Annotated in this window: 198 protein-coding genes and 5 pseudogenes (1 of these 203 only partly in view); 98 read left to right on the forward strand and 105 right to left on the reverse strand. The window is 72.3% G+C overall.

The features are described from left to right. The 3 genes in view from eccB to eccCa are tightly spaced (at most 11 nt apart) and all read right to left on the reverse strand, a layout consistent with a single transcriptional unit that may run on beyond the window. A protein-coding gene (gene eccB / locus ABZT74_RS14260; RefSeq protein ID WP_356434948.1) for a type VII secretion protein EccB crosses the window boundary here: on the reverse strand, nt 1-47 show its 5' end (the start). Its footprint begins 1246 nt before the window's first position; the window shows 47 of its 1293 coding nt (coding positions 1-47); its start codon is at nt 45-47; the stop codon falls past the left edge of the window. 11 nt (nt 48-58) lie between these two features. After that, the gene (gene eccD / locus ABZT74_RS14265; protein ID WP_356434951.1) at nt 59-1459 is read right to left on the reverse strand and encodes a type VII secretion integral membrane protein EccD; all 1401 of its coding nucleotides are present in this window, start codon (nt 1457-1459) and stop codon (nt 59-61) included. Continuing rightward, a complete protein-coding gene (gene eccCa, locus ABZT74_RS14270) occupies nt 1456-5484 on the reverse strand; it encodes a type VII secretion protein EccCa (RefSeq protein ID WP_356434954.1) in 4029 nt (1342 codons plus the stop codon). Before eccCa ends, eccD begins: the two co-directional genes overlap by 4 nt. A gap of 290 nt (nt 5485-5774) precedes the next feature. Here eccCa and ABZT74_RS14275 point away from each other — a divergent pair, with 290 nt between their 5' ends. Together ABZT74_RS14275 and ABZT74_RS14280 are read left to right on the forward strand one after the other, a co-directional pair. Continuing rightward, entirely contained in the window at nt 5775-6401 is a 627-nt protein-coding gene (locus tag ABZT74_RS14275; protein WP_356167917.1) for a response regulator transcription factor, read from the forward strand. A 161-nt stretch (nt 6402-6562) separates the two neighbouring features. Continuing rightward, nucleotides 6563-8029 (forward strand): ricin-type beta-trefoil lectin domain protein, encoded by a 1467-nt coding sequence (locus tag ABZT74_RS14280; protein WP_356434956.1) that lies wholly within the window; start codon nt 6563-6565, stop codon nt 8027-8029. 47 nt (nt 8030-8076) lie between these two features. Here ABZT74_RS14280 and ABZT74_RS14285 read toward each other — a convergent pair whose 3' ends face one another. After that, complete coding sequence (locus ABZT74_RS14285) at nt 8077-11685, reverse strand: BTAD domain-containing putative transcriptional regulator (protein ID WP_356434959.1); 3609 nt, start codon at nt 11683-11685, stop codon at nt 8077-8079. A gap of 143 nt (nt 11686-11828) precedes the next feature. After that, nucleotides 11829-12731, reverse strand: coding sequence for a TIGR03620 family F420-dependent LLM class oxidoreductase (locus ABZT74_RS14290; RefSeq protein ID WP_356434962.1), 903 nt, complete (start codon nt 12729-12731; stop codon nt 11829-11831). 207 nt (nt 12732-12938) lie between these two features. Between ABZT74_RS14290 and ABZT74_RS14295 the strand changes: the two genes are divergently transcribed. Further along, complete coding sequence (locus ABZT74_RS14295) at nt 12939-13496, forward strand: hypothetical protein (RefSeq protein WP_356434965.1); 558 nt, start codon at nt 12939-12941, stop codon at nt 13494-13496. An 89-nt stretch (nt 13497-13585) separates the two neighbouring features. Here the strand turns inward: ABZT74_RS14295 and ABZT74_RS14300 are convergent, their stop codons facing one another. Next, nucleotides 13586-14245 carry a CoA transferase subunit B gene (locus ABZT74_RS14300; protein WP_356167931.1) on the reverse strand — a complete coding sequence of 220 codons (660 nt, stop codon included), beginning with the start codon at nt 14243-14245 and terminating at the stop codon, nt 13586-13588. Between the two features lie 2 nt (nt 14246-14247). Further along, nucleotides 14248-15054 carry a CoA transferase subunit A gene (locus tag ABZT74_RS14305; protein WP_356435303.1) on the reverse strand — a complete coding sequence of 269 codons (807 nt, stop codon included), beginning with the start codon at nt 15052-15054 and terminating at the stop codon, nt 14248-14250. Nucleotides 15055-15343: 289 nt separating this feature from the next. Between ABZT74_RS14305 and ABZT74_RS14310 the strand changes: the two genes are divergently transcribed. The 6 genes and pseudogenes from ABZT74_RS14310 (at nt 15344) to ABZT74_RS14335 (ending at nt 21268) form a co-directional block, all read left to right on the forward strand. Beyond that, entirely contained in the window at nt 15344-16579 is a 1236-nt protein-coding gene (locus ABZT74_RS14310) for a substrate-binding domain-containing protein (RefSeq protein WP_356167933.1), read from the forward strand. Between the two features lie 4 nt (nt 16580-16583). After that, the gene (locus tag ABZT74_RS14315) at nt 16584-17396 is read left to right on the forward strand and encodes an ABC transporter ATP-binding protein (protein ID WP_356167936.1); all 813 of its coding nucleotides are present in this window, start codon (nt 16584-16586) and stop codon (nt 17394-17396) included. After that, nucleotides 17393-18094 (forward strand): annotated as a pseudogene (locus ABZT74_RS14320) (ABC transporter ATP-binding protein); the annotation flags it as partial. The gene ABZT74_RS14315 and the pseudogene ABZT74_RS14320, both read left to right, overlap by 4 nt. A 200-nt stretch (nt 18095-18294) precedes the next feature. Beyond that, entirely contained in the window at nt 18295-19182 is an 888-nt protein-coding gene (locus tag ABZT74_RS14325) for a branched-chain amino acid ABC transporter permease (protein ID WP_356167939.1), read from the forward strand. After that, complete coding sequence (locus ABZT74_RS14330; RefSeq protein WP_356167942.1) at nt 19179-20303, forward strand: branched-chain amino acid ABC transporter permease; 1125 nt, start codon at nt 19179-19181, stop codon at nt 20301-20303. The genes ABZT74_RS14325 and ABZT74_RS14330 overlap by 4 nt, the downstream gene beginning before the upstream one ends. Next, nucleotides 20300-21268 (forward strand): alpha/beta fold hydrolase, encoded by a 969-nt coding sequence (locus tag ABZT74_RS14335; RefSeq protein ID WP_356167945.1) that lies wholly within the window; start codon nt 20300-20302, stop codon nt 21266-21268. Before ABZT74_RS14330 ends, ABZT74_RS14335 begins: the two co-directional genes overlap by 4 nt. A gap of 82 nt (nt 21269-21350) precedes the next feature. Here ABZT74_RS14335 and ABZT74_RS14340 read toward each other — a convergent pair whose 3' ends face one another. From ABZT74_RS14340 to ABZT74_RS14350, 3 genes are all read right to left on the reverse strand, one after another. Next, nucleotides 21351-23303 (reverse strand): helix-turn-helix domain-containing protein, encoded by a 1953-nt coding sequence (locus tag ABZT74_RS14340; RefSeq protein ID WP_356167947.1) that lies wholly within the window; start codon nt 23301-23303, stop codon nt 21351-21353. 130 nt (nt 23304-23433) lie between these two features. After that, on the reverse strand, nt 23434-24831 hold the full coding sequence (locus ABZT74_RS14345; protein WP_356167950.1) for an MFS transporter: 1398 nt from the start codon (nt 24829-24831) through the stop codon (nt 23434-23436). A 190-nt stretch (nt 24832-25021) separates the two neighbouring features. Beyond that, on the reverse strand, nt 25022-25849 hold the full coding sequence (locus tag ABZT74_RS14350) for a 3-hydroxybutyrate dehydrogenase (RefSeq protein ID WP_356434969.1): 828 nt from the start codon (nt 25847-25849) through the stop codon (nt 25022-25024). 442 nt (nt 25850-26291) lie between these two features. On the opposite strand from ABZT74_RS14350, the gene ABZT74_RS14355 reads away from it, so the two are divergent. Next, nucleotides 26292-27758 (forward strand): PHB depolymerase family esterase, encoded by a 1467-nt coding sequence (locus tag ABZT74_RS14355; RefSeq protein ID WP_356434972.1) that lies wholly within the window; start codon nt 26292-26294, stop codon nt 27756-27758. 77 nt (nt 27759-27835) lie between these two features. On the opposite strand, the gene ABZT74_RS14360 is transcribed toward ABZT74_RS14355, so the two are convergent. From ABZT74_RS14360 to xylB, 5 genes are all read right to left on the reverse strand, one after another. Next, the gene (locus ABZT74_RS14360; protein ID WP_355866662.1) at nt 27836-29359 is read right to left on the reverse strand and encodes an aldehyde dehydrogenase family protein; all 1524 of its coding nucleotides are present in this window, start codon (nt 29357-29359) and stop codon (nt 27836-27838) included. 136 nt (nt 29360-29495) lie between these two features. Continuing rightward, a complete protein-coding gene (locus ABZT74_RS14365; protein WP_356167958.1) occupies nt 29496-30794 on the reverse strand; it encodes a GAF domain-containing protein in 1299 nt (432 codons plus the stop codon). A gap of 131 nt (nt 30795-30925) precedes the next feature. Further along, nucleotides 30926-31525, reverse strand: coding sequence for an N-acetylmuramoyl-L-alanine amidase (locus tag ABZT74_RS14370; protein ID WP_356434975.1), 600 nt, complete (start codon nt 31523-31525; stop codon nt 30926-30928). 775 nt (nt 31526-32300) lie between these two features. Beyond that, complete coding sequence (locus ABZT74_RS14375) at nt 32301-33509, reverse strand: ROK family transcriptional regulator (protein ID WP_356167965.1); 1209 nt, start codon at nt 33507-33509, stop codon at nt 32301-32303. 198 nt (nt 33510-33707) lie between these two features. Beyond that, the gene (gene xylB / locus ABZT74_RS14380) at nt 33708-35159 is read right to left on the reverse strand and encodes a xylulokinase (RefSeq protein ID WP_356434978.1); all 1452 of its coding nucleotides are present in this window, start codon (nt 35157-35159) and stop codon (nt 33708-33710) included. 197 nt (nt 35160-35356) lie between these two features. Between xylB and xylA the strand changes: the two genes are divergently transcribed. Both xylA and ABZT74_RS14390 read left to right on the forward strand, forming a co-directional pair. Further along, nucleotides 35357-36523, forward strand: coding sequence for a xylose isomerase (gene xylA / locus ABZT74_RS14385; protein ID WP_356434981.1), 1167 nt, complete (start codon nt 35357-35359; stop codon nt 36521-36523). 489 nt (nt 36524-37012) lie between these two features. Then, nucleotides 37013-37642: a hypothetical protein gene (locus ABZT74_RS14390; protein ID WP_356434984.1), complete on the forward strand. Its 630-nt coding sequence runs from the start codon at nt 37013-37015 to the stop codon at nt 37640-37642. Nucleotides 37643-37733: 91 nt separating this feature from the next. On the opposite strand, the gene ABZT74_RS14395 is transcribed toward ABZT74_RS14390, so the two are convergent. The 3 genes from ABZT74_RS14395 to ABZT74_RS14405 all read right to left on the reverse strand — a co-directional run bounded on the left by ABZT74_RS14395 (nt 37734) and on the right by ABZT74_RS14405 (nt 43379). Continuing rightward, nucleotides 37734-39077 carry an esterase-like activity of phytase family protein gene (locus ABZT74_RS14395; RefSeq protein ID WP_356434987.1) on the reverse strand — a complete coding sequence of 448 codons (1344 nt, stop codon included), beginning with the start codon at nt 39075-39077 and terminating at the stop codon, nt 37734-37736. 88 nt (nt 39078-39165) lie between these two features. Then, nucleotides 39166-40428, reverse strand: coding sequence for an SWF or SNF family helicase (locus ABZT74_RS14400; RefSeq protein WP_356434990.1), 1263 nt, complete (start codon nt 40426-40428; stop codon nt 39166-39168). After that, nucleotides 40425-43379, reverse strand: coding sequence for a DEAD/DEAH box helicase (locus tag ABZT74_RS14405; RefSeq protein WP_356434993.1), 2955 nt, complete (start codon nt 43377-43379; stop codon nt 40425-40427). The genes ABZT74_RS14400 and ABZT74_RS14405 overlap by 4 nt, the downstream gene beginning before the upstream one ends. Before the next feature lie 299 nt (nt 43380-43678). Here ABZT74_RS14405 and ABZT74_RS14410 point away from each other — a divergent pair, with 299 nt between their 5' ends. After that, complete coding sequence (locus ABZT74_RS14410; RefSeq protein ID WP_356434996.1) at nt 43679-44734, forward strand: acyl-CoA desaturase; 1056 nt, start codon at nt 43679-43681, stop codon at nt 44732-44734. A gap of 106 nt (nt 44735-44840) precedes the next feature. Then, entirely contained in the window at nt 44841-45023 is a 183-nt protein-coding gene (locus tag ABZT74_RS14415; protein ID WP_081223009.1) for a hypothetical protein, read from the forward strand. Between the two features lie 104 nt (nt 45024-45127). On the opposite strand, the gene ABZT74_RS14420 is transcribed toward ABZT74_RS14415, so the two are convergent. From ABZT74_RS14420 to ABZT74_RS14430, 3 genes are all read right to left on the reverse strand, one after another. Next, nucleotides 45128-46033 carry a hypothetical protein gene (locus tag ABZT74_RS14420; RefSeq protein WP_356434998.1) on the reverse strand — a complete coding sequence of 302 codons (906 nt, stop codon included), beginning with the start codon at nt 46031-46033 and terminating at the stop codon, nt 45128-45130. Nucleotides 46034-46167: 134 nt separating this feature from the next. Continuing rightward, nucleotides 46168-46455 (reverse strand): hypothetical protein, encoded by a 288-nt coding sequence (locus ABZT74_RS14425; protein WP_355867404.1) that lies wholly within the window; start codon nt 46453-46455, stop codon nt 46168-46170. A gap of 327 nt (nt 46456-46782) precedes the next feature. Further along, nucleotides 46783-47316, reverse strand: a complete 534-nt coding sequence (locus tag ABZT74_RS14430) for a PadR family transcriptional regulator (RefSeq protein ID WP_356435001.1) — start codon at nt 47314-47316, stop codon at nt 46783-46785. A 103-nt stretch (nt 47317-47419) separates the two neighbouring features. Here ABZT74_RS14430 and ABZT74_RS14435 point away from each other — a divergent pair. Beyond that, nucleotides 47420-48178, forward strand: a pseudogene (locus ABZT74_RS14435) (alpha/beta hydrolase). 28 nt (nt 48179-48206) lie between these two features. Here the strand turns inward: ABZT74_RS14435 and ABZT74_RS14440 are convergent. Beyond that, nucleotides 48207-48806, reverse strand: a complete 600-nt coding sequence (locus tag ABZT74_RS14440) for a class I SAM-dependent methyltransferase (RefSeq protein WP_356435004.1) — start codon at nt 48804-48806, stop codon at nt 48207-48209. Between the two features lie 152 nt (nt 48807-48958). On the opposite strand from ABZT74_RS14440, the gene ABZT74_RS14445 reads away from it, so the two are divergent. The 5 genes from ABZT74_RS14445 (at nt 48959) to ABZT74_RS14465 (ending at nt 53844) form a co-directional block, all read left to right on the forward strand. Then, entirely contained in the window at nt 48959-49732 is a 774-nt protein-coding gene (locus ABZT74_RS14445) for an MHYT domain-containing protein (RefSeq protein WP_356167997.1), read from the forward strand. A 61-nt stretch (nt 49733-49793) separates the two neighbouring features. Next, complete coding sequence (locus tag ABZT74_RS14450; RefSeq protein ID WP_356435006.1) at nt 49794-52316, forward strand: nitrate- and nitrite sensing domain-containing protein; 2523 nt, start codon at nt 49794-49796, stop codon at nt 52314-52316. Next, the gene (locus tag ABZT74_RS14455; protein ID WP_356168003.1) at nt 52313-52750 is read left to right on the forward strand and encodes a roadblock/LC7 domain-containing protein; all 438 of its coding nucleotides are present in this window, start codon (nt 52313-52315) and stop codon (nt 52748-52750) included. The genes ABZT74_RS14450 and ABZT74_RS14455 overlap by 4 nt, the downstream gene beginning before the upstream one ends. Nucleotides 52751-52769: 19 nt before the next feature. After that, nucleotides 52770-53183 carry a DUF742 domain-containing protein gene (locus ABZT74_RS14460; RefSeq protein WP_356435008.1) on the forward strand — a complete coding sequence of 138 codons (414 nt, stop codon included), beginning with the start codon at nt 52770-52772 and terminating at the stop codon, nt 53181-53183. A gap of 55 nt (nt 53184-53238) precedes the next feature. Continuing rightward, nucleotides 53239-53844, forward strand: a complete 606-nt coding sequence (locus ABZT74_RS14465) for an ATP/GTP-binding protein (RefSeq protein WP_081222999.1) — start codon at nt 53239-53241, stop codon at nt 53842-53844. Nucleotides 53845-53876: 32 nt separating this feature from the next. On the opposite strand, the gene ABZT74_RS14470 is transcribed toward ABZT74_RS14465, so the two are convergent. After that, nucleotides 53877-54305: a PPOX class F420-dependent oxidoreductase gene (locus tag ABZT74_RS14470; protein ID WP_356435010.1), complete on the reverse strand. Its 429-nt coding sequence runs from the start codon at nt 54303-54305 to the stop codon at nt 53877-53879. Between the two features lie 95 nt (nt 54306-54400). Here ABZT74_RS14470 and ABZT74_RS14475 point away from each other — a divergent pair, with 95 nt between their 5' ends. Together ABZT74_RS14475 and ABZT74_RS14480 are read left to right on the forward strand one after the other, a co-directional pair. Beyond that, nucleotides 54401-54814, forward strand: coding sequence for a roadblock/LC7 domain-containing protein (locus ABZT74_RS14475; RefSeq protein WP_356435012.1), 414 nt, complete (start codon nt 54401-54403; stop codon nt 54812-54814). A gap of 126 nt (nt 54815-54940) precedes the next feature. Continuing rightward, nucleotides 54941-55882, forward strand: a complete 942-nt coding sequence (locus ABZT74_RS14480) for a DUF6397 family protein (protein WP_356435014.1) — start codon at nt 54941-54943, stop codon at nt 55880-55882. Here ABZT74_RS14480 and ABZT74_RS14485 read toward each other — a convergent pair. Next, entirely contained in the window at nt 55869-56735 is an 867-nt protein-coding gene (locus ABZT74_RS14485) for an acyl-CoA thioesterase II (RefSeq protein ID WP_356168012.1), read from the reverse strand. The genes ABZT74_RS14480 and ABZT74_RS14485 overlap by 14 nt on opposite strands. A gap of 19 nt (nt 56736-56754) precedes the next feature. Next, nucleotides 56755-59268, reverse strand: a complete 2514-nt coding sequence (locus ABZT74_RS14490; RefSeq protein WP_355866593.1) for a DUF3516 domain-containing protein — start codon at nt 59266-59268, stop codon at nt 56755-56757. Nucleotides 59269-59413: 145 nt separating this feature from the next. Between ABZT74_RS14490 and ABZT74_RS14495 the strand changes: the two genes are divergently transcribed. After that, nucleotides 59414-60208, forward strand: a complete 795-nt coding sequence (locus ABZT74_RS14495) for a metal-dependent hydrolase (RefSeq protein ID WP_356435016.1) — start codon at nt 59414-59416, stop codon at nt 60206-60208. A 38-nt stretch (nt 60209-60246) separates the two neighbouring features. On the opposite strand, the gene ABZT74_RS14500 is transcribed toward ABZT74_RS14495, so the two are convergent. The 4 genes from ABZT74_RS14500 to ABZT74_RS14515 form a co-directional block, all read right to left on the reverse strand. Then, nucleotides 60247-60522, reverse strand: coding sequence for a type B 50S ribosomal protein L31 (locus tag ABZT74_RS14500; RefSeq protein ID WP_356435019.1), 276 nt, complete (start codon nt 60520-60522; stop codon nt 60247-60249). Nucleotides 60523-60561: 39 nt separating this feature from the next. Continuing rightward, nucleotides 60562-61032 carry a DUF5709 domain-containing protein gene (locus tag ABZT74_RS14505; RefSeq protein WP_355866585.1) on the reverse strand — a complete coding sequence of 157 codons (471 nt, stop codon included), beginning with the start codon at nt 61030-61032 and terminating at the stop codon, nt 60562-60564. A gap of 498 nt (nt 61033-61530) precedes the next feature. Beyond that, nucleotides 61531-63357 (reverse strand): ABC transporter ATP-binding protein, encoded by a 1827-nt coding sequence (locus ABZT74_RS14510; protein ID WP_356435022.1) that lies wholly within the window; start codon nt 63355-63357, stop codon nt 61531-61533. Then, nucleotides 63354-65222 carry an ABC transporter ATP-binding protein gene (locus tag ABZT74_RS14515; protein ID WP_356435025.1) on the reverse strand — a complete coding sequence of 623 codons (1869 nt, stop codon included), beginning with the start codon at nt 65220-65222 and terminating at the stop codon, nt 63354-63356. The genes ABZT74_RS14510 and ABZT74_RS14515 overlap by 4 nt, the downstream gene beginning before the upstream one ends. 221 nt (nt 65223-65443) lie before the next feature. Here ABZT74_RS14515 and ABZT74_RS14520 point away from each other — a divergent pair, with 221 nt between their 5' ends. After that, nucleotides 65444-66193, forward strand: coding sequence for a L,D-transpeptidase family protein (locus tag ABZT74_RS14520; RefSeq protein WP_356168030.1), 750 nt, complete (start codon nt 65444-65446; stop codon nt 66191-66193). Between the two features lie 12 nt (nt 66194-66205). Here the strand turns inward: ABZT74_RS14520 and ABZT74_RS14525 are convergent. Then, a pseudogene (locus tag ABZT74_RS14525) lies at nt 66206-66813 on the reverse strand (FAD-binding oxidoreductase); the annotation flags it as partial. 131 nt (nt 66814-66944) lie between these two features. After that, complete coding sequence (locus ABZT74_RS14530) at nt 66945-67400, reverse strand: MarR family transcriptional regulator (RefSeq protein WP_356435029.1); 456 nt, start codon at nt 67398-67400, stop codon at nt 66945-66947. A 156-nt stretch (nt 67401-67556) separates the two neighbouring features. On the opposite strand from ABZT74_RS14530, the gene ABZT74_RS14535 reads away from it, so the two are divergent. Next, complete coding sequence (locus ABZT74_RS14535; RefSeq protein ID WP_356435032.1) at nt 67557-69356, forward strand: ABC transporter ATP-binding protein; 1800 nt, start codon at nt 67557-67559, stop codon at nt 69354-69356. A gap of 44 nt (nt 69357-69400) precedes the next feature. Then, nucleotides 69401-70291 carry an endolytic transglycosylase MltG gene (mltG, locus tag ABZT74_RS14540; RefSeq protein ID WP_356435035.1) on the forward strand — a complete coding sequence of 297 codons (891 nt, stop codon included), beginning with the start codon at nt 69401-69403 and terminating at the stop codon, nt 70289-70291. An 81-nt stretch (nt 70292-70372) separates the two neighbouring features. Here mltG and ABZT74_RS14545 read toward each other — a convergent pair whose 3' ends face one another. The 5 genes from ABZT74_RS14545 to ABZT74_RS14565 all read right to left on the reverse strand — a co-directional run bounded on the left by ABZT74_RS14545 (nt 70373) and on the right by ABZT74_RS14565 (nt 74634). Continuing rightward, nucleotides 70373-71461, reverse strand: a complete 1089-nt coding sequence (locus ABZT74_RS14545; protein ID WP_356435037.1) for an NAD(P)-binding domain-containing protein — start codon at nt 71459-71461, stop codon at nt 70373-70375. Between the two features lie 233 nt (nt 71462-71694). Beyond that, entirely contained in the window at nt 71695-72726 is a 1032-nt protein-coding gene (locus ABZT74_RS14550; RefSeq protein WP_356435039.1) for an ABC transporter substrate-binding protein, read from the reverse strand. Between the two features lie 45 nt (nt 72727-72771). Continuing rightward, nucleotides 72772-73518 carry an ABC transporter ATP-binding protein gene (locus ABZT74_RS14555; protein WP_356435042.1) on the reverse strand — a complete coding sequence of 249 codons (747 nt, stop codon included), beginning with the start codon at nt 73516-73518 and terminating at the stop codon, nt 72772-72774. After that, the gene (locus ABZT74_RS14560; RefSeq protein WP_356435045.1) at nt 73491-74405 is read right to left on the reverse strand and encodes an ABC transporter permease; all 915 of its coding nucleotides are present in this window, start codon (nt 74403-74405) and stop codon (nt 73491-73493) included. The genes ABZT74_RS14555 and ABZT74_RS14560 overlap by 28 nt, the downstream gene beginning before the upstream one ends. 145 nt (nt 74406-74550) lie before the next feature. Beyond that, the gene (locus ABZT74_RS14565) at nt 74551-74634 is read right to left on the reverse strand and encodes a putative leader peptide (protein WP_349817350.1); all 84 of its coding nucleotides are present in this window, start codon (nt 74632-74634) and stop codon (nt 74551-74553) included. Between the two features lie 123 nt (nt 74635-74757). On the opposite strand from ABZT74_RS14565, the gene ABZT74_RS14570 reads away from it, so the two are divergent. Beyond that, nucleotides 74758-75180 (forward strand): secondary thiamine-phosphate synthase enzyme YjbQ, encoded by a 423-nt coding sequence (locus tag ABZT74_RS14570; RefSeq protein ID WP_356168052.1) that lies wholly within the window; start codon nt 74758-74760, stop codon nt 75178-75180. Between the two features lie 109 nt (nt 75181-75289). Here ABZT74_RS14570 and ABZT74_RS14575 read toward each other — a convergent pair whose 3' ends face one another. The 4 genes from ABZT74_RS14575 to ABZT74_RS14590 form a co-directional block, all read right to left on the reverse strand. Beyond that, nucleotides 75290-76513: an MFS transporter gene (locus ABZT74_RS14575; RefSeq protein ID WP_356435049.1), complete on the reverse strand. Its 1224-nt coding sequence runs from the start codon at nt 76511-76513 to the stop codon at nt 75290-75292. A gap of 191 nt (nt 76514-76704) precedes the next feature. Then, on the reverse strand, nt 76705-77187 hold the full coding sequence (locus ABZT74_RS14580; RefSeq protein WP_356435052.1) for a carboxymuconolactone decarboxylase family protein: 483 nt from the start codon (nt 77185-77187) through the stop codon (nt 76705-76707). Between the two features lie 229 nt (nt 77188-77416). Next, complete coding sequence (locus ABZT74_RS14585) at nt 77417-79057, reverse strand: SpoIIE family protein phosphatase (protein ID WP_356435306.1); 1641 nt, start codon at nt 79055-79057, stop codon at nt 77417-77419. A gap of 279 nt (nt 79058-79336) precedes the next feature. Then, complete coding sequence (locus tag ABZT74_RS14590; protein WP_356435055.1) at nt 79337-80017, reverse strand: class I SAM-dependent methyltransferase; 681 nt, start codon at nt 80015-80017, stop codon at nt 79337-79339. Nucleotides 80018-80340: 323 nt separating this feature from the next. Here ABZT74_RS14590 and ABZT74_RS14595 point away from each other — a divergent pair, with 323 nt between their 5' ends. Continuing rightward, entirely contained in the window at nt 80341-81405 is a 1065-nt protein-coding gene (locus ABZT74_RS14595; RefSeq protein WP_355866540.1) for an NAD(+)/NADH kinase, read from the forward strand. 168 nt (nt 81406-81573) lie between these two features. Then, nucleotides 81574-82203 (forward strand): dihydrofolate reductase family protein, encoded by a 630-nt coding sequence (locus tag ABZT74_RS14600; protein ID WP_356168064.1) that lies wholly within the window; start codon nt 81574-81576, stop codon nt 82201-82203. 108 nt (nt 82204-82311) lie between these two features. On the opposite strand, the gene ABZT74_RS14605 is transcribed toward ABZT74_RS14600, so the two are convergent. Both ABZT74_RS14605 and ABZT74_RS14610 read right to left on the reverse strand, forming a co-directional pair. Continuing rightward, nucleotides 82312-83007 carry an HAD family phosphatase gene (locus tag ABZT74_RS14605; protein WP_355867398.1) on the reverse strand — a complete coding sequence of 232 codons (696 nt, stop codon included), beginning with the start codon at nt 83005-83007 and terminating at the stop codon, nt 82312-82314. A gap of 110 nt (nt 83008-83117) precedes the next feature. Beyond that, on the reverse strand, nt 83118-83594 hold the full coding sequence (locus ABZT74_RS14610) for an Lrp/AsnC family transcriptional regulator (protein WP_356168069.1): 477 nt from the start codon (nt 83592-83594) through the stop codon (nt 83118-83120). Between the two features lie 240 nt (nt 83595-83834). On the opposite strand from ABZT74_RS14610, the gene ABZT74_RS14615 reads away from it, so the two are divergent. The 3 genes from ABZT74_RS14615 (at nt 83835) to ABZT74_RS14625 (ending at nt 88441) form a co-directional block, all read left to right on the forward strand. After that, nucleotides 83835-85322: an FUSC family protein gene (locus tag ABZT74_RS14615; protein WP_356435309.1), complete on the forward strand. Its 1488-nt coding sequence runs from the start codon at nt 83835-83837 to the stop codon at nt 85320-85322. Between the two features lie 750 nt (nt 85323-86072). Next, nucleotides 86073-87167 (forward strand): nitric oxide synthase oxygenase, encoded by a 1095-nt coding sequence (locus tag ABZT74_RS14620; protein ID WP_356435312.1) that lies wholly within the window; start codon nt 86073-86075, stop codon nt 87165-87167. 227 nt (nt 87168-87394) lie between these two features. Next, nucleotides 87395-88441, forward strand: coding sequence for a lactonase family protein (locus ABZT74_RS14625; RefSeq protein ID WP_356435058.1), 1047 nt, complete (start codon nt 87395-87397; stop codon nt 88439-88441). A gap of 244 nt (nt 88442-88685) precedes the next feature. On the opposite strand, the gene ABZT74_RS14630 is transcribed toward ABZT74_RS14625, so the two are convergent. From ABZT74_RS14630 to ABZT74_RS14645, 4 genes and pseudogenes are all read right to left on the reverse strand, one after another. After that, on the reverse strand, nt 88686-89606 hold the full coding sequence (locus tag ABZT74_RS14630) for a hypothetical protein (protein ID WP_356168078.1): 921 nt from the start codon (nt 89604-89606) through the stop codon (nt 88686-88688). 129 nt (nt 89607-89735) lie between these two features. Beyond that, nucleotides 89736-90779: a BadF/BadG/BcrA/BcrD ATPase family protein gene (locus ABZT74_RS14635; protein ID WP_356168185.1), complete on the reverse strand. Its 1044-nt coding sequence runs from the start codon at nt 90777-90779 to the stop codon at nt 89736-89738. A gap of 50 nt (nt 90780-90829) precedes the next feature. After that, the gene (locus ABZT74_RS14640) at nt 90830-91507 is read right to left on the reverse strand and encodes a uracil-DNA glycosylase (protein ID WP_356435061.1); all 678 of its coding nucleotides are present in this window, start codon (nt 91505-91507) and stop codon (nt 90830-90832) included. A gap of 155 nt (nt 91508-91662) precedes the next feature. After that, a pseudogene (locus tag ABZT74_RS14645) lies at nt 91663-92750 on the reverse strand (exo-alpha-sialidase). A gap of 273 nt (nt 92751-93023) precedes the next feature. Between ABZT74_RS14645 and ABZT74_RS14650 the strand changes: the two are divergent. Continuing rightward, complete coding sequence (locus tag ABZT74_RS14650; protein WP_356435064.1) at nt 93024-93596, forward strand: hypothetical protein; 573 nt, start codon at nt 93024-93026, stop codon at nt 93594-93596. A 52-nt stretch (nt 93597-93648) separates the two neighbouring features. On the opposite strand, the gene ABZT74_RS14655 is transcribed toward ABZT74_RS14650, so the two are convergent. The 4 genes from ABZT74_RS14655 to ABZT74_RS14670 form a co-directional block, all read right to left on the reverse strand. Then, nucleotides 93649-95718: a HEAT repeat domain-containing protein gene (locus ABZT74_RS14655; RefSeq protein ID WP_356435067.1), complete on the reverse strand. Its 2070-nt coding sequence runs from the start codon at nt 95716-95718 to the stop codon at nt 93649-93651. Between the two features lie 120 nt (nt 95719-95838). Further along, nucleotides 95839-97584 (reverse strand): phosphatidylglycerol lysyltransferase domain-containing protein, encoded by a 1746-nt coding sequence (locus ABZT74_RS14660; RefSeq protein ID WP_356435315.1) that lies wholly within the window; start codon nt 97582-97584, stop codon nt 95839-95841. Between the two features lie 208 nt (nt 97585-97792). Beyond that, nucleotides 97793-98095, reverse strand: a complete 303-nt coding sequence (locus ABZT74_RS14665; protein ID WP_356435070.1) for a hypothetical protein — start codon at nt 98093-98095, stop codon at nt 97793-97795. Nucleotides 98096-98274: 179 nt separating this feature from the next. Further along, nucleotides 98275-99354: an NADH:flavin oxidoreductase/NADH oxidase gene (locus ABZT74_RS14670; protein ID WP_356435073.1), complete on the reverse strand. Its 1080-nt coding sequence runs from the start codon at nt 99352-99354 to the stop codon at nt 98275-98277. Between the two features lie 155 nt (nt 99355-99509). On the opposite strand from ABZT74_RS14670, the gene ABZT74_RS14675 reads away from it, so the two are divergent. Next, nucleotides 99510-99869: a helix-turn-helix transcriptional regulator gene (locus ABZT74_RS14675; RefSeq protein ID WP_356435076.1), complete on the forward strand. Its 360-nt coding sequence runs from the start codon at nt 99510-99512 to the stop codon at nt 99867-99869. Here the strand turns inward: ABZT74_RS14675 and ABZT74_RS14680 are convergent. Both ABZT74_RS14680 and ABZT74_RS14685 read right to left on the reverse strand, forming a co-directional pair. Then, the gene (locus tag ABZT74_RS14680; RefSeq protein ID WP_356435079.1) at nt 99855-101210 is read right to left on the reverse strand and encodes a nucleobase:cation symporter-2 family protein; all 1356 of its coding nucleotides are present in this window, start codon (nt 101208-101210) and stop codon (nt 99855-99857) included. The genes ABZT74_RS14675 and ABZT74_RS14680 overlap by 15 nt on opposite strands. A gap of 198 nt (nt 101211-101408) precedes the next feature. Continuing rightward, a complete protein-coding gene (locus ABZT74_RS14685) occupies nt 101409-102758 on the reverse strand; it encodes an FAD-dependent oxidoreductase (protein WP_356435082.1) in 1350 nt (449 codons plus the stop codon). A 213-nt stretch (nt 102759-102971) separates the two neighbouring features. Here ABZT74_RS14685 and ABZT74_RS14690 point away from each other — a divergent pair, with 213 nt between their 5' ends. After that, nucleotides 102972-103439 carry a DUF6214 family protein gene (locus ABZT74_RS14690; RefSeq protein ID WP_355867389.1) on the forward strand — a complete coding sequence of 156 codons (468 nt, stop codon included), beginning with the start codon at nt 102972-102974 and terminating at the stop codon, nt 103437-103439. 27 nt (nt 103440-103466) lie between these two features. On the opposite strand, the gene ABZT74_RS14695 is transcribed toward ABZT74_RS14690, so the two are convergent. Continuing rightward, on the reverse strand, nt 103467-104117 hold the full coding sequence (locus ABZT74_RS14695; RefSeq protein WP_356435085.1) for a DUF305 domain-containing protein: 651 nt from the start codon (nt 104115-104117) through the stop codon (nt 103467-103469). Nucleotides 104118-104310: 193 nt separating this feature from the next. On the opposite strand from ABZT74_RS14695, the gene ABZT74_RS14700 reads away from it, so the two are divergent. Further along, entirely contained in the window at nt 104311-105813 is a 1503-nt protein-coding gene (locus tag ABZT74_RS14700; protein ID WP_356435087.1) for a hypothetical protein, read from the forward strand. On the opposite strand, the gene ABZT74_RS14705 is transcribed toward ABZT74_RS14700, so the two are convergent. Both ABZT74_RS14705 and ABZT74_RS14710 read right to left on the reverse strand, forming a co-directional pair. Beyond that, nucleotides 105801-106478 (reverse strand): helix-turn-helix domain-containing protein, encoded by a 678-nt coding sequence (locus ABZT74_RS14705; RefSeq protein ID WP_356168099.1) that lies wholly within the window; start codon nt 106476-106478, stop codon nt 105801-105803. The two genes, ABZT74_RS14700 and ABZT74_RS14705, sit on opposite strands and share 13 nt — an antisense overlap. A gap of 160 nt (nt 106479-106638) precedes the next feature. After that, complete coding sequence (locus ABZT74_RS14710; RefSeq protein ID WP_356168102.1) at nt 106639-106890, reverse strand: hypothetical protein; 252 nt, start codon at nt 106888-106890, stop codon at nt 106639-106641. A gap of 253 nt (nt 106891-107143) precedes the next feature. Between ABZT74_RS14710 and ABZT74_RS14715 the strand changes: the two genes are divergently transcribed. Further along, a complete protein-coding gene (locus ABZT74_RS14715) occupies nt 107144-107389 on the forward strand; it encodes a DUF2630 family protein (protein WP_355883557.1) in 246 nt (81 codons plus the stop codon). Between the two features lie 20 nt (nt 107390-107409). Here the strand turns inward: ABZT74_RS14715 and ABZT74_RS14720 are convergent, their stop codons facing one another. From ABZT74_RS14720 to ABZT74_RS14735, 4 genes and pseudogenes are all read right to left on the reverse strand, one after another. Then, nucleotides 107410-108108, reverse strand: a complete 699-nt coding sequence (locus ABZT74_RS14720; protein ID WP_356435090.1) for an HAD-IA family hydrolase — start codon at nt 108106-108108, stop codon at nt 107410-107412. Nucleotides 108109-108140: 32 nt separating this feature from the next. Continuing rightward, nucleotides 108141-108805: pseudogene (locus tag ABZT74_RS14725) on the reverse strand (phosphatase PAP2 family protein). Between the two features lie 227 nt (nt 108806-109032). Next, the gene (locus ABZT74_RS14730; RefSeq protein WP_355883566.1) at nt 109033-109968 is read right to left on the reverse strand and encodes a M56 family metallopeptidase; all 936 of its coding nucleotides are present in this window, start codon (nt 109966-109968) and stop codon (nt 109033-109035) included. Nucleotides 109969-110074: 106 nt separating this feature from the next. Next, on the reverse strand, nt 110075-110677 hold the full coding sequence (locus ABZT74_RS14735; RefSeq protein WP_356435093.1) for a DUF5134 domain-containing protein: 603 nt from the start codon (nt 110675-110677) through the stop codon (nt 110075-110077). A 348-nt stretch (nt 110678-111025) separates the two neighbouring features. Between ABZT74_RS14735 and ABZT74_RS14740 the strand changes: the two genes are divergently transcribed. Both ABZT74_RS14740 and ABZT74_RS14745 read left to right on the forward strand, forming a co-directional pair. Then, nucleotides 111026-112669: an FUSC family protein gene (locus ABZT74_RS14740; protein ID WP_356435096.1), complete on the forward strand. Its 1644-nt coding sequence runs from the start codon at nt 111026-111028 to the stop codon at nt 112667-112669. Next, entirely contained in the window at nt 112666-113232 is a 567-nt protein-coding gene (locus tag ABZT74_RS14745) for a MarR family transcriptional regulator (RefSeq protein ID WP_356168119.1), read from the forward strand. The genes ABZT74_RS14740 and ABZT74_RS14745 overlap by 4 nt, the downstream gene beginning before the upstream one ends. 34 nt (nt 113233-113266) lie before the next feature. Here the strand turns inward: ABZT74_RS14745 and ABZT74_RS14750 are convergent, their stop codons facing one another. Further along, the gene (locus ABZT74_RS14750; protein WP_356168122.1) at nt 113267-113653 is read right to left on the reverse strand and encodes a VOC family protein; all 387 of its coding nucleotides are present in this window, start codon (nt 113651-113653) and stop codon (nt 113267-113269) included. Between the two features lie 70 nt (nt 113654-113723). Between ABZT74_RS14750 and ABZT74_RS14755 the strand changes: the two genes are divergently transcribed. Beyond that, nucleotides 113724-114278: a GNAT family N-acetyltransferase gene (locus tag ABZT74_RS14755; RefSeq protein WP_356435099.1), complete on the forward strand. Its 555-nt coding sequence runs from the start codon at nt 113724-113726 to the stop codon at nt 114276-114278. Nucleotides 114279-114327: 49 nt separating this feature from the next. On the opposite strand, the gene ABZT74_RS14760 is transcribed toward ABZT74_RS14755, so the two are convergent. After that, nucleotides 114328-115011 (reverse strand): glycerophosphodiester phosphodiesterase family protein, encoded by a 684-nt coding sequence (locus tag ABZT74_RS14760; protein WP_355883580.1) that lies wholly within the window; start codon nt 115009-115011, stop codon nt 114328-114330. Nucleotides 115012-115551: 540 nt separating this feature from the next. Between ABZT74_RS14760 and ABZT74_RS14765 the strand changes: the two genes are divergently transcribed. From ABZT74_RS14765 to ABZT74_RS14785, 5 genes are all read left to right on the forward strand, one after another. Further along, complete coding sequence (locus ABZT74_RS14765; RefSeq protein WP_356168131.1) at nt 115552-116949, forward strand: DUF6421 family protein; 1398 nt, start codon at nt 115552-115554, stop codon at nt 116947-116949. A 41-nt stretch (nt 116950-116990) separates the two neighbouring features. Further along, nucleotides 116991-117746, forward strand: a complete 756-nt coding sequence (locus ABZT74_RS14770; RefSeq protein WP_355883658.1) for an SDR family NAD(P)-dependent oxidoreductase — start codon at nt 116991-116993, stop codon at nt 117744-117746. Continuing rightward, nucleotides 117743-118816 carry a low specificity L-threonine aldolase gene (locus ABZT74_RS14775; protein WP_355883586.1) on the forward strand — a complete coding sequence of 358 codons (1074 nt, stop codon included), beginning with the start codon at nt 117743-117745 and terminating at the stop codon, nt 118814-118816. Before ABZT74_RS14770 ends, ABZT74_RS14775 begins: the two co-directional genes overlap by 4 nt. A 95-nt stretch (nt 118817-118911) precedes the next feature. Then, the gene (locus ABZT74_RS14780; RefSeq protein WP_356168133.1) at nt 118912-119484 is read left to right on the forward strand and encodes a transglutaminase domain-containing protein; all 573 of its coding nucleotides are present in this window, start codon (nt 118912-118914) and stop codon (nt 119482-119484) included. A 13-nt stretch (nt 119485-119497) separates the two neighbouring features. Next, nucleotides 119498-120190, forward strand: a complete 693-nt coding sequence (locus ABZT74_RS14785) for a phenylalanine--tRNA ligase beta subunit-related protein (protein WP_356435103.1) — start codon at nt 119498-119500, stop codon at nt 120188-120190. Nucleotides 120191-120230: 40 nt separating this feature from the next. Here ABZT74_RS14785 and ABZT74_RS14790 read toward each other — a convergent pair whose 3' ends face one another. Then, complete coding sequence (locus ABZT74_RS14790; RefSeq protein WP_355883595.1) at nt 120231-120959, reverse strand: lysophospholipid acyltransferase family protein; 729 nt, start codon at nt 120957-120959, stop codon at nt 120231-120233. Between the two features lie 186 nt (nt 120960-121145). After that, a complete protein-coding gene (locus ABZT74_RS14795) occupies nt 121146-121562 on the reverse strand; it encodes a DUF4395 domain-containing protein (RefSeq protein ID WP_356435106.1) in 417 nt (138 codons plus the stop codon). Between the two features lie 75 nt (nt 121563-121637). Here ABZT74_RS14795 and ABZT74_RS14800 point away from each other — a divergent pair, with 75 nt between their 5' ends. From ABZT74_RS14800 to ABZT74_RS14820, 5 genes are all read left to right on the forward strand, one after another. Next, nucleotides 121638-122051, forward strand: a complete 414-nt coding sequence (locus tag ABZT74_RS14800) for a thioredoxin family protein (RefSeq protein ID WP_356435319.1) — start codon at nt 121638-121640, stop codon at nt 122049-122051. 241 nt (nt 122052-122292) lie between these two features. Beyond that, nucleotides 122293-122802: a flavin reductase family protein gene (locus ABZT74_RS14805; RefSeq protein ID WP_356168140.1), complete on the forward strand. Its 510-nt coding sequence runs from the start codon at nt 122293-122295 to the stop codon at nt 122800-122802. A 216-nt stretch (nt 122803-123018) separates the two neighbouring features. Beyond that, nucleotides 123019-123804, forward strand: coding sequence for an electron transfer flavoprotein subunit beta/FixA family protein (locus ABZT74_RS14810; protein WP_355883607.1), 786 nt, complete (start codon nt 123019-123021; stop codon nt 123802-123804). Between the two features lie 99 nt (nt 123805-123903). After that, nucleotides 123904-124866, forward strand: coding sequence for an electron transfer flavoprotein subunit alpha/FixB family protein (locus tag ABZT74_RS14815; protein WP_356435109.1), 963 nt, complete (start codon nt 123904-123906; stop codon nt 124864-124866). 193 nt (nt 124867-125059) lie between these two features. Then, nucleotides 125060-126364, forward strand: a complete 1305-nt coding sequence (locus ABZT74_RS14820) for an aldolase/citrate lyase family protein (protein WP_356435112.1) — start codon at nt 125060-125062, stop codon at nt 126362-126364. A 228-nt stretch (nt 126365-126592) separates the two neighbouring features. Here ABZT74_RS14820 and ABZT74_RS14825 read toward each other — a convergent pair whose 3' ends face one another. Next, a complete protein-coding gene (locus ABZT74_RS14825; RefSeq protein WP_356435114.1) occupies nt 126593-127675 on the reverse strand; it encodes a LacI family DNA-binding transcriptional regulator in 1083 nt (360 codons plus the stop codon). A 243-nt stretch (nt 127676-127918) separates the two neighbouring features. Here ABZT74_RS14825 and ABZT74_RS14830 point away from each other — a divergent pair, with 243 nt between their 5' ends. Continuing rightward, nucleotides 127919-128872: an ROK family protein gene (locus tag ABZT74_RS14830; RefSeq protein ID WP_355883661.1), complete on the forward strand. Its 954-nt coding sequence runs from the start codon at nt 127919-127921 to the stop codon at nt 128870-128872. A gap of 72 nt (nt 128873-128944) precedes the next feature. On the opposite strand, the gene ABZT74_RS14835 is transcribed toward ABZT74_RS14830, so the two are convergent. Continuing rightward, the gene (locus ABZT74_RS14835; protein WP_356435117.1) at nt 128945-131035 is read right to left on the reverse strand and encodes an NPCBM/NEW2 domain-containing protein; all 2091 of its coding nucleotides are present in this window, start codon (nt 131033-131035) and stop codon (nt 128945-128947) included. 208 nt (nt 131036-131243) lie between these two features. On the opposite strand from ABZT74_RS14835, the gene ABZT74_RS14840 reads away from it, so the two are divergent. Beyond that, nucleotides 131244-131441 carry a hypothetical protein gene (locus ABZT74_RS14840; protein WP_355883619.1) on the forward strand — a complete coding sequence of 66 codons (198 nt, stop codon included), beginning with the start codon at nt 131244-131246 and terminating at the stop codon, nt 131439-131441. 133 nt (nt 131442-131574) lie between these two features. Then, nucleotides 131575-132612: an NUDIX hydrolase gene (locus ABZT74_RS14845; RefSeq protein ID WP_356168197.1), complete on the forward strand. Its 1038-nt coding sequence runs from the start codon at nt 131575-131577 to the stop codon at nt 132610-132612. Between the two features lie 217 nt (nt 132613-132829). Here ABZT74_RS14845 and ABZT74_RS14850 read toward each other — a convergent pair whose 3' ends face one another. Beyond that, nucleotides 132830-134185: a dipeptidase gene (locus ABZT74_RS14850; RefSeq protein WP_356435119.1), complete on the reverse strand. Its 1356-nt coding sequence runs from the start codon at nt 134183-134185 to the stop codon at nt 132830-132832. Nucleotides 134186-134368: 183 nt separating this feature from the next. Between ABZT74_RS14850 and ABZT74_RS14855 the strand changes: the two genes are divergently transcribed. Further along, entirely contained in the window at nt 134369-135721 is a 1353-nt protein-coding gene (locus tag ABZT74_RS14855; RefSeq protein ID WP_356168151.1) for a geranylgeranyl reductase family protein, read from the forward strand. A 15-nt stretch (nt 135722-135736) separates the two neighbouring features. Here the strand turns inward: ABZT74_RS14855 and ABZT74_RS14860 are convergent, their stop codons facing one another. Beyond that, nucleotides 135737-136186 carry a nitroreductase family deazaflavin-dependent oxidoreductase gene (locus tag ABZT74_RS14860; RefSeq protein WP_355883628.1) on the reverse strand — a complete coding sequence of 150 codons (450 nt, stop codon included), beginning with the start codon at nt 136184-136186 and terminating at the stop codon, nt 135737-135739. A gap of 228 nt (nt 136187-136414) precedes the next feature. On the opposite strand from ABZT74_RS14860, the gene ABZT74_RS14865 reads away from it, so the two are divergent. The 3 genes from ABZT74_RS14865 (at nt 136415) to ABZT74_RS14875 (ending at nt 139198) form a co-directional block, all read left to right on the forward strand. Next, nucleotides 136415-137125: a TetR/AcrR family transcriptional regulator gene (locus tag ABZT74_RS14865; protein ID WP_356435122.1), complete on the forward strand. Its 711-nt coding sequence runs from the start codon at nt 136415-136417 to the stop codon at nt 137123-137125. A gap of 175 nt (nt 137126-137300) precedes the next feature. Further along, the gene (locus ABZT74_RS14870) at nt 137301-138536 is read left to right on the forward strand and encodes a sensor histidine kinase (protein WP_356435125.1); all 1236 of its coding nucleotides are present in this window, start codon (nt 137301-137303) and stop codon (nt 138534-138536) included. Next, on the forward strand, nt 138533-139198 hold the full coding sequence (locus tag ABZT74_RS14875) for a response regulator transcription factor (protein ID WP_356168159.1): 666 nt from the start codon (nt 138533-138535) through the stop codon (nt 139196-139198). Before ABZT74_RS14870 ends, ABZT74_RS14875 begins: the two co-directional genes overlap by 4 nt. Here the strand turns inward: ABZT74_RS14875 and ABZT74_RS14880 are convergent. After that, the gene (locus ABZT74_RS14880) at nt 139159-139494 is read right to left on the reverse strand and encodes a DUF6332 family protein (protein WP_356435128.1); all 336 of its coding nucleotides are present in this window, start codon (nt 139492-139494) and stop codon (nt 139159-139161) included. The genes ABZT74_RS14875 and ABZT74_RS14880 overlap by 40 nt on opposite strands. Nucleotides 139495-139569: 75 nt before the next feature. After that, a complete protein-coding gene (locus tag ABZT74_RS14885; RefSeq protein ID WP_356435130.1) occupies nt 139570-141051 on the reverse strand; it encodes an MFS transporter in 1482 nt (493 codons plus the stop codon). Nucleotides 141052-141136: 85 nt separating this feature from the next. Here ABZT74_RS14885 and ABZT74_RS14890 point away from each other — a divergent pair, with 85 nt between their 5' ends. Beyond that, a complete protein-coding gene (locus ABZT74_RS14890; RefSeq protein WP_356174834.1) occupies nt 141137-141550 on the forward strand; it encodes a MarR family transcriptional regulator in 414 nt (137 codons plus the stop codon). Between the two features lie 111 nt (nt 141551-141661). Here the strand turns inward: ABZT74_RS14890 and ABZT74_RS14895 are convergent, their stop codons facing one another. The 3 genes from ABZT74_RS14895 to ABZT74_RS14905 form a co-directional block, all read right to left on the reverse strand. Continuing rightward, nucleotides 141662-142414 (reverse strand): maleylpyruvate isomerase family mycothiol-dependent enzyme, encoded by a 753-nt coding sequence (locus tag ABZT74_RS14895; protein WP_356435132.1) that lies wholly within the window; start codon nt 142412-142414, stop codon nt 141662-141664. A 96-nt stretch (nt 142415-142510) separates the two neighbouring features. Then, nucleotides 142511-143677 carry an MFS transporter gene (locus ABZT74_RS14900; RefSeq protein WP_356435134.1) on the reverse strand — a complete coding sequence of 389 codons (1167 nt, stop codon included), beginning with the start codon at nt 143675-143677 and terminating at the stop codon, nt 142511-142513. A gap of 423 nt (nt 143678-144100) precedes the next feature. Next, entirely contained in the window at nt 144101-145546 is a 1446-nt protein-coding gene (locus ABZT74_RS14905; RefSeq protein WP_355872960.1) for a glyceraldehyde-3-phosphate dehydrogenase, read from the reverse strand. Between the two features lie 470 nt (nt 145547-146016). Here ABZT74_RS14905 and ABZT74_RS14910 point away from each other — a divergent pair, with 470 nt between their 5' ends. Beyond that, the gene (locus ABZT74_RS14910) at nt 146017-147129 is read left to right on the forward strand and encodes a GNAT family N-acetyltransferase (RefSeq protein ID WP_355872958.1); all 1113 of its coding nucleotides are present in this window, start codon (nt 146017-146019) and stop codon (nt 147127-147129) included. A gap of 528 nt (nt 147130-147657) precedes the next feature. Here the strand turns inward: ABZT74_RS14910 and ABZT74_RS14915 are convergent. Continuing rightward, nucleotides 147658-148437 carry a DeoR/GlpR family DNA-binding transcription regulator gene (locus tag ABZT74_RS14915; RefSeq protein ID WP_356435136.1) on the reverse strand — a complete coding sequence of 260 codons (780 nt, stop codon included), beginning with the start codon at nt 148435-148437 and terminating at the stop codon, nt 147658-147660. 121 nt (nt 148438-148558) lie between these two features. Here ABZT74_RS14915 and ABZT74_RS14920 point away from each other — a divergent pair, with 121 nt between their 5' ends. From ABZT74_RS14920 to ABZT74_RS14930, 3 genes are all read left to right on the forward strand, one after another. Next, a complete protein-coding gene (locus ABZT74_RS14920; protein WP_356435139.1) occupies nt 148559-149440 on the forward strand; it encodes a sugar isomerase in 882 nt (293 codons plus the stop codon). A 34-nt stretch (nt 149441-149474) separates the two neighbouring features. Continuing rightward, nucleotides 149475-150338: a class II fructose-bisphosphate aldolase gene (locus tag ABZT74_RS14925; protein WP_355872951.1), complete on the forward strand. Its 864-nt coding sequence runs from the start codon at nt 149475-149477 to the stop codon at nt 150336-150338. Between the two features lie 478 nt (nt 150339-150816). Next, nucleotides 150817-152046 (forward strand): MAB_1171c family putative transporter, encoded by a 1230-nt coding sequence (locus ABZT74_RS14930; RefSeq protein ID WP_356435143.1) that lies wholly within the window; start codon nt 150817-150819, stop codon nt 152044-152046. A 10-nt stretch (nt 152047-152056) separates the two neighbouring features. Here the strand turns inward: ABZT74_RS14930 and ABZT74_RS14935 are convergent, their stop codons facing one another. Further along, entirely contained in the window at nt 152057-153451 is a 1395-nt protein-coding gene (locus ABZT74_RS14935; RefSeq protein WP_356435145.1) for a pyridine nucleotide-disulfide oxidoreductase, read from the reverse strand. Nucleotides 153452-153681: 230 nt separating this feature from the next. Here ABZT74_RS14935 and ABZT74_RS14940 point away from each other — a divergent pair, with 230 nt between their 5' ends. Next, nucleotides 153682-154455 carry a helix-turn-helix transcriptional regulator gene (locus ABZT74_RS14940; protein ID WP_356435147.1) on the forward strand — a complete coding sequence of 258 codons (774 nt, stop codon included), beginning with the start codon at nt 153682-153684 and terminating at the stop codon, nt 154453-154455. Here ABZT74_RS14940 and ABZT74_RS14945 read toward each other — a convergent pair. Continuing rightward, nucleotides 154445-155599 carry a methyltransferase gene (locus ABZT74_RS14945; protein WP_356435150.1) on the reverse strand — a complete coding sequence of 385 codons (1155 nt, stop codon included), beginning with the start codon at nt 155597-155599 and terminating at the stop codon, nt 154445-154447. The two genes, ABZT74_RS14940 and ABZT74_RS14945, sit on opposite strands and share 11 nt — an antisense overlap. 59 nt (nt 155600-155658) lie before the next feature. On the opposite strand from ABZT74_RS14945, the gene ABZT74_RS14950 reads away from it, so the two are divergent. Beyond that, nucleotides 155659-156315, forward strand: a complete 657-nt coding sequence (locus tag ABZT74_RS14950) for an alpha-ketoglutarate-dependent dioxygenase AlkB (protein WP_356435322.1) — start codon at nt 155659-155661, stop codon at nt 156313-156315. Nucleotides 156316-156467: 152 nt separating this feature from the next. Next, nucleotides 156468-157706, forward strand: coding sequence for an ROK family protein (locus tag ABZT74_RS14955; protein WP_356435153.1), 1239 nt, complete (start codon nt 156468-156470; stop codon nt 157704-157706). Between the two features lie 22 nt (nt 157707-157728). Here the strand turns inward: ABZT74_RS14955 and ABZT74_RS14960 are convergent, their stop codons facing one another. The 3 genes from ABZT74_RS14960 to ABZT74_RS14970 are packed head-to-tail and all read right to left on the reverse strand — an operon-like array spanning nt 157729 to nt 159819. Next, nucleotides 157729-158649 (reverse strand): phosphotriesterase, encoded by a 921-nt coding sequence (locus ABZT74_RS14960; RefSeq protein WP_356435155.1) that lies wholly within the window; start codon nt 158647-158649, stop codon nt 157729-157731. Beyond that, nucleotides 158646-159230, reverse strand: coding sequence for a DUF4865 family protein (locus ABZT74_RS14965; RefSeq protein ID WP_356174865.1), 585 nt, complete (start codon nt 159228-159230; stop codon nt 158646-158648). Before ABZT74_RS14965 ends, ABZT74_RS14960 begins: the two co-directional genes overlap by 4 nt. Before the next feature lie 10 nt (nt 159231-159240). After that, the gene (locus tag ABZT74_RS14970) at nt 159241-159819 is read right to left on the reverse strand and encodes a TetR/AcrR family transcriptional regulator (protein ID WP_356435158.1); all 579 of its coding nucleotides are present in this window, start codon (nt 159817-159819) and stop codon (nt 159241-159243) included. Between the two features lie 245 nt (nt 159820-160064). Here ABZT74_RS14970 and ABZT74_RS14975 point away from each other — a divergent pair, with 245 nt between their 5' ends. Genes ABZT74_RS14975 through ABZT74_RS14985 form a run of 3 tightly spaced genes read left to right on the forward strand, consistent with a single transcriptional unit; the run spans nt 160065 to nt 163683 of the window. Beyond that, nucleotides 160065-160370 (forward strand): SHOCT domain-containing protein, encoded by a 306-nt coding sequence (locus tag ABZT74_RS14975; RefSeq protein ID WP_356435161.1) that lies wholly within the window; start codon nt 160065-160067, stop codon nt 160368-160370. Next, nucleotides 160367-161125: an ABC transporter ATP-binding protein gene (locus ABZT74_RS14980; RefSeq protein ID WP_356435164.1), complete on the forward strand. Its 759-nt coding sequence runs from the start codon at nt 160367-160369 to the stop codon at nt 161123-161125. The genes ABZT74_RS14975 and ABZT74_RS14980 overlap by 4 nt, the downstream gene beginning before the upstream one ends. Next, on the forward strand, nt 161122-163683 hold the full coding sequence (locus tag ABZT74_RS14985) for an FtsX-like permease family protein (RefSeq protein WP_356435167.1): 2562 nt from the start codon (nt 161122-161124) through the stop codon (nt 163681-163683). The genes ABZT74_RS14980 and ABZT74_RS14985 overlap by 4 nt, the downstream gene beginning before the upstream one ends. Before the next feature lie 62 nt (nt 163684-163745). Here ABZT74_RS14985 and ABZT74_RS14990 read toward each other — a convergent pair whose 3' ends face one another. Together ABZT74_RS14990 and ABZT74_RS14995 are read right to left on the reverse strand one after the other, a co-directional pair. Next, nucleotides 163746-164261, reverse strand: coding sequence for an ATP-binding protein (locus ABZT74_RS14990; RefSeq protein ID WP_356174879.1), 516 nt, complete (start codon nt 164259-164261; stop codon nt 163746-163748). A 207-nt stretch (nt 164262-164468) separates the two neighbouring features. After that, a complete protein-coding gene (locus ABZT74_RS14995; RefSeq protein ID WP_355872916.1) occupies nt 164469-164792 on the reverse strand; it encodes a hypothetical protein in 324 nt (107 codons plus the stop codon). Nucleotides 164793-165108: 316 nt separating this feature from the next. Here ABZT74_RS14995 and ABZT74_RS15000 point away from each other — a divergent pair, with 316 nt between their 5' ends. After that, nucleotides 165109-166233 carry a PLP-dependent cysteine synthase family protein gene (locus ABZT74_RS15000; protein ID WP_355872913.1) on the forward strand — a complete coding sequence of 375 codons (1125 nt, stop codon included), beginning with the start codon at nt 165109-165111 and terminating at the stop codon, nt 166231-166233. Nucleotides 166234-166251: 18 nt separating this feature from the next. Here the strand turns inward: ABZT74_RS15000 and ABZT74_RS15005 are convergent, their stop codons facing one another. Together ABZT74_RS15005 and ABZT74_RS15010 are read right to left on the reverse strand one after the other, a co-directional pair. Further along, nucleotides 166252-166731 carry an SRPBCC family protein gene (locus tag ABZT74_RS15005; protein ID WP_356435169.1) on the reverse strand — a complete coding sequence of 160 codons (480 nt, stop codon included), beginning with the start codon at nt 166729-166731 and terminating at the stop codon, nt 166252-166254. A 125-nt stretch (nt 166732-166856) separates the two neighbouring features. Continuing rightward, complete coding sequence (locus ABZT74_RS15010; protein WP_081222903.1) at nt 166857-167687, reverse strand: DeoR/GlpR family DNA-binding transcription regulator; 831 nt, start codon at nt 167685-167687, stop codon at nt 166857-166859. A 405-nt stretch (nt 167688-168092) separates the two neighbouring features. Here ABZT74_RS15010 and ABZT74_RS15015 point away from each other — a divergent pair, with 405 nt between their 5' ends. Next, nucleotides 168093-170369: a hypothetical protein gene (locus ABZT74_RS15015; RefSeq protein ID WP_356435325.1), complete on the forward strand. Its 2277-nt coding sequence runs from the start codon at nt 168093-168095 to the stop codon at nt 170367-170369. Here ABZT74_RS15015 and ABZT74_RS15020 read toward each other — a convergent pair. The 4 genes from ABZT74_RS15020 to ABZT74_RS15035 form a co-directional block, all read right to left on the reverse strand. Further along, nucleotides 170339-172765 carry a right-handed parallel beta-helix repeat-containing protein gene (locus ABZT74_RS15020; protein WP_356435172.1) on the reverse strand — a complete coding sequence of 809 codons (2427 nt, stop codon included), beginning with the start codon at nt 172763-172765 and terminating at the stop codon, nt 170339-170341. The genes ABZT74_RS15015 and ABZT74_RS15020 overlap by 31 nt on opposite strands. A 172-nt stretch (nt 172766-172937) precedes the next feature. Next, nucleotides 172938-173543 carry a hypothetical protein gene (locus ABZT74_RS15025; protein WP_355872905.1) on the reverse strand — a complete coding sequence of 202 codons (606 nt, stop codon included), beginning with the start codon at nt 173541-173543 and terminating at the stop codon, nt 172938-172940. 188 nt (nt 173544-173731) lie between these two features. Continuing rightward, nucleotides 173732-174556: an MOSC N-terminal beta barrel domain-containing protein gene (locus ABZT74_RS15030; RefSeq protein WP_356435174.1), complete on the reverse strand. Its 825-nt coding sequence runs from the start codon at nt 174554-174556 to the stop codon at nt 173732-173734. A gap of 45 nt (nt 174557-174601) precedes the next feature. After that, entirely contained in the window at nt 174602-175036 is a 435-nt protein-coding gene (locus ABZT74_RS15035) for a DUF6643 family protein (protein ID WP_355872899.1), read from the reverse strand. 300 nt (nt 175037-175336) lie between these two features. Between ABZT74_RS15035 and ABZT74_RS15040 the strand changes: the two genes are divergently transcribed. Continuing rightward, nucleotides 175337-176650: a TerD family protein gene (locus ABZT74_RS15040; RefSeq protein ID WP_356435328.1), complete on the forward strand. Its 1314-nt coding sequence runs from the start codon at nt 175337-175339 to the stop codon at nt 176648-176650. 37 nt (nt 176651-176687) lie between these two features. Here the strand turns inward: ABZT74_RS15040 and ABZT74_RS15045 are convergent, their stop codons facing one another. Beyond that, a complete protein-coding gene (locus ABZT74_RS15045) occupies nt 176688-177854 on the reverse strand; it encodes a glycosyltransferase (protein ID WP_356435331.1) in 1167 nt (388 codons plus the stop codon). A 70-nt stretch (nt 177855-177924) separates the two neighbouring features. On the opposite strand from ABZT74_RS15045, the gene ABZT74_RS15050 reads away from it, so the two are divergent. Both ABZT74_RS15050 and ABZT74_RS15055 read left to right on the forward strand, forming a co-directional pair. Continuing rightward, on the forward strand, nt 177925-178710 hold the full coding sequence (locus ABZT74_RS15050; RefSeq protein ID WP_356435176.1) for an aspartate/glutamate racemase family protein: 786 nt from the start codon (nt 177925-177927) through the stop codon (nt 178708-178710). Between the two features lie 211 nt (nt 178711-178921). Next, a complete protein-coding gene (locus ABZT74_RS15055; RefSeq protein WP_356174891.1) occupies nt 178922-179467 on the forward strand; it encodes a hypothetical protein in 546 nt (181 codons plus the stop codon). A gap of 15 nt (nt 179468-179482) precedes the next feature. On the opposite strand, the gene ABZT74_RS15060 is transcribed toward ABZT74_RS15055, so the two are convergent. Next, nucleotides 179483-180478, reverse strand: a complete 996-nt coding sequence (locus ABZT74_RS15060) for an O-antigen ligase family protein (RefSeq protein ID WP_356435334.1) — start codon at nt 180476-180478, stop codon at nt 179483-179485. A gap of 300 nt (nt 180479-180778) precedes the next feature. Between ABZT74_RS15060 and lnt the strand changes: the two genes are divergently transcribed. Next, the gene (gene lnt / locus ABZT74_RS15065; RefSeq protein ID WP_356435179.1) at nt 180779-182395 is read left to right on the forward strand and encodes an apolipoprotein N-acyltransferase; all 1617 of its coding nucleotides are present in this window, start codon (nt 180779-180781) and stop codon (nt 182393-182395) included. Between the two features lie 48 nt (nt 182396-182443). Then, nucleotides 182444-182917: an NUDIX domain-containing protein gene (locus ABZT74_RS15070; RefSeq protein ID WP_355872885.1), complete on the forward strand. Its 474-nt coding sequence runs from the start codon at nt 182444-182446 to the stop codon at nt 182915-182917. 107 nt (nt 182918-183024) lie between these two features. On the opposite strand, the gene ABZT74_RS15075 is transcribed toward ABZT74_RS15070, so the two are convergent. After that, nucleotides 183025-184137, reverse strand: coding sequence for an aminotransferase class V-fold PLP-dependent enzyme (locus tag ABZT74_RS15075; RefSeq protein ID WP_356435182.1), 1113 nt, complete (start codon nt 184135-184137; stop codon nt 183025-183027). Nucleotides 184138-184530: 393 nt separating this feature from the next. After that, nucleotides 184531-186243 (reverse strand): MFS transporter, encoded by a 1713-nt coding sequence (locus tag ABZT74_RS15080; RefSeq protein ID WP_356435185.1) that lies wholly within the window; start codon nt 186241-186243, stop codon nt 184531-184533. 271 nt (nt 186244-186514) lie between these two features. On the opposite strand from ABZT74_RS15080, the gene ABZT74_RS15085 reads away from it, so the two are divergent. After that, nucleotides 186515-187288 (forward strand): TetR/AcrR family transcriptional regulator, encoded by a 774-nt coding sequence (locus ABZT74_RS15085; RefSeq protein ID WP_356174902.1) that lies wholly within the window; start codon nt 186515-186517, stop codon nt 187286-187288. Between the two features lie 22 nt (nt 187289-187310). On the opposite strand, the gene ABZT74_RS15090 is transcribed toward ABZT74_RS15085, so the two are convergent. The 3 genes from ABZT74_RS15090 to ABZT74_RS15100 form a co-directional block, all read right to left on the reverse strand. Further along, the gene (locus tag ABZT74_RS15090; protein WP_355872874.1) at nt 187311-188045 is read right to left on the reverse strand and encodes a TIGR03943 family protein; all 735 of its coding nucleotides are present in this window, start codon (nt 188043-188045) and stop codon (nt 187311-187313) included. After that, a complete protein-coding gene (locus ABZT74_RS15095) occupies nt 188042-189031 on the reverse strand; it encodes a permease (protein ID WP_355872979.1) in 990 nt (329 codons plus the stop codon). The genes ABZT74_RS15090 and ABZT74_RS15095 overlap by 4 nt, the downstream gene beginning before the upstream one ends. 203 nt (nt 189032-189234) lie before the next feature. Beyond that, the gene (locus ABZT74_RS15100; protein WP_356435189.1) at nt 189235-190500 is read right to left on the reverse strand and encodes an alpha-L-fucosidase; all 1266 of its coding nucleotides are present in this window, start codon (nt 190498-190500) and stop codon (nt 189235-189237) included. Between the two features lie 207 nt (nt 190501-190707). Here ABZT74_RS15100 and ABZT74_RS15105 point away from each other — a divergent pair, with 207 nt between their 5' ends. Together ABZT74_RS15105 and ABZT74_RS15110 are read left to right on the forward strand one after the other, a co-directional pair. Next, nucleotides 190708-193677 carry a carbohydrate binding domain-containing protein gene (locus ABZT74_RS15105; protein ID WP_356435192.1) on the forward strand — a complete coding sequence of 990 codons (2970 nt, stop codon included), beginning with the start codon at nt 190708-190710 and terminating at the stop codon, nt 193675-193677. Nucleotides 193678-193904: 227 nt separating this feature from the next. Further along, nucleotides 193905-194327 carry an SseB family protein gene (locus ABZT74_RS15110; RefSeq protein ID WP_081222885.1) on the forward strand — a complete coding sequence of 141 codons (423 nt, stop codon included), beginning with the start codon at nt 193905-193907 and terminating at the stop codon, nt 194325-194327. A 45-nt stretch (nt 194328-194372) separates the two neighbouring features. Here the strand turns inward: ABZT74_RS15110 and ABZT74_RS15115 are convergent, their stop codons facing one another. From ABZT74_RS15115 to ABZT74_RS15140, 6 genes are all read right to left on the reverse strand, one after another. Next, complete coding sequence (locus ABZT74_RS15115; RefSeq protein ID WP_355872865.1) at nt 194373-194765, reverse strand: MarR family transcriptional regulator; 393 nt, start codon at nt 194763-194765, stop codon at nt 194373-194375. A gap of 125 nt (nt 194766-194890) precedes the next feature. Continuing rightward, nucleotides 194891-195241, reverse strand: a complete 351-nt coding sequence (locus ABZT74_RS15120) for a VOC family protein (protein WP_355872863.1) — start codon at nt 195239-195241, stop codon at nt 194891-194893. Between the two features lie 214 nt (nt 195242-195455). Continuing rightward, nucleotides 195456-196487 (reverse strand): LacI family DNA-binding transcriptional regulator, encoded by a 1032-nt coding sequence (locus ABZT74_RS15125; RefSeq protein ID WP_356174915.1) that lies wholly within the window; start codon nt 196485-196487, stop codon nt 195456-195458. After that, the gene (locus ABZT74_RS15130) at nt 196484-197389 is read right to left on the reverse strand and encodes a carbohydrate ABC transporter permease (RefSeq protein ID WP_356435196.1); all 906 of its coding nucleotides are present in this window, start codon (nt 197387-197389) and stop codon (nt 196484-196486) included. The genes ABZT74_RS15125 and ABZT74_RS15130 overlap by 4 nt, the downstream gene beginning before the upstream one ends. Then, the gene (locus ABZT74_RS15135) at nt 197386-198309 is read right to left on the reverse strand and encodes a sugar ABC transporter permease (protein ID WP_356435199.1); all 924 of its coding nucleotides are present in this window, start codon (nt 198307-198309) and stop codon (nt 197386-197388) included. The genes ABZT74_RS15130 and ABZT74_RS15135 overlap by 4 nt, the downstream gene beginning before the upstream one ends. Continuing rightward, entirely contained in the window at nt 198306-199628 is a 1323-nt protein-coding gene (locus tag ABZT74_RS15140) for a sugar ABC transporter substrate-binding protein (protein WP_356435202.1), read from the reverse strand. The genes ABZT74_RS15135 and ABZT74_RS15140 overlap by 4 nt, the downstream gene beginning before the upstream one ends. A gap of 209 nt (nt 199629-199837) precedes the next feature. Here ABZT74_RS15140 and ABZT74_RS15145 point away from each other — a divergent pair, with 209 nt between their 5' ends. From ABZT74_RS15145 to ABZT74_RS15205, 13 genes are all read left to right on the forward strand, one after another. Next, a complete protein-coding gene (locus ABZT74_RS15145; RefSeq protein WP_356174924.1) occupies nt 199838-201859 on the forward strand; it encodes a beta-galactosidase in 2022 nt (673 codons plus the stop codon). A gap of 222 nt (nt 201860-202081) precedes the next feature. Then, nucleotides 202082-203641, forward strand: coding sequence for an arabinogalactan endo-1,4-beta-galactosidase (locus tag ABZT74_RS15150; protein WP_356435337.1), 1560 nt, complete (start codon nt 202082-202084; stop codon nt 203639-203641). A 140-nt stretch (nt 203642-203781) separates the two neighbouring features. Beyond that, nucleotides 203782-204069 (forward strand): helix-turn-helix domain-containing protein, encoded by a 288-nt coding sequence (locus ABZT74_RS15155; RefSeq protein WP_356435205.1) that lies wholly within the window; start codon nt 203782-203784, stop codon nt 204067-204069. A gap of 4 nt (nt 204070-204073) precedes the next feature. Then, on the forward strand, nt 204074-205054 hold the full coding sequence (locus tag ABZT74_RS15160; RefSeq protein ID WP_356435207.1) for an SMP-30/gluconolactonase/LRE family protein: 981 nt from the start codon (nt 204074-204076) through the stop codon (nt 205052-205054). A gap of 244 nt (nt 205055-205298) precedes the next feature. Then, nucleotides 205299-205775 carry a fluoride efflux transporter CrcB gene (gene crcB, locus ABZT74_RS15165; RefSeq protein WP_356174935.1) on the forward strand — a complete coding sequence of 159 codons (477 nt, stop codon included), beginning with the start codon at nt 205299-205301 and terminating at the stop codon, nt 205773-205775. Further along, complete coding sequence (locus tag ABZT74_RS15170; RefSeq protein ID WP_356435209.1) at nt 205772-206176, forward strand: DUF190 domain-containing protein; 405 nt, start codon at nt 205772-205774, stop codon at nt 206174-206176. Before crcB (ABZT74_RS15165) ends, ABZT74_RS15170 begins: the two co-directional genes overlap by 4 nt. Next, nucleotides 206173-206547: a fluoride efflux transporter CrcB gene (gene crcB / locus ABZT74_RS15175; RefSeq protein ID WP_356174941.1), complete on the forward strand. Its 375-nt coding sequence runs from the start codon at nt 206173-206175 to the stop codon at nt 206545-206547. Before ABZT74_RS15170 ends, crcB (ABZT74_RS15175) begins: the two co-directional genes overlap by 4 nt. Before the next feature lie 83 nt (nt 206548-206630). Then, nucleotides 206631-207467, forward strand: a complete 837-nt coding sequence (locus ABZT74_RS15180) for an undecaprenyl-diphosphate phosphatase (protein ID WP_356174944.1) — start codon at nt 206631-206633, stop codon at nt 207465-207467. 150 nt (nt 207468-207617) lie between these two features. Next, nucleotides 207618-208349 carry a FadR/GntR family transcriptional regulator gene (locus tag ABZT74_RS15185; protein ID WP_356435212.1) on the forward strand — a complete coding sequence of 244 codons (732 nt, stop codon included), beginning with the start codon at nt 207618-207620 and terminating at the stop codon, nt 208347-208349. 70 nt (nt 208350-208419) lie between these two features. Then, nucleotides 208420-209454 (forward strand): asparaginase, encoded by a 1035-nt coding sequence (locus tag ABZT74_RS15190; RefSeq protein ID WP_356174947.1) that lies wholly within the window; start codon nt 208420-208422, stop codon nt 209452-209454. Nucleotides 209455-209544: 90 nt separating this feature from the next. Beyond that, complete coding sequence (locus ABZT74_RS15195) at nt 209545-210495, forward strand: glutaminase (protein WP_355872825.1); 951 nt, start codon at nt 209545-209547, stop codon at nt 210493-210495. A gap of 103 nt (nt 210496-210598) precedes the next feature. Further along, nucleotides 210599-212005: a polyprenol phosphomannose-dependent alpha 1,6 mannosyltransferase MptB gene (gene mptB / locus ABZT74_RS15200; protein ID WP_356435214.1), complete on the forward strand. Its 1407-nt coding sequence runs from the start codon at nt 210599-210601 to the stop codon at nt 212003-212005. A gap of 59 nt (nt 212006-212064) precedes the next feature. After that, entirely contained in the window at nt 212065-213450 is a 1386-nt protein-coding gene (locus ABZT74_RS15205; RefSeq protein ID WP_356435217.1) for a glycosyltransferase 87 family protein, read from the forward strand. Here ABZT74_RS15205 and ABZT74_RS15210 read toward each other — a convergent pair. Both ABZT74_RS15210 and rho read right to left on the reverse strand, forming a co-directional pair. Next, a complete protein-coding gene (locus ABZT74_RS15210) occupies nt 213422-214615 on the reverse strand; it encodes a D-alanyl-D-alanine carboxypeptidase (protein ID WP_356435220.1) in 1194 nt (397 codons plus the stop codon). The two genes, ABZT74_RS15205 and ABZT74_RS15210, sit on opposite strands and share 29 nt — an antisense overlap. 88 nt (nt 214616-214703) lie before the next feature. Then, complete coding sequence (gene rho / locus ABZT74_RS15215; protein ID WP_356435222.1) at nt 214704-215843, reverse strand: transcription termination factor Rho; 1140 nt, start codon at nt 215841-215843, stop codon at nt 214704-214706. A gap of 672 nt (nt 215844-216515) precedes the next feature. On the opposite strand from rho, the gene ABZT74_RS15220 reads away from it, so the two are divergent. The 7 genes from ABZT74_RS15220 to ABZT74_RS15250 all read left to right on the forward strand — a co-directional run bounded on the left by ABZT74_RS15220 (nt 216516) and on the right by ABZT74_RS15250 (nt 222233). Continuing rightward, nucleotides 216516-217181 carry an SDR family NAD(P)-dependent oxidoreductase gene (locus ABZT74_RS15220; RefSeq protein WP_356174961.1) on the forward strand — a complete coding sequence of 222 codons (666 nt, stop codon included), beginning with the start codon at nt 216516-216518 and terminating at the stop codon, nt 217179-217181. Nucleotides 217182-217337: 156 nt separating this feature from the next. Then, nucleotides 217338-218591: a cytochrome P450 gene (locus tag ABZT74_RS15225; RefSeq protein ID WP_356435224.1), complete on the forward strand. Its 1254-nt coding sequence runs from the start codon at nt 217338-217340 to the stop codon at nt 218589-218591. Nucleotides 218592-218707: 116 nt separating this feature from the next. Continuing rightward, complete coding sequence (locus ABZT74_RS15230; RefSeq protein WP_356174967.1) at nt 218708-219460, forward strand: nuclear transport factor 2 family protein; 753 nt, start codon at nt 218708-218710, stop codon at nt 219458-219460. After that, the gene (locus ABZT74_RS15235; protein ID WP_355872805.1) at nt 219457-219798 is read left to right on the forward strand and encodes a YciI family protein; all 342 of its coding nucleotides are present in this window, start codon (nt 219457-219459) and stop codon (nt 219796-219798) included. Before ABZT74_RS15230 ends, ABZT74_RS15235 begins: the two co-directional genes overlap by 4 nt. Next, entirely contained in the window at nt 219795-221138 is a 1344-nt protein-coding gene (locus ABZT74_RS15240; RefSeq protein ID WP_356174973.1) for an RNA polymerase sigma factor, read from the forward strand. Before ABZT74_RS15235 ends, ABZT74_RS15240 begins: the two co-directional genes overlap by 4 nt. After that, nucleotides 221135-221314 carry a hypothetical protein gene (locus tag ABZT74_RS15245; RefSeq protein WP_356174976.1) on the forward strand — a complete coding sequence of 60 codons (180 nt, stop codon included), beginning with the start codon at nt 221135-221137 and terminating at the stop codon, nt 221312-221314. The genes ABZT74_RS15240 and ABZT74_RS15245 overlap by 4 nt, the downstream gene beginning before the upstream one ends. Before the next feature lie 91 nt (nt 221315-221405). Continuing rightward, nucleotides 221406-222233, forward strand: a complete 828-nt coding sequence (locus ABZT74_RS15250) for a class I SAM-dependent methyltransferase (RefSeq protein ID WP_356435227.1) — start codon at nt 221406-221408, stop codon at nt 222231-222233. 56 nt (nt 222234-222289) lie between these two features. Here the strand turns inward: ABZT74_RS15250 and ABZT74_RS15255 are convergent, their stop codons facing one another. The 4 genes from ABZT74_RS15255 to ABZT74_RS15270 form a co-directional block, all read right to left on the reverse strand. Beyond that, nucleotides 222290-223012 (reverse strand): GntR family transcriptional regulator, encoded by a 723-nt coding sequence (locus ABZT74_RS15255; RefSeq protein ID WP_356435232.1) that lies wholly within the window; start codon nt 223010-223012, stop codon nt 222290-222292. A gap of 111 nt (nt 223013-223123) precedes the next feature. Further along, entirely contained in the window at nt 223124-224323 is a 1200-nt protein-coding gene (locus tag ABZT74_RS15260) for a serine hydrolase domain-containing protein (RefSeq protein ID WP_356435235.1), read from the reverse strand. A 136-nt stretch (nt 224324-224459) separates the two neighbouring features. Further along, nucleotides 224460-225425 carry an acetylxylan esterase gene (locus ABZT74_RS15265; protein WP_355872789.1) on the reverse strand — a complete coding sequence of 322 codons (966 nt, stop codon included), beginning with the start codon at nt 225423-225425 and terminating at the stop codon, nt 224460-224462. A 134-nt stretch (nt 225426-225559) separates the two neighbouring features. Further along, nucleotides 225560-226144, reverse strand: coding sequence for a hypothetical protein (locus ABZT74_RS15270; RefSeq protein ID WP_356174991.1), 585 nt, complete (start codon nt 226142-226144; stop codon nt 225560-225562). Nucleotides 226145-226274 lie beyond the last annotated feature (130 nt).

Below are 226274 nucleotides of genomic sequence, written 5' to 3' on the forward strand. Positions count from 1 at the left end.
CCCATGGCGAACTGGTACGCCTGTACGTGATCGCGTCGAGTCTGCACGTCCGCCCGCCCTAGCCCGCGAGCCCGCGGAAGTACGCGTACGCGTCGAGGACCTGGAGCAGCAGCGGCAGCAGGGCGATCGCCGTGACGATCTCCAGCAGGTCCCCGAGGTGGCCCCAGACGGGCAGTAGCCGGGCGCGCGGCAGCCGCCAGGCGCCGACCAGCAACAGGACGGCCGCGGCCAGCAGCACCACGAGGGCGACGACGCGTCCGGCCGGCCCGCTCGCGGCGGTGCGCACGACGAGGACGAGGGCCAGTCCGTACGCGCCCGCCAGGACGGCGGGTACGCGCTGGAGGGTGCCGTTCGTGCCGCGTGCGCGGAGCAGCACGGCGAGGCTCAGGGCGAGGGGAAGCAGCCAGCCGGTCCAGCCGTGTTCGGCGTCCGTCAGCAGCCAGAGGGCAACAGCCCAGACCAGCGCCGAGGCGACGGCGATCATGTCGAGGCAGGCGGTGGCGACGGAGACACGGAGCGCGACCCGCGCGTCCGGCTCCGGTTCGATGTCGAGCTGGAGCTCCCGCGCGTCGTGCGGGAGTTGGGGAACCCGCAGTCGGGCCGTGCGCAGCGCCAGCCGGGGCGCGAGATGGCCGAGCACGAACAGGGCCACGGCGACCACGGCGGCGGCCTGGTCGCCGCGCAGTCCGGCGCCCTCGGCCAGTCCCGCGCCGGCCGCCGCTGCGACGGCGGTCAGCAGGACGGTGCCGGGGACGACCAGCGGCAGTGCCCCGAGCGCGAACAGCGCGCCGGCCAGCGCGATCACACATCCGGCGCCGAGGAGCACGCCGGTCAGACCGGGTGTGTGGCCGGCCGAGTGGCTCACGCGCAGCACCGCGCCGGAGAGGCCGGCGAAACCGAAGGCGCCGAGTCCGGCGACCAGGACGCTGGTCCGGTCGGCGCCCATCCGGGCGGCGGTCGCGCAGGCGACGGCCAGCACCACGGCCACCGCCGCGGCGACGGCGGACGTACGGGGCCCGGTCCCGGCGCCGAGCAGCGCCGCGGCGAGCCCGACGAGGGCGAGGCAGGCCAGGCCGGCGGCGAGGCCCCGGGTGAGCTCGGGCCTCCACCTGCCAGGACCGTCGCCCACCGTGTGCGCGACCCCGTCGGCGACGTCGTCGAAGTGCAGCGCGGGCAACGAGGCGTCGGCCGGCCGCAGATGCAGGACGTCGCCCTGGCGCAGCCCGGCGCTCTCCGGGGTCGCCTCGGCGGCGAGCGGCTCCTCGCCGAGCCGTTGAAGCACCCACGGCGTGCCGTCCGCGGCGGCCCCGGTGGGCAACTGCCGGAGCAGGACCGGGAGAAGCGCGGACACCGGGGTGGTGACCGGGACGGACAGGTCGGTCCGGCCGTCCGGGGTCTCGACGGTGACGCGGCAGACCTCGGTGGCCCGTCCCGTCAGCGGTACGGCGGTGGTCATCATGCTCCTGTGGGGACGGGGGACGCCGACACCAGTCCGGTCTGGACCAGCTTGACGGTGCGGCGGGTGACGAGCTGGGCCCGGCCGGCGGGCAGGGTGCGGGGCTTGGCCTCGCCGATGAACTTGCCCTCCTCCTTGGGGTAGGAGAACAGCAGCGCCGGGTTGCCCAGCTCCCACATGCGGCGGATCAGCGGGTCCATGACGGAGCGCATCGCGCCCGAGGTGCTGCGGGCGACGACGAGATGCAGGCCTATGTGGGCGCCCTGCGCGAGCAGGGGCACCAAGGGGGCCATCGGGGACACCGACCCGGGTCCGCCGCCGAACAGGTCGTAGTCGTCGATGAGGACGAACAGCAGCGGTCCTGTCCACCAGTCCCGCTTCTCGAGCTGTTCTGGCGTGACGTCGGCGCCCGGCCGGCGTTTGGCCACGGACACGGCGGCACTCTCCGCGAGCTTGCCGAGCCCGTCGTTGTCGACGACGTAGCCGACGCGGTACTCCTCCGGGACGTCCTTGAGGAGTCCGCGCCCCGGGTCGGCCAGCAGGATGCGGGCCTCCTCCGGGCGGTAGCGGGCGGTGATGGCGCGGATCGCCAGCCGCAGGGCGTTGGTCTTGCCGGTCTCGCCGTCGCCGTACACCAGCAGGTGGGGTGTGGCGCCGAAGTCGTGCCAGACGGGGGCGAGCCGCTGCTCGTCCCAGCCGAGGCAGAACCTCAGGTCGCGGGCGTCCGCGGGTGCCGGCAGCCGTCGCGCGTCCAGGGTGGTCGGCAGCAGCCGGACGCCGGGGGCACTGCCACCGGTCCAGAACGTGTCGATCTCAGCGACCGCGGCCTTCGTGGCGGCCGTCAGGTCGTCGGTCCGCGAGGAACTGTCGAGCCGGGGCAGCGCGGAGAGGAAGTGGTGCCCCGACGCGGTCAGACCCCGCCCGGACCGGTGCGGCACCCCCGCCGCGGCCCGGGAGCCGACCTCGGACTCCATCGCGTCACCGAGGCGCAGTTCGAGTTTGGTGCCCAGCATGTCCCGCAGCCGGGGCCGTACTTCGGACCAGCGGACCGCCGAGACCACCACGTGCAGGCCGAACGACAGCCCCCGGGCGGCGAGTTCCATCACCCGCTGCTCCAGGTCCTCGTAGTCCTGGCGGAGCGTGGCCCAGCCGTCGACCAGCAGGAAGACATCGCCGTACGGATCGTCGACCGTGCCGTCGGCGCGCAGCGCCCGGAACGCGGCCATCGACTCCAGCCCCTTGGCGGCGAACAACTGCTCACGCCGTTCCAGGAGTTGAGAAAGCTCCTCGACGGTCCGCAGGACCCGGTCGCGCTCCAGCCGGGTCGCCACCGAGCCGACGTGCGGCAGCCCGGCGGTGGACACCAGACCGCCGCCTCCGAAGTCCAGGCAGTAGAACTGCACCTCGTCCGGCGTGTGGGTCAGCGCGAGCGACAGCATCAGGGTCCGCAGCAGTGTCGACTTGCCCGTCTGCGGCGCGCCCACCAGACCGAGGTGCCCGTCGGCTCCGGACAGGTCCGCGACCAGCAGCTCGCGCAGCTGCTCGAACGGCCGGTCCACCAGACCCAGCAGTACCCGCAGGGCACCCTGCGCGCGCGGGTCGGACGCGCCCATCCCGCGCACCGGGTCGGGCACGATGCCGGGCAGCAGCTCGTCCAGCGCGGGCGACTCGGACAACGGCGACAGCCACACCTGCCGTGCGGGCGGACCGTTGTCCTCCAGCCGTCCCACCAGGACGTCGAGGAGACTGTCCTCGGCGCTCTCGCCGCCGCTGTCGGTCCTGTCCGCCTCGCCGCCCTGGTCGCGCAGCGCCTCCTCGGCGAGCGACACGAGCGCCGCGGCCTCCTCCTCGGCACGGACCGACGCCAGGGCGCCGCGCGCCTCCAGGCCGAAGGCGGTCACCTCCAGCGCGGCCCCCTCGCGGCGGCCGGCCTCCTGCGGATCCGGCGCGGCGGGAACGGGCCCCGAGACGTAAGCGGCCTTGAACCGGACGAGGTTGGTGGTGTCCACCTTGAGATAGCCGTTGCCGGGGGCGGACGGCAGCTCGTACGCGCTCGAGGTGCCGATCACGCTGCGCGACTCCATCGAGGAGAAGGTGCGCAGCGCGAGCCGGTACGACAGGTGGCCCTCGACGCGATGGATCCGCGACTCGTCCAGACGCTGGGAGGCGAGCAGCAGGTGCACACCGAGACTGCGCCCGAGCCGGCCGATCGACACGAACAACTCGATGAACTCCGGCTTGTTCGCCAGCAGTTCCGAGAACTCGTCCACGATGATCAGCAGCGACGGCAGCGGGGCGAGGGTGCTCGCACCCGCGCCGCGCGCCTTCTCGTACTCGTACAGCGAGGCGAACCCAGCCTCACGCAACAGCTCCTGACGGCGGATCATCTCGCCGTTGATGGAGTCCCGCATGCGATCGACGAGGTGCAGCTCGTCGGCCAGGTTGGTGATGACGGCCGACGTGTGCGGCAGCCGGTCCATGTTGAGGAAGGTGGCGCCGCCCTTGAAGTCCACCAGGACCAGGTTGAGGATCTCCGAGGAGTGGGTGGCGGCCAGGCCCATCACCAGGGTGCGCAGCAGCTCGCTCTTGCCGGAGCCGGTCGCGCCGATCAGCAGACCGTGCGGGCCCATGCCGCCCTGCGCGGACTCCTTCAGGTCGAGTTCGACGATCTCGCCGTCCTCGGTGACACCGATCGGCACCTTGAGGCGGGCGTCCTGGGCCAGCCGCGGCCGCCACTTGGCCGGCACGTCGAAGCCGCGCACGTCGCGGATGCCGAGCATGGCCGTCAGGTCGAAGTCGGACTCCAGCGGCCGGTCCACCAGGTCGACGCCACCGCCGGTGCGCATCGGGGCCAGGACACGGGCGAGGGTCTCCGCCTGCACGGTGCCGAGCCGGTCGGCCCGGCCGGAGACCGTCTCCGTACCGCTCGGGAAGTCGACCCGCCCGTCGCGGACGGTGAGGCGCAGCACCTTGGGGCCGCCGGGCACCGCACCGGTCAGGTCGAGGAGCACCACCCCGCGCACCCCGGCGCCGAGCAGCCGCGAGGTCTCGGGGATCCGCACGCCCTGCGCGACGATCACCGTGAATGGCTCGGCCACGCTCGGGGCGGACGCCGGGTCGTGATCGGGCCGGTCGCGCAGTTCGGGACCGAGCAGGTCCAGCAGGGCGTCGTGGTCACCGGCGGCGAGCCGGACCGGACCGGCGGCGTCCTCCTCGAAGGGATGCGCGTTGTGCGGCAGCCATTTGAGCCAGTCCCAGGCGTCCAGCGCCTCGTCGTCCCCGAGCACCGCGACGCGCAGTTCGTCGGGGGAGTGGAGGACCATGAGCTGCCCGAGCATCGCGCGCGCCAGGGCGAGCGCGTCCCCGGTCGCGCCGGTGAACTCCACGCTGGTGAAGCGGCGCAGCGACACCGGTACGGGCAGCAGCGGAACGGTCTGGTGGGCCCGGGTGAACCGGCGCAGCGAGATCGCGCACAGCGGCTCCAGGTCCTCCACCGGCTTAGTCTGCGGCGGCAGGAACTCCAGTGCGGCCCGACGGGTGCCGAGCCCGATGCGTACCCGCGCGAAGTCCTCGTGGCCGGGCCTGCGTTCCCACAGGCGGGGGCCGCGGGCGAGGGCCCAGAGATCACCGGCGTCCGGGTTGTCCCAGAGCAGAGCCGCCCGCTGGGCATCGGCCGCCTGCCGGGCCTGGGTCCGCTTCTGGCCGAGATAGCGCAGGTAGTCGCGCCGTTCGGCCCGCATACGACGGCGGCGTTCCGCACCGGGGCGGCCGACCTGCATCAGCGTCATGCTGACCATGGCGACGCCCATCATCCCGGTCATCATGTACATCGACGTGCCGCCGCTGCCGACCGAGAACATCAGCACCATGGCACCGGCACCCAGGCCCATCGGCAGGTACATCATCACCGAGCCGAAGTCCGCGGTGGCGGGCTCCCCGAGGACGGGGGGCTCGGCGAGTTCGACCTGCCCCTCGGGCATCGGGGGCCCCTCGGCACGCGGCGAGCGCTTGGCGACCACGGTGCTCAACGTGCTTCCTGCTTTCCTGCGGTTTTTCCGTGGCTTTCGCGCCACTGAGTCTTCATTGCGAGCGTAGGCAGGGCGCCTCCCGGACCCCGCCGCACGGACCGATGTCTGTCCCGGCGGACAGCGAAGCGTGGCCGGACGGGCAAACCCGCCAAGTGCACGCCAAGTGATTGCCAAGGCCGTCCGGCGACGATGTCCGCGCGTCCGCCGCCACGGTCGCCCGACGCCGTGCCGGTACCCCGGCCCCATCTGGGCGACGGTCCGAACCAGGAAGGACATCAGTGACGTTGGGGATGATCTCGATCGCAGTCCTCGCCAGTGACCCCATCACGGGCGAGGGGGCCGCCTGGTCCCTGTGCAGGTACCCGGGACTGAAGGTGCTGCCCCAGGAGGAGCACCGGCAGGCGGACGTGGTGCTCGTGCTGACGGCGGAGGTGACCGAGGAGACGATGGTGCTGATGGAGTCGGTCGCCGCCCGCGCGGCCAACCCGGCGATGGGCATGGTGCTGGTGACCGGACGCATCGGCGAGGCCCAGCTCATGCGCGCCGTCCAGTTCGGCCTGCGCGGGGTGATGTGGCGTCAGGACAGCACGTTCGACAACGTCGTCGAGGCCGTACGGACGGTAGCCGAGGGCGCCGCCCTGCTGCCGGCCCCGGTGCAGGGCCAACTCATCGACCACATCAGGCGGGTGCAACGCGATGTACTCGGACCGCTGGGGCTGACCACCTCCGGTCTGGAGGCCCGCGAGGTCGACGTCCTCCGCCTGCTGGCCGACGGTCTCGACACGACCGAGGTGGCACAGAAGCTCAACTACTCGGAGCGGACCATAAAGAACATCGTCAGCGTCATGATGAACCGTCTCGGACTGCGCAACCGCACCCACGCGGTCGCCTTCGCGCTGCGCTCCGGAACGCTGTAGATACGGGGCTTCTCCCGCCCCCTCCACCGGGCCGGACGGTCGCAGGGGAAGCATTTCCGGTCCTGGCGGGCAGAGTTCGCCCCCACGGCGACGCCACCGGTTCACGGACTCCTAGGTTCGAACTTCGGGAGACCACCAGACGCGGAGGCGGGCAGGCGCACATGGAACACAGGACCGGACCGGCGGAACCGACCGGGGAATCGGCCGGGGACTCCGGGGAATCGGCCGGGGACGCCGCTGTCTGGGAGCAACCGCTGCCCTGGCTGCGGGAGTCGGGGCCCGACACCGCGCCGGAGTCGACGGGTGAACCGGAGGCCGGGAACACCCCCGTTCCTGATGCGGAGGCTGCCAACTCCCGCATATCCGGGACAGCGGCCGCGAACACTCCGGTTCCTGACGCGGATTCCCTGGGCAGCGGCGACGGTGAACCCGAGTTCGCGCCGGCCTCCGCCCCCGCTTCCGAGTCCGAGCCCCAGTCCGAGCCCCAGTCCAACCCCGTGACAGCTCCGCCGACGGAGCCGTCGCCGGACCTCGACACCGCCGGCGATCCCGGCTCCGACATCGACCCCGGCTCCGAGTCCGCGGACGGCAACCTGCCGGCGCCCGGCACCGGTTCCGACGACGCGCCCGTACCCCGTTCGGCGTCGGAGCCCGCGCCCGAGCCTTCGCCCGAAGCAGGGGCCGCGTCCGGAACCGGCGCGCGCTCGTCCTCCGGAGACGGTGAACCCGGCCGTATGGCACGGCTGTTGGCGACCAGGACCCTCCACTCGGCCGTCGTCCCCGGCGGGGCGGGCGCGGACGAGGCCCAGCCGGAACGCAACGCGCGGCTGATCGGCGCGGTGGCCGCCGTCTCGGTACTGGTGGCACTGGGCCTCGGCACCGTCGCGGTCGTCGCCCTCCCCGGCGGGGGCGACTCGGAGCCGAGTGCGGCACAGGTCGAGGACGCCGCCGTTCCCACGGTCGGCCCGGACGGCTCGGTACTGCCGTCCCGGTCCGGGTCCCCGTCGCCCTCTGCGCGGGAGCACCGTACGGGCGACAAGCCGGGATCGAAGGCACACGTGGGCAAGGGCACGGGCAAGGACGGCGGTTCGCCGTCGGCCGACGAAGGACACGCCCCCGCACACGCGCCCGCCGCAGGCGACGGCCAGACGGTCGACACCGCGTCCACCCACAAGGCGAGCACCACATCCACGGGCACACACCGATCGGACTCCGAACCGGTGGCCGACACCGCGGCCGAGCCGACCGGCGACATGATCGTCGGCTACGCCTCCTCCCGGTGCGTGGGCGTCTCCGCGCACAAGGGGTCCGACGGTTCGCCGCTGACGCTCCAGGGCTGCGGCGGCGACGCGTGGCAGAAGTGGGTGTTCGCGTCGGACGGCAGCGTCCGCTCGATGGGACTGTGCATGGACATCGCCACCGCCTCCACCTCCGACGGCGCCGGTATCCAACTGGCGCGCTGCAACGGCGGTTGGGCACAGAAGTTCAACCTCAACAGCTCCCACGACCTGGTCAACACCCAGATCGGGAAGTGCGTCGACGCCAAGAACGCGGGCACGGCCGCGGGGACCCGTCTCCAACTGTGGGACTGCGAGGGCACGTCCAACCAGAAGTGGCACCTGGGCTGAGCCGTCCGAGCATGCGGACCGGTCCTTCAGGCACCCCTTCGACCGCCCTACCTGAGGCAGTGACGGCCCGCCCGCCCGGGGCTCCGGCCCGCCGGTTCGTCCCGTCCGGCCAGGGCCGTCCGGGCCGCCGCGGCCAGATGCGGGGAGCCCCACCGCAGGGCGATCTCCTCGGCGTGCGCGAACTGCCGCAGCGCTTCGGGCTCGTCGCCGAGCAACCGGTGGATCTCGCCCAAGGACTGGGCGAGAGGGCGGGTGACGAAGGAGATGCTGGCGGCGCCCGCGAGCTGGCTGCGGACCGGCAGCAGGAGGGGGATCAACTCCCGTGCGGCGCCGGGGTCTTCCAGCAGGCAGGCCAGCTCCGCCCGGAAGGACAGGGCGATGCTGTAGAGGTGGTCGGGCACGGGAGCGGAAGGGGAGAGGCCGAGCGCGTGGGCCTCGTCGATCCGGCCCTGGCGTGCGAGGACCACACCCAGGGCGAGCCAGGTGACGGGAGTGGCACGGTCGTGAACGGACCGCAGGAACGGCTCGGCGTCCTCGGGGCGTCCCTGGCTGAACCGCACGGTCGTCAGGCCGAGGGCGTGCACGACATCGCCGTGCGCCGACCGGTTGGCGCGCAGCCGGTCCCGTACGTCGGTGTAGCCGGCCTCGGCGTCGGCGAAGCGGCCTTCGACGTGCGCCAGCATGGCCTGGGTCGACAGATTGACGACCTCCGCCTCGACCAGCCGGTGCCTCCGGGCCACCGCCCGTCCCTCACGGGTGTGCCGGCGGACTCCGGCGACGTCGTTGAGGGCACCCGCGGCCATGCCGCTGATGTGTTCCCGTACCCAGGTGTTGGCGGGCAGGTCGTGGGCGTAGCCGAGCACCCGCAGCTCGGACGCCAGGAGTGTCCGGTGGTCGGGGAAGCCGTGCGGCGCGACGGCGGACGCGGCGGTCAGGGCGCAGGAGATCAGCAGCGGGTCGCCGACCGCACGCGCGACGGCCAGTCGATGGGCGGCCGTCCGCTCCCCGACGGGGTGGGACGCGACGGCACCGGTGCCGTCGCAGTGGCGCCGCCGGTCCTGACCGGCCTCCTCGGCGGGGGACGGCCGGGCCGCGAGGGCGAGGACGAGAGGGTCGGCGGCCGCGCGGGCCGCGAGCCGGTCGGCGAAGTGATCGAGCGCGGCCGGGGCGACGAGCCCCTGTGGCCCACTCAGGGCGAGGCCGGGGCCGATGGACGCACCGAGCGCCACCGAGACCAGGGCGTCGTGGCTGACGTCCGAGGCCGCCTCGATGGCCCGTTGCCGGGTGTTCCGCGCGGACACCACCGCTCCGGCGCGTATCTCCGCCCGCAGCAGCCGTCCGAGCAGCGCCACCAGCCGCGCCGCGCGTGTGTCGCCCGGGCTCTCGTCGTCGGCGGGTATCAGGGCGAACGACTCGATGGCCTGCTCGAGCAGTTCCGCCGCGGTGTCGTGGGCGTAGCGGCGCTCCGCGAGATCGGCCGCGCCCAGCGAGTACTCGACGGCCAGCGCCGCCGTCGCCGCCGTCGCCGACCGGGCGAAGTGGTGCGCCAGCGCGGCCAGATCGTCCGGACGGCGACGGCGCACCACGTCCGCGACCCGCGCGTGCAGGCGGGCGCGACGCACACCGACCAGGTCGGTGTACACGGTGTCGCGGACCAGGGCGTGCGCGAACCGGACCAGGCCGGGCGCCGGTTCGGTCAGCAGCCCCGCCAGCACGCACTCCTCCAGGCTGTCGAACACCTCGTGCTCCGGGTGCCGTACGGGGTCCGCGGCCTCGATGAGCACGCTCACCTCGGACTCGCGGCCGACCACCGAGGCGAGCTGCAGGACGCCGAGTGCCCCCGGCAGGAGCTGCCGCAGACGGCGGCGGAGCACGTCGCGCACGCCCTGGGGCACTTCGGAGATCGCCACCAGGGCGCCCTCGCTGGCGAGCAGCCGGGCGCTCTCGCGTACGTAGAAGGGGTTCCCGCCGGTCCGCTCGGCGAGCGCGGTCACGGTGGCCGCGTCGACCGGGGTTCCGCACACGGCCCGGACCACGGTGTCCACGTCGTGCGGCGGCAGTCCGCCGAGCGCCAGCCGGTGCGGTGACCGGTGGGCGAGTTCGGCGAGGGTCTTGGCCAGCCGGTCGCCCGCGTCGGCGGGGCGGTACGCGGCGATCACCAGCACCGGCACGCCGGTCAGCTCGGCGGTCCGCTCCAGCAGGGCCAGCGTCTCCCCGTCCGCCCGGTGCAGATCGTCGATGACGACGGCGAGCGGGGACTCCCCGGCGGCGGTGCGCAGCCACGCGCTGAACGCCCGGTGCATCCGGAACCGTCCCACCGCCCATCCGTCACCGGACCCCGGAGCCTGCTCCGGAAGGTGGCCGCTGGCGTGGCGGTACTGCTCCGCGTGCCCGCCGTACTCCCCGTCGTGGAGGAGGGCGCCGAGCGCGTCCGGGTCCGCCGGGGGTGTGCGCCGGGCGAGTTCGCCGAGCGCCTCCGTCCAGGCCCACGCGGGCGGGGCGCCGTCGAACTCGGGGCAGCGCCCGACCACCACGGTCCAGCCGTCGGCCCGCAATCGTTGCCGGAACCGTTTGAGCAGCGCGGACTTGCCCGCTCCGGGTTCCCCGGTGACCAGGACGACACCGCCGTGCCGCCGGGCGCCCGCGGCCGCGTCGTCCAGCGCCCGCAGCTCGGGATCCCGTCCCACGAACGGCTCGTGGGAGGTCCCCGGCGTCACGGTCGCCTCGACGGACGGGACACCGCCGGCCAACGGCGCGCGCGCCGGGCTCCGTTCCGCGGTGGGCGCGTGCGACGGAGCCCGGTTCGCCGCCGGCGGGTGGGGGACGGCGGACGTCATCGGCTGTTCGGAAGGCGCGACGGACACCGCCGGTTCGGACGGGCCCGCTCCCGGTACGGCCGCACGCAGCACGTCCGTCCGGCCCGTCAGCATCGCCGTCTCCAGCTCGATCAGCGCCTCGCCCGGGCCGAGGCCGAGTTCGTCGGCCAGCACGGCGGTCGCCCGGCGCAGTTCGGCCAGCGCGTCGGCCCGCCGACCGCTCGCCCACAGCGCGAGCGCGAGCAGCCGCCGGCCCTCCTCGCGCAACGGATGCTCCCGTACGAGCGCCTCCGCCGAGGGCACCGCCTCGGTGGCCGCCCCGGACCTCAGCGTCGCCTCGACGGCCAGTTCCCTTGCCACGGTGTGCAGTTCGCCCAGCCGGGCCGCCTCGGCCCCGGCCCACTCCTCGTCCGCCCACTCACCGTAGGCAGCCCCGCGCCACCAGCCGAGCGCCTCCTCCAGCAGCCCCCGCGCCTGCGCCGGAGGGACGGTGCGCGCACGCCGCACGGCCTCCTCGAAGCGCCAGGCGTCGACCGCGTCCTGCGGCAGCCGCAACGCGTAGCCGGGCGGCGCGCTGACCAGGACACCGGCCGGCGTCCGGGGGGCCCGGTTCGGTTCGAGGACCCGCCGCAGGTTCGACACGTAGGCGTGCAGCGAGGCCGCCGCCTTCTCCGGGGGACGGCCGCACCACAGGCGGTCGATGAGCCGGTCGACGGGTACCACGTTGCCGCGGTTCGCCATCAGGAGGGCGAGGACCGCGCGTTGCCGGGGGCTTCCCAGGTGTACCGGCGTTCCGCCGATGTCGGCACCGAGCGGCCCCAGGACCTGAACACAGAGCATGAGGCGCAAATCTACAGCGCTCCCGGCACGCCCATCCAAGGGCGGCGCGCGGTGGCGGGGCGCCTGCGTCAAGCCTTGACCGGAGCGCCCGGGGAGAGTGCGGGGGCCGTGCGGAGCGACCTCCACCCGGCACCCGAAACCCCCTACGGCCGGCTCTGGAGCCGGTCGGCGAACACCGAGGCCAGCTCGCGCCAGGCCGCGCGGGACAGGCCGGCGCGCCCCTCGCCCGCGGTCAGCACCTGGAAGGCGATGTGGTCGGCGCCGGCGTCGAAGTACTCCTGGGCGCGGGCCCGGACCCGCTCGGCGTCGCCCAGGGCGAACAGCGCGTCGAGGAGGCGTACGCTCCCACCGCCCTCGAAGTCGCCCTCCGTGAAGCCCAGACGCAGCAGATTGTTCGTGTAGTTGGGCAGTTGGAGGTACGTCGCCAGCATGTCCCGTGCGGTGGTGCGGGCCCGGTCGAGGTCGGCGTCGAGGACGACGGACAGCTCGGGAGCGAGCAGCGCGTCGGGGCCGAGCGCCTCGCGCGCCTCCGCCGTGTGTTCGGCGGTGACGAGATAGGGGTGGGCTCCCAGCGCCCGGTCGGCCGCGAGCCGCAGCATCTTCGGGCCGAGGGCCGCGAGAACCCGGTGTCCGCTGTCCACGGGCCGCGCCGCCCCGTCGAGGGCGTCGAGGTAGTCCACCATCGCGCTGTACGGCTTCGCGTACCGCGGTGCCAACGCGTCGTGGCTGACGCCCAGGCCGAGGACGAAACGCCCCCGCGCGCTCTCGTCGATCGCCGCGACCCGGGCCGCCACCTCCTCCGCTCCGTGTTCCCAGATGCTCAGGATGCCGGTGGCCACGGTGACCGTGCGGGTGGCGGCGACGAGCGCCGCCGCGTCCTCGGGGGAGGGGCTTCCTCCCATCCAGAGCGTGCCGTACCCCAGTTCTTCGAGCTCGGCGACGGCTTCGACGATCGCCGCCCTGCCCGCGTCGTCCACCCGCGACGCGTGCAGAGCGCCGCTCCAGATGCCGATCCGTCCGAATGCCTCGCGTGTCTCGGAAGTCATGCCGTGATCAACTGCGGCCCGGGGACTGTTTGTTCCCCCGCGGCCGGGGCCGCACCCGTTCGGCGGACCGGGTCCCAGCCACGAGATCGGGATACACGGACCGAGGGCGGAGGCAGGAGGGGCGATCCGGGTTCGTCGACGGAGCGCTGACCGCGGGACGACGGCCGGCCACGGTTATGCTGCGGGCCGTTGATCGCAAAGGAAGACATGTTCAAGCGAGTTGTGACGGCAGCGGTGGCGGCGGTTCTGATAGCCGGCCTCGGCGGGTGCGGCCGGGGAGACGACGTCCGCGACGAGGGCACGGGCCACTCGGCCGGCGTCGGCCACGGCAGCGGGACCGGTGGCCAGAAGTTCCGGCCGGCCCCGGCCACCACCAGGGACGCGAGTGTCTTCGGCCTCCGCGACGAGGTCCGCCACCTCGCCGCGAAGACCACCAGGGCCACGCGGCCGCACATGACCAGGAAGTGCACCACGGCCACGCGCCGGGTCAAGCACACGACACGTTCCGGTTCGGGCACCAAGCGGCGCACCCGCACCTGGTACTCCACCGAGTCGTCCAGGAGCTGCAAGCAGGTCCGCAGCGGCACCGAGACCTACACCCGCGTCGTCCGGCCCGAGCGGTGGTGCGTCAGCCTGGACGACCTCGGCGGCGACGCGCGACGGGACGACGTCTGGTACCAGGTCCGCAGGGCGACCTACGACGCGGCCGTCGGCACGGACAGGTCGGCCCGCATGAAGTTCACCCCGACGGGCAGCGGCTGCTGACCTGACCTGACCTGACCTGACCTGACCTGACATCGACACCGGCCGTGGCGCGGGTCGGGCTCCGGAGGCTGTCCGTCGGGCGGACGGGTTCAGGCGGGCGCGGGCGCCCGCAGGCCCTCGTCCACCAGGAGCCTGGCGGCGGTCGCCGCCAGGACCTCCCGAACGCTGACACCCGGAGCCGTCTCGACCAGTCGCAACCCCTCGGAGGTGACGTCGATGACGGCCAGGTCGGTGATGACCCGGTCCACCACACGACGCCCCGTCGCGGGCAGGCTCAACTCCTCGACCAGCTTCGGGCTGCCGTCCTTGGCGGTGTGCTCCATCACGACCAGCAGCCGGCGAGCCCCGTGGACGAGGTCCATCGCGCCGCCCATCCCCTTGACCATCCTCCCGGGGATCATCCAGTTGGCCAGGTCGCCGCAGGCCGACACCTGCATGGCTCCGAGCACGGACACGTCGATCCTGCCGGCCCGGATCATGCCGAAGGAGAGGGCCGAATCGAAGTAGGCGGTACCCGGGACGGTGGTCACCGTCTCCTTGCCGGCGTTGATCAGATCGGGGTGCTCGTCGCCGTCGTACGGATAGGGGCCCACGCCGAGAATGCCGTTCTCCGAGTGCAGCACCACGTGCACCCCGTCCGGCAGGTGACTGGGGATCAGGGTGGGCAGGCCGATGCCCAGGTTGACGTACTGGCCGTCGCGCAGTTCCCGGGCGGCGCGGGCGGCCAACTGGTCACGGTCGAGCGGCATGGTCACTTCTCCTCGGAGTCGGTGAGGGAGACGGCGGTTTCGGCGTGGGCGCGCGCAGGGCGCACCGTGCGGCGCTCGACGCGCTTGTCCAGCGAGGAGTCGACGGCGACCACCCGGTCCACGTACACGCCGGGCAGATGGACGGCGTCCGGCGGCAGTCCACCGGCCTCTACGACGCGTTCGGCCTCCACGACGGTGACCCGCCCCGCCATCGCGCACAGGGGGTTGAAGTTGCGCGCCGCCGCGTGGAAGACGCAGTTTCCGTGCCGGTCGGCGACCGCTGCCCGCACCAGGGCGAAGTCGGCGTCGATGGCCTCCTCCAGCAGATAGCGTTGGCCACCGAAGTCCCGGGTCTCCTTGGGCGGTGAGGCCAGCGCGACGCCGCCGTCAGGGGTGTAACGCCACGGCAGACCGCCCTCCTCGACCTGGGTGCCCACGCCGGCCGGGGTGTAGAACGCGGGGATGCCGGTGCCGCCGGCCCGCAGCCGTTCGGCGAGGGTGCCCTGCGGCGTCAGCTCCACCTCCAGTTCACCGGAGAGGTACTGACGGGCGAACTCCTTGTTCTCACCCACGTAGGAGGAGGTCATCCGGGCGATACGGCCGGCCCGTAGCAGCAGACCCAGTCCCCAGTCGTCCACACCGCAGTTGTTGGACACGATCCGCAGGCCGGACGCGCTCGTGTCGGACAGCGCGGCGATCAGCGTCGACGGGATGCCGCACAGGCCGAATCCGCCGACCGCGAGTGTCGCGCCGTCGGGGATGTCCGCCACTGCCCGCGCGGCCGCGGCCACCACTTTGTCCATGCCGATTCCTTCCCCACAGGGGTCCGTTGCGTTCGCCGGCCCGGTCTGCCCACGACAGCGCGGCCAGGACGGGGTGCTCCTCAGCTTTGCCCGCGGCGGCGGTCACCGGCCATGTGTGCCGGTGCCACGACGGGGCGGCAAAGTGCGGTGACGGACACCATGCCGCCCGTCGTGCGCCACTCCTAGGGTTCCGGCCATCACGCAGCGCGCCCGCCGTCGCGGACCGGTCTGCCGTCCTGGACGAGGGCGGCGGAACCCCGCGGAGGCGGCGACATCCCGTCAGGAGCCGATCGTCATGCGTTCCAGCCTCACGGACACCTTCAGCAGCAGATCCCTTCGCGCACTCGCTCTCCTCGCCGTCGGAGCCCTGGCCGCGGGGTGCTCCTCGGCCGGCACCGCCGGCACCGCGTCCGCCGGCTCCGGCGGCAAGGCCGCCGCCGTGAAGGTGGGCCTCGTCTACTCCCGCAGTGGACTCCTGGCCGCCTACGGCAAGCAGTACGAGGAGGGCTTCACAGCGGGACTCGCCTACGCCACGCACGGGACGAACAAGGCCGGCGGCCATCCCATCGAGGTCACCGAACAGGACGACGCGGGCGACCCGGCGAAGGCCGTCGCGGCGGCCAAGTCCCTGGTCGGCAAGGGGTACAAGGTCCTCGCCGGCACCACCGACTCGGGTGTCGCGCTGCAGATGGCGCCGCTGGCCGCACAGAACAAGGTGCTGTATCTCAGCGGTCCCGCCGCCACCGACGCGGTCACCGGCGTCAACGCCTACACCTTCCGTTCGGGCCGGCAGTCGTACCAGGACATCCTCACCGCCGGAACCCTGCTCGGCGACGCCAAGGGCAAGAAGGTCACCGTGCTCGCGCAGAACTCGGCGTTCGGGCAGGCCAACGTGGCCGCGGTGAAGGCGGTCCTCGGAGGGAAGGGCGCGCACGTCGGTTCCGTGCTGGCCCCGCCGAGCGCGACCGACCTGACACCGTTCGCCCGCCGGACCAGAGCCGGCAGGCCCGACCTGGTGTTCGTCGCCTGGGCGGGCTCCAACGCCCCCGCCCTGTGGACCGCGCTGAGCCAGCAGGGCGTGCTGGACGCGAGCAAGGTCGTCACCGGACTCGCGGGCACCGCCTCGTACCCGGTCTTCGGATCGGCCGGCTCCAAGGTCGCCTTCCTCGCGCACTACTTCCCGGGCGCCGGAGGCGGCAACCCGGTCGAGAAGGCCATGCTCGACGGCATCACGAAGGCGGGCGGCACCCCCGACCTGTTCAGCCCGGACGGCTTCACGGCCGCCCAGATGATCGTCCACGCGATCGAGTCCGGCAGCGCCACCGACACCACGGCCATGGCCAGGGCGCTGGAGGGCTGGAGCTTCGACGGGCCCAAGGGCAGGGAGCGGATCCGCGCCGAGGACCACGCCCTGCTGCAGCCGATGTTCACCGCCCGGCTCAAGGGCGGCGGCAGCGCCGCCCGGCCCGAACTGACCGACAGCATCCCGATGGCCGAGGTCGCACCCCCGGCCGCCGGCACGGCGGGCTGAGCGGATGTCCTCCTCGAACACGACCTCGGCGAGCGCGGCCGACGCACCGGGCGGCCGGGAGGCACCCGCCGCCGCGGCACCCGTGCTCCGGCTGCGCGACATCGGCTGGGCGGTCGGCGGCGCGACGATCGTCGACTCCGTCTCCCTCGCCGTCCGCCAGGGCGAGTTCCTCGCCTTCATCGGCCCCAACGGCGCGGGCAAGACCTCCTTGTTCAACCTGATCAGCGGGATCGTCCCGGTCTCCCGGGGCACGATCGAACTGGACGGCCGCGACGTGACCACGGACGCCGCCTACGCCCGGGCCCGGCGCGGTCTCGGGCGCACCTTCCAGACCTCCAGCCTGTGGCCGGGGATGACGGTCGCCGACCACGTGCGGCTCGCGGCCCAGGTCGCCGAAGGCGGCTCGTTCCGCGTCTGGCGCCGCGCCGGCGCCTACCCGGAACTGGTCGGCCGGGTGCTGGCCCGCACCCAGCTCGCCCACCGCGCCGACTCCTGCGCCGACGCCCTCTCGCACGGCGAGAAACGCAAGCTCGAACTCGCGGTGCTGCTCGTCGGCGAGCCCCGACTGATGCTGCTGGACGAGCCGATGGCGGGCGTGAGCGCGGAAGAGGTGCCCGCGCTGACCGAGCTCATCCGGTCGCTGCACAAGGAGGAGGGGCGCACCGTGCTCATGGTCGAGCACCACATGGACGTACTGCTGGAGCTGGCCGACCGGGTGGCCGTGATGCACCACGGCACGCTGCTGGCGCTGGACACCCCGCACACCGTGATGGCCGACCCCACGGTGCAGCAGGCCTACCTCGGGGAGGAGCTGTGACCCCGGCGCCCCTGCTGACCGTGCGGGGCCTGCGGGTCGTGATCGGGGGCGGGCACATCCTGCACGGCGTCGACCTGGAGGTCGCCGCCACGGGCACCACGGCCCTGCTGGGCCGCAACGGAGCAGGCAAGACGACCACGGTGCGCGGCATTCTCGGCCTGGTCCCGCGCACCGGAAGCGTGCTGCTGGCCGACGAGGAGACCGTGCGCCTGGCCACGCACGCCCTGGTGCGCCGGGGCATCGGATACGCGCCCGAGGACCGAGGCGTCTTCGCCGCCCTGAGCGTGGCCGAGAACCTGCGCCTCGCCGAGCGGCCCGGGGCCGGAGAACCGGCCTACGACCTGGTGCACGAACTGTTCCCGGAGCTGAGGCGCCGTGCCCGGCAGGCCGCCGGCACCCTGTCCGGCGGTCAGCAGCAGATGGTCGCCATCGCCCGGACCCTGCTCAACGGCAACCGGCTGATCATCGCCGACGAACCCACCAAGGGCCTGGCGCCCAAGGTGGTCACCGAGGTCGCCCAGGCGATCGAGCGCGCCGCCGAGGCGGTACCGGTGCTGCTCGTGGAACAGAACCTCGCCGTGGTGCGCCGCCTCGCCCGCACCTGCGTCGTCCTCGCCGACGGCCGCACCGCGCACCGGGGCTCCACCGACGACCTGCTCGCCGACGCCGAGGCGGCCCGTCGGCTGCTCGGCGTCGGCAGCGCCGGCCACGGGAGCCCCGACCAGGGGAGCGCCGGCCACGGGTGCCCCGGCCACGGGTGCCCCGGCCATGAGAGCCCCGGCCAGGGGAGCGCCGGCCACGAGAGCTCCGGCCGGTTCGGCACCGCGAAGGCGCCCGCCCGTCCGTCCGTTCACATCGCGGCGCGCCCCGCCGCCCGGCCCCCGGAGGCGGACGCCTGATGCCCACCGTCGTACTGCTCACCTTCACCGGCCTCGGCCTGGGCGCCCTGTACTTCCTGGTCGCCTCAGGACTGTCGCTGATCTTCGGGCTGATGGACGTCCTCAACTTCGCCCACGGCGCCCTGCTGTCCGTCGGTGCCTACGGCACCTGGTGGGCCGCGTCCGGTCACCTGCCCGGAGCCGGACCCGGAGGGGCGGGGTTCGCCTTCGCCGTCGCCTTCGGCACGGCGGTGGGCACCGTCGCCGCCGTGCTGCTCGAACTCGCCGTGATCCGCCCGCTGTACACGCGTCCGCGCGAACAGATCCTCGCGACGGTGGGCGTCGGTCTGGCCGTCCCGGCACTGCTGTCCGCGATCTGGGGATCGGACGCCCGGCCCTTCCCCGGGCCGAAGGCACTCTCCGGCACCTTCGGGCTGCTGGGCGCCGAAGTGCCACTCAACCGGCTGGTCCTGATCGTCGCCGCCCTGCTGGTGCTCGCCGCGCTGAGGCTGTTCCTCGGCCGCACCCGGCACGGACTGGTCGTCCGCGCGGGGGTGGAGGACCGGTCGATGGTCACCGCACTCGGCATCGACGTGCGGCGGGCCTTCTCGTTGGTCTTCGCCATCGGCGGTGGGGCGGCAGCCCTCGGGGGTGCCCTCGGCGGCCTCTACTTCGGCTCCGTGGACCCCGAACAGGGCACCTCCCTGCTGATCTTCGCCTTCGTGGTCGTCGTGACCGGCGGCATGGGCTCGCTCAGCGGCGCCGCACTGGCCTCGGTGGCCGTGGGCCTCGTCCAGCAGTTCGCCAACTACTACACCACCGCCGGACTCGGCGACCTCGCCGTCGTCGTCCTGCTCGCCGCCCTGCTGCTCGTCCGGCCGCGAGGGCTCACCAGGAGGCTCGCATGACCATCGTCACCCAGCCCCGCGGCCGGACCCGCGCGGGGGACCGGCCCGGCGCCACCCGCCTCGCGCGGCTACGGCGCGTCGTCCGCTGGTGGCCCGCCCTCCTGCTGGCGGTCCTCCTGACAGTGCCGTACAGCGCACTGCCCCTGCCCGTCCTGCTCGAAGGACCGATCGGCAGTCCCGGAAACCTTCAACTGCTCGCCCTGTGCCTGGTGTTCGGCGCCCTGGCCACCGGATACGACCTGCTGCTCGGCCGTACCGGACTGCTCTCCTTCGGGCACGCGCTCTACTTCGCCGCCGGCACGTACGTCACCGACATCGTGATGCTCGAAGCGGGCCTGCCGTTCGGCGTGTCCGCGCTGCTGGGACTCCTGGCGGGCACGGCTCTCTCCGTCGTGTTGGGCGCGGTCGGTCTCAGGGTCGGCGGCATCGCGTTCTCCATGGTGACCCTGGCCTTCGCGCAGGCCGCGTCGATTCTCGTGCAGCGCGACCCGGGCGGCGTCACCGGCGGGGAGGAGGGCAGGGCGGCTCCTGTCGGCGGGCTGCCCGACGCGCTGGTGGGCATCCAGCACACCGCCGGCCTGTACTGGATCGCCCTGGCCTACCTCGTCGTCGTGCTGGTCGTCGTGCGGTGGGCGGTCCGCTCGCCCCTGGGCAGGGTCTGGGAGGGCATCAAGGAGAACGAACGCCGGGTGGAAGTGCTGGGCCTGCGCCCGTACGGCTTCAAACTGGCCGCCTTCGTCCTGGCCGGCACCTTGGCCGCGCTCGGCGGCATCGTGTACCTGCTGCTCACCGGCGGCGCCACTCCGCAGACGACCACCTCCGACTTCACCCTGTCCCTGCTGGTGATGGTGGTGCTCGGCGGTTCGGGCACCCGATGGGGCCCCATGATCGGCGGCATCCTCTACACGTGGGCCGACCACCGGCTCGGCGACCTGGCCGGCTCGGACACGGTCACCTCTCTGCCCGCCGTGGTGCGGGCGCCCCTCTCGCAGCCGCTCTTCCTGCTCGGGGCACTGTTCGTCGCGGCGATCTATCTGCTGCCCGGCGGAGTGGTGCGGCTGCCGGCGCGGCTGCGTACGGCCCGTGCCGCCTCCGGCCAGCAGGAGGCGGTCACGGTATGAGCCACGCTCCGCCGAACGGCGCCCTCGCCCGAGAGGACGCAGACGTACCCGCGCGTGAGGAACTGCGGGTTCCGGTGCGCGGCGGGAGACTGGCCGTCTCGCGTTGGCCCGCCGACGATCCGGCCGCGCCGGTGGCACTCGCGCTGCACGGCATCACGGCCAACGGCCTGAGCTGGGCCCGGGTCGCTCACCACCTGGCCGGACGGATCACCCTGGTGGCACCGGACCTGCGGGGGCGGGGTCGCAGCGGGCGGTTGCCCGGCCCGTACGGCATCGCCGCCCACGTCGAGGACATGGCCGCCGTGGTGGACGAACTGGGCCTGGAACGCGTGGTGTTGACCGGCCACTCGATGGGAGCCTTCACCGCCGCTCTCACCGCCGTCAGTCACCCGCACCTGCTGAGGGCCCTGCTGCTGGTGGACGGCGGGGTGGGCTTCCCCGTCCCGGCCGGGCCGGACCCCGACGAGCTGCTCACCGCGGTGCTCGGCCCGGCCATGCGGCGGCTGTCGATGACGTTCCCGGACCGGGACGCCTACCGCGCCTTCTGGCAGCGGCATCCCGCCTTCGCCGACGGCTGGTCGCCCTGGGTGGACGCCTACATCCAGCGCGATCTCGTGGGGGAGGAGCCCGAACTGTGCTCCTCCTGCGACCGAGAAGCGGTCCGCGTCGACGGCATGGACCAATTCCGTGCGGAGGTCTCGGGCGCGGTGCACCGGCTGCCCGGGCCGGCGGTGCTGCTGTGGGCCGAGCGCGGACTGATGGACGAGCCGCAGGGTCTGTACGACGAGCGGCGGCTCGCCGCGGCGGGCCTCGACCCCGGACGGGTGCGCCCGCTGCGCGTCGCCGGTACCAACCACTACACGATCGTCATCGGCGACGAGGGCGCCCGGATCGTGGCCGAGCACCTGCTGGACGCGGCCACCGACCCGGGAACGGACGGCTGGGGCGACCTGCCGTCGAGGTGACCGCGCGACGTCCGTACGGCACGTTCACGGGGAGTGGTGCGGTCGTCCCGGGGTCGTTCCGGGGCGCGCCCGCTGTCGGGTGTCAGGCGCCCGACAGCAGGTGGAGGCGGAGGGCGAGCTGGAGTTCCAGTGCCTGCTCGGGGGAGTTCCAGTCGGGACCGAGGAGTGCCTGGACCCGGTCCAGACGCTGCACGACCGTGTTCACGTGCACGTGCAGTTCCTCCTTCGCCCGGGTCAGGCTTCCGCCGCAGTCGAAGTAGGCACGCAGCGTGCGCACCAGCTGGGTCCCGCGCTGGGTGTCGTAGTCCAGCAGCGGTCCGAGGGTCGCGGTGACGAACCCGTCGACATCGTGGTGGTCACCCAGCAGCACGCCGAGGAAGCCGAGTTCGGCGACGCTCGCTCCCTGCCCCGCACGGTCGAGCACGCGCAGGGCACGCAGACAGCGCACGCCTTCCGTGTGCGCGTCGGCGATCGCCCGTGGCCCGGCGGCCGGCCCGGCGCCGGCCACCGTGACCGGTGCGCCGATCAGCTGGCCGAGCTGCGCGGCGGCCAGGCGGGCCACCTCCCCCGGACCGGTGCCGTCGCTCGGGAGCAGCAGCACCACGGCGGCCTCGTGCTCCGCGCTGACGCCGCCGCCCCCGAACAGGTACTGCACGGCGGCGTCGGCGAGCCGGCCCCGGGCCTCGCCGCCGGTCCGGGCGACAAGCACGATGTGGGGCCGGTCGAGGTCGAAGCCGAGGCGGCGGCCGCGCGCGACCAGACCGGCCGGGTCACGGTCGGGCGCGGTGAGCAGATCGGTGATCAGGTCGCCGCGGACCCGGTTCTCGGTCTCCGCGACCGATCGCCGCAGCAGGAGCAGCAGGGAGGTCACGACGCTGCTCCGCTCGAACAGGCGCTGGTCGGGACCGTCGAGATCCGGGCGCCCGTACAGGACCAGACAGCCCAGCAGTTCCTGCCCCGCCAGCATCGCGCAGACCCATCGCCCGTCACGGAACACCGCGCGGGCGGCCTCGCGTGAGCTCTTCGCCGCCGCGACCAGCGCCGCCGCCTCCTCCGCGCCACCGCCGTCCTCCGCGCCCCTGGACGCGGCGCCGCCGTGCGCGCCGACCGCGGTGAGCGGCCACCCCGAGCCGTCGTGGACCGTGACGTCCCCCTTCAGCAGTCCGGCCACGTCGGCGGCCACGTCGGCCACGTCGCCGCCCCGCAGGACGAGATCGGTGAGCCGGTCATGTGACTCCTCGGCACGCTGGATGGCGGCGGAGTGCTCGCCGATCACGGCGTTGGCCTCGGCCAGTTCGGCCAGCGCGATCCGTGCGTCGGCCATGGCCTTGGCGGTGTCGATCGCGATGGCGGCGTGGTCGGCCAGCGAGCAGAGCAGGGCGACCTCGTCAGGGGCGAAGGTGCGGGGCGTGCGGTCGGCCGCGAAGAGCGCCCCGATGACCTGGCCGCCGCTTCCCGACCCCAGCAGCAGGGGCACGCCGAGGATCGCGACCAGGCCTTCGTCCAGGACTCCGGCGTCGATGCTGCCGGTGTGCAGGAACCGGTCGTCGGTGCGGTAGTCCGGGGTGGCGTAGGGGCGCGCGGTCTGCGCGACCAGGCCGCCGAGTCCCTCGCCCAGTTGCAGGCGAAGGTTCTGGAACAGTTCGGAGACGGAGCCGTCGGTGACCCGCATGTAGGTGTCTCCGGCCTCCTCGTCGGGCAGCGTGAGGTAGGCCGTGTCGGTGCCCAGCAGCATCCGGGCCCGCCGGACGATGGAGCGCAGCACCGCGTCGAGGTCGCGCAGGGCCGCCAGGTCGCCCGCGGTGTCGAAGAGCGCGGTCAACTCGGCTTCCCTGCGCCGGTGTTGTCTGAGCGTGCTGTGCACGCGCAGCGCCGCTTCGGTGGCCTGCTCCACCTCCGCGAGATCCTGGGCGGTGGCACCGTTGCGGCGCGCCTCGGCGGCGACGGCTCCGAGTTCCTCGGCGGGCGCGCCCGCGGCGAGGAGTTCGAGCAGCCGGCGCAGGTGACGGGCGACGGACTGGGGCGTGTGCGACATGGGCGGGCAACCGTTGCGGAGTCGGTGGACGGTGGAATCGGCGCACGGCCCGGAGAGGAACGGCCGCCGAGGGCCAGTGTCCCCCGACAGGGAGGACAACGACCCTCGGCCGATGAGAGGTGCCCGGCCGTCAGGCGGACGCGGCCGGCTGCTGTTCCGGTGCGGGCCGCGCCACGGAGGCGTCCGGCTCGATGGCCGCGAGGTCCCTGCCGCGGGTCTCACGGCCGGCGACGACGGCGATCACGGTGACCACCGCGGCGAGGCCGATGTACACCGAGATCGGCGTGGAGTTCCCGTAGGAACTCAGCAGCGCGGTCGCGATCAGCGGCGCCGGGGCACCGGCCGCCACGGAGGAGAGCTGGGCCCCGATCGAGGCGCCCGTGTAGCGCATCCGCGTCGCGAACAGCTCCGAGAAGAACGCCGCCTGAGGTGCGTACATGGCGCTGTGGAAGATCAGTCCGACGGTGACGGCCAGAACCAGCGCGGGGAAGGACTTGGTGTCCAGCAGGGCGAAGAAGGCCCACGACCACACACCCACGCCGACCGCGCCCACCAGATACACGGGCTTGCGGCCGACCCGGTCGGAGAGCGCGCCGAACAGCGGGATCAGACAGAACTGCACGGCCGAACCGATCAGCACGGCGTTGAGCGACGTCTGCTTGTCGATCTCCAGGTGGTTGACGCAGTAGGCGAGGACGAACGCCGTGATCACGTAGTACGAGATGTTCTCGGCCATCCGCGCGCCCATCGCGACCAGGATGTCCCGCCAGTGGTGACGCACGACCGCGACGAACGGCGGCTGCTCGGCCCGCTGCTCCGACTTGCGCCGCTCCGCCTTCGCCAGCGCTTCCTTGAACAGCGGCGACTCGTCGACGGACAGCCGGATCCACAGGCCGACCATGACCAGGACGGCTGACAGGAGGAAGGGCACCCGCCAGCCCCAGGAGTTGAACGCGTCGTCGCTGAGCACGGTGGTCATCAGGGAGAGCACTCCGACGGCGATCAGGTTGCCGGCCGGTGCGCCGGCCTGCGGCCACGAGGCCCAGAACCCGCGCCTCTTCGCGTCCCCGTGCTCGGAGACCAGCAGTACCGCGCCGCCCCACTCGCCGCCGAGGGCGAAGCCCTGGACCAGGCGCAGGGTGGTCAGCAGCAGGGGAGCCGCGACGCCGATGGTGTCGTAGCCGGGGACACAGCCGATCAGCGCGGTGGAGAGGCCCATCATGAGCAGGCTGATCACCAGGAGCTTCTTGCGTCCGAGGCGGTCGCCGAAGTGGCCGAAGACCACGGCGCCGATCGGGCGGGCGGCGAAGCCGATGGCGTAGGTGAGGAAGGACAGCAGGGTTCCGGTCAGCGGGTCCGATTCGGGGAAGAACACCCGGCCGAAGACCAGGGCGGCGGCCGAGCCGTACAGGAAGTAGTCGTACCACTCGATGGTGGTGCCGATCAGACTGGCCGCGACGATCTTGCGCAGGCCGCCTGGTGTCGCGGAGGTGCCTGGGCCGTTCACGGCGTTGTGAGCGCTGGGCATGGTTTCACCGTTTCGGATCGAGAGGGGAGCGGAACCGCCGGGGCCGGTCGACGCCGGGGACGAAGGCAAGGGGTCCGGGGAGTTTGTTCGGTGCGAGGCTGCAAGGCGGCGGTGCGGCGCGGGGCCGGGTGCCGTCCGGGCCGTCGGGGCGCGAACCGTCAGGGCCGTGGCCGGCCGAGGCGGTGCGCCGTCAGTGGGCCGTCCAGCCGCCGTCCAGAGGGATCGACGTGCCGGTGATGTAGCCGCTGCGTTCGGTGCACAGCCACAGGGCCGCCTCGGCGACCTCGGGCGGCTCGATGAGGCGCTTGATCGCGGTGCGGTCCAGGAAGACCTGGTCCACCACGTCCGCGGCCGGGATGCCGTGGGCGAGTGCCTGCTGGGCGATCTGTTCCTCGACCAGTGGCGTTCGGACATAGCCCGGGCTGATGCAGTTGCTGGTCACGCCGTGCCCGGCGCCCTCCAGGGCGACGACCTTGCTCAGGCCCTCCAGCGCGTGCTTCGCCGTGACGTACGCCGACTTGTAGGCGCTGGCCCGAAGGCCGTGCACGGACGAGATGTTGACGACCCTGCCCCACCCCCGGGCGTACATGTGGGGAAGGGTGCGGCGCAGGATGCGGAACGGCGCTTCCACCATGACCCGCTGGATCAGCGCGAAACGCTCAGGGGGGAACTCGTGCAGAGGGGCGACATGCTGCAGCCCCGCGTTGTTGACCACGATGTCGGCGTCGTCCGGCAACGCGTCCACGGCGTCGGCCTCGGAGAGGTCGGCCACGACAGCTGTGCCACCGATCGCCTCGGCCACCTCCTTGGCGGCCTCGCCCGCCCGGTCCACCACATAGACCTCGGCACCGGCCGCGGCGAAGCCGTCGGCACAGGCCCGGCCGATCCCGCTGGCGGCACCGGTGACCAGAACCTTGCGGCCGGTCAGGAATCCGGTCGATGCCAGACCGGGCGCGGCGGTGTCGCCGGACCCGGGGCGCTGAGGTGAGCCCTCGTCGGAGTTCTTCGTGCTGTCCATGGCCGAACACGGTAGGGAGGAACCATGCGATCAGACATGTGGGTCGCCGACATACTTCCGAGGCGGAAGATGGGTTCCGTCACCAGGGGGAGACGGGCGGCCGGTGCCCGGACGGCCCCCGCCCGCAGTAAACACCCGACAGACGCGGTCGCTCCGGGCCGATCGGGCCGCCGCATGTCACAGCGTCACCGCCGACACCATGGGTGGACGAGCCACGCCGGGCAGCACGGTCCTGGCTGCCCCTCACATGTCGCGGCGGGGGCCGCCGGTCGTACGGTCCGCTTCCAGTACGTCGGTACGACAGCGGGCCGGCCGCGGACACGTGCCGCGCAGTCCGGCCGAAAGGGCGGGCGCGGGGCGCGACCGGGCGGGGTGGGACCGCCGGGCGGCGCACCGTGCCCTCGCTCGCCAGACCCTCCCCACCACTCATCGGAGCCGCATCATGCTTCACTCCACCTGGCGTGGATTCCTCCGGCGCGGCGCGCTCGCCGCGGCACTCGGCGCCGTCGTCGCCGGCCTGGGCGTCGTCGGCCCCCTGGCGTCGAGCGCGGCGGCCGCGGGCACCCTCCAGCAGGTCACGGGCTTCGGCTCGAACCCCGGCAACCTGGCGATGTACGAGTACGCCCCGTCCAACCTGCCCGCCGACGCACCGCTGGTGGTCGCCCTGCACGGTTGCACCCAGTCGGCGAGCGACTATCACGCGCACTCCGGCTGGCAGAAGTTCGCCGACCTGTGGGGCTTCGCCGTGGTGTACCCGCAGACCAGCTCGGCCAACAACAGCCTGTCCTGCTTCAGTTGGTTCGACGCGGCCAAGGACACCCGGGCCAAGGGCGAGGCGGCCTCGGTCAAGCAGATGGTCGACAGCGCCGTGGCACAGTACGGATCGGACCGCGGCCGCGTCTACGTCACCGGGCTGTCCGCCGGCGGCGGGATGACCGCGGACCTCCTCGCCGACTACCCGGACGTGTTCGCCGGCGGGGCGGTCGACTCCGGTCTCCCCGCGCAGTGCGCCACCACGCAGGCCGCCGCCTCGGGCTGCCAGTACAGCAACCAGAACCTCACGCCGAAACAGTGGGGCGACAAGGTCCGGTCCTCCTACCCGGGGTACGCGGGTCCGTGGCCGCGGGTCGCCATCTGGCAGGGCTCCTCCGACACCACCGTGGCCCCCGTCAACGGCACCGAACTGCGCGACCAGTGGACCGACGTCTGGGGTGTCGGCCAGACGGCGTCCAGCACCCGGAACCTGACCGGCGGCACCACCGAGAGCGTCTACAACGACAGCACGGGCAAGCCGGCCGTCGCCCTGTTCTCCGTCTCCGGCATGGCGCACGGCCTCGCCGTGAACCCCGGTTCGGGAGCCGACCAGTGCGGCAGCACCGGGACCTACTACCTCAACTCCATCTGCTCCAGCTACCACACCGCGACGTTCTGGGGCCTCGACGGCAGCGGTGACCAGGGCGGAACCGGTTCCCTGCCCGCCCCGTCCGGCCTCATGGCGACCGGCACCACGGACACGGCCGCCTCGCTGTCGTGGAACTCCGTGAGCGGCGCCACCGCGTACAACGTCTACCGCGGCGGCACGAAGGTGGGCTCCACGACGGGCACCGCATACACCGACACCGGCCTGTCCGCCGGAGCCTCGTACGCCTACACCGTCGCCGCGGTCGATCCCTCCGGAGGCGTCGGCGCGACCTCCGCGCCGGTCACGGCGACGACGACAGGCTCCGCACCCAAGTGCTACAAGGACAACAACTACCAGCAGGTACAGGCCGGCCGCGCCCACCAGACCGGCGGCTACACCTACGCCAACGGATCCGCCCAGAACATGGGCCTGTACAACGTCGCCGTCACCCACACCCTGAAGGAGACCTCCCCGGGCTGGTTCGTCATCGCCGACTCGGGCTGCTGACGCGGCCTGGCCCAGCCCATCGCGCGGCAGGAGCGCCTGGCAGGCACACCACCTGGCCAGGCGCCCTCACCCGCTGCCTAGAAGAAGCCGAGCTTCTTCGGCGAGTAGCTCACGAGAAGGTTCTTCGTCTGCTGGTAGTGGTCCAGCATCATCTTGTGGTTCTCGCGGCCGATGCCGGACTGCTTGTAACCGCCGAAGGCCGCGTGCGCCGGGTAGGCGTGGTAGCAGTTCGTCCATACACGGCCGGCCTGGATCGAACGGCCCGCCCGGTAGGCGGTGTTGATGTCCCGGGTCCACACGCCGGCGCCGAGTCCGTACAGCGTGTCGTTAGCGAGCTTGATGGCGTCGTCGAAGTCGTCGAACGACGTCACCGCGACGACCGGACCGAAGATCTCCTCCTGGAAGATCCGCATGCGGTTGTCGCCCTCGAAGATCGTCGGCTGGACGTAGTAACCGCCCTTCAGCTCTCCGTCGTGCTCGATGCGCTCCCCGCCGGTGAGCACCTTGGCGCCTTCCTGACGGCCGATGTCCAGGTACGAGAGGATCTTCTCCAACTGGTCGTTGGACGCTTGGGCGCCGATCATCGTGTCCGTGTCGAGCGGGTTGCCCGGCTTGATGAGTTCGGTGCGGGCGACCGCCGCCTCCATGAACTCCCGGTAGTGGCCGCGCTGGACGAGCGCCCGCGAGGGACAGGTGCAGACCTCGCCCTGGTTGAGCGCGAACATGGTGAAGCCCTCGAGGGCCTTGTCGCGGAAGTCGTCGTTCTGCGCCCAGACGTCGTCGAAGAAGATGTTCGGGGACTTGCCGCCGAGCTCCAGCGTGACCGGCTTGATGTTCTCCGAGGCGTACTGCATGATCAGCCGCCCCGTCGTGGTCTCGCCCGTGAACGCGACCTTCGCCACGCGAGGGCTGGACGCGAGCGGCTTGCCGGCCTCCACGCCGAAGCCGTTCACGATGTTCACGACACCCGGCGGGATGAGATCCGAGATGAGACTCATCCAGTAGTGGATGGACGCCGGCGTCTGCTCGGCCGGCTTGATGACGACCGCGTTGCCCGCCGCCAGCGCCGGCGCGAGCTTCCACACCGCCATCAGGATGGGGAAGTTCCACGGGATGATCTGCGCCACCACGCCGAGCGGCTCGTGGAAGTGGTACGCGACGGTGTCGTCGTCGACCTCGCCGATCGATCCCTCCTGAGCCCGGGCCGCCCCCGCGAAGTAGCGGAAGTGGTCGATCGCGAGCGGGATGTCGGCCGCCAGGGTCTCGCGGACAGGCTTGCCGTTCTCCCAGCTCTCGGCGACGGCCAGCTTCTCCAGGTTCGCCTCCATCCGGTCGGCGATCTTGAGCAGGATGTCGGAGCGTGCCTGGACGGACGTGCGGCCCCAGGCAGGGGCGGCCGCGTGCGCCGCGTCCAGCGCGCGTTCCACGTCCTCCGCCGTTCCTCGCGCGACCTCGGTGAACGGCTGCCCGTTCAGCGGACTCGGGTTCTCGAAGTACTGCCCGCGAGCCGGCGGAACGTACTCCCCGCCGATGAAGTGGTCATACCGCGCCTCGTAGGAGACGATCGCGCCTTCGCTGCCGGGCGCCGCGTAACGGGTCATGCTGGTCTGCCTCCCGGAGAAGCGCCGCCCGCCGTTGGGCAGCTCTCGCCGCGAGGCTAGGAAGCCCGACGTTGCAACGACGTTGCGCGTCCCCGAACGCCGTCACCGCCCCGCAGGTGGGGAGGTGGTCGGCCCGTCAGCGCGGCTCCGGTCGCATACGGCCGCTCCGCTGTCCCCAGCCCAGGGGCAGGGCCTGCTCCGACTCCAGCTCCTCCAGCCGCGACCGCACGGCCGGCGCCGGCCGCACCGACGACAGCGCCCGCCAGACGTCGAGGTCGTCCTCGCCCCACGGAGCGCGGGCCCAGTCGGCCAGCAGATCCGGGTCCCGCCGGGCGATGAGCGCCGTCCGCAGCCCGTCGGCCAGTCTGCGCCGCAGCCGCACGACCGCCGGTGCGGTGGACCCCGGCAACAGCGGACCGGCGTACGCCGCGACAGCTGCCGTGACCGCCCCCGTCCCGAGTCGCCGCTCCACCACCGTCACGTCGGACTCGACAGGGCGGGTCAGCCGGTAGGGCCGTGAACCGAGCAGACCCGGACCGAGGAGGCGGCGCAGCCGCGCCAGTTCCGCGCGCAGCGTCACCGGTGTCACCGACTCGTCCTCGTACAGGGCACACAGCAACTCGTCGCCCGTGAGGCCCTCCGGATGCCGGGCCAGCAGCACCAGGATCTCGCTGTGTCTGCGGCTGAGCCTGGTCTTGCGCCCGTCCACGACGAGTTGGGCCTCGTCGCGTCCCAGCGCGGTCAGTTCGAGCGGGCCGTCCGTCATGGCCCGCGGCGGCGACAGGAGGGCCAGGTGGGACTCGGCGGCGCGCGCCACCGCCTGGACGAACGCGAGGCTGTGCGGATGCGCCAGCCCGTCCCCGCCGGTGATGTCGACCGCGCCGATCACCCGGCCGGTCCGCGGATCGTGCACCGGGGCCGCCGCGCACGTCCATGGCTGCACCCGCCTGATGAAGTGCTCCGCCGCGAACACCTGCACCGGGTGGTCGACGGCGACCGCCGTGCCCGGCGCGTTCGTCCCCACCGCAGCCTCCGACCAACGGGCGCCCGGCACGAAGTTCATCCGGCCGGCCTGCCGTCGCGTCCCCGGATGGCCCTCGACCCACAGGAGCCGGCCCTGCGCGTCGCACACCGCGAGCAGATGCTCCCCGTCCGACGCGAACGTGCCCATCAGCTCACGGAACAGCGGCATCACCCGGGCCAGCGGGTGTTCGGCGCGGTAGGAGCCGAGATCCCCGTCCATCAGCTCGACGTTCGCCGTGCCGTCCGGGACGACGCCGGCCCGCGCCGACCGACGCCACGAGTCCGCGACAACCGACCGCACGGGACGGGGCACCGTACCCGCCTCGGTGAAGGACTCGTAAGCGCGTCGCAGCGACCGAACCCGCTCGACGGGGTCGGCTCCGGGTTCCAGGGCCACCCAAGGATCGATCAACTCGGCCTCCCGGAAGGCGATGCGGCTGGGTCCATCGTCACTCCCCGTGCGGGCGTCGACAACCCGTGTGACGTTCCGCTTCCACCCGCGGACGCCCGGAGCTCCCGCGGAGGGCCGCCGCGGGGCTCCGCTCAGGCGAAGTTGACGAGCCTGATGTAGCGCGTCCAGTCCCAGTTGGGCCCCGGATCGGTGTGGTCGGTGCCGGGCACCTGGTAATGGCCGAGGATGTGGGCGCGGTCCTTGGGGATGCCGTACTGGTCGCAGATCGCGGCGGTCAGCTTGGCCGACTCCTCGTAGAGCGCGTCGGTGAAGTACGCGGGCTTGTCCACCCAGCCCTCGTGCTCGATGCCGATGCTTCTGGTGTTGTAGTCCCAGTTCCCCGCGTGCCAGGCGACGTTGCGTTCCCGTACGCACTGGGCGACATGGCCGTCGGCGGAGCGCACGACGTAGTGCGCGGACACCTTCTTCGCGGGGTTCCGGAAGATGGACAAGGTGTCGGCGTACGTCGCCTGCGTGACATGGATGATCACGTAGTCGAGGTCGTAGCTCTGCGGGCGGTCGGACGCCGTGTAGTTGGAGGAGGTCGCCGGAGTCCACTCCGCGCCCGGATAGTCGACGGCCGCGACCTGGGCCGTCGCCCTGGCTTCGGGGAGTAACGCGTAAGGCAGCGCGGCGAGGGCTGCGCCCTTCAGGAGCCGCCGCCGGCTCGGGAACGACCGTGCTCTCTCCATGGAGTACTGGCCTTTCGTCGGTGGGAGGTCCGGGGTGCCGGTGGTCCGAAGCCGCTGCCGGGGCCGTCCGGTCGAGGTGGACGCGGGCAGCCTCGGCCGTTCGCCTGGCGTGACGGCGCGGCAGGAAGATCAGTATCACGACACGTACGGCCCGCCGGGCATGCGCGACACAGCGGGACCAGGCACGCCGCCTCTGTGCCGCAGAAGGTGGTCCGAACGGACCGATCGCCTCGCTCCGCTGCCCTGCGTTCGTCGCCCGCGTCATGTGAATCCCCCGATTCGCTCCGGACCCGAGACCACGGCCGGACGGCCGTGCCTCGCATGAATCACCGTACGACGCTTGCCGGTTGGGCAGGAGGATCGAGGAGCGACTCGGTGGACAACCCGGGAACTGTGGATACGACGATCACCCGCAAGAGGGAACGGAGCCCGGGCGGTGGTCCGCCGCACGGCGGATGGAGATCGGGGTTCGCTGCGGCGGTCCGCGTCGAGATGGGCGGGGACCGGGGTTCGCCGCAGCGGTCCGCGTCGAGAACGACGGGGACCGGGGTTTGCCGCGGCGTTCCGCGTCGAGACGGTCGAGGCAGACGGGGAAAGGGATCCGTGCGGTGGCCCCGGCACGGCCGACGAGGTCACGGGCCGTGCAGTAGTCCGCCGTGAACGTACGGGCACTCTCCCTCGACCGCCACGACCTGTGGTCGCCGCGCGGAGTGGGTCTCGGCGAAGGCGAACTCACGATGATCCGCGCGGCGGATCCCGTGCCGGAGCGGGCCCGCTACGACCGCCCGGCCACCCCAGCCGGGTCGTCGAGCACGCCCCGCACCACCGAATGCGCGGCACCCAGCAGGGGCCCGTCGGATCCCAGCCGGGAGACGGACACGGGGCAGGCGGGACCCGCGGTGCGCCCGGCCAACTCGCTCTCCAGCGAGGGAAGCAGCCAGGGGGCGAGGCCGGCGAGCGCGCCGCCCAGCACGACCGTCTCCGGGTCCAGCAGGTTCACCGCCCCGGTCAGCGCGATCCCGAGAGCGGTCCCGGCGTCGCTCAGAGCGCGTCGTACGTCCGGATCGCCCCCGGCGGCACGCTCGGACAGCAGCCCGACCTGGTCCTCGCCCGGTTCCAGACCGGCGGCCCGCAGGACGGCCTCCTCGCCCGCGTACTGTTCGAGGCATCCGCGACCACCGCACGGACACCGGGGACCCTCCGGGCGCACCGGCACATGCCCCAGCTCGCCCGCGAACCCACGGGTACCGCGCAGCAGTCTCCCGTCCACGAGCACCGCCGCACCGATGCCGATCTCCGCCGACACGTGCAGGAAGTCGCGCGGTGTCGCGTCACCGAGCCAGAGTTCCGCGAGACCGCCGAAGTTCGCCTCGTTGTCCACGGACAGGGGCAGTTCGGACGGGAGCAGAGCGCCGAGGTCGGTGTCGTGCCAGTCCAGGTTGGGGGCGCGGACCACGGTCCTGCCGTCCCGGGCCACGAGCCCGGGCACGGCGACGGCGAGGCCCGCCGCCCACAACCCCTCCCGTTCGGCCTCGGCGACGACCTGGCGGACCAGCTTCGTCAGCTCCCGGGTCACCTGCTCGGCGCCCCTGCCGCGGTTCGTTCCGTGGCGCACCGCACGCGCACGCACATCGCCGCGCAGGTCGACCGCGCACACGGCGAGATGATCGACCCCCACCTCGGCCCCGATGCCGGCAGGGCCGTGCCCGCTGACGGCGAGCGCGGATCCTGGCCGCCCCACCCTGCCGGGCCGCTCGGGGCCCAGTTCCTCGAGGAGCCCCGCCCGGATCAGTTCGTCGACCAGAGTCGACACGGCCGCCCGGGTCAGGCCGATGTGCGACGCGACAGCGGCGCGCGACAGCGGCCCCTCTGCGCTGACGGTGTACATGACCCGGGAGAGGTTGCGGCGGCGCATGCCCTGCTGGGTGTCGGGCAGCCGCCGGCCGGAACCGTTCGGATGGGCCTCGTGCAGCGGTGCGGTCATGCCTCCGTCAATCCTCGTCCGGCCGGTCCCGTCGGCCTCTCTCGGTGTCCGCCCCTCGGGAGGCGGCCTCTCGGCGTACCGGCCTCCGGGGCGCCGCAGCGGCCCCTGGCGTTACTCACCGGAGGCCGACTGCTCGCGCTCTCCGGCATGCGCACCCGAGAGCGGGATTCTCGCTGGGCCTGCCCGCGTCGGTTCCGGTCAGTTCCCGTTTCCGTTCGGCCCCCGTTCGAGCAGCGGGGCCGCGTCGGAGAGTACCCCGGTGATCCTCGCGAGTGTCTCCTCGTCCCGCTCCATGGCGTCGAGGACGGGGCCACGGTCGGTGCCCCAGCGCCGAGCGACAGCCGCCGGGTCCTCGCCCGTCAGCAGACCGGCCGCCTGAGCGGCGGCGCCGAGCGCGACCAGCTCCCTCGCCTCGGGGACCTGCACAGGCCGCCCGGACAGCCGTCGCACGGTCCGCTGCCAGGCCGTCCCCCGTGCGCCGCCGCCGATCAGAAGCAAGGGTGCCGAGCGGTCGGCGTCTGCGTCCAGGACCAGGTCGAGGGCGTCCAGCAGGGAGTGCACGGCTCCGTCGTAGGCGGCCTGGAGCAGCTGGCCGCCCGTCGTGTCGTGCCGGAGGCCGTGCAGCAGACCCGAAGCGTTCGGCAGGTTGGGCGTGCGCTCGCCGTCCAGATAGGGCAGCAGCGTGACCGCGCCGCCCGGCTCGACGGCCTCGCGGTCCAGGCCGAGCAGCGCGGCGACCCGGTCGACGGCCAGGGTGCAGTTGAGCGTGCAGGCCAGCGGGAGCCAGTCTCCGCGGGCGTCCGCGAACCCCGCCACCGTGCCCGTCGGATCGGCGGGACGGCGTGTCGAGACGGCGTACACCGTGCCGGAGGTGCCGAGGCTCACCACCGGTGTCCCGGGCCGCAGGCCCAGGCCGAGCGCGGCGGCCGCGTTGTCGCCCGTTCCGGCGGCCACGAGGGTCCCCTTGGAGAAGGGGAGATCTCCGCCGGCGTGCACCGTTCCGGCGACCTCGCCGGGCCGGACGACGCGGGGGAGCAGAGCGGGGTCGAGGCCGATGTGGGCGAGGACCTCCTCGTCGTACGCCTCGGCCGCCGAAGACCACCAGCCCGTGCCCGAGGCGTCGCCGCGATCGGTGGTGCCCTCACCCGTGAGGCGCCCGGTGAGGTAGTCGTGCGGCAGGCGGACCGCCCTCGTCGCCCGGACGGCCTCCGGCTCGTGCTCGGCGAGCCACGCCCACTTGGTGGCCGTGAACGACGCGGCGGGCACACTGCCCGTGCGCTCGGCCCAGGACTTCGGGCCGCCGAGTTCCTCGACGAGCCGACGCGCCTGCGGCGCCGAGCGGACGTCGTTCCACAGAAGTGCGGGGCGTACGGGTTCGCCCTGGGCGTCGAGGGTCACGAGGCCGTGCTGCTGGCCACCGATCGACACCGCGGCGGCCTCGTGGGCCGCGGTACCGCACTGGTGCAGTGCCGCACGCAGGGCGTCCCACCACTGACGGGGGTCGCTCTCGCGCCCCGCCCCGGTGGAGACGGTGTGCGGCGCCTGCCCGCTCGCCACCACCTGTCCGGTCGACGCGTCGACGACCAGGGCCTTGGTGGACTGGGTGGACGTGTCCACCCCGACGACGAGCGGACCCTCGGCTGCTGACATCGGGCTCTCCCTCTTCCGCTGCTCTGCGGGATCTGTCCTGGTTACGGGGCTGTCCGGACCTGCACGGCCCGGTTTCGCACGGCTTCCCGGCCCGCCACGACCAGGGTTTCGTACCTCGTCTCTTCCCAGAGATGCGTTCGCATACTAATTTGTAAACTGCCATGACGAAATAGTCGGAGCTAGCAAGGAGCCGCGACATGAACTACCAGCCCACCCCCGAGGACAGGTTCACCTTCGGCCTGTGGACCGTCGGCTGGCAGGGAAGGGACCCGTTCGGCGACGCCACCCGGCGCGCCCTCGACCCGGTCGAGTCGGTGCAGCGCCTCGCCGAGCTCGGTGCCTACGGAGTGACCTTCCACGACGACGACCTGATCCCCTTCGGGTCCTCGGACAGTGAGCGCGAGTCGCACATCAAGCGGTTCAGGCAGACCCTGGACGCCACCGGCCTCAAGGTCCCGATGGCCACGACCAACCTGTTCACGCACCCCGTCTTCAAGGACGGCGCGTTCACCGCGAACGACCGTGACGTGCGCCGCTACGCCCTGCGCAAGACCATCCGCAACGTCGACCTCGCGGTCGAACTCGGCGCCGAGACCTACGTCGCCTGGGGCGGCCGGGAGGGTGCCGAGTCCGGAGCCGCCAAGGATGTACGCGTGGCGCTCGACCGCATGAAGGAGGCCTTCGACCTCCTCGGGGAGTACGTGATCTCCCAGGGCTACGACCTGAAGTTCGCGATCGAGCCCAAGCCGAACGAGCCGCGTGGCGACATCCTGCTGCCCACCGTCGGACACGCCCTGGCGTTCATCGAGCGACTGGAGCGCCCGGAGCTGTACGGCGTCAACCCGGAGGTCGGGCACGAGCAGATGGCCGGCCTGAACTTCCCGCACGGCATCGCGCAGGCCCTGTGGGCGGGCAAGCTCTTCCACATCGACCTGAACGGTCAGACCGGCATCAAGTACGACCAGGACCTGCGGTTCGGAGCGGGTGACCTGCGGTCCGCGTTCTGGCTGGTCGACCTTCTGGAGAACGCCGGCTACGCCGGTCCGAAGCACTTCGACTTCAAGCCCCCGCGGACCGAGGACCTCGACGGGGTGTGGGCGTCGGCGACCGGCTGCATGCGCAACTACCTGATCCTGCGGGAGCGTTCGGCGGCATTCCGTGCCGACCCCGAGGTCCAGGAGGCGCTGCGTGCCTCGCGCCTGGACGAGCTGGCGCAGCCCACCGCGGCGGACGGCCTGCAGGGGCTGCTCGCCGACAGCGGGGCCTTCGAGGACTTCGACGTCGAAGCGGCGGCCCAGCGCGGCATGGCCTTCGAGCAGCTGGACCAGCTCGCGATGGACCATCTCCTCGGTGCGCGGGCCTGATCGGTGTTCCACAGGGCACGGGTCCACGTCCGGTGGACCCGTGCCGGGACGTCGTGGGCGATCCGGCTGTGGCCTTCGAATGCGCCGGAATGATGCGGTCCATGGCATGAGTCCGTATCAACTTCCGCGCAGGGGTCGCGCGATGACCGGTTCGCGGCGACTCTTGGCGGTATGGCCATGCCGCCCTTACCCCCTCAGCCCCCAAGGTCGCCGGGAGACTCACCTCATGGAGGTGACGTCCCGGGCCCGCCGTCCGGGGGCTACGGGCCCCCGACCTCCGGAGGTTACGGGCCGCCGTCCTCGGGCGGGTACGGAGCGCCTCCCGGCGGCCACGGCTCTCCCCCCGGCAGTGGCGGATCTCCTCCGGGAGGCTTCGGACCACCGTCCCAGGGGAACTGGCCGCCCGGGCAAGGAGGCGGGGGATGGCCCCCACCACCTCCCGGGCCACCCGGTCCCGGAGGACATCGGGGAGGGCGGCGGCGCAACACGGTGCTCATCGTCATCGCGGTGATCGTCGTCGTCGGGGTCGTGGTCGCCGTCGCGGTGGCCGCCACCGGCGGGGGCGGGGACGACAAGAAGGCGCCCACCGAGACCACGGCGAGTTCCCCGAGTTCCCCGAGTTCCCCGAGTCCCTCCCTGAGCCTTCCGTCCGAGCTGCCTTCGCTGCCCACCGAGCTGCCCAGTGCCGTGCCGTCGCTTCCCACCGAGCTGCCCACGGGCCTAGTTCCCAGTGGCCTGGAGTCACTCGTCCCGACGCTCGCCGCCGACGAAGTGCCGTACTACATGCTGCGGAAGGGTGACTGTTTCGACACGGACGCCGCCCTTCCCGGCCAGGCGGCCAAACGCTCGTGCACCGAGCCGCACGACGCCGAGGTGGTGAAGATCGCCGAACTCAACGGTACCTACACGACCGACGCCACCCTCAAGAAGGCCGCGTCGGCTCTCTGCAAGGCGCCTCTGGAGCGCAAGGCGGCGGATCAGGCAGCGGGCACGGTGCGCAACACCTTGGTGCAGTATCCCGACACCGGCAGCTACAGGATCGGTATCGACAACGTCGCCTGCAGCCTGGCCGCGAACGTCGGCAAGGGGGCCGGCAGACTCAGCAAGCCTCTCAAGTGATGCGCCGCGTCGAGCCCTTCAGGCGAACGGTACGCGCGTGTGGTCGCTGTCCATCGTCCACACGCGCGTACCGCGATCGGGTGCGCCGGTGTCAGATACGACGGGGCAGCCGCACGTAGGTGACCGTCGTCTCGATACCGCTGTCCACGAGCCGGCCCTGCGCGTCGAAGGCGCCCGAGCCGTCCGTCATGCCGAAGTCGTTGTCGTTGATGAGGGCGAGCGTGTCGCAGTCCACGCGCGCGACGCCCTCGATCTTGCCGGGTACCCCCGCGACCGTGCCCAGATCGACGACCAGACGCTTGCCCAGCACCGGAACACCGGCCGCCGCGGGATCGTCGAGCTGCTCCAGGGACGGCGACGTGGTGTCACGGTCGTACTTGCCGTCCAGGATGTCCGCACGACGCGTGAGCCGCACCTCCTGCAGGCGAGCGGCCTTGTCGGTGCGCTCCTCGACGAGCAGCCGGTCGGGGCCGACCGCCACCACGGACGAGATCTTCAACTCGGACGGGTCGTCCTCGCTCGGGTCGACCACGTTCACCGGGTCGAAGCGGTACGCGTACTCGGCCGTCACGGCACGCTTCCCGGTCGAGAAACGCAGCAGGCGGGTCGTGCGGGACGCGTCGCCCGCGTCGCCGTCCGGCAGGGAGAGCGGGCTCTGCAGCGCCATCACCAGATCGCCGCCGGGCAGTCGGGTGAGCCCTTCGAGACCGCGGTTGATCTTCCGGTGCAGCAGGATCGCCGGCAGCGCCTCCACCACGGGGTAGTCCGTGCCCGTCAAGTGCAGCCCCTTGGGGACGTAGCGCGTGAGCACCTTCCCGCGCGCGGAGACATGGAGGAGGGACGGACCGTACTCGTCGACGAGCCAGAACGACCCGTCCGCCGCCCGCACGATGCCCTCGGTGTCCACGCCGTTCGGGTTGTACGGCAGCGGAGTCCCGGCGTCGAAGGAGTACGGCGCCTCGTCGCGTCCCGCCTGGTTGGAGAGCCCGGTGACGGGCTTGCCCGACGACGTGGTGACCGGGATCGCGTCGATCACCTTCACCGCGCCGCCGCTCACCCGGATCTTCACGATCGCCGGGTCGAAGCCCGGTACCGGGAACGTCCGGCGCTTGGCGCCGTCCACCTTGATCTGGCCGTTCGGCCCGCGGTCGGTCACCGTCCAGAACTCGCCCTCGCGGCCGGCAGGGTAGATGTCACTGCCGATGCCGCCGAGGTCGACTCCCCTGTCGTTGTCCACCGTCCCGGGCAGCAACGCGTTGCTGAACGCCCCCAGCGGGAGGCTGCCGAGAGTCGCGGTGTGCGTCACCCTCGGCTGCGCGTGCCCGGCCGTCGCGTTCGCCGTGCCGGCCACCGCAAAGGTGGCCAGCAGGGCGAGCGGCACGCCGACGGCGACGGACCGGTGGATGGGGCGCCTGCCGACTGCGTGCGGGGACATCGAGCCTCCTGGGGGCCAAGTTCGGTGACAGCGGCCAGAGTTGGCCCTGGCGTGTAACGAAGGCCGACAGCGAGGTGAACGGCGGCCGTCAACCAGTCATCGGGTCTTCCCCGGCGGTCGCGAGCGCGGTGGCCGGGTCCGCCGTGGCCGGCCCCGCCGGGGCCCAACGCCCCTCCTCCTTGCGATAGGGCCACCATCCGCCGTCCCGGCCGAGGCGGAGTTGCGTGCCGGTGTCGCCGGCCGTCCAGCGATTGAGGTCCGCGCGCAGCCGTGGCCTCTCGTCCTCCTCCCAGGCGGCGTGCAGGGCCGCACGCGCGCGTGTCAGCGATTCCGTCCCGACGGCCCACTCGTCCTCCAGGACCGAGAGCGCGGAGACACCGCCGTACCGCCAGGCCCGAACCGCGAGCCTCAGTTCCTCGCGTTCGCGCCCCGAACCGGCCGCCAGTCGCTCGGCGACCCTCTCCGGGGGATCGCACGCGGCCAGCCGAACAGCGTCCTGGGCGAGGGAGAGCGCCGCCGTCTCCGCGGCGCTCCCTCCGGGTGCGCGGCCGAGTGCCTCGGCGAGTATCAGGTGCGCCTCCTGAGCAGCCGCGTGAGCGATGAACTCCAGGGCGCCGGGGTCGACTCCGGGAGCCGGTGCGCCCTCGGTCTCCAGGGACGGTGGAGTCCCGGGCCGTTCGGGCAGCGCCGGGTCCGTCGGGAGCGGCGGAAGGATGTCACCCGTCGCGTAGGCCTCCACGGCGTCCATTCCCTCCCCGGTCTCGCCCGGCTGCTCCGCGGACCGTTCACCGCGTCCTTGGAGGGCTTCCAGGAGCGCGCGCTCACCCCGACCCCGCATCAGAAGCAGCACGAACGGGTCCTGGTCGAGCAGCAGCGCCACCTGGTAGCAGAGCGCGGCGGTGTGACCGCAGTGGTCCCATGCGCCGCACTCGCACTCCGCGTCCAGATCGCCGAGCCCCGGCAGGAGTTCGACGCCCGCGGCCGCCGCGTCCTCGACGAGGTGCGGTGGCATGTCGCGGTCGAGCAGTGCGGCGACGTGCCCGGACCGCTCGGCGGCCATGTCCAGGAAGCGGTCCCACTGCTCCTCCGACAGTTCGTGCAGCAGGACGTCCGCCCTGTGGGCGGTTCCGTCGTGGTCCTCGACGACGGCCGTGACGCGTCCGGGGCGCACGGACACCGCGCCCACCGCTCCCGCACGCGCCAGCCTGCGGCCGGTCCTCACCTGTTCCGAGTCCAACGCAGCGTCCTCCAGGGCCCGCAGCCAGGCCCGGCCCCACCACGTCCGCGCGAAGGCCTGCCCGCGCGCGGGCGGCAGTGCTCCGAACGTGCGCTCCTCGTCCCGATCCGTCATCGTGCGCCCCCTCGCAACTCCACCAGGTCTGCCAGTTCCGCGTCGGTCAGTTCGGTCAGGGCCCCCTCACCCGCGCTCAGGACCGCGTCGGCCAACCGCTGCTTGCGGCGCAGCATGTCGGCGATGCGGTCCTCGATGGTCCCCTCGGCGATGATGCGGTGCACCTGCACCGGCCGGTTCTGCCCGATGCGGTACGCGCGGTCCGTGGCCTGCGCCTCGACGGCAGGGTTCCACCAGCGGTCGTAGTGCACGACGTGCTCCGCGCGGGTCAGGTTGAGGCCGGTGCCGGCCGCCTTCAACGACAGGAGGAAGACCGGGATCCCGCCTTCCTGGAAGCGCTCCACCATCGCCTCGCGTTCGGGGACGGGTGTTCCGCCGTGGAGGAACTGCGTCGTCACCCCGCGCGCCGCCAGATGGCGCTCGATGAGGCGTGCCATCCGCACGTACTGGGTGAAGACCAGCACGCTCGCCCCCTCGGAGAGGATGGTGTCGAGGAGTTCGTCCAGCAGCTCCAACTTGCCCGAACGGCCCGGAATCCTGGGCTGTTCCTCCTTGAGGAACTGGGCGGGGTGATTGCAGATCTGCTTGAGCCCGGTGAGCAGCTTCACGATCAGACCGCGCCGGGCCATGCTGTCCGCGCCGGCGATCTCGGCGAGGGTCTCGCGGACCACGGCTTCGTACAGTCCGGCCTGTTCCTGGGTGAGCGTCACGGCGCGGTCGGTCTCGGTCTTCGGCGGCAGCTCGGGTGCGATGCCCGGGTCCGACTTGCGGCGGCGCAGCAGGAACGGCCGGACCAGCCGGGCGAGTCGGTCGGCCGCCGCGGGGTCCTGGCCGCCCTCGACAGCCTGCGCGTAACGGGTGCGGAAGGTACCGAGCCGGCCGAGCAGACCCGGTGTCGTCCAGTCCAGGATCGCCCACAGTTCCGAGAGGTTGTTCTCCACGGGAGTGCCGGTGAGCGCCACGCGTGCCCGCGCGCCGATGGTGCGCAGCGCCCGCGCGGTCGCCGAGTAGGGGTTCTTGACGTGCTGGGCCTCGTCCGCCACCACCAGACCCCAGGGGGTCTCGCCGAGTCGTGGCGCGTCGAGCCGCATCGTGCCGTAGGTCGTCAGGACGAACTCGCCGTCGGACAGGCCTTCCAGGCTCCGCCGGGCACCGTGGAAGCGGCGTACCGGGGTGCCGGGGGCGAACCGTTCGATCTCGCGCTGCCAGTTGCCCAGCAGGGAGGCCGGACAGACGACCAGGGTGGGGCCCGCGGCCGACGTGTCCGTCTGCCGGTGGAGGTGCAGGGCGATCAAGGTGATCGTCTTGCCGAGCCCCATGTCGTCGGCCAGGCAGCCGCCCAGGCCCAGAGAGGTCATCCGGGCCAGCCAGTTGAGGCCGCGCGACTGGTAGTCGCGCAGTGTGGCACGCAGCTCCGCGGGTTGCCCGACCGGCTGTTGCCCCTCGGGGTCCGTCAGCCGCTCCCGCAGGGTCGCCAGCCAGCCCGTGGCCTCCACGTCGACCCGGTGGCCGTCCACCTCGGCGGAGCCCGTCAGGGCGGCGCTCAGCGCCTCGACGGGCGTGACCTTGCGGTCCCGGTGGGCCCGCGCCCGCCGGACCGCCTCGGGGTCGACGAGGACCCACTGGTCACGCAGGCGCACCATGGGCCGATTCGCCTCGGCCAGCCGGTCCAGCTCCTCCCGTGTGAGCTGCTGGTCGCCCAGCGCGAACCGCCAGTCGAACGCGAGCAGCGCGTCCGCCGACAGGAAGGACGGCACGTCCGAGACCAGTCTGTCGCCGGATCCGCCCTCGGCGCCGGCCTGACCCTCGCCCCGGTCGTCCGCGGTGGCGTGAGGACCGACGACGGCGCGAGCCGTCAACTTCCGGGCCAGTTCCTTGGGCCAGTGCACGTCGACACCGGCGAGCGCCAGCAGCCGGCCGCCCTCTCCGAGGAGCTCGCCGACCTCTTCGTCGGCGAGTTCGACCGCGTCGGGAACGGCGGCCGAGAGCAGCGGCGCCAGGGGTGGCCAGCTCCTTGTTGCACGGCGGAGAGCGAGCAGGGCGGCCATTCGCGCGCGTGGGCCGAACGGCGAGGAGCCCGCCCACACGGTTCCGGCGTCCGCGACAAGAGCGGGGTCGTGCGCGCTGTGCAGCTGAACCACCGCTCGGAACGGCAGTGACGGGACCTCAGGCCCGGCCGACGCAGGGGTCGGCACCTCGACGCGCAGCGAGATGCGCACGTCGGCCTCGTGGGTCTCGGCGACCTCGGCGGTCCAGGCGCGATGCTGCGGCACCGGCTGGGGCTCCGGCGCCGCGAACGCCCGGCCACCCGCCGCGAGGGCCGCCGCCGGGGAGCGCGGCAGGGCGTCGGCGACCGCGTCCAGGAACGCCCTCACGAGCCGTTCGGGATCGGGCAGCCGCACGGGCGCGGCGTCGCCGTCCACCAGTTCTCCGGGCGTGTCCGCCGTCCCAGAGCGCTCGTCCACCACCCCGGCAAGGTTCTGGAGCGGCACGGCGTGTGCCTCCGGAGGCATCGCGGCGGCCAGTGCGCGGACGCGCTCCAGGTCCCGTGCGCTCAGCGGGCCGGCGCGCCAGGTGTCGTGGTCCTCGGCCGTCACTCCCGGCAGCAGCAGCCCTCGGGCGGCGAACTGGAGCGCGAGCACACCGGCAGCACCCCAGAAGGAGGTCGCCCGGTGCGCCTGCGCCCCCGCCCGCGCGCGCGTGAGGACCGGAAGTGCGGCCCGCACCGGCAGCAGCACCGCGGGCACCGAGACGGTCTCGACGCCGCCCGCCACGGGCAGCGCCACCGTCAGGTCCTCGGCCGAGCCGGAGGTCACCGCCGGCGGTGCGTCGCCGTCCGGGTGCCAGAACGCGACGCTGCCCGAACGCGGCGGATCGGCGGGCACGAACACGGCGCAGCAGCGGGCCAATTCGGAGATGTCGGCGGCGTCGACCGCGGGAATCCTCTGCACAGCGATGACGCATCCCTCGGATTCATCAAATTTGACTACTGGGTCGAGTCGCCGAGGGTACAGCACGGCGGGGGCGGACGGGCGCGGGCCGGCGATTGCGGCCACGGCCCAGCGAAGATCGGTGCCTCCTGCGCCCCCGGAGGGGTGCCACCCCCCTGAGCGGCCGGGGGAAACCCCCGCACGGAACGGGGTGGTGACGCCATGGCCCAGGGAGGCCGCTGATTCGTACGTTTCATCAGGTCAGCCCACTTCCTGAGAGATCAGGTCGGCCCGCTCCCCGAGAGACCCGGAGACCCGTCATGGCCCAGAGCGCCACCGTCCTCGCAGGACCCGCCCCGAGGGAGGGCTCGAGGGCGGCCCCGGGCAGCGATTTCGCACCCCTGCTGCGCAGGGTCAAGGAGCGGGGACTCCTGGGCCGACGCCATGGCTGGTACGCCCGCGAGATCGCCGTGAACCTGCTGGGCCTGGCCGGTGTGCTCACCGGTGTCGTCCTCATCGGCGACTCCTGGTGGACCCTGCTCCTCGCGCCGGTGCTCGCCGCGCTGGGCGCCCGGACGGCGTTCATCGGTCACGACGCGGGCCACTCCCAGATCACCGGCAACAAGACGGTCGGCCGCGTCATCGGTCTGGTCCACGGCAACCTGCTCCTCGGCATGAGCTACGCCTGGTGGAACGACAAACACAACCGGCACCACGCCAACCCCAACCACATCGACAAGGACCCCGACGTCCTCGCCGACGTCCTGGTCTTCACGAGCGGCCAGGCCGGCGAGCGGACCGGATTCCGGCGCTGGCTCACCCGCAACCAGGCCTGGCTGTTCTTCCCGCTGACCCTCCTCGAAGGCATCGCCCTGAAGATCCACGGGTTCCGGGACCTTCGCCGCCAGCCGCCACGTGAGCGGGCCGTGGAGGCGCTTCTGCTGGTCACCCATGTCGTCGCCTACGCGGCTCTGCTGCTCACCGTCCTGTCTCCGGGCAGGGCGCTGGCCTTCGCGGTCCTTCACCAGGCGCTGTTCGGCCTGCATCTCGGGATGTCCTTCGCGCCCAACCACAAGGGCATGGAAATGCCCGACCCGGACGGCGAGCGCTGGGGACACCTGCGCCGGCAGGTCCTCACCTCGCGCAACGTCCGGGGCGGCGTTCTCACCGACTGGTTCCTCGGCGGTCTCAACTACCAGATCGAGCACCACCTGTTTCCCAGCATGCCGCGCCCGCATCTGCGTCGAGTCCAGCCTCTGGTGCGCGCCCACTGCCGCGAATTGGGTATTCCCTACGCTGAGACCGGGCTCGTCGACTCCTACCGACAGGCCCTGCGCCACATGTACGAGGTCGGGGAACCTCTCAGGGTCGAGTAAGGGGCGCACCTCAGGGACGTATCAGGGTCGCGGTCCGGAACCGTGGGACGCAGGGACCCGTTCTCAGGACAGAGAGCGGCAGCAGCCGCGGAGGAGGCGACACACAATGTCGAAGAACGCGAAGATCGCCGCAGGGGGTGTGGCGGTCGGCCTGATCCTGTTGATCTGGCTGCCCTGGTGGGCCGCCTTCCTGATCGTGCTGGGCGTTCCGGCGGCCGCGTACCTGGCCCTGGACCCCTCGCAGCGGCGCAGGCTGCGCCGCGTCACCCGCAAGGAGATCGGCCGCTGAGGGCCGCCCGACCGCAGGCCGCCGATACCGGCGAGGGCCGGCGGGTCGGGGCGGCGGAGGACTGACGAGGTCGGCGTCACCGGGTCTCTCGGTGGCGCCGTCGCTCAGCTCGGGCGGACGGCCATCTTGTCGAGAGCCTCAAGGAGGCCGGGCAGCTCCGGTCCGCGTCCGACAGGCAGGACCTCGCCGGGCTCGTCGTCGAGGAGGACGAACGCGATGTCGTCGGTCCGGGCGACGAGGGACCAACCCGGACCGTCGGCGCGCAGGGTGCGGGCGTCTCCCGTGGCGAACGACGAGCGCACGCGGCCCAGCGGGGGAGGGGTGTCCACGTACGAGCGCGCCTCGGCCAATACGCGGCGGACCCCCGTGCGTTCCGCACCGTCGCCGGGCTTCTCCTGCTCGGCCTGGGCGTCTACGGCGTCCTCGGTGGCCCCGGCCTCGACGTCGTCGTCCCCGTGCTGCTCCGCGCCGTTCGTGGGCGCGAATTCGCTGTCGTCTATCTGGTCCCGCCACGTCGCCCACTGGAGGGCGATCTCGTCGGCACCCAGACGCCGCTGGGCGGGCCCCCAGGTTGTGGTGTCCGGCGGAGTCAGCGGAGCGCGTTCCGTGGGCTCGGTCGACGGATCGTGCGGGGCCGGGACCCCGGGTGCCGCGACAGCAACCTCAAGGGGCCAGCCGGGCAGCGCGGCGACAACCGTCCGCTCGTCCGGCGACAGTTCGTGCTCCATCCCGCAGTCCCAGGAGGCGATGGCCACGGCGACCAGGGACACGTCGTCGATGACGACGGTCCAGCGCGCGCCATCCCCGTCCTGGCCGAGCACCAGTCCGTACCCGTCGGCGAGCGGCGCCAGGCCGAGCGCCGCACAGGCCTCGGGGTAGTCGTCCCCGAGCACGCTGGGGAACTTCGCCGGTGTCAGCAGCACCGCCGTCAGCACGTACAGCGCGTCGTCGTCCACGGTGACGGCTTCCTCGCCCACGGTGGTGACGGCTTCTTCGTCCGTCCCGGCCATCCCAGCCTCCCGATCGGTCCATCTGTCGGCGCACCCTAATGCGATCGGAAGGCCCTTGTCACGGGCCAGAAACACATGCGGAGCTGCAGTTATCCGGCTGGACAGGGGCGAAACGCCCCCCACGGCCGGCCGAGTCAGGCGGCGGGGAGTCCGAGCAGTGAGCGCGTGACCGTCCCGGGCGACTCGTCGCGTTCCCGGGCGAGGGCGATGACCGCCCGGCAGGCCAGTTCGGTCACCCCGAACGAGAGCGCCTCGGGCGATACCCAGGAGGCCGCCTCGTCGATCCGCTCCTGATCGTCCTCGGCACAGGCGGAGACGTACGCCGAGGCCGCCTCGAAGAGGTTGTGGCCGCGCCTCCCACCCTCGCGGGCAGCCCCGGGACCGACCTCTCCGGGTTGTTCCGCCGTCTTCCTGCCTGCCATCGTGCGGAGCCTGTCGAACATGCCGGACATCGGGCCACCTTCCCCCTGCTCGATCGCCGTCGCCAAACGTTCATCTGCTGCTACTCAACGTAGAGTTGGAGGCGCGGCGGCAGAAGAGGGCGACCCGGGGCGCACCTCCTGCGGACCGCCACGCGCGCGCCGGTCCGCAGGGCCCTACGCGTGCGTGACCGACTGGTCCGCCTGGTGACACGGCGTCGCGCCCCGTACTTCGCCCGGCAGAACCGGGAGGCCAAGGGTTACCTGGACGGCTACCGCGTCGGTGGGCCGGGGATCTGCTCGGTTCCGGGTGTGGGTGGCGGCCCGGTCTCAACCGCCCGCGGCGTCGAGCGAGTCGAGAGTGGCCCGCAGCCACGCCAGTTCGGCCTCGCTCGTGGCCCGGGCGATCGTGAGGATGCCTCGCCGGAAAGGGTCGTCCAGTTCTTCGGCCCGCACCGGCCGGTCACCGTCGTAGAAGAAGCTCGCCGGCTCCTCCAGGAAGGCGAGCCTGCGACGCAGCACCGCCGCCTGTGCCGCCGGGTCGGCCAGATGACTCAGGAAGGCGAGCACCGCGAACCACCTGTTCTCGTCGCTGATGTCCCGCCCGGCCGGTTCCGCGAGCCTGCGCCGCAGTTCGCGTCTGCCCTCCTCGGTGAGTGTCAGCACGTGACGAGGGGCGGCCACGGAACCGGGCTGCGTGGCGCGTTCCAGCAGACCCGCGTTCTCCAGTCGTCTGATGGCGGGGTACAGCGTGCTCTCCGCCACCGGCTTCACGTGGCCCGTCAGGGCGGTGATGCGCTTGCGCAGCTCATAGCCGTGCAGCGGGGCGTCGCAGAGGAATCCGAGGATGGCCAGCTCCAGCATGACCCCATCCTCCCGCACGCACGGTGTACATCGGTTCATGAATACATCCGAACCGATGTATGCTCCGAGCGGAAGCGTGGGACGCCGTGACGGGGAGGGCCTGATGAGGCAAGCCGAGTTCGACAGCAGGGGAAGCCTGGTCCGATGGACCGAGGCGCCGGGAACCGGGCCCGCGCGCGTGTACGTGCACGGCCTCGGGGCGGCCTCGACGGTCTACAGCGCCCACATCGCCGCCCGGCCCGAACTGGCGGGCCGCAGGACCCTGTTCGTCGACCTGCCGGGACACGGCATCAGCGACAGGCCGGCGGACTTCGGCTACACGCTGGAGGATCACGCGCGGGCTCTCGCCGCCGTCCTGGACGACGCCGGTGTCACCGGAGCGGAACTCGTCGCGCACAGCATGGGAGGCGCCGTCGCCGTGGTGCTCGCCCACCGGCGGCCCGGCCTCGTCTCACGTCTCGTCCTCATCGAGGCCAACCTCGACCCGTATCCGCCGGGCACGACGGGCGACAGCGGTATCGCCTCGTACGAGGAGGACGACTTCGTGGAGAACGGCGGTCACGCGCGCGTGCTCGATAGGGTCGGGGCGTCCTGAGCCGCGACCATGCGCCTCGCCGACCCGCGTGCCCTGCACCGCACCGCGCTGGCGCTCCGGCACGGCACCGTCCCGACGATGCGTCAGATGCTCACCGGACTGACTGTCGACCGCGTCTACCTTCAGGGCGACCTCAGTGGCGAACTCTCCGGCGCCCAGGGCCTGGAGGCGGCTGGAGTACGGGTCGTGACCGTGCCGGGCGCTGGCCACAACATCATGTTCGACAACCCTGACGCCCTGGTCGCGGTTCTCGCCGGTACGCACTGACCGTCGGCGCGGATCCGGGGCGCCGCTCTCATCCCCTGCGCACGGCGAGCGCGAGGAAGCGGGCGTCCTCGTCCGCGTACGAGGTCATGTCCCAGCCCGAACCGGCGAGCAGGGGGCGCAGGTTGGGCTCGGCGCGCAGGTCCTCCGGGGTGAGCCGCCGGCCCTGGCGCGCCGCGAGGGCGGCCCGGCCGATCGGATGGAACAGCGCCAGCGTGCCTCCGGGGCGCACCACGCGCGCCAACTCCCGCAGATTCTCAGCGGGGTTCGGCAGGTGGGCGACGAGTCCGGCCGCGAACACCGCGTCCAGTGACTCCGAGCGCAGGGGCAGTGCGGCGACGTCGGCCAGCAGGAGGCGTCCGTCGCGGTCGCGTCCGGCCCGCACGGCGGCCTCCAGCATGGCGGCGGTCAGATCGGCCCCGACGACCACCCCGACGCCGCCCACGGCAGCCCTCAGCGCCGGCAGGGCGCGTCCGGTTCCGCAGCCCGCGTCGAGCACCCGGTCTCCCGGAAGCAGCCCCATGTCCGCCACCGCGGCCTCGTAAGCGGGGCCGTCGTCGGGGAACCGGTTGTCCCAGTCGGCCGCGCGCGCGGCGAAGAAGTCCTGGACGTGTGTGTGGTCGTCGCTCATGTGCCGCATGATCTCTCACCGACACGAAGGATGACGCGGTGCACACGTTCGAACCCGATGCGATCGCCGAGGTGTACGCCTTCGTCATATTGCAACAGCTTTCGAAATGCGCCCCCTTCGCACCACTCCGCGCCTACTAGCGTCCCTGGGCCATGGGACACCTGGACCACGCCGCCTTCGGCTGGCTGACCCCCGTGCTGTCGTACGTGATGGCCTCCATCGGCGCCGCCCTCGGCCTGCGCTGCGCGGTCCGCGCTCTCGGATCCACCGGCTCGTCGCGCCGCAACTGGCTCTTGGCCGCGGCCTCCGCGATCGGCACCGGCATCTGGACGATGCACTTCGTGGCGATGCTGGGCTTCGGCGTCACCGGCACGGAGATCCGCTACAACGTGCCGCTGACCGTCCTGAGCCTGCTCGTCGCCATGGCGTTCGTGGGCGTCGGACTCTTCGCCGTCGGATACGGACGCGACCGGCACCGCGCGTTCGTCATCGGCGGGCTCACCACCGGACTCGGCGTCGCGAGCATGCACTACCTCGGCATGGCGGCCCTGCGCTTGCACGGCCAAGTGCACTACGACCCCGCACTCGTCGGACTGTCCGTCCTCCTGGCGGTGTTGGCCGCGACCGCCGCCCTGTGGGCGGCGCTCTCGATCAGGTCACCCGCCGCGGTCACCGCCGCCTCCCTCGTCATGGGCGGCGCGGTGAGCAGCATGCACTACACCGGAATGATGGCGGTGAGCGTGCGCGTCAGCCCCTCCGCAAGCGCCCTGTCCGGCGCCACGGCGATGCAGTTCATCTTCCCTCTGGCCGTCGGCCTCGGGTCCTACCTCTTCCTGACCGCGGCATTCGTCGCACTCTCTCCGATGTCCCAAGGCCGAGAGGTGTCCGCGTCGGCCCGGCGGCCGGTCGAGACCATCGCCCGCTAGCGGCAGGCCTGGCAGCATCCGGCCGCGAAGGGCCGCCCCGAACTCTCCGATCGAGGAGGCCATGCGTACACCCCGCAGAACCACCACAGCCGGCGCCCAGCCGCCACCCCGGGCCCGGGGCCGCCGTGCTCACGCGGGCCCGCCGGCTGACGAGCGCCCCGAGTTCGAGGGGTCGGCCACCGAGGCAGTGACACAGACCCGCCCGGCCGCCGAGGGATGGCACCTCCGGCCCCGCACCGTCCGCGCCAAGGTCGTCAGCCTGCTGATGGTGCCGGTCGTCTCACTGCTCGCACTGTGGGCGTTCGCCACCGTGAGCACCGCCCAGGACGTCGCACGCCTGCGACAACTGCAACGCGTCGACGCCACCGTCCGGGCACCTGTCGACGCCGCGGTCGCCGCGCTCCAGGCGGAACGTGCGGCCGCCGTCAGCTACGCGACCGATCCCGCCAGGCCACAGTCGAGCGGGTTCAGGAACCTTGCCCGGCAGACCGACCGTGCCGTCGCGAAGCTCCGCCTCGGCGACAACCACACCGTCGCCGACGGAGCCGACCTCCCCGCGGGAGCCGCGGAACGGCTCGACGACTTCGTCACCGACGCGGGGAGTCTGAGGTCGCTCCGCGCGTCCGTACTGGACCGGCGCACCGGCTGGGACGAGGCATACGGCCGTTACACGAAGGCCATCGCGACGGCCCTCGGTGTCGACGGCGCGCTCTCCGGTGTCCACGACGCGGCAATGAGCTCCGACGCGCGCGTGCTGCTCGAATTCTCCCGGGCCGGGGAAGCCCTCGCCCAGGAGGACGCCGTCCTCGGCGGTGCCCGGCGCGCCGGAAGCCTCGACGGCGAGCGGCTCCGCCTGTTCACTGGCGCGGTCGACACCCGCCGCGCACTGACCGATGCCGCCATGGTGGACCTGCGAGGACCCGAACGCGCGGCCTGGAAGGACCTGGCTCAGGGAACCGCCTACCTGGATGTGGGCACCGTCGAGGACAGGGTGCTGGCCGCCCGTCCGGGCGCCAAGGCCGTCGAGGCCGCGCCGGAATCGGCCTGGGACATCGCTCACGCGCGGGTGCAGGACGGTATGCGGTCGATCGTGACGGAAGCAGCCGTGACGGACGGGGCGGACCCGTTCGGGCGCGCGCTGTTCACGCCCGCAGGCGCAGCGGTCCTCTTCGGGCTCGCCGCGGGCATCGCTTCCTTGATCATCTCCGTGCGCATCGGCCGCGACCTCGTCGTCGAACTGGTCAGCCTGCGCGACAGCGCCCTGGACATCGCCCGCAGGAAACTCCCCGAGGCCATGCGCCGACTACGGGCGGGCGAAGCGGTCGACGTTCGTGCCGAAGCGCCTCTCGGAAGGCCCTCGGACGACGAGACGGGCCAGGTCGCCGAAGCACTCAACACCGTGCATCGAGCCGCTCTGCGCGCCGCCGTCGAACGCGCGGAGCTGGCCGGCGGGATCTCCGGAGTCTTCGTCAACCTCGCCCGGCGCAGCCAGGTGCTCGTACACCGCCAGCTGAACCTCCTGGACGCCATGGAGCGCAGGTCGGACGACCCCGACGAGCTGAGCGACCTCTTCCGCCTCGACCACCTCACCACCAGGATGAGACGTCACGCGGAGAGCCTGATCATCCTCTCCGGGGCCGCCCCCGGCCGCGCCTGGCGGATGCCCGTCTCGCTGACCGACGTCGTCCGGGCGGCGGTCTCCGAAGTCGAGGACTACGCGCGAGTGGAGGTGCGCCAGCTCCCCGACGCGGCGGTGATCGGCACCGCGGTCGCCGACCTCACCCACCTCCTCGCTGAGGTCGTCGAGAACGCCGCCCAGTTCTCGCCGCCCCACACCCGTGTCCGGATCACCGGCGAACCCGTGGGCAACGGCTACGTGATCGAGGTCGAGGACCGGGGGCTCGGCATGGGCAAGGAGACCCTGGCCCAGGCCAACCACCGCATCGAGCAGTCCGAGGCACTCGACCTGTTCGACAGCGACCGGCTCGGCCTCTTCGTGGTCAGCAGACTCTCGGCCCGGCACGACATCAAGGTCCAACTGCGGACCTCGCCCTACGGAGGCACCACCGCGGTGGTCCTGCTGCCCACCGCTCTCCTGGACGGCGGTCCGAGGGAACGTCCCACCGCACAGGCCGAGACCGACAGGCCGGTGGAGCGGGAGTACGCGCGCGTGGCGTCCGCCCCGGAGCAGGACGCCGTCCGAGCGGCCGCCGAACGACCCGCACTGGTGCCCCCGGTAGCGGCCGCCGGCGAAGGCCCGGTGAACGGCGCTCGGGAGACCCCTCCGCCCCGGGTCGCGACACTCAGGCTGCACCGCTCGGTCGACGACACCGAGACCTCCGAGGAACTCCCACGACGTGTACGCCAGGCGCATCTGGCACCCCAACTGCGCGGACAGCGCGCCGCGGAGCCGACGGAGACACCGCCGTCCGCGACGGACGACGAACGCACACCCGAACGCGTACGCGCGCGGATGACCGCCTACCGGGACGGCTGGGTACGCGGCGGCGGCAGGTCACCCGGCGACCCCGCGACCCCCGACGTCGAAGCGGGCGGCGACAGCAGCGAAGGAGACACCGCATGATCCAGGATTCGAGCACGAGATCCGCCCAGCCGTCCGGTGAACTCGACTGGCTGCTGGACGACATGGTGCTGCGCGTGGCCGACGTGCGACACGCCGTGGTGCTGTCGAACGACGGCCTGGCGGTGGGCGCGTCCACGGGTCTGCGGCGCGAGGACGCCGAACATCTCGCCGCCGTCGCGTCCGGATTCCACAGCCTGGCCAAAGGGGCCGGACGCCACTTCGGCGTCGGCGGGGTACGCCAGACGATGGTGGAGATGGACGAGGGCTTCCTCTTCGTGGCCGCGGCAGGGGACGGGTCGTGCCTCGCCGTCCTGACCGCGGTCACCGCGGACATCGGCCTCGTGGCGTACGAGATGGCACTCCTGGTCAAACGGGTCGGCGAGCATCTCCATACGCCGCCGCGCGCCGCCGCACAGCCGCCCGTCGCGGGCTGACCGAGGACGGCCGACGCAGATGACCGAGGACACGCCGGGCGTTCCGCCGCAGCCCGGGAGCCAGTGGTACGACCAGGAGGCCGGGCCTCTCGTCCGTCCCTACGCCATGACGGGCGGCCGCACCCAGTCGGGCCCCACCGGGGTGCACTTCGACCTGATCGCTCTGGTCTCGCTCGACGAGGGCGCCCCCGGCGTCGACGACGACACGTCGCTGGGACCGGAACACCGGACCCTGATCGAACTGTGCCGTACCGAAACCCAGTCCGTCGCCGAACTGGCCGCCGACGCCGATCTGCCCCTGGGCGTGGTCAGAGTGCTCCTGGGAGACCTGCTGGAACGCAGCTGCGTCACGGTCAGCCGCCCCGTACCGCCCGCACACCTGCCCGACGAGCGCATCCTCCGCGAGGTGATCGAGGGACTGAGGGCGCTCTAGATGACCCAGATGTACCGACGTCGACGGTGGTCGGCACTCCCGAGAGAAGTGATCGATGGTCTCCGAGAACTCCGACGCCTCGGGTGGCGACACGTCCGCCCTGGCGTTGAAGATACTGGTCGCCGGCGGATTCGGCGTGGGAAAGACCACCCTGGTGGGCGCGGTCAGCGAGATCCGGCCGCTGCGCACCGAGGAACTGCTGAGCGAGGCCGGTCAGTCGGTGGACGACACCGGCGGAGTGGACCAGAAGGTCACCACGACCGTGGCCATGGACTTCGGACGCATCACCATCAGGTCGGGTCTGTCGCTCTACCTGTTCGGAACACCGGGCCAGGACCGCTTCTGGTTCCTGTGGGACGAGCTGTCGACGGGCGCCCTCGGCGCCGTCGTCCTCGCGGACACCCGACGGCTGGAGGACTGCTTCCCGGCGGTGGACTACTTCGAGCACCGGCACATCCCGTTCGTGGTGGCCGTCAACTGCTTCGCCGACGCCCGCGCGTACGGTGCTCAGGACGTGTCCCGCGCCCTCGACCTCGACCGGGGTACTCCGGTCGTGCTCTGCGACGCCCGTGATCGCGACTCCGGCAAGGAGGTGCTGATCCGGCTCGTCGAGTACGCCGGGCGGGTCCACACCGCCCGGCTCCTCGACTCCGTCGGCTGAGGCCGGCTGGGCTGTCGGCCGCTCGTGACCTGTCAGTCGGCCACAGCGGCGAAGGCGAGGACCTTGTCGATCCGCAGGCGGACGAGCAGTTCACCAGGTACGCCGTTGCGCCTGCCGAACTCCTCGGCGCGGTCCTCGCCCATGTAACGGCCGCCGATGCGGGCGGCCCAGTGCCGCAGTTCGTCGACATCCTCCGACAACACCGCCGTGCCCTCCAGCACCACGAACGCGAAGGGCGGCCGGTCGTCGTCCACGCACAGGGCGACCCGGCCGTCCCGAACCAGGTTCCTCCCCTTCACGCTGTCCTTCGCCGTGTTGAACACCAGGTCGTCACCGTCCAGCACGAACCAGATCGGTGCCACGTGCGGACTGCCGTCGGCCCGGACGGTGGACAGCTTTCCCGTGCGGGTTCCCTGCGAGACGAACGCTCGCCACTGCTCGTCGGTCATCTTCTCTGCCATGCCGTCCATCCTCCTTGCCCGGAGGGCGGCTGTGGGGAAGGCTTGCTGGGCGAATCCTCCGGTCGGGGGGAAACGACACACGGGGAGACCGGATCATGGCACAGAACACGGGACTTGGCTGGCTGCTGGACGACCTCACCCAGCGCGTCGAGCACGTCCGGCACGCCCTCGTGCTCTCGAACGACGGGCTGGTGACCGGCGCGAGCACGGGGCTGCGCCGCGAGGACGCCGAACACCTGGCCGCCGTCTCGTCCGGACTGCACAGCCTGGCCAAGGGCTCCGGACGCCACTTCGGTGCCGGACAAGTGCGGCAGACGATGGTCGAGTTCGACGACGCCGTGCTCTTCGTCACCGCGGCCGGCGCGGGCAGTTGCCTGTGCGTCCTCAGCGGCGCGGAGGCGGACATCGGCCAGGTCGGGTACGAGATGACGTTGCTGGTGAACCGGGTCGGCGAGCACCTCGCCGTGGATGCGCGACTGCCGGGAGGCCGGCCCGCAACAGACCTCTGACCTGCTGGTACGTCGCCGCGATCAGAGTTTTCCACAGGCTCGTCGCGATGTCCGTCGAGCCGGATACGGTTTTTCCGAAGCGAGCGCACACGGCGCGAGCATCCGACTCCACGGGGGAGAACCGTCATGACCGGCAGCAGCACCATCACACAGTCCGGCACCACCTCGCTCACCCGCGCCGCACGAGAACTGGAGCTCAGGCGCGGAGAGTTCGACCTGGCCGTGCACCTCGGTTGCGTGCGCACCGTCCCCGACGAGGGAGGTGGTGGACGCCGCGTCGCTCGCGCCGAGATCGACCGGCTGCGTTCCGAGGCAGGCTTCCCCGAGACGCTGCACGAGCGGGTGAAGGCGGTCGGCACCACAGAGGGTGCCGCGCTGATGGGCATGACGACCACCCGATTTACGCGCCTGGCTCGTCTTGGCCTCGTGGTCCCCGTGAAGTTCTATGTGAACCGTTACAGGGCCATTGTCTGGCTGTATCTCGCCGAGGAACTGAGGCAGTTCGCCGCGGACGAGAAGCACGCGCCCCTGATGAAGGGCCGGACGCCCGAAGGCCTCCGCGGCCAGCTCGAGGAAGGCGTCGACCTCCGGCCCCGCAACTGGCGCGGACGGCACCTCGGCTTCCAGCTCCGGCAGTCCGAGGATCCCTGGGCTCGCGCCGCCGTCGTGGCGTCGCTGCTCGACCCCGTTCAGGTCGCCGAGATCGTGAGGGACCCCGACGAGCGCGCCTACCTCAACCGTCTCCGGCCCGCCCGGGTCTCGGGCGCGACTCCGGACTCGCCCTCGACGCTGATCGCCGAGCGCATCATGACGGCGGCCGATCCCGACGAGATCGGCTGGCTCCGGGCAGACCTGCTCCAGACCCTGGCCGAAGCGCGGGAGGACCGGCCCGTTCCCCGACCCACGCCGCCTTCCGCCCGGTCGATGCCGGCCGCACCCCAAGACAGGCCACCGGCACCGGCCCGCACGAACGACATCATCGGCGCGCCGGACACCGCCCGCGCTCGGCGGCTCCTCGGGTTCCTGCGCCGCAGGAACGCGGACGCGGGCCTGTCTACAGCGCCCTGAACAGGCCTTCCTGCACGACCGAGACGAGCAGCTGCCCCTCCCGGTCGTAGATGCGGCCCCGGGCCAGCCCACGGCCGCCCGTCGCGATGGGGGACTCCTGGTCGTAGAGGAACCACTCGTCCGCACGGAACGGCCGGTGGAACCACATGGCGTGATCCAGCGACGCCATGTCGAAGCCGCGCGGACCCCACAGCGGTTCCACCGGGATCCGGACGGCGTCCAGGAGGGTCATGTCGCTCGCGTAGGTGAGGGCACAGGTGTGCACGAGCGGGTCGTCGCCCAGCGGTCCGACGGCTCGCATCCACACCGCGCTGCGCGGCTCGGCGTCCTTCGTCTCCTCGGGCGTCCAGCGCAGCCGGTCCACGTAGCGGATGTCGAACGGCTGACGCCGCGCCATGCGCTCCAACGCTTCGGGCAGAGCGCCCAGATGCTCCTTGATCTCCTGCGACACCGTCGGCAGGGACTCCGGGTCCGGCACCTCACGGGCCGGCGGCAGCTGGTGCTCGAAGCTCCCATCCTCAGGCTTGTGAAAGGAGGCGGTGAGATTGAAGATCGTGCGGCCCTGCTGCACCGCGGTGACCCGGCGCGTGGTGAACGACCGCCCGTCCCGCACCCGTTCGACCTGGTACACGATCGGTACCCCCGGCCGGCCGGGGCGCAGGAAGTACGCGTGCAGCGAGTGCACCGGCCGGTCGCCCTCGGTCGTGCGGCCGGCGGCCACCAGCGCCTGGCCCGCCACCTGCCCGCCGAAGACCCGCTGGAGGGACTCCTGCGGACTGCGGCCCCGGAAGATGTTCACCTCGATCTGCTCCAGGTCGAGCAGGTCGACGAGTCTCTCGGCAGGATTCGTCATCGGTGGTTCTCTCCCGTGCTCACAGCTGGCCGACGTCGGTGACCTTGACGATGGCACGGCCCTCCGCGTCGGAGGCCACCAGGTCGACCTCCGCGCTGATGCCCCAGTCGTGATCACCGTTCGGGTCGGCGAAGGTCTGCCGGACACGCCACAGACCGTTCTGCGGCTCCTCGACGATCGACAGCAGCTTCGGGCCACGAGCGTCGGGACCCGTGCCGAGGTCCTCGTACTCGTCCCAGTACTTGTCCATCGCGTCGCCCCACGCGTCGGCGTCCCAGCCGGCGTCGGCGTCCAGCTCGCCGAGTTCGTTGACGTGGTCGAGAGCCGCGAGCTCGACCCTGCGGAACATCGCGTTGCGGACGAGGACGCGGAAGGCGCGCGCGTTCGCCGTGACCGGCTTGACCTGGTCCGCCTTCTCCTGGGCCTCCTCCGCCGTCATCACCTCGGGGTTGGCGAGCTGCTCCCACTCGTCGAGGAGGCTGGAGTCGACCTGGCGCACCATCTCGCCCAGCCAGGCGATCAGGTCCTCCAGGTCCTCGGACTTCAGGTCGTCCGGGACCGTGTGCTCGAGCGCCTTGTAAGCACTCGCCAGGTAGCGCAGCACGATGCCCTCGGTGCGCGCGAGTTCGTAGAAGGACACGAACTCCGTGAAGGTCATGGCCCGTTCGTACATGTCGCGGATGATGGACTTCGGCGACAGCGGATGGTCACCGACCCACGGGTGGCTCTTGCGGTACACGTTGTACGCGTGGAAGAGCAGTTCCTCCATGGGCTTGGGGTACGACACGTCCTGGAGCCGCTCCATGCGCTCCTCGTACTCCACACCGTCGGCCTTCATCGCGGCCACGGCCTCGCCCCGGGCCTTGTTCTGCTGCGCCGCGAGGATCTGCCGCGGATCGTCCAGGGTGGATTCCACGACCGACACCATGTCGAGAGCGTAGGAGGGCGACTCGGGGTCCAGCAGGTCGAACGCGGCGAGCGCGAACGTCGACAGGGGCTGGTTGAGCGCGAAGTCCTGCTGGAGATCGACGGTGAGCCGCACGATGCGGCCGGTCGGGTCGGGCTCGTCGAGCTTCTCGACGATGCCGCCGTCGAGGAGCGAGCGGTAGATCGCGATCGCCCGGCGAATGTGCCGCAGCTGCTGCTTGCGCGGCTCGTGGTTGTCCTCCAGGAGGTGACGCATGGCCTCGAAGGCGTTGCCGGGCCGGGCGATCACCGACAGCAGCATCGTGTGCGTGACGCGGAAGCGCGAGGTCAGCGGTTCCGGATCGGAGCCGATGAGCTTCTCGAAGGTGCTGTCCGTCCAGCCGACGAAGCCCTCCGGAGCCTTCTTGCGCACCACCTTGCGGCGCTTCTTCGGATCGTCGCCCGCCTTCGCGAGCGACTTCTCGTTCTCGATGACGTGCTCCGGCGCCTGCGCGACGACGAAGCCGGCCGTGTCGAAGCCCGCCCGGCCGGCACGTCCGGCGATCTGGTGGAACTCGCGGGCCCGCAGCGTGCGCACCCGGGTGCCGTCGTACTTGGTCAGCGCGGTGAACAGCACCGTGCGGATCGGGACGTTGACGCCTACGCCGAGGGTGTCCGTGCCACAGATGACCTTCAGGAGGCCGGCCTGGGCCAGCTTCTCCACGAGTCGCCGGTACTTGGGCAGCATGCCGGCGTGGTGCACACCGATGCCGTGCCGCACGTAGCGGGAGAGGTTCTGGCCGAACTTGGTGGTGAAGCGGAAGTTGCCGATCAGCGCGGCGATCTGGTCCTTCTCCTCGCGCGTGCACATGTTGATGCTCATCAGCGCCTGCGCCCGCTCCACGGCCTGCGCCTGCGTGAAGTGCACGATGTAGACAGGGGCCTGCTTCGTGGCGAGGAGGTCGGTGAGGGTCTCCGTCAGCGGAGTGAGCACGTACTCGTAGGAGAGCGGGACCGGCCGGATCGCGGAGCGGACCACGGAGGTGGGACGCCCGGTGCGGCGCGTGAGGTCCTTCTCGAACATCGAGACGTCACCGAGCGTCGCCGACATGAGGATGAACTGCGCCTGGGGGAGTTCCAGGATCGGGATCTGCCACGCCCAGCCGCGGTCGCCCTCGGCGTAGAAATGGAACTCGTCCATGACGACCTGGCCCACGTCGGCCTGCTTGCCGTCCCGCAGTGCGATCGACGCGAGCACCTCGGCCGTGCAGCAGATGACCGGGGCGTCGGCGTTCACGGACGCGTCACCGGTGAGCATGCCGACGTTCTCGGTGCCGAAGATCTTGCACAGCTCGAAGAACTTCTCCGAGACCAGCGCCTTGATCGGCGCCGTGTAGAACGTGACCTCGTCCCGGGCGAGCGCGGCGAAGTGCGCACCCGCGGCGATCATGCTCTTGCCCGAGCCGGTGGGCGTGGAGACGATCACGTTCGCCCCCGAGACCACCTCGATCAGCGCCTCCTCCTGATGGGGGTAGAGCGTGAGACCGCGTTCCCCGGCCCACGACTCGAAGGCTTCGTAAAGGGCGTCGGGGTCTGCGGTCTGCGGCAGCTGATCGATGAGGGTCACGCCCCCATCTTGCCTGTCGACGCACGCTATGGGGGAATCGGATGCCGGTCCGATGATCACGAACGCTACGCTGTGTCGCCGACGACGCGTCAGCGCGCACGGGCAACTGAGCAGCGGCACAAGAGGAATGGGGCGGGGAACGGCCATGATGGGACCAGCACACTCACTGTCGGGAGCCGCGGCCTGGCTCGGCGTCGGAGCGGCCGCCGCCGCGGCCGGCCACACGATGCCCTGGCCGGTCCTCCTGGTCGGCGCGCTGATCTGCGCGGGTGCCGCGCTCGCCCCGGACCTCGACCACAAGGCGGCTACCATCTCGCGTGCCTTCGGACCCGTGTCGCGGGGTCTGTGCGAGATCGTCGACAAGTTGTCCTACGCCGTCTACAAGGGGACCAGGAAGCAGGGCGACCCCCGGCGCTCCGGTGGGCACCGCACGCTGACGCACACCTGGCTGTGGGCGGTGCTCATAGGCGCGGGCGCCTCCGTGCTGGCGATCACCGGCGGCCGCTGGGCGGTCCTCGCCCTCCTCTTCGTGCACATGGTGCTCGCCATCGAGGGCCTGCTCTGGAGGGCCGCTCGCGGGTCCAGCAGCGACGTGCTGGTCTGGCTCCTCGCCGCGACGAGCGCGTGGATCCTCGCCGGGATTCTGGACGAGCCGGGCAACGGCGCACACTGGCTGTTCACCTCGCCCGGCCAGGGGTACCTGTGGCTCGGCCTGCCGATCGTCCTCGGCGCGCTGGTGCACGACATCGGGGACGCGCTGACGGTGTCCGGCTGCCCGGTCCTGTGGCCCATCCCGATCGGCCGCAAGCGCTGGTACCCGATGGGGCCGCCCAAGGTGATGCGGTTCCGCGCCGGCAGCTGGGTCGAGCTCAAGGTGCTGATGCCCGCCTTCATGCTGCTGGGCGGCGTGGGGTGCGCGGCCGCGATGAACTTCATCTGAGCCGGACTCCCTCAGGCGGCCGGCGCGGCACGGGCGGCTCAGGCGCCGCCGGCTCCTTCGGATCCCTGACCGCCGCCTCCGTACCGACGCTCGAACTGGGCGACGCGGCCCTCGGAGTCCACGGTGCGGGCCTTGCCCGTGTAGAACGGGTGGCTCTCCGAGGAGATCTCCACGTCGACGACCGGGTAGGTCTCCCCGTCGTCCCACTCGATGGTGCGCTCGCTCGTGGCGGTGGAGCGGGTGAGGAAGGCGTAGCCGGCGCTGCGGTCGCGGAAGACCACCGCGTGGTAGTCGGGCTGCTTGTCCTGCTGCATGGATGCTCCTTCGGGGGAGTGACCTGGGCCGGGCGCCGGTCAGCCGGACACGGAGTCCTCGTCGACGATGTGCATGGCGGCCTCCTCGGCCGAGGCCGCGGCGCCGTCGATGCCGATGTCCGTCGCGATGAGCCCGCTCTCCCCATCCTCGTGCGCCCCCTCGTCGGGTGCCACCAGACGGCCGGAGCGACGGTCGCCCACCTCGTCGTCCAGCGGCTCGCCGTCGGTGCCCTCGCAGTCGCCGATGCCGTCACCGTCGGAGGCGGCGACATCGGGCAGTTCCTCCGCGAGGCGCTCGTCCAGGGTCTCGCCCGCGACGGCCTCCGACGCGGTGACACCTTGGTGCTCAACCGCCCAGGGCCGCTCAGGCGGGGACCAACCGCGGTCCAGGGGGTCGTCGACGCCGTCGGTGATGAGGGTGTCCTCCGCGTCGAGCAGCCCCGCGTCGTCCTGTACCTCGGATCCGTCGGGCTGGTAGACGTTGTCTCCCCAACCGTCGGCGCTGTCCACGAGTACCTCCAGGGGGTGCGGACGGGACCGGCTCCGCCGAAAACGACGACGGGCGCGCGGGCCACGGGACACCGCTGTCGCCCCACGCGAACCGGGTGGTTCCCGGGGGTCCCCCGAGCGGGTGTCCACATCCAGCCTTCCACCCCCCTTCGGCACCGCGCAACGCCACAGGGGCGGACCAGCGCCGCCGCACGGGCCGCCGAGCGGGTCTGGCCCACGTCGGAAGGGTGCCTCGAAGGCAGGTGGGGTCCCGCTCCCGTCGAGAAACGGAACGCCACCCGCACGGGCGGCCGGCGCCGGAAAGGTCGCTCCTCGCGGGGCCGCCCGGGCGGCCCCGACCGTTCCTCTCCGTGCGCTTCACGGATGTGGCCGACCCACACCCGTGCGGCACGCCCCTCCAGGCATCGGCCTGCCGGGGGCGGGGCGCCCGACGGCACCCCGGGGCAGTTCACCACCGGTTCCTGGGGACCGCCCGCCTCGGGCCGGTCCGGCCCCGGCTCACCCGTGCCAGGATCGCCAGAGGGCCGCGTAGGCGCCGTCCGCCGCGACCAGCTGGTCGTGGCTGCCCAGCTCGCTGATCCGGCCGTTCTCGACGACGGCGATGACATCGGCGTCATGGGCCGTGTGGAGCCGGTGGGCGATCGCGATGACGGTGCGCCCGTCCAGGACCCGGGCCAGCGAGCGTTCCAGATGGCGCGCCGCACGGGGGTCCAGCAGCGAGGTCGCCTCGTCCAGGACCAGCGTGTGCGGGTCCGCGAGGACCAGCCGGGCGAGAGCGATCTGCTGGGCCTGCGCGGGCGTGAGCGCGAACCCGCCCGACCCCACCTCGGTGTCCAGACCGTCGTCCAGTGCCCGGGCCCACCCGTCGGCGTCCACCGCGCCGAGGGCAGCCCACAACCGGGCGTCGACGGCTGCGGGAGCGTCCGCGGGTGTCCCCTCGGCCGGGCGGTGCCGGGAGCGGGGGACGGCGAGCAGCAGGTTGTCGCGCAGGGAGCCCACGAAGACGTGGTGTTCCTGGTTGACGAGGGCCACGTGCGAGCGGACCTCCTCGGCGGGCATCCGGGACAGTTCGGCTCCGCCGAGGGTGATCCGCCCGTCCCGGGGCGCGTAGATCCCGGCGAGGAGCCGGCCGAGCGTGGACTTGCCGGCGCCGGACGGGCCGACGAGCGCGACCCGGGTCCCGGGCGGGACCGCCAGCGTGACGTCACGGAGCACATCCACGCCGGCGCGGTAGCCGAAGTGGACTCCGTCCGCGTGGACGTCACGTCCGTCGGGTGCCACGGCGGGATCGCCCGCGGCGGGCTCGATGTCCCGGACTCCGACGAGACGGGCCAGGGAGACCTGGGCGACCTGAAGCTCGTCGTACCACCGCAGGATCAGGCCCACCGGGTCGACGAGCATCTGCGCGATGAGCGCGCCCGTCGTCAGCTGGCCCACCCCGATCCAGCCCTGGAGCGCGAAGACCCCACCGACCATCAGAACCGAGCAGAGCACCGTCACATGGGTGATGTTGACGACCGGGAAGAGCACGGACCGCAGCCAGAGCGTGTACCGCTCCCACGCCGTCCACTCCTTGACGCGGCGGTCCGACAGGTCGATGCGGCGCCTGCCCAGCCGGTGCGCCTCGACGGTGCGTCCGGCGTCGACGGTCTCCGCGAGGACGGCGGCGACGGCCGCGTAGCCGGCGGCCTCCGACCGGTAGGCGGCCGGTGCCCGCTTGAAGTACCAGCGGCAGCCCACGACCAGCAGCGGGACGGCGATCAGGACCGCGGGCGCGAGCGCCGGTGCCGTGACGGTGAGTCCGGCGAGCAGCAGTGCCGCCCACACCACACCGATGGCCAGCTGCGGCACGGCCTCGCGCATGGCGTTGGCGAGCCGGTCGATGTCGGTGGTGATGCGGGACAGCAGGTCTCCCGTCCCGGCGCGTTCCAGTACGCCGGGCGGCAGTCCGACCGACCGTACGAGGAAGTCCTCGCGCAGGTCGGCCAGCATCCGCTCGCCCAGCATGGCGCCCCGCAGCCGAACCTGCCGTACGAACACGGCCTGGACGAGGAGCGCGGCGACGAACAGGGCGGCGGTGCGCTCCAGATGGAGGTCGCGGGTGTGGTCCGTGACCCGTTCGACGACCGCGCCCAGCAGATAGGGCCCGGCCATCGAGGCCACCACGGCCACGGTGTTGACGCCGACCAGCAGGAGGAAGGCCGTGCGGTGACGCCGGAACAGTTCGGTCACGTAGGCGCGTACGGTCGCGGGCTTGCCGACGGGCAGGGTGGTCGCCGTCGTCGGAGCGGCCGGGTCGTACGCCGGGGGCGCCACGCCGATCATGCGGTCTCCTCGATCTCTTCCAGTACGCCGCTCAGGACGGCTTCGTCGTCGGGGGTCACATCGCCCAGAGAGGCCCGGGCAGCGGCCTCGCCGGCGGCCTCCTCTTCGGTCTCCCGGGTCACCACGGCCCGGTACAGCGGCTCGTCGCGCACCAGTTCACGGTGCGCCCCCACTGCGGCGACCCGCCCCTCGTGGACGAGGACCACCCGGTCCGCGTGGTCGAGGAGCAGCGGCGAGGAGGTGAACACGACGGTCGTCCGCCCGGCCCGCAGGGACCGCAGCCCCTCGGCGATCCGGGCCTCGGTGTGCGAGTCGACCGCGGACGTCGGCTCGTCGAGGACGAGCACCTCCGGGTCGGTGATCAGCGACCGGGCCAGCGCGAGTCGTTGGCGCTGGCCGCCCGAGAGGGACCGTCCGCGTTCGGTGATGCGGGTGTCCATCGGGTCCTCGACGTCGAGCGAGCCCTGGGTGAGGGCGTCCAGCACGTCACCGCACTGCGCGGCCTCCAGCGCCGAAGCGGCGCTGACGAGTCCCGACGCGGGCACGTCGAGCAGCTCGCGCAGGGAGCCGGACAGCAGCACCGGGTCCTTGTCCTGGACGAGGACGGCGGTGCGCGCGGAGTCCAGGGGCAGTTCGTCCAGCGGCACGTTCCCGAGGAGCACCGAGCCGCTGGACGCGACACCCTCGACGCTCACCTCTGCGGTCCGTTCGGACGGGTGGCCGCCGAGCCGCTCGGCGAGCAGACCCGCCGCGTCCGGGTCGCCGCACACCACGGCGGTCAGCCGGCCGGCCGGAGCGAGCAGTCCGGTCCCCGGGTCGAACAGGTCTCCGGACGGCGCCTGCGCCGCGCGTGAACCGTCACTGTCCATGGCGCGGTCCAGAGCCAGCACCCGGGCGGCGCGCTTGGCGGACGGGCGGGAGAACGACCAGGCCATCGCGATCTCCTCGAAGTGCCGCAGAGGATAGGTGAGCAGCATCACGGCGCTGTACACGGTGACGAGTTCGCCGACGTCGATCCGGCCGTCGCGGGCCAGCAGCACGCCGCGCCAGACGACGGCGATCATCAGCAGACCCGGCAGGAGCACCTGGATCGCGGCGATCAGGGACCACATGCGGGCGCTGCGCACGGCGGCGTGCCGGACCTCCTGGGAGGCGCTGCGGTAGCGGTCGAGGAAGAGTTCCTCGCCGCCGATGCCGCGCAGGACCCGCAGACCCGCGACGGTGTCGGAGGCCAGCTCGGTGGCGCGGCCCGCCTTCTCCCGCTGGACGTCGGCCCGTCCGGTGGCGCGGGGCAGCAGGGGCAGCACGGCGAGGGCGAGGACCGGCACGCCCACGGCGACGATGACGCCGAGCGCCGGCTGGTAGAGGACCAGCCCGACGCAGACCAGCACCACTGTCAGGGCCGCCGCCGTGAACCGGGACACCGCCTCGACGAACCAGCCGATCTTCTCGACGTCGCCGGTCGAGACCGCGACGACCTCGCCCGCCGCGACGCGCCGTGTCAACGCGGAGCCCAGCAGGGCGGTCCGGCGGGCCAACAGCTGCTGGACGCGGGCGGCCGCGGTGATCCAGTTGGTGACCGCGGTGCGGTGCAGCATGGTCTCGCCGAGGGCGATGCAGGCGCCGCACAGCGCCATGAGCCCGCCGGTCAGGGCGAGCCGGGTGCCGGAGCGGTCGATGACGGCCTGGACGGCCATACCGACACAGAACGGCAGAGCCGAGACGGCCACGAAGTGCAGCAGACCCCACGCCAGCGCCTTGAACTGTCCGCCCAGCTGATTCCGGCCGAGCCACCACAGGAATCGGGGACCCGAGCGGGCGTCCGGCACACCCGGGTCGGGATAGGGAAGGTCTTGAATCTGCATGACGTCCCAGTGGCTCGTGTCAGGTGAGGAGGCGAAGCCGCCGATCTCCGGCAACCGGCCGGTCGCGGAGACCGGCAACAAACCGTGAAAGGTTCGCGTCGTAACGTGGTGGGGCGCAAACGATTTTCCGGCCGGGAGCATGGATCCGGCCTGATCGGCCGCGACTGGCCGGGGAGCGGGAGAGGACGATTCGTCAGCGACGTGGTGCGAGGATGGACGGCATGCGAATGAACGGTGCGATGCGTACGGGGCTCGCCGCGGTGACCTGCGGGACCCTGGCCGTCGGTCTCGCGGCCTGTGGCGGCTCGGCGGACGGCGGGGCGAAGGACGTGAAGGGAAACGCGGGATCGGCCGGGCAGGCGGCCCGCACCAGCGCCCCTCCGGCGGACCCGACCCGCATCCCCGACGTGGGTGACCGGCTCCAGAAGAAGATCCCGTCCGACTCCCGTCAGGTTCTGGCCGTCTACGGCGAGGGCAAGGACTCGGCGACCTCCACCGCTGTGCTGTACACGAAGTCCGGCAAGAACTGGAAGAAGACCATCAGTTGGGCCGCGCACAACGGGAAGAAGGGCTGGACGACCGACCACCACGAGGACGACAAGCGCAGTCCGGTGGGCGTGTACACGCTCAGCGACGCGGGCGGTGTGCTCGACGACCCGGGCGCCCGGCTGCCGTACACGCAGTCGGAGGACTTCCAGGCGCCGCACTACTGGGCGAAGTCGCACTGGCACGACTTCGACTACGTCATCGCCATCGACTACAACCGTCTCAAGGGCAATCCGCCGGACGACGGCACCCGCCCGTGGGGTGACGAGAAGGGCGGCGGCATCTGGCTGCACCTGGACCACGGCAGCGGCACGTCGGCCTGTGTGAGCCTGCCCAAGTCCGGTATGGAGTACCTGCTGCGCACGCTCGACCCCGACCAGCACCCGGTCGTGGTGATGGGCGACAAGGCGGACCTCAAGGCGTAGCCGCGCCGGATCTCACGGCGTGGCCGCCGCGCCGCCTTCGTGCGCTGCGGGACCACGGGTCGCGCGCTCCAGCTCCAGCAGTGCGGAGTAGTAGCCGCGGCCCGTCGTGTGGTCCATCCCCACCTCGCACATGCGGTTCGCCGACTCGGTGAGTTCCCGGTGGAGCATGCCGCGTCGCCCGCGAAGGCGCAGCACCCGGCGTCGTCGGGAACCACCACCTCCTCCGCGCACGCCTCGGCCACGTGCGCAGGTGCGCATCGTCGCCCAAGTGGCGCATGGAGCAGGTCGGATGGAGCACCGCGGAGCCGACGGTGCGGTGCACGGTGAGGTGGGGGAGCGGTTCCTCGGCCGCCCACACCAGCGAGTCGACCACCGACAGCCCGGCGTGCAACTCCCGGTTGTCGGGGGTCAGATACGGCACGACCTCGCGCGCGATGCCGAGGGTGCGGGACGAGGCGTCGATGACGAGCGGCAGCCGGCCGCCCGCGGTCCAGCCCCAGGCCGCCTCGACGATCCGGTTGGCCATGACGGCGTTGCCCGCGTCGTACCCCTTTGAGTGCCAGATCGTCGCAGCACGTGCCCAGCACGTCGTCCGGGATCCATACCGGCCGGCCCGCGCGTTCGCCGAGGTCGGCGCTCCCGCCGGACCGCTCCCGCCGGACCGTCCGGGCGGGCACGCTCCAGCCGGGACGTCCCGGCGTCGGCACCCGCGCCGGGCCGCTGTGGCGACGGCCTCGGGCGCCGAGCGGCGTCAGCAGGGGTGCTCGGCCCTCGGCACTCCGTCCACCAGGGTGTCCAGCAGGCCGCCGAGCACCTCACGCTGCTCGTCCGTCAGGGGAGCCAGGATCTCCTCCGCGGCGCCGCGGCGCGCGGCGCGCAGCTCCCGCAGCGCGGAGCGGCCCTCGTCGGTGACCTCGATCCGGATCACGCGCCGGTTGGTGGGATCCGGGACCCGCCGCACCTTTCCGCCGGCCTCCAGACCGTCGACCAGGGTGGTCACGGCCCGCGGCACCACTTCGAGGCGCTCGGCGAGATCGGTCATCCGGGGCGGCGAACTGTAGTGCGCGAGGGTGCGCAGCAGACGCGACTGGGCCGGTGTGATGCCCAGCTCGCGCTCCTCCAGATGGCGCTTCTGGATGCGGTGCACGCGGCGCGTGAGGCGCAGCAACTGCTCGGCGAGCAGGCCGTCGGCATCTGGGGTGGTCATGCGGGAACAATATCAGGATGCGGTTCATTGTGAGTATAGGTAACAATGAGCTAGGCTCCGGCAGTCGTCGGATCCTCACGGGGTGGCCGTGGTCCACGCGTACCGCGCAGGCCCGCACTCCCGTGCTTCCTGTATCCCCGTTTCCCTAGGAGTCCATTGCCTCCCGAACGCATCACGTGGAGCCCGTCACCTGCCGACAAGGAACAGCCCCGGCAGGTGCGCCGCATCCTGAGCCTCTTCCGCCCCTACCGGGGCCGCCTCGCGATCGTCGGCCTGCTGGTCGGCGCCGCTTCCCTGGTGTCCGTCGCCACCCCCTTCCTGCTCAAGGCGATCCTCGACACCGCCATCCCCCAGGGCCGCACGGGCCTGCTGAGCCTGCTCGCGCTCGGCATGATCCTCAGCGCCGTCCTCAGTGGCGTCTTCGGCGTCCTGCAGACCCTCATCTCCACGACCGTCGGCCAGCGCGTCATGCACGACCTGCGCACCGCCGTCTACGGCCGGCTCCAGCGCATGTCGCTGGCCTTCTTCACCAGGACGCGCACGGGCGAGGTCCAGTCCCGCATCGCCAACGACATCGGCGGCATGCAGGCCACCGTCACCTCCACCGCGACCTCCCTGGTCTCGAACCTCACCAGCGTGATCGCCACCATCGTCGCCATGATCGCCCTGGACTGGCGCCTGACCGTCGTCTCGCTGCTCCTGCTCCCGGTGTTCGTCTGGATCAGCCGCCGCGTCGGCAACGAACGCAAGCGGATCACCACCCAGCGGCAGAAGCAGATGGCGGCGATGGCCGCCACCGTCACCGAGTCGCTCTCCGTCAGCGGCATCCTCCTCGGCCGCACCATGGGCCGGTCGGACTCGCTGACCAAGTCCTTCGCCGACGAGTCCGAGGGTCTGGTCGACCTCGAGGTGCGGTCGAACATGGCAGGACGCTGGCGCATGTCCGTCATCGGCATCGTCATGGCCGCCATGCCCGCGTTCATCTACTGGACCGCGGGCGTCGCCCTCCAGCTCGGAGGGCCGACGATCTCGATCGGCACCCTCGTCGCCTTCGTCTCGCTCCAGCAGGGCCTGTTCCGGCCGACGGTCAGCCTGCTGTCCACCGGGGTGCAGATCCAGACCTCGCTGGCGCTCTTCCAGCGCATCTTCGAGTACCTCGACCTGCCCATCGACATCACGGAGCCCGAGCGCCCGGTCCACCTCGACCAGGTCAAGGGGGAGATCCGCTTCGAGGACGTCGAGTTCCGCTACGACGACAAGGGTGCCCCGATCCTCGACGCGATCGACGTCACCGTCCCGGCCGGCGGCAGCCTCGCCGTCGTCGGACCGACCGGCTCCGGCAAGTCCACGCTCAGCTATCTGGTGCCGCGGCTGTACGACGTCACCGGCGGCCGCGTGACGCTGGACGGGGTGGACGTGCGCGACCTCGACTTCGACACCCTGGCCCGCGCGGTCGGCGTCGTCTCGCAGGAGACCTACCTCTTCCACGCCTCGGTCGCGGAGAACCTGCGGTTCGCCAAGCCCGACGCCACCGAGGAGGAACTGCACACGGCGGCGCGAGCGGCCCAGATCCACGACCACATCGCCGCTCTGCCCGAGGGGTACGACACGGTCGTCGGCGAGCGCGGCCACCGCTTCTCCGGCGGCGAGAAGCAGCGCCTCGCCATCGCCCGCACCATCCTGCGCGACCCGCCCGTGCTCGTTCTCGACGAGGCGACCAGCGCGCTGGACACCCGTACGGAGCACGCCGTGCAGGAGGCCATCGACGCCCTGTCGGCCAACCGCACCACGATCACGATCGCCCACCGGCTGTCCACGATCCGCGGCGCCGACCAGATCGTCGTCCTCGACGCCGGCCGCGCGGTCGAGCGCGGAACGCACGAGGAACTCCTGGATCAGGGCGGCCGCTACGCCGCCCTCGTGCACCGGGACGCCCAACTGGAGCCGACAAGATGACGATATGCCGGGTTTGTGGTCATTAGCGGGTTAACGTGCCCGCTATGCAGATGAACACTCCGCCACGGAGCACGATTCGACTGACGCGTCGGGGCCGGGTCGCCCTCATCGCGACCGGAGCCGTCGTGGCGGCCACCGCCGTGGCGGTGCCGCTGCTCAGCATGGGAACCGACCAGGACGAGTCCCCGAAGGCACTCGTCATCCCGGAGGGCTGGCGCTCCGGCCAGGTCTACTCGGCCGTCGACAAGGCTCTGCGGATGCCCGCGGGCACCACCAAGAAGTCCCTCGCCAAGGCGAACCTGAAGCTTCCCAACGACGCCGAGGGCAACCCCGAGGGCTATCTCTTCCCGGCGACGTATCCGCTCGGCAAGAAGTCGACCCCCGAGTCGCTGCTCACCTTCATGGTCGACACCGCGAACAAGAAGTTCAACGGCGCGCCGGTCGCCGCGGGCGCCCAGCGCAACGCGATGAACGTCTACCAGGCCGTCACCATCGCGAGCATCGTCCAGTCCGAGGCGGCGACCACCGCGGACATGGGCAAGGTGGCCCGGGTCATCTTCAACCGGCTGGAGCGCGGCATGCCGCTGCAGATGGACTCCACCATCAACTACGCGCTGAACCGCTCCACCCTGAACACCACGCAGAACGACACCCGGATCAACAGCCCCTACAACTCCTACCAGCGCATGGGACTGCCGCCCACGCCGATCGCCAACCCCGGCGAGGAGGCGATGCGCGTCGCGATCAACCCGCCCGCGGGTGACTGGCTGTACTTCGTCACCGTCAAGCCGGGCGACACGCGCTTCGCGGCCAGCTACGAGGAGCACCAGCGCAACGTGGCCGAGTTCAACCGGAACCAGAGCCGCAAGAGCGCCTCTCCCGCCGTCTCCTCCACCGCTTCGCCCACCGTCTCCTCCGCTTCGCCCAGCCACTGAGCCACGCGCCGGGCGGAGGGAGCCCGCGTGCCGGACCACGTCCACGTCACGTGGCCGGTGCACGGACCGGTGCGCGGGACGTCACACGGTGGCCGGCGAGCTCGCCAGCAGCCTCCTGATGTCCCGCACCGCGGCACGGCCGGCCCGGTTGGCTCCGACGGTGCTCGCGGACGGCCCGTAGCCGACCAGATGGACGCGCGGATCGGCGGCCACCCGTGTCCCGTCGACGCGGATCCCGCCGCCCGGCTCCCGCAGGCGCAGCGGTGCCAGATGGTCGATGGCGGCGCGGAATCCGGTCGCCCAGAGGATCACGTCGGCGTCCACCCGCCCTCCGTCCGCCCACTCCACCCCGTCCGGGGTGATCCGGTCGAACATCGGACGCCGGTCCAGCACCCCGTCGGCCAGACCCTGCCGGATCGCGTCGTTCAGCGGCAGCCCGGTCACGGAGACCACGCTGCGGGGCGGAAGTCCCTGGCGCACGCGTTCGTCCACCAGCGCGACAGCGGCCCGCCCGAACTCCTCGGTGAAGGGCCCCTCCCGGAAGACCGGAGGGCGCCGGGTCACCCACGTGGTCGCGGCGGCGAAGGCCGCGATCTCCATCAGGTGCTGGGTGCCCGAGGCGCCGCCGCCCACGACGACCACGCGCTGCCCGGCGAACTCCTCCGGGCCCGGGTACTGCGCCGTGTGCAACTGCCGTCCGCGGAAGGTCTCCTGGCCCGGGTAGCGCGGCCAGAACGGCCGGTCCCAGGTGCCCGTCGCGTTGATCAGCGCCCGTGCGGACCACTCCCCGTCGTCCGTCTCCACGAGCAGCCGGCCGTCGGACCCCTCCCGGACCGCCGTGACCTTCACGGGCCGTCGCACCCGCAGGTCGAAGGCGTGCTCGTAGGCGTCGAAGTACTCCCCGACGACCTCGGAGGAGGGGCGGCCCGGGTCGGCGTCCGTCAGCTCCATGCCGGGCAGCTCGTGCATCCCGTGCACCTTGCCGAACGTCAGCGTCGGCCACCGGAACTGCCAGGCGCCACCCGGCCGCGGCGCGTGGTCGAGGACGACGAAGTCCCGCCCGGGCTGGAAACCGGCACGCCGCAGGTGGTAGGCGCTGGACAGACCCGCCTGGCCCGCGCCGACCACGACCACATCGACCTCACGCGCGCGTACCCCTGTGTCGTTCACGCTTCTACCAACCGGGCCGGGCTCCGGGATCTTCCCGCAGGGCGACACCGTGTGATCCACCCGACGGAACCCACGGTCAGCGGCCTCGGGCCGGGGGCGCACCCGCCGCTCGACCGGCGTGATCGGTCGAGGGTGCCGCCGTGTCGCCGGTGCGGGAGTGCCGGTCGACAAGGTCGACAAGGGTCACACCGTTCCCGCCCGCCGGCAGGAATCAGTGCGGGTGAACGGAGAGATCAGGACTCCTTGAACACGCGGGGAGCGGTGGTCGACGCCGGCAGGTCACCGTTGAACCGGGGATCCACGAAGCCACTGAAGTCGACCTTGCCCGGCAGCAGTTTCAGGCCGGTGAAGGTGTCGGCGATCGCCTGCTCGGAGGCGATGAGCGGCTTGTCGACCGCGACAGCGATCCGGCTCGCGTTGGTCCGCTTCACCGACGCCAGCGCCACCTCGTAGGGCAGACCGGTGTCCTTCGCCCACACCTTCGCCCAGGCCTTCGGGTGCTCGTAGACCCAGTCCTGGGCGCGCCGCAGCCGCTCCAGATAATCCTTCAACGCCGCGGTCTTCTTCCTGTCGCGCAGCGCGCCGGGCGCCGCCACCTGGAAGCTGAGCCCGTTGACGACCCCCTCGCCGTCGGCCAGGATCCGCCCCTGCTTCGCCTGCAGCACCTGCGAGGTGTACGGGTCCCACACCGCCCACGCGTCGACCTTGCCACTGGTGAACGCGGCCAGCGCGTCGGCGGGCTGCAGGTACTTCACCTCGACGTCGGCCGGCGTGAGGCCTGCCTCCTTCAGCGAGGCGATCAACTGGTAGTGCGCGGACGAACCCTGCGCCACGGCAATGGACTTACCCTTCAGCTCCGCGGGCTTCCGCAGCGTCGAGTTCTTCGGTACGAGGATGGCCTCGCCCTGGGAGTTGCCGTGCCAGGCGGCCACCACCGAGATCTTCGAGTGCGCCCCGGCGGCGAAGACGGGCGGCGTGTTGCCGACGCCGCCGATGTCGACGGCCTTGGCGTTGACGGCCTCCAGGAGCGGTGGGCCGGAGGTGAACGTCGACCATTTGATCGTGTAGTCGAGGTCCTTCAGCTCTCCGGCGGCCCGCAGCACCGCCTCGGAACCACCCTTCTGGTCACCGACGTCGAGCGTGAGGGACCCCTTGCCGTCGGTGCCGGAACCGGTGCCGGTCCCGACAGCCGAGTGCCCGCCGCAGGCGGCGAGCAGCAGGGTGAGGGGCAGGATCAGGGCGGCGGGGACGGGATGTCGTCGCATGGGGTTCCGTTCGTGGGGGTGAACTGGATTTCTGGACAGGGGAGTTCAGGCCGCTTCGGCGGCGGTGTCGACGCCGAGCCGTTCCAGCAGGCCGGCGCGGAGCGCGGCGAACCGGGGGTCGGTGATGTCGCGGGGGTGTTCCAGGCCGACATGGGTCTCGTGGGCGATGACACCGTCGTCCATCACCAGGACACGGTCGGCCAGCAGCACGGCCTCCTCGACGTCATGGGTCACCAACAGGACCGCACAGCCGCGGCGTTGCCACAGCTCCCCGACGAGCCGCTGTGCCGTGATCCGGGTCAGTGCGTCGAGCGCGCCGAACGGCTCGTCGAGCAGCAGCAGATCGGGCTCGCGGACCAGAGCCCTGGCCAGCGACGCGCGCTGCGCCTCACCGCCGGACAGGGTCTTGGGCCAGGCGTCCGAGCGATGGGTGAGGCCGACCTCGGTCAGGGCCCGCTCGGCGACGGTTCGGTCGGGCCTGCCCGGCAGCCCGAGCAGCACGTTGCGCCACACCTTCTTCCAGGGCATGAGCCGGGGTGACTGGAAGGCGACCGCCCTGCGGCGCGGGACCAGGACGGTGCCCTCGATGTCGCGGTCGAGCCCGGCCAGGATCCGCAGCAGCGTCGACTTGCCGCAGCCGCTGCGCCCGAGGAGGGCCACGAACTCGCCCCGCCCGACGTCGAGTCGGAGACCGTCGATGACGGCCCGGCCGTCGAAGGAGCGGGTGAGGCCCTCGACCCGTACCGCCGGGGTCGCTTCGGGGCTCACCGGCCCGTGAACGTCGGTCGCCATTGCAGCAACAGCCTTTCGAGGGTGCGGACGACGAAGTCGGCGAGCAGGCCGAGGAAGGCGTAGACGATCAGGCAGACCACGATCACGTCGGTGCGCAGGAAGTCGCGCGCCTGGACCATCAGGAAGCCGATGCCGGCGTCCGCGTTGATCTGCTCGGCGAAGACGAGCGCGAGCCAGGCGATGCCGAGGGAGTAGCGCAGTCCCGTCATCGCGCCGGGCAGCGCGCCCGGCAGGATCACATGCCGCACGAGCCCCCAACGGGACAGGCCGAGGGACTCGCCCGCCTCGATGAGCTGGGAGTCGACGCCGCGGATGCCGGCGTAGACGTTCAGGTACAGCGGGAACGACACCCCGAGGGTGATGATCGCGATCTTCGGGGTCTCGCCGATGCCGAACCAGATGATGAACAGCGGGATGAGGCCGACGAAGGGCACCGTCCGCAGCATCTGGACGGAGGCGTCCACCAGGTCCTCGCCGATCCTGAACAGCCCCGACACCAGGGCGAGTCCGGTGCCTATGAGAGTGCCGAGGACAAGGCCCACGGCGACGCGTTGCAGGGACACTCCCATCGCCCCGGGCAGCGAACCGTCCGTGACCAGGTCCCGGCCGACCCGGGCGATGGTCCCCGGAGACGCGAGGACGTCGGGCGTCAACACCCCTGTGCTGCTGAGGAGTTGCCACAGCGCGAGCAACAGCAGGGGTCCTGAGGTGCGGCGTACCCAGCGCGGAACGCGTGTGCGGCGGGTGGAGGCGGGGACGATGGGTTCGAGTTCGGCCGCGAGGGACGCGTGGTCGGGCGCGGTCGGGGCCTGATCCGGGAGGCCGCCCTTGGGTAGGGGCGACAGGTCCGGCCCGGACGGGCCGGGCGGGGCGTGACTGATGCTCATGAGGGCTCCACTGGAGGAGGGGAGCGTCCGCAAGGGGGTACGCCGGAACCCCGACACGTCGACGGCTCGGCGTGCGGACACGGGAGAGCGGGACGCGCGGGTGGGGCGGGGCGCGAGAGCGCGGAGGTGCGGGAGGGGAAGGTCGTCAGCAGCCGCGGCGACACGCGGCGGAGGCCACCCGCAGCAGGTCGATGTGACCGCGCGTGGTGAGCAGGGCTGAACGCAACATGCGGCAGAAAGTAGTCAGCTCGTCCGTGTCCGGTCAACGGTGTCTCGCGGAATGGACCCCGCGCAGCACTGGCTCGGGCGGTCGGCCGCGTGCGGAACCCGCCGTATGGGAGAGGATGGGGCCATGTCCGATGCCTTCACCACGCACGTCCTGAACGTGTCCTCCGGATCGTCGGAGACGGTCGTCGACCTGACCCGTGACTGCGAGGCCTTCCTCCGGGAGGTCGCGGCGGGCCGCGACGGTCTCCTGAACATCTTCGTGCCCCACGCCACCGCCGGGATCGCCATCATCGAGACCGGCGCGGGCAGTGACGACGACCTTCTCGCTGCCCTGCACGCCCTGCTCCCCGCCGACGACCGCTGGCAGCACCGCCACGGCAGTCCGGGCCACGGCCGCGACCACGTCCTCCCGGCGATCGTCCCGCCGCACGCCACCCTGCCGGTGGTGGACGGGAGTCTGGAGCTGGGGACGTGGCAGTCGGTGTGTCTCGTCGACACGAACAAGGACAACCCGAACCGTCAGGTCCGGTTGAGTTTCCTCGGCTGAGACGACCCGCGCCGTCCTTCACCGGAACGCGCGGAACCGGCGGGTCCCAGAGGGCCGCCGGCTCCGACACGCCGTGTCGCGGGGGTATGTGACGCCGCGTCACGTCTGTTCAGCTCGTCGTGCGGTGGGCGCGCTCCGTCGTCCAGTAGAGGAGCGCGAGCAGGGGAAGTGCCGCCCCCAGAAGCGTCAGGGCCGTCCAGCCGCCGGCGTGGTAGACCACCGAGCCGAGCTGCGAACCGAGCGCGCCGCCGACGAAGAACGTGGCGATGAAGGCGCTGTTGAGGCGGGCTCGCGCGTCCGCGTCGAGCTGGTAGACGGTGTGCTGGCCCAGGATCAGCGTGGTCTGCACGGCCATGTCGATCAGGATCGCCGCCACGGCGATCAGGACGACGCTGTCGCCGCCGAAGCCCGCGACCGCGAAGGCCAGCGCGGCGGCCACGAACGCCGCGCCCGTCATCGGACGGACCAGCCCCCGGTCGGCCCACCGGCCCGCGAAGGGAGCCACGGCCGCGCCCGCCGCACCGACCAGCGCGAACACCCCCACGCCGACGGGGGAGTAGTGGAAGCGGGGACCGGTCAGCACGAAGGAGACCGTCGTCCAGAAGGCGCTGAAGGCTCCGAACATCGCCGCCTGGTAGAGCCCCCGGCGCAGCAACACCGGGTGGGTGCGCACCAGGCGGAGTGTGGAGCGCAGAACGTGGTGGTAGGGGATCGTCGTGGTGGGGGCGTGCTCGGGCAGGGCGACCCGCAGTGCCACGGCCAGCAGGGCCATCAGGACGGCGGAGCCGAGGAAGACGACCCGCCAGCCGGCCACGTCCGAGACGAGGCTGCTCAGGGTGCGGGAGAGCAGGATGCCGGTGAGCAGACCGCTCATCACCCGGCCGACGACGCGTCCGCGGGCGTGGTCGGGGGCGAGGCTCGCGGCGAAGGGCACCAGGATCTGGGCGACGACCGAGGTGGCCCCGCTGACCAGCGAGGCGATCAGCAGCATGGGGAAGCTGGTCGCGAGGCCCGCCGCCACCAGCGCCAGCGTGGTGACCGTGAGCAGAGCGGTGATCAGGTTCCGCTTCTCCAGCCGGTCGCCGAGCGGGACCAGGAAGAGCATGCCGAGGACGTAGCCGACCTGTGTGAGCGTGATCAGCGCTCCCGCCGTCGAGGTGCCGATGTGGAAGACACCGCTCAGCGAGGAGAGCAGGGGCTGGGCGTAGTAGAGGTTGGCGACCGTCATGCCGGAGGCGACGGCCAGCAGCGCGACCAGCCAGCCGGGCACACCGGAGGCGGCCTGCGCCGTTCCGGAACGGCTGGTGGTCCGGACGTCGGACGATGCGGACATGTGCACCTTCTCGAAAGGTCGGCCGGGGAAGCCGGCTCGGGTGGGAACGCTGTGCGGTGACGGCATCCCCTTCGAAGCCGTCACAGGGCACAAGCGCCCGACCGCCCCTCGATCTTCCTCACCGGATGCGATGGTTCGGGATGTCTGTCATCTCGATCGGAGATGAGCGGAGACGGGTGGGACGAGCACGGTCAGGGTGCGGGGCGCACCGGATGCCGGCTCAGGACGGAGACCCGGTTGAAGGCGTTGATGGTGATCGCGACCCAGATCACCGCGGAGATCTCGTCGTCGGACAGGACGCGTCGCGCCGCGGCGTAGGCGGTGTCCTGCGCGGCGCCCTTCGCGGGCTCGGTCGTCGCCTCGGCCAGGGCGAGCGCCGCACGTTCCCGTTCCGTGAAGAGCTCGGTGTCGCGCCACGCGGCCAGGACGCCGAGCCGCCGGGTCGTGTCGCCGGCCCGCAGCGCCGCCCGGGTGTGCACGTCCAGGCAGAAGGCGCAGCCGTTGATCTGGGACACCCGGAGGTTGACGAGTTCCACCAGCATCCGGTCCAGGCCCGCTTCGGCGGCGACGGCCCGGACGGCCTCGGAGGTCTCGACCAGCGCGTGATAGGCCTTCGGGCTCTGCTTGTCGACGAAGACCCGCCGGTCCGTCGCTTCGGTTGCCGTGTCGCTCACCCTCGACTCCTTCGTGGACCGTGCCGGCCCCGCTGGGCTCCACCGGCACGTTGGCGATCATTGTCCTACGATCGCCGTACGACGTTCCGGCGGCCCCTGACGACCCTGCCGCGACCGGACCGGGGGACGACACGCTCGCGTTGCCGGTGACGGCGTCGGACCGCGCGGCGAACCGTGGCCGGAGCCGGTGATCAGCAGCTCATTCCCGTCAACGTATCGGAGCGCGCGGCTACTTCGCCGGGATCTTCTGCTCGAACCAGACGACCTTGCCGCTGCTCAGCCGCGTCGCACCCCACCGCAGGGCGAGCTGGTCGACCAGGAACAGACCGCGGCCGCACTCGTCGCCCGGCGCCGCCTCCCGCATCCGGGGCACCAGTGGCGAGTCGTCGGTCACCTCGCAGCGCAGCACCTCGGTGCGCAGCAGCCGCAGGGAGATCGGCCGCGATGCGAAGCGCACGGCGTTCGTCACGACCTCGCTGACCATCAGTTCCGTCGGGTCCAGCAGGGCGTCCAGACCCCAGCGGCGCAGGGCCCTGCGGATCAGCCGGCGCGCCTGCCCCGCCGTCATCGGGTGGGGGGCCAGGTACCAGTACGCGACGCTGTCCGGCGGAAAGCCCTCGAACCGGGCGGCGAGCAGGGCGATGTCGTCGTCCCGGGTGCCCGGCCCGAGCGTGCCGAGGACGTGGTCGCACAGTGTCTCCAGCGAGGCGGGCCCCGCGGCGGTGGTCTGGAGGCGGAGCCGCAGTTCCTCCACGCCGCTCCCCACATCGGTGGTGCGCGACTCGACGAGGCCGTCCGTGTACAGCACCAGGGTCGCCCCGGTGGGCGCGGACATCTCCACCGACTCGAAGGACACACCGCCGACGCCGATGGGAGCGCCGGGCGGGACGTCGAGCACTTCGGCACGGCCGTCCTCGTGCAGCAGCACGGCGGGTGGATGACCGGCGTTCGCCATCAGCAGGCGGTGCGATATCGGGTCGTAGATGGCGTAGAGGCACGTCGCCATGTGGTCGCTGCCGAGGCGCTGGGCCTGCTCGTCGAGATGGTGCAGCACCTCGTGGGGCGGCAGGTCGAGGCCGGCGAGGGTCTGCACGATGGTGCGGAGCTGGCCCATGATCGCGGCGGACGTCATGGAGTGCCCCATGACGTCGCCGACGACGAGCGCTACCCGGTTGCCGGGCAGCGGGATCGCGTCGTACCAGTCGCCGCCGACCTGGGCGGTCTTCGAGGCGGGCAGATAGCGGCTGGCCAGCCGTACGCCGGTGGGTTCGGGCAGCGACGACGGGAGCATGGTGTGCTGCAGCGTGTCCGCCACGGCGGCCTCGTGGCCGTACATGACCGCCTTCTGCACCCCGAGCGCGGTGTGGGTGGCGAGCTGCGAGGCGACGAGCAGGTCGTCCCCGGTGAACGCCGGGCGGTCCCCGCACCGGAGCAGCACGACCGTGCCCATGACGTGATGGCTGCCGTGCAGCGGGGCGATGATCACACGGTGGCCCGGCGGCAGCGTGCTCGACGGGTCCACGCCGGAGGCGAGGAGTTCGGCGACGGCGGGCGCGTTCCCCGGTGCGTCGCCGAAGGCGGGACGCCCGTCCAGCAGCAGCTCGGCGAGACGCCCGCCGCCGGCCGGCTCCACCCGCTCGGCGATCTCCGGGAGCACGGGTGCCGGGGATCCGTCGGCGGGCGGCGCCACCCGGACCGCACCGGTGTGCGGCACGTCGGCAACCCCGACGCCGTGCAGGCGCAGCACGACGGGTGCCGCCGGGAGTTCCGCCCCCACCGGCAGTGGGTCGTCCAGATGGATGTGGATGGCGTCGGCGAACGCGGGGACGGCAGCCCGTCGCAACTCCCTGAGCGTCTCGTCCAGGTCCATCCCGCGGGCGATCCGCCGTGTCGCCACGTCGAGATACCGCAGGCGGTCGGTCTGCGGCACGCCGTCCCCGGTCCCCGTGGCGAGGGGGCCGGTCGCCACGGCGGGCGGCCCCGCCACCGCGACGGGCAGCTCGGCCGCCGGCACGGCAGGAGCGACGGTCGCCGCGGCGGACGAGGGAAGGCAGTGCGGCAGCGGAGTGCTCTCATGAGGGATGTGGTGCTCGGTCACGCGTTCTGTCCCGTCGGTGGGTGGCGCGGTCCGCGGCTCGGACCGACCTCCTCAGTCAGCCCGCCGGCAGCAGAGGAAGACCTGCTCCTCCGGCGGGACGTCGGCCACCGAGGGGGCGTAGGTGTACGAGGTCTCGTCGACGATCTCGAAACCCGCCGCCTCGACGACCTTGTGCAGGTCCTCCCGCAGATAGCCGGACACCCGGATCGTGTTCCCCAGGAACGGGATGGCGAAGTTGTCCACGTCGGCCTCGACCATCGAGAGGACGAACAGGCCGCCGGGGAGCAGCAGATGACGGATCGTCCGCAGCGCGAGGGGGATCTCGGCGCGGGGCAGCATCAGCAGCGAGAAGAAGGCGGCGACACCGTCGAAGCGGCCGAGATCGCGGGGGCCGCCCGGCCGCAGGTCCGCGATGTCGGCCTGATGGAACGTGCCGTCGGGGACGGACTCGCCGGCGAGTTTCACCATGCCGGGGGACAGGTCGACGCCCGTGACCTCCAGGCCGGCGTCCGACAGCTGGCGCGCGGTCGGCACCCCCGTGCCGCACCCCAGATCCAGCACCCGCGACCCGGCGGCGAGCGATTCGACCAGCCAGGTGCCGGCCGCGACCTGGCCCTCCTTGTGCGGGAAGGCCTCGTCGTAACGGTCGCCGATGGAGTCGAACGCGTCCGCCTGACCGGTGCGATCGAGCCGCATGCTCTCGTAATCAGTCCCGTGATTGCTGTTGATCACGAAAGTACCTTCCAAGGGGTCGATCGAGTGATTGCGCTATCCGACCGAAAGTGGCCGTGACGAGATCTCCGAGCCGAATGAGTCGCTCAGGAGACGTCAATTCGGAACGATAGTCGTTCAATGTTCGGTCGGATGCCAGAGTGGCTGAAGTTGACTGCCGGTCAACGAAGTTGAGGCCTCCGCGCGCGGTCACCCGGGGTGCCGGCCCGCCTTCGGGCGCCGCATTCCGTCCCGGGTTCCCGAATCCGCCGAGCACCGCCTCCCCGTACCGGAATGCGTAATTCGTGGAAGGATCGTGTTCAGTCCCGGAGCCGGAGGTTGTTGTGGCCGTACACCGCGTCGGACTGGTCGTCCACCAGGGACGGACGGTGGCCGGCGACGCCGCCCGCGCGGTGCACGAGTGGTGCGAGGCGCGCGGTATCCGGTGCACCGAGATCGACGTGTGGGCCAAGGACCACCAGCGTCGCGGCGGCCGTGCGGAGGCGGAAGCGGCCGGAAACCCGGACCTCGTCGTCACGCTGGGCGGTGACGGCACCTTCCTCCGCGGCGCCCGGATCGCCCTCAAGAGCGATGCCAGCGTGTTGGGCGTCGACCTCGGCAAGGTCGGATTCCTCACCGAGGTGCCCGCGGCCGACGTCACCGAGGCACTCGACTCCGTCCACGACGGTCACGCGGTGGTCGAGGAGCGCATGACCCTGACCATGCGCGCCTCGCGGGCCCTGGAGATCCCGGAGGGCATGGACGCACTGCTCCACTACGGTCGTGGTCCGGCGCTGCCGCCGCCCCGGATCCGGCTGGAGACGACCGAGGGGGACGGCTGGGGCGTCGCCCTGGACGTCATGGCCCTGAACGACGTCGTCCTGGAGAAGCTGGCCCGGGACCGGCAGGTCAGCGTCGGCGTCTACATCGCCGGACGGCGGCTGGCCTCCTACTCCGCGGACGCCTTCGCCGTCGCCACGCCCACGGGCTCGACGGCGTACAGCTTCGCCGCCGGCGGTCCCGTGCTCTCCCCGCACATGGACGCGGTGGTCTTCACGCCGATCGCCCCCCACATGACCTTCAACCGCAGCGTGGTGGCCGCGCCGGACGAGCCCGTCGCCCTGCGGGTGCTGCCCCACTCGGGCCAGGCCGCCGTCAGCATCGACGGCCAGCTGCGCGGCGTCGTCGATCCGGGCGACTGGATCGGGGTCTTCAGGGCCCCGCAGCGGGTCCGCCTGATCCGGCTGCGCCCGACCGACTTCTACGGGCGGCTGCGGGAGCGGTTCCGGCTGACCGACGCGCCGGCCACCGCGGCCGACGGGGAAGCCGCTCCGTTCTTCCGCCCCGACACCCCCATCCCGCCGGACCTCGCGGGGCTGCGCCTGCCGCCCCCCTCGGCGGCGCGCTGACGGGGGAACCGTGCCGTGCGCCGTCAGGTGCCCGGTCCGGTGATCACCGTGAGTGCGCGGGGCAGGGCACGGCCGCATTCGAGAAATCCGGGCCCGGCTGTCGATCCGGACGGGTCCTGTTCGACGCCAGGATGAGAGCGGAAGACGAACGAACCCTGGGAGTACGTCATGGCGAAGCTGCGCGTCCACGACATCACGGTCTCGCTGGACGGCTATGCCGCCGGCCCCCACCAGCGGCTGGAACACCCTCTCGGCGAGGGCTTCGACGGGATGCACGAATGGATGTTCGCCGCGATGCGCGACCTGGCCGACGGCAAGGGCGGCATCGACGTCGAGTACGTGGCACGCGGGGAGGAGAACATCGGCGCGACCATCATGGGCCGCAACATGTTCGGGCCCCAGCGCGGGCCCTGGGAGGACGAGTCCTGGACGGGCTGGTGGGGCCCCAACCCTCCGTACCACAACGACGTGTTCGTGCACACGCACCACCTGCGGCCCTCCGTCACGATGGAGGGCGGGACGACGTTCCACTTCACCGACGAGCCGGTCGAGACGGTGCTCGCCCGCGCCGTGGAGGCGGCGGAGGGCAAGGACGTCCGGATCGGCGGCGGCCCGGCCACCGTCCGGCAGTATCTGCGCGCCGGTCTGATCGACGAGATGCATTTCGCCGTCGTCCCGCGGCTGCTGGGCCGTGGCGAGCGTCTGCTCGACGACCTCGGCGACGGGATCGACGGTTACCGGGTCGCCGAACTCGTCAGTTCGCCCAGCGCCACGCACGCCGTGCTCGTCCGCCGCTGACCGTGCGGGCACCGACTGTGCGGGGCACCGACAGCGCGGTGGCGACCGTGCGGGGTGACGACGGGGGCGGCGCTGAGAGCCCCGCGGTGGGCCCGGCGCGACCGGCGCTCAGGGCCGCACGGCCTCGCCCGCGAGCCAGTCGTACGCCGCGCGGGCCGTGAACTCGCCCTGACCGCCACGGAAGAGGAGGTCGGCCTTGGCGAACGCGGGGTCGTCGGCCTGCTCGGCGACGTAGGGAACGGCGACGCAGCGCATGCCGGCCGCGCGGGCCGCGGTGGCCCCCGGGGCGGCGTCCTCCAGGACCACGCAGCCCGACGGATCGGCACCGAGGCGGCGCGCCGCCTCCAGGAAGACGTCGGGCGCGGGTTTGCCGTGCGCGACCTCGTCGGCCGAGACGACGGTCGTCACACGGGACGCCAGACCCGTCCCGGTGAGGATCGCCTCGATCGCCTCGGGCGAGGAACCCGAGGCCACGGCCATCGGGACGCCCTCGGCGCCGAGCAGTTCGACGAACCCGCGCATCTCCGGGTAGACGTGCGTGGAGGCGCGGGCCAGCTCCAGATAGCGGCGGTTCTTCTCGGTGAGCAGGTCGTCGAGCGGTGCCGTCAGGCCGTAACGGTCCTTCCAGAGCGCCAGTGTCTCCCGGGTGCTGATGCCGACGTACCGCTCGTGGTCGGCCCAGGTGAAGTCCGTGACGCCCTGCCCGGCGAGGGTCTGCCGCCCGGCTTCGAAGTAGTTCGGTTCGCTGTCCACGAGCGTTCCGTCGAGATCGAAGATGACCGAGATCCTGCCGAGAGTGCCCATACGGTCCAGGATGCCCATGCCCATGCCCATGCCCATGCCCATGCCCATGCCCATGCCCATGCCCATGCCCATGCGCAATGCCCGCAGGCCGTCGTGGCAGCCCCGCCGCCTCAGCCCCTGGCCGCCCGTCCGATCGACTCCACCAGCGGCAGCAGCCGGTGCGGGACGCGCTCGCGCAGCGCCACCTCGGTCCGGGTGCGGACCACGCCGGGCAGACTGATCAGCGCCTGGATCACGTCCTCCAGGTGGGCGTTGTCACGGGCGGCGACACGGGTGATCAGATCGCCGCCACCGGTGATGGAGAACGCCTCGATGATCTCCGGCACGGCGGCGAGAGCGCCGCCCACGTCGTCGAGATGGCCCTGCGTGACCTCGATGTGCACGAAGGCGAGGACCGGGTGGCCGAGGGCGGCCGGGGAGAGTGCCGGCGCGGTCCCGGTGATCACCCCGTCCCGCTCCAGCCGGTCCAGGCGGGCCTGGAGCGTGCCGCGGGCGACGCCGAGGACGCGCGCGTACTCGCGCACGCTGGTACGCGGCTGCTCCAGCAGCAGGCGCAGGATGCGGGTGTCCAGCTCGTCCACGGGCATGGTCCGTTGGCCTCCCTGTGGCCGACAATGATCAGCCATGACTGTACCAATGGCCCAGCCCGAGGCGAGCCGGTTGAGCCACTCGCACGCTCCTGCTTACCTTGTCGGTATTCATGGCGCCGCGCAGCGCCGGACGGCAAGGTCGCCGTACCGGACCCGCGGCGCCTTTCGTATGCGCCGACGCGCATGCGAACCGGTGCAGCAGAGCGAAGTGGGGGCGGGCAGCCGACGGTGAAGAAGATGTTCATGGCTCCGGATCCGGGACTGTTCCGGCTGCGCGTCTCGCTCCGGGCGGTCCTCGGGATCGGCCTGGCGGTGACCCTGTGCGAACTGGCCGGGCTCTCGCAGCCCGCGTCCATCACCGGGGGACTCGCGGCGCTCCTCGCGCTGTTCACGGTCGGTGACCCGACGGTCCGCGGGCAGGCGGGCACGACCGCTCTGCTCCCGGTCGTCGGCCTGCCGGTCCTCGCGCTCGCCACCGCTCTGCACGGGGTGCCGACGCTGCGCGACGCGGCCTGGCTCGCCGTCGTCTTCGCCGGGGTCCACTCCCGCCGCTGGGGACCGCGCGGACACGCGCTCGGCATCTTCGCGTTCATGATGTTCTTCGCCACGCAGTTCCTGCACGCCGTGCCCGGCCAGCTCCCGCAGCTGTACGCCGCCGTCGCGCTGTCGCTCGCGGCGTCCGCGGCGGTGCGCTTCGGCGCCTGGTGCGTGGAGCGGCGCACGGCCCTGCCCGCGGCGCCGGTACCGCTGGAGGGCCGCGGCCTCGCCCGCCCCGCCACCCGTCAGGCCTTCCAGGCGACCGCGGCCTGCGCCTTCGCACTCGTGGCGGGCCAGCTGCTCTCCCACGACCGCTGGTACTGGGCCGTCGGCACCGCCTGGTGGATCTTCGTGAACACGGCCTCGCGCGGCGAGACGCTGGTCCGCGGCTTCCGACGGGTCGTCGGCACGGTCGCCGGGATCGCGGCGGGGCTGCTGGTCGCCGTCCCGCTGCACGGCGCGCCGGCGCCCACCGCCGTGCTCGTGGCGGTGTGCGTCTTCGGGATCTTCTACACGGCGCCGCTCTCGTACAGCTGGATGATGTTCTTCGTCACCGTCATGGCCGGCCTGCTGTACGGCCTGCTCGGTGTGCTGCACCCGGGACTGCTCGGGCTCCGGTTCACCGAGACGGCCGTCGGCGCGCTGGGCGCGGCCCTCGCCGTGGCGTTCGTCCTGCCGGTCACGACCCATGCCGTGACCGACCGGTGGATCGAGCGGGCCCTGCACGCCGTGCACGGGTGCACCGCCGCGGCGGCCGGGCGCCTGGCGGGCGACGCGGGGGCCGACCCCGCGCCGCGTGCGGGGGAGCTCGAAGCACTCCTGGGGCGCGTACGGATGTCTCTCGCGCCCCTGGTTCATCCGCTCAACCCGATGCGGGAACGCAGGGCACGGGCCCGTGCGGTCCTCGCCCTGCTCGACGACTGCGCCCGCGAGGTGCGCGGTCTTGCCGCCGTCGCCGCCGATCCGGACGCGTCCCACGACGCCCGCCTCACGGCGGCCTGCCGACGGGTCGAGACCGCGATGGAGTCCCTGGTCGGGGCGGTGCCGGGAGGCGCTCTGGACGCCCACCACGTGGCTCCCGGGCACCATCCCGGGGCCGAGCAGGCGCTCGCCCATCTCCACGGCCTGGAGCGGGCGCTCGTCGACCTGGCGACGCCGTTGCGCGGGTCCCGGCTCATCGGCGCCTGACACCTCCTCGCCGGGCATCTGCCCGCGTTCTGTCCCGTTTCGGTGGACACCGATGCCCGGAATGGTGCAGATTTACCGGCCACGTACAGGGTGGATCAGCACACCCGCCGGGTAACTCCGCGGCCATCGGACGCACGGACACCGCGGCCCGTGCCGGAGCGGCCCGCGGGCGTATCTCTTGGGGGCGGCACCATGCGCGACTTCCCGCGCGGGACCAGACACGAAGAGCGCGGCACGGACGGCCCGTGGGGCACGGGCACCAGCGGCACGGAGGGCCCGAGGGGCACGGGCACCAGCGGTGCGGCCGGAGCCGCGGGGATCGCGGACGGCCCGCCCCCGGCCTACGGCGGCGAGGAGCCGGGGGGCTGGCTGGAACGACTCGGGTACGGCGACGAGCCCGGCGCTGCCGAGGACGCGGCACGCGCGGGGACCGCCTCCATGTCCGTCGTCCCGCTCGACGCCCGCCGCCCCGGCGCGGCCACCGGTGCCCGCCCCCTGCACGCGCGGCTCGACGCCATGGCCCGGCTGCTGACCGGTCCGGGCGAGATGTCGCCTCCACCGCTCCCGGGGCTCGGCGGGCGCCTGGTCCCCGGTGGCCCCGCGAGCGGGACCCGCGCCTGTCCCGTCGCCGAGGGCGGCCGGACCGTCCCGGGCGCGCGCACCGGTACCGGCCGCACCGCTCGGGCACCGTCTCCCGGATCCACGCCCGACCCCGTCCGGCAGCCGCGGGAGCCGGGCCTGCATGAGCTGATCCGCGCCGCCGGTGAGTTCGTCGTCCAGCACCACACCGAGGAACGCCTCGGTGATCCGGCGGGCCGTCTCGCCGCCGTCCGCGCGGAGATCGCGGACACGGGGACCTATCGGCACACCACGAGCGAGCTGGTGTTCGGCGCGCGGGTCGCCTGGCGCAACGCCAACCGCTGCATCGGCCGGCTGTACTGGAACTCGCTGACCGTCCGCGACCGCAGAGACGTGCGGGACGCCCAAGGGGTCGCCGAGGAGTGCGCGGAGCACCTGCGCGAAGCCACCCGGGGAGGACGTATCCGGGCGCTCATCACCGTCTTCGCGCCCGACGCGCCCGACCGGCCCGCCCCCAGGATCTGGAACGAGCAGCTCGTCCGGTACGCCGGGTATCCGCGCCCCGACGGAGGCGTGACCGGCGACCCGCGCAACATCGGCCTCACCGACGCCGCCCGCCGGCTCGGCTGGCCCGGCGGCCCCGGCACCCCCTTCGACGTCCTGCCGTTGCTGGTCCAGGACACCGGCACCCGGCCGCGCTGGTTCGAACTCCCCGAGGACGCGGTCCTCGAAGTCGAGCTCACGCACCCGGAGCACACCTGGTGGCGCTCGCTCGGCCTGCGCTGGCACGCGGTGCCCGCCCTCTCCGACATGTGCCTGGAGATCGGCGGCATCTGCTATCCCGCGGCGCCCTTCAACGGCTGGTACATGGGCACCGAGATCGGCGCCCGCAACCTCGCGGACACCGACCGGTACGACCTGCTGCCCGTCGTCGCCGAGCGCCTCGGCCTCGACACCCGCACCGACCGCTCCCTGTGGAAGGACCGCGCCCTGGTCGAGCTGAACCGTTCCGTCCTGCACTCCTTCGACCGCGCGGGCGTCACCGTCACCGATCACCACACCGAGTCTCGGCGATTCCTCACCCACCTCGGCCGCGAGGAACGGAAGGGCCGTCAGGTGGGCGCCGACTGGTCGTGGATCGTGCCGCCGATCTCCGCCAGCGCGACTCCGGTCTTCCACCGCACGTACGAGAACGTCGAACGGAACCCGGCCTACGTGCACCACCCGGAGGCGCTCGAACGGGCCCGGGGGGCGGGCGACTTGTAAGCCGGGAGGCGGGAGGCGGGAGGGGGTCGGATCGGGTGTGCCCGGACACCGCCGGTCCACACGGAAGCCAAGGGCCCCGTCGATCGCGGGAGCGCGGGCCCGGCCCGGCACGCGGACGGTCATGACCCCGGGAGTTCCGTAGCGCCCGCACAGCGGCCCTGGTCTAGACCGCAGGACCCCTGCTGCTACCGTCGCCCCCGAGCAGGCGGGACCGAGAGGGGACAGCGGTGACAGGCGGCGGCAGGCGGCAACAGAGGGCGTACATCGGCTCGTTCACGGCGGCGGGAGGTCTCGGTGTCCTCACCGCGGCCGTGGACCCGGACAACGGCGCGCTGACCGTCCTGAGCGCGGTCGACGGCGTACCCGACCCCTCGTACCTCGCCGTGTCCCCCGCGGGGGACCATCTGTACGCCGTCAGCGAGACGGCCGAGGGCGCCGTCGCCGCGTACCGCGTGCACGCCGACAAACCGGAACTGACCGGCCCGCTGACCCGGATCGGCGGCAGCGGGCCCACACACCTCAGCGTCTTCGACGGACACGTGCTGACCGCCAACTACGGCTCCGGCAGCGTCTCCGCCGTGCCCGTCCGTCCGGACGGCGGCCTCGCCGGGTCCGCCTCCGGCGTGCTCCGGCACACCGGTTCAGGACCGCACACGCCCCGCCAGCAGGGCCCGCACGCTCACCAGGTGCAGCCCGACCCCACCGGCCGCTGGGCGGTCAGCGTCGACCTCGGCACGGACTCCGTCCGTGTGTGCGTCCTCGACGGCGGCGAACTCAGGGTGCACCGCGAGATCGCCCTCCGCCCCGGTTCCGGGCCGCGCCACCTCGCCTTCCACCCCGGCGGCGAACACGCCTACGTCCTCAACGAACTCGCCCCGACCGTCACCGTCTGCCGCTGGGACGCCGCCGAGGGCTCGCTGCGACCGGTCGGCGAGACGCCGGTGCTGTCCGGCGTCCCGGACGGTGACGCGTTCCCCTCGGGCATCGCCGTCTCGCCCGACGGCCGCTTCGTGTGGACCGCCACACGCGGCCAGGACGTCGTCTCCGTCCTCACGCCCGACGCGGAGGGGGAGGGCCTCCGACTGGTCGCCACGGTGCCCTGTGGCGGCGTCTGGCCCCGCGCGCTGACCGTCGACCCGTCGGGCCGCTTCCTGTACGCCGCGAACGAACGCTCCGGCGACGTGACCTGGTTCGTCGTCGACCCGGACACCGGCGTGCCGCGCCGCGGCGGCTCGGTCGAGGCGCCCGCCGCGTCCTGCGTGGTCTTCGGCTGACCGGGCCGCGCCGACGCGGCCCGCTCTCCGCCGACGCGCGCGTCGGACTCGGTCATGGTCACCGGTCGGGCCCCGCGGTCCGGCCACCGTGCCGGCCCCTGGGGTACAGGGAACCGACGGCGCCGCCCCCTAGACGCGGTGGCACCCCACGTACGCGCGAAGGGCCCGCTCCTGTCACAGGAGCGGGCCCTTCGCCGTACGAGCCGGTCAGGCCGTACGAGGGACCTACGGATGGGGCGCCGGGTCAGCGGACCGGCGCGCCCTGGGTCTGCGGCGGCGCGATGCCCAGCGCCGACGTGTACTGGGCCAGCGCGAGCTTGCCGATCGCCGGGTACGGGCCGAGGGCCTCGGCGGCGTGGCAGCCGGCTTCCTTGGCCGCCGCTTCCAGCAGCCCGGAGTCGAGCTCCGGACCGATCAGGTACGGGGCCAGCGCGAGCTGCTGAGAACCCGAGTTGCGCAGCTCCTCGGCGGTGGCCGCGATCGAGCCCTCCTCGTCGAGTGCCGCCGCCATCACGGGCACCGCGAGCCGCGCCGCGAGCAGCATGCCGGTGATACCGGCTGCCTGTACGGCCTCCTCGCCGCCCACCGCGGCGAGCACGATGCCGTCCGCGGCGGTCGCCACGGTGAACAGGCGGGCGCGGTCGGCGCGGGCCAGGCCGGCCTCGGAGAGCCGCACGTGCAGCGCCTCGGCGAGCAGCGGGTGCGGGCCGAGGACGTCGGTCAGTTCGGCCGCGACGCGGCTCTCCATGACCGCCTGGCGGACGCGGCGCAGCAGGGCGTTGTCCGGACCGGCGAGCAGGGGCACGACGATGGCCACCGGGCCGTCGGGCTCGGCGGCGTCGGAACCGGCGGCGCGGGCCTGCTCGAAGCGCGCGGAGCGCTCCTCGGAGGCGTGGACCAGCACGGACTGCAGCGTGGGGAACTCGTCGTCCCCGTCCAGGTACCCGATACGGGCGTCGAGGCCGGGGAGCTCGGAGCGCGCGATGCTCACGACCTCCTCGGCGAGGCTGCGCGTGGCGGCGCTGGGAGTGCCCGGCACCGCGAGGAGCAGCGCGGGCGCGCCCTCGGGAGCCGCCAGGGGCTCCGGACGGCGGTGCCGTCCGGGCTGGCGGGGTCGCGGCATTCGTACAGGCAGGCCGGACGCGGGCCCAGTGGGGGAGCTCATGGCGCCGCATGTTACTGGTTTCCTGGGTTCCCCTGTTCGGGGAGGGTGCAGGTGAGCGGTATCCGTCCGCTTTTGTCTGATGAGTTACGTACCGATCAGAAGTGATCGGTACACATCCCCTTGTCGGTCCTACGGCGAATTCAGAGCATCGATTTCCGGATAGGGCTTTTCAGCCACCACGTACAACATCCGGTCGTCCTGGGGGAGTGCGAGCCTGCCGTCCGCGAGGTCGACGGCGATCCGGAGCGCCCCGTCGAGCGGGTCGCCCGCGGCGGGCACCAGTCGCGCGTGCGGCACCCGCGCGGCCAACTCCTCGCGCAGCGGCGCGAGAAGCGCCTCACCCGTCCTGAACAGACCTCCGGTGAGCGCGAGCAGCGGCTCGCCGTCGGCCGGACAGGCGGCCGCCGCGGACTCGGCCATGTCCCGTGCGGCGGACCGCAGGATGCCCGCGGCCACCGGGTCGCTCCCGGCATGTGCGGCGACCTGCGGGGCGAAGGCGGCGAGCACGGCGGGCCGGTCGGAGCGCGGGTACAGACGGCCCGGCAGCCCCGGCATCGGCCCGAACATCTCCTCGGCCCCGGCCAGCAGCCCGGCCGAACCGCCCGGCCGTCCGTCGAATGCCCGCAGAGCCGCTTCCAGGCCCGCCCGCCCGATCCAGGCGCCTCCGCCGCAGTCGCCGAGCAGATGGCCCCAGCCGTCTGCCCTGCGCCACGACGTGAGGTCGGTCCCGATCGCGATCATGCCGGTGCCCGCGGCGATCACCGCGCCGGCCCGCGGACCGAGCGCGCCGGTGTACGCGGTCACCGCGTCGGCCACCAACGCGAGCCGTGGTACGTCGAGTTCACGCTCCAGTGCGGCGGGCAGCTCGTCCCGCAGCTCGTCACCGAGCGTCGCCAGGCCCGCCGCGCCGACGGCCACGGCGCCGAGCCGCACGGCACCGGCCTCGTCCATCAACCGGCGCGCCATCGGCAGCAGTTGCTCCAGCAGATGGCCGGCCGAGATCCCCCGCGGCCCGGTGCGCACCGGTTCCCCGGAGGTCAGAGGGTCGCTCAGCGCGATCGGCGGAGCGAGCGTGAGCCCTCCTCGACCTGCGGCGACTTCGGCGTCGTACGGTGCCCCGTGCGCCGCGAGGACCGCGCGCAGCCCAGAACCTCCCGAGTCCACGGCCAGCACCACGGACGGGCCCGGAGCGCCCTGCCGCGACGCGCTTGCACCGCCGGAGGTCACGGCAGGCGCCAGTCCACCGGCTGGGCTCCCTGTCTCACCAGCAGGTCGTTGGCGCGGCTGAAGGGCCGGGACCCGAAGAAGCCACGGTCGGCCGACATGGGCGAGGGGTGCGAGGACTCCACCGACGGCAGATCACCCAGCAGCGGGCGGAGGTTGCGGGCGTCGCGGCCCCACAGGACCGACACCAGCGGGCGCCCGCGGGCGGCCAGCGCCCGGATCGCCTGCTCGGTGACCTCTTCCCAACCCTTGCCCCGGTGGGCGGCCGGACTGCGCGGGGCCGTGGTGAGCGCCCTGTTGAGCAACAGCACACCCTGCCGCGTCCACGGGGTGAGGTCGCCGTCGGACGGCTGGGGCAGCCCCAGGTCGGTGGTCAGCTCGCGATAGATGTTGATCAGGCTCGGCGGGAGCGGACGTACCTCCGGCGCCACCGAGAACGACAGGCCCACCGCGTGCCCCGGTGTCGGGTACGGGTCCTGCCCGACGATGAGCACGCGCACCTCGTCGAAGGGCTGCTGGAACGCCCGCAGGACATTCGCTCCGGACGGTAGGTAGGTGCGCCCCGCGGCGATCTCCGCGCGCAGGAAGTCGCCCATCTCGGCGATCCGTCCGGCGACGGGTTCGAGGGCCTTCGCCCAGCCCGGTTCGACGATTTCTTGCAACGGTCGTGGTGCCACGGCGTCACCCTACTGCCGTACCCGCGACGGAGATCAACCGGTGTCGTCGGACGATCACGGATGACCGTTTCCCACCGGCACATCGGTCCCTCGCCGGACAAGGTGCCCTCCCCTGCGGGGCGTTGTGGCCGGCCGGAGCCGCCGACCTCCCGACGTCAGGCCACGACCGCCGCGCGGACACACAGGACGTCCGGCAGGTGCGCCGTGAGCTGCTCCCAGGAGTCGCCGTCGTCCGCGGACGCGTAGACCTCGCCGTTGCGATTGCCGAAGTACACACGCCCGCCGGGTCGGCGTCGTCCGTGCACAGCGCGTCGCGCAGCACCGTGCCGTAGTGGTCCTCCGTGGGCAGCCCCGCCGTGAGCGGCTCCCAGCTCCGCCCCGCGTCCGCCGTGCGGAAGACGCGGCATCTGCGACCGGCCGGGACCCGGTCCGCGTCCGCGTTGATCGGGAAGACGTACGCCGTGTCGCCACGGTGCGGATGCGCTGCCGCGGCGAATCCGAACGTCGACGGCAGGCCGGCGCCGATGTCGGTCCACCGCCCGCCCGCGTCGTCACTGCGGTACACACCCCAGTGGTTCTGGAGCTAGAGGCGGTCCGGGTCCGACGCGTCGCGCGCGACCTTGTGCACGCACTGCCCGAACTCCGGGTCCGGGTCCGGCAGGAAGACCGCGGACACACCGGAGTTGGCGGGCTCCCAGCTCGCGCCGCCGTCACCGGTGCGGAACACGCCGGCCGTCGAGACGGCGACCGTCAGCGCCTTCGGATCGCGCTCGTCGGTCAGGATCGTGTGCAGGCCCTCACCGCCGCCGCCCGGCACCCACCGGGAACGGGTCGGGTGCTCCCACAGCGGACGGACGAGCTCGAAGGACTCTCCCCGGTCCGTCGAGCGGTAGAGCGCGGCCGGCTCCGTCCCCGCGTACACCACGTCGGGTTCGCCGGCCGCCGGGTGCAGCTGCCACACCCGCTCCAGGGAGGCTCCGGTCTCCTTGGGGAACCGCACGGCGGGACGCGCCGGTTCGGTCCAGCTGAGACCGAGATCGTCCGAGTGGAACACGGAGGGACCCCAGTGGGCGCTGTCCCCGCCCGCCAGCAGCCGCGGCCGGTCGCCCCGGGTGTCGATCGCGACCGAGTAGACGGCCTGCGCGTTGAAGTACGGACTCTCGTCGAACGCCCAGACACCTGCGTGCCGGCGCCCGATGAAGAGGCCCTTTCGCGTGCCCACGGTGAGAAGTACGTCGACCATCTCCGGTCACCTCCGCGACCTCGTCGTCTGCGTCACGGGCCAGTCTGCACGGTGGCACTGACAGCGACGGGCGGCGCGCTCGTCGGCGCAGGTCGGACGGGTCGCGTCGGCGTCCCGCGGAGGACCACCGGGGCCGCGACGGAAAGGGCCCTTCGCGAGGCCCGACGGTCCCGGGGCCGACGAGCGGGCGGGAACGCGTGAGCGCCGAGGGCAGCGGGCGCGTAAGGGAGGGAGATGTGGCGGGTCGGCGCGGAGGTGAGGAGGATGCCCTTGATGGCGGCATTCCGTGGTCCCAAGAGGTGGCTGTGGCGGTGGCGACGCAACCCGCTGCGGCGGCGCAGCGACGCCCTGGACAGCTGGGTCCTCCTGACCGCCTGGGTGCTCACCGTGTTCGGCGGCGTGGTCACCGGTCTCGCGGCCACCCAGGCCGTCGAGGACGGTCTGACCCGGCAGCGGGCGGACTGGCACTCCGCGACCGCCCGGCTCACCGAGGACGTGCCACCCGCGGCCGGTTCCGGCACCCGCGTCGTGTGGGCGAAGGCCCGCTGGAGCACGACGGACGGCGCACCCCGCTCCGGACAGGTACGCGTCCACGCCGGCAGCGCGGCGGGCACCCCCGTGGCGGTGTGGACCGACCGCGAGGGCCGCCTCGTCAGCCGTCCCGCCACCGCCGCCCAGGCCCGGGTGCGGGCGTCCCTGGTCGGCGCGTTGGTCGGCGTGAGCGCGGCGGGCATCCCCTTCGCCACCGGCCGGCTCGTCCGCGCCCGCCTGGAACGGCGCCGCATGGACCGCTGGGACACCGAGTGGCAGAGGATCGGGCCGCTCTGGCGCCGCACGACGAGCTGACCCGGACCGCCTCCCCGAGCCGCGACCCGCCCGCATGGGCTCCCGCCCCCGGCTACGCCGCCCCCTCCAACACCCTGCGGCAGTCCCGCAGCAAGGTCTCGTCCTCCAGGACGTCGTGGCTGCCGTAGCCGCCGGAGCGCGCTCGGTGGCGTCGTGGCGAGGCCAGTTCCATGGCGACCAGGTCGTGGACCGGGGTGCCGGCGTCACCCATGCGGACGAGGCAGGCGGTGACGGCGCCGCGGGTGTACGCGTTCTGGCGCCAGGCATCACGGAACACCGGCAGGACCGGCGCCGGATCGGCGGCGATGTCCCAGAAGGCGCAGGCAGCCGCCGTCCGCTCCCAGAGGTCGGCCGAGTCCGTCAGGCTCCTGAGCCCGGCAAGCGCGGCCCTCGCGGCCGGGCCCATGCGGGCCAGCGCCGACGCGGCCGGCCTGGAGCTTCCCGGCAGGTCCAGCGCCCGCAGCAGAGGCGGCAGGACGGCCTCCGCGTCGCCCTCGACGGACCAGAGCGCGGCGGCCGCCGCCACCGGGTCGTCGCCGCTCAGCAGTTCCCGCAGCGTGGGTATCGCCTCCCGTGCCGCCGGCCCGAACGCGCCGAGCGCTTCCGTCAGCGCCCGCACGAGGGAGTCCCCCATGCGCAGGTCGCGTGGGGCGCCGTGCAGCAGCCGCAGCACCTCCGGGACGGCGGCGGCGTGCCGCAGGTCACCCAGGGCGGACAGCAGGGGAGCGGCCCGGCCGAACGTGTCGGTGTCGTCGAGGGGGACGTCGGCCAGCCGCTCCCGCAGCAGCGGCGCGAGGGGGAGCGCGGCCGGGCCGAGGTGCCGGACGGTGTAACCGGTCTCGTTCGGAACGACCCGTCGCCGCAGGATCTCGGCGAGGGCCGGCACCGCGCGCGGGTCTCCCGTACGGGCGAGCGCCCTGAGCGGGCCGCCCAGGGTGGCCGTGCCGCGCCGCCAGGAGTCCGGGTCCGACGCGACGAGTGAGGCGAGGCGGTCGGCCGCCGGTTCCGCCAGGGTGAAGAGGAACTCCAGGACGGACACGGCGGCCTGCCGCAACTGCTCCTCCTCAGAGGCCAGTTGTTCGCCGATCAGGGCGACCGGCTCCGCGTAGGCGGCCCGCCACTCGCGGAACAGTCCCGCCGACATCCAGACGGCGTTGCACCGGTCGGCCGTGTCCGTGCTGCTCAACTGCCCCTTGAGCAGGGCGATCCGGTCGCCGGTGCGGGCGCCCAGCGCGGTGTGCAGCGTCCGGAGCAGTTCGGCGCCCTCCTCGTCCGCCGGGCGCATACGGCGCAGCCGGCCGAGGAGCGTGTCGGTGGACGTCCGGGTGGGCTCTCCGGATGGCCGGAAGTGCCGTGACCTGGTGTGGAGCAGGCCCACGACCGTGCTCACGAGGTCGGCCGGCAGCCGGTCGGGGGCGCAGAGGGCCAACTGCCCGAGGGCGGCGAGCCGCAGTCCCGGCTCGTGCGGCGGCGCGCAGAGCGATGCCAGCAGGTCGACGGCCGGGGCGGAGAGCCCGGGGTGCAGCCGGGCGAACAGCCCGAGGCCCTCGACCAGGGCGAGGCGGACACCGTCGTCGTGCTCGTCCGCCAACTGCCGCCTCAGCAGGGCCAGTACACGGTCGGGTGCCTCGCAGAACCGTACGGACGCCGTCGGTACGGCGCGGCGCACCTCGGGGTCCCCGTCCGTCATCAGGTCCAGGAAGACCGCGGCACCCGCCCGTATCGCGGCCCGCGCCACGGTGTAGTTGTCGTCGGCCCGGTCCTGCGTGTCCGGGCCTTCTGCCTCGTCGCCCCCGCCGGGACCGCCGGACCCCTCGGCGCCGGTCTCCGCGGGCCCGTCGTCGATGTCCCCGCCGCCGATGCTGGCGAGCAACTCCACGATGCCACCGCGGTCCGGCAGCCCGGTGTGCCGGACGAGGCCGAAGAGGAAGGGGACGCACGCGAGCGTCGAGTCGTAGACGTCGCCCTGGTGGTGCACCGCCCCGTACATCCCGTCGAGCGCCGCCTCCCGCTCATGGGGGTCCCGCGAGGCCAGGCCCCGCAGCAGCTCCGGCACGTCCGCGGCGCTTCCGTAGGCATGCTCCATCGAGGCCCAGTCGACCTCGTCGATCCCCCTGAACACGGCATCCTCCCCAGGCGTACGGCCAATGATCGCGAGTGTGCACCACGGCACTGACAGTGACGCCCGGGCGCCGCCACGTCGACCGTGACAACCCGGCCAACTCCCGCGATAAAGGCCGCTTTACGACGCTCGGCCGGGGCGTTCCGGGCGTCGCGCGGGGAATCGGGGGAGCGCGGGCGGAGCGAGGAAGCCCTCGGCACGCGCGGCGGCGATGCCGATCCGGGGGAGATCGGCGCTCTTCTCGAAGAGCAGATAGCGGGGTTCCCAGACCGGCCGGTACTTGGCGTTGGCCCGGTAGAGGGATTCGAGCTGCCACCAGCGCGAGAGGAACGTCAGCACCGAGCACCACAGGCGCAGCACGGGTCCCGCTCCCAGCCGCGTCCCGCGCTCGAAGACGGACCGGAACATCGCGAAGTTCAGGGACACCCGGTCGACGCCGATCTCCTCGGCGCGCTGGAGGAGTTCGATCACCATGAACTCCATGAGCCCGTTGTCGGAGTTCCGGTCGCGGCGCATCAGGTCGAGGGACAGCCCCCGTTCGCCCCACGGCACGAAGCTCAGGACGGCCCGGGGCACGCCGTCCCCGTCCCGGCACTCCAGCATCACGCACCGCCCGTCGGCCGCGTCCCCCAGCCGGCCGAGCGCCATCGAGAAGCCGCGCTCGGTCTCCCCGTCGCGCCAGTGGTCCGCCAGGTCGGTCAGGGCGGCCATCTCGGCGTCGGGGATGTCCTCGTGCCGCCGGACCCGGACCGTGTGGCCGGCCCGCCGGACCCGGTTGTGCGCCTGCCGGACGCCCCGCATCGCGCGCCCCTCCAGGGTGAAGTCGGCGCGGTCCACGATGGCCTCGTCGCCGAGTTCCAGCGCGTCCAGGCCGTGCCGGGCGTACACGGTTCCCGCCTCCTCGCTCGCGCCCATCACCGCGGGAGTCCACGCGTGCCGCCGTGCCTCCCGCAGCCATGCCTCGATCGCGCCGGGCCACGCCTCCGGGTCGCCGATCGGATCACCGGAGGCGAGGGTCACGCCGCCGACGACGCCGTACGCGATCGCGGCCTTCCCGCTCGGGGACCAGATGACCGCCTTGTCTCGGCGCAGCGCGAAGTAGCCGAGCGAGTCCCGTTCCCCGTGCCGGGCGAGCAGCTCCCGCAGTCGCGTCTCGTCCTGCTCGCCGAGGAGTTCGAGCCCGCGTGGGGAGCGGAAGCAGGCGTAGAGCACCAGCAGGAAGGTGCCGGCCATGAGGACGTTGATCAGGACGTCCGCCCAGCGCGGGGCGGCGACGGTGTCGAAGCGGTCGGCGAGCGGGCCGACGCTGACGCCGCGCAGCAGGGTGTACGCGATGCGGTCGCCGAGCGGCGTTCCCGAGACACGGTTGGTGGCGCTCACGAGCGCGGTGCCGAGCGCGGCGCTGACGAGGAGCCCGCCGGCGCCGACGGCCAGCGCGAGGCGGGGGTTCGAGCGGTCCCCGACGGCGTGGAACTCCCGGCGTCCCAGCACCAGGGCCCCGACGAAGAGAGCGGTGAGCAGGACCGAGAGCCAGTTGAACCAGTGCTGCCGGTAGCGGTCCTGGCTCAGTGCCACCCCGTAGAGCACGAGGAGTGGCCCGGCCAGCAGCATGTTGAAGATCCACGCGGCGCGTTTGCGGCGCCGCATCACGAGGGCGAGGAAGAGGGCGAGCGCCGCCGACACGAGACCGGCGGTGGCCAGGTACGGGGTGAAGTACTGGCCGGCGTTGTGTTCGTGGACCTCTTCGCCGAACGGCAGCGAGACCACCGCGGCGACGTTGAGCAGCGCGAGCAGCCTCAGGTACCAGACGGTGGAGGCGGCGGCCCGTCGCCGGAGCCCGGCGCCCGTCCGTCCGGGCGGCGTCACCCCCTGACGCGCGCCGGTGTTCCGCTGTTCCTTGAGGGGCGCTGACTGTTGTACGGACACCGTGGAGCATCACCTTGGGGAGCGGCCGGGCGAACCGGTGCGAGCAGAGGGCGGAACACTACATGGTGTAGGGAAGAGGAGGGTTGTCGCCAGGCAGGAGGGGTCCACGGGGGTAAGGGAGTGGTGTGAATCGCTCCGCCGGCCGTCGTCAGCCGCGCCCCGTGTTCTTCAACTGCCCGCCAGGGCAGGGCTCCCCGCTCTCCCGGAGGGGGTGGCCGCGGGTGGTGGCCCACCACAGGAGGTCGCCCAGCGCCGCACCCGCCGCGACGAGCGACATGATCACCCCGGCCATGGTCAGTGCGTCGCCCAGGTGCGGGCGCCCGTGCAGGGCGTGCAGATCGAATCCGCACAGGTGGTACACGCCCACCGCGGCGATCCCCAGACTCGGCACGAGCAGTGCCAGCACGGACGCCGGACCACGTCCCGTGCGTCCGGCGTCACGTTCCCTCACAGGCTCCCCCTGACGAACGACGCTTTCCCCGGGGGAACCTACAGCACGTAGGGTCGCCCCGGCGTGGCCTCGTTCCCATTGTCCTGTGCCGGGTACCCGGGGTCGCACCCGTCACACTCCGGCGTGTCGGGCGCGACGCCAACAGTCCACTCGTCAGGGGGAGTTCGCGTCGGGCGGTGTCAGACGGAGCGGTGGTACTGCTCCGGCACGTGGACCTCCGCGCCGAGTTCGCGTGCCGCGAGCCGCGCGAAGGACGGGTTGCGCAGCAGCTCACGGCCCAGCAGTACCGCGTCGGCCTCGCCGTTGGCGACGATCTTCTCGGCCTGCTCGACGCCGGTGATGAGGCCGACCGCCGCGACGGCCAGCGGCGTCTCCTTCTTCACCCGGGCGGCGAAGGGCACTTGGTAACCGGGTCCGACGGGGATGCGGACGCCCGGCGCGTTCCCGCCCGTGGAGACGTCGAGCAGATCCACCCCGTGCTCGTGCAGGGCGCCCGCGAGACGAACGGTGTCGTCCGCGCTCCAGCCCGCGTCCTCCAGCCAGTCCGTCGCGGAGACGCGGAAGAAGATCGGCTTGTCCTTCGGCCAGACCTCCCGTACGGCGTCCACGACCTCGAGCGCGAACCGGGTCCGGTTCTCGTACGAGCCGCCGTAGGCGTCGGTGCGGTGGTTGGAGTGCGGGGAGAGGAACTCGTTGACGAGGTAGCCGTGGGCGCCGTGGATCTCGACGATCTCGAATCCGGCGGCGAGAGCGCGCCGGGCCGCGTCCGCGAACTGCCCGACGATCTCCCGGATCCCGGCGACCGTCAGTTCGTCCGGGACCGGATGTCCGTCGTCGAAGGGGAGGGCGCTCGGCGCGAGCGCCCGCCAGCCGTGCGCTTCGGGGCCGACCGGTGCGCCCCCCTTCCAGGGTCGGTCGGTCGAGGCCTTGCGGCCGCCGTGCCCGAGCTGGATCGCGGGGACCGTGCCCTGGGCGGCGAGGAATCCCGTGATCCGGCGGAACGCCTCGACCTGGGTGTCGTTCCAGATGCCCAGGTCGTACGGGGAGATCCGGCCCTCGGGTGAGACGGCGGTCGCCTCGACGACGATCAGTCCCGTTCCTCCGGTGGCGCGTGCCGCGTAGTGGGCGAAGTGCCAGTCGTTCGGGGCGCCGGCCAGGGGGCCTTCCGGGGCCGCCGAGTACTGGCACATCGGCGGCATCCAGACCCGGTTGGGGAGGGTGACGTCGCGCAGGACGTAGGGCTCGAAGAGCGCGCTCACGGCGGACTCCATTCGTCGCGGGGCCGGGGTACGGCTCGTACGATAGGCCTCGTAGTACGGCAAGTGTCAAACTACGATGGTTCTCGTACTATGAGGTTCCGGGTGCCGAGCCGGCCCGGATCCGGACAGAGGTCCCCCGACGATGTGGAGCCGCCGTGACGACCGCCGCCCCCGCCCCCAGCGGCCGTGATCTGCCGCATCCCGCGCGCGAGGAGATCCGGCTGGAGTCCGTGCTGCACGCGCTCTCCGATCCGATGCGCCTCCAGGTCGTGCGAGAGCTCGCCGCCGACGGCGGCGAACTCTCTTGTTCGCACTTCGTGCTGCCTGTCACCAAGTCCACGACGACGCACCACTTCCGGGTCCTCCGCGAGAGTGGCGTGATCCGGCAGGTCTACCGCGGCACGGCGAAGATGAACGGGCTGCGCGCGGACGACCTGGAGGCCCTGTTCCCCGGCCTTCTGGGCCGCGTCCTGGAGGCGGCGGCGCGCCAGTCGGACCGGCTAGGCGGGCGCTGAGGCCGCCTCCGGCTCCGCTCCGGTCGCCGGCCGGCCCTCCCTGCCGGGAAGGTGGTTGAAGAGCAGGTTGAGGGCGATCGCCGTCAGACAGCCCGCGCTGATCCCGCTGTTCATGACCGTCTGGAACCAGTCCGGGAACTGGGCGTAGATCCCGGGCACACCGACCGGCAGCATGCCGATCGCGACCGAGACGGCCACCACCGTGAGGTTGTTGTTGCCCTGGAAGTCCACCGCGGCGAGCGTGCGGAGTCCGCTCGCCGCGACCGTCCCGAACATCACCAGGCCGGCGCCGCCGAGCACGGGCGCGGGTATCGCGGCGACGACCGCACCCAGCTTCGGCAGCAGGCCGAGCACGACGAGGATGCCGCCCGCCGCCGCGACCACCCACCGGCTGCGCACCCGGGTCATGCCCACCAGACCCACGTTCTGCGCGAACGCCGTGTACGGGAACGTGTTGAAGACACCGCCCAGGACCGTGGACAGGCCGTCGGCCCGCAGGCCGTCCGCGAGCGTGCGCGGCTCGATGGGCCGGTCGGTCATCTCGCCGACCGCGATGAGGTCACCGGTCGTCTCGGTCATCGTCACCAGGGCCACCACCAGCATCGACACGATCGCCGAGGCGTGGAACGACGGCGCCCCGAAGTGGAACGGCGTGCTGACGCCCACCCAGTCGGCGTCCCCGACCCCGCCGAAGTCCGTGAACCCGAACGGCACCGCCACCGCGAGACCCACGCCGATGCCGAGGAGGACGGCGATCCGGCTCAGGAAGGCGGGCGCGAACCGCTGCACGCCCAGGACCACGGCCAGCACGAACGCGGCGAGCGCCAGGTTCTTCGGCTCCCCGAAGTCCTCGGCGCCGGCGCCGCCCGCCGCCCAGTTGCCCGCGACCGGCAGCAGCGAGACGCCGATGATCAGAATGACCGTGCCCGTGACGAGCGGCGGGAAGAAGCGCAACAGCCGTCCGAAGACCGGGGCGAGCAGGACGATCGCGAGGCCCGCCACGATCACCGAACCGTAGATCGCCGGAAGTCCGCCGCCCGTCGTCCCGATGAGCACCATCGGCGAGACGGCGGCGAAGGTGCACCCCTGCATGATGGGCAGCCGTACACCGAAGCGCCAGAAGCCCACGCACTGGATCAGCGTCGCGATGCCGCACACCAGCAGGTCCGCGGTGATCAGATACGCCAGATCGGCGGGCGACAGCTTCATCGCGCCGCCAACGATCAGCGGCACGGCCACCGCGCCCGCGTACATCGCGAGCACGTGCTGGAGCCCGAAGGCGGCCAGTTGGCGTACGGGTGGAACCTCGTCTACGGGATGCGCGGGAGCGGTGGTTGCCATGGGCACTCCAGAAGCTGCGGGGAGAGGGGACGTCCGCGCGGCCTGCGCACGCCCGGACAGCACGAGACCGTAGGCGCCTTGAACAGTTTGTTGATTTCCGGTCTGTTGCCGGTGTGTGTCATGGGTCGCGGACCGTCCGGCAGCGCCGCCGCGACGGCCTCCGCGCGGTGGCGGAACCGTGGAGCGGCCGACGGGCCGTCAGGGACCGGCGGCCCGGGCCGCCGCCCACAGCGCGTCCCAGTCGGGCAGTTTGACCACACCCCGGCCGAGCCGCGCACCGAGTTCCGCCTCGGCCCGCTCGATCGCCTGCCACCCGGCCCACTCGACCGGCCGTCCGCCCTCGGCCACCAGGGCTTCGAGGGGATCCTCGGCGACCCTCCGCCGTACGAGAACGGGAGCGTCCTCCAGCAGCGAGGCCACCGTCTCCTTGGCGCAGGGCCGGTTGGTTCCGATGACGCCGGTCGGGCCGCGCTTGATCCACCCCGCCACGTACTCACCGGGAACGACCGCGCCGTCCCGCAGAACCCTCCCGGCCAGGTTCGGCACCGTACCGAGGAGCGGGTCGAAGGGCAGCCCGTCGAGAGGCATCCCCCGGTAGCCCACCGAGCGCAGCACCAACTGCGCCTCGATCTCCTCGAACAGGCCCGTACCGGTGACCCCGCCCGCTCCGTCCGGCACCGTCCGCTCGAAGCGCACCGCCCCCACGCGCCCGCCGTCCGCGAGGAGTTCGACGGGGCGCAGGAAGAACCGCGGGCGGATGCGACGAGGCCGGCCGAGCGGCTGCGCGGTCGCCCAGCCCCGCAGCACCTCCACGTTGCGCCGCTGCGCGGCGGGCAGGCCGGAGGGGTCGAGGTAGGCCGGGTCGAGCGCCAACTCCGCCGGGTCCACCACCACTTCGGCGCCGGGCAGGGTGCCCAGTTCGCGCAGTTCCTTGGTGGTGAACCGGGCCTGCGAGGGTCCGCGTCGCCCGACCATGCTGATGTCGGCGATCCTGCCGGCCGCCAGCGCGGCGAGCGCCGCCTCCGGGATGTCGGTCGGGCTGAGTTCCGGTGCGCCGCGCGCCAGGATCCGGGTCACGTCCACGGCGACGTTCCCGACGCCGATGACCACGGCCGAGCGCGCGTCCCGCACGAACCCCTCGACCGCCGCGTCGGGATGCGCGCTGTACCAGGACACGAACTCGGTGGCCGACCAACTGCCCGGGAGGTCCTCGCCGGGCACGCCGAGATGCCGGTCCGTGGCGGCGCCCACGCAGTACACCACCGCGTGGTACAGCTCCCGCAGCCGCGAGACGGGGATTCCGCCCGGGCCGATCTGGACACCGCCGAGGAACCGCACCCGCTCGTCCTCCAGGACGGCGCGCAGGTTGTTCTGGAGTGACTTGATCTTCTCGTGGTCGGGCGCGACCCCGTAGCGCACCAGCCCGTACGGGCAGGGCAGCCGGTCCAGGACGTCGACCCGGACGTCGGGCGGACCGCTGCGCTGGACAAGGCTCTGGGCGCTGTAGACCCCGCTGGGTCCCGAGCCGACGACGGCGACGTGCAGCACGGCGGAACTCCTCACCCGAGGGATCAGGAAGATCGCGGACGTGAGAGCGCTGGTCCTTCCAGGATCGCACCCCCGGTGCTCCGCTGACAGGGTGCTGCGCGGGGTGGAGGCGCGCGTGTCCGTTCGTATGGAATGTGATGATGCGGTTACGTTCCGTATGTGCTAGAAGCATCGTTCCTTAATCTGTCCGACCGATGCCGCGTGGACGGCGCGGTGTCGGTGTGGCCCGCCTGGGAGGTCAAGGAGGGTGAGACCGCCACCTCCTGGTTCCATGTCCGGCTGGCCTTCGCCGACGGCGCCCGCGTCGACCTGCTCGCCGTGCTGGCGGAGGCGGGCCTGTCGGTCGAGGACGTACGGGCCGAGCCGCCCCTCTCGCTCGACGACCTCGCCACGGTCGCCGAGTGGATCGAGGAGCCGCTGTTCGAGGCGTGCGGAAGCAGGCTCGGGGCCGACGGCGACCCGGAGCAGGAGGGTCAGGCGCGCAGGGCCCGGCCGGCCTGGCCGAGGGGCGCCGAGGGCCGTCAGCTGATCGCCGACGAGTACCGCGCCGCCCAGGAGGAGGGCGTGGACCCGGTGCTCGCGGTGATGGACGCCACCGGGCACAGCCGCCGCAAGTCCCTGCGGCTGATCGCCGGGGCGCGGGACGCGGGACTGCTGACGGCGCGTCACGTCCGCCGCTGATTCCGGCGGACCGGAGGGCCGTGGGCGTCAGGACATCGCGCGCATCCGGCTGATCTCGCTCGTCTGCTGCGCGATCACGTCGTCGGCCATCTCCTCGATCAGGATGTTGTTGCCCTGCGCCTTCACGTCCGTGGCCATGGTGATCGCGCCGTCGTGATGGGTGATCATCAGGCGGAGGAACAGCCGGTCGAACGCCGTGCCGTCGGCCGCGCGCAACTCCTCCAGCTGCGCCTTCGTCGCCATGCCGGGCATGTCCGTGTGGTCGTGGCCCGCGGACGCACCGGCGCCGCCGTGCGCCTTCAGCCAGCTCTTCATGGTGGCGATCTCCGGACCCTGCGCGGCGGCGATGCGCTCGGCGATCCGCCGGACGGAGCCCGACCTGGCGCGGTCCGGGGCGAGTTCGGTCATCCGCAGGGCCTGGGTGTGGTGGGCGATCATCATCCGCGCGTAGGCGAGGTCGGCCGCGTTGGGGGTGTCGTCGTCGGAGCGCCGTTCGTCCGCCTCCTTCGCGGACAGGGTCTCCGCCGCCTCACCCGGTTTGCCGGGCGCGATCACCGAAGGCCCGTCCTTCGCCGCGGACTTGGAGTCGGAGCCGGAGTCGCAGCCCGCCAGCGCGAGCGCGGCGACAGCCAGCGAAGCCACGACCAGGGACGTACGGGACGCATGACCAGCGAGCACAGCGACCTCCTGCGGCGCACGAATCGGCGGACATCTCACGGGTGTTGATGACCGTCCTAACACGCTTCCGAACGTGACTGATCAAAAACGTCCATTACGAGTACGTTGCCATCTGTTGATCTGTACATGGTGAGGACGATACTTCAGGGGTCCGTGAACCGTTCGACTGCGAACGGCTACAAGGGAGAACACAGTGACCCTGTTGAACCACCCCCGAACGCGGCGCAGGAGACTGGGAGTCGCCGCAGCCGCGGCCGGACTCCTGGCCGCGTTGTTCACAGCAGTCCCGGCGTCCGCCACCCCCGACCCCGGGGACACCCCCACCACACGGGAGCAGGTTTCCGGCAGCGAGGCCGCCGAGGCGCGCGCGGCGATCGCGAGCGGAGAGATACCCGGGACCGACGAGGTCGTCCACTCCGCCAACATCGAACATCTCGCCAACGTCCCCAAGGATGCCTTCACCGGCCTCAACTCGGACCTGGCCTTCCAGGGCAGGTACGCCTTCGCCGGCAACTACGACGGGTTCCGCGTCTTCGACATCAGCAACCCGAAGGCGCCGAAGACCGTGGCGCAGGTGCTCTGCCCCGGCTCGCAGAACGACGTGTCCGTCTCGGGCGACCTGCTCTTCCTGTCGACCGACTCCTCACGCAGCGACAACTCGTGTGCGAGCACGACGCAGCCCGCGACCGAGAAGTCGTCGTGGGAGGGCATGAAGATCTTCGACATCAGCGACAAGGCCAACCCGAAGTACGTCGCCGCTGTCGAGACCGCCTGCGGCTCGCACACCCACTCGCTGGTGCCCGAGCGCAAGAACGTCTACGTCTACGTCTCGTCGTACTCGCCGAGCGCCACCTTCCCCGACTGTCAGCCGCCCCACGACGGCATCTCGGTCATCAAGGTCCCGCGCAACGCCCCCGAGAAGGCGGCCGTGGTGAACTTCCCCGTGCTCTTCCCGGGCGAGGGCCCCGACGGCGGCGGCAACCCGGGCTCGCCCACCAACCCGGGTGTCTCCAAGACGACCGGCTGCCACGACATCACGGTCCTGCCGTCGAAGGACCTGGCCGCGGGCGCCTGCATGGGTGACGGCATCCTGTTCTCCATCGAGGACCCCGAGCACCCGGAGGTCATCGACCGGGTCCAGGACAACGTGAACTTCGCGTTCTGGCACTCGGCGACCTTCAACCAGAGGGCCGACAAGGTCGTGTTCACCGACGAGCTGGGCGGCGGCGGAGCGGCCACCTGCAACGAGGCGACCGGCCCCGACCGCGGCGCCGACGGCATCTACGACATCGTCGGCAGGGGAGACCACCGCAAGCTCGTCTTCCGGAGCTACTACAAGATTCCCCGCCACCAGGCCGACACCGAGAACTGCGTGGCCCACAACGGCTCGCTGATCCCGGTCAAGGGCAAGGACCTCATGGTCCAGGCGTGGTACCAGGGAGGCGTCTCCGTCTGGGACTTCACGAACTCCGCCGAGCCGAAGGAGATCGCCTACTTCGAGCGAGGTCCGCTGTCCGCGGACACGCTGCAGGTCGGCGGCTCCTGGTCGGCGTACTACTACAACGGGTACATCTACTCGAACGACATCGCCAAGGGCTTCGACGTGCTGAAGCTCAGCGACCGGCGGACGGACCCGGCCAAGCGGGTCCACCTGCGCGAGCTCAACGTCCAGACGCAGCCGGACTACTTCGACTGATCGTCGTCCGGCTCCGGACCTGTCTCGAAGAAGCGTGAGAGATCCGTCCCGGGGGTTCCGCCCGATGCCCCGGCATCGGGCGGAACCCCCAACTCCCATTCCAGCCGGTACCGTTTGAACAACTCCGTCCGCAGCACCGGAACCTGCATCGGCACGCCCGGCACCAGCGCCGCGTAGACCGCGCCCATGAGCAGCGCCCGCAGCATCGGGTAGTCCGCCGTGACCTGCGTCGAGCCGTACGCGGCGACGGTCTCCCCGAGCAGTTCGGAGAGCCGGCGCTGCTCCGGGCACTGGACGAACCCCTCGGCCTGGAGCAGTCCGGCCATGTGCTGGCGCATGAGCACCGGCTGGTCGCGGGTGAGGCCGAGGATCGCGTCGATGGCCCGTGCCATCCGTTCCCGGCCGTCCTCGGATCGCGGCTCGCGTTCGAGTGCCTCCTCCAGGGTGCGGTGCATCAGCCGGTGCACGGCCGACTGGAGGAGCTGCCGCTTGCCGGGGAAGTAGTACGACACCAGTCCTCGGGCCGATCCGGCCCGGTCGGCGATGTCCCCGAGCGTCGTCGCGTCGTAGCCGCGCTCGCTGACCAGCTCCACGGCGGCCTGGAGCAGCCGCTCCCGGGAACGCCGCCGCAACTCTTCATTGACCGAGGCGCTTCGCGGGGACATGCTGTAACTCCTGCGTTGACTGGCTGCCAGCCAACTATACTCAACGCGTCCGGACCGAGGCCCTCCGCGGGCCGCTTCCGGGCTGCCGCCGACCTGGGGCGACGCGGGGGATCGCCTCAGGTCGGACGCGGCAGCGATCCGCGCCGCGCTGTCGGCGCTCTCATGAGCCGACCTCCTGCATCGCGGGCGCGGTCTGCGCCGGGGCCGGGGTCGCTTCCTCCTCCTCCGGGGCGCCGCGCGTGGCGCGGAGGACGCGCCGCCAACTGCCGGCCATGTACCAGCCCATGGACAGGCTCAGCAGTGCGTTGCCGACGAGGGATTCCCTGTCCCGGCTGAGGGCGGTGTCGAGGAGGGCGGCGCCGGTGACGTACGTGAGCAGCCCGGCGAGGAGGATCCAGAGTGCTGTCTTCAAGGAGACCTCATGAGAGTGCGGTGGGGGCGGGCGCCAACCTAGCCGCGTCTCCCGCATTTAGGGTCATTTGACCCGTGTTGGTCCAAGCTTGACCATCGCTGGCCGATCAAGGCCGAGAGTGATCCATCCGGTGGCGGATCGCCCCGGGCCGGACGCGTGGGGCCCGTGTAGGTCACCCGGGGCCGCCTCTATCGCTCGCCGAGCCCGCGCGTCCTCCATAGAGTGGCCTGGAGCCCTGAGGAGGCGTACGGACATGGATCAAGAGCAGATCCTGACCAGGATCACGGCGATGGTGGACGACGAGCGACGGCTGCGCGACGCCGTGGCGGCAGGCGAGATCGACAGCTCCACGGAGCACGCGCGCCTCTCGGAGCTGGAGCGCGAGCTCGACCAGTGCTGGGACCTGCTGCGACAGCGGCGTGCCAAGTCCGAGTTCGGCGAGAACCCGGACGAGGCGCAGTCGAGGCCGTCGTCGCAGGTCGAGGGCTATCTGGGCTGAGAGCGGCGCTCGGGGGCCCGTCAGTCCGCCGGACCGAGCACCGCTCGGAGCCCGTCCGGGCGTTCCGCGACGGGCAGATGGTCGACGAAGTGCACCGCGCAGCCCAGGGCCGCCGCACCGCCGTCCGCCCGCCGGTCGTCGCCGACCATCAGGGTGTCCTCGGGCGCGACGCCGAGCGCGGCACAGGCGACCTCGAAGAGCCGGGGATCCGGCTTCTGGACGCCGTGCTCGTACGACAGCGCGTAGGCCCCCACATGCGCGTCGAGGCCGTGCTCGCGGAACACGGGGCGCAGGTCCCAGCCGATGTTGCTGACCACGCCGACCGCGACACCGCGCTCGCGCAGCGCGCCGAGCACCTCGGCGGCGTCCGGGTAGGGGGTCCAGGCGGCGGGCGCCATGTGGCGCTCGTACAGCGCGTCGTGCAGGTCGGGTCCGGGCAGGTACACCAGCCGGGAGAGACCGGTGAACGCGGCCCTGTGCTCGGCGGCACTCCGGTCCCGGGCGGCCCACACGGCGCCGAGGTGCGCCGGCACCGGCAGGGTCGGCCTGGCGCCACCGGGGAGCGCGCCCGACGCCTCCAACTCCCTTGCTGTGCGCGCCATTTCCTCATCGGAGAGGTCGTGTCCGGTCCCGGCGAGGGCGGCGCGCAGCCAGGAGCCGGCGGACTCGATACGGAAGAGGGTCCCGGAGAAGTCGAACAGCACGCCCTTGAAGGTCATGGGGGAATCCTTCGGGGAGTCGTCACCGCCGGTCAAGAGGGCCCCCGGTCGCCCCACCGTCCGTAGGCGCCCACGGCGAGGGCCACGACGAGGGCCCCGATGAGCCAGCCGCCCACCACGTCGGAAGGCCAGTGCACCCCGAGCCACACGCGGGTCAGGCCGACGCCCACGACGCTGACGGCGGCCACGGCAAGCGCCGTACGCCGCGCGGCGCGTCCTGGGCCGTACCGGTGGAGCAGCCACAGCAGCAGGCCGCAGACGACGGTGGCCGTGAGGGCGTGGCCGGAGGGGAAGGCGCGTAGCGGGCGGAGTCGACCGGGTCGGTCCAGACGGGCCGGTCGCGTCCGACCGCCCACTTGAGCCCCTGCTGCAGCAGCGTGCCGAGCGCGCAGGTGGCCACCAGCCAGAGGGCGAGCCCCCATGCGGCGTGGCACCGGACCAGCCACAGCACGGCCACCGCGCACAGTGCCCGCATGGTCCAGGGATCCCACACCCAGTCCGTCAGGATCCGGCACACGTGCGTGGCGCTCGGTGCGTCGACCGCCCACCTGTGCGTGGTGCGGGCGATGTTCTCGTCCAGGGTCATGAGGGGGGCCCACGAGAGGGCGACGAGGAGGAGAAGGGCCACCGTGGGTGGGGTCAGTGCCGCCGCCGTGATCAGCGCGGTGCGGGTCGGTCGGCCGGGCGGGAGGCGCATACGCCGATCCTCGCCGACGGATGCCCCTCGCTCGCCGTCTCGACGCGCCCCGGCGGGACGGAGCCACCGCTCCGCCGGGGTCGCCGACCGTCCTGGGCCGGGCAACTCCACGCCGTGCTTCGCTCCCTCCGCCCCTGTCCGGTCCGGACCCGGACTTCCGCTCCGGACCCCGCTCCCCAGGCGCCGAAGGGGCTGAAATTCACGCACCGGCCGCCGGCGGGAGCGGACTACCCCAGTGCCCGCAACCCCGGAACGAACGCCACCAGTACCGGAATCACCGGCACCAACGCGGCAGCCGCCGTCAACTGGAGCCGACGTGTCGCCGTGAGCCGGTGCCGGGGTGTGAGGAGGCGGTCCACGCGCTGGGGGACATGCGCTCCCGGAGTCGGGCACGGCCCGAACACCCCGCGGTCCTCGTTGAGTTCGACCAGGGCGAGCGCGATCGTCAGACGCCCGAAGCGGCGCGAGGCGACATCGTCCGCGGCGAGCTCCACCAGCCGGTGCATCTCGTCGCGGAACGCCGCGAAGACGGGCACCTGGGGGAACCCGTTGGCCAGCGCCCCCGAACAGTGCAGCAGCCAGTCGTGGCGGGCCCGCGCGTGCCCCTGCTCGTGGGCGAGTACGGCGTCCAGCTGACGCCCCTTCAGGCGTCGCAACGCGGCCGTTGTGATGACGAGTTGGGGTGCGGCGCCGGGCAGCCACCAGGCGTCGGGGCGCTCCCCCTCCAGCACGACGAGACGATCCTCACCGGGCTCCTCACCCGGCAACAACGGTGCCCGCACGAGGAGTTCGCGACGGCTCTGCCGACGCCTGCTGCGGGCCCGGAAGATCTCCCGCGCCAGCATCGCCGCCGTCCAGGCACCACCGCACGCGAGGGCCACGGCGGTCGTCGCGGCCCAGGGACTGCCCGTGCTCAACGCGTAGGCGTCCACGACCGGGGCCGGTGCGCCGTCGAAGACGTGGCCGCGCACGGCGGCCCAGGCGGCGGCCGCGGAGAGGGTCATCGACAGGACGCAGCACAGCAGGACCGCCGCCACCACGCACTGCCAGACCCACAGGGCGACCACCGGTTCTCGGTCCGGCCAGTCCGCCCGGGCAAGCAGTCGCGGAGCGACCACGGCGACCAGGGCGCCGAGCAGCAACAGTGCCGCGGGGACCATCATGGGCCGAAGCCTATGAGCGGGGCGTCGCCGCTGGATACGGTCAGCGACGGCAAGTGACGTACGCCACGGTTTCGTAGGGCCCCGTCCGGACGCCGGGCTCCCGGCCTCAGAGCGTGACCAGCATCGCCAGCATCGCGATCCCCATCGACAGACGGCAGGCCTGGGAGAGTTCGGGCCGGTCCCCCCAGCCGACGGTGCGACGCGTGCCCCACCCCTCGGCGCCGGACGGGCCCCCGGGTCCACCCGCGCCGAGGCCGCCACCGGACGCGGCCAGGGGCAGGAGCCGGACGCCCGACCGGACGACGTACGCGGTGAAGTAGAGGAGAAGCGCTCCGGTGAGGAGGGGGACTCCGGCGCTGCCATGGCTGTGTGCGTGGTGGGCCGGCGCGACGGTCATCACGGCCGCCATGTAGACCATGGCGACCGCCCCCATCAGATGGTGCAGCTGATGGGGGCTGCTCCTGGCGGTCCGGAGGCCCCGCAGCGCGGCGGCGCCGAACACGGTCACGTAGACGAGCCAGGCCCAGCGCGGCGGGGCGACCACGGCGGCCGGGACGGCCATCGCGGCCATGCCGAACCCCATGAGCGCCTCGGCGCCCGCGGTGTGCCGCTGTTCCTCGACGGGGCTGCGCATCCGCAGCAGGCAGTAGGCCCCGGTGGCCGCGCACAGGGCGACGAGCAGCCAGCCGGGCGAAGCCGGTTCGTGCACCGTGGAGCCTCCCCGCTGGACGACGCCGACACGCGACGGACGAAGGACACCGATGCCGGGCGGCGCGGCGGCGGACACGGCGCCACAGCCTCGGACGGACGACGGTTGGTCGGTCAGGGCATGCCCGGGCCGGCCGGGGCGCAAGCGAGCGCAAGGGTGTACGAGGGGGAGCGCACGAGGCGTGCGCCGACCTGCTCCGTCGGCCCCGCTGCGGCCCGGGGTGCTGGAGGGGAACGGTGGGAGCCGAGCGCTGGACGCGGTCGGGTGATGGGCGGGCGATGACTGGGCGACGGGAGGGTGACGGTCAGGAGAATGATTTACAAGTAAAACACCTGTTAAGGTTATGGCATGAGCAGTGCATCCCGCCCGACCCCCTCGCGCGTCCCCCGCCTCCCGCTCGCCGGTGTCCTGCGCCTCGGCAGGCCCTCCGACATCTGGTTCAAGCCCGCCCTCAGCGTCGTCGTCGCGGTGGCCCCGCCGAACCTCACGCTGCTGGCGCTCGGGCGGCTGGATCTCGCGATGTACACGATGGCCGGGTCACTGTGCGCGCTCTACGCCCACAACCGTCCGTACGCGGCCCGGGCACGGGTCCTCGTCCTGGTCGTGCTGGGCATGCTCGCCGGACTGGGCGTCGCGCTCGTCACGGCCTCGCTCACCACGAACGCCGTCGTGCTGGTGACCGTCGGCGCGCTGCTGGCCGCCGCTCAGAAGGCACTGTGCGACGCGACCCGCGTCGGCCCGCCCGGGCACGTGGTCCTCACGTTCATCTCCTCGGCGTCCCTGTTCGTGCCGCAGAACCTCGGCCAGGTGCCGGGTCACCTCGCGCTGGGCGCGGCCGCGGGAGCCTGGGCCTGGATCGTCGGCATGGCTCCGGGTCTCGTCCGTCCGCACGGTCCGGAGCGGCGCGCCACGGCGCACGCGCTGAACGCCGCGGCGGTGTACGCCGACGCCCCGGACGACGCCCGGGCCCGCGCCGCCGGTGCTGCCGCCGTGCACGCGGCGTGGCAGTCGCTGCTGTCGACGGGAGCGCGCTCGGCACCCCGCCGTGCCCTCGAACGGCTCGTCGTCCGCGCCGAGGTCGCGCTCGCCGCGCCCACGGACACCGACTCCGAGCGGCTGCGCGGCCTGGCCCGCGACCTGTCCGGCACCGGTCCCGTGCCGCGCCCGGACGGTCTCGGGGAGGCCGCCGACGAACTCCTCGGCGTGGAGGCCGCCCTCGCCTTCGGAGAACCTCCCCTGCTCGGGCGTCTCGGCCCGCTCGCCCCCATCGCCGTGCGCACGGCCGTCGGCTGCGCCCTCGCCGGCTACGTCTCGCTCGCCCTCGGCGTCGGCCGCCCCTACTGGGCGCTGGTCACCGCCGCGTCCCTCTACCAGGCCAACGTCACCCTGACCTGGAGCCGCGGTGTGCAGCGCGTCGTCGGCAACCTCGTCGGCGTGCTCGTCTTCGCCGCACTGGTCCCGCTCGCCCATGTCGGCCAGGCGGCCCTGGTCCTGAGCTGTCTCGCGCTGAACTTCGGCGCCGAGGCGTTGATCGGCCGCAACTACTGGCTGGGCAGCGTCTGCGTGACGCCCATGGCTCTGCTGATCACCGAGTTCGCCCGTGCGCAGCAGCCCGCCCAGCTGATGACCGACCGGGTCGTGGACACCCTCGTCGGCGCGCTGGTCGGCCTCGTCGCCGCGATAGCCGTCACCAACCGCCGGGCCGGCGACCGGATCGACAGCGCGCTGTCGGCCGTGGAGCGCGCCCGGGAACACGCCGACGCCCTGCTGACCGGGGACCGGCCCGGTCCGGGGGCCCTGGAGTCGGCGCGCCGCGGCCTGGCCGCCGCCGTGGTGGACCTGCGTACGACGGCCGACGCGGCGGCCGGCGAGTGGTGGCAGCGCGCCCTGCCCGAGGAGCGCGTGATGCGGGCCGAACAGGCCGGACACCGTACGCTCGCCGCGACGGTACGACGCCAGGGACTGCACGGCCGGGAGGGCGCACAGGCATGACGACAGCGGACGGACGGAGCGCGGCGGACGGCGACCCGGTGGCGGGGCCGCCGGCGGTACCCGTCGACACGGTGGCCGCCGTCGTGCGCCAGTGGGAGACGGTGCGGCCGGATCTCGACACGGGACCCATGGAGGTCATCGGGCGGGTCAACCGCTGTGCCGCGCTCCTCCAGCAGGCCGAGGACGCGCCGCTGCGCCGCGCGGGGCTCACCCGCCCCGAGTTCGACGTGCTCGGCACACTGCGCCGCACCGGGCACGAGCTGACCCCCGGCGACATCGCCCGCGAGACGTTCTCCTCGGGCGCCGCCGTCACCAAGCGGCTCAAGGCACTGACCGAGCGCGGCCTGGTCGAGCGCCGCGGCGACACCCGTGACCGCCGGGTCGCGCACGTCCGGCTGACGGACGCGGGGCGCGACCTCGTCGACGGCGTCCTCCCCGACCAGCTCGCCTACGAGACCAGGGTCCTGTCCGGCATCGAGGCCGACCGGCAGCGTGAACTGGCCGGTCTCCTAGGGGAGTTGCTCGGTCAGCTCGAAGGCCGCCTGGGCCTGCCGCGGGCCTGAGGGCTACCGTGCCCCAGCCGCCCTCCCACCGTTCTCAGGGCCGGTACCTGAGCGGATGGTCGGCCGGCGTCTCGACGAGCACGATCTCCGTTCCGTCCGGATCCGCGATCCACATCTCGATCAGCCCCCACGGCTCCCGCACCGGAGGCCGCACCACCTCGACACCGGCGGCCACCAGCTCGTCGTGGGCCGCAGCCGCGTCGGCCACCTGGAGCCACAGCTTCAGGGCGGGGGAGGGCGGTGTCTCGGACCGTCCGGCGATCTCGAGGAAACCGCCGCCGAGGAAGTACACGGTCCCGTGCTCGGGGCCCGTACCGAACTCGCGGTAGACGGCCAGCCCGAGACGTCCGCCGTAGAAGGCGCGTGAGCGCTCGGGGTCGGTGGGGCGCAGAAGGACACGGCTGCTCAGTACATGCACCATGCAGCGGGATCATAGGGGCGGGTTACGCTCGGGCGTGCCCGAGCCGCACCACCGAACGGATAACCGCTCCATGGACACCGCCACCACCGGCCTGACCTTCCGCGACGCCGAGGACAACGATGTTGATCTCCTGGTCGCGCTGATCGAATCGGCGTACCGAGGGGACGCCAGCCGGGCCGGCTGGACCACCGAGGCCGACATCCTGGAGGGGCAGCGGATCGACTCCGAGGGTGTACTCGCCGTCATCAGGTCGTCCGACAGCCGGCTCCTGACGGTCGAGCGGGACGGCACGGTCGTCGCCTGCTGCCAGCTGGAGCACCGCGGCGACCACGCCTACTTCGGGATGTTCGCGGTCAGCCCGGCGCTCCAGGGCGGCGGACTCGGCAAGGTGATCATCGCGGAGGCGGAGCGCCAGGCCCGCGAGACCTGGGGCGTCACCGAGATGCACATGACGGTGATCTCCGTGCGCGAGGACCTCATCGCCTGGTACGAGCGGCGCGGCTACCGCCGTACGGGACGGACCAGCCCCTTCCCGTACGGCGACGAGCGCTTCGGCATTCCGCAGCGTGACGACCTGTGCTTCGAACTGCTGGTCAAGCCCCTCGCCCAGGGCCTGTCGTTCTGATCGGGCGGCGGGACCCCGTGGCCTGCCCGGCCGCTGGCAGGACGGTGCCTCACGCGGTGAAGCGGCCGGTGCGTTTGATCTCGGGGTAGTCGGTGGTCGCGCCGTCCAGCCCCAGGGCGCGCACCAGCCGCAGATGGTCCTGGGTGTTGACCACCCAGCCGATGATCCGCAGCTCGGCCTTGCGGGCCTTCTCGACGACCTCCAGGCTCAGCCTGCGGATGTTGAGGCAGACCGTCTCGGCGCCGACCTCCACGGCGCGGTCCACGACGTCGACGCCGTAGCGGCTGGCGATCAACGCGGTGCGGACGCCCGGCACCAGCCGGGAGATCTCGGCGACCGCCTCGTCGTGGAACGACGACACCTCCACCCGGCCGACCAGATCGCGCCGCTGGATGACCTCGGCCAGCGCACGGGCCGCCGCGACATCCTTGATCTCGGCCTGCAACGGCGAGGTGACGGCGTCCAGGACCTCCTCGAAGACGGGAACGCGCTCGCCGCTCCCGGCGTCCAGGGCGCGCAGTTCCGCGAGGGTCTTCTCGGCGATCGGCCCCGAGCCGTCGGTCGTGCGGTCCACGTCGGCGTCGTGCATGACGACGAGGGCGCCGTCCTTGCTCAGGTGCAGATCGAGTTCGATCAGGTCGAGGCCGGCGTTCTGCGCGGCGGTGAAGGAACGGAGAGTGTTCTCGGGTTCGACACCCATCACTCCGCGGTGACCGATGGTGAGGAAGTTCAAGATGCGACTCGCTTCCGTCGACGGCGGCTCGGCTCGCGCGTGGTTCCGACGGGGACGCCCACGCGGCAAGGCCGCAGCCTAATGGCCTGACTGTGCGATGTACCCGTTCCTGCGCCGGGCAATGAGGGTGTCGGACGGGGAGACCCTGCCCACATCCGCGGACGGCTCACCGGGACGCCGGGGGCGACCGGTGGCGAAGGTCGCACACCGGAGCGCACGCCGGTCCGGCGGGCTTCTCGCCGTCACCGCCATCCCCGCACACCCCGCGGGAGCCGCATCCCGTTTCGCCGACTCCCGTGTGCCGTCGGGCAGTTCGCGTCCACGGCGGGGTCGGCGCAGGCCTCCTCCGGGTGCCCCCGCGCAGGCTCCGCCGACTGGTCGGCGACTTCTACCCCATGTCGCCGTCTTCACTCCGTACGGCAGGAAAAAGAGCGGTGAAGGCGGGGGTGCGCAGGATAATCTCTCGGATTCCCTCTTGCGGGAAGGAACCTCGTATACATACGGTGTCCATACGCGAGGTTCTCCTGTGGAGGGTGGGACATGACGGAAATGCTTGTGCAGGTGGGTGTGGAGGATCGCATTCCTCCCGTCGCCAGGGTGGTGGAGCACCCGGCATGGCCCGTGCTCAAGGATGCCGTCGAGGAGATCCGGCCCTGGCAGTCGAAGGACGGTTCCATCGACTTCGACGCGGACGACGCCCCCGACGCCTCGGACGTCGACCTGGCCGTCCGCCGCGCGATAGACGCGATCGAGCGCCTCTCCCCGCTGCTGCCGCACGACGTGGCGTACCACGAGGCCCTCATGAAGGACCTGCGCCGCTGGGCCGACGCCGGTTTCCACGTGCCCGACTTCCTGGACTCGCTGCTGGCCTTCCAGCCCGCCGCGGCCCGCGAGGACGGCCTCCAGCACCTGGTCCTCTTCCCCATGTACACGCAGAACGGCAACCCGGACCGCAACTTCGAGGCGGTCGTCCTGCGCATGGTGTGGCCGGACTGGCTGGCCGAGCTGGAGCGCACGCGCTACGACAACCCGCTGTTCTGCGGCATCACCTTCGAGGACTTCACCGCGGGGTACGACACGAACTCGGCCGTGCTCTTCCCGGAGACCATCGCGGTCCGTGAGGCGCCCGAGCGCTTCTCCTGGGGCGGCATCTTCTGCGACCGCGAGGCCGCCCGCTTCCGCGCCGTCACCGACGCCGCCGTGGACATCCTGGGCCTGGAACTGCCCGAGGACATCGCCGCCATGGTGGACGACCAGGAGCGCTGCGAGCAGGCCTTCGTCCTGTGGGACATGGTCCACGACCGTACCCACAGCCACGGCGACCTGCCCTTCGACCCCTTCATGATCAAGCAGCGCCAGCCGTTCTGGATGTACGGCCTGGAGGAGCTGCGCTGCGACCTCACCGCCTTCAAGGAGGCCGTGAAGCTGGAGGCCGAGGGCAACCAGCACGGCCGTGACGTGCAGTACGCCGTGCTCTTCGACCGGATGTTCCGCTTCCCGGTCACCGGCGACCGCGTCCGCAACTACGACGGGCTCGGCGGCCAGCTGCTCTTCGCCTACCTGCACAAGCACGACGTCGTCCGCTGGACGGACAACAAGCTGCACATCGACTGGCAGCGCGCTCCGCAGGTCACCAACCAGCTGTGCGGCGAGATCGAGGACCTCTACCGGGCCGGCATCGACCGCCCGAAGCTCGTCCACTGGTTCAAGGCCTACGAGCTGGTCTCCACCTACCTCGCACCGCACCCCGGCTCCCGCTGGGCCAAGGGTCCCGACGCCCTGGACCTCTCCCAGCCGCCGCGCAAGCTGGTGGACGACGTGCTTCCGGACGAGTTTCCCCTGAGCATGTTCTATGAGGCGCTCTCCAAGAAGCTGAAGAACGTGATCGCCTCCACCAAGGGCATCACGGCGGCGAACTCCGAGCGGATCGCCGCGTGACCGACCGCGGTACCGAGATCATTGCTCAGGAGGCGAAGACCATGGGGAACGGGGCTCTCAGCGGTGCGGTGATCGCGGTGGCCGGAGCGGGTGGACCCGCCGGCCGGGCGGCACTGCTCCGGCTCGCCGAGGCGGGCGCGACCGTCATCGGCGCGGACAACGACGCGGAGCGGCTGGCCGAGGCCGTCGACGCGGCCAGCTACGCCCACGGCGGCTCCACCGTCGTCGGGGACACGGTGGATCTGCTGGAACTCCAGTCGACCCGCGACTGGGCCACGCGCATCCAGAAGGACTTCGGCCGGGTGGACGGCCTCGTCCACCTCGTCGGCGGCTGGCGGGGCAGCGAGACCTTCACCAAGACGGTCCTCGACGACTGGGACCTGCTGGAACTGCTGCTCATCCGCACCGTGCAGCACACCACCCTCGCCTTCCACGAGGCGCTGCAGGCCAGCGAGCGCGGCCGGTACGTCCTGATCAGCGCCGCCGGCGCGAGCAACCCCACCGCGGGGAACGCCGCCTACTCGGCGGCCAAGGCCGCCGCCGAGGCGTGGACGCTCGCCATGGCGGACTACTTCCGCAAGGCCGGAATCGCCGAAGGCGCCGAGGGCGCCACGTCCGCTGCTGCCATCCTGGTGGTGAAGGCGTTGGTCCACGACGCGATGCGCGCCGAGCGACCGAACGCGAAGTTCGCGGGCTTCACGGACGTCAAGGACCTGGCCGAGTCCATCGTCGACGTCTGGAACCGGCCCGCCGCCGAAGTGAACGGAAACCGTCTGTGGCTGACCGAGAAGCCGTGAACCCTCCGAAGACCGACGCCCGGCGTCATCACGACCCGGCCGTCCGCGGTTTCGCCAGTGACAACTACGCGGGGGCCCACCCCGAGGTGCTCGCCGCGCTCGCCGTGGCCAACGGCGGGCACCAGGTGGCGTACGGCGAGGACGACTACACCGAGAACCTCCAGGGGATCATCCGCAGCCACTTCGGTGCCACCGCGGAGGGCTTCCCGGTCTTCAACGGCACCGGGGCGAACGTGGTCGCCCTCCAGGCGGTCACCGACCGCTGGGGTGCGGTGATCTGCGCGGAGAGCGCGCACATCAACGTGGACGAGGGCGGCGCCCCGGAGCGCATGGGCGGCCTCAAGCTGCTCACGGTGCCCACGCCCGACGGCAAGCTCACGCCCGATCTGATCGACCGGCAGGCGTACGGCTGGGACGACGAGCACCGCGCGATGCCGCAGGTCGTCTCGATCACCCAGAGCACCGAACTGGGCACGCTGTACACGCCCGAGGAGATCCGGGCGATCTGCGACCACGCCCACGCGCACGGCATGCGGGTGCACCTGGACGGGTCCCGGATATCCAACGCGGCCGCCTCCCTGGACGTCCCCATGCGGACGTTCACCAACGCGGTCGGCGTCGACATCCTCTCGCTCGGCGGCACCAAGAACGGCGCGCTGTTCGGCGAGGCGGTCGTCGTCATCAACCAGGACGCCGTCCGCCACATGAAGCATCTGCGCAAGCTGTCGATGCAGCTCGCCTCCAAGATGCGGTTCGTCTCCGTGCAGTTGGAGGCGCTGCTCGCCAAGGACCTGTGGCTGCGCAACGCCCGGCACGCCAACGAGATGGCCCAGCGGCTCGCCGAGGGCGTCCGCGCCGTGCACGGCGTGGAGATCCTCCACCCGGTGCAGGCCAACGCGGTCTTCGCCCGGCTGCCGCACGACGTGACCGAGCGGCTCCAGAAGCGCTACCGCTTCTACTTCTGGGACGAGGCCGCGGGCGACGTCCGCTGGATGTGCGCCTTCGACACCACCGAGGACGACGTCGACGGCTTCGTCGCCGCGCTCAAGGAGGAGATGGCCCAGCGCTAGACGCGCTGTCCTCCCCCTCCTTCGTGCTGCATAGGTATGCGATCACCTGGAAATGCATTGACTCCCGGGTGATCGCTTTCCTATGCTCTGCGGTCATGGAGCTGATCCAGGAAACGAGCGACCTTTCCGCCTATCTGGCCGCTGACGAGGCCGTCGACCATCATCATCCGCTCGTCCGCGAGACGGCGGCACGGCTCGCCGACGGGGCGGACGACTCGTATGCCTATGCGCGTTCGGCGTTCGAGTTCGTGCGCGACACCATCCCGCACTCCCAGGACTCGGGCGATCCTCGGGTCACCTGGCGCGCCTCCGACGTCCTGGAGCGGCGCACCGGCATCTGCTACGCCAAGGCCCACGCGCTCGCCGCCCTGCTGCGCGCCGAGGACATCCCGACGGCCTTCTGCTATCAGCTGCTCGGCGAGGTGCACGGCCTGGTCGCCGTACGTTTCCACGGCGCCTGGCACCGCCAGGACCCCCGCGGCAACAAGCCGGGGGTGGACGCCCGGTTCTCCCTCGACGGCGAACGGCTGGCCTTCACGCCCGATCCCGAGTCCAATGAGATGGACTACCCGGTGTTGTACGCTGAACCGCACCCGGCCGTGCTCGGCGTCCTGAAGGCCGCACCGGACCGGCCGTCCCTGTGGCGGACGCTCCCCACCGCACTCTGAGGCAAGGCAGACGATGACTCTCACGCTCACCGTGTCCGACGAGGTCCGCGCGCTCGCGCCCGGCTTCACATACGTCGCCGTGGAGGCGGACGGACTGGTGAACGGGCCGAGCACGGAGGGCACTTCGACTCTTCTCGACGACGCCTCCCGGCGGCTGGCCGAGCGTCTGGGGGGCCGGCCCCCGCACGAGGACCCGCACATGGCGGCCTGGCGGGAGACGTACACGGCGTTCGGCTCGAAGCCCTCACGCACCCGCAACTCGGCGGAGGCGCTGGCCAAGCGCGCCCTCTCGGACGCCGGCCTGCCGCGTATCAACGTCCTCGTGGACGTCTACAACGCGATCAGCGTGGCCCACCTGATCCCGGTCGGCGGCGAGGACACCGAACACATCCGGGGCGCGATGCGCCTCGTGCGCGCCACCGGCGACGAGGACTTCGTGACCGTCGCGGGCGGGGAGGAGACCGTCGAGCATCCTGACGCGGGAGAAGTGGTGTGGCGCGACGACGCCGGCGTCACCTGCCGCCGCTGGAACTGGCGCCAGGGACCGCGCACCCGGCTCACCGAGCGATCGTCCTCGGCGGTCTTCCTGCTGGAGAGCCTCGCTCCGATGCCCGTCGCGGACGTCGAGGCCGCGGGTGCCGAACTCGCCGAGCTGCTGGCGAAGTTCAGCCCCGGGGCGCGGATCACCGTCCACGCCCCGGAGTGACGCCTCGGCGCGCGGCGGGCGTGCCGGGCGGGAGAACCGCTCAGCGGGCCTCGGCCGCGCGCACCTCTTCGGGGGTCGGCGCGGAGCCGCCGAGGTGGGCGGGCATCCACCAGGTGTCGTCCGCACCCTTGGGGCGGACGGGGTAGGCGCGCTGCGCCGCTTCGAGCAGTTCCTGGACCCGCTCGCGCAGCCGACGGGTGATGGCGCCCGCGTACTGGTCCTGCGGGGCCTCCACCGGCTCGCCGACCCGGATGGTGATCGGGGTGTGACTGCGCTTGAAGTTGCGCGGGTGCCCCTTGGTCCACAGCCGCTGCGTGCCCCACAGTGCCATGGGGATGAGCGGGACGCCGGCCTCCTGCGCCATGCGCGCGGCACCGGACTTGAAGCTCTTCAGAGTGAAGGACTGCGAGATGGTCGCCTCGGGGAAGACGCCGATGATCTCACCGGAACGCAACGACTCCAGCGCGTGCTGGTAGGCCGTCTCACCCTTCTCGCGGTCCACGGGGATGTGCTTCATGCCCCGCATCAGCGGTCCGGAGATCCTGTGCCGGAACACCGACTCCTTCGCCATGAAGCGCACCAGGCGCTTCTGCGGCAGGGCGGCCAGGCCGTCGAAGATGAAGTCCAGGTAGCTGATGTGATTGCTGACCAGCACGGCGCCGCCCGAGCGCGGAATGTTCTCCGATCCCTGGCAGTCGATCTTGAGGTCCCAGGCCTTGAACAGCGTCTGGGCGAAGGCGACGACGGGACGGTAGACAAGCTCTGCCATGGACGGGGTGGACCCTTCTCTCTGCCTGGGAAGGGGTCTCCCGGCGGGAAAGTTACGCAGCCGTAGGTTTACGGCATTGCGCAGATCGTGCCCGAAGAACGGACGGGTGGCCAGTCCTGGTGCCGGACAACGGCGAGATCCTTGTCACGTCCTCCACTTGATCCACCTCGGGGTTTTAACCCGCCTTTACTCCTTGCGTACCATCACGCGCCGCACGAGCAGGTACATCTCGCACCCCAGGCAGTACCCGAACGCCGCATTGAGAAACGCCGCCGCGAGGGCGCACCCGGTCGCCGCGAGTCCCAGCCACTGCGGGCCGGCGGTGAAGCCGATCAGTCCGACCACGGCGAAGACGAGCCCGACCGCCTGCGCGAACTGCGGCGGCTCCGGCGCCTCGAACTGTGCCGGCGGCCCGAGGCGCGGCCGCACCACCCTGCGGAAGAGCCAGCCGTACGGAGAGCGCGTCACCCCGCCCGAGGCTCCCAGCGCGAACGCCAGTGTCTGCCAGGCCAGCAGCCAGGTGCTCCCGGTGATCAGCGTGGCCGCCAGGACGACCGTCGTCACGACCGCGCCGAAACGCGGTCCCCTCACATCAATGTCCATGATTCAAGGATTCCGTATGCCGGGCACTGCTCGGCACCGGGAATCAATGCGGTCTCATGAATGCTTGTGCATGTGATGACCGGACTTGTGGTGTGCCTGGCGGTGCTCGCCCTGGCGAGCGTGTACGGAGTGCTGCATCGGCGGCGGAGCGGGAGGGTGACAGTGCGCGGGCGCGACGACGGAAAGCTGCTCGGCGCGGCGGACTTGGGGGAGGGGCTCGGCGAACGGGCCACGCTCGTGCAGTTCTCCAGCGCCTTCTGCTCGCCCTGCCGCGCCACCCGGCGGGTCCTCGGCGAGGTGGCCGACATAGTCCCCGGCGTGTCGCACGTGGAGATCGACGCGGAGGACCGCCTCGACCTCGTACGCGATCTCGGCATCCTCAAGACACCCACCGTCCTCGTCCTCGACGCGGGAGGCAGGATCGTCCGTCGCGCGACCGGGCAGCCGCGCAAGGCGGACGTCATCGCCGCACTGGGAGAGGCCGTCTGAACGTGGCGATCATGGTGAGGCATCTCGCAGATACCCGTGCGCGCTTGACTGCACGCACCACCTATCGTCAGCCTGACCGTATGCCCCCGGAACTCCTTCTCCACGAGCGTCTCCCAGTGGATCCGGCCCGCACCGCGAGTGCGCGCTGTCCGGGCTGTTGAGCAGCCACGGACCCTTTCCCGCACCCCGCTCCGTCCGGGCGCCGGGACCTCCACGTCAGCCCTCGCAGAAGGACAACCCCATGTCGGCCACGCCCGGCCTCGGCACCGCCCGTCCCGCCTCCCCGGACCTGCTGCGCTCCGTCTTCCGCCGGCACGCCGCCGGAGTGGCCGTGATCACCGCCTCCGGCCCGCGGGGACCCGTCGGCTTCACCGCCACCTCGCTCACCTCGGTCTCGGCCGAACCTCCGGTCGTCTCGTTCGGCATCGGCACCGGTGCCTCCAGCTGGCCCGCGATGGCGGAGTCCGACCACGTCGGCGTCCACATACTCGGCGAGCACCAGCAGGACCTCGCCGCCACCTTCGCGCTGAGCGGGGCCGACCGGTTCGGCGCGCCCACCCGTTGGCGTAAGGGCCCCGAGGAAGTTCCCCTCCTCGACGGAGTCCTGGCCTGGCTGGTGTGCCGGGTGGTGGCGCGGGTGCCTGCCGGGGACCACCGGATCGTCCTGGCGGAGGTCGCGCTCGGCGACTCCTCGGGCGAGGGCGGCCCGCTCCTGTATCACCAGGGGCGTTTCAACGGCCTGCGCGACTGAGGCGGAGCGGGGCTACTCGCCGGTTCTACTCGCCGGTTACACAGCGTTGCGAAGGTCACAGTTCAAAGCGCTTGCTTAGTGGGCACCCAATGGATGTACTGGCGAGTAATATTTCGTTCGGAGCGCGGGCCGCCCCGACCGGGATCGCCCGCTTCAGGCGCCTATGCTGCCTGAAAGAAGGCAGCCCAGAAATGACGATGCAGTAGGAGAGCCGGCGTGAGCTTGAGGATCGTTGTCACTGTGAAGTACGTGCCCGACGCCACTGGCGACCGGCACTTCGCCGATGACCTGACCGTCGACCGTGACGACGTGGACGGCCTGCTGTCCGAACTCGACGAGTACGCCGTCGAGCAGGCGCTGCAGATCGCCGATGACGCGGACGACGCCGAGATCACCGTGCTGACCGTCGGCCCCGAGGATGCCAAGGACGCCCTGCGCAAGGCGCTGTCCATGGGTGCCGACAAGGCCATCCACGTGGAGGACGACGACCTGCACGGCACCGACGCCGTCGGCACCTCGCTGGTGCTGGCCAAGGCCATCGAGAAGGCCGGCTACGACCTGGTCATCTCCGGCATGGCGTCCACCGACGGCACCATGGGTATCGTGCCGGCGCTGCTGGCCGAGCGTCTCGGTGTCCCGCAGGTCACGCTGCTGTCCGAGGTGTCGGTCGAGAACGGCGTGGTCAAGGGCCGCCGTGACGGCGACACCGCCTCCGAGTCGCTGGAGGCCTCCCTCCCCGCGGTCGTGTCGGTGACCGACCAGTCGGGCGAGGCGCGTTACCCGTCCTTCAAGGGCATCATGGCCGCGAAGAAGAAGCCGGTCGAGTCCTGGGACCTCGAGGACCTGGAGATCGAGGCGGGCGAGGTCGGTCTCGAAGGCGCCTGGACCAAGGTCGACACCGCCACCGCTCGTCCCGCGCGCACCGCGGGCACGATCGTCAAGGACGAGGGCGAGGGCGGCAAGCAGCTCGCCGAGTTCCTCGCGGGCCAGAAGTTCATCTAGTCGCCGTGGGTCCGGGGCGCGTCCCCGGACCGGCACAGCGGCCGAGGCCCACCCCGCTTACCGCCCCTCAGACTTCGCAATCCGCAGGAGAGCATCCCCATGGCTGAAGTTCTCGTCTATGTCGACCACGTGGACGGTGCCGTCCGCAAGCCCACCCTGGAACTGCTGACGCTGGCCCGCCGCATCGGCGAGCCCGTCGCCGTCGCCCTCGGCTCCGGTGCCGAGAACACCGCCGCCGCGCTCGCCGAGCACGGCGCGGTGAAGGTCCTCACGCACGACGCCGCCGAGTACGCCGACTACCTGGTCGTACCGAAGGTCGACGCGCTCCAGGCCGCCTGCGACGCCGTCTCCCCGGCTGCCGTTCTCGTGCCGTCCTCCGCCGAGGGCAAGGAGATCGCGGCCCGCCTCGCGGTCCGTATCGGTTCCGGCATCATCACCGACGCCGTCGACCTGGAGGCCGGTGCCGAGGGCCCGGTGGCCACGCAGTCCGCGTTCGCCGCCTCGTACACCACCAAGTCCCGCATCTCCAAGGGTGTCCCGGTCATCACGGTCAAGCCGAACTCGGCCGCGGTGGAGGCCGCCCCGGCCGCCGGTACCGTCGAGGCCCTCGCGGTCTCGTTCTCCGACAAGGCCACCGGCACCAAGGTCACCTCCCGCACCCCGCGCGAGTCGACCGGCCGTCCCGAGCTGACCGAGGCCGCGATCGTCGTCTCCGGCGGCCGTGGCGTCAACGGCGCGGACAACTTCTCGATCATCGAGGGCCTCGCCGACTCGCTCGGTGCCGCCGTGGGCGCCTCGCGCGCCGCGGTCGACGCCGGCTGGTACCCGCACACCAACCAGGTGGGCCAGACCGGCAAGTCCGTCTCGCCGCAGCTCTACATCGCCTCCGGCATCTCGGGCGCGATCCAGCACCGCGCGGGCATGCAGACGTCGAAGACGATCGTCGCGATCAACAAGGACGCCGAGGCGCCGATCTTCGACCTCGTCGACTACGGCGTGGTCGGCGACCTCTTCGAGGTCGTCCCGCAGCTCACCGAGGAGATCAAGTCCCGCAAGGGCTGATCGCTCCGTGCTCCACGAGGCCCCCGTGACCGCGCGCCGGTCCCGGGGGCCTCGGTGCATCCTGGGGAGGCCGGGCGCGCGGGCCGCGGCCGTGTCCCAGGATCCAAGAGGGTGTTGACCCGCGAGAAGCCCGCCGGATAACTTCGTTCTACGGATTGTTGATTCCGTAGTGCGGAAAACAGGAGGGTGTGGAATGGGTCAGGGCCAGCAGGAGAAGGTGGCGACGAGCCTCGCGGGAGCCGTCAGCGAGGAGATCAGCGCCTCCCTCGCCCCCGTCGACGCCGAACTGGAGCGCCGCTACCCCGGGGACCCCGGCACCCGCCAGCCCGTCCACACCGTGTACGTCCCCGGCGACGCCTTCGCCGCCGACACCCTGCGCACCTGGGGCGACCGCGCCCTCGCGGCCCTCGACGAACACGCCCCCGACGCCGCCTCCTTCGCCGCGGTCCTCGGCCTCTCCGACGACCTCGCCGGGCCCGTGTACGACCGCGTCCGCGCCAAGCTGGAGCGCGAGCCCGTCGAGGACCTGCGGGTCGACTTCGAGGACGGCTACGGCCCGCGCCCGGACGCCGAGGAGGACGCCGAGGCGGCCCGCGCCGCCCGGCTGATCGCCGACGCCTACGAGAACGGCACCGCCGCTCCGTACATGGGTATCCGCATGAAGTGCATGGAGGCGCCGGTACGCGACCGGGGCATCCGCACCCTCGACATCTTCCTGACCGGCCTGATGGAGGCCGGAGGCCTGCCCGAGGGCCTCGTCCTCACCCTGCCCAAGGTGACGTACCCGGAGCAGGTCACCGCCATGGTCCGGCTCCTGGAGCAGTTCGAGAAGGCCCGCGGCCTGGAGCCCGGCCGGATCGGCTTCGAGATCCAGATCGAGACCAGCCAGTCCATCCTCGCCACCGACGGCACCGCGACCGTCGCCCGGATGATCCAGGCCGCCGAGGGCCGCGCCACCGGCCTGCACTACGGCACCTTCGACTACAGCGCCTGCCTCGGCGTCTCCGCCGCCCACCAGGCGAGCGACCACCCGGCCGCCGACCACGCCAAGGCGATCATGCAGGTCGCCGCCGCGGGCACCGGCGTCCGCGTCTCCGACGGCTCCACCAACGTCCTGCCCGTCGGCACCACCGAGAAGGTGCACGACGCCTGGCGCCTGCACTACGGCCTCACCCGGCGCGCCCTGGCCCGCGCCTACTACCAGGGCTGGGACATGCACCCCGGCCACATCCCGACCCGCTACGCCGCCGTCTTCGCCTTCTACCGGGAGGGCTTCGAGCAGGCCGCCGGCCGCCTCGCCCGCTACGCCAACCACGCGGGCGGCGACGTCATGGACGAGCCCGCCACCGCCAAGGCCCTCAGCGGCTATCTGCTGCGCGGCCTCGACTGCGGCGCCCTCGACATCGCGGAGGTCGCCCGAGCGACCGGCCAGACCCGCGCCGACCTGGAGGCCTTCGCATCGCCGCGGCGGGGGGATCTGACGATCTCGGGGCAGTAGGCGGACGACGGGCAGGGGCCGGGTGGCTCCTGCCGACACGCTCCGGCTTCCCTGGGCGGCAGAGGGCGCTGAGCGCCTGACTTTGTACGGACTCGTTCGCGGGTACGCAGTGACCGTCGGCTCCGGTGAGCGGGAGCGGTCGCCCGACGCGAGCCTTGTCCGGACCCGTGGCGCGGTGCCTCCCCGAGGCGCCGCGCCTTCGGTGTGCCCGGCTCCACGCCGTCGTCCTCAGCGCACGGGCCGCAGTTCGCCCGAGCCGCGGGTGATGAGGCGGGTCGGGAGTTCGATCCGCTCCGGGGCGAGCAGTGTGCCGTCGAGCTGGCGGAAGAGGCGTTCGGCCGCGGTGCGGCCGAGGGCTGCGGCGTCCTGGGCGACGACCGTGACGCCCGGCTCCAGGAGGTCGGCCAGCTCGATGTCGTCGAAGCCGACGAGGGCCACGGGACGGCCGCGTTCGGCGATCACGCGCACGACGGTCACGGTGACACGGTTGTTGCCGGCGAAGACCGCGGTGACGGGGGAGGGGCCCGAGAGCATCTCTTCGGCCGCCTCGCGCACCCGCTGCGGATCGGTGACGCCCAGGGACATCCAGCCGTCCTCGACGACTATCCCGGCGTCCTCCATGGCGGCCCGGTAGCCCCGCAGACGCTCGGCCGCCGTGTGGATGCGCGGCATGTCGCCGATGAAGCCGATGCTGCGGTGTCCGTGCGCGATGAGGTGGGCGACGCCGTCCCGTGCGCCGCCGAAGCTGTCGGACAGGACGACATCGGCGTCGATCCTGCCGGCGGGGCGGTCCACGAAGACCGTGGCGACGCCCGCCTTTATCTCCTGCTCCAGGTACCGGTGGTCGTCGCCGGCCGGGATGACGACCAGGCCGTCCACGCGGCGCGCGCACAGGGCGAGGACCAGCTCCTGCTCGCGGTCCGGGTCCTCGGCGCTGGAACCGTTGATCAGCAGGGCGCCGTGCGCCCGGGCCACCTCCTCGACCGCGCGGCTCAGCGGTCCGTAGAAGGGGTCGGCGAGGTCCTCCAGGACGAGACCGATGCTCGCGGTGCTGCCCTTGCGGAGCACCCGGGCACTGTCGTTGCGCCGGAACCCCAGGGCGTCGATGGCCTCCTGGACGCGGCGCTCGGTGTCGGGGGTGACGCCGGGCTCGGCGTTCACCACGCGGGAGACCGTCTTCAGGCCGACTCCCGCACGCGCCGCCACGTCCTTCATGGTCGGACGATTGCCGTAGCGGTTCTCGGATCGGCGGGCGGTCTCGGCCACGATGTGCTGTCCTGTCCTGTCGTCCACGGGGATGCGTAGGTCCATGGGGTTGTATGAGGATGTGGCGTCGAGCATAGAGCCTGGACAACGTTGTCAGATGCGAGAGACACTGTCCACCGCAATCTCCGGCCTGCGTCTTCCCCAGGGCGCACGGTTCCCGTCGTCCGCGGACGCCTGCCGCTCGGCGAACGACGGGGCCTGATCCTGCTCGCTTTTCGGCCGGAGAAAGGCACCCGGACCCGCGGCGCGGCGGGTCCGTCACGACACCCCATGGGAGATCTGACTCTGATGCACACCGACCTCGTGGCCGCGCTCGACATCGGCGGCACCAAGATCGCCGGAGCGCTGGTGGACGGCCACGGCCGGATCCTGCTGCGCGCGCAGCGCGCGACGCCCGCGCAGGAGGACGGCGACACCGTGATGCGGGCCGTCGAGGACGTGATCGGCGAGCTGTCCGACTCCCCGCTGTGGAGCAGGGCCGGTGCCCTCGGTATCGGCAGCGCGGGCCCCGTCGACGCCTCGGCGGGCACGGTGAGCCCCGTGAACGTGCCCGGCTGGCGCGGCTACCCGCTGGTCGAGCGGGCCGCCAAGGCCGCCGGAGGACTGCCCGTGGAGCTGATCGGCGACGGCGTCGCCATCACCGCGGCGGAGCACTGGCAGGGCGCTGCCCGCGGTCACGACAACGCGCTGTGCATGGTGGTGTCCACCGGCGTGGGCGGCGGCCTCGTACTGAACGGCCAACTGCACCCCGGCCCCACCGGCAACGCGGGTCACATCGGGCACATCAGCGTCGACCTGGACGGCGATCTCTGCCCGTGCGGCTCCCGCGGCTGCGTCGAGCGCATCGCGAGCGGCCCCAACATCGCCCGCCGCGCGATGGAGGGCGGCTGGCAGCCCGGCCCCGACGGTGACACCTCGGCCGCCGCGGTGGCCGAGGCGGCCCGGGCGGGCGACCCGGTGGCCGTGGCCTCCTTCGAGCGGGCCGCGCAGGCGCTCGCCGCGGGCATCGCGGCGACCGCGACCCTCGTGGAGATCGACATCGCGGTGATCGGCGGCGGCGTCGGCAAGGCCGGCGACGTGCTCTTCACCCCGCTGCGCAAGGCGCTGGCCGACTACGCGACGCTCTCCTTCGTCCAGCGGCTGACCGTGGCGCCCGCCCTGATGGGCACGGACGCCGGTCTGGTCGGCGCCGCCTCGGCCGCGCTCACCCGGAAGGCGAGCACGGCCGCGGCCCGCGTCTGACCGTCGTGGTCCCGTCGCCGGGACCACGACGCCCTTCTCATACGGGAGTTGGGCCCGGCAGGGCGACGGGTCTCAGCAACTGAGCTTCGCGTCGGCCCAGTCCGCGTGGTCCGAGTCGATGCCGTCGCCGCCGTCCGTGACGACCAGCCGGACCACCTGGGCGCCGGTCACGTCGGCGGTGAGGGGCTGTGCGGGCATCGCGTTGGTGAGCACGCCGGTGGAGGCCACCTTCGTCCCGTCGGCCCAGATCTCGAAGGCGACCGTGCCCTTGGTGCCCTTCTCGTCGTCGAGGCCGACGTCGGCGGTGACCCGCTCGCAGGCCGTGCCGGTGTAGTACTCGACCGTGCTCGCGGCGTGCACGCCCAGCCCGTGGGCGTAGGTCACGCCGCCGACGGTGAGGGGTCCTCCGTCCCCCGAGCCGTCCTCGCCGTTGCTCGTATCGCGTTCGACCGGCCCCCAGCCGTTGGACGTCGAGAGCCAGGGCAGGTCCCCGAGTCCGGACGTGCCAGACGGCGGAGCCACCACCACGGAGGCGCGCAACGGCAGTTCGGCGTCGGTGGCGACTCCGGCCGGTGAGCGGTAGACCGCCTTCAGCGTGAGGTCGTACGAACCGGCCGCCGTCCCCGTGGGTACGGTGACCCGCCACTTCGTGCGCAGGGAGCGCCCCGTGGCGAGCGAGGCCGCGGTCGTCGGTCCCGTCGCGGCGACCGTCCAGCCGGCCGGGCCGCGCAGGGTCACCGCCACCCGGGTCGCGGACGTGCGCCCGAGGTCGGTCACCGAGGACGTCAGCGTGGCCGTCGTGCCCGCCTCGACCAACGGGCTCCCCTCCAGGGCCGGTTCGACGGCGGGCGGGTTCGTGGCCCATGCGGGGTCCGCTGAGACCCGGACGAGGACGGTGCCGTGCGCCGGGACGGTGGCCGCGATCGTGCCCGCCGTGTTGGAGCTCCGGTGCCGCCACAGGTCGCGCAGTGTGTAGGCGTAGGCGTCGGGCAGCCCGACGGCGGCCGCGGTCGTCGCGATGCGCCGCGCCGTGCCCGACTCGTTGAACAGCGCCACCGTACGGCTGCCGTCCCGCATCTCCTTGGCGACGACCCAGCGCCCGTCCGCCGAGGAGACGACCTCGCCCTGCTTGCCCAGCGGGTCCTGGTCGACCGCGACGACCTCCTTGTTGCCGAGGATGTCGAAGGTCGCGGCGGAGGCGGTGCGCAGGTCGGAACCGATGAGCAGCGGCGCCGCCATGACCGACCACAGGGAGAAGTGCGAGCGGTACTCCGTGTCCGTCATGCCGCCGTTGCCGACCTCCAGCATGTCCGGGTCGTTCCAGTGTCCCGGTCCGGCGTACGGGGCGAGCGGCAGGTTCTGTTTCAGGATCGAGAGCATCGAGCCCCAGCTGTCGCCGATGTCGCCGGTGGTCCGCCACAGGTGCCCGACGTCCGAGGCCCACTCCCAGGGCTTGTTCTCGCCCCATTCGCAGATGCTGTAGACGATCGGCCGGCCCGTGGCCCGCAGCGCGTCCCGCATGGTGGTGTACCGCGATCTCGCGTCCACACCCTGGTTGTTGCAGTTGTCGTACTTGAGATAGTCGACGCCCCAGTCCGCGAACTGCCGGGCGTCGCTGTACTCGTGGCCGAGGGCGCCGGGAAATCCGACGCTGTCGCAGGTCTTGGTGCCGGCGCTGGTGTAGATGCCCAGCTTGAGCCCCTTGGCGTGCACGTAGTCGGCGACCGCCTTGATCCCGCCCGGGAAGCGGACGGGGTCCGGCACGAGCTTGCCGTTCGCGTCCCGGGACGGCAGCGCCCAGCAGTCGTCCAGGTTGACGTACTGGTACCCGGCGTCCTTGAGCCCCTTCTCCACGAGGAGGTCGGCGATTCCCTCGACCATGTCCTCGTCGAACTCGGCCCGGCAGTGCGTGGAGTTCCAGTTGTTGAAGCCCATGGGCGGGGTGAGGGCGAGCCCGTCCGCGGATGTGGGGGAGGCGGTCCGCGCGCCGGGGGCCTCCGAGGTCGCGCCGCCCGGCGCGGCGAGCGCGGGAGTGGTCAGGGTGGCCGCGCACAACAGTCCTGCGGCCAGGGTTGCGGCCACTCCGGTGCGGCCCGGGTGAAGGGGGCGTGTGGTGCGGGCTCTGCGGGGTGTGGGGGTGGTGCGGGTGTGAAGGTGACGCATCGTTACGTTCCTCCGAACTCGCGACAGATGGAGTCTCTTCATGTCCGCGACAATGGTGCGCGTTTACGGTAGGACCTGTCGGACTCTGTTGGAAGGTGTGCGATCGCATCACCCGATGAGCCGAGAGGGCGCGCGGCTCGCCACCGGGGCGGGACGCGGAAGGTGATCCACCCGTGACCCCCTCCCCGCCTTCGGAGTTGAACCGGGCATGAAGAAGCGCAGCATGCTCGCCATCGCCTCCCTCGCCACCGGGTTCGTCGTCGCGGCGATCACCCCGTCGCACGCCCTGGACGCGGACGCCCTGAGCGACCTCAACGTCAACGACACGCTCAGCGCCGTCGACCACACCGTCGGCAGCGACAGCCTGGCGGTCGACGAAGGGGCCCTGGGCGGCCAGAACAGCTGAACCCACGGACCTCCGGCGCCGGTGACCCCAGGGCGGGGACACCGGCGCCACGCCGTGTGGGCCCCTCATCAGCGGCTGGTTTCCGTGGCAGGGTGGAGCGGGCAAGCCTCAGGGGGCCAACAGAAGAGGGGGAATCGTGATCGTCTGGATCAACGGTGCGTTCGGTGCGGGAAAGACCGCCACCGCACGGGAACTGATCGAGCTGATCCCGAACAGCACGCTCTTCGACCCCGAGGTCGTCGGGGGCGCACTCACGCACCTGCTCCCCGCCAAACACCTCGCCGAGGTCGGCGACTTCCAGGACCTGCCGATCTGGCGCCGGCTCGTGGTCGACACGGCCGCCGCGATGGTCGCCGAACTCGGGGGCGTCCTCGTCGTCCCCATGACCCTGCTCCGCCAGGAGTACCGGGACGAGATCTTCGGCGGCCTCGCCGCTCGCCGGATTCCCGTGCACCACGTGCTCCTCGCCCCGGCGGAAACGATCCTGCGCGAGCGAATAGCCGGGCGCGAGGTGCCCCCGGAGCCCGACGGAGAGACGCGGGTGCGCCAGTGGTCCTACGACCACATCGAGCCCTACCGGGCGGCGCTCGGCTGGCTCACCGCCGACGCCCACCCCGTGGACACCAGCGCGCTCACCCCGCACGACACCGCCGTCCGTATCGCCGACGCCGTACGCGCCGGGGACGCGCCCGTCTGCGACATCGTGCAGACCCCGGAACCCACCGCCGAGACGGTCGCCGCCGGGGTGCTCCTCTTCGACGAGCACGACCGTTTCCTGCTCGTCGATCCCACGTACAAGGCCGGCTGGGAGTTCCCCGGCGGGGTCGTCGAGGCCGGAGAGGCACCCGCCCGCGCGGGGATGCGCGAGGTCACCGAGGAGACCGGTCTCGTCCTGGACGAGGTGCCCACCCTCCTCGTCGTCGACTGGGAGTCACCCGCACCGCCCGGCTACGGCGGCCTGCGGCTCCTGTTCGACGGCGGCCGCCTCGACGAACAGGCCGCCCGGGGACTGCTGTTGCCCGGACCCGAACTGCGCGCGTGGCGCTTCGTCACCGAGCACGAGGCGGCCGACCTGCTCCCGCCCGTCCGCTACGAACGGCTCCGCTGGGCCCTGCGCGCCCGCGAGCGCGGCGCCGCGCTCTACTTGGAGGCCGGCGTGCCCCTCGGCTGACACCCCGGCAGGGGCCGCCACCAGCAGTCGCCCCCGGGCGACCCGGCAGCGGAGCAGCGAGCGGGGTCACCGTTCCCGTGTCGAGCGGCCGCGATCCGGCCGGGCACCGGGCAACGGCCGCTCGTTCGCGGCCGGTCGGTGTGCCGCGTGCCCACCGGTCGAGGACATGCGGAAGGCCCGCACCGTGCGGTGCGGGCCTCCGGTATCGGCGCGTGGGTCAGCTCGCCGCGTAGTTCTGGAGGAACAGGGCCTCGGAGACCGACAGGCGCTCCAGCTCCTCCGGGGAGACGCTCTCGTTCACCGCGTGGATCTGCGCCTCCGGCTCGCTCAGGCCGATGAGCAGGATCTCCGTCTCCGGGTACAGCGAGGCGAGGGTGTTGCACAGCGGGATCGAGCCGCCCATGCCCGACGCCTGCATCTCCTGACCCGGGTAGGCGACGGCCATGGCCTCGGCCATCGAGGCGTACGCCGGGCTGGAGGTGTCGGCGCGGAACGCCTGGCCCTGGCCGATCTGCTCGGTGCTGACGCGCGCGCCCCACGGCGTGTGCGTCTCGATGTGCGCCTGGAGCAGCTTCGTCGCCTCGCCGGCGTCCACGCCCGGCGGCACCCGCAGGCTGACCAGCGCTCGCGCACCGGCCTGCACGGACGGCGTCGCGCCCACGACCGGCGGGCAGTCGATCCCGAGGACGGTCACGGCCGGACGCGCCCAGACGCGGTCGGCGACGGTGCCGGAACCGATCAGCTCCACCCCGTCGAGCACCTTGGCGTCCTCACGGAACGCCTGGTCCGCGTACTGCAGGCCGTCCCAGACGGAGTCGCCGTCCAGACCGTCGACGGTCGTCGAGCCGTCCTGGTCGCGCAGCGAGTCCAGTACGCGGATCAGCGCGGCCAGCGCGTCGGGCGCCGCACCGCCGAACTGCCCCGAGTGCAGGTTCCCTTCCAGGGTGTCCACCTGCACCCGTACGAGGGTCATGCCGCGCAGGGTCGCGGTGACCGTCGGGAGACCCGTCCGGAAGTTGCCCGCGTCGCCGATGACGATGCTGTCGGCGGTGAGCAGCTCCGGGTGCTCCTCGGCGTACCGCTCCAGACCGCCGGTTCCCTGCTCCTCGGAACCCTCGACGATCACCTTGACGTGCACCGGGACGCCGCCGTTCGCCTTCAGCGCGCGCAGCGCCAGCAGGTGCATGATGACCCCGCCCTTGCAGTCGGCGCTGCCCCGCCCGTACCAGCGGCCGTCGCGCTCCACCAGGTCGAACGGAGGGGTCGCCCACGCCGCCTCGTCCAGCGGCGGCTGCACGTCGTAGTGGGCGTACAGCAGAACCGTTTTGGCGCCCTCGGGGCCCGGCAGGTAGCCGTACACGGACTGGGTGCCGTCCGGGGTGTCCAGCAGGGCCACGTCCTCGAAGTCCTCGGAACGCAGCGCGTCGGCGATCCAGTTCGCCGCGCCCTCGCTCTCGCTCCTCGGATACTGGTCGAAGTCCGCCACCGACTTGAAGGCCACCAGCTCGGTGAGCTCCGCCTTCGCCCGGGGCATGAGCGAGGCGACGGTCTCGGCGACCGGATTCGACGACATGGGCACGCTCCTCGTAGGTGCGACGTTGTACTTCTGTGTACAAGTGATCGGTGATGCGTGCACACGTCCCGGGGTACGGGACGGGTGCGCAGCCGATCCTCCCACAGTGGCCTGCGGCGATGCCCGCCGTAGGATGCGGGGGACAGGTGCGGCAGACGGCTGGACTGGGAGCAGTAGACCAACGTGAGCAGCGAGAACTCTTCGGCGGACGACGTGCGGCGTGCGGCGGACGACGGGCAGCAGGTGTGGGACGTCGTAGTCGTCGGCGCGGGGCCCGCGGGCGCCTCGGCCGCCTACGCGGCAGCGGTCGCGGGACGCAGCGTGCTGCTCCTGGAGAAGGCCGAACTGCCCCGCTACAAAACATGCGGCGGCGGCATCATCGGCCCCTCCCGGGACGCCCTGCCGCCCGGCTTCGAACTGCCGTTCAAGGACCGCGTGCACGCGGTGACCTTCTCGATGGACGGCAGGTTCGCCCGCACCCGGCGATCCCGCCAGATGCTGTTCGGGCTGATCAACCGGCCCGAATTCGACCAGCAGCTCGTCGAGTACGCCCAGAAGGCGGGTGCCGAACTGCGCACCGGCGCCACGGTGTCCCGCGTCGAGCAGCACGGCTCGGCCGTACCGGACCGGCGCACCGTCGCCGTGGTCCTGCAGGGCGGCGAGACCGTCCTGGCGCGCGCGGTGGTCGGCGCCGACGGAAGCGCCAGCCGCATAGGGGCACACGTAGGAGTGAAGCTCGACCAGGTCGATCTCGGCCTGGAGGCCGAGATCCCGGTGCCGGAGACGGTCGCCGAGGACTGGCGGGGCCGTGTCCTGATCGACTGGGGCCCCATGCCCGGAAGCTACGGATGGGTCTTCCCCAAGGGGGACACGCTCACGGTCGGCGTCATCTCCGCCCGTGGTGAAGGCGCCGCCACCAAGCGGTACTTGGAGGACTTCATCGCCCGGCTCGGCCTCGCGGGCTTCGAACCGGCCATCTCCTCGGGTCACTTGACGCGCTGCCGCGCCGACGACTCGCCGCTGTCGCGCGGCCGGGTCCTCGTCTGCGGTGACGCTGCCGGACTGCTCGAACCGTGGACCCGCGAGGGCATCTCGTTCGCGCTGCGCTCCGGCCGGCTGGCGGGGGAGTGGGCGGTGCGGATCGCCGAGGCGCACGACGCCGTCGACGCCCGGCGCCAGGCACTGAACTACGCGTTCGCGATCAAGGCGGGTCTCGGCGTCGAGATGAGCGTCGGCAAGCGTCTGCTCGCCGCCTTCGAGCGCCGCCCCGGCCTGTTCCACGCGGGGCTCACCGGGATCCGCCCCGTGTGGAAGGCCTTCACGGGGATCACCCGCGGGTCCACGACGCTGGGCGAGATCGTGCGGTCGCGCCCGATGGTCGGGCGCGCCCTGACCGCTCTCGACCGTGCACCGCAGGGCGTGGAGGCCCAGGACGCGGATGCCGCGGACGCCGAGGTCAAGAACGCCGAACCGCAGGGTGCGGAGTCCAAGGGCCCGGAGTCCGGGGGCCCGGAGTCCAAGGGCGCTGAGGGCTAGGCGCGTCGGCCGGCGTCAGCTCCCGACCGCGATCCGGAAGACGGGGTGGTCGGGGGCGATGCGGCGCAGCTCCTCGTCGGACGAGTCCGGGCCGACACCGCCGAAGAACACACCGACCTCGGCCTTCCAGCGCTTGAGGTAGGCGCGCAGCAGCGGAACCTTGTCGTCGTCGGCGACCTCGACGGCGGTGAAGGCCTCCGCCTTCTTGCCCAGGCGCAGCTCGCCACCGCCTGCCGCCCGCATGTTGTGCGTCCACTGGACGTGACCGCGGGGGGCCACCAGATACTGCTGCCCGTCGACCGTGAGCAGGTTGACCGGCGTCGTGCGCCACTCGCCGCTCTTGCGGCCGCGGACGGCCAGCACCCGGGAACCCCAGACGCTGAGGCCCCGCCTGGTCGTCCAGGCCACGGCGCGGTTGAGGACGTTGACGGTGAACCAGCCCGGCTTCTGGACATGTGTCGACACGGTGACCCCTTGAGATCCGTGGTGGGAGCGCCGCTCTCTTTTGTGAGCACTGCTCTCGCTTGAGGTAAGTCTGCCGGACGTGGGTGATCGAAAGCAAGAGCACCGCTCTCGTTTTTGTTCACCGCTCTCGTTTCGGAGCGCCTGTCCTCGTATGGAGCGGTGATCCCGTCATGGAGCGCTGCTCTCGTTTGTGTGCACTGCTCTCCGAACCGTGGGAGACTGCCCCCCATGAGTACCGCACGAGGGGCACGCGCCCGCGCCAGGATCGAGGTCACCGCCGCCATCAAGGACGAGGCGCGCAGACAGCTCGCCGCGGACGGCGCCGCAAAGCTGTCGCTGCGAGCCGTGGCCCGTGAACTCGGCATGGTCTCCTCGGCCCTCTACCGCTACTTCCCCAGCCGTGACGATCTGCTGACGGCCCTCATCATCGACGCCTACGACTCCCTCGGCGAGACCGCAGAGTCAGCGCACGCCGCCGTGGGCGACGCCGGACCCCGTGACCGCTGGATCGCCGTGTGCCTGGCGGCCCGGCGCTGGGCGCTGGAGCATCCGCACGAGTACGCGCTCATCTACGGCTCGCCCGTCCCCGGCTATGTCGCTCCGCAGGAGACCGTGCCGGCCGCTTCCCGGGTCGGTCTGCTCCTGATCGGCGTGGTGCGGGACGCCTACCGCGGCAAGGGCGTGGCCCGGACCAAGCTGTCGGCGGACCTGACGGCCGAGGCGCGGCGGATGTCGGCGGAACTCGCGCCCGACCTGCCGCCCGATGTGATCGTGCCGCTGGTGGCCGCGTGGGCGCAGCTCTACGGGCTGATCGGCTTCGAGCTGTTCGGCCAGTTCAACCGGGTGGTGGAGGACCGCGAGCCGTTCTTCCGGCAGGCGGTGGGCCGGCTCGCGCACGAGGTGGGGCTCGTCCACCCGGAGCCGGGCACCGCCACCTGAAGCGTCCGGGACGGGAGATCCGGCCCCGGCCCTATCCGGTGCCGGCCAGGGGTCCGTCGTGTCCCCGCCCCGCCGTGCTCCCGCTCGGGCCTCGTGCCGTACTCCCGGGGGAGTACGGGTGATCACCTCGCCCGGCGGACGCCGCCCGTGTGTCCGGCCGTCTAGCGTGACGGTCATGGAAGAGCAGCGCACGCCCGTGGCCCCCACGGGGGGCGGTCCGCCGCGGCGGCGGCACGGGCCGCCCGGCTGGGACCGCTGGAACGACGAGGAGCGCGGGGCGCGGTGGCCGTGGCGTTCCACGCTGCTGCTGACCGCGTTCGTGCTGCTCGGTTCGACCTTCGCCGCCCACGCCCAGCACGGCGACCGGGTCGGCCTCGACGTCTTCGCGCGGGTGCTGCTGGTGGCGGGCTCCGGTCTGCTGCTCTGGCGGCAGCGGTACCCGGTGGCGGTCGCGTTCGGCACGGCGGCGGTCGCCCTGGTCTACGTCGCCGCGGGCTACCCGTACGGGCCGGTGTTCCTCCCGGTCGCCGTGGGCTGTTTCAGCGCGGTCGTCGCGGGTCACCGGCGGGCGGCCTGGACGGCCATCGGGCTGCTCTGGGCCGGGCATCTGCTGGTGTCCCACTGGCTGTACCGCTGGTTGCCGCCGACGGGGGACGGGCCGCCGTCCTGGACGCAGGAGGTCGGCGTCGCGACCTGGGTGGTGGCGGTCGTCGCGCTGTCGGAACTCGTCCGGGTGCGCCGTGAACAGTGGGCCCGTGAACGGGCCGAGCGGGCACAGGCGGCCCGGCGCCGCGCCGACGAGGAGCGGCTGCGGATCGCCCGGGAACTGCACGACGTACTCGCGCACAGCATCTCGGTGATCAACGTCCAGGCGGGCGTGGGTCTCGCCCTCCTCGACTCGGACCCCGAGCAGGCGCGGACCGCGCTCACCACCATCAAGGCGGCCAGCAAGGAGGCACTGGGCGAGGTCCGCCAGGTGCTCGACACGCTGCGCGCGCCGGGCGAGGCGCCGCGCACTCCGGCACCCGGACTCGACCGGCTGCCCGAGCTGGTCGAACAGGCGGCGCGCGCCGGCCTCACGGTCGATGTCCAGGGGGAGGTTCCCCCGGCGGCGGCCGGTACGGACCTGGCCGCGTTCCGCATCGTCCAGGAGGCCCTCACCAACGTCGTACGGCACTCGGGGTCGCGGCACGCGCGCGTGCGGCTCGATCACGCGCAGGGCGTGCTGAGGCTGCTGATCGACGACGACGGACCGGCCACCGGCGTGGACGCGGGCGGCACCGGCAACGGACTCGCCGGGATGCGGGAGCGGGCGGCGGCCCTGGGTGGCACGATCGAGGCGGGACCGCGCGACGACGGAGGTTTCCGCGTGCTGGCGGTGCTGCCGTGGAAGGCCAAGGAGGAACGGTGATCCGCGTACTGCTCGCCGATGACCAGTCGTTGGTCCGGGCCGGGTTCAAGGCCCTGCTCGACGCGCAGCCGGACATCGAGGTGACCGGAGAGGCCGCCGACGGCGAGGAGGCGTTGCGCGCCGTGCGTGAACTGCGCCCGGACGTCGTCCTGATGGATATCAGGATGCCCGTTCTGGACGGTCTCGCCGCGACCCGTCACATCACCGGCGACGCCGCTCTGCGCGACGTGAAGGTGGTCATGCTCACCACCTTCGAACTCGACGAGTACGTCTTCGAGGCGATCCGTTCCGGCGCCTCCGGCTTCCTCGTCAAGGACACCGAGCCCGAGGAACTCCTGCGTGCCGTACGGGCGGTGGTCGGCGGAGACGCCCTGCTCTCGCCCGGGGTGACGCGGCGGCTGATCGCCGAGTTCGCGGCCCGCTCGAAGGAACCCGGACCGGCCGGCTCGCTCGCCGAACTCACCGACCGGGAGAGGGAGGTGATGGCGCTCGTGGGCATCGGGCTCTCGAACGACGAGATCGCCCGCCGTCTGGTCGTCAGCCCTCTCACGGCCAAGACCCACGTCAGTCGCACGATGGTGAAGCTGGGCGCCCGTGACCGTGCCCAACTGGTCGTCCTCGCCTACGAGTCGGGCCTGGTGCGCCCGGGCTGGCTGGGCTGAGCGGGCGCGTCCCCGCCGCGGAAACGGAACAGCACCGTGGCCACCCGGAGGGTGAAGACGGCGGCGGCCAGACCGCCGCCCGACGTGACGAGCGCGCGTACGGTGCCTCGCGACAGGTCCAGGAAGAGGGCGGGGCCGGCGACGACTCCGAAGGCGACGGCGGCGACGAACGCCGCGCTGGCCAGGGCGTACCCGATCTCGACGGTGACGGCGTCCCGGTCGGCCTGGGTGCGCCGCCCTCCCGCGGCGCCCGCGGTGCCGCGGCGATCGTCCATGGGGTCCCCGTCGTTGCTCATCCCCCGAGTCAACCGTGCGGTGCCCGGCGGAGCAAGTCTCCGCCGGGCACCGCCCGGTTGACGTTCGGTCAGGTCCTAGTCGCGGACGGGCACGCGTTCCTGCTCCGCCGTGCTCGGCGCGGACCGGGCGACGACGACGGACTCGTGCGGTCGCCGGGTGCGCAGGCCCGGGAGGGTGATCAGCAGTCCCGCGAGAGCGATGCCGGTCACCACCATGAGGCCGGGACGATAGCTGTCCAGGACCGCCTGGGGTGACGATCCCTCCGAGGAGTTCGCGGTGACGGCCGCGGTCACCACGGCGAGGAAGATCGCGCCGCCGACCTGGACGGAGGTGTTCAGCAGACCGGAGACCATGCCCTGCTCGTGGTCGTCGACACCGTTGGTCGCCTGGATGTTGAGGGACGGGAAGACCAGCGCGCAGGCGGCGCCGATCAGCAGCATGGTCGGCAGGATGACCTCCGCGTAGACCGGGTGGAGGTCGACGCGGAGGAACAGCGCGTAGCCCGCGACCATCAGGGCGAAGCCCGTCGCGATGAGCCGGGGAGTTCCGAACCGGTCGACGACGGCACCCACCTTGGTGGAGGACAGCGCCACCAGAGCGCCGGCCGGCAGGAACGCCAGCGCGGTGTGCAGCGCCGACCAGCCCAGCAGCGACTGCATGTACAAGGTCACCAGGAACTGGAACCCGACGTACGAGCCGAAGAACGCCATCGCCCCCAGCTGGGCCCGGACCTGGCTGCCGGACCGCAGCACGCCCAGCCTGATCAGCGGGCTCGGGCTGCGCCGCTCTATCCCGACGAAGGCGGTGAGCAGGACGGCGACGGCGGCGAAGGAGAGCAGGGTGCGGGCCGATCCCCAGCCGGCCTCGGGTGCCTGGACGACGGTGAAGACGAGCAGCAGCATGGAGGCCGTCCCGACGACGGCGCCCGGGATGTCGTAGCCGCCGTGGTTCTTCTCGCGGTCGCTGCGCGGGATGAGCTTCAGGCCCACGAACAGCGCGACGAGGGCGATCGGCGCGGGAAGCAGCATGGTCAGCCGCCAGCTCGCCTCGGTGAGCAGGCCGGACAGGACGAGGCCCATGGAGAATCCGGTGGCCGCGCAGGTGGTGTAGATGGAGAGCGCGCGGTTGCGCAGCGGGCCCTCGGCGAAGGTCGTGGTGATGATCGACAGCCCGGCGGGCGCCGTGAACGCGGCGCTGAGGCCCTTGATGAAGCGGCTGGCGATGAGCAGCGGTCCCGAGTCGACGAGCCCGCCGAGCACCGATGCCAGCGCGAAGACGGCGAGGGCCACCAGGAAGACCTGGCGGCGGCCGAGCAGGTCGGCGGCGCGTCCGCCGAGGAGGAGCAGTCCGCCGTATCCCAGGATGTAGCCGCTGACGATCCACTGGAGCGTCGAGGTGGAGAGGTCGAGTTCCGAACCGATGGACGGCAGGGCGACGCCGACCATCGACACGTCGAGGGCGTCCAGGAACATCGCGGCGCAGAGCACGAGCAGGGTTCCCCACAGCCGGGGGGTCCAGCGGTCCTGGGGGGAGGGACGGGTGAGCGGAGAGGTCATGGGCCAGAGATTACATGCGCATGCATTCAATGCAAATGCATTTAATGACGATGCAACAAAGTGGATCGTTTGCTACGGTGCGGCCATGGCGGGGACGAATGCCGAGCAAGGGCTCGTGGACCAGTGGCGCGACATCCTCGCGGTGCATGCCCGCACGGTGTGCGAACTCGACCGCGAACTGCACCGGCACGGCCTGGGTGCCAGCGACTTCGAGGTGCTCGACGTACTGGCCGGGTGCGCCGCGGCGGACGGCGGTTCCTCCTACCGCGTCCAGGAGATCTCCGAGCGGGTCCACCTGAGCCAGAGCGCGCTGTCGCGCCTGATCGGACGTCTGGAGAAGGACGGCCTGGTGACGCGGGGGATGTGTGCGGAGGACCGGCGGGGCGTCCGGGTCTGCCTGACCGCCCGAGGACGCCGACTCCACGGCGAGGTGCTGCCGTTGCAGCGCGCCGTCCTCACCCGCATGCTGGCGGCCGGCCCGGCGGGTCCCTGCGACTGACCCGCGGATCCGCTGACCCGTCCGCCCCTGATGCCGTGTCGGTGCCGCTCGCCCGGAGCCGGCCTGCCGGACCGGAGCCGTCGCCGGATGCCCTGTCCCGTACCGGCGCCGTCAGCTCCAGGTGATCCCGGACTTCTCCCGCCAGAGGGCCGCGAGTGAGGCGTCACCGGTCACGCTCGGGAACGGCGCGCGGTTCCACAGCGCGAGGTAGAGGAGGGCGGCCGGTCCCGCCAGTTCGCAGTCGGCGGGCGGTGCGTCCGCCGTGGACGCGGCACGGTCGCTGACCGGTGCCTGATCCGACAGCCGTACGGTCCACACGGCCGTCGGCACATCGGTCGCCGTCACCCGCAGCACCCGCGGTTCCTCGCTGCGCACCCTGCTCTTCGGGCGCCCGTGGAAGCCGCGCAACAACTCGTCGATGCCGTCCACCGCGAACTCCGGTGCGACCGGATCCGGTTCACCTTCGCGTGCCGACGCGGCGTCGATCCGGTGCACGGTCGTCTCGTGCGCCTGACGGCGGGCCCAGAAGGCGAGCCCGGAGGGTGCGGGGAGGAAGCTCCAGCACTCCAGGTCCGGCGAGGCGTCGGCGAGCGTCTTCACGAGCCGGCCGTGCCCCTCGCGGAACCAGGCCAGGAGATCGTCGCCGTCCAGGTCGGGGAGGCCACCGTCGGGGTGGTACGAGGTGTGGCCCTCGGCGACGAACGCGGTGGCCCAGCGGTGGACCATGCCGGTGTGCCGCACCAGATCCCTGATCTGCCACTCGGGGCAGGTCGCGACCTTGGCGTCGACGCCCGCCGCCTCGGCGGCGGCGAGCAGCAACCGGCCCTCCCGGTCCAGGGTTTCCACATGCTCCGCAGTCTTCATGCGGCGAGTGTGCCCGATGGACGGTGGTCCAGGGAGTGCGCGGTGGCATGCGACGGCGTGCTGCGGCGGCGGGCCGCTCGCACCACGGCGGGCCCCTCACGCCACGGCGGCCCGGCGCGTCGCGAAACCGATCAGCGCGGCCACGGCGGCGAGCACGGCGACGCTCGTCAGGGCCGTCGGCAACGAGTACCAGTCGGCCATGAACCCGATCGCGGGCGGCCCGAGCAGCATGCCCCCGTAGCCGAGGGTGGAGGCGACGGCGATGCCGCTCGCTCCCGCGAGGGCGCCGGCCCGTTCGATCGCGACGGGGAAGATGTTGGCGAGACCCAGTCCGGTGACGGCGAAGCCGATCAGCGCCACCCAGACCGACGGGGCGAGTGCGCCGAGCAGCATGCCGAGCGCGGCCGTCGTGCCGCCCGTCACGAGCGTGCGGGTGCGGCCGAGTCGTTCGAGCAGGGTCGTCCCGCTGAGCCGGCCGATCGTCATGGCGAGGGCGAAGCAGGAGTAGCCGGCCGCGGCGATGCCCGGGTGGGCCTTCAGGTCCTGCTCCAGGTGGAGCGCGCCCCAGTCGGCGAGAGCCCCCTCGCCGTACGCCGTGCACAGGGCGATCAGGCCGAAGACGACGACCAGGCCGCGGGTGCGGCCCTCGAGGCGCCGGGGCACCGCTCTGTCGTCGCTCCGGGGGCGGTCGGGGGGTATGGGCATGTCGTGCCGCAGGAGGGCGGGCCCCGCGAGGGCGATCACGAGCAGGCCGATGAGGGCGAGGGCCAGCAGGTGGCGCGTCGGTGACAGATGGGCGGCGACGAGCCCGCCGAGTCCCGCCCCGACCATGCCGCCCATGCTGAACGCCGCATGGAAGCTGGGCATCACCGGGCGCCGCAGCGCGGCCACGAGATCGACGGCCGCGCTGTTCATGGCGACGTTGATCCCGCCGTAGGCCATGCCGAACACCAGGAGCACCGCGGCCAGCGCGGCTGCGGAGTGGGTCAGCGGCGGCAGGACGACGCTGAGGCAGAGCAGGACGGCGCAGGCGAGCGTGACGGGGCGGCTGCCGTAGCGCCGGCAGAGCTGCCCGGTGAAGACCATGGTCACGACGGCCCCGGCTGAGACGCCGAGCAGGGCGAGACCGAGCGCGCTGGCCGAGGCGCCGGTCTGCTCCTTCACGGCCGGGATGCGGACGACCCACCCGGCGAAGACGAATCCGTCCAGGGCGAAGAACGTGGTGATCGCGATGCGGAGGCTGGTGAGGGTGGGATCCGGCACGACACTGTGCGGACGGGTTTTGTTTATTAGCGGCACAAACTCACGTTAGGCCGGTGCCCCGCTCAGGGCAAGGGAAGAAGGGGGGCGTCGAGCGGATCGGCACCGCGTGCCGCGGCCCGCGCATCCCGTTCCGGGCGGACCTGTACGGGCCGGAAGCGGGCGTGCGCGAGCCGGATGGCGGACTTGCGCGAGTCGGAAGGCGGCCCTGTGCGAGCCGGAAGGTGAACGAGCCGCACGGTGTGAGCCGGAAGGTGAACGAGCGCGAGTCGGAAGGCCGCGCGGTGTGAGTCGGAAGGTGAACGAGCGTGAGCCGGAAGGCGGTCCGGTGTGAGCCGGAAGGCGGTCCGGGCCGTGTCCGCTCCGGAAGTCCGCGGTTCGCCGTCCCGTCTGCCCGGACGGCGAACCGCGGTCCCGCCGGCGGGGTCAGGCCGCCGGAGCCGGGTACGTCGGGTACTCCACCCCGGACACGTGCTGCACCACGCGGATGACCTGGCAGGAGTAGCCGAACTCGTTGTCGTACCAGAGGTAGAGGATCGCGTTGTCGCCGTCCACCTTGGTGGCGCCCGCGTCGACGATCGAGGCGTGCCGCGAGCCGATGAAGTCGCTGGACACCGCGTCGGGCGCGCTGGTGAAGTCGATCTGGCGCTTGAGCGGCGAGGTCAGCGAGACGTCGCGCAGGTGGTCGAGGACCTCCTCGCGGGTCGTCTCACGGCCCAGGCGCAGGCTCAGGATCGCGATCGACACGTCCGGCACCGGCACGCGGATCGAGCTGCCGGTGATCGGTGCGTCGAGGTCGGGCAGCGCCTTGGCGACCGCGGAGGCGGCGCCGGTCTCCGTGATGACCATGTTGAGCGGCGCGGAGCGGCCCCTGCGGTCCGAACTGTGGTAATTGTCCAGCAGGTTCTGGTCGTTGGTGAACGAGTGGACCGTCTCCACGTGGCCGCGCAGGACGCCGTACTCGTCCGCCATCGCCTTCAGCGGCGGCACGATCGCGTTGGTCGTGCAGGAGGCGCAGGACAGGATCCGCTCGTCCGGCTTGATCATGTCGTGGTTGACGCCGTGCACGATGTTCGGGACGTCGCCCTTGCCCGGCGCGGTCAGCACGACCTTGTCGATACCGGGGCGCAGGTGGTTCGAGAGGCCCTCGCGGTCGCGCCACTTGCCGGTGTTGTCGATGAGGATGGCGTCGCGGATGCCGTAGGCCGTGTAGTCGACCTGCGACGGGTCGTCGGCGTAGATGACCTTGATCTCGTTGCCGTTGGCGATGATCGTGCTGTTCGCCTCGTCCACGGTGATCGTGCCCTGGAACTGGCCGTGGATGGAGTCGCGGCGCAGCAGCGAGGCGCGCTTGACGATGTCCTGGGCGCCGCCGCGGCGCACGACGACGGCGCGCAGCCGCAAGCCGTTGCCGGAGCCGGTCTTCTCGATCAGCAGGCGGGCGAGGAGGCGGCCGATCCGGCCGAAGCCGTAGAGGACGACGTCGCGGCCCTCGCGGCGCTCGATCTTGTTGTCGCCCGTGGCGCCGGAGACCGCTTCGGCGGTGAACTCCTCGACGGACAGGCCGCGGTCGTCGGCCCGGTAGGTCGCCGCGAGCATTCCGAGGTCGATCTGCGAGGGGCCGAGGTCGAGCGTGCTGAGCGTGCGCAGGAACGGCAGCGTGTCGGTGACCGAGAGCTCCTCCCCGGCGATCTGCCGGGCGAAGCGGTGGGTCTTGAGAATGCTGACCACTGACTTGTTCACCAGGGAACGGCTGTGCAGGAGGATCGTGACGTCCTGCTCCCGGTGCAGCCGGCCGATGATCGGGATCATCGACTCCGCTATCTCTTCGCGAGTCTTCCAGTTGGTGAACGCGTCGTCGTTGACAGTCACAGAATCATCTTTCGAGCTAGGTGGCGCTCATATGCTAACCCGCCTGCTCGGGGTGATCGTTCACGCGGTGTCCACCCGCCCGGAACCCAGGGCTCCGGGCGCCGTTCGCGAACCTGGTGGGCGGCGCTCCGGCCGTCCGGCGGTGATCCCGTGCGTGCCGGTCGCCGGTTGCGGAAAGCCGCCGTCCGCCGTCCTGACTGTTTCGTTGCGGTAGGCACCCTTGACAGCGTGCGTACTGTTTCGCGACGTTTGAGCCTCGCCGGTCGATTCGGATCTCGGCGCTCGACCGGGGGGCGAGTCGCGGTGCGGCGCGGAACGGCGGACATCAGAAAAGTGGCAGGACGCGGACAGCGCGTCATGGGGGGAGCTGTCGCCCATGCGATCCATCAACGAAGATCCACACGCCCCAACGGCCTGTGTTGTGACCGGTACGTCTCTCGCAGCACCCACGGAAGGGCGGTTGATCTGAGGTGGAGATCACGAACCACAGACTCGACGGCCTGAGCGTCCCGCTGCGCGAGGCCTGGCACCGGGCGATGGACGAGTCGCCCGAGTACGCCAATCCTTTCCTGGCGCCCGAGTTCGCGACCGGGGTCGGCAGGTTCCGGAAGGGGGCCCAGGTCGCCGTCCTGCACGAGGGAGGGGAGCCCGTCGGGTTCCTGCCCTACGAGCGCAACATCCTCGGCGCGGGCAGAGCCATCGGCCTCGGACTCTCCGACTGCCAGGCCCTGGTGCACAGACCGGGGATCACCTGGGACGCCCAGGAGGTGCTGCGCGCCTGCGGGTTGTCCATCTTCGAGTTCGATCATCTCGTCGAGGAACAGAAGCCGTTCGGCCGGTTCGTCACGGGGACGTTCGCCTCCCCGGTCGTCGATCTGAAGCCCGGGGACAGCGGCTATCCGGAGTGGCTGCGCAGCGCCTACCCGGGTCAGGCCAAGACCACGCTGAAGAAGGAGCGCCGGCTCGCCCGCGACGTGGGCGAGGTGCGGTTCGTCTTCGACGAGCGCGACCCCCGGATGCTGCGCACGCTCATGCGCTGGAAGTCCGCCCAATACCGCAGGACCGGACGGATGGACCGGTTCGCGCGGCCCTGGATCGTGGATCTGGTGGACCACCTCTTCGACGTCCGCGAGGAGCACTTCACCGGCGTGCTGTCCGTCCTCTACGCCGGGGACCGGCCGGTCGCCGCCCACTTCGGACCCAGGTCCCGCAGTGTCCTCGCGGCCTGGTTCACGGCGTACGACCCCGAGTTCCACCGCTACTCGCCCGGCCTGATGATGCACCTGCGGACCGCCGAGGCGGCCGGCCGGAACGGTGTCAGCGTCCTGGACCTGGGGCGCGGGGACAAGGAGTACAAGGACTGGCTCAAGACGCGCGAGCTGCGGGTGGCCGAGGGATTCGCCTATCGCCCCCACCCGGTGGCGGCGGCGCACCGGCTGTGGCGCCGGCCCGTGCGGGGCCTGCGGAACACGGTTCTCGCCCATCCCGGGCTGCGGGACCCGGCCGACCGGCTGCTCAAGACGGTGGGCAACCTGCGTGCCTCGGGCGGTCCACGGTCCGGTGCCGGACCGCGCGCGAACTGAGGGGGCGGCGCGGGAAGGAGAGTACTGGTGCGGAGGCGCCGAGGCCATCGCGCCGAGGCCGCCTCCGCACGCCGGCCCGGTGCGGACCGGCCGGGCCTCGGGTGCCCGGAGCGTCCGCCGGGGCCAGGTCGGGCGGGCACGGTCGGAGACGGGTGCCGAGGGCCGCCGACGAAGGATGGTTGAACGCCCGCTGCCGGACGCCGGATCGGGCGACGAGGTGCGCATGGTGCCGGGGCTCGGTGGGGCGAGGAGGTGCGTGGTGCCGGCCGTCGGTTCGGCTGACGGTGGCGTGGTGCGGGGCGTCGGACGGGGCGAGGAGGTGCGTGGTGCCGGCCGTCGGTTCGGCTGACGGTGGCGTGCGGCGCGGTGCGTCGGACGGGGCGACGAGGTGAGTGGCGTCGGCCCTCGGATCGGCTGACGCCGGGCGTGGGACGGGGCGAGTAGGTACGTGGCGGCGGTCGTCGGATCGGGCGACGGGGCGCCGAGCGGGGTGTCGGCGTCGGGCGACCGCGGGCGTGGTGCCCGCTGTCAGACCGTGACGACCTCGACCCCCGCCTCCTCGAACTGCCGCACCGTCGCGGGCGCCACCGACGCGTCGGTGACGAGCGTGCCCACCGACTCGGCCGCGCAGATGCGGGCGAACGCGCGCCGGCCGAGCTTGCTGGAGTCCGCGGCGACGATCACGCGCTCCGCGCGCTCGCACAGCAGACGGTTGATCGCGGCCTCCGCCTCGTCGTGCGCGGCGGCACCGTGGGCCGCGTCGAACGCGACCACGCCGAGCACCGCGACATCGAGGGTGATCTGCCCGAGCACGCCGTCCGCGAGCGGGCCGATGAGCTCGTAGGACTGGGGCCTGGCCACACCACCGGTGACCACGATCTTGAACTGGGGCCGCACGGCCAGTTCGTTCGCGATGTTCAGGGCGTTCGTGACGACGGTGAGCGCGGGGGAACCCGATGTCAGATCCGGGCGCACCGCCAGGGCGCGGGCCACCTCGGTCGTGGTCGTGCCGCCGGTGAGCCCGACCGCCTCGCCCGGAGCGATGAGGTCGGCCACCGCCTTGGCGACACGCTGCTTCTCGGAGGCATGCCGGGCGGTCTTGTAGCGCAGAGGGAGTTCGTACGAGACCCCGTGCACGACGGCGCCGCCCCGGGTGCGCACCAGCATCTGCTGTTCCGCGAGCTGGTCGAAGTCGCGCCGGATGGTCGCCGCCGACACCTCCAGCAGGGTCGCGGCCTCCTCCACGTCGAGGCGTCCCCGCTCCACCAGCAGTTCCAGCAGCGCCTTCCAACGGGCGTCGCGCGACATCCGCCTCTCCCTTGCTCGTTCCTCCGCGACCTTAGCGCACCCCACCTCACTTCAAATGCTTGATTGTGCTTGAAAGGTCGCTATATCTTGCAGGAACAAGCATCAGTGGGAGGGGTACGGCATGACCCATGTCGAGGACGAGCTGAGCAGCCAGCCCGAGTGCTGGATCCGCGCCGCCGAAGAGGCCGCCGGACACGGGGCCGCGCTGCCCGCGGCGGGGGAGCGGGTCGCGATCGTGGGGTGCGGCACCTCCTTCTTCATGGCGCAGGCCGTGGCCGCGCTGCGGGAAGGGTCGGGGCAGGGCGAGACGGACGCCTTCGCCGCCTCGGAGTACCCGGCGGGCCGTTCGTACGACCGCGTGATCGCCCTCACCCGCTCCGGGACGACCACCGAGGTGCTGGAGCTTCTCGGACGCCTGCGCGGACACACCCGTACGACCGCCGTCACCGCCGATCCGCACACCCCGGTGATGGAAGCGGCGGACGACATCGTTGTGCTCGACTTCGCCGACGAGCGGTCCGTGGTGCAGACGCGGTTCGCGACCACCGCGCTCACCCTGCTCCGCGCCCACCTCGGCCTGCACACGGACGCCGTCGTCGCCGACGCGCGCACCGCGCTGGAGACGCCGCTGCCCGAAGGGCTCGTCGACTGCGCGCAGTTCACCTTCCTCGGCCGCGGCTGGACCGTCGGCCTCGCGAACGAGGCCGGGCTCAAGATGCGGGAGGCGTCCCTCGCCTGGACCGAGGCCTACCCGGCGATGGAGTACCGCCACGGCCCCATCAGCGTCTCCACCCGCGGAACCGCCACCTGGATGCTCGGCGAGGCACCCGACGGCCTCGCCGAACAGGTGCGGGAGACCGGCGCGTTGTGGGTCGGCGACGGACTCGACCCGCTCGCCGGACTCGTCCGCGCCCAGCGCCTCGCCGTGGCCGTCGCCGCGGCCAAGGGCCTCGACCCCGACCAGCCGCGCCATCTCACCCGCTCGGTGATCCTCAGCGACTGACGCTCCCTCACCCACCCGTCGAGAAGGAGAAGTTGTGCCCCTCGCAGCAACCGGTGAGCTGGTCGCCCGGGCCGCGGCGGCGCGGACCGCCGTCGCCGCGTTCAACGTCATCACCCTGGAGCACGTCGAGGCCGTCATCGCGGGAGCCGAGTCGGCCGACGCGCCCGTCGTCCTCCAGGTCAGCGAGAACGTCGTCACCTACCGATACGGCCGGCTGCTCCCGCTGGCCCGCGCCGCCACCGCCGCCGCCGAACGCGCCACGGTCCCCGTCGCGTTGCACCTCGACCACGTGCAGAGCGACGACCTGCTGCGGCAGGCGCCCGGAGCCGGGTTCAGCTCCGTGATGTACGACGCGTCCCGCCTGCCGTACGAGGAGAACCTCACCGCGACCCGCGCCGCAGCCGACTGGGCCCATGCCCAAGGGCTGTGGATCGAGGCCGAGTTGGGTGAGGTCGGCGGCAAGAACGGCGAGCCGCCGCGGGACGCGCACGCACCCGGCGCCCGCACCGAACCCGTCGAGGCCCGCGCCTTCGTCGGCGACTCCGGGGTCGACGCCCTCGCCGTGGCCATCGGCAGCTCGCACGCGATGACCACCCGCACGGCCGCTCTCGACCACGGCCTGCTCAAGCGGCTGAGCGCGTCGCTGGGCGTCCCGCTCGTCCTGCACGGCTCCTCAGGGGTGCCGGACGACGAACTGCGGGCGGCCGTCGAGGGCGGCATCGCCAAGGTCAACGTCGGCACCGCGCTGAACATCGCGATGACCGCCGCCGTCCGGGAGTTCCTCGCCGCGCATCCCGAGGCCGTGGATTCACGGAAGTACCTCAGCGTGGGCCGGGAGGCCATGGCACGGACGGTGGCCGGACTCATCGGCGTTCTGCGGGGTTCCCGCGACGGATAGGCGACGCACGGCGCCCTGACGGGCGACGACAACGAAGCAGGGCCTCCCGCCGCTCGGGTGACGATCCACCACGAGCCGCGCGGGAGGCCCTTTCGCGTGCCCGACCCGGACCGAGTTCCGTATGCGGCCGTTCGCGTGGGTGACAACGTGGCTAGTGTGAACAAGTATGAGAGAAGGCCGAAAGGGCACGGCAGGCTCGCGCGTGAGGCACCCTTCTGGAGGCCTCTCGGGCGGGCGTCCCCATGCCCCGTTGACGCGAGGAGCAGGAGTTGGCGGTGATTCGTAGGGGGCGGAGCCGGCACAGGGCCCGGCACGGGACCGCGGCGTCGACCGACCGGCTGGTGGCTGGTTTCCGCACATCGGCGGGGTGTCCGGGACGTTTGCGTGCCGATGGCGCCAGTGAACCGGGCGCGCCCGGAGGGGTGTTGGATCGCGGGACGCGCGGACCGGGCCCGCGACGAGGGGCCGTGGGCCGGGCGTGAGCGGACTGATCTACTACCTGGCGGCCGCCGTCCTCTGGACAGGTCTGGCGGTACAGCTCCCCGATCTGTGGCGGCACTGGAGAGACCCTCTCAAGCAGGCATTCTGCGCCGTCATCTTCCTGTCGGGAGTCTGCTTCGTGCTCGGCGCGCCGCCCACCGTGGCGATGGTCAACGGCCTGACGGGGATCCCCAATGTGGCGGCGCCCCTCACGTACGGCGCGGTGACCGCCTTCAGCGCGGCGTCCCTCATCCTCATCGTGCACTGGCGGGGTACCGATCCCGTGCGGGTCCGACGCGCCTCCCGGGGCTGGCTGTTCAGCTACCTGGCCGTGATCGCCACCCTCGGCATCCTGTTCGCGCTGGGGCGCGCGCCCGTCGAGCGTCGCGCGGATTTCGACACCTACTACGCCTCGACGCCGTTCGTCCGCGAGATGATCGTGCTCTATCTGGTCGCCTACCTGGTGGCCGCCGTGACGACGACCCTGCTGTGCTGGCGGTGGACCCGCCAGGTCAGACGCTGGACCCGTGGATCGCTGGCCCTGCTCGTGCTGGGCTGGCTGTTCATCAGCGCCTACGGCGTCGTCAAGGTCGTCGCGCTGACGGCCCACTGGCTCGGGCGCGGGTGGGACGACCTCAGCACCAGCGTCGCACCGCTGGTCGCCGTCGGAGCGTGTCTCGCGTCGGCGGGCTACATCCTCCCCGTCGTCGGACCACGCATCGACTCCGCGATCACCTTCGTCCGTCTGCGCCCCCTGTTCCGGCTCCTGGCCGGGCCCACCAGCGGCAGGCGCTTCGTCGCGCCGCTGTCGTGGCGGACGATCGGCGACGTCGATCTCCAGCTGACAGCACGGGAGACCGCCATCCGCGACGGCCTCAAGCGGCTCGCCGGGCAACTCGACGACCAGGTACGGCTCCGCGCCTACCGGGAGGCACTGGCCGCCGGGTTCCGCGCGGCGGACGCCGAAGTCATCGGCATGGCCGCGATGGTCGCGGTCGCCGCGCTCGCCGGGGCCCCCGCCCGTGCCGCCGGCTCGGGCACCGTGGGTATCACGGTGGGTGACATCGACGTGGTCGTATCGGTCAGCGCGGTCGCACGACGTTCCGCGTCCGGGACGCGCACGCTGGACACGGCCCAGCCGTCGCTGCTGAGCCTGTCCAGGGCGGTGCGCACCCCCATCGTCGACGCCGCGGTCCAGTCGCGTACCACCGCGGTGCGCCCGTTCTGAAGCCGCGCCCTCAGTGGCAGGGTGAGCCGACGGCGCCGAGGAAGGCGCTCTCCTGCGGGGTCAGTGGCGGCTCCGCCGACGGCTTCGTCACAGGGCCCCGCAGCGTGGCGAGCAGGAGACGCGGCTGAAGGAGACGGCCGCGGCCGTCCTCGAGCATGGTGACCGCGCGCAAGGCCTCGTACACCGGAGGCGAAGAGGCGGCGACGCGCTCCATCCGTCCGAGACCACGGCGGAGGATGCCGTCGGCGAGCGAGGGAGCGCGGCCGACGACATCGGGGAACCACAGGTCCTGGGACGATCCGAGTGCGAAGGCCGCGGACACGGACCGGGCGGCGGCACGCTGGACCCCGCGGGCGAACCCCGGTGCGTTGACATCGCCCGCCCGCAGCCGCCGGTCGAGAGCCCGCGCCCCGAGCGCGGCCACGGACATGCCCTGCCAGTGGACCGGGTTGTAGGTGGCGACGGCGTCACCGAGCACCACCAGTCCCTCGGGCAGGGCCGCCTTCTCGAAACGACGGCGCCGGTTCGCGGTCCGGCGGCTGACGGACACCTCGCCGAGCGGCTCGGCCCGCGAGATGAGCCGCCCGATGACCGGATCCCGCAGATCCAGGGCGAAGGACAGGAAATCCGCCGGATCCGCGGGAGGTTCACCGCCCCGCGTGCCCATGAGAGTGACCAGCCAGCGGTCGTCCTCGACCGGCACGAGCATCCCCGAACGTCCCGGCAGGCCGTCCGAGGGTTCCGCCCCGACGCGCGTCAGCGGGAACGCCCGCGCACCCGGCGGAACACGGAAGACCCGGCTGGCGCAGACCAGCCCGGCATCGACCTCGTCGGTGCGTATCCCTCCGACGCCGAGCGCGTCGAGCCACTGCTCGGCGCGCGACCCCCGTCCGCTCGCGTCGACGACCAGGTCCGCACCCAGTTCCGCCTCGCCGCCGTCGGTCACGACGCGAGCACCCGTGACGCGCCCGGAAGACCCCAGCAGGGCCACCGCCTCGCCGCGCCGGATCGTGACCCGTGTGGTCCGCACGACGGCATCCCGGAGCGTCCAGTCGAACAGGTCGCGGCTGCAGCAGGTGAGCAGCGCGTCATCGGCCGTCGGACGACGGCGGGACCAGCCCCGAGGCCCGAAGTCCAGCGTGCCGGAGAACGGCTCCTCGCGGGCACCCGCGGCGAGAAGGTGCTTGCGGACGTCGGCGCCGGGCAGGAGTTCCTCGACCGCGTCCCGTCCGCTCGGCAGGAGGACGTGGGCGTGCCGTGCCTGAGGGAGTCGCCTGCGCGGCCGCGGCCCGTCCGGGAGTTCGTCGCGATCGATGACGGTCACCTCGTCCACGGATCTGGACAGAGCGGCTGCGGCGAGCAGTCCGGCCACGCTCCCACCGATGACGACAGCACGGCGCGACATGGTTCCCCTTGTTGTCATGGACGTTGCAATGGATGCGGATGCCCACCCTACGGTTGCCCGCGTCGGCGTTCACGCGAGATCGGAAAGTGTGCGGCCACTGTCCACCCCGCATACCGGATGGCATACCAACGGGCCTGTTCCGAGGCCCGGTTGATGCCCGGAGCGAGGGTGAGACGCCGCCGCGTGATCCGGCTGCCGACGGTGGACACCGCCCCTGGTACTTTTCCCCCGTGCGCGAGACGGACCTCTACCTCCGTGAGCCGCCCGGTGTGGCCGGTGTCGGCGTCGGTGTGCATGGGGTCGCGAGTGCCACCGACGTGTTCCGGCTGCCGGAGCTGTGGCAGCTGCACCTCTACCGGTACGAGGCCGAACTGACCGTCGACGGCACGGCGCACGCCGTCCGGCCCGGCCGGGTCAGCCTCGTGCCGCCCGGTGCCACGGTCCGCTTCCGCTACCGGGGCCGCTCCGAGCACCTCTACGCGCACCTGCGGATCACCCCCACGGGCCCACCGAGGACCGTTCCCGTCGTGCAGGACGCCGGACCCGAACTGTCCCTGCTCTCGGCCTTGTTGCTGAACGCCGTCGCGGCCGCCCCGGCGGAGCCCGACCGCAGCCGGGCGGAGATCTGGGCCGCACTGTGGCGCGTCGCCGGCCTCGTGCCCGCCGCCGCGACGCGACCCGGACCGCACCCCGCCGTCGGCACCGCGATCGCCCACATCGAGGCCCGTCTCGCCGCCCCGCTGACCATCCCGGAGGTCGCGCGCGCCGCCGGGGTCTCCCACAACCACCTCACCCGGCTGTTCCGCGCCGAGACGGGCAGCACCGTCGTGGCGTACATCCGGCGGCGCAGACTGGACCGCGCCCATCACCTGCTGCGCGCCTCGACCCTGTCCATCCCGGCCGTGGCCGCCGCCGTCGGCATTCCCGACCTGCAGGCGTTCAACAAGGCGTGCCGGCGTGAGCTCGGCGCCCCGCCCCGGGTGCTGCGCGGTGCTACCGGCTGACGTCCTTCTTCACGGCCCGCAGGATCACGAACTTCGCGTCCCCGGCGACCAGTTCGCTGTTGCCGAAGAGCCGGCGCAGCTTCAGGTGGTAGCCCAGGTGGCGGTTGCCGATCACCCACAGCTCGCCGCCGGGCCGCAGCGCGTCGCGGGCGTCCGAGAACATCCGCCAGGCGGTCGTGTCCGTCGTCGCCTGGTGCGAGTGGAACGGCGGGTTGTTCACGACGAGATCGACGCTCCCGGCGGGGACGCCCGCCAGACCGTCGGCGACGCGGAACTCGGCGTATCCGTCGGCGTTCGCCCGGTACGTCGCCTCGGCCGAGGCGACCGCCTGGTACGACTCGTCGACGAACAGCACGTCCGCGTCCGGATTGGCGAGAGCGATCGCCGTACCGACCACTCCGTTCCCGCAGCCCAGGTCGACGACCCGCTCGGAGCCCCGGCTGCGCGGAAGGTGCTGGAGGAGGAAACGGGTGCCGATGTCGAGGCGGTCGGCGCAGAACACGCCCGCGTGGTTGACGACCGTGCGCCCGGACACGATCCCGATGTCCTCTGGCAGCCGGTAGCTGTACGGCCAGGGGTTGGCCTTTCGGGCGATCCCGGGCAGCGGGGTGCAGAAGATGAGCCGGGCCTTCTTCTCGGCGAGCGAGGTGCGGGTGGGGCCGAGGATCCGCTCGAAGAGCTGCAGCGTCGAGGTGTGGATCTCCTTGACCATCCCGGTGCCGACCACGACGGTCCCGTCGTGCACCGCGGGCGCCAGCCGGTTCAGCTGGTCCTCCAGCAGGGCGAGGCTCCTCGGCACTCGGACCAGCAGCACGTCGATCCGCTCGGGCGGCGGGTCCTGGGTGGTGAGCAGTCGGAGCGCCGACTCGTCGGCGCCGGCCCGCGCCAGGTTCGCCCTGGTCGCCTGCTGGGCCAGGTGGGAGTCGGTGATCTGCGTCGGCGCGGCGGCGGACAGCGCGGTGGCGAGCGCGCCCCACCGGTCGCCGACGATCACGACCGAACCCGTCAGGTCGGTGCCGCTCTCCGCGAGGTGCCGGAGCAGGTAGGTGTCGGCGGCGTCCCACGCGCGCAGCGGGTCGCGGGGATCCTCGGGGAATCGGGCGAGCCGGTGGTCGCCCCAGGGGGTGGTCATACGGTCGGTCATCGTGGGTCAAGGCTAAGGGACACAGGTCGGCGAGCGTGCGCGAGGATGGAGGCATGTCGATGGACGCGGAGCTCTTCCCCCGCAGCCGTCGGGAGATCGCGCCCGGCGCGGTCCACGTCCCGGACTGGCTGGACGCGGGCCGCCAGCGGCTGCTCCTGGAGGACTGCCGCTCCTGGGCGAGGCCGCCGGCGGGCCTGCGCACGGTGCGTACCCCCGGCGGCGGCACGATGACCTCCCGGCAGGTCTGCCTGGGCCTGCACTGGTACCCGTACGGCTACGCCCGCACGGTCGTCGACGGTGACGGCTCCCCGGTGAAGGCGTTCCCCGACGCACTCGGAGAGCTGGCCCGCGCGGCGGCGGTGGACGCCCTCGGCGGGAACGTGTCCGGCGCCGACGGACCGGCGTACGACATCGCACTGATCAACTTCTACGACGCCGACGCCCGTATGGGCATGCACCGGGACAGCGACGAGTCGTCCGACGCCCCGGTGGTGTCCCTCAGCCTCGGAGACACCTGCGTCTTCCGGTTCGGGAACACGCGATCCCGGACCCGGCCCTACACCGACGTCGAGCTGCGCAGCGGTGACCTGTTCGTGTTCGGGGGCGCGTCGCGGCTCGCGTTCCACGGTGTGCCACGGGTCCACGGGGGCACGGCACCGCCCGAGTTGGGGCTGACCGGACGGTTGAACGTCACGCTCCGGGTCAGCGGGTTCTGAGCGGTGACCGCGGCGCCGCGACGTGCGTCCGCCGGGCCGGCCGGACGGCGGGCGACGGACGGGACGTCCCGCCCGGCCCGGCAGCACGCGTCGCACGGGCCGTGGTGGCCGGGCGGGCCACCACGGGAGCGGATCATGGGAGACTCACCCACATGAACGGCAAGGCGGGCCCCCGGACGGCGGGGGACGGGAACACGCGGACGCGGCTCGACCGGGGGCGCGGGGCGCTCGGACCGGCGCTGGAGCTCGTGCATACCGGGCGCGCGCCGACGCGGGCCGTGCTCACCGCCGAGCTGGGAGTCACCCGGGCGACCGCGGGCGCCGTGGCCGCCGAGCTGGAGGCGCTGGGACTGATCCGCGTCGACGCCCGGCCCGGCGCTGCCGCCGGCTCCCAGGGGCGTCCCTCGCACCGCCTGGAGGTCGCCGAGGACGGGCCCGTCGCGCTCGCCGCGCAGGTGCACGCCGACGGCTTCCGTGCCGCGCTGGTCGGCCTGGGCGGCCGCATCGTGGCCACCGCGCCCGGCTGCGAGGCGGTCGACGCCGATCCGGCGAAGGTGCTCGGCTCGGTCGTCGATGCCGGCGCCGACCTGCTCCGGGCCACGGGCCGCCGCTGCGTCGGCGCCGGCCTCGCCGTGCCGTCCGCCGTCGCCGAACCCGAGGGACTCGCCCTCAACCCGCTGCACCTGGCATGGCCCGCGGGAGCCGCGGTCCGGCAGATCTTCGCCGAGCGAGTACGCGCGGCGGGCATCGAGGGGCCCGCGTTCGCCGCCAACGACGTGAACCTCGCCGCGCTCGCCGAGCACCGGCACGGAGCGGGCCGCGGCGCCCGCGACCTGCTCTGCGTGGCCACCGGACACCGCGGTGTCGGCGGCGCCCTCGTGCTCGACGGCCGCCTGCACACCGGCAGTTCGGGGCTCGCCCTCGAAGTCGGTCACCTCACCGTGAACCCGGAGGGCCGCCCCTGCTACTGCGGCAGCCGCGGCTGTCTCGACGTCGAGGCCGACCCGTTGGCCTTCCTCACCGCCGCGGGCCGCGCCCCCGGTCCCGAGGTGTCGCTGCTCCAGCAGTCGAACGAGCTGATCCGCGACGAGTACACCGATCCGTCCGTGCGTCGTGCCACCGAGGCGCTCATCGACCGGCTCGGCCTCGGGCTCGCGGGCCTCGTCAACATCCTCAACCCGGACCGCATCATCCTCGGCGGTCTCCACCGCAGCCTGCTGGACGCCGACCCGGACCGGCTGCGCGCCGTCGTCGCCGACCGCAGTCTGTGGGGCCGCAGCGGTGTGGTGCCGATCCTCGCCTGCACGCTGGATCACAACAGCCTCGTGGGTGCAGCCGAGTTGGCGTGGCAGCCCGTCCTCGACGACCCCCTGTCGGCCCTGGCCGTCTGACGGCCAGGGCCACCGCCCCGACTCAGGAACGCCAGGCAACGCCGAAGGCGCGTGCCGGATTGCCGGTCAGGATCCGGTCCACCAGGTCCTTTCCCAGGGCGTGTTCGAGCCGGGGGCGGACGCGGCGCAGCAGATACGGCATACCCGGGCCGCCGTCGACCGACCGGGCCGAAGCGGTCGTCGTGTCGCCGCCGAGCAGCAGACGCTCTCCGAACCCGGCGTCGGCCAGGGCGAGTACGGCGTCCGGCATGCGCCAGTCGGTGGCGTGGTTGGCGCGGGAAGGGCCGTCGAACGCGAGGTAGGCGCCCGCCTCGGCGGCCTCGCGCTGGACCACGAAGTCCGGCGAACGGTTCAGGTGTCCCAGGATCACGCGGTGCGGCGGCACGGCCAACTGCCCGCACAGCAGGTCGAGTACGTCGAGGGCGGCGGTGCCCAGTTCCAGGTGGACCGCGATCGGCGCGCCGGTGGCGTGGTGGGCCTCGGCCGCCGCCGTCATCGTCCAGTGGGCGTGCGCGTCCACCGCGTGGAAGGCGCCCGCCACCTTGATCAGCCCGGCGCGGACACCGGACGGGCCGATGCCCGAGGTGAGTTCCGAGACGAAGAGGCCGGCCAGTTCTCCGCGCAGCCGGCGGAGCAACTCCGGTGCGTAGTGGGCGGCTTGGTGCAGTCCGGTCGCCGCCACGATGTGCACCCCGGTGTCGTGGGAGAGCAGCGGCAGATCGGCGGCGCGCCTGCCCAGCCCGTACGGCGTCCACTGGACCACGGCGGCGCCTCCCGCTTCGCGGAACGCGGCCAGTTCGGCGCGGGCGGCGGACGCGTCCCGCAGCTCCTGGCCAGGCAGTCGGGGGCTGCCGAAGAAGAGGTGGTCGTGCGCGTCGCACACCCCGAGGGCCTCGGGCGGCAGGTCCCCGAGCACCGTGCGGACGGCGGCGGCCGGGCTCACCACTGCCGCCCCCGGGGGAGCGACTCCCGCTCCGGCCGCGAGAGATGGAGCACCTGGAAGACCTCGCCGGGCGCCTTGGGGGAGGCGTCGGCCCAGAGCGAGAAGTGGACGATCTCCCAGTGGCGCGGATCGACGGCGGCAGCGGCACTCACCACCCCGTCCAGGGACGCGAGCCGCGCGGTCTCGCGCACGGCCTCGGCCATCGCCTCCGTCAGGTCCACTCCCTCGCAGACGGGCCGGCGGGCGCGGACGGCCGTCACGGCCGCCGATCCCGCGGCGCCGCCCTCCTCATGGGCGAGTCCGGTCCAGTGCTGGACGACGGGGCGCCCGAAGTCGTTCACCAGACCCTGGAACGCCCCTCCCCAGAGGAAGGAGTTCATGCCCTCGACCGTGTTCCACAGATAGAACGGTGCGTACTGGTTGACGGGGGAGCCGTCGATCCCGCGCTCGCGCATCAGATACGCCTTGAACCCGAGGCCGTCCCACGCGTCGAGCAGGGGGCCGACCCGGGCGACCCGGTCGCGGACGACGGTCATGTCGTAGTCGGCGGGGAGTGTGATCTCGTACTGCATCGCGTGCATGGCGGTGTCCCTATCCGTGCGCGGTGTCGGGGGCGATCGGGGCCAGCAGGGCGAGCAGCCCCCGGACCCCGGCGTCGAAGGCGGCCGGGGAGCCCGAGGCGCGGGCCAGCACATAGCCGCCCTGAACGGTCGCGAGGATCGTCGCGGCGATGTCGGCCGCGTCGAGCGAGGGCGCGAACTGCCCCTGCTCCTTGCCCTCTTCGACGAGTGCCGCCAGCCGTCCGCGCAGCCAGTCGAGCGTCTCGTCGACCGGTGCGCGCAGCGCGGAGTCGGCGACCACGTCCGGATCCATCGTGAGCCGCCCCACGGGGCATCCGCGCAGGACGTCCCGTTCACGGCGCAGATAGGCCTCGATGCGCCCGTACGGGGAGCCGGGCGCGTCGAGTACGGCCTCGGCGGCGGCCCGCATGTCGGCCGCCGTGCGGCGGATCGCGGCGAGCGCCAGGTCGGGCTTGCCGCGGAAGTGGTGGTACATGCTGCCCTGCCCGGCCCCGGCGCGCTCCAGGATCGCCCGGGGACTGGTGCCCACGTAACCGCGCTCCCACAGCAGCTCCCGGGTGGATTCGATCAGCCGGTCCGCAGTGTCCATGCCCTCACTGTACATACCAGTAGGTACAGCGGCCAGTAGGTACAGCGGTCGAGGCGGACGGTGGATCGGCCGGTCCCCGGCGTGGCCGGCGTCGTGCGGAGCAGTCCCGGGCGCCGTGTGTACTCCCGCCGAGGTACGCGGACAGCCGCTGGCAGTACGACGACTCGGACCCCCTCGCGGAGCGAGTCTCGAGGCATCAGCAGATCCCGCGCGACAGCGCGGACCCACCGAGGAGATGACCCGAGATGCAGACCCTGGCGAACTGGGACGGCGGCCCCGGCCCGTGGATCCTGTTCTTCCCGCTGATCTGGGCGGCCGTGGTGATCGGCGTCGTGACCGTCCTGCGGCGTACCGCCTGGCGAGGCCGCCGCGGGCCGTGGCGGGCCGTGGGCGGCTTCGGCCCCGGTGACCCCCGCCCGACGGGCGACTCGCCGGTCGCCGTGCTCGGCCGGCGCTTCGCCTCCGGGGAGATCGACGAGGACGAGTACTGGCGCCGGCTGTCCGTCCTCGATGAGCAGTTCGGCGGCACGGGCAAGGGCGGTGCGGCATGACCGCCGGGACCCCCGCCCGCGACGCGGCCCGGGTCACCGAGGCCGTGAAGGTGTACGGCAGCGGTGACACGGCCGTCCGGGCCCTCGACGGGGTGAGTGTCGGCTTCCCGGCCGGCCGCTTCACCGCGATCATGGGCCCGTCCGGGTCCGGCAAGTCCACCCTCATGCACTGCGCCGCGGGCCTGGACACCCTCACCTCGGGAACCGCGCACATCGGCGACACCGAGATCGGCACCCTCGACGACCGCCGCCTGACCCTGTTGCGACGCGACCGCGTCGGCTTCGTCTTCCAGGCCTTCAACCTGATCCCCACCCTCACCGTCGCGGAGAACATCACCCTGCCCCTGGACCTGGCGGGCACCGGCGGCTCCCGTGAGTGGATCGACTCGCTCGTCGACGTCGTAGGTCTCCGCGACCGGCTGCACCACCACCCAAGCCAGCTCTCCGGCGGACAGCAGCAACGCGTCGCCGTAGCGCGGGCGTTCGCCGGCCGGCCCGATGTCGTCTTCGCCGACGAACCCACCGGCAACCTCGACTCCCGCTCCGGCGGAGAGGTCCTGAACCTCCTCGGCCGGACGGTGCGCCGGACCGGCCGCACGGTCGTCATGGTCACGCACGACCCGGTCGCCGCCGCACACGCCGACGAGGTCGTCTTCCTCGCCGACGGACGCCTGGTCGACCGGATGGAGAACCCGACGGCCGAACGCGTCCTCGACCGTATGAAGGCCTTCGACGGAACGGCGGCCCCGGTATGAACGCCGCACTGCGCCTCGGCGTCTCCTCGCTGCGCGCCCACCGGCGGCGCTTCGCCGGCACGTTCCTCGCGGTGTTCCTCGGCGTCGCGTTCCTGGCCGGCACGCTCGTCATGGGCGACACCCTGCGCGCCGGCTTCGACACCATGTTCGGCAACGCGACCAAGGGCACCGACGCCGTCGTCCGCAGTGCCGGGGCCGTCACCGCGCCGGGCGAGAGCCAGGGCGTGCGCAGCCCCGTCGGCACCGACCTGGTGCGGACGATCGAGGCCACTCCCGGGGTCGCCGCCGCGGTGCCCGACATCCAGGGCGCGGGCCAACTGGTCGGCGCCGACGGCAAGGCCATCGGCGGGCAGGGACCGCCCACCCTCGCGGGCAACTGGATCGACGACCCGGAACTCAACGCCTACCGCCTCGCCGAGGGCAGGGCGCCCGCGAGGACGGGCGAGGTCGTCGTCAACCGGGGCGCCGCGAAGAAGGGCGACCTGAGAATCGGTGACACGACGGTCCTGCGCACCCCCGATCCCGTCCGGGTGACGATCGTGGGCCTCGCGACCTTCGGCGGCGAGGACGGCATGGCCCAGGTGACGTTCACCGGCATGACGCAGACCGACGCCGAGCGGTATCTCACCCCGAAGCCCGGCGAGGCCGCGAGCATCCGCGTGCGGGCCGGCCCGGGAGTCGGCCAGGACGACCTCGTCGCCCGCCTGACTCCCGTGCTGCCCGCAGGAGTCGAGGCCATCACCGGACAGGAGTCCGCGCAGGAGAACACCGACATGATCTCCAGCCAGTTCCTGACGATCTTCACCACGCTGCTGCTCGTCTTCTCCGGGATCGCGCTGCTCGTGGCGACCTTCTCCATCCACAACACCTTCGCCATCGTCGTCGCCCAACGCGCCCGTGAGAACGCGCTGTTGCGTGCCCTCGGTGCCTCACGCCGACAGGTCACCGCGTCGACCCTGGCCGAGGCGACCGTCGTCGCCGTGACGGCCTCCGCCGTCGGCCTCGCCGGTAGCGTCGGGATCGCGGCCGGGCTCCAGGCGCTGTTCCCGGCCATCGGATTCCCCTTCCCCGACGGCGACTTGGTGATCAGCGGCCTGTCCATGCTGCTGCCGCTCGCCGTCGGCGTCGTGGTCTGCCTCACCTCCGCGCTGCTGCCCGCCGCGCGGGCCGGACGCACCGCCCCGCTCGCCGCCCTGCGGGAGACCGCCGTCGACGAGTCCGGCGCCTCCCGAGGACGCGCGGTCACCGGCGGGGGACTGGCCGCACTCGCCGTGGCCGTCACCCTGACCGGCGTCCTGCTGACACCCTCGCTCTGGCTCGCCGGCCTCGGCGCGGTGCTCGCCCTCGCCGCCTTCGTGGTCCTCGGACCCGTCGCGTCCTCCACCGCCGTACGCGTCCTCGGCGCACCCGTCGCCAGGCTGCGCGGGGTCACCGGCGGACTCGCCCGGCGCAACGCGCTGCGCAGTCCGCGGCGCACGGCGGCCACGGCCGGCGCCCTGATGATCGGCGTCGCCGTGGTCTCGCTGTTCACCGTGTTCGGCGCCTCGCTCAAGGCCACCATGGACCAGACGGTCTCCCGCTCCTTCGCGGGCGACATCGCGGTCAGCGCACCCTCGTTCGGTGCGGGCGGCAGCGGGCTGAGCCCCCGGCTGGCCCCAGCCGTCGCGCGGCTGCCGGTGGTCGGGAACGCCGTCGGGCTCGGCAAGGGCGTCGCCGAAGTCAACGGCAGCGGGAAGGCGTTGACGGTCACCGATCCGGTCGCCCTCGGCAAGGTCTTCGATCTCGGCGAGGTGCGGGGCTCGTTGAGCGGCCTCGGCGCCGACGGCATCGCCATCACCCGCAAGGAGGCCGACCGGCAGCACCTGGTGACCGGCGACACGGCCCGTCTCACCTTCGCCGACGGCCGGGAGCAGGACTTCACCGTCCGCGCCGTCTACGGACAGTCGGAGCTCGCGGGCGAGTACGTCATCACCCGCGCGGCCTGGGCCCCGCACCGCACCCAGGACTCCGACACGCTCGTGGCCGTCTCCCTGAAGGACGGAGTGAGCACGGCCCGGGGCAAGGCGGCCGTGCGACAGGTCGCCGAGCGCTACGGCAACCCCGAGGTGCAGACCCGCGACGAGTACGCGCGGTCCTCCGCGGGCGGCATCGACATGATGCTCACCCTGGTCTACGCCCTGCTCGCCCTCGCGGTCCTCATCGCGCTCCTGGGCATCGCCAACACGCTGACGCTCGCGATGCACGAACGCACCCGGGAGATCGGGCTCCTGCGGGCCGTCGGGCAGACCCGGGGGCAGTTGCGCGCCATGGTCCGCTGGGAGTCGGTCCTCGTCGCCGCGTTCGGCACGGCGGGCGGTCTCGCCCTCGGTGCCTTCCTCGGCTGGGTCCTGGTCGAGGCCTCCGACGGGGTGTCCGACACCGCGTTCGCCTTCGCGGTACCACCGCTCCGGCTCGTGGTGGTGGCCCTGGTGGGCCTCGCCGCCGGGGCTCTCGCGGGCCTGCGCCCGGCTCGGCGGGCGGCGCGACTGGACGTACTGCGCGCCATCGCCACCGAGTGAGCCGTCCGGACCCGTACGACGTCCCTGACGGAGCGGCGTACGCGACGGTGGTCACCGCCCGGTCAGCCGGCAACGGCCGACCGGGCGGGAGCGTGTTCCGGCCTGAGCACGTCGACGGTCTGCCGCAGCGGGGCCTCGCGGGAGATCTCGTACGGCGTGCGGAGCGTGGACGCCACCACGGGCGCCTTCGCCGGAAGCGTGAACCAGACGACCTTGCCCGACTCGCCGTCGGGCCGCGCGCCCCAGTTCTCGCTCACCGCGGCGACCATGGCGAGGCCGCGTCCGCACGTGGCGCCGGTGTCCGCCTCCCGCACCTCGGGAAGCCGGGGATCGTGGTCGCGCACCGAGACCGTGAGGGTGTCGAGCAGCAGCTCGATCTTCACGGTGCACTGTTTGTCGGGCTGCGCGTGCAGGTGCACGTTGGTGAGCAGCTCGGTGACTCCGAGCGCGGCCCGGTCTATCAAGGGATCCAGATGCCAGTAACGCAACTGTGCAGAGACGATTCTGCGGACCTGGCCGATCCGCGACGGCAGGGCTTGGAGCTCCACCGCGCAATGCCTGCTTGGCTGGCTGATCACGGCTGCGACTCCCCGAATTGAGGTCCGGAAGAAGACGGAGATCGGATCCAGCAGGGTGGCTGAGTGGAACGACCGCCTGCTGTGGTGACCGGCGGGCTGGTTCGCAGCGTTATCGCCGGTTGACCCAGAGTAGTGAAGTGACATCAGAGTGACCCAGGGGGCGCCGTCCTGCAACTCGCGGTGCCTTCCGAGCCGTCGTGGGCCGCCTCAGCGGCCGCCTCCCGCCGCCCTGCGGACCGCGTCGATGAAGCGGCGCGCCGACGGCGGTCCCGGCTTTCCGGGGGCGGGATCGTGCTCGCCGAGAGTGAGCGAATAGCGGGTGCCGTTGACGTCCGCCGACGCCCGGTCCTCGTGCGCGAACCAGGGTTTCGACGCGCGCACCGCCTGCACCGGGGCACTGTCGATCTCACTGCCGTAGCTGGTGAGCAACTGCAGCCTGCCGTCGCTGATCCGGACCTGTCCGGCCCGGGTGAGCGAGCGCAGCCGCTTCCCGATCCGCACGCCCGTGGCCGTGAACTCCGGCTCCGCCATGCTGCTCCGCCCCCTTGTGCGCCGCGGCTGTGTTCTGTCGTGATGCCCGGTGTCCGTCCCGGTGGGGGCGATCGCCCCGTGGGGCAGTCTGCCCGCAGGTGGCGCCCAGCACCAGTGCGCATGGCGAGGCGGTCGGGGCGCCGGGCGCAAAGGCCGGTATGCGCCCCCCTCGCAAGCGCCCGCACGCCGTACCCAGGGGTGCCTTTGGGGCGCCCAAAGGTGTGTTTATGCAGGTGAGAAGCGTGCGGAAGGTGTTTATGATCGAAGGGTCCGACCAGCTCAAGCGGCGTCGGCACCAGGCGTTAGGAGCCCTGCCGTGAGCACTCCCCAGCAGATCCGGACCGGCGAGACCCTCGATGTCGACCGTACCGACGAGGGGTACCGGAGCTGGCTCAAAGAGGCCGTCCGCAAGGTCCAGGCCGACGCCAACCGCTCGGCGGACACCCACCTGCTCCGCTTCCCGCTGCCCGAGGCGTGGGGCATCGACCTGTACCTGAAGGACGAGTCGACCCACCCCACCGGCAGCCTCAAGCACCGCCTCGCCCGCTCCCTGTTCCTGTACGGCCTGTGCAACGGATGGATCCGTCCGGACCGCCCGGTGATCGAGGCGTCCAGCGGTTCCACCGCCGTCTCCGAGGCCTACTTCGCGGGGCTCATCGGCGTTCCGTTCATCGCCGTCATGCCCCGCACCACGAGCCCCGAGAAATGCCGGCTCATCGAGTTCCACGGCGGCCGGTGCCACTTCGTGGACGACTCGCGCAGGATGTACGAGGAGGCCGCCGCCCTCGCGGTCGAGACCGGCGGCCACTACATGGACCAGTTCACCTACGCGGAACGCGCCACGGACTGGCGCGGCAACAACAACATCGCCGAATCCATCTTCCGCCAGCTGGAGTTGGAGCGGTTCCCCGAACCCGCGTGGATCGTCGCCACGGCCGGCACCGGCGGTACCTCGGCCACCCTCGCGCGCTACGTGCACTACATGCAGGCGGACACCCGCATCTGTGTCGCCGACCCGGAGAACTCCTGCTTCTTCGAGGGCTGGACCACCGGCGACCCGGACGTCACCTGTGACTGCGGCTCGCGCATCGAGGGCATCGGCCGGCCGCGTATGGAACCGAGCTTCGTTCCCGGGGCCGTCGACCGCATGATGAAGGTCCCCGACGCCGCCAGCGTGGCCGCCGTGCGCGCGCTGGAACAGGCCATCGGCCGCAAGGCGGGAGGTTCGACCGGAACCGGCCTGTGGAGCGCCCTGAAGATCGTCGCCGAGATGGTGGCCGCGGGGCGCACGGGAAGCGTGGTGACCCTGCTCTGCGACCCGGGCGACCGCTATCTCGACAAGTACTACTCGGATACGTGGCTGGAGGAGCAGGGCCTGGACATCGCGCCGTACACCGAGGCGATCACCAGCCTGCTGCGCACGGGCGTCTGGCCCAACTGACCTGCTTGGAGCCGGAGTTCAGGCGTGTGCGGACGCCAGGCGCCGGTCCAGTGCCGTCACCGCGCCCCGGAAGGCGCGGCCCAGACCGGCCCGCCCCAGGGTGAGGCCAGCGCGGAACAGCGCCGTCCCGTCGGCGGCGAAGGTCCACTGCACACGCGTGCCCCGGGCCGTGGGGGTCAGCCGCCACTCTTCGACGAGCGCCCGTATCCCCGGCGCGTTCGTGGCGTCCACCCGGTACGCGTAGGTCCGGGGCGCCTCGGCGGCCAGAACCGTCTCCTCGAACCGTGTGCCACCCCGCAGCCGGACCTCGCGTCCCGCACCGTCGGCGGCGGCCCTGGCCAGCGTCACCGCGGGGAACCAGTCGCTCCAGCCGGACACGTCCTCGGCGAGCGCCCGGAAGACCGCCTCGGGACCGGCGCCCACCTCCCGGGCGAACACCAGACGCACCGGAGCGGTCTCGACGAAGTCGGTTCCTACCGGACGCAGACGGCGTGCCATGAGCGAACCCCCCAGCGGGAACGAGTCCCGGTCGGCAGCGATCGATGACCTCGGTGCCCCAGGCCGCGGTCGGCTCCCGTGGAGCGACCGGCGGCGCGGGCAGCGACACCCTAGCTGGCGGTCCGTCAGATGTCTGTATCGTCCTCGGGCTCACCGGCCACGACCAGCCGCCGCAGATGTTCCGCTATCTCCGAGCGGGCGCCGGCCGGAAGGCCCCCGTCGGTCACCAGCGTGTCGACCTGCTCCAGCGCGGCGAACGAACTCAGGCCCACCGTGCCCCACTTGGTGTGGTCGGCGACCACGACGACCCGCCGCGCGGACTGCACCAGCCGCCGGTTGGTCTCCGCCTCCGCGAGGTTCGGCGTCGACAGCCCCGCCTCCAGCGATATGCCGTGCACGCCGAGGAAGAGGACGTCGAAGTGCAGGGTCGCGATGGCCTGATCGGCCACCGGCCCGACGAGCGAGTCGGACGGCGTGCGGACACCGCCCGTGAGGACCACGGTGGCGCCGCCCTGGCGCTGGCCCGAGGTGCGCTGGGCGGAGTGGAACACGTCCGCCACCCGCACCGAGTTGGTCACCACCGTCAGGTCCGGGACGTCCAGGAGCCGATGCGCCAGCGCGTACGTCGTCGTGCCACCGGAGAGCGCGATCGCCGACCCCGGCGCGACCAACTCGGCCGCCGCCCGCGCGATGTCCTCCTTGGCCGTCAGCTCCAGACCCGACTTGGCCTCGAAGCCCGGCTCGTGCGTACTCGCCTCGGCCACCGGGACCGCACCGCCGTGCACCTTCTCGACGGCACCCTGACGGGCCAGCGCGTCGAGGTCGCGGCGGACCGTCATGTCGGACACACCGAGCTTGCGCGTCAGTTCGTTCACACGGACGCCGCCGCGGCGGCGCACCTCGTCGAGGATCAGGGCGCGACGCTGCTCCGCGAGGAGGTTCTGATTCTCACTCACGACCCGCTCCGGTCCTTTCGCCGCTGCCTGCCCGACACTCCGTCCGAACCCACTCCCACGTGGACATTCTCCTTGTCCGAGGTCTGGAGGAGGTCCCATCCTCGCACGGGACACCGTCGGTCGCGCCACTGCCCGCACGCCCGTTCCGACCCTCCAGAGGCGTCACTTTCACACGTATCGGGGAGATTCCGCGCGTTCGGCTGTGCCTGGCGCCGCCCAGCCGCGATCCTTGTGCCTGGACATGACAGATGTGGCACGCGTTGCCCGGGGGAGTGCGGAACAGTGGAACACGCACCGGAACAGACCACCGGCGGGGAGCACGGACGAGCGTTACCCCGGCCCGAGGCGGACGACATCGCCCTGGAACTCCTCGTCCACGGCGTGGGTGGCGCCACACCCGAGGACATGCTGGACGACCCGCGGACCGTCCGCGTCACCGGCGACGCGACCGCGGCGGTCTTCCGCCGCGCGGACGACGCCGACGCCGAGGAACACCCGGAGACCCACCGCGGCGGCCCGGTGCGCGAGGCCTACGTGTGGTGCAACCTCACCTCCGGAAACGGCGCCCGCGCCCTGTGGCTCCTGCTGCTGCCGTTCATGGTCGTCAACCTCGCGCACTGGATGCGCCCGGCCTCCCACCACCGCCCGCGCACGGTGCGCCTGTACGGCCTGCTCGTCCGGCTCGCCGGGCTCACCCTCACCGTCCTGCTGGTCGCCGCAGCCTGCGAGGTGGCACTCGATCTGGCCGCCTGGCAGTGCGCCGGCACCCGCGCGTGCGTCCGCAACCACTCCTGGCTCGGATTCCTCTCACCGGACCGCCCCGACGCCGGCTGGTGGAGCCAGCCGGGCCGCCGCCTCGCCCTGGCCGCCCTGGTCCCCGCCGCGCTCACCGCGCTCCTCTGGTACCTCTCCCACCGCACCTGGAGCGCGTACGAGTCCCAGCAGCCGATGTCCCGCCAGGCCGAACCCGACGAGGAGACCGACGGCACCGGACTCGGCCGCCCCGGCTTCTGGTACGGGCGCCGCCTGGTGGCCCGGCTGCGCGCCGCACACACCGCCGCCGGCTTCCTCACCGTCGCCGCCGCCGTGACCGCCTCGGCGTCCCGCCACGACCGCGGACCGGGCGGACCCGGCGCACTGGACGCTCTGGGCACCCTCCTGAACGCAACCCTCGTCCTGGGAGCCCTCGTTGTGCTCTGGGTGGTCTGCCGCCGGGGCCGCAGCGAGAACCGGATCGACCGGGGGCGCGACCGGACGCCGGTCCGCCTGCTGCCCCAGGGCGCCGTCGTGCTCCTCGTCCTCGCCCTGGTGTACGCCGGCTGGTCACGCCCCGAGTGGCACGCGACCGGACGCCTCCCCGGCGACGCCACGTTCGGCGGCCTCGCCCTCGTCCAGGGCCTGCTCGTCATCGGGCTCGGAGTCGTCGCCCACATCCTGTACCGCACGAACCCCGCGACCTGGGGCACCCCGGGCGGTGCGGACGCCCCCGTCGACACCCGCACCGCGATGCGCGGCTTCGCCGGACCCGCCGTCGCCATGCTCGCCTGCGCGCTGGGCGGCGTGATGTCCGGAGGCGTCTCCCAGCGGGTCGCCGACTGGCTCGACGGAACCCGCCACTCGATCCCCGGCCCGCCCGTCCTGCTCACCTGGCAGGCCTCCGCGATCCCGCCGCTCCTCCTCGTCCTGTCCGCCGTCGTCGCCCGCCTCGGCCGGCGTACCTGGCTGCTGCGGCGCCGTGAGATGAGCGCCGTCGAACGCGACTACCCGGGCGAGCCCAAGGACACCACCCGCACCCGCCGCATCGCGAGCACGCGCGCGATGGCCGGCCTCACCGACCGGGCGCCGTTCATCGTCGGCGTCCTCTCGTTCGCGACGCTCCTGCTCGGAGCGGGCGCAGTGGCCGGGGCGTTCGCCACCGGTGACGCCCCGAGCGAGGCCGCGCGAGGGACGTACGGCGTCGTCCGCGGCGCGGCCGAGACCGCCCAGGCGCTCGGCTCCTGGCTCATCGGACTCGGCTTCATACTCTTCGTGACCTGGGGCCGCCGCGCCTACAAGGACCCCGCGGCCCGCCGCACCATCGGCATCCTCTGGGACGTCGGCACGTTCTGGCCGCGCGCAGCCCATCCCTTCGCGCCGCCCTGCTACGCCGAGCGCGCCGTGCCCGACCTGACCTGGCGCATGGCCACCTGGACCCGCGCCACCGGCGGACGGCTCGTGCTCTCCGGGCACTCCCAGGGCAGCGTGCTGGCCGCCGCCGCGGCCTGGCAACTGCGGCCCGCGACCCGCCGGCGGATCGCGCTGCTCACCTACGGCTCCCCGCTGGAGCGCCTGTACGGGCGCTGGTTCCCGGCCCACTTCGGACCCGCCGCACTCGCCTCACTGCACCGCGAGGTCGCCTGCTGGCGCAATCTGTACCGTCCGACCGACCCGATCGGCGGCCCCGTACGGCTGCCCGGCGACTGCGGCCCCGAGGTCGACCACGAGCCCCTGAAGGACCCGCTCGCCTACGGTCGCACCGCGCGGCAGCCGCTCCCCGCACCCATCCTCGGCCACTCCGACTACCAGGCGGACCCCGCCTTCGCCGCCGAGCGTGAACTGCTGCTGGCCCGGCTGCGGACCGAGGTGCCCGGCCAGCGCCCGCACGGGGTCGCTCAGGACAGCTCCGGCAGGTCCTCGGAGTAGAGCAGTGTCAGATCGTCCGTGCTCGGCTCGTCCAGCTGGGCGACCCGGCCCGCGTGCCGCTCCACCATCGCCTCGAACGTCTGCCGTGCGGTGCGGCCGTTGCCGAACGCGGCGCCCTTCGGGATCGCCGTGAAGTACTTCAGGAGTGCTTCGGCCGCGCCCGGGCCGAGCCGGTACTCGTGCTCCTCGGCCTGCTGCTCCACGATGTGCAGCAGCTCGTCGGGGAGATAGTCGTTGAAGGTGATGGTCCGTGAGAAACGGGACGCCACACCGGGGTTGACCGAGAGGAACCGCTCCATCTCGGCGGTGTACCCCGCGACGATCACCACCACCGCCTCCCGGTGGTCCTCCATCAGCTTCACCAGCGTGTCGATGGCCTCACGCCCGAAGTCGCGGCCCGAGTCCTCCGGCGACAGCGCGTACGCCTCGTCGATGAACAGCACGCCGCCGCGCGCCCGGTCGAACGCCTCCTGGGTGCGGATCGCGGTCGACCCGATGTGCTCACCGACCAGGTCCACCCGGGACACCTCGACGAGATGGCCCTTCTCCAGCACACCCAGCGAGGCGAGGATCTCGCCGTACAGCCGGGCCACGGTCGTCTTGCCGGTGCCGGGGGAGCCGGTGAAGACGAGATGCCGGCGGGCGGACGCCGCCTTCAGCCCCGCCTGCTGCCGGCGCCGGCCCACCTCGATCATGTCGGTGAGCGCCCGCACCTCACGCTTGACGTTCTCCAGGCCCACCAGCGCGTCCAGTTCACCGAGGACGGCCTTCGAGGCACGCGCCTGCGGGGTGACCTCCGGCTCGGTGGCGAGCGGCTCCCGCTCGGTGGTGCGCTGGCCGGGGATCGCCCCGATCAGACTCGTCGACGGGGCCGACGTCTCGACGGCCGTCTCGTGCGCCGGGGCACGCAGCCCGGTGCTCTCGTCGCTGGCGCAGTCCTCGACGACCGGGCCCGCGCCGGGCGCGCCGCCTTCGGCGAACTCGTACCCTCCGCGCGCGCACCGCTCCGTGCGGCACTTGCGCAGGGTCGCGCGGCAGCCGTCGATCACATGGAAGCCGTAGCCCCCGCTGTCCACCACACGGCAGTTCAGGAAACTGCCCCGGCCGTCGGCCGACACGTAGAAGCCGGCCTCGGCGGGCGAGGTGACCGTGCAGCGCTCGATCGTCGGATCGGCGCCCTTGGTGACGATCACGCCCGTCTGGGTGCCGTCCACCGTGCAGCCGGAGAGCGTGCCACCGCTGCCGTGGTCACGGAACCAGGCACCGGTCGCGGCGTCCCGGATGCGGCAGTCGTCGAGCTGCGCCGTGGCGCCGTCGCTCACCGACACCGCCGTGTTGCGCACCTGCGAGATGTCGCTGTCGACGACGTCCGCGCGCGATCCCCGGTCGAGGACGAACAGCGCGTCCGGCACGTCGTGCACCCGGCACGAGTCGAGCACCGCCGTCGCGCCGTCACTGACCCACACCGCGGGGTAGTCCCCGGTGCTGTCGAAGATCTCGCACTGGTTGGCGTCGACGCGGGTGCCCGGGTCCCAGACCGACAGGCCGTTGCGCCCGAACTGCCGCACGGTGGTGCGCGTCAGGGTCAGCACGGAGCGGGACCGCAGGTCGACCGCGTTCTCCGGGATGTCGTGGATACGGCAGTCGGCGAGTGTGAGGACCGCGTCCGTGTCCAGGGTGACGCCGTCCGCGGTGGTCCGGTGCACGTCGCAGTCCGTGAGGTGGGATGTGGCCCGCGCGGTGACCTGCACCCCGGACCCCTTGACCTCGTACACCTCGCAACCCACCGCCTCCAGCGACGAGTTCTCGCCCGTCACCGACAGGCCGGCACCGGAGGTGTGGTGCACCCGGCAGCGCTCGAAGCGCGGATGCGCGCCCCCGCGGACCAGGACGCCCGACTGGCCGGCCGCGACGACCTCGCACTCCTCGAACACCCCGCCGCCGCCGTCCAGTACGGCGATGCCTACGCCTCCGGGGTTGTCGACCGTGCAACGGCGCACGGTGGGCCGGGCGCCGCCGCGCACCTCGATCCCGGCCGCGGAGCGCGTGACGATCCGCACGTCCAGCAGCTCGGGTGTGCCTTCCTCGACGAGCAGCGCGGGCGCCGCGGAGTCCTGGCCCTCCACGTGCAGGTCCTGGACCACGGCGGAGGCGCGGACGGTCAGCGGCACGCCGTCGACCGGCGCGATGCGCACGGAACCGGGCGAGCCCTCGGGGCCGCGCAGCGTCACCGCCCGCTCCACCACCAGGTTCTCGCGGTAGGTGCCGGGAGCGACGGTGAGGACGTCACCGTCGGCCGCTGCCTCCAGGGCGGCGGCCAGCGATGCGTACTCACCCGTGCGGCGCCGCCACCGCGAGGTTCCGGTGTGCGTCACCTGGACCGTGCCCTGTGCCATGGCGCTGTCGTGCCCCCACCTCGTCGTACGCGGGTTCTGCGAGGCCGTGCTGATACCCCGTCGGCGGGGATTCAGGCCCCTGTCCGACAGCCTCTCATGACGGTGCGGGTCAGCGCGGCCGGTCCACCGTAGCGTGCGCGGACAGGGCCGGTTGACCGCCGACGGCGGGCCGTCAGCTGCCGGTGCCCGCCTTGCCCCAGTCGGGACCGGCCTTGTCCCAGGCTCGGTCCCAGCGTGCGTACCGGCGGCGGACCATGTGCCAGACGATCAGCCGTCTGCCGCACTCCACACAGCCGGCCGTCAGGACGGCCGCGCCGAAACCGGCCAGAACGGCGTGGGTCGTCGCGGTGGCACCGTCGAGCGGGCGGCCCACCAGGCGGCCGTGCCGGTCGGTCCAGAGCGCGAAGTGGGCGCCGGGACGCGGGGACTTGAGGAGGGTGATCACGACGCCGCGCTGCCGGGTTCCGTCCGGCGCCGTCCAGGCGGCCATGACCCGGCTACGGACGTCCCGCGCGGTGGACGTCTCGGGATCGGGCTGCAGCGGGCCGCGAGTGAGCTTCCTGACGACGGTGGCCGCCACCACGTGGCGGTCGGCGCGCTGGTGCCGGACGGCCCGTTGCAGCGCGTGCTCCGCCGAGGCGCCGACGGCGGCTCCCACGAAGGGCGCTCCGACGAGGACGATCAGAAGGGTGGCCAGGGCGAGCCAGGCCTCGACGAGATCCGATGTGCGGCGCAGCGGATTGTGCCGCCAGCGCCAGATTCCGATGATCGAACGCACCGTCCCGCACCCCCCTTCCGCGTCCGTGATAACCCCCCGCGGAGCCGTTCACGCCGAGGGCCGGGGAAGAGAGAGCGAAATCACCTCTCCCGCACGGCCTCCGCGAACGTCCCGCACGCCTTCAACGATCCTGCCCGCGGCCGGGGTTCCCCGTGCGGCCGGTCTCCGGCGGGGCGGGCCCGTGCGGGCTATCCGAGGATCGTGACCGGGTCGCCGACGCGCAGCGTCCCACCGGACTCGGGCACCAGATTCTGCCCGAAGACCAGCTTGCCTGCGAAGCGGCGGTGGCGCGCGAGCGTGCGCAGGGGCTCCTTGCCGCGCCGGGCGGTGTCCTGGTCGGTCGTGGTGACGACGCATCTCCCGCACATCTTCGTGACGCGGAAGGTGACGTCCCCGATGGCGATCCGGGACCAGTCGTCCTCGGCCCAGGCGTCGGTGCCGGAGACGACGGCGTTCGGCCGGAAGCGGGTCATGGGGAGGGGCCCCTCGTCCGGGTGGTCGCCCCGCGCGATCAACGCGTTGAGGGCGTCGAGCGAGCCCAGGGTGGTGACGAGGAGCGGATAGCCGTCGGCGAAGCTGACCGTCTCGCCGGGCAGCGCGAACCGCGGGTCCACGGGGCGGCGGACGGCGGGGTCGTCCATGTGGGCCAGACGCACGTCGGCACCGAGATGGTCACTGCACCACGCGTGGGCGGCGGCATCGGCGAGCACCGCCTCCACCTTGTCGCCGAAGATCTCGACGGTCGTCGTGCCGGCGGGCTCGGGCACGGGAACGGTCACCGGGCCGCTGCCCTCGGCGGACAGGCGAAGGCCGCCGTCCGAGATGATCTCGGCGGCGGCCAGCGCCATCCGCGGCTGCTCGCGCTGCGTGACGACCTTTCCCCCGTCGTCGATCAGGACCCAGCGTCGGTCTCCGGCCAGCCCCCAGGGCTCCACCACGGCCTCCCGGGGCGACTGGGCCCGGAACGCCTTGACCGGATGGACGTGAATCGAGTGCAGTACCGCGTTCCCCATGACCGCCATGGTGCCAGGGGGCACCGACAATCCGGTGCCAAGGGGTCAGTACCCGCGGTACTGCTGACTGTTGTAGGGGTCCTGGTACGGAGCCGGCGCGGGGCGGGGAGCGGCAGGCCGCATCGCCTCGTAGCCGGTGTTGCCCGACATCGGGCGGGGCTGCTGCGGCTGCTGGCCGGGGTAGCCCCGCTGGGCGCCCGCCTGCTGCGGGATGTACGGAGCGGGCGCCTGGTGCAGCGGAGCGGGCTGCTGGGCCTGCTGGTAGCCGTACGAGGAGGCCTGGTGGTGCGAGGGGCCGGCCGGCAGTGCGGGGAGAGCGGACGGCAGTGCGGGGAGGTGGCTGCCCGAGTCGTACGCGGAGGGAACGCGAATCGGGGCGATCTGAGGGGTACCCCGCTCGGCGACGAGGGAGTCGTAGATCGGGGTGTCCTGGAAGGCGGAGTAGTAACCGCCGCCATAGGTGGAGCGGGGGGAGGTCATGGCACATAAGTTAAGCCCACGATGTGCTGGTTGGGGAGACCGATAAGAGGGTTGTTTTCCGTGTCCGCGGTGACGCGGGATCCCCAATGCGAGCGAACTCGGCAAAAAAGGACGCCAAAGCGGGTTCAGATCGTGTAAAGGGCGAGTTCCTCGCGGGTTACCGGCGGTTGGCCGGGGATCTTCCGGTCCGAGTCGGGGGAGTTCGGCGGGCCGGGGGATTAGGTTGGGCGGGAACGGAGCCGGCGGGCCGCGCGGGGCTCGTACCGGGCGCGGAGACACGCGATGGGGGCGCACATGACCATGTCCAAGGGATCGAATGTTCCTGTCCCGACGAGCACGCTGCGGGTCGAGCTGGGCTGGCGTCCGGGCCCCGGGGTGCCCGACGCGGACGCCTCCGCACTGCTGCTGGTGAACGGCAAGGTGCGCTCGGACGGCGACTTCGTCTTCTACAACCAGCCGGCGCACACCTCGGGCGCGGTGCGTCACGAGGGAAAGCGGACCGCGGCCGGCCAGGTCACCGACTCCCTGATCGTCGACCTGCCGAGCATGGAGCCCGTGATCGAGAAGGTGGTCCTGGCCGCCTCCGCGGACGGTGGTTCCTTCGGACGCGTCCCCGGGCTGTACGTGCGGGTGCTCGACGCGCGCGACGGCACCGAGATCGCCCGTTTCGACAGCGCCGACGCGACCGTGGAGACCGCCTTCGTACTCGGTGAGTTCTACCGGCGCCAGGGGACCTGGAAGTTCCGTGCCGTCGGACAGGGCTACGGCAGCGGCCTCGAAGGACTGGCCACCGACTACGGCATCAGCGTGGACGAGCCGCAGCACGCGGCGCCCGCGCCGGCCCCGCCCTCGCCCGCCACGCGCGTGCAGGGACCGCCGCCTCCCGTGGCCCCGCCGGCCGCCCCGCCCGTGACCATGCCCCCGCCGCAGGCTCCCCCCGCGAATCCGTGGCAGCCCGCGGCCCCTCCGGCGCCGGTCCGCCTGTCCAAGGTGACGCTCACCAAGGAGGCGCCCTCCGTCTCGCTCAGCAAGCAGGGCGGCACCTCCGGCGCCCTGCGTGTGAACCTCAACTGGCAGGTGCGCAAGCAGTTCTCGGGGTGGGGCAGCAAGCGCGGCCGGGCCGTCGCCATGCACGCCGACCTCGACCTCGACCTGTGCGCCCTGTACGAACTGAGCGACGGACGCAAGGGGGTCGTCCAGGCCCTGGGCAACGCCTTCGGCGCACTGCACCAGCCGCCGTACATCCACCTCGACGGCGACGACCGCACCGGAGCCGTGGACACCGGCGAGAACCTCACCATCAACCTCGACCACAAGCAGGACTTCCGCCGCATCCTCATCTTCGTGACCATCTACGAGGGCGCCCGTTCCTTCGCCGACCTGCACGCCACGGTGACCCTCCAGCCGCTGCACGGCGCCCCGATCGATTTCTCGCTCGACGAGTGCACGGTCCCCTCCACCGTCTGCGCGCTCGCCCTCATCTCCGGCAACGGCACCGACCTGGTCGTCCAGCGCGAGGCCCGGTACCTGGTCCCCGAGCGAGGTGTCAGCCCCCAGCGCACCATCGACCACATCTACGGCTGGGGCATGAACTGGACGCCCGGCAGGAAGTGAGCGCCCACGGCGCCGACCGGACGTCCCGCAGCTCTCGTCAGCTCTCGTCGAGGGCGGTGTCGGGCCGCGCGTAGGTGCGGCCCTTCCAGGCGGCCCCGCGTCCCCTGTAGTGCTGCACCGCGGAGTCGACCGTCATCAGGAGATAGAGGAACGCCGTCACGGGCAGCAGCGGAGCGAGCCACCGGGGCTGCCCGTAGTAGCGGAGCATCGGCAGGTACGTCGCCGCCATCAGCACCCAGGCGAGCCCGCCGGCCGCCGCCGCCGCCCAGGCGGCTCCCGTGGCGAGTCCCGCCAGCAGCGCGACCGGCGGCACGAGATACACCAGGGCGAGCCCGGCGACCGTCCCCGCGAGCAGCGGCGGGCTGTGCCGCAGCTGCGCGTACGCACTGCGCGAGACCATGCGCCACAGATCGCGCAGCCGCGGATAGGGACGCACGCTGTCCACCCGGTCGGCGAGCCCGAGCCAGATCCGGCCGCCGCCCCGCTTGACCGCCTTGGCGAGTGCCACGTCGTCGATGACGGCGTGCCGGATCGCGTCCGGGATCCGTGCCCGCTCGGCGGCGTCCGCGCGCAGCAGCACACAGCCGCCCGCGGCGGCCGCCGTCCGCGAGCCGTCCACCGCGATCCGGCGGAACGGATAGAGCTGCGCGAAGAAGTAGACGAAGGCCGGCACCACGAGACGTTCCCACACGCTCTCCACGCGCAGCCGCGCCATGAGGGAGACCAGGTCGAGACCGCCCGTACGGGCCGCCGCGACCAACTCCCGCAGGCTCCCCGGCTCGTGCGCGATGTCCGCGTCCGTCAGCAGCAGGTACTCGGGCCCCCGCGCGCGGGCCAGACCGATGCCGTGGCGCACGGCCCACAGCTTGCCCGTCCAGCCCGCCGGGGGTTCGCCCGGCGAGCCGACGGTGAGCGGCAGGCCGCCGTGCCGCCGGGCCAGTTCACGGGCCAGCTCACCGGTGCCGTCCGAGCTGCCGTCGTCGACGAGGAACACCTCGGCCCGGCCCGGGTAGTCCTGGGCGAGCAGCGACGGCAGGCTCTCGGGCAGCACGGAGGCCTCGTCCCGGGCCGGCACCACGACACAGACGAAGGGCCACTCGGCCGGCTCCTCGCGCGCGGGAAGCCGGACGTCGGTACGCCAGAAGAAGCCCTGGCAGAGGAGCAGCCACAGCCACGCGGCCAGCGATCCGAAGGCGATCCACACGAGGGCGCTCACCCGCCGCAGTCTGCCCCACCACGGAAGGCGTCCGAGGCGGATCGTCTATGGTGACCGGGTGAAGATCGCGCTCATGGACTCCGGAATCGGACTGCTCGCTGCCGCCGCGGCGGTGCGTCGACTACGGCCCGACGCCGATCTCGTCCTCTCCTCGGACCCCGGCAGCATGCCGTGGGGACCGCGCACCCCGGAGGACGTCACCGCCCGCGCCCTGGCCGTCGCGGAGGCCGCCGCGCTGCACCGGCCCGACGCCCTGATCGTCGCCTGCAACACCGCCTCCGTACGGGCCCTGCCCGCGCTGCGCGCCCGGCTGGAGCCGGACGTGCCCGTCATCGGCACCGTCCCGGCGATCAAGCCCGCCGCCGCGGGCGGCGGACCCGTCGCGATCTGGGCCACGCCGGCCACCACCGGCAGCCCCTACCAGCGCGGACTCATCGAGGAGTTCGCCGGGGACGTCGAGGTCACCGAGGTCGCCTGCCCCGGACTCGCGGACGCGGTGGAGCACGCCGACCAGGCTGCCGTCGACGCCGCCGTCACCGCGGCGGCGGCACGCACCCCCGAGGACGTGCGAGCCGTCGTCCTCGGCTGCACGCACTACGAGCTGGTCGCCGAACGCATCCGCGCGGCCCTGCAGCGTCCCGGCCTTCCGCCCCTCGTCCTGCACGGTTCGGCCGGCGCGGTCGCCGCACAGGCGCTGCGCCGGATCGGCGCGCGGCCCGATCCCGCCGCGCCCGCTCGCTCCACGGTCACGGTGCTGCTCACCGGACAGGAGGGCGCGCTGCCCGCGACCGCCCTCACCTACGAGGAAGGCCGCATCCTCGCGGCGGTCAGCCCCGCACACTGAGTGACGGGCGCCGCGCGGGCTCCTCGCGTACAGCTATGCGAAGCCTCTGATCCCCATACGCCCCGGACACCGGTGGTTCAGGGGTGGACACCCTCGGTACGGGCACGGGCCGTCACCATGACGAAGGCGTCGCCGGGAGGATCGCCCACCCGGGGGAGTGACGCTCCGCGACCCGGTGCCCCCTCAGCGGAACCTGAGTAGTCTCATACGTATGAGGGACCACCCCCACGGCAAGACCATCCCGCTGCCGGAGCTCTGGACCGGCCGCGCGAGGAACCGCGTCCAGTTGCTGCCCGCCCTCGGCGGTGTGGCCTGTCTGGCTCTGGGGATCGAGCTGGCGGTCGACTCCGGCTGGACCTCGGGCACAGCGCCCCTGATCATGTCCGTGGTCGGCTGTATCGCCGCCGGACTGCTCATCCTCTTCGGCACGCTCGCGTTCGTGCATGTCGCCGTGAAGGTGGACAAGGACTGCCTGGAAGTGCGGTGCGGCCACATAGGGCTCCCGAGACGCCGCATCCCCCTGTCGACCGTCGTCGGCGCCGACTTCGCGCCGCAGGTCACCCCGCGCCAGTGGGGCGGCTGGGGCTACCGATGGCGGCCCGAACAGGGCACCGCCGTCATCGTCCGACGCGGCGAGGGCGTCGTGCTGCGGCTGGGCGACGGCCACACGTTCACCATCACCGTGGACAACGCCGAGGCGGCGGTACGGATCATCCGTGACCACCTGAGGCCCGGCGGGTCCGGGACGGTGCGCTGACGCACCACCGGGTCCTCAGAGCCGTGGCTCACCCGACGGACGCGGGATCGCGCCGACGGAATCGTCCCGTTCCCCCGCGCCGAGAGGGCGGGCCGTCGCGAGGCCGGCGAGCAGTCCGGCCCCGGCGGTGACCGTCATGAAACTGAGCGCGTTGCCGATCGACGCGATCACGGCCAGAGCCGTGAGAGCCGCGCCCGCCGTCAGTGCGATCGGCGTGGAGCGCGGGCTGCGCAGGAGCGCGTAGAGCATCCAGCAGAACGCCGCCGCGAGCAGGGCGACGCCGATCAGCCCCTGCTCCGCCGCCTGCTGGAGGGGCGCGGAGTGCGCCTTGCCGTCCGGCAGCAGCGACTGGGCGACCGTGGGACTGAGGTCGCCGTACCGCCCGGGCCCGACGCCCAGGGCGGGATCGCCCCGGACCATCCGCAGCGCGTCGTGCCAGAGCAGCATCCGGTGCCCGGTGAGCCCGCCCCGCAGGGAGGCCGTCAGACCGTCGGGCAGCGCGTTCTCGCAGATCGCCCAGACCGCCGCGGTCACCACCGCCGCGGCGGCCGCGAACCCCGTGAGGCCGACGGCGCGGCGGCGCACCCGTGCGGCGGCGAGCGAGCACAGCAGGACGCCGGCGCACGTGATGAGACCGGTGATCGACCCGAGGAGCGCCGCCGTCACCGCGATCACCGCAGCCAGCAGGCGCAGTGCGAGCCGCAGTGCGGGCGGGCGGGCCGCCCAGGCGGCGCAGCACGCGGCGCCGGAGGAGAGGGTCAGCAGGGCGGCGGTGGCTCCGCTGTGGCCGAGTTGCAGGCTGATCTGCGGGCCGGGTGTGGCGATGGCGAGGCCGAGACCGGTCAGTGCTCCGGCGCAGGGTGCGGCGACCGGCAGGAGTACGCCGAGGATCCGTCCCGAGGCGTAGCCGGCGGTCACGGCGAGCACCGCGAGCAGCACCCCCTCGGGGCGGCCGTCGTGCGCGGCCGCCGTGATGAGCGACCAGGCGGCACAGGCCGCGAGCACCCCCATGCCCGCCGCGTCGGAAGCGCTGCGTCTCTCGCCCGTGGCCGAGGCGTCCGTCGCGGACGCCGTCCCCGTGGAACCCACCCCGTCGCCCCCCGACGTCGCCGTACCTCGGGCGCCGTCCGCAACGGGCCGCACGTCAGAGGCTCGGGCACACCGTAACGGGTGATGTGCCGCTTTGGGGAGAAGTTGTGCAGGAACGTTGCTGCGCGCGACGGCGCGACCGCCTTCGGAGCACTGTCCCACCCTGCGGGGGCTGTCGGACCGAGCTGTCGGCCCCCAGGTCAGCCGCCGTACACTCCCGGAGTGACCGCCACCGCAACCACCGTAGACGAGCCGGAACAGCTCGAACCCCAGGCCGCGCCCGCCTCGCGCGGGGCCGCTCTGGTCCGCCGTCTCGTCCCGGCCGCCGCCGCGGCACTCTCCGGAGTACTGCTGTACGTCAGCTTCCCGCCACGGACGCTCTGGTGGCTGGCGCTGCCCGCCTTCGCGGTCTTCGCCTGGACCCTGCGCGGTCGCTCCTGGAAGGCCGCTCTCGGCCTCGGCTACCTGTTCGGCCTCGGATTCCTGCTGCCCCTGCTCGTGTGGACGGGCGTCGAGGTCGGCCCCGGCCCGTGGATCGCGCTCGTCGTGGTGGAAGCGGTCTACATCGCGCTCGTCGGCGCCGGCATCACCCTGGTCTCCCGGCTGCCCGGGTGGCCGCTGTGGGCCGCGGCCATCTGGATCGCCGGCGAGGCGGCACGCGCGCGTGCGCCCTTCGGCGGGTTCCCCTGGGGGAAGATCGCGTTCGGCCAGGCCGACGGCGTCTTCCTGCCGCTCGCCGCGCTCGGCGGCACCCCGGTGGTCGGCTTCGCCGTCGTGCTCTGCGGATTCGGGCTCTACGAGATCGTCCGGCTGGCCGTCGAGGCCCGCGGCACCCGTGTCCTGCGCCGGGGCGCGGCGGCCGCGGCACTGCTCGCCATCGCCGTCCCGGTCGTCGGAGCGCTCGCCGCACGCACCCTGGTCAGCGACAAGGCCGAGGACGGCACGGCGACCGTCGCGCTGATCCAGGGCAACGTCCCGCGCGCGGGACTGGACTTCAACTCCCAGCGGCGGGCCGTCCTCGACTACCACGTACGGGAGACCGAACGGCTGGCGGCCGAGGTCAAGGCCGGCAAGGTCGCCCGGCCCGAACTGGTCCTGTGGCCCGAGAACTCCTCCGACATCGACCCGTTCGCCAACGCCGACGCCCGCGCCGTCATCGACGAGGCGGCGCGGGCGATCGGCGCCCCCATCTCGGTCGGCGGGGTCGTAGAACGCGACGGCAGGCTCTACAACGAGCAGATCCTCTGGGACCCGGCCAAGGGCCCGGTGGACACGTACGACAAGCGGCAGATCCAGCCGTTCGGCGAGTACCTGCCGATGCGCTCGCTGCTCGGCGCCATCAACAAGGACTGGACGACCATGGTCCGCCAGGACTTCAGCCGGGGCACCGAGGCGGGCGTCTTCACCATGAACGGCACCCGGGTCGGCCTGGTCACCTGCTACGAGGCGGCCTTCGACTGGGCCGTGCGCAGCACCGTGACCGACGGTGCCCAGATCATCTCGGTGCCCAGCAACAACGCCACCTTCGACCGCAGCGAGATGACCTACCAGCAGCTCGCCATGTCCCGTATCCGCGCCGTCGAGCACAGCCGTACCGTCACGGTGCCCGTGACGAGCGGTGTCAGCGCCGTGATCATGCCGGACGGACGGATCACCCAGAAGACCGGCATGTTCGTCGCCGACTCCCTGGTCCAGAAGGTGCCGCTGCGCTCCTCCCAGACCCCGGCCACGAAGCTCGGAATCATCCCGGAGATGTTCCTGGTGCTGGTCGCCGCCGGCGGTCTCGGCTGGGGCGCCGCGACGGCCGTGCGGGCCCGGCGGAACACCGCGCGGCGCTGAACCGGGTCGGCTCCGGGGGAGCCCGGACGCGCGGTTAGGGTCGGGACCATGGCTACTCCCGACTTCATCCTCGCGATCCGGGCCTCCGCCGGCCACCAGCTCCTCTGGCTCCCCGGAGTGAGCGCCGTCGTCTTCGACGACGAGGGCAGAGTGCTGCTCGGCCAGCGTTCCGACAATGGCAGGTGGGCGCTCATCTCCGGCATGCCGGAGCCCGGCGAGCAGCCCGCCGCCTGTGCCGTGCGCGAGGTGTACGAGGAGACCGCCGTGCGCATCGAGGTCGAGCGGGTGGTCGTGGTCCAGGCCGGCGAGCAGGTGACCTTCGACAACGGCGACGTCTGCCAGTTCATGGACACCACGTTCCGCTGCCGCGCCGTCGGCGGCGAGGCCCGCGTCAACGACGACGAGTCGCTCCAGGTCGGCTGGTTCGCCGTCGACGCCCTGCCGGAGCTGAGCGAGCACGCCCTCTTCCGCATCAAGCAGGCGCTGGTCGACGAGCAGACCTGGTTCGAGCCCGCGACCTGATACCGGCCCGGCCCGCTCCGCCGCGCGGCCGGATCACCGGCGCGGCGGGCCCGGTGCGACGCCCCCCAGCGGGCCGTCTGCGAGCCGGTGTCGTCGGTCCGCCGCGTTCAGTCGCGGAGCGACGCCAGTGCGGCGGCCACCCGGGCGACGGCCTCCGGCGGCGTCGAGGCGTGCGGGGAGAACCTGAGGGAGTCGGCGCGGACCGTCGGCGTGACGCCCTCGGCGTGCAGGGCCTTCGCGACGACGGAGGGATCGTGGTCCGGCATCGTGAAGGCGAGGACGCCCGCACGCCGTGCCGGATCGGCGGGGGAGATGACATGACCGCCGTGGTCCTCGACGGCCTCGGCCAGCTCGGCGACCCGTAGCGTGATCGCGGCCTCGATCGCCGCGACCGTGTACCGCTCCACGAGGCCGAGACCGGTCGCGAACGCGGCGGCCGTCACCGGGCTGAGGTTGGTGATCGACCACCGACGCGCGTCCACGGCGGGTACGTGCTCCGTCCCGTCGAAGAGGCCGACGTCCTCGACGCCCGTCCAGCCGGTGAGGACCGGCTCCAGGGACTCCAGCGCGCGATCGGACAGCGCGGCGAAGCCGGTGGCCCATCCCGCGCGCAGCCACTTCTGGCCGCCCGCGACCACGACGTCGGCCGCGTCCCACGCCATCCGCGCCACCCCGAACGCCTGGATGGCGTCCACGACGAGCAGCCGGTCCGGCCCGATCGCCTCGCGCAGCGCCGCGAGATCGGCACGGAAGCCGGTACGGAAGTCGACGGCGCTGACCGACACGGCGACGACATCGTCGGTCAGCGCGGCGCGGACCAGGTCGGGGGTGACGCCGCCGCCGGGTGCGGGATCGAGCCAGCGGGGCGTGGCCCGGCCCAGGTCGGCGCTGCGGCGCCACGGATAGTGGTTGGCGGGGAAGTCGGTGCGTGGGGCGAGGACCACGCCCTCGCGGATCCCGAGCGCGGCGTGGAACAGCCCCGTGGACGCGTTGGGGAGGAGCACGGTGTGCCGGCTGTCGGTCCCGGCGAGCCGGGCGGCCGTCTCCCGTGCTACCTCCTCCGCGAGCATCAGGCCGTCCACGGTGGTGTGGTCGGCGCGGGCCGACTCCTCCATCGCCCGGGCGGTCGCGGCCAGGACGTCGCGCGAGGGCGGCCCGAACCGTGCGAAGTCGAGATACCCGGCAGGCGTGTCGAAGTGGTCCGCGTACGACGTGAGCACGGGGCTCGTCCTTCCGGGAGGGTGCGGGTCGGTCGGCGGCAGGTACATCGGCGCGGGTGCCGCGCGCCCGGCGGGCGTCGTCCCGCTCCCGGGCTCCGCGTGCGCGTTCTGCCTGCTCGAACGGTACGCGGCGCACCCCGTGCGGACCTGACCGGGGTGAAGCGTGTTCCGCCCGGACCGGCGCGCCGCGGGCGGGATTGCTTGTGGGAGTGTGCCGTCGCCCCACGCCACGCACCGGGGTTGCCGTGCGGCCGCCGAACACGGGCGGGGTCTCTGCCTGATCCAGGAATCGGGTCGGCCCGACCGCGTGCCGCACCGCCACAGCGGACGGGACGGCCGGACACCCTTCCGAAGGGCTTTCCGACCGTCCCGTCCGCGATGCCGTGGCCCGGCTCAGTGTCCGGCGGACTCCTCGGGGCGGGCGCGGCGCGGCAGGAGGAACGCGAGCAGGAAGGTCAGGGCGAGCATGCCGTCGACGATCCAGAGGACGGTCTGCATGACCGACCCGAAACCGCTGCGGAAGGCCGACGACGCCGTGGCCTCCAGCGCGGCGGGCACGCGGGCACCCGCCTCGGGCGAGGTCACCGCGGACCGGGTCTCCTTCGTCAGGAGTGCGCAGGACGCCGGGGTCGCGGCCGGGTCCTTCGCGGTGGCGCGGTCCGCGGCGCACCGGCGCAGGTCGGCGACGATGCGGTCCTGCGCGGCGGGGGCGACGTGCGCCGCGGTCAGCTTCCCGCGCAGGTCGTCCGAGCGGTGGTCGACCGCGGTGGCGATCCCGCCGCCCAGCAGTCCGAAGAACACGGTGCCGAGGATGGCCACGCCGAAGGCGCCGCCGAGCTGCTGCACCGCGGTCATCGTGCCGGACGCCGAACCCGTCTCGTGCTGCTCGACGCTGGCGAGGACGATGTCGAAGAACGGCGCCATGAGCAGGCCCATGCCGATGCCGGTGACGAGCAGCGACGGCAGCAACTGCCAGGGGCCGACACCGGATCCCACCTGGTCGAGGGTCAGCCAGACACCGAACACGCCGAGCGCCATGACCAGCGCGCCCGCCTGCAGCACCGTCCGTCCGAACCGGACGACACCCTGGGCGAGTCCGAAGCCGACGATCATGCCGCCCGACCAGGGCACCATCACCAGGCCGGCCTTGAGCGGCGAGTAGCCGAGGCCGATCTGGGTGTACAGGTTGAACACCAGCATGAAGCCCTGCATGGTCGAGAAGAAGACGAGCCCGAGGACCATGCCGCCGCTGAAACCGCGCTTGCGGAAGAGGCTGGGGACGACGAGCGGGTCCTGGCCGGTGCTGCTGCGGTGCGACTCGTACCGGGCGAAGACCGCGAAGACGACGACCGAGGCGGCCATCATCGCGAACGTCCACAGCGGCCAGTCGTACTCGCGGCCCTGGACCAGCGGGAAGATGATGAGCAGCGCGGCCAGCGAGACCAGGAGCATGCCCGGGATGTCGAGCCGCGGCTTGGTCTCGGAGCGGCCCTTGGGCAGGTAGCGCAGGGCGCCGGCGATCGCGGCGGCACCCAGCGGAAGGTTGATCAGGAAGATCATGCGCCAGCCGGTGCCGAAGTAGTCGGCGTCCACGAGCCAGCCCGCCAGGATCGGCCCGCACACCGCGGACAGTCCCATGACCGGGCCGAACATGCCGAAGGCCTTCTGCGACTCCTTCGGCGGGAACATCTCCTTGATCATGCCGAGGCCCTGCGGCAGCATCACCGCGCCGAACAGGCCTTGCACGATGCGCGCGCCGATCAGCATCTCCGGGGACACGGAGATCGCGCAGAGCAGCGAACCCAGGGTGAACCCGGCGGCTCCCACCAGGAACATCCGGCGGCGCCCGTGGATGTCGCCGAGGCGTCCGCCGGTGACGAGCCCGACCGCCATCGACAGGGTGTACGCGGCGGCCAGCCACTGCAGCGTGGAGGCGCCGCCGCCGAGGTCGGCCCGCATGGAGGGGCCGGCGATGTTCGTGACGACGGCGTCGAGGAGGTCCATCACCTCGGCCGCGAGAATCACGAAGAGCGCAGCCCAGCGCCACCGGTACGGGGCTGGTGAGTCGATGGGCGTCTCGGCGGACGCGACACCGGTGGTGGACATCGGAACTCCTCGGAAAAGACCGCGCGACGACGATCGGCGAGCGCGGAGGGGCGGATGGAATGCGACTGCCCGGCTCCCTGGAGGGCGCGGGGGAGAGGCGACCAGACACCGGAGAACACTGTTCACCCTAGCAGAACGGTGCTCACCGAGAGAACGGCGTTCATTAAGATATAGCGCAACCGGCAAGCCGAGACAAGATATATCGTGTATCTCCGGATGAACGCTGCTCACCTGGAGAGAACACCGCTCTCCCGGCACCTAGACTGTCCACATGACCGACGCGGCCGACGGCACCCCCGCACAGCCCCCGCCGTCCCCCTGGGAGCGCGAGCGCCCGGCCCGGGGCCGCGTCGCCCCGGCCCGCACACCGCTGTCGCGCGAGCGCGTCGTCGAAGCCGCCTTCACCGTCCTGGACCGTCAGGGACTCGACGGCCTCTCGATGCGTCAGGTGGCCGCCGAGCTGGGCGTCACGGTCTCCGCCCTCTACGCCTACGTCAGTTCCAAGGACGATCTCCTGGAGCTCATGTACACCCGGCTCTTCGACGGCTTCGAGCCGCCCGAGGCCGACCCGGAGCGCTGGCAGGAAGCGATTCGCGCGTACGCCCGCGCGGGGCGGCAACGCCTGCTGTCCCACCGGGACATGGCGAGGATCTCCATGGCCCACGTCCCCTTCACCGCCGAACTGCTGCCGCACGTCGAGGCGTTGCTCGCCGTGTTCCGTACCGCCGGGCTCCCCGACCGCATCGCGGCGGAGGCCGGTGACCTCATCTCGACGTACATCGACGGGTTCGTCCTGGAGGAGGGCATGTGGCGGGACCGAGCCGCGCAGCAGAGCGCCGGCACCTCCTCGCCGGCCCGGCCCGACTGGCGCGAGATGGCCGACGAGATGCAGAACTACTTCGCGTCCCTGCCCGCCGCGGACTTCCCCCATCTGCGCGCCCTGGCCGGGGTCATGGTGACGGACTCCTCCGACGAGCGGTTCGACATCGGCCTGGAGATCATTCTGCGCGGCCTGGCGAGCTATCTGCCGGACCCGGCGGCCTGAACGAACAGACCGGGAAGCGCGGTCAGTTGTTCCAGCTCTCGTCGTACGGGTCGCGCGGCGTCGGGACCGGTCGCGCGCTGCTGACGTCGAAGAACGGGATGATGCCGCCGTTCACGGAGTCCTTCGTGCGCCTGCTGCTGTAGGTGCCGGTCACCTCGAGCCAGGTGTCGGGCTGGAGCACGGGCGGGATCCGCCCGGACAGTCCGATCTTGACCGGCTGGGCGTCGGCGGCACAGCAGTTGAGGGCCATGCGGACGAGATACGGGGTGCCGGCGTGGTCGAGCGCGACGAAGCCGGTGATCCTGATCCGCCGGTCGCCGAGTGTGTGTCCGTGCCCGTACGCGGCCCGGCCCGCGTAGTCGACCAGCCCCAGCGGGACCGGGTCGCCCGCGGGCAGCGCGGGGTATCCGAAGGGCGCCTGCAGCGCCGTACCCGTACGCATCGCGCTGTACGAGCCGAGCGCGGGCGGGGCGACCAGGATGAGCGCCAGCAGAGGCAGCACCAGGAGCCAGGAGATACGCGGCTCGCGGTGCGGGTGCGCGTGACCGTCGCCCGCCGTGCTCCCGGACGCGGTCCGCCGCTCCCGCACCTCATACCAGACCGTGGCGAGCGCCGTCGCGATCAGCACCACGCCGGCCGCGAGCAGCAGCGGCCGCAACCCCGCCTTGACGTACCGGAGATAGAGATCCGTGGCACCGGCGTGCAGCACCGCCGCGCCGACCAGGAAGAGCACCGCCGCCTGCGCCTGCCGGTTCACAGCAGCACCGCCCCGACCAGCACGGACATGAGGATCGCGAGGGCGAAGGTGGTGGGCGCGAACCGGGTCGCGAAACCGCGCCCGAACGTCCCGACCTGCATCGCGAAGAGCTTCAGGTCGATCATCGGCCCGACCACGAGGAACGCCAGCTTCGCGGTGAAGGAGAACTGGGTCAGCGAGGCCACCACGAAGGCGTCGGCCTCCGAGCAGATCGACAGCAGGACGGCCAGCACCGCGAGGGCGAGCACCGACAGCACCGGATTCCCGGCCGCGGCCTGCAGCCAGCTCGCCGGTACCACGGACTTGAGCGTGGCGGCCGCCATCGCGCCGAGCACGAGGAAGCCGCCCGCGTGCATCACGTCGTGCCGCACCGACCCCCAGAACGCGGCTCCTCTGCCGAGCCCCTCGTGCGCGGGGCGCTCCGGCGGGCGCAACCAGTCGGCCCGGCCGAGCCGTTGCCACAGCCAGCCCATGACGCAGGCCACGAGCAGACTGGCCACGAAGCGGGCGAGGACCATCTCCGGGTTGCGGGGGAAAGCCACGGCGGTGGCCGTCAGCACGATCGGGTTGATCGCCGGCGCGGACAGCAGGAACGCGAGGGCCGCAGCCGGGGTGACCCCCCGCCGCACCAACGCGCCCGCCACCGGAACGGAGGCGCACTCGCAGCCCGGCAGGATCGCCCCGGCCATCCCGGCGACCGGCACCGCGAGGGCCGGACGCTTCGGCAGCGCCCGGGCGAAGAACGACGGCGGGACGAACACCGCGATGACCGCCGACAGCAGCACACCGAGGACGAGGAACGGAAGCGCCTGGACGACCACGGCGACGAACACCGTCATCCAGCTCTGCATGACCGGTGTGGACAGCGCCCGCCGGACCGGACCCTGCGCCGCGACGACCAGCAGCAGAAGCATGGTCAGGGCCAGCGGGGAGCTGATCTGCCAGCCCTGCCGGGGCGGCTGCTCCGCGTCGTCGTGCGGATGCACCGGCGGCGGGGCCGGTCGGGTGATGGTCACGCGTGTGCTACCTCCGGTCGGGAGGGGCCCGCCGGCTGCTGTCGCCCCTCCACCGTGAATACGCCGGTTCGGCCCGAGCGTCTCACCGGGGTCGCCGACATGGCCCGCACCAGGGGAAATCTTGACCTGGTGGTGATACGCGAGGGGGCGCGGCCTCGTAGACCGCCCGATCGTCAGTCGCGTCCCGAGCCGCGGTAGAGGTCCAGTTCGCCGTCCAACTCGACGGCCAGCACCGTCGCGTGGGCGTCCAGATCGTCCGCGGCCGGAGCGTCGATCCAGGTCACGCCAGGGACCGCGTGCAGGCCGCCTGTCACGCGATGGCCGAGTTCGGTGCCCGTGCCGAGGACGGTCACCCGCCGGACCGCGTTCCGCAGACCGCGGATCGACACCGCCTCCCGGGGCGCGTCGAAACACACCAGGTACAGGGTGCGGCGGTCCGCGGACAGGGTGCTCGGACCGTAGTGGTGGCCGGCGGGCAGTCCGGCGACCGTGCCGTACACCGCGCCTGCGTGCCGCGCGATCCACACGCCGAGCCCCTCCAGACGCTCGGTCTGTTCCCGGGGGATCGTCCCGTCCTCGCGGGGGCCGACCGCGAGCAGCAGGTTGCCGCCCAGGCCGATCGTCTCCGTGAAGTACCGCACCAGTCGGCCGACGGACTTGAAGTCGCGGTCGTCCGGCCGGTGACCCCAGGAGCCGTTGACCGTCAGGCACAGTTCCCACGGCCCGTCGGGCGCCCGGAGCGGGACACCCTGCTCGGGGGTCGCGTAGTCGCCGTGGCCGAGCATGCGGGCGTTGAGGACGGTGTCCGGGTTGCCCGCGAGGATCAGGGCGGCGAGTTCGCGCATCCGCCACTGCTCCTCGGTGCGCTCCCACTCGCCGTCGAACCAGAGCAGGTCGGGGCGGAAACGGTCGACCAGTTCGCCGACCTGGCCGTCGCGGTACGCCAGATAGCGCTCCCAGGCGGCCGGGTCCTCCGCGCCGGGCCCGGCGTGCGAGAAGCGGCTCGGCGGCACGTCGCCGGGCTGCACCTGACGCAGGCTCGGGTAGTCCGGGTGGTTCCAGTCGGAGTGCGAGTAGTAGAGGCCCACCTTGAGGCCCCGGGTGCGCAGGGCGTCCGCGAAGCCGCCGACCAGGTCCCGTCCGGCGGGGGTGTCCCGTGCCACGTCCAGGTTGTGGTGGGCGGTGTCCCACAGGGCGACGCCGTCGTGGTGTCTGGCGGTCAGGACGGCGTACCGGGCGCCGGCGCGGGCGAAGAGGTCGGCCCAGCCCTGTGGGTCGTAGTGCGAAGCGGTGAAGCCGTCGAGCTGTTTCATGTACCGCTCGTAGGTGACCTCGCCCGTGTAGAAGGACCAGGACTCGGCCACTCCGTCGACGGCGTAGATGCCGTAGTGGAGGAAGATGCCCAGCTTGGCGTCGGTGAACCAGGGTTGCATCGGCATGCCCACACGCTAGGCGCGGACCCCCGGCGGGCGCGTGGGCGCCCGTCACCATCACTGGTCCGTTCTCACCCTGTGTTCCGGGCGCTGTGAGATGTCTTTACGTCGCTGTCATGTCCCTGTAGCTTCCGCCCGCAAGCTCTTTCAGGAACTTGCCGGTTGTTCTTGCAATGCAACTCCCCGCTCCCCGGCCCGCATTGGAGACGCCCCATGAGACGCAGGCACCGACACCGCCTGATGCGACCGCTGGTGGCGATCGCCGCGGTGACCGGGATCTTCGCGACCGCCACACCGGACGCGAGCTCCGTCCCCCTGACGGAGACGGCCGCCACCTCGGCCACGACAACGGTCTTCTACTACACGAAGACCAAGAACTGGCCCGCCACCTATCTGCACTACGCGCCCGACGGCGGCTCGTGGACGACCGTGCCCGGCGTCCGGATGGAGGCGGCCTGCACGGACTGGGTGAAGGAGACCGTGGACCTCGGCTCGGCCGCCGGGCTGCAGGCCACCTTCAACAACGGAAGCGGGACCTGGGACAACAACGGCGGCAACAACTACGCGCTGGGCACAGGGACCGTCACCGTCAAGGACGGCGTCATCGCCCACAGCGACCCGTGCGCCGACACCGGAACGGGCAGCGGCAACCAGGCGACCGTCTACTACTCGACCGCCACCTCCGGCTGGAGCACGGCCAACCTCCACTACGCGCCCACCGGCGGCTCCTGGACGACGGTCCCCGGCATCGGCATGGAGTCCGCCTGCGCCGGCTGGTGGAAGAAGACCGTCGACCTCGGCTCGGCCACCTCGCTCAAGGCGGCCTTCAACAACGGCAACGGCGTCTGGGACAACAACAACGGCACCGACTACGCGCTCGGTTCGGGCACCACGACGGTGAAGGACCGGACCGTCACGGCGGGGGCGGCGAACCCGTGTGCGGCCCAGGTGCCCGACACCCAGGCCCCGAGCACGCCCACCGGGGTCACCGCGGACGCCACCGGAACCTCGGTCGTGGTGAGCTGGAAACCGTCCACCGACAACACCGCCGTGACGAAGTACCAGCTCACCCGGACCGGCGGCACCAAGGGAACCGTCGTCACCGACGTCGGTTCGACGGTCTACTCCGACACGGGACTCGAGGAGAAGACCACCTACACCTACACGGTGAAGGCCGTCGACGCGGCCGGAAACACCTCTCCGGCCTCCTCCGCGGCGCCCGCCACGACGGGCGAGAAGGCTCCGGCGCCGGCCGCGGGAACCCCGCTGGGCACCGACCCGCGCAAGGACCCGATCTACTTCGTCCTCACCGCGCGCTTCGAGGACGGCGACACCTCCAACGACCGGGGCGGCAACCAGGACGTCAAGTCGGGCAACGCGGCCAACAACGACCCCATGTTCCGCGGCGACTTCAAGGGGCTCGTCGACAAACTCGACTACATCAAGGCGCTCGGCTTCTCCGCCGTCTGGATCACCCCGGTCGTCCTCAACCGCTCGGACTACGACTACCACGGCTATCACGGCTACGACTTCTACAAGGTCGACCCGCGCCTGGAGTCGCCCGGAGCCTCCTACCAGGACCTGATCAACGCGGCCCACGCCAAGGGCATGAAGATCTACCAGGACGTGGTCTACAACCACAGCTCCCGCTGGGGCGCCAAGGGCCTCTTCACGCCGACCGTCTACGGCGTGCGCGACTCCCAGTGGAGCTGGTACTACGACGAGAAGAACGACGGCTTCGAGTACGACGGCCTGACCGTCGAGCCCAAGTCCGGCAAGTCGTACTACAACGGTGACCTGTGGTCGACCGCCGAACCCACCGGCAACACCTGCCTCAACTGGGGCAAGCCCACCGGCGGGAAGAGCGCCGAGGGATACACCGTCTACAACTGCCAGTGGCCCAACCCCACTTCGGGCATGTTCCCCAAGGCGTACTACCACCAGTGCTGGATCGGCAACTGGGAGGGCGAGGACTCCCGCTCGTGCTGGCTGCACGAGGACCTGGCCGATTTCAACACCGAGAACGCCACCGTCCAGAACTACTTGATCGGCGCGTACGACAAGTACATCGACATGGGCGTCGACGGATTCCGCGTCGACACCGCCGTCCACATTCCGCGCGTCACCTGGAACCGCCGCTTCCTGCCGGCCATCTTCGACCGGGTCACCCAGCGGTTCGGCACCGACGCGGCGAAGAACTTCTTCGTCTTCGGCGAGGTGGGCGCCTTCGTGAACGACAAGTGGAACCGCGGCTCGGTGAACCACTCCGCGCAGTTCTTCACCTGGAAGGAGCGCAAGGAGTACAGCGCGGACGACGAGAAGGCGGCGATCGAGCAGTACGACTACGAGGAGCAGCTCGGCACCGGGAACCAGCCGACCTCCGCGAACGCCTTCCTCAGCGGGAACAGCTATCACACCCCGGACCGCAGCCAGTTCTCCGGCATGAACATCATCGACATGCGGATGCACATGAACTTCGGCGACGCGCAGAACGCGTACAACAACGGCAAGGACTCCGACGACTCCGTCAACGACGCCACGTACAACGTCGTCTACGTGGACAGCCACGACTACGGACCGAACAAGTCGAGCACCCGCTACAGCGGCGGCACCGACGCCTGGGCCGAGAACATGGCCCTGATGTGGACCTTCCGCGGCATCCCCACGCTGTACTACGGATCGGAGATCGAGTTCCAGAAGGGCAAGCAGATCGACTGCGGGCCGAGCTGCCCGCTGGCCACCACCGGACGCGCCTACTACGGGGACCACCTCGCGGGAAGCGTGACGGCCTCCGGCTTCGGGACGGTCGCCTCCGCGAGCGGCGAGGTCGCCACGACCCTCGCCCAGCCGCTGGTCAAGCACCTCCAGCGGCTCAACCTGATCCGCCGGGCGATCCCGGCCCTCCAGTCGGCCCAGTACTCCACCGACGGGATCACCGGATCGATGGCCTTCAAGCGCCGCTACACCAGTGGCTCGACCGACAGCTTCGCCCTGGTCACGGTCACCGGTGGGGCCACCTACACCGGCATCCCGAACGGCACGTACACGGACGCCGTCACCGGTGACGTGAAGACCGTCTCCGGAGGCACCCTGTCCGTGGCGGCGCCCGGCAAGGGGAACCTGCGGGTGTACGTCCTGAACGGTCCCGGCAAGATCGGCACCGACGGACCGTATCTGAAGTAGCGCGCACACCGCACCGGCGGCCGGTCCACCGGCTGCGGCCGAGGTCACCCCGGGTGTCGGATGCCCGGGGTGACCTCGTGAGCGGTGTGAGTGACGCACCCGATTCCGGATGGGTCGGGGCCAGGATGAATGGCGCGGTGTGCGATGGGTACGCGACGGTCGTTGCACCCGGGAAGACCGAAACCCGCCCGGGTGGTCACCCACCGACCACGACCGAGGGATCTGCCATGGACACCCCCCAGAACAACCACCACCCCACCGCGGCCGAGGCGACCCCCGCCCAGGAGGCACTGAACACCCTCGCCGAGAACACCCAGGACACCGCGGCGCTGAACACGCTCGCCGGCAGTGACGTACTGGTCCCCGTGCCGGACGACGTCACGGACGCGGACGTCGCCGATCCCACGGCCGTCGCACTGCCCGTCCTGGACCAGCCGGGCGGGGAACAGGTGGTCCCGGTCTTCACCTCCGAGCTGGAGATGGCCGAGCTGCTCCCGTCGGTCTCGCGCTACCGCCTCGTACCGCTCGGCGCCCTCGCCTCGCAGTGGCCGACGGGTGATCTGGCCCTGACGATCGACGCCAGCTCGCCGCACGGTCTGACCCTCAGCTCGGAGGGCGTCCGCACGCTCCTGGCCCGGCCGCTCGGCTGAACGCCGGGGCCTCGGAGCCACCCGGCGACGGCCGGGTGGAGGGGGTCATTCCGGCAGCATGCGGGCGAGCACGGACCGCTGCAGGGGGAGCACCTCGGCGTGCAGGTCACGGCCCTTCGCGGTGAGGGCGACCCAGACCCCGCGGCGGTCCTCCTCGCAGACGGTGCGCTCGACCAGGCCGTCCTTCTCCAGACGTCCGATGAGCCGCGACAGCGCGCTCTGGCTGAGATGGACCCGGCCCGCGATGTTCTGCACCCGGCAGTGCTCGCCGGGCTGCGACACGGCGCCCGAGGCGAGGATGTCGAGGACCTCGAAGTCACTGGCTCCGAGGCCGTGCGGGTGCAGGGCGCGGTCGATCTCGCACATCGTGCGGGCGTGCACCGAGAGGATGTCCCGCCACTGGTCCTCCAGCCGGGTACCGGGCGTCTGCGTTGCCATAACCGAATGGTACTGGAGATCGGGCCATTCGTTGACTGTGCAACTAGTGCGCTCGCATGGACTTCCTCCGCGGGCCGCGAGCCTGGGGGCGATCCGTCGAACGCCCCGGGCCCGCGCGGCTCTGTCTACGCGGCCGTGTCCTGGATCAGCCCGACCTGGTTGCCCTCCGCGTCCCTGACCGACGCGATGAGCCGGCCGCCGCCCACGTCCTGGACGTCCTGGAGCGTCTCGGCGCCGGCCGCGAGCAGGCCCGACAGGGTCTCCTTGATGTCGTCGACGTGCCAGTACGGCACCGGGCCGGTCAGCCCCTTGGAGTGGCCGCTCGGGTCCAGGCCGACGTCCTGGCCGGCGTCCTTGAATCCGACGTAGTACGGCTCGTCGACGTACGGCTCCACCCCGAGCAGCGCGGTGAACAGCGCCTTCGCCTTCGCGATGTCCTTGACGGGGTAGATGACGGTCTTGAGTCCGGCGGTCATGGCGAGTCCTCCGTGTGCGTGGCGGCCGGGTCGGCCGGCCCTCGTCCCGTCGGCTGTTCCGGCGGTCCCCTCACGCTAGGCCGGGGGACCGGCCGGTGGCTTCTCGAATCCTGACCGGTACCGCCGCCCGGGAGAAAAAGACACCGGAGCGGCGGGGGAGCGGACCACCGGGCGGCAGGCCGGGAACTCCGGAGCGGTGGCCCCCCGCTCCGCCTCAGGCGGACTCCCGCCGGATCAGTTCCGTCGGAAGGATCACCGCCGCGGGATCCTCGCCGCCGATCTGTGCGAGCAGCACCCGCACCATCTCGGCGCTGATGCGGTCCCACGGCTGGCGGATCGTCGTGAGGGCCGGGGTGACGGCCGTTGCGGCCGGGGAGTCGTCGAAGCCGCCGACCGACACGTCCTCGGGGACCCGCCGGCCGGCCTTGTGCAGCGCGGCCAGCACCCCCTGGGCCATCAGGTCGGAGGCGACGAACACGGCGTCCATGTCCGGTGCGCGGTCCAGGAGTTGAACGGCGCCCGCCTCGCCGCTGGCGCGGCTGTAGTCGCCGGAGGCGATCAGCCGGTCGTCGGCCTCGACGCCCGCCTCGGCCAGCACCTCGCGGTAGCCGGCCAGGCGTTCCACACCGCCCGGGGTGTCCAGGGGGCCGGTGACCATGCCGATCCGGCGCCGCCCGAGGGAGAGCAGGTGCCTGACCATGTCCCGGGCGCCGTCCCGGTCGTCCGCGGCGACGTAACTCACCTTGGAGCCCATGCCGATCGGCTTGCCGCACGCGACGAGCGGAACGCCCGCCTCGCGCAGTTCCTCGGCGACCGGGTCCCCGGAGTGGCTGGAGACCAGCAGCACGCCGTCGACGTGACCCGCCGTGATGTAGCGCGTGATGCGGCGGCGCTCGTCCTCGGTGCCGGCGAGCATCAGCAGGAGCGGGACGTCGTGCGCGGCGAGCGCTTGGGTGCAGCCGCGCAGCAGGACGTTGAAGTTCGGGTCCTCGAAGAACCGCTCCTGCGGCTCGGTCAGCAGGAATCCGACCGAGTCCGACCGTCCGGTGATCAGCGAGCGGGCGTGCCGGTTCACCACGTAGCCGGTCCTGCGGATGGCGGCGTTGACCGCCTCCTGCGCCGTCGGGCTGACGTAGTGGCCGCCGTTGAGCACGCGCGAGACGGTGCCGCGCGACACACCGGCCTCGCGCGCGACGTCGTGGATCGTCGGCGGTCGGCGCCGGCCCCCCGTGTTGCTCATGGTCATGACTTTACGGCTCCGGACAGCAGGTCGAGGCTCCAGAAGCGCTGGATCACCAGGAACAGGGTGACCAGCGGAACGATCGCCAGCAGGGCGCCGGTGATCACCAGGGTGTACAGGGCCGGGGTGTTTGAGCCCTGTTCGAGGAGGGTGAACAGACCGAGCGTGATGGGGAACTTCTCGTCGTCGCTGAGCATGATGTAGGGGAGCAGGAAGTTGTTCCACACCGCGACGAACTGGAACAGGAACACGGTGACGAGGCCGGGCACCATCATCGGCAGCGCGACCCGGACGAAGATCCGCCACTCGCCGGCCCCGTCCATCCGCCCCGCCTCGACCACGTCACCGGGCACGGCGGCCGAGGCGTAGATCCGGGCGAGGTACACGCCGTAGGGGGAGAGGACGAGAGGCAGCAGCACGGAGGCGTACGAGTCGGTGAGGTCGGCCTTGGCCAGCAGCAGGTACTGGGGGATCGCGAGGATCACCGGCGGCATCAGCACGCCCGCCATCAGGACGCTGAAGATGGTCTCCCTGCCGCGGAAGCGATAGATCGCGAGGGCGTAGCCGCTGACCGCGGAGACGGCCGTCGACAGGAGGGCGCCGAGTCCGGCGTAGAGGGCGGAATTGCCCATCCACGTCCAGTAGATGCCGTCGCGGTAGGCGTTGAGATCCGTGACGTTCCGCGTGAAGCCGGTGCCCGGCAGGAACGTGAACGTCGAGAAGAGTTCAGTGCCCGACTTGGTGGCCGCGATCAGCACCCAGGCGACGGGGAGCAGGCAGTAGAGGGCGCCGAGCAGCAGCGTGAGGGTCGGTACCAGGGCGATCCGGCCGCGCCGGGGCGGTCCCTGGGCGGTGCCGGGCGTCGTTCCCGCGGCCGGCGCGGCCTTGCGGACGGCGAGCGTGCTCATCGTGCTTCCTCCTGCTGGGTACGGGAGTTCGCGGCGCGCAGGAATCCGAAGGACAGCACCAGCGTCACCACCGCGATGATCACCGCCTCGGCGGCGGCCGCGTAGATGTCGCCGGCGCCGAACGCGTCCCGGTAGACCTTCATCAGCGGACTCCACGTCGTGGAGACGGAGTTGGTGAGGGGTTTGAGGGTGGTCGGCTCGCTGAACACCTGGAGGGTGGCGATGATCGAGAAGAAGAAGGTGAGCACCAGGGAGGGGGCCACCATCGGGACCTTGATCCGCAGGGCGATCTGGAGCGGGGTCGCGCCGTCCAGCCTGGCCGCCTCGTGCACCTCGACGGGGATGGCCCGGAGCGCGGTGTAGATGACGATCATGTTGAAGCCGGTGCCGCCCCAGACCGCGATGTTCGACAGCGCGACGTACAGCGGACCGCCGTCCAGCAGGTTCGGCTGCGGCATGCCCAGTCTGTCGAGGACGAAGTAGAAGGGGCTGACGTCGGGGAGGTAGAGGAACCCCCAGAGCAGCGCGGCGACGACGCCCGGGATGGCGTACGGGAGGAAGATCGCGAGCCGGGTGAACGGGGTGAGGCGCACCTTGTCCGCGTCGAGCATCAGCGCGAAGAGCAGTGCGAGGCCGAGCATCACCGGGACCACGATGGCTCCGTAGCCGGCCACGCGCAGCGCGCCGTGGAGCAGTTCGCTGTCGGTGAGGGCGTCCGTGTAGTTGCGCAGGCCCGCCCACACCTCCTTGCGGGCTCCGGAGCCGAGGCCGAGGCCCTTGACCTCGACCTTGTGCAGGCTCAGCCAGAGGGCGTAGCCGATGGGCAGCGCGAAGAACAGGACGAAGAGGACGGCGGCGGGGAGGAGGAAACCGTACGGGGCCCCCTTGACCCCGTACGGCCTCCGGTGTGCGGTGGTCACTGAGCGACCCCGAAGCCCTGCTTCTGGAGGTCGGCGACCGTGGTGTCCTGCATGGTCTTCAGGGCGTCCCCGAAGTCGGACTTGTTCTTCGCGGCGGCGCCGAACGCGTCGTTGAAGGACGTGTAGGCGACGTTCACGTTCGGGCCCCAGGCGGACGGGGCGGTGTTCTTCGCGATCTTGGCCGCCTTGGTGTAGAAGTCGGGCTGGTTGGAGAAGAACGCCGGCGGCTCGGCGAACGCGTCACCGGTCTGGGCGCTCGTCGAGGCCGGGTAGATTCCGCTCTCCTTGGCCAGCGCGGCCACCGCCTTCGGGTCCGTGTTCAGCCAGGCGGCGAACTTCGCGGCGGCCGACCGGTGCGGCGAGTCCGTGGTGACGGCCGTGGAGGAACCGCCCCAGCTGCCGGTGGTGCTGTCGCCGTCCGACCACTGCGGCAGCGGGGCCATCGCCCACTTGCCCTTGGTGTCCGGGGCCGCCGTGGTCAGGGTGCCGGGCGCCCACACCGCGCTCACCCAGGCGATCTGCTTGCCGGTGTTGAGGGCCTTGTTCCAGGCGGGCTGGTACATCGGCTGGTTGTCGATGGCGCCCTCCTTGACGAGACCGCCCCAGAAGTCGGCGACCTTCTCGGTGGCCGCGTCGTCGATCCCGACCTTCCACTTGTCGCCGGACGTGGTCCACCAGCGGGCGCCCGCCTGTTGCGCGAGACCCGCGAAGAGGCCGGAGTCGTTGGCGGAGAACGTGGTGAGGGCCTTGTCCGGCGCCTTCTTCTTGAGGGCGCGGGCGGTCTCGGCGAACTGCTCCCAGGTGGCGGGGACGGTCAGTCCGTACTTCTTGAAGAGGTCCGCGCGGTAGTAGAACATCATCGGGCCGATGTCCTGCGGGATCGCGTAGACCGCGTCCGTCCCGAGCGTCGTCTGCTGCCACACACCGTCGGCGAACCTGCTCTTGGCGTCCTTCGCGTCGCCGGCTATGTCGGCGAGCGCGTCGTTGCTGACCAGGGTCGGAAGCGCCTGGTACTCGGCCTGCACGAGGTCCGGCGCCTTCTTCGCCTTGTGCGCCGTGAGGATCTTGGTGACGAGCGTGTCGCCCGACGCCTGCTTCTTCACGGTGACCGAGATCTGCTGCTGCTTGCCCGGCCCCTTGTTCCACAGGTCGACGACCTTGTCCATGCCCGGCGCCCACGTCCAGTACGTCAGCGACACGGGACCGGACGAGTCTGCGCTCTTGTCGTCGTCGGACGAGCCGCAGGCGGTGAGCGAGGCGGCGCCGAGGACGACGGCGACGGCGCCGGCCGCGAGGCGGCTGTGCTTCGTGATGGGCATGGATCGTTCTCCCCTGACCTGGGCCTCCGCCTGTCGCGAAGGCCTGCCCTGTTGGTGCGCGGTATGCGCTCCGTGCTTCTGTGAGCGTTCACAGTAGAGAAACATCCCGGACACTTGTCAATGGTTGTTGCTGTGCGGTTATGTTGGGCTCACGCCCTCGACAGTGTGTGTGCACGTTCCCAAATGATCGACCAAACGGGAGAGATCCGATGCCGGAGACCAACCCCCAGAGCCGCACCGGGCTCGCCTTCGGTGGGGACTACAACCCCGAACAGTGGCCGGAGGCCGTCTGGTCCGAGGACGTCCGGCTGATGCGCGAGGCGGGCGTCACGATGGTGAGCGTCGGGATCTTCTCCTGGGCGCTGCTCGAACCGGCTCCGGGCGTCTACGAGTTCGGCTGGCTGGACCGCGTGCTCGACCTGTTGCACGAGAACGGCATACGCGTCGACCTCGGCACCCCCACCGTGGCGCCACCCGCCTGGTTCTACCGCGAGCACCCCGAGGCGCTGCCGGTGACCGCCGACGGCACCCGTCACGCCTTCGGTTCACGAGGCGCCATCTGCCACAGCAACACCCACTACCGCGCCGCCGCCGCGTCCATCACGACGCGGCTCGCCACCCGGTACGCCGACCACCCCGCACTCGCCCTGTGGCACGTCCACAACGAGTACGGCGTCCCCGTCTCGGCCTGTTACTGCGAGTCCTGCGCCGCGCACTTCCGCCGCTGGCTCGCCGACGCCCACGGCACGGTCGAGGCGCTCAACGAGGCCTGGGGAACGGCCTTCTGGGGTCAGCACTACACCGGCTTCGACCAGGTCGACCCACCACGCGCGACCCCCACCGTCGGCAATCCCGCCCAGGCCCTGGACTACCGCCGGTTCGCCGACGCGACCATGCGCGAGAACTTCGTCGCCGAGCGGGACATCCTGCACCGTCTCGCCCCGGGCGTCCCGGTCACCACCAACTTCATGACGGCCCTCAGCCAGTGCGACTCCGTCGACTACTGGGCGTGGGGCCGAGAGGTCGACCTCGTCACCAACGACCACTACCTGATGACCGACGGCCGCCGCACCCACGTCAACCTCGCGATGGCCGCCGACCTCACGCGCTCCGTCGCGGGCGGCGCACCCTGGCTCCTCCTCGAACACTCCACCTCGGGCGTCAACTGGCAACCCCGTAACCCCGCCAAGGCGCCGGGCCAGATGGCCCGCAACTCCCTGTCCCACGTGGCGCGCGGCTCCGAGGGCGCCCTCTTCTTCCAGTGGCGGCAGTCCCGGCGCGGCGCCGAGAAGTTCCACTCCTCGATGCTCCCGCACGCCGGCACCGACTCCCGGGTGTGGCGTGAGGTCGTCGAACTCGGTTCCACCATCGGCGCGTTGGCGCCCGTGGCGGGGACGCGGACGGTCGCCGACGTGGCCGTGCTGTGGGACTGGCACTCCTGGTGGGCGCAGAACCTCCAGTGGCGGCCCAGCGAGGACCACGACGCCCGCGAACGCGCCGACACGTTCTACGAGGCACTCTACGACCGGCACCTGACGGTCGACTTCGCCCACCCGGAAGGCGACTTGTCGGCCTATCCCCTTGTCGTCGTCCCTGCCCTGTACCTCATGACGGAGGCCGCGGCGGACAACCTCCGCCGGTACGTCGAGAGCGGCGGCACCCTGCTCGTCTCCTACTTCTCCGGCATCGTCGACGAGCACGACGCCGTGCACGAGGGCCCCTGCCCCGGAGCCCTGCGTGACGTACTCGGCCTGACCGTCGAGGAGTTCTCCCCGCTGCTCAGGGGCGACCAGGTCCGTATCACCGGGCCCGACGGCGCCGGACTCACGGGCGACGTGTGGACCGAGTTCGTCGTGCCGCGCGGCGCCGAGACCGTCTGGACCTACGCCGACGGCCTCACCGCCGGGCACCCTGCCGTGACCCGCCACGAACTCGGCGCGGGAAGCGCCTGGTACGTGTCGACACGTCTCGGAGCCGCGGGCCTGGACACGCTCATCGCCTCCGCCGCCGACGACGCGCGCATCGCACCGCGCACCGACCTGCCCCGCGACGTCGAAGTGGTGCGCCGCACCGGCGAGTCGGGCACCTTCGTCTTCGCCGTCAACCACACCGGTTCCGACGCCAAGGTCACGCTGGACGCGCACGGCACCGAACTCCTGACGGGCGAACGCGCCGCCGGCCGCCTCGCGGTCCCGGCGGGCACCGTTCGGGTCGTACGACTCGACGACTGAGCCGCCCGCCCGCAACCGCTCGGCGCGGTGGCCGCGCAGGCCCGTCCGGGTCGTCGGCCGACCCGCTCCGCGCCGACCGCCGCCGATCCACTGCCGTCCGGCCGGCGGCCAGACGGCCCACCGACCCCCTCCGCCGCGCGAGCCACCAGGCCGCGGGCGGAGGGAACAGCCCCCGGGCAGGGGGTCTCTCTCCCCACCACGTCGAAGGGACGACGGACGATGATGTTCCATCCCAGACGCACCCTCAGAGCCCTGCTGATGCCGCTCGCGGCCGGACTCGCCCTCACCGCCCTCCCCGCACAGCCCGCGCACGCGGCGAGCACCTTGACCAACGCCGGATTCGAGGCCGACGGCACCGGGGCGGCGACGCCGAACGGCTGGTCGGAGTACGGCGACACCGGCGCCTCCTACGTCGAAGCCGGTGGCCACGGCGGGAGTTACCGCCTCAGCCACTACTCCGCCGCCGCGTACAAGGTCGAGACGTACCAGTACCTCTCCGGACTCACCGACGGGAACTACCGGCTCACCGCCTGGGTCCGCTCGGGCGGCGGACAGAACTCCGCCTATCTCGCCCTGAAGAACTGCGGCGGCACCGAGCAGCGCACCGACCTGCCGGTCTCCGCGAGCGGATGGATCCACCTGGTCGTGCCCGTCGCGGTGACGGGCGGACGGTGCACGATCAGCGTGGTCTCCGACGCCAGGGCCGGAAACTGGATCAACGTCGACGACCTGACCTTCACCGCCGGCACCACCGGACTGTCCGTCAAGGGCTCGGACATCTCCTCCCTCGCCAAGAGCGAGGCCCTCGGCGGGGTCTACCGCACCGGCTCCGGCACGGCCGGGGACGCGCTCGCCATCCTCCGGTCCTCCGGGATGAACTACGCACGCCTCAAGGTCTGGGTGAATCCGGCCGACGGCTACAACAACAAGGCACGCGTCCTCGCCATGGCCAAGCGCGTCAAGGCGCAGGGCATGAGACTCCTGGTCGACTTCCACTACTCGGACACCTGGGCGGACCCCGGCAAGCAGACCGTACCGGCCGCGTGGGCGGGACATTCGTACAGTCAGCTCAAGACGGACGTCTACAACCACACGTACGACGTGCTCAACTCCCTGAAGGCACAGGGCACCACGGCCGACATGGTGCAGATCGGCAACGAGATCAACGGCGGCATGCTCTGGTCCGAGGGCTCCACCGACAACTGGCCGCAGCTCGCGGGCCTCCTCAACTCCGGCTACTTGGCGGCCAAGGCGGTCAGCACCTCCACCGTCGTGGGCCTCCACCTCGCCCAGGGCGGCGATCTCGCCGGCACCCGCTGGTGGTTCGACAACGCGGTGGCGGCCGGCGTGAAGTTCGACGCCATCGGCCTCTCGTACTACGGCTACTGGCACGGCTCGCTCGACGCCTTCCAGACGACCCTGGACGACGCCGCCGCCCGGTACGCCAAGCCGGTGTTCCTCGCCGAGACGGCCTACCCGTTCCGGCTGGACAGCGACGACGCGCTCGTCAACCAGATCGACACGACCGGTGAACTGGTCTCCGGTTACCCGGCCACGACCGCCGGGCAGTCCGCCTGGCTTCGGGACGTCATGAACATCGTGGAGGCCGTTCCGAACGGCCGCGGCCTCGGTGTCTTCTACTGGGAGGCCACCTGGACGGCGGTCACCGGCAACGGCTGGGACCCGGCCGACCCCGCCTCCGGCAACGGCTGGGAGAACCAGGCCCTGTTCGGCTTCGACGACAAGGCCCTTCCGGCGATGTCCCTGTTCGGCCACCGCTGAGACCACGGGCCCGGCCGCCGGTGCGGCCGGGCCCGTACGTTCCGCCGCCGTGCGGCTCCGGCCAGGCTCGCCGAAGGCCGTGCGGGCCGCTCCGGGCTGCGGGAGAGTAGCGGGAGACCGTCACGACGGAGGGGGACGAGATGCTGAAGGTTCCCGACAACGGGCATCGGCTGGACATTCTGGAGTGGCTGCGTGACCCGGCGGAGCACTTCCCGCGGCAGCGGCACGGGGACCTCGTCGAGGACGGCGTGAGCCCCGAGTCACTCGCCCACAAACTGGGCGTGAGCCGGGCCGTGGCGCGCACCCACCTCGACCTCCTCACCGGGGTCGGCCTGTTGCGCGCCAAGAGGGTCGGACGGCGGACCTACTACCGGCGCGACGAGTACCGCATCGCCGAGGTCAGCCACTTCTTCGAGAAGGGCTGGTAGCCGCGTGGACCGGATCTCCGACGCCGCTCGTCCCACCGCCCTCGTGCCCCGGCGTCTCGTGCCGCTCGGCGGCCGCGGCCCCGAAGACGTGGTGGCCGACCACCGCGGCGGGGTGCTGACAGGCCTGGAGGACGGCCGTATCGTCCGGGTGGAGCGGCCCGGCGAAGCCGACCGCGCCGGAATACGCGTCCTCGCCGAGACGGGCGGCAGGCCGCTGGGTCTCGAACTCCTCCCGGACAACGACCTGTTGGTGTGCGACGCCGAACGAGGACTGCTGCGGATCGGGCTCGATGACGGGGTGGTCCACGTCCTCGCCGACACCGTCGCCGGCCAACCGCTGCGCTTCTGCAGCAACGTGGTCGCCCTCGCCGACGGCACCGTCCTCTTCACCGTCTCCAGCCGGAGCTACCCCCTCGCCCACTGGATCGGCGATCTCGTCGAGCACACCGGAACCGGCCGCCTGCTGCGGCTCGCGCCGGGCGAGACGGAACCCGAAGTGCTCCTGGACGGACTGCAGTTCGCCAACGGGCTGGCCGTCGCCGCGGACGAGTCCTTCCTCGTCGTCGCGGAGACCGGCGCGTGCCGCCTCACCCGCTTCTGGCTCACCGGGCCGAAGCAGGGCCGCGGCGAGACCTTCCTCGACGACCTGCCCGGCCAGCCGGACAACCTCTGGCGCGCCCCCGGCGGGCCGATCTGGGTGGCGCTCGCCGGACCCCGCGTCGGCGCCCTGGAACTCCTGCACCGCCGGGGTCCCGCCGTGCGGCACACCGCCGCGCGGATCGCCGTCCGCGCCCCCTTCCGCCCGCCCCGCACGACCGGCGTCCTCGCCGTCGACGACGAGGGCCGTGTCCTGCACCACCTGGAAGGCCGCCGCTCCCGGTTCCGCATGGTGACCAGCGCCTGCGAGTCCGACGGCCGGCTGATCCTCGGCAGTATCTGGGAGCGCGGCCTCGCGGTCTGCGACCTGCCCGGCACCCCGGGCTGAGCCGCCGGGCGGAAACCCGCGCGCGCGAACCGGCGCCGCGGGGGAGCCGATATCGCCGGCCGCCGGGGGCGGGGCGCGCGTGCGCCCAGCACGCACGGCGGTACGCTTTTCACCGGCCGCGATCTTGTGTCGCGGCGCGGCGGTGGGGCCCGCCGTACCCGAACCGCGGCATTCGAGCCGCCGACGGTCCCTGCTTGCGATGCCGTGCGCCCACACCGGCCCGGCGAGTAGGAGCACGAGCACCATGACGGTCCCGCACCCCGACCGCGTCGACGAGTCCGGCACCCCGGTCCGGGCACCCGCGCGCAGAGCCTCCCCCTGGCACGGCCAGGGACCCGTCGTCGCGGTGGTCGCCCTCGGCGGCGCCATCGGCGCCACCGCCCGCTACGGCGCGGGCGAACTGTGGCCCGTGTCCGCCGGCACCTTCCCCTGGACCACCTTCACGGTCAACGTCGTCGGCTGCGCGGCGATCGGCGTCCTCATGGTGCTGATCACCGACGTGTGGGCGGCGCACCGCCTCGTCCGCCCCTTCCTCGGGACCGGCGTGCTCGGCGGCTTCACCACCTTCTCGACCTATGCCGTCGACATCCAGAAACTGATCGACGACGGCCACCCGGGCATCGGGCTCGGCTATCTCGCCGCGACCCTGCTCGCGGCACTCTCGGCGGTGTGGCTGGCCGTGACGGCGACCCGGCGCGCCCTGGCACGGAGGCAGCGATGACGAGGCTGACAGGCAGCGCCCTGCGGGTGACGATCTTCATCGGCGAGAACGACACCTGGCACCGCAAGCCGCTCTACGCGGAGATCGTGCACCGCGCGCACGCCGCCGGCCTCGCGGGCGCCAGCGTCTTCCGCGGTATCGAGGGCTTCGGCGCCTCCTCCCTGATCCACACCTCGCGGCTGCTGTCGATGAGCGAGGACCTGCCGGTCGCCGTGATCGTCGTGGACACCGAAGAGCGCGTACGTGCCTTCCTGCCCCAGCTCGACGAACTCGTCACCGAGGGACTCGTGATCCTCGACGACTGCGAGGTCATCCGGTACGCGGGCCGGGGCGGCGCACCCGACCAAGAACGCCCGGAAACCGGCGACCGCGCTCCGGGCGAAGGTGAGAACTGGTTGTGAACTGGCTGCTGGTGATCCTCGGCGCCGCGGTCGGCGCACCCCTGCGCTATCTCACCGACCGGGCGGTGCAGGTGAGACACGACACGCTGTTCCCCTGGGGGACCCTCGTCGTCAACGTGGCGGGCTGTCTGGTCCTCGGCCTGCTGACCGGCGCCGCCTCGGCCGGACACGCCTCGGACCACCTGCAACTCCTGGTCGGCACAGGCCTGTGCGGGGCCCTGACCACGTACTCGACGTTCTCCTACGAGACCCTGAGGCTGACCGGGACCGGGGCGGGGCTCTACGCTGCCGCCAACGTGATCGTCAGCGTGACGGCGGGCCTCGGCGCGGCGTTCGCCGGGGTCGCGTTCGCGCACGCGGTATGGACGTAGGTACCGTGCTGCGCCGTGCGTAGGCAACACTGTCTCCTGCACTGTCTACAGCACTGTCGTCCATCTCCTCAGAACTGGATCCCATGAGCGTCATCAACGTCGGTCAGGCCGTCGTCCTCGGAGTCGTCGAGGGGGTGACCGAATTCCTTCCCGTCTCCTCGACCGGCCACCTCAAGATCACCGAGGGGCTGATGGGGATCCCCGTCGACGACAACGCCGTCGTCGGCTTCTCCGCGGTCATCCAGGTCGGCGCGATCGCGGCCGTGCTCGTGTACTTCTTCAAGGACATCGTGCGGATCGTCTCCGCCTGGGGCCGCGGGCTGCGCGACAAGGAGCAGCGGACCAGCCACGACTACAAGTTCGCCTGGTGGGTGATCTACGCGACGATCCCGATCGTGATCGTGGGTCTCGCGGCCAAGCCGCTGATCGAGGGTCCGCTCGCCTCGCTGTGGGTGGTCGCTGCATCGCTGATCGTCGGAAGCGGTGTGATGTGGGCCGCCGACCAGATGGGCCGCCACAAGCGCGGTGAGGACGACACGTCGTTCAAGGACGCCATGCTGGTGGGCAGCTCGCAGATCCTCGCCCTGCTCTTCCCCGGTTTCTCGCGCTCCGGCGCCACCATGTCGACGGCGCTCATCCTCGACCTGGACCGCGTCGCCGCCACCCGGCTGTCCTTCTTCCTCGGCATCCCGGCCCTCACCGGCGCCGGCATCTACGAGCTGAAGGACGCGCTCGGCACCGGTGTGGGCGCCGCCCCGCTCGTCGCCGGCACCCTCGTGTCGTTCGTGGTCGCCTACGGCTCGATCGCCTGGCTGCTGAAATTCGTCGCCAAGCACTCCTTCAACGCCTTCGTGATCTACCGGCTCGTCATCGGCGTGGCGCTCCTCGGGCTGCTGGGCGCCGGAGTCCTCGACAGCTAGAAACCATCCGGGGCGCCCGCGCGAGTGCCGCCCCAGGGCATGTACGACACGCTCCCAGGGGGCGCGGAGCCGCGAGACCGGGCTCCGCGCCCCCTGGTGCGTGCCGCACCCGGTTTGACAGGTCCTTCACCCATCCGGAGGATCGCGTACGTGAACCTGTCAGACAGCCAGACAGGTGGTCCGGTGCCGCGGCGCGTCAGCGCGATGGAAGCGGTACTCACCCACCTCCGCGACGCCATCGAGCGCGGCGACCACGCCGTCGGCGACAAGCTCCCCTCCGAGGCGGAGCTGTGCCGCCGGCTCGAAGTGAGCCGCCCGGTGCTCCGCGAGGCGCTGCGGGCCCTCCAGGCGATGGGCCTGACCGTGTCCAGGACGGGCAAGGGCACCTTCGTGGTCGCCGCCACGGTCCAGGACCCCACCCTCGGCGACTACACGGCGGGCGACCTGCTGGAGGTGCGCCGCCACGTCGAACTCCCCGTCGCCGGCTACGCGGCCGTGCGCCGCACCCCGGAGGACCTCGACCGCCTCACACGGCTGCTGGACCGGATGGAGCGGGAGACCGACACCACGGCCTGGGTCGCCATGGACACCGTCTTCCACATCACCGTCGCCGAGGCCTCCCAGAACCCCGTCTTCCGCCGTGTCATCGAGGAGATCCGGGACGCGCTCGCACGGCAGTCGGCCTTCCTGAACGAACTGGGCGGCCGGCGCGAACAGTCCGACCGCGAACACCGGGCGATCCTCGAAGCGCTCGCCGACGGCAGCGAACACGACGCCGTCGACGCGATGGCCCACCACCTGGACCGCGTGGAGACCACCCTCGCCTCCATCGTGCGCCCCGAGCGCGCGGACACCCCCACGAAAGGCCGCCCCGAGTCATGAGCGAGCGCACCCGAAGCCAGGACGGCCCGGCGCACACCCCGGGCACCCGGATACGGAACGGGGCCCAGGCGTGAACCCCGCCCCGGTCCACGCCGGCCCGCGCCCGGCGGCGGCGCCCGTCATCCGCGAACCCCTGCACGCTCCCGTCGCCCAGCTCGTCCGCGGCGGTGTCATCGAGGGCATCCACTACGGCTCGGTCGTCGTCCTGGGCGCCGACGGCGGCGTGGAGCTCCAGCTCGGCGACATCGAGGCCGCCTTCTACCCGCGCTCGGCCCTCAAGCCCGTACAGGCCGTCGCGATGCTGCGCGCCGGGCTCCCGCTCGACGGCGAACTGCTCGCCCTCGCCGCCGCGAGCCACTCCGGCGAGGAGCGGCACCTCGCCGGAGCCCGCCGGATCCTGGATCTGGCCGGACTCCCGGAGGAGCGGCTGCGCAACACCCCCGATCTGCCCTACGGCCCCGCCGTCCGGGACACCTGGACCCGCCACGGCCGGCCCGCCTCCCGGCTCGCCCAGAACTGCTCCGGCAAGCACGCGGCCATGCTGTACACCGCGCTCCTCAACGACTGGACGCTCGACGACTATCTCGACCCGGAGCACCCGCTCCAGCGGGCCGTCGCCGCGACCGTCGAGGACCTCACCGGCCAGGCCGTCGCCCAGGTCACCGTCGACGGCTGCGGCGCGCCCCTGTTCTCCGTCTCGCTGCACGGGCTCGCCCGCGCCCTCGTCCGGATCGCCGGAGCCGCGCCGGGCACCCCCGAGGCACGGGTGGCGCGCGCGATGCGCGAGCACGCCGAGATGGTCTCCGGGGAGGGCCGCGACGTGGCGGCCCTGATGCGCGCCGTCCCGGGGCTCGTCGCCAAGGACGGCTTCGAGGGCGTGCAGGTCGCCGCCCTGCCGGACGGCCGCGCCGTCGCCGTGAAGATCGCCGACGGCGCCGACCGGGCACGCGTCCCGGTGGCCGCCGCGGCGCTCGCCCGGGCCGGGGTCGACCCGGCGGCCCTGACCGCCTTCGCCGGCGCACCGCTCCTCGGCGGCGGCGCGGTCGTCGGTCACATCCGTCCCGTCCGGGCTCTCGATCCGATCGGCGCGGTGGCCCACGTCTGAGGGCGCCGCACGGGGCGTCCCGTCCTTCACCGCCCCGACCAGCCGAAGCGACGGTCCGGGGACGAGCCGCGCGACCGGGAGGGCCGCACAATGGTGATCATGCCTGGGGAATCGTCGTATCCGTCGTCGCTGACGTTCCAGCCGGTCCTGGAGCGGATCGCCACCGAGGTCGCCCAGACGCCCGGACGCGGCCGGCCCGCCGACTACATCCCGGCGCTGGCCGCCTGCGACCCGCGCCGCTTCGGCATGGCCGTCGCCGAACTCGACGGCACGGTGTACGGCGTGGGGGACTGGCGCGAGCCGTTCTCGACGCAGTCCATCACCAAGGTCTTCACCCTCGCCCTCGACCTGGCGCGTGAGGGCGACGCGCTCTGGGAGCACGTCGGGCGCGAGCCCTCCGGCAACCCCTTCAACTCCCTGGTCCAGCTGGAGTACGAGAACGGCATCCCGCGGAACCCCTTCATCAACGCCGGCGCCCTCGTCGTCACCGACCGGCTGCAGACCCGGACCGGCGACGCGGCCGGCGCCCTGCTGGAGTTCCTGCGCGCCGAGAGCGGCAACCCCGGTCTCGCCTTCGACCAGGACATCGCCGCCTCCGAGGCCGCGAACGGCGACCGCAACGCGGCGCTCGGCCACTTCATGGCGTCGTACGGCAACATCGACAACCCGGTCCCGGTGCTCCTGGAGCAGTACTTCCTGCAGTGCTCGATCGCCGCGTCCTGCGCCGACCTCGCCCTCGCCACCGGCTTCCTCGCCCGGCACGGCATCCGTGCCGACGGCGGCCGGCTGCTGACCCAGAGCCAGGCCAAGCAGATCAACGCGATCATGCTGACCTGCGGGACGTACGACGCGGCGGGCGACTTCGCGTACCGGGTGGGGCTGCCCGGCAAGAGCGGGGTGGGCGGCGGGATCATCGCCGTGGTGCCGGGCCGCTGCACGCTCTGCGTCTGGAGCCCGGGCCTCGACGAGCGCGGCAACTCGGTCGCGGGCGTGGCGGCCCTGGACCGCTTCACGACCCTCACCGGTGTGTCGGTGTTCTAAGCCCCGACGACGGGCACAGGGAGGTCACGCGCCGGACCCCGTCAGGAGAGCGCCACGTCGCCTCGCGGCCACTCGGCGTTGACACCCTGACCGAGTGTTGGCCATGGCTTTTCCCGTCGATCTCCGCCGCTGTCAGGCCCTCGGCCTGGCCGGTACCGCCTTCCTGGCACTGGGCGGCGAGACCGCCGGGGCGCTGCCCGCCCACGACTTCCTCGCCCCCGGTTCGGGGCAGGCCGTGCTGGGCCTCGTCGGCGTGTACTTCGGCGTCGTCCTGCTGATAGCGGCCTGGGTGCTGCTCGGCTCCGTCGTCCGCGGGCCCGAACCGCCCACCCCGCGTTCCCTGTTGCTCGTCCTCGCCGTCTGGGCGGCGCCGCTGCTGCTCGCGCCGCCCCTGTTCAGCCGGGACGTCTACAGCTACCTCGCGCAGGGCGCGATGGTCGACGCCCACATCGACGTGTACGCGCACGGGCCCGCGCAGCTCGGCGGCCCGCTCGCCGACGAGGTCGCTCCCGTCTGGCAGCAGACGGCCACGCCGTACGGACCGGTTTTCCTCGTGGTCGCCTCCGTCCTGTCGGCCCTGACCCGCGGTCAGCTCCCGGCGGGACTGCTCGGCATGCGTCTGATCGCGCTGCTCGGTGTCGCCCTGATGGCGGCGGCGCTGCCTCGCCTCGCCCGGCACAGCGGCGCCGATCCGGCCGCCGCGCTGTGGCTCGGGGCCCTCAATCCGCTCGTCCTGCTGCACCTGGTGGCCGGCGCGCACAACGACGCCATCATGCTCGGCCTTCTCGGCGTCGGCCTGGTGGCCGCGCGCGGCCGGTGGCCCGTCCTGGGTGTCGTCCTGATCACGCTCGCCGCCCTGGTCAAGGCGCCCGCGGCGCTCGGCCTGGTCGCGGTGGTCGCGTTGCGCTCGCGCGGGCGCGGACCACGGGCCGTGCTGCGGCACACGGTGACCACCACGACGGCGGCGGTCGCCACGACCGTGGTGGCGACGGCGGTCGCGGGGACCGGGTACGGCTGGATCGCCGCCCTGAAGACCCCCGTCTCGCCGCACAACTGGTCACCCACCAGCCTCCTGGGGCGCGTCACCGGTGCGGTGCTCCAGCAACTGGGCAGCGGACTCGCGCCGTTGGCCCTGCCCGCCTGGCACGCCGCCGGACTCCTCGTGACCGCGGCACTGCTGCTGTTCATATGGCTGCGGCTGCGGCCCGGCCCCGTCTACGCCCTCGGCCTGAGCCTGGCCGCCGTCGCGGTCTTCGGACCGGCCGTCCGGCCCTGGTACGCGCTGTGGGGCCTGTTCCTCATCGCCGCGGCGGCGCCCACCGGTTCGGTGCGGACCCGGGTCGCGGCCGCCAGCGCGGTCCTCGCCCTCACGGTGCTGCCGAGCGGCACCCCCGCCGACGTGGAACAGGTGATCCTCGCCGTGTCCGGGGGCGTGCTCGCCCTCGTCGTCCTCTGGCAGGCCCACCAGGCGGCCCGGCCGCAGTCACCGGTACGGGAGCGAACGGCATGACGGCGGACGGTACGACGAAGCCCCCGCGCGGCGCAACGGTCCGGAGCAGGGTGCGAGGGATGTACGGGGCGCGCGGGCGCGGCGGTGACGTGCGAGGTCCCGAGGGCGTGCCGGCGGTGCTGAGCACCGACCGCGGACGGCTCGCCCTCGTCCTCGTCCTGGCGGCGGCCGTCGGCGTGTTCACGGCCACCGTGCCGCTGCTGCGCGACTGGTTCGACCTGCGTGTCTACTACGGAACGGTCGACGCCTGGGTGCACCACGGCGGCCGGATCTACGACTACCGGGTGCCGGGCACGACGTACGGCTTCACCTATCCGCCGTTCGCGGCCCTCGGCATGCTGCCCATGGCGCTGGTCGGACTGCGCACCGCGATCGCCTTCGGGCTGCTGCTCAACCTGGCGGCCCTGGCCGTGGTGCTGGTGCTCCTGGTGGGGCCGGAGCTGCGCCGGCACGGTTGGTTCGGTCTCGCCCTGACGGCCTGTCTGCTGCCCCTGTTCGAGCCCCTCCGCGACACGTTCAGCTTCGGGCAGGTCAACCTGGTGCTGCTGGCCCTCGTGCTCGGTGACGCCCGGCTGCTGTCCCGCGGGCGCGGGCGCTGGGCGGGTGTCGGTATCGGCCTCGCCGCGGCGATCAAGCTCACTCCGGCGCTGTTCATCGTGCTGCTGCTGCTCGGTCGGCGCCCTCGCGCCGCCGGTGTCGCCACGGGCGTGGCGGCGGCGGCCACCGGGCTGGCCGCCTGGGCCGCGCCGGACGCCTCGCGCTTCTACTGGACCGACGCCCTGTGGGACACGGGCCGGGTCGGCCGGCTCGCCTATGTCTCCAACCAGTCGGTGCAGGGCGTGCTGGCCCGGCTCGCCGCGCCGGGGGAACCGAGCAGGGCCCTCTGGGCGACGGCCGTCCTGCTGGTCCTGTGCGTCTGGGCGTGGCGGGCCTCGCGCGCCCTGGCAGCCGGGGACTGGGCCGCCGCGTTCGCGCTCACCGGCCTCGCCGCCTGCCTGGTCAGCCCGATCACCTGGGTGCACCACCTGGTCTGGCTGCTGCCGTCCTTCGCCGTGCTGCTGCGCCACCGCAGGCTCCGGATCGCGGCGGCGCTGTACGGGGTGCTGTGCAGCAGTGTGGTCTGGCTGTGGTTCGACGACGCGTCCGGGCTCGACGGGTTCCTCGGCAGCAACACCTATACGTGGATCACACTCGGGCTGCTGCTGTGGCTGCCGGTGGGGGAGGCCGTCCGGGACGGCCCGGACAGGGGAGCCGTGTCCGGTTCCGGGGTGGTTTCCCGTGGCCTTCGGGCCGTGCGGACAACCCGCTTGACGGGGCGCCAGCCCCGCAAGGGACGTGCTCGGGTGTCTCGACAGGGCCGCGAGGCGCCGGAGCGGGCAGCCCCGAGCCGGGCCGATCCGAACGGCGCGGCCCGGATCAGCCGCGCGGCCCCCGGGCCGCCTTGAGGCGCAGGGCGAGGGCGACGCTCACGGCGCCCAGGACGGCGGCGCCGGCGATGCCGGCGACCCCCGGCCAGCCGATCCCCTCGTCGTGCGGGAGGGGGGCCGCCGCGGGACGCGCCTCGGGGCCGGCCGCCGGCACGGACCGGGTGTCGAGCAGCGTGCCCACGGGATCGACGTGGCCGGCCGCCGCGAAACCCCAGTCGAGCAGGGAGCGCGCCTCCTCGTACACGGTGAACCCGCCGCCCGCCTGAGGGTTCATCAGGGTGACCACGAGGGTGCGTCCACCGTGCCGCGCGGCGGCGACGAGGGTGTTGCCCGCGTTGGTGGTGTAGCCGTTCTTGATGCCGATCATTCCCGGGTACCGCTCCACACCGTCGGCGCCGGTCAGCAGCCGGTTGGTGTTCTGGATCCCGTACGGGGAGCCGTTGCCGGGGAACATGGAGTCGACGGTGGCGCAGTACCGGGCGAAGTCGGCGTTGCGCAGCCCGGTGCGGCCGAAGACCGCCAGGTCGTACGCCGACGAGACCTGTCCCGGGGTGTCGTAGCCGTCGGGCGACACGACGTGGGTGTCGCGCGCGCCGAGGGCGCGGGCCTTGGCCTGCATCTGGGCGGCCGTACTCGTCCAGCCGCCGTTCATCGAGGCGAGGACGTGCACGGCGTCGCTGCCGGAGTTGAGGAAGACCCCGCGCCACAGGTCCGCGACGCGATAGGTGTGTCCCTCGGCGACGCCGACCATGCTGCTGCCCTCGCCGATGCCCTCCAGCTCGCGCTCGGTGACGGTGTGCCGGATGCCTCCGGGCAGGGCCGGGAGGACGGTGAGCGCGAAGAGCGTCTTGAGCGTGCTGGCGGGCGGCAGCGGGCGGTGGGCGTCGTGGGCGGCGAGCACGTCGCCCGTACGGGCGTCGGCGACCAGCCACGAGAGCGCGGAGATGTCCTCGGGAACGCCGGGTGCCCCGGCCCGGAGCCGCGCCTGGGTCCCCTCCTGGTACAGCGAGGGAGCCGGGGAGGCCGTGGGCCGCGGTGTACCCGGGTCGTTGCCGGACAGGGCGGCCGCCTGGCCCGGTGCGGCGGCCAGCGCTCCGGCCACGCAGAGGACGGAGCAGCGGGCGGCGACGCGGGAGACCGCGGTGCGAGTGACGGCAGTCCGGAATGAGAATCCGATGGTCATACCGCAAACGTAGGAACGGAGTCGCGACACGCCGGGATGGCCTGGCCGGGCGACGGCGTCGAGCACCCGGATGCCGCAACGGGAGAGGTCAGGAGCGCAGGGTGGGCTGCACCTGCCGCAGGAAGGCCGCGTTGTCGGGCGTGGCGCGCAGACGCTCCAGGAGGGTCTCCAGGGAGGTCTGGCCGTCCCGGGTCTGCAGGGCACGTCGCAGTCCTCGTACCGTCCGCAACTCGGCTGCGGGGAGGAGCAGTTCCTCGCGGCGGGTGCCGGACGGGTTGATGTCGACGGCGGGGAAGACGCGGCGGGTGGCCAGGGTCCGGTCGAGCCGGAGCTCCATGTTGCCGGTGCCCTTCAGCTCTTCGAAGAAGTACTCGTCGGCGCGGGAGCCGGTCTCCACCAGAGCGGTGGCGAGGATGGTGAGGGAGCCGCCTTCCTCGGCGAGGCGTGCGGCGCCGAACAGCCGCTTGGGGCCCTGGAGCGCGGCGGCGTCGACGCCGCCGCTCAGGGTGCGGCCGCCGGCGGAGGCCGCGTTGTTGTGGGCGCGGCACAGCCGGGTGAGGGAGTCCAGAAGGATCACGACGTCCTGGCCCGCCTCGACGAGCCGCTTGGCCCGCTCGACGACGAGTTCGGCGAGCGCGATGTGCTGCCGGGGAGTCTGGTCGAAGGTGGAGGCGAAGACCTCGCCGCGTACGGAGCGCCGCATGTCGGTGACCTCCTCGGGCCGCTCGTCGAGCAGCACCACCATCAGGTGGCATTCGGGGTGGTTGCCGGCGACGGCCGCTGCGATCTGCTGGAGCAGGACCGTCTTGCCCGTCCTGGGCGGCGCGACGATCAGCCCGCGCTGGCCTTTGCCGACCGGCGCGAACAGGTCGACGACGCGTCCGGCGGCTCCGCTCGCCGGGTGTTCGAGGCGCAGCCTGTCACGCGGGTGGAGCGGGGTGAGGTCACGGAAGTGCGGGCGGTGGCGCAGCTCTTCGGGCGAGCGTCCGTTCACGCGCTGGATCTCGGTGAGGGTGCGGGGCCCGCCGCGTACGCCTTCGAGGGTGTCGCCCTTGCGCAGGCCGTGCCGGCGGATGAGCGCGGGGGAGACCTGGAGGTCGGCGGACGAGGGCAGGCAGTCTGTGGAGCGCAGGTGCCCCTTCCCGTTGCCGTCGATGTCGAGGACACCGGTGGCGGTCTGGGTCCGGGGCTGCTCCTGTACAGGGGGGTGTTCGAGTGTGGTGGTCATGGGGTGTCCTCTCGGGGACGGGACGCATGGGACATGCGGAAGGAAGGGGGGAGAGGCCGCGGAAGGGAGGGCGCTGGGCGCGCCTCGGGGCGGCGGGGCATCACCTCGGGTGCGGGTACGACGGGAACGCGTCCCTGGTCGTGCGCGGGAGGTGGTGCGGGAAGCTGGTCCGCCGGTCGGAGTCGACGGCGTGTCAGCGAGGAAGAAATGAACCGGCACCGGCGCCTGAACGAAGAGGCGTACACAAGTGCTGGGGCTACCGTACCACTGGTGTGGCGGGCCCGACAGTGATCCGCCTCTCGGCGGTCCGTGTTCGTCCGGGTCAACGCGCCGGTGGTCCTGCCTATTCCCGCGCACCCTCGGGGCCTTCCGAGCCTTCTCGGGGTGTTTCCGTGGACGAGGGCGCGGGCAGCGGACGGCCCGGGGCAGGGGCCGGTCAACTCCCCTTGCTGTAAGCCTGGTTGGGGACACGTGGCCGGGATCCCGACCGGGCCGACGTCCGGCGCGGTCGGGCGGGTGCGCGCGGTGGGGGCATGGGCGGCACGGAGGGCCGCCGGGCCTCGCTCCCGGCGTGCGGTGTCGGTTCGGCGACGGCGCATCTACGCTGAACTGGCCGCCTTCGAGCAGTCCGCCGGCCCCCTTCGATCCGCTCAGACCACCCGAGGTGAGGACATGACCACGATCGCCGTCATCGGAGCCGGTCCCGGTCTTGGCGCGGCCGTCGCCCGGCGGTTCGGCCGCGAGGGCTTCGGGATCGCCCTCGTCTCGCGCAACCAGGAGCGGGTGGACGCACTGGCCGCCGAGCTCACGGGCGCCGGCCTCACGGCACGCGGTTTCGCCGCCGACGTGCGCGATCCGAAGGCGCTCGCGGCGGTCTTGGACGCCGTGCCCGAGGCCCTCGGCCCCATCGAGGTGCTGCAGTACAGCCCGATTCCGCACCCCGACTTCATGCGGCCGGTCCTGGAGACCCGCCCCGACGACCTCGTCGGACCGATCGAGTTCTCCCTCTACGGGCCGGTGGCCGCCGTACGCCAGGTGCTGCCCGGGATGCGCTCCCTCGGCCGCGGCACCCTCCTGTTCGTCAACGGCGGCAGCGCGGTGATCCCGCACGCCGAGCGGGCGGGCACCTCGATCGCGTTCGCCGCGGAGAGCGCGTACGGCCATCTGCTGCACGACACGCTCGCCCCCGACGGCATCCACGTCGGACAGCTGATCATTCCCGGTGCCATCAGCCCCGGACACCCCCGCAAGGACCCGGGCGCGCTCGCGGAGACCCTGTGGGGGATGCACCGGGACCGCCACGGCTTCCGGCACTTCGCCGACGACCTGGACAGCTGACCCTTTCCGGCCGAATCCCGGACGCGGGTTCCCCGCGGGCGCGAAAGCGCTCCCGGAGGTGCTGCGCGCGCTGCTCCGAGCGGACACAATCGATCGTCGCAGGACGCCGACGGTGTCGTGCGACCGTCAACTCGGCCCCGCAGCAAGGAGAACCCGGTGGACAACCCGCCCCTCACGCCGCACCGCCTGGACCCCGCCGGCGGCTGCCCGCACGCCGACAACGCGCGGCTGCTCGCGCGGGGCGCCGTCGCGACGGTGCTGCTGCCCGGCGGCGTGGAGGGCGCGGCGGTGCTCGGACACGACGCGCTGCGGGAGTTCCTCGCCCACCCCGACGTCGCGAAGGGGGCCGAACACTTCACCGCGCTGCGCGAGGGACACGTCGGCGCGGGCTGGCCGCTGCTCACCTTCGCCACCGTGCGGGGCATGACGACCGCGGACGGCGAGGACCACCGGCGGCTGCGGTCCCTGGTCAGCAAGGCCTTCACCGCTCGCCGGGTGGAACAACTGCGCCCCCGGATCGCCGATCTGACGGACAGTCTGCTCGACGATCTGGGCGCGGCCGCGCGGGACGGCGGGGGAGTGGCCGACCTGCGCCGGCACTTCGCGCTGCCGCTGCCGATGGGTGTCATCGGTGAACTCCTCGGTGTCGAGGCCGAGTACCTCGATCGGCTCCACCATCTGTCCAACCAGGTCGTCGCCACCGACATCGGCCCCGAGCAGGTCGTCGCCGCGAACCGTGAACTCGTCGCCGTGCTCGCCGCGGTGGCCGCCGCACGCGCCGAGAACCCCGGCGACGACCTCACCAGCGCGCTGATCGCCGCCCGGGACGAGGAGGGTGACCGGCTCAGCCAGCAGGAACTCATCGGCACTCTGGTCCTCATGATCATCGCCGGGCACGAGACCACCCTGAACCTCATCACCAACGCCGTACGGGCGCTCTGCGGGCACCGGGACCAGCTGGAGTCGGTGCTGCGGGGCGAGGCGGACTGGGCCGACGTCGTCGAGGAGACGCTGCGCTGGGACGCGCCGGTGAGCTACTTCCCGTTCCGCTACCCCGTACGGGACCTGACCCTCGACGGGACCGTCATCCCCCGGGGCACGCCGGTGCTCGCCGGATACTCCGCCGCGGGACGCGACCGGGCCGCGCACGGGCCGGACGCCGACCGCTTCGACATCACCCGCGCCCGCCGTAACGGCGCCGCCCGCCACCTCTCCCTCGGACACGGCGCCCACTACTGCCTCGGCGCCCCACTCGCCCGCACGGAGGCCACCATCGCCCTGCGGCGGCTCTTCACGCGCTTCCCGGACCTCGACCTCGCCGTGCCCGAGCCGGACCTCACCCGGCACGCCAGCTTCGTCGGCAACAGCGTCCGGTCCCTTCCGGTCCGGCCGGGTGCCGCACGCTCCTGACCTGCGGCGTCACCGCTCCAGGGGTCCGGACGCGAAAAAGTCCGCGGCTCCTGTCGATTCGTCGTGACCCCGTTCGTCGGTGGGGTGTAGGAAGCACCTGAGCACCGGGAGGAACCATGAAGTACATGCTGCTCGTCTGCGGCGGCGGAGACGACACCGAGGTGTCCTCGGAGACGGAACCCGTGGAACCCTGGGTGGAGGAACTGAGCGTCGAGCACGAGGTGCGGCTGCACGGCCACCGGCTGCGGCCCCCCGCCGACGCCGTCACCGTTCGCGTCCGCGGCGGTGAGGTGCTGCGCACCGACGGTCCGTTCGCCGAGACCAAGGAGTACATCGCCGGGTTCGACGTCCTCGAGTGCGACAGCCTCGAGGAGGCCGTCGCAGCCGCTGCGCGGCACCCGGTCGCGTCCGCCGGTGCCATGGAGATCCGCGCGTTCTGGGACGAGACGGACGCCGAGACCGAGATCCGCCGTCTCGGCACGGAGCTCACCGAGGCCGCGCGCGAGCGCGACATCGAGCGCGCGATGGCCTGCTACGCCCCGGACGTCGAGGTCTTCCACCCCGTGAGCGGCCAGGAGCAGAGCGGAATCGAGGCCCTCCGCAAGGCCGAGGAACTCCGGTACTCGTCGGTCACCGGGCCCGTCGGGCGCGAGGTGTCCGACTACCGCCTCCGCATCGACGAGAGCATCGCCTTCAGCCACGCCCTGGTACGGACGTGCGCCACGCTCGCGGACGGCGGGACACTGGAGACCACGGAACGCGTCACCACCGGCTACCGGGAGGCGGGCGACCGCTGGCAGATCGTCCACGAGCACAGGTCGGTACCGGCCGGAACCGGCGCCCCCGGAACCGAGGAGGTCCGGTCATGAGGTACGCCCTGTTCATCTGCACGCCCGTCGAGGGCGAGGAACTCAGCCCCGGGGAGATCGCCGACGACCCCCGCTTCACCTCGTACATCGACGAGGTCCGCGCGCGCGGCATCGTGAAGGGCGGAGCCCGGCTGCGGCCGTCCACCGACGCCACCACGGTCCGCGTCCAGGGCGACGAAGTCCTGCTCAGCGACGGCCCGTTCGTCGAGTCGAAGGAGTACGTCGCGGGCATCGACATCATCGAGGTCGCGGACCTCGACGAGGCCATCTCCCTCGCCTCCCGCCATCCGGCGGCGCTCGGCGGCGGATCGGTGGAGGTGCGGCCGGTCTGGGAGTGAACGACGACGTCGAGAACGCGGTCGCCGCCGCCTTCCACGAGGAATGGGGCCAGGTCGTCGCCACCCTCATCCGGGTGACCGGCGACTGGGACCTCGCCGAGGAGTGCGCTCAGGACGCCTTCGCCCAGGCCCTCGACCGGTGGCGGCGCGACGGAGTGCCGCGCCGCCCCGGCGCCTGGCTGACCACGACCGCGCGCCACCGTGCCCTGGACGTACTGCGCCGGGAGGCGGTTGGCGCGCAGAAACTGCGGGAGGTGGCGGTGCTGGCACGCGACGACGGACCCCGCGACCCGGAGTCCGAGGACGGGAGCGGAGTCCAGGACGACCGGCTCCGGCTGATCTTCACCTGCTGCCACCCCGCGCTGCCCATCGAGGCCCGGGTGGCGCTCACCCTGCGCACCCTGGCCGGGCTGACCACACCCGAGATCGCGCGGGCCTTCCTCGTCCCCGAGGCGACCATGGCCCAGCGGCTGGTGCGCGCCAAACGCAAGATCCGCAACGCGGGCATCCCGTACCGCGTACCGCCCGCGCATCTGCTGCCCGAGCGCACCACCGGCGTCCTCGGCGTGCTGTACCTGCTGTTCAACGAGGGGTACGCCGCCACCACCGGCGCCGACCTGGTGCGCGGCGGCCTGTGCGCCGAGGCGATCCGGCTCGCCCGTGTCCTGGCCCGCCTGATGCCCGACGAGCCCGAAGTCCTCGGCCTGCTCGCGCTGTTGCTGCTGCACGACGCCCGGCGCGGCACGCGCGTCGACGCGGCGGGCGACCTCGTCACCCTGGAGGACCAGGACCGCGCCGCCTGGGACCGGACCGAGATCGACGAGGGTGCCGCACTCCTGGAGACCGCCCTGCGCCGCGGACGCCCCGGGCCGTACCAGATCCAGGCCGCCATCGCCGCCTGTCACACCACCGCCGCGACGGCCGGCGACACCGACTGGGCCGACATCGCGGCCCTCTACGGCGAGCTCCGGCGCCTCGTCCCCTCCGCCGTCGTCCGGCTCAACCGCGCGGTCGCCGTGGGCATGGCCGAGGGCGCCGACGCCGGGCTCGCGCTGGTGGCCGAGCTGGAGGAGGAGGGCGAGCTGGCCGCGTACCACCTGCTCCCCGCCACCCGCGCGGACCTGCTGCGCCGCGACGGCCGGACGAAGGAGGCCGCCACGGCGTACGAGCGGGCGCTCGACCTCGTGGAGAACGCGGCCGAGCGGCGGTTCCTGGAGAACCGGCTCGCGGAGTGTCGATCCGCCTGGCGCGGCTTCGTCGGTGGGGTGAAGACATCTTCCGCGCCCGACGGCCGGGAGGTGTCGGCACCGCCCGCCGGACGCCCCAGGAGGACCCGATGACCACCCCACCGACCACGCCCCGCCCCGACGGCCACAACAGCGTCCGCGGCCTGCTCGCACGCCGTACCCGCCCCCGGGCCGGCGCCCCCGCCCCGTCGGCCCCGGCCCGGGAGGCGCGGCGCACGGATCCCGGCGTCCCGGACGTCTGGCTCGCCGGGCTGCGGCTCGGGAGCTGACCATGTCCGCCGTCACCTCCGGCGGCGCCCCGTGGGCCGTGAGCGCCCATCTCCTCGGCCTCGGCGGACCGCTGCCTCTAAGCTCGGCGAAATGTTCTCCCCGCAAGGTCCCACCCTCCGCGAACTGACCGTGCAGGCCCTGTCGTCCGTCGAGCACGGCTACGACCTGCTGGCACCCAAGTTCGACCACACGCCGTTCCGGACGCCGGACGCGATCCTCGACGCCGTGAGGCGGGCGCTGGAGCCTTCGGGGCCGTTCGCCGCGGGCCTCGACCTGTGCTGCGGGACCGGGGCGGGCATGGAGGTCCTGCGCGAGCTGTGCCACGACCGCGTGACCGGCGTCGACATCAGCGCCGGGATGCTCACGACCGGACGGCAGAGGCTTTCCGCCGGCACGGCTCCGCCCGCTCCGGCACCGTCCGGCGCGGCGTCACCCTCGGCCGCCCCCGCCGCGGGCGGCGGTTCACCCGCGGTCTCCTGGGTGCGCGGTGACGCCCGCGCGCTGCCTTTCGGGTCCGCGTTCGACCTGGTCGTGAGTTTCGGCGCGTTCGGGCACTTCCTTCCGGACGAACTCCCGGGTCTGTTCGCCGGGATCCACTCCGTGCTGCGCCCCGGCGGACGCTTCGCGTTCCCGATCGCCGCGCCCCCGCGGATCGGCTCGCCCTGGTACTGGGCGCTGCTGGGCTTCGACTCGGTCATGCGGGTGCGCAACGCCGTCCTGCGCCCCGCATTCGTCATGTACTACCGGGAGTTCCGGCTCGGGGACGTGCGGCGGGAGCTGGCGCGGGCCGGCTTCCGGACGGAACTGCGGGCGCTGCCGGAGTTCGGCCGCCGGAAAGACGGCAGCCCGCGGGCCCGGATGGTCGTGGCCACCCGGTCCGGCGCGCCGGACCCGCGGACGCCCACCGGGCGCGCCTGACATCCACGCCGCACGGCGCCGTCGGTACGCCCCGCCGGCGCCGCTCCAGGACCTGGTCAAGCGGCCGGCAGCGTGAACTCGTAGACCAGAGCGTCCTGTTGGGCGTCCACGGTGAGGTCGGTGATCTCCAGCGGACGGTCGTACTGGTCGTGCACGCGCCGGGTGACCCGTACGGACTGGGGGAGGCGCGTGATGGCGTCCCGGTGGTGCAGCGTCAGGCCCGCCTTGCGCATCCAGTCGTAGGCGCGTGACAACTGGGCCGAGGCGTTGCCGTCCGCTCGGTCGCGGTAGCGGGCCAGCTCCTCGACCTCGGACACGGCGATCGCCGAGAAGGACGTGACGGCCGTCCGCAGCCCGCTGCCGTCCGCCGCGGCGGACTCGTAGCGGTGGACCAACGTGGCACGCCGCGGGGCGAGTCCGAGGGCCGTCGCGTGCTCGGGCGGGGGAGTCTCCCAGGTCACCGTGGTCCGGCGGCGCGCGCAGGGCTGACCGGTGTGCGCACCGACAGGGAAGTCGAGGGACGGTACGGGTTCGGCGGGGGCGCCGGACAGTGTCGCGTGGCTGCCGCGCCGGTCGGTGGAGACCCGGCCGCTGCGCCGCAGCAACTGCAGTGCCTGGCGTACGGTCTCCCGGCTGACGCCGAACCGGGTGGCCAACTCCCTTTCTCCCGGCAGGCGTTCACCGGGCGGAACGGACCCGTCGCGCAGCTCGTCGAGCAGCTGCGTGGCGATGCGGGCGTAGAGCGGTTCGTGCTCGGACGTGTGGGTGGTGCGGGCCATGTCCGCGCCTCCTGCGTGGTGACTCGACGTAGCCGTGCGGGCTCATTGCGCCACCACATCTAGCATTGGTCTAAACCACTTGGAAAGAGCGGCCGGAGACTTCGGCCGGTTTCAGTCCGCGTCGCCGGACCGCGCTGGAGCCTGTCCGAGCGCCTCGTACAGCGCGTCGACGAGGGCCGTCTTCCTTGGGTCGTCTGCGATGTGCGGGCCCATGCGGTTCATCACGTACCCCAGCGAGACCCCCGCCTCCGGGTCGGCGAGCCCGCAGGAACCGCCGAACCCGTCGTGTCCGAAAGCCCTCGGGTTCGGCCCGTACGAGCCGTTGGCCCCGCTCAGCCACAGCCCGAGCCCCACCTCCGTCTCGTGCGCGAACCCGGCGCCCAGCACCAGGTCGACGCAGCTGCCCTGGCCCTCGCGGACCCGCTCGGCCGCCGCCGGGGTCAGCACCTGCCGGGAACCGTAGGTGCCCTTGGACGCGAGGATCCCGTACAGCGCGGCGACCGCCCGGGCCGTGCCGTGGCCGTTGGCGGCCGGGATCTCCGCCGCCCGCCAGCGCGCGGTGTTCGCCTCGGCGGCGCCGAACGCCGGGTTCGTGAGGGCCGCCAGTGCCGCGGGCGCCAACTGGGAGAGAACGGCGGCCTGTTCGCTGCCGGACGCGGCCGTCGGATGCACCAGCTCGGCCGCTCGTCCGGCCTCCTTCTCGGGCAGCCCGATCGTGAAGTCGATCCCGAGCGGCTCCGTCACCTCCCGCCGCAGGAACGCGCCGGGCATCAGCCCCGATACCCGCCGGACCACCTCGCCGACCAGGAACCCGAACGTCAGCGCGTGATAGCCGGACCGGGTCCCCGGCTCCCACCACGGTTCCTGCGCCGCGAGCCGCTCCACGGTCAGCTCCCAGTCGCAGAGCTGCGCGAACGAGTGCGGTTCACGCAGCCCCGACAGCCCCGCCCGGTGCGACAGCAGATGCCGTACGAGGACGTCCTGCTTGCCGGCCGCCGCGAACCGGGGCCAGTACGCGGCCACCGGGGCGTCGAGGTCCAGGAGCCCGCGGTCCGCGAGGATGTGCGCGCACAACGCGGTCGGCCCCTTCGAGGTCGACCAGACGTTGACCAGCGTGTCCCGCTCCCAGGCGCGGGTGCGGGCCGCGTCGGACCAGCCGCCCCACAGGTCCACGACCGTCTTTCCGCCGAGCGTGACGGACACGGCGGCACCCAGCTCGTCGCGGTCGCGGAAGTTGTCCTCGAACGCGGTCCGCACCGCCGTGAAGCGGGGATCGCAGTGGCCGTCGATCAGGGGGGCCGGCTGAGGCATGAGTTCTCCGAGCAGCGTCCGCGGGCGAACCGGGAAGGGATCCGGGCCCGTTGAACGTACCGACTGGTCGGACTGGAGGGAAGACACGTGACGCACGGACGCCGTCCCGGGCGTCGCGTACGTCACCGCGCCCCGGTCAGATGTGTGCGGGAAGCCAGTCGAGCTGGGCCGCCTGCTGGTAGGGGCCGCCGCCCTCGTGGTCGTTGAAGTCGTACACCTCGATCCGCTTCTCCCCGTTCGCCCAGGCGTTGTACGCGGCGAAGACCGTCGACGGCGGGCAGGTCTGGTCCTCCAGGGCCACCGAGAACAGCGCGGGCGCCCGGCCGCGCGCGGCGAAGTGCACTCCGTCGAAGTACGACAGGGTGCGCAACACCTGCCCGGTGCGCCCGCGATGGGTCTTCAGGTAGTTGCCGATCTCCCGGTACGGCGAGCGGTCCGTGACGACCGTGGCGCGCGGGAAGTCGCACAGGAACGGCACGTCGGGCAGGACCGCGGAGAGGTCCGGCACAAGACCCCCGACCGCGATCGCGATACCGCCTCCCTGGCTCCCGCCCAGCGCCGCGAGGCGCGCCCCGTCGACCAGCGGATGCGAACGGGCCGTCTCCACGGCCCGCACCGCGTCCGTGAACAGGCGGCGGTAGTAGTAGGTCTCGGGGTCCTCGACACCACGCGTCATGAAACCGGGGAAGGCGGGCGCGCTGCCCACCGGGTCGGGGGTCCCGCCGCCGCCCCAGGCACTGGCCTGCCCCCGTGTGTCCATCACGAAGTGCGCGTAGCCGGCCGAGGCCCACAGTAGATGGGTGTGCGCGAGTCCGCGGCCGCCGCCGTACCCCACGAACTCGACGACCGTCGGCAGTGGCGCGTTCGCCCAGGACGGCACGGTCAGCCAGCCCTTGACAGGATGGCCGCCGAAACCGGCGAACGTGACGTCGAAGGTCCGCACGGTCTTCAGCGACGTCTCCACCGGCTCGAAACGAGCGGCGAGTTCGTGCTCCCTCGCCTCCTTGAGCGTCTTGGCCCAGAAGGCGTCGAAGTCCTCGGGCTCCGTGGACGCGCTGCGGTAGGAGCGGAGTTCGTCGAGGGGGAGGTCGAACAAGGCCATCGAGGATCACCTTTCGGCGTACGGGGTGCGGGTGATCACACCGTACGCGCGGCCTCGTGGGGCCCGCCACGGCTCCTCCCCGGAGCCGGTACTCCGGCCGGTCCGGCGCGGTGCGGGCCTCCGGAAGCCACTGGTCAGGCCGTGCGCCGGGTCCAGCCGGGTTCGGTCAGCGCCCAGTCGCGCGTCCACTGTTCGAGCCGTCTGCGTTCGACGGACCGGTGGACGCCGAGCCGGGTGACGAGGACGGCGAGGACCGCGCCCATGGCGGTGAACAGGCCGACGGCCAGGGCGCGTTGCCAGATCACCGACATGCTCGACGGCGCGCGCACGATCCGGTCCCGGGCGTCGGTCCAGATGTCGATGTGCGCACCGCCCCGTACACCCGAGGGCACCCGCACGAGGTCCGTCCGCGCCTGTCCGTCCGTCCCGGTCCAGCGGACCAGGGCGGGGAAGGAGCGCTGGATGCCCGCCGGTGTGGCGGGTACCGCCGCCGGCGTGTCGTCCACGAGGACGGCGCGGACCTGATGCAGCGTGGCGCGCTGTGCCGCCGCCTCCGCGCGGGCCACGTCGTACGTCCACCATCCCGCGGCCGCCCCGGCCAGCGGTGCGCCGACCAGCAGCAGAACGCCGACCACGAGCACACACCACGCCTCGACGACGTCGCATCGGCGCCGCAAGGAGTTGCGTCGCCAGCGCCAGCCGAGCACCCGGGTTCGCATGTCCCCTCCTCACTGCCGTGCGCCGCCGTGGACGCCCGGCCGAACAGACCCCGCGGAGCACCGGAAGGCCTCTCCCGGCGTACCGCGCCCGGTGCCGGAAGTCCATCACCGCGCCGATTCCGACGCCGTA

The sequence above is a fragment of the Streptomyces sp. NPDC005302 genome (genome assembly GCF_040607345.1).
In the GTDB taxonomy this organism is placed as follows: Bacteria; Actinomycetota; Actinomycetes; order Streptomycetales; family Streptomycetaceae; genus Streptomyces.

What these genes read in the sequence shown, in the direction of transcription:
- eccD (WP_356434951.1), bottom strand. Translation starts at nt 1,459, where the DNA reads ATGATGACCACCGCCGTACCGCTGACGGGACGGGCCACCGAGGTCTGC.
- ABZT74_RS14275 (WP_356167917.1), top strand. Translation starts at nt 5,775, where the DNA reads ATGATCTCGATCGCAGTCCTCGCCAGTGACCCCATCACGGGCGAGGGG.
- ABZT74_RS14280 (WP_356434956.1), top strand. Translation starts at nt 6,563, where the DNA reads ATGGAACACAGGACCGGACCGGCGGAACCGACCGGGGAATCGGCCGGG.
- ABZT74_RS14285 (WP_356434959.1), bottom strand. Translation starts at nt 11,685, where the DNA reads ATGCTCTGTGTTCAGGTCCTGGGGCCGCTCGGTGCCGACATCGGCGGA.
- ABZT74_RS14290 (WP_356434962.1), bottom strand. Translation starts at nt 12,731, where the DNA reads ATGACTTCCGAGACACGCGAGGCATTCGGACGGATCGGCATCTGGAGC.
- ABZT74_RS14295 (WP_356434965.1), top strand. Translation starts at nt 12,939, where the DNA reads ATGTTCAAGCGAGTTGTGACGGCAGCGGTGGCGGCGGTTCTGATAGCC.
- ABZT74_RS14300 (WP_356167931.1), bottom strand. Translation starts at nt 14,245, where the DNA reads ATGCCGCTCGACCGTGACCAGTTGGCCGCCCGCGCCGCCCGGGAACTG.
- ABZT74_RS14310 (WP_356167933.1), top strand. Translation starts at nt 15,344, where the DNA reads ATGCGTTCCAGCCTCACGGACACCTTCAGCAGCAGATCCCTTCGCGCA.
- ABZT74_RS14315 (WP_356167936.1), top strand. Translation starts at nt 16,584, where the DNA reads ATGTCCTCCTCGAACACGACCTCGGCGAGCGCGGCCGACGCACCGGGC.
- ABZT74_RS14325 (WP_356167939.1), top strand. Translation starts at nt 18,295, where the DNA reads ATGCCCACCGTCGTACTGCTCACCTTCACCGGCCTCGGCCTGGGCGCC.
- ABZT74_RS14330 (WP_356167942.1), top strand. Translation starts at nt 19,179, where the DNA reads ATGACCATCGTCACCCAGCCCCGCGGCCGGACCCGCGCGGGGGACCGG.
- ABZT74_RS14335 (WP_356167945.1), top strand. Translation starts at nt 20,300, where the DNA reads ATGAGCCACGCTCCGCCGAACGGCGCCCTCGCCCGAGAGGACGCAGAC.
- ABZT74_RS14340 (WP_356167947.1), bottom strand. Translation starts at nt 23,303, where the DNA reads ATGTCGCACACGCCCCAGTCCGTCGCCCGTCACCTGCGCCGGCTGCTC.
- ABZT74_RS14345 (WP_356167950.1), bottom strand. Translation starts at nt 24,831, where the DNA reads ATGCCCAGCGCTCACAACGCCGTGAACGGCCCAGGCACCTCCGCGACA.
- ABZT74_RS14350 (WP_356434969.1), bottom strand. Translation starts at nt 25,849, where the DNA reads ATGGACAGCACGAAGAACTCCGACGAGGGCTCACCTCAGCGCCCCGGG.
- ABZT74_RS14355 (WP_356434972.1), top strand. Translation starts at nt 26,292, where the DNA reads ATGCTTCACTCCACCTGGCGTGGATTCCTCCGGCGCGGCGCGCTCGCC.
- ABZT74_RS14360 (WP_355866662.1), bottom strand. Translation starts at nt 29,359, where the DNA reads ATGACCCGTTACGCGGCGCCCGGCAGCGAAGGCGCGATCGTCTCCTAC.
- ABZT74_RS14370 (WP_356434975.1), bottom strand. Translation starts at nt 31,525, where the DNA reads ATGGAGAGAGCACGGTCGTTCCCGAGCCGGCGGCGGCTCCTGAAGGGC.
- ABZT74_RS14375 (WP_356167965.1), bottom strand. Translation starts at nt 33,509, where the DNA reads ATGACCGCACCGCTGCACGAGGCCCATCCGAACGGTTCCGGCCGGCGG.
- xylB (WP_356434978.1), bottom strand. Translation starts at nt 35,159, where the DNA reads ATGTCAGCAGCCGAGGGTCCGCTCGTCGTCGGGGTGGACACGTCCACC.
- xylA (WP_356434981.1), top strand. Translation starts at nt 35,357, where the DNA reads ATGAACTACCAGCCCACCCCCGAGGACAGGTTCACCTTCGGCCTGTGG.
- ABZT74_RS14395 (WP_356434987.1), bottom strand. Translation starts at nt 39,077, where the DNA reads ATGTCCCCGCACGCAGTCGGCAGGCGCCCCATCCACCGGTCCGTCGCC.
- ABZT74_RS14400 (WP_356434990.1), bottom strand. Translation starts at nt 40,428, where the DNA reads ATGACGGATCGGGACGAGGAGCGCACGTTCGGAGCACTGCCGCCCGCG.
- ABZT74_RS14410 (WP_356434996.1), top strand. Translation starts at nt 43,679, where the DNA reads ATGGCCCAGAGCGCCACCGTCCTCGCAGGACCCGCCCCGAGGGAGGGC.
- ABZT74_RS14415 (WP_081223009.1), top strand. Translation starts at nt 44,841, where the DNA reads ATGTCGAAGAACGCGAAGATCGCCGCAGGGGGTGTGGCGGTCGGCCTG.
- ABZT74_RS14420 (WP_356434998.1), bottom strand. Translation starts at nt 46,033, where the DNA reads ATGGCCGGGACGGACGAAGAAGCCGTCACCACCGTGGGCGAGGAAGCC.
- ABZT74_RS14425 (WP_355867404.1), bottom strand. Translation starts at nt 46,455, where the DNA reads ATGGCAGGCAGGAAGACGGCGGAACAACCCGGAGAGGTCGGTCCCGGG.
- ABZT74_RS14430 (WP_356435001.1), bottom strand. Translation starts at nt 47,316, where the DNA reads ATGCTGGAGCTGGCCATCCTCGGATTCCTCTGCGACGCCCCGCTGCAC.
- ABZT74_RS14440 (WP_356435004.1), bottom strand. Translation starts at nt 48,806, where the DNA reads ATGAGCGACGACCACACACACGTCCAGGACTTCTTCGCCGCGCGCGCG.
- ABZT74_RS14445 (WP_356167997.1), top strand. Translation starts at nt 48,959, where the DNA reads ATGGGACACCTGGACCACGCCGCCTTCGGCTGGCTGACCCCCGTGCTG.
- ABZT74_RS14450 (WP_356435006.1), top strand. Translation starts at nt 49,794, where the DNA reads ATGCGTACACCCCGCAGAACCACCACAGCCGGCGCCCAGCCGCCACCC.
- ABZT74_RS14455 (WP_356168003.1), top strand. Translation starts at nt 52,313, where the DNA reads ATGATCCAGGATTCGAGCACGAGATCCGCCCAGCCGTCCGGTGAACTC.
- ABZT74_RS14460 (WP_356435008.1), top strand. Translation starts at nt 52,770, where the DNA reads ATGACCGAGGACACGCCGGGCGTTCCGCCGCAGCCCGGGAGCCAGTGG.
- ABZT74_RS14465 (WP_081222999.1), top strand. Translation starts at nt 53,239, where the DNA reads ATGGTCTCCGAGAACTCCGACGCCTCGGGTGGCGACACGTCCGCCCTG.
- ABZT74_RS14470 (WP_356435010.1), bottom strand. Translation starts at nt 54,305, where the DNA reads ATGGCAGAGAAGATGACCGACGAGCAGTGGCGAGCGTTCGTCTCGCAG.
- ABZT74_RS14475 (WP_356435012.1), top strand. Translation starts at nt 54,401, where the DNA reads ATGGCACAGAACACGGGACTTGGCTGGCTGCTGGACGACCTCACCCAG.
- ABZT74_RS14480 (WP_356435014.1), top strand. Translation starts at nt 54,941, where the DNA reads ATGACCGGCAGCAGCACCATCACACAGTCCGGCACCACCTCGCTCACC.
- ABZT74_RS14485 (WP_356168012.1), bottom strand. Translation starts at nt 56,735, where the DNA reads ATGACGAATCCTGCCGAGAGACTCGTCGACCTGCTCGACCTGGAGCAG.
- ABZT74_RS14495 (WP_356435016.1), top strand. Translation starts at nt 59,414, where the DNA reads ATGATGGGACCAGCACACTCACTGTCGGGAGCCGCGGCCTGGCTCGGC.
- ABZT74_RS14500 (WP_356435019.1), bottom strand. Translation starts at nt 60,522, where the DNA reads ATGCAGCAGGACAAGCAGCCCGACTACCACGCGGTGGTCTTCCGCGAC.
- ABZT74_RS14510 (WP_356435022.1), bottom strand. Translation starts at nt 63,357, where the DNA reads ATGATCGGCGTGGCGCCCCCGGCGTACGACCCGGCCGCTCCGACGACG.
- ABZT74_RS14515 (WP_356435025.1), bottom strand. Translation starts at nt 65,222, where the DNA reads ATGCAGATTCAAGACCTTCCCTATCCCGACCCGGGTGTGCCGGACGCC.
- ABZT74_RS14520 (WP_356168030.1), top strand. Translation starts at nt 65,444, where the DNA reads ATGCGAATGAACGGTGCGATGCGTACGGGGCTCGCCGCGGTGACCTGC.
- ABZT74_RS14530 (WP_356435029.1), bottom strand. Translation starts at nt 67,400, where the DNA reads ATGACCACCCCAGATGCCGACGGCCTGCTCGCCGAGCAGTTGCTGCGC.
- mltG (WP_356435035.1), top strand. Translation starts at nt 69,401, where the DNA reads ATGCAGATGAACACTCCGCCACGGAGCACGATTCGACTGACGCGTCGG.
- ABZT74_RS14550 (WP_356435039.1), bottom strand. Translation starts at nt 72,726, where the DNA reads ATGCGACGACATCCCGTCCCCGCCGCCCTGATCCTGCCCCTCACCCTG.
- ABZT74_RS14555 (WP_356435042.1), bottom strand. Translation starts at nt 73,518, where the DNA reads ATGGCGACCGACGTTCACGGGCCGGTGAGCCCCGAAGCGACCCCGGCG.
- ABZT74_RS14560 (WP_356435045.1), bottom strand. Translation starts at nt 74,405, where the DNA reads ATGAGCATCAGTCACGCCCCGCCCGGCCCGTCCGGGCCGGACCTGTCG.
- ABZT74_RS14565 (WP_349817350.1), bottom strand. Translation starts at nt 74,634, where the DNA reads ATGTTGCGTTCAGCCCTGCTCACCACGCGCGGTCACATCGACCTGCTG.
- ABZT74_RS14570 (WP_356168052.1), top strand. Translation starts at nt 74,758, where the DNA reads ATGTCCGATGCCTTCACCACGCACGTCCTGAACGTGTCCTCCGGATCG.
- ABZT74_RS14575 (WP_356435049.1), bottom strand. Translation starts at nt 76,513, where the DNA reads ATGTCCGCATCGTCCGACGTCCGGACCACCAGCCGTTCCGGAACGGCG.
- ABZT74_RS14585 (WP_356435306.1), bottom strand. Translation starts at nt 79,057, where the DNA reads ATGGACCTGGACGAGACGCTCAGGGAGTTGCGACGGGCTGCCGTCCCC.
- ABZT74_RS14600 (WP_356168064.1), top strand. Translation starts at nt 81,574, where the DNA reads ATGGCGAAGCTGCGCGTCCACGACATCACGGTCTCGCTGGACGGCTAT.
- ABZT74_RS14605 (WP_355867398.1), bottom strand. Translation starts at nt 83,007, where the DNA reads ATGGGCACTCTCGGCAGGATCTCGGTCATCTTCGATCTCGACGGAACG.
- ABZT74_RS14610 (WP_356168069.1), bottom strand. Translation starts at nt 83,594, where the DNA reads ATGCCCGTGGACGAGCTGGACACCCGCATCCTGCGCCTGCTGCTGGAG.
- ABZT74_RS14615 (WP_356435309.1), top strand. Translation starts at nt 83,835, where the DNA reads ATGTTCATGGCTCCGGATCCGGGACTGTTCCGGCTGCGCGTCTCGCTC.
- ABZT74_RS14630 (WP_356168078.1), bottom strand. Translation starts at nt 89,606, where the DNA reads ATGAGCTCCCCCACTGGGCCCGCGTCCGGCCTGCCTGTACGAATGCCG.
- ABZT74_RS14650 (WP_356435064.1), top strand. Translation starts at nt 93,024, where the DNA reads ATGGCGGCATTCCGTGGTCCCAAGAGGTGGCTGTGGCGGTGGCGACGC.
- ABZT74_RS14680 (WP_356435079.1), bottom strand. Translation starts at nt 101,210, where the DNA reads ATGGCAACCACCGCTCCCGCGCATCCCGTAGACGAGGTTCCACCCGTA.
- ABZT74_RS14705 (WP_356168099.1), bottom strand. Translation starts at nt 106,478, where the DNA reads ATGTCCCCGCGAAGCGCCTCGGTCAATGAAGAGTTGCGGCGGCGTTCC.
- ABZT74_RS14715 (WP_355883557.1), top strand. Translation starts at nt 107,144, where the DNA reads ATGGATCAAGAGCAGATCCTGACCAGGATCACGGCGATGGTGGACGAC.
- ABZT74_RS14720 (WP_356435090.1), bottom strand. Translation starts at nt 108,108, where the DNA reads ATGACCTTCAAGGGCGTGCTGTTCGACTTCTCCGGGACCCTCTTCCGT.
- ABZT74_RS14730 (WP_355883566.1), bottom strand. Translation starts at nt 109,968, where the DNA reads ATGATGGTCCCCGCGGCACTGTTGCTGCTCGGCGCCCTGGTCGCCGTG.
- ABZT74_RS14740 (WP_356435096.1), top strand. Translation starts at nt 111,026, where the DNA reads ATGAGCAGTGCATCCCGCCCGACCCCCTCGCGCGTCCCCCGCCTCCCG.
- ABZT74_RS14745 (WP_356168119.1), top strand. Translation starts at nt 112,666, where the DNA reads ATGACGACAGCGGACGGACGGAGCGCGGCGGACGGCGACCCGGTGGCG.
- ABZT74_RS14750 (WP_356168122.1), bottom strand. Translation starts at nt 113,653, where the DNA reads ATGGTGCATGTACTGAGCAGCCGTGTCCTTCTGCGCCCCACCGACCCC.
- ABZT74_RS14755 (WP_356435099.1), top strand. Translation starts at nt 113,724, where the DNA reads ATGGACACCGCCACCACCGGCCTGACCTTCCGCGACGCCGAGGACAAC.
- ABZT74_RS14765 (WP_356168131.1), top strand. Translation starts at nt 115,552, where the DNA reads ATGACGGAAATGCTTGTGCAGGTGGGTGTGGAGGATCGCATTCCTCCC.
- ABZT74_RS14770 (WP_355883658.1), top strand. Translation starts at nt 116,991, where the DNA reads ATGGGGAACGGGGCTCTCAGCGGTGCGGTGATCGCGGTGGCCGGAGCG.
- ABZT74_RS14780 (WP_356168133.1), top strand. Translation starts at nt 118,912, where the DNA reads ATGGAGCTGATCCAGGAAACGAGCGACCTTTCCGCCTATCTGGCCGCT.
- ABZT74_RS14785 (WP_356435103.1), top strand. Translation starts at nt 119,498, where the DNA reads ATGACTCTCACGCTCACCGTGTCCGACGAGGTCCGCGCGCTCGCGCCC.
- ABZT74_RS14790 (WP_355883595.1), bottom strand. Translation starts at nt 120,959, where the DNA reads ATGGCAGAGCTTGTCTACCGTCCCGTCGTCGCCTTCGCCCAGACGCTG.
- ABZT74_RS14795 (WP_356435106.1), bottom strand. Translation starts at nt 121,562, where the DNA reads ATGGACATTGATGTGAGGGGACCGCGTTTCGGCGCGGTCGTGACGACG.
- ABZT74_RS14800 (WP_356435319.1), top strand. Translation starts at nt 121,638, where the DNA reads ATGACCGGACTTGTGGTGTGCCTGGCGGTGCTCGCCCTGGCGAGCGTG.
- ABZT74_RS14805 (WP_356168140.1), top strand. Translation starts at nt 122,293, where the DNA reads ATGTCGGCCACGCCCGGCCTCGGCACCGCCCGTCCCGCCTCCCCGGAC.
- ABZT74_RS14815 (WP_356435109.1), top strand. Translation starts at nt 123,904, where the DNA reads ATGGCTGAAGTTCTCGTCTATGTCGACCACGTGGACGGTGCCGTCCGC.
- ABZT74_RS14820 (WP_356435112.1), top strand. Translation starts at nt 125,060, where the DNA reads ATGGGTCAGGGCCAGCAGGAGAAGGTGGCGACGAGCCTCGCGGGAGCC.
- ABZT74_RS14825 (WP_356435114.1), bottom strand. Translation starts at nt 127,675, where the DNA reads ATGGACCTACGCATCCCCGTGGACGACAGGACAGGACAGCACATCGTG.
- ABZT74_RS14830 (WP_355883661.1), top strand. Translation starts at nt 127,919, where the DNA reads ATGCACACCGACCTCGTGGCCGCGCTCGACATCGGCGGCACCAAGATC.
- ABZT74_RS14835 (WP_356435117.1), bottom strand. Translation starts at nt 131,035, where the DNA reads ATGCGTCACCTTCACACCCGCACCACCCCCACACCCCGCAGAGCCCGC.
- ABZT74_RS14840 (WP_355883619.1), top strand. Translation starts at nt 131,244, where the DNA reads ATGAAGAAGCGCAGCATGCTCGCCATCGCCTCCCTCGCCACCGGGTTC.
- ABZT74_RS14850 (WP_356435119.1), bottom strand. Translation starts at nt 134,185, where the DNA reads ATGTCGTCGAATCCGGTCGCCGAGACCGTCGCCTCGCTCATGCCCCGG.
- ABZT74_RS14865 (WP_356435122.1), top strand. Translation starts at nt 136,415, where the DNA reads ATGAGTACCGCACGAGGGGCACGCGCCCGCGCCAGGATCGAGGTCACC.
- ABZT74_RS14870 (WP_356435125.1), top strand. Translation starts at nt 137,301, where the DNA reads ATGGAAGAGCAGCGCACGCCCGTGGCCCCCACGGGGGGCGGTCCGCCG.
- ABZT74_RS14880 (WP_356435128.1), bottom strand. Translation starts at nt 139,494, where the DNA reads ATGAGCAACGACGGGGACCCCATGGACGATCGCCGCGGCACCGCGGGC.
- ABZT74_RS14885 (WP_356435130.1), bottom strand. Translation starts at nt 141,051, where the DNA reads ATGACCTCTCCGCTCACCCGTCCCTCCCCCCAGGACCGCTGGACCCCC.
- ABZT74_RS14890 (WP_356174834.1), top strand. Translation starts at nt 141,137, where the DNA reads ATGGCGGGGACGAATGCCGAGCAAGGGCTCGTGGACCAGTGGCGCGAC.
- ABZT74_RS14895 (WP_356435132.1), bottom strand. Translation starts at nt 142,414, where the DNA reads ATGAAGACTGCGGAGCATGTGGAAACCCTGGACCGGGAGGGCCGGTTG.
- ABZT74_RS14915 (WP_356435136.1), bottom strand. Translation starts at nt 148,437, where the DNA reads ATGTCGCGCGACGCCCGTTGGAAGGCGCTGCTGGAACTGCTGGTGGAG.
- ABZT74_RS14920 (WP_356435139.1), top strand. Translation starts at nt 148,559, where the DNA reads ATGACCCATGTCGAGGACGAGCTGAGCAGCCAGCCCGAGTGCTGGATC.
- ABZT74_RS14935 (WP_356435145.1), bottom strand. Translation starts at nt 153,451, where the DNA reads ATGTCGCGCCGTGCTGTCGTCATCGGTGGGAGCGTGGCCGGACTGCTC.
- ABZT74_RS14945 (WP_356435150.1), bottom strand. Translation starts at nt 155,599, where the DNA reads ATGACCGACCGTATGACCACCCCCTGGGGCGACCACCGGCTCGCCCGA.
- ABZT74_RS14950 (WP_356435322.1), top strand. Translation starts at nt 155,659, where the DNA reads ATGGACGCGGAGCTCTTCCCCCGCAGCCGTCGGGAGATCGCGCCCGGC.
- ABZT74_RS14955 (WP_356435153.1), top strand. Translation starts at nt 156,468, where the DNA reads ATGAACGGCAAGGCGGGCCCCCGGACGGCGGGGGACGGGAACACGCGG.
- ABZT74_RS14965 (WP_356174865.1), bottom strand. Translation starts at nt 159,230, where the DNA reads ATGCACGCGATGCAGTACGAGATCACACTCCCCGCCGACTACGACATG.
- ABZT74_RS14970 (WP_356435158.1), bottom strand. Translation starts at nt 159,819, where the DNA reads ATGGACACTGCGGACCGGCTGATCGAATCCACCCGGGAGCTGCTGTGG.
- ABZT74_RS14975 (WP_356435161.1), top strand. Translation starts at nt 160,065, where the DNA reads ATGCAGACCCTGGCGAACTGGGACGGCGGCCCCGGCCCGTGGATCCTG.
- ABZT74_RS14980 (WP_356435164.1), top strand. Translation starts at nt 160,367, where the DNA reads ATGACCGCCGGGACCCCCGCCCGCGACGCGGCCCGGGTCACCGAGGCC.
- ABZT74_RS14985 (WP_356435167.1), top strand. Translation starts at nt 161,122, where the DNA reads ATGAACGCCGCACTGCGCCTCGGCGTCTCCTCGCTGCGCGCCCACCGG.
- ABZT74_RS14995 (WP_355872916.1), bottom strand. Translation starts at nt 164,792, where the DNA reads ATGGCGGAGCCGGAGTTCACGGCCACGGGCGTGCGGATCGGGAAGCGG.
- ABZT74_RS15005 (WP_356435169.1), bottom strand. Translation starts at nt 166,731, where the DNA reads ATGGCACGCCGTCTGCGTCCGGTAGGAACCGACTTCGTCGAGACCGCT.
- ABZT74_RS15015 (WP_356435325.1), top strand. Translation starts at nt 168,093, where the DNA reads ATGCTGGACGACCCGCGGACCGTCCGCGTCACCGGCGACGCGACCGCG.
- ABZT74_RS15020 (WP_356435172.1), bottom strand. Translation starts at nt 172,765, where the DNA reads ATGGCACAGGGCACGGTCCAGGTGACGCACACCGGAACCTCGCGGTGG.
- ABZT74_RS15030 (WP_356435174.1), bottom strand. Translation starts at nt 174,556, where the DNA reads ATGGGGAACGCGGTACTGCACTCGATTCACGTCCATCCGGTCAAGGCG.
- ABZT74_RS15035 (WP_355872899.1), bottom strand. Translation starts at nt 175,036, where the DNA reads ATGACCTCCCCCCGCTCCACCTATGGCGGCGGTTACTACTCCGCCTTC.
- ABZT74_RS15040 (WP_356435328.1), top strand. Translation starts at nt 175,337, where the DNA reads ATGTCCAAGGGATCGAATGTTCCTGTCCCGACGAGCACGCTGCGGGTC.
- ABZT74_RS15055 (WP_356174891.1), top strand. Translation starts at nt 178,922, where the DNA reads ATGAGGGACCACCCCCACGGCAAGACCATCCCGCTGCCGGAGCTCTGG.
- ABZT74_RS15060 (WP_356435334.1), bottom strand. Translation starts at nt 180,478, where the DNA reads ATGGGGGTGCTCGCGGCCTGTGCCGCCTGGTCGCTCATCACGGCGGCC.
- ABZT74_RS15070 (WP_355872885.1), top strand. Translation starts at nt 182,444, where the DNA reads ATGGCTACTCCCGACTTCATCCTCGCGATCCGGGCCTCCGCCGGCCAC.
- ABZT74_RS15080 (WP_356435185.1), bottom strand. Translation starts at nt 186,243, where the DNA reads ATGTCCACCACCGGTGTCGCGTCCGCCGAGACGCCCATCGACTCACCA.
- ABZT74_RS15085 (WP_356174902.1), top strand. Translation starts at nt 186,515, where the DNA reads ATGACCGACGCGGCCGACGGCACCCCCGCACAGCCCCCGCCGTCCCCC.
- ABZT74_RS15100 (WP_356435189.1), bottom strand. Translation starts at nt 190,500, where the DNA reads ATGCCGATGCAACCCTGGTTCACCGACGCCAAGCTGGGCATCTTCCTC.
- ABZT74_RS15105 (WP_356435192.1), top strand. Translation starts at nt 190,708, where the DNA reads ATGAGACGCAGGCACCGACACCGCCTGATGCGACCGCTGGTGGCGATC.
- ABZT74_RS15110 (WP_081222885.1), top strand. Translation starts at nt 193,905, where the DNA reads ATGGACACCCCCCAGAACAACCACCACCCCACCGCGGCCGAGGCGACC.
- ABZT74_RS15115 (WP_355872865.1), bottom strand. Translation starts at nt 194,765, where the DNA reads ATGGCAACGCAGACGCCCGGTACCCGGCTGGAGGACCAGTGGCGGGAC.
- ABZT74_RS15120 (WP_355872863.1), bottom strand. Translation starts at nt 195,241, where the DNA reads ATGACCGCCGGACTCAAGACCGTCATCTACCCCGTCAAGGACATCGCG.
- ABZT74_RS15125 (WP_356174915.1), bottom strand. Translation starts at nt 196,487, where the DNA reads ATGACCATGAGCAACACGGGGGGCCGGCGCCGACCGCCGACGATCCAC.
- ABZT74_RS15130 (WP_356435196.1), bottom strand. Translation starts at nt 197,389, where the DNA reads ATGAGCACGCTCGCCGTCCGCAAGGCCGCGCCGGCCGCGGGAACGACG.
- ABZT74_RS15140 (WP_356435202.1), bottom strand. Translation starts at nt 199,628, where the DNA reads ATGCCCATCACGAAGCACAGCCGCCTCGCGGCCGGCGCCGTCGCCGTC.
- ABZT74_RS15145 (WP_356174924.1), top strand. Translation starts at nt 199,838, where the DNA reads ATGCCGGAGACCAACCCCCAGAGCCGCACCGGGCTCGCCTTCGGTGGG.
- ABZT74_RS15150 (WP_356435337.1), top strand. Translation starts at nt 202,082, where the DNA reads ATGTTCCATCCCAGACGCACCCTCAGAGCCCTGCTGATGCCGCTCGCG.
- ABZT74_RS15155 (WP_356435205.1), top strand. Translation starts at nt 203,782, where the DNA reads ATGCTGAAGGTTCCCGACAACGGGCATCGGCTGGACATTCTGGAGTGG.
- crcB (WP_356174935.1), top strand. Translation starts at nt 205,299, where the DNA reads ATGACGGTCCCGCACCCCGACCGCGTCGACGAGTCCGGCACCCCGGTC.
- ABZT74_RS15170 (WP_356435209.1), top strand. Translation starts at nt 205,772, where the DNA reads ATGACGAGGCTGACAGGCAGCGCCCTGCGGGTGACGATCTTCATCGGC.
- ABZT74_RS15180 (WP_356174944.1), top strand. Translation starts at nt 206,631, where the DNA reads ATGAGCGTCATCAACGTCGGTCAGGCCGTCGTCCTCGGAGTCGTCGAG.
- ABZT74_RS15195 (WP_355872825.1), top strand. Translation starts at nt 209,545, where the DNA reads ATGGTGATCATGCCTGGGGAATCGTCGTATCCGTCGTCGCTGACGTTC.
- mptB (WP_356435214.1), top strand. Translation starts at nt 210,599, where the DNA reads ATGGCTTTTCCCGTCGATCTCCGCCGCTGTCAGGCCCTCGGCCTGGCC.
- ABZT74_RS15205 (WP_356435217.1), top strand. Translation starts at nt 212,065, where the DNA reads ATGTACGGGGCGCGCGGGCGCGGCGGTGACGTGCGAGGTCCCGAGGGC.
- ABZT74_RS15210 (WP_356435220.1), bottom strand. Translation starts at nt 214,615, where the DNA reads ATGACCATCGGATTCTCATTCCGGACTGCCGTCACTCGCACCGCGGTC.
- rho (WP_356435222.1), bottom strand. Translation starts at nt 215,843, where the DNA reads ATGACCACCACACTCGAACACCCCCCTGTACAGGAGCAGCCCCGGACC.
- ABZT74_RS15220 (WP_356174961.1), top strand. Translation starts at nt 216,516, where the DNA reads ATGACCACGATCGCCGTCATCGGAGCCGGTCCCGGTCTTGGCGCGGCC.
- ABZT74_RS15230 (WP_356174967.1), top strand. Translation starts at nt 218,708, where the DNA reads ATGAAGTACATGCTGCTCGTCTGCGGCGGCGGAGACGACACCGAGGTG.
- ABZT74_RS15235 (WP_355872805.1), top strand. Translation starts at nt 219,457, where the DNA reads ATGAGGTACGCCCTGTTCATCTGCACGCCCGTCGAGGGCGAGGAACTC.
- ABZT74_RS15245 (WP_356174976.1), top strand. Translation starts at nt 221,135, where the DNA reads ATGACCACCCCACCGACCACGCCCCGCCCCGACGGCCACAACAGCGTC.
- ABZT74_RS15250 (WP_356435227.1), top strand. Translation starts at nt 221,406, where the DNA reads ATGTTCTCCCCGCAAGGTCCCACCCTCCGCGAACTGACCGTGCAGGCC.
- ABZT74_RS15255 (WP_356435232.1), bottom strand. Translation starts at nt 223,012, where the DNA reads ATGGCCCGCACCACCCACACGTCCGAGCACGAACCGCTCTACGCCCGC.
- ABZT74_RS15260 (WP_356435235.1), bottom strand. Translation starts at nt 224,323, where the DNA reads ATGCCTCAGCCGGCCCCCCTGATCGACGGCCACTGCGATCCCCGCTTC.
- ABZT74_RS15265 (WP_355872789.1), bottom strand. Translation starts at nt 225,425, where the DNA reads ATGGCCTTGTTCGACCTCCCCCTCGACGAACTCCGCTCCTACCGCAGC.
- ABZT74_RS15270 (WP_356174991.1), bottom strand. Translation starts at nt 226,144, where the DNA reads ATGCGAACCCGGGTGCTCGGCTGGCGCTGGCGACGCAACTCCTTGCGG.